Origin of the sequence: Lysinibacillus pakistanensis, assembly GCF_030123245.1 — a bacterium.
Taxonomy (GTDB): domain Bacteria; phylum Bacillota; class Bacilli; order Bacillales_A; family Planococcaceae; genus Lysinibacillus; species Lysinibacillus pakistanensis.
Map to the genome: position 1 here is coordinate 2,945,709 of NZ_CP126101.1, position 230,686 is coordinate 3,176,394.

241 protein-coding genes, 4 pseudogenes and 2 riboswitches (2 of these 247 only partly in view) are annotated in these 230,686 nt (G+C 36.3%); of the genes and pseudogenes, 60 read left to right on the forward strand and 185 right to left on the reverse strand.

Annotation, left to right across the window (positions count from 1 at the left end; all coding sequences use genetic code 11):
- The 3 genes from QNH24_RS14550 to dacB form a co-directional block, all read right to left on the reverse strand.
- On the reverse strand, window positions 1–422 hold the 5' portion of the coding sequence (locus QNH24_RS14550) for an IclR family transcriptional regulator (RefSeq protein ID WP_283868293.1). Its footprint begins 352 nt before the window's first position; the window shows 422 of its 774 coding nt (coding positions 1–422); its start codon is at window positions 420–422; its stop codon lies off the left edge, out of view.
- A 138-nt stretch (window positions 423–560) separates the two neighbouring features.
- Window positions 561–995 carry a MarR family winged helix-turn-helix transcriptional regulator gene (locus QNH24_RS14555; protein ID WP_283868294.1) on the reverse strand — a complete coding sequence of 145 codons (435 nt, stop codon included), beginning with the start codon at window positions 993–995 and terminating at the stop codon, window positions 561–563.
- A gap of 611 nt (window positions 996–1,606) precedes the next feature.
- A complete protein-coding gene (dacB, locus tag QNH24_RS14560; RefSeq protein WP_283868295.1) occupies window positions 1,607–3,040 on the reverse strand; it encodes a D-alanyl-D-alanine carboxypeptidase/D-alanyl-D-alanine endopeptidase in 1,434 nt (477 codons plus the stop codon).
- Window positions 3,041–3,215: 175 nt separating this feature from the next.
- Between dacB and QNH24_RS14565 the strand changes: the two genes are divergently transcribed.
- A complete protein-coding gene (locus tag QNH24_RS14565) occupies window positions 3,216–3,593 on the forward strand; it encodes a hypothetical protein (RefSeq protein ID WP_283868296.1) in 378 nt (125 codons plus the stop codon).
- Between the two features lie 50 nt (window positions 3,594–3,643).
- Here QNH24_RS14565 and QNH24_RS14570 read toward each other — a convergent pair whose 3' ends face one another.
- The gene (locus QNH24_RS14570; protein WP_283868297.1) at window positions 3,644–5,380 is read right to left on the reverse strand and encodes an ABC transporter ATP-binding protein; all 1,737 of its coding nucleotides are present in this window, start codon (window positions 5,378–5,380) and stop codon (window positions 3,644–3,646) included.
- Window positions 5,377–7,119, reverse strand: coding sequence for an ABC transporter ATP-binding protein (locus QNH24_RS14575; protein ID WP_283868298.1), 1,743 nt, complete (start codon window positions 7,117–7,119; stop codon window positions 5,377–5,379). The genes QNH24_RS14570 and QNH24_RS14575 overlap by 4 nt, the downstream gene beginning before the upstream one ends.
- A gap of 629 nt (window positions 7,120–7,748) precedes the next feature.
- Here QNH24_RS14575 and crcB point away from each other — a divergent pair.
- From crcB to QNH24_RS14590, 3 genes are read left to right on the forward strand one after another with little or no spacing between them, the layout of a single operon-like run.
- The gene (crcB, locus tag QNH24_RS14580; RefSeq protein WP_283868299.1) at window positions 7,749–8,111 is read left to right on the forward strand and encodes a fluoride efflux transporter CrcB; all 363 of its coding nucleotides are present in this window, start codon (window positions 7,749–7,751) and stop codon (window positions 8,109–8,111) included.
- Window positions 8,108–8,437 (forward strand): fluoride efflux transporter FluC, encoded by a 330-nt coding sequence (locus QNH24_RS14585; RefSeq protein ID WP_283868300.1) that lies wholly within the window; start codon window positions 8,108–8,110, stop codon window positions 8,435–8,437. The genes crcB and QNH24_RS14585 overlap by 4 nt, the downstream gene beginning before the upstream one ends.
- A 15-nt stretch (window positions 8,438–8,452) precedes the next feature.
- Window positions 8,453–8,797: a hypothetical protein gene (locus tag QNH24_RS14590; RefSeq protein WP_283868301.1), complete on the forward strand. Its 345-nt coding sequence runs from the start codon at window positions 8,453–8,455 to the stop codon at window positions 8,795–8,797.
- Between the two features lie 28 nt (window positions 8,798–8,825).
- Here QNH24_RS14590 and QNH24_RS14595 read toward each other — a convergent pair whose 3' ends face one another.
- The 5 genes from QNH24_RS14595 to QNH24_RS14615 all read right to left on the reverse strand — a co-directional run bounded on the left by QNH24_RS14595 (window position 8,826) and on the right by QNH24_RS14615 (window position 12,058).
- Window positions 8,826–9,527, reverse strand: a complete 702-nt coding sequence (locus QNH24_RS14595) for an SIR2 family NAD-dependent protein deacylase (RefSeq protein ID WP_283868302.1) — start codon at window positions 9,525–9,527, stop codon at window positions 8,826–8,828.
- A gap of 198 nt (window positions 9,528–9,725) precedes the next feature.
- Entirely contained in the window at window positions 9,726–10,283 is a 558-nt protein-coding gene (locus tag QNH24_RS14600) for a DUF2812 domain-containing protein (protein ID WP_283868303.1), read from the reverse strand.
- Window positions 10,283–10,600, reverse strand: coding sequence for a PadR family transcriptional regulator (locus QNH24_RS14605; RefSeq protein ID WP_283868304.1), 318 nt, complete (start codon window positions 10,598–10,600; stop codon window positions 10,283–10,285). Before QNH24_RS14605 ends, QNH24_RS14600 begins: the two co-directional genes overlap by 1 nt.
- 287 nt (window positions 10,601–10,887) lie before the next feature.
- Window positions 10,888–11,721, reverse strand: a complete 834-nt coding sequence (locus QNH24_RS14610; protein ID WP_283868305.1) for a CbrC family protein — start codon at window positions 11,719–11,721, stop codon at window positions 10,888–10,890.
- 28 nt (window positions 11,722–11,749) lie between these two features.
- Window positions 11,750–12,058, reverse strand: coding sequence for an antibiotic biosynthesis monooxygenase family protein (locus tag QNH24_RS14615; protein ID WP_283868306.1), 309 nt, complete (start codon window positions 12,056–12,058; stop codon window positions 11,750–11,752).
- 87 nt (window positions 12,059–12,145) lie between these two features.
- Between QNH24_RS14615 and QNH24_RS14620 the strand changes: the two genes are divergently transcribed.
- Entirely contained in the window at window positions 12,146–12,835 is a 690-nt protein-coding gene (locus QNH24_RS14620) for an ArsR/SmtB family transcription factor (RefSeq protein ID WP_283868307.1), read from the forward strand.
- On the opposite strand, the gene QNH24_RS14625 is transcribed toward QNH24_RS14620, so the two are convergent.
- Window positions 12,832–13,740 carry a DMT family transporter gene (locus tag QNH24_RS14625; RefSeq protein WP_283868308.1) on the reverse strand — a complete coding sequence of 303 codons (909 nt, stop codon included), beginning with the start codon at window positions 13,738–13,740 and terminating at the stop codon, window positions 12,832–12,834. The two genes, QNH24_RS14620 and QNH24_RS14625, sit on opposite strands and share 4 nt — an antisense overlap.
- A gap of 155 nt (window positions 13,741–13,895) precedes the next feature.
- On the opposite strand from QNH24_RS14625, the gene QNH24_RS14630 reads away from it, so the two are divergent.
- Both QNH24_RS14630 and QNH24_RS14635 read left to right on the forward strand, forming a co-directional pair.
- Entirely contained in the window at window positions 13,896–14,594 is a 699-nt protein-coding gene (locus QNH24_RS14630) for a response regulator transcription factor (RefSeq protein WP_283868309.1), read from the forward strand.
- Window positions 14,567–15,802, forward strand: a complete 1,236-nt coding sequence (locus QNH24_RS14635; RefSeq protein ID WP_283868310.1) for a sensor histidine kinase — start codon at window positions 14,567–14,569, stop codon at window positions 15,800–15,802. Before QNH24_RS14630 ends, QNH24_RS14635 begins: the two co-directional genes overlap by 28 nt.
- A 49-nt stretch (window positions 15,803–15,851) precedes the next feature.
- On the opposite strand, the gene QNH24_RS14640 is transcribed toward QNH24_RS14635, so the two are convergent.
- From QNH24_RS14640 to QNH24_RS14660, 5 genes are all read right to left on the reverse strand, one after another.
- Window positions 15,852–16,406, reverse strand: a complete 555-nt coding sequence (locus tag QNH24_RS14640) for a ferric reductase-like transmembrane domain-containing protein (protein WP_283868311.1) — start codon at window positions 16,404–16,406, stop codon at window positions 15,852–15,854.
- A complete protein-coding gene (locus tag QNH24_RS14645; RefSeq protein ID WP_283868312.1) occupies window positions 16,407–17,306 on the reverse strand; it encodes an FAD:protein FMN transferase in 900 nt (299 codons plus the stop codon).
- Between the two features lie 13 nt (window positions 17,307–17,319).
- Window positions 17,320–17,562 carry a hypothetical protein gene (locus QNH24_RS14650; protein WP_054772123.1) on the reverse strand — a complete coding sequence of 81 codons (243 nt, stop codon included), beginning with the start codon at window positions 17,560–17,562 and terminating at the stop codon, window positions 17,320–17,322.
- Window positions 17,563–17,574: 12 nt separating this feature from the next.
- Window positions 17,575–18,213, reverse strand: a complete 639-nt coding sequence (locus QNH24_RS14655; protein WP_283868313.1) for a copper amine oxidase N-terminal domain-containing protein — start codon at window positions 18,211–18,213, stop codon at window positions 17,575–17,577.
- Window positions 18,214–18,379: 166 nt separating this feature from the next.
- Window positions 18,380–18,994, reverse strand: coding sequence for a DUF2306 domain-containing protein (locus QNH24_RS14660; protein ID WP_283868314.1), 615 nt, complete (start codon window positions 18,992–18,994; stop codon window positions 18,380–18,382).
- Window positions 18,995–19,625: 631 nt separating this feature from the next.
- On the opposite strand from QNH24_RS14660, the gene QNH24_RS14665 reads away from it, so the two are divergent.
- The 3 genes from QNH24_RS14665 (at window position 19,626) to QNH24_RS14675 (ending at window position 21,307) form a co-directional block, all read left to right on the forward strand.
- A complete protein-coding gene (locus tag QNH24_RS14665) occupies window positions 19,626–20,492 on the forward strand; it encodes a cation diffusion facilitator family transporter (protein WP_283868315.1) in 867 nt (288 codons plus the stop codon).
- Window positions 20,493–20,841: 349 nt separating this feature from the next.
- On the forward strand, window positions 20,842–20,955 hold the full coding sequence (locus tag QNH24_RS14670) for a YjcZ family sporulation protein (RefSeq protein WP_427543563.1): 114 nt from the start codon (window positions 20,842–20,844) through the stop codon (window positions 20,953–20,955).
- Window positions 20,956–21,196: 241 nt separating this feature from the next.
- A complete protein-coding gene (locus QNH24_RS14675) occupies window positions 21,197–21,307 on the forward strand; it encodes a YjcZ family sporulation protein (RefSeq protein ID WP_283868317.1) in 111 nt (36 codons plus the stop codon).
- A gap of 260 nt (window positions 21,308–21,567) precedes the next feature.
- Here QNH24_RS14675 and QNH24_RS14680 read toward each other — a convergent pair whose 3' ends face one another.
- The 9 genes from QNH24_RS14680 to QNH24_RS14720 all read right to left on the reverse strand — a co-directional run bounded on the left by QNH24_RS14680 (window position 21,568) and on the right by QNH24_RS14720 (window position 28,765).
- Window positions 21,568–22,269 carry a CPBP family intramembrane glutamic endopeptidase gene (locus QNH24_RS14680; protein WP_283868318.1) on the reverse strand — a complete coding sequence of 234 codons (702 nt, stop codon included), beginning with the start codon at window positions 22,267–22,269 and terminating at the stop codon, window positions 21,568–21,570.
- A gap of 5 nt (window positions 22,270–22,274) precedes the next feature.
- A complete protein-coding gene (locus tag QNH24_RS14685; protein ID WP_283868319.1) occupies window positions 22,275–22,724 on the reverse strand; it encodes a MarR family winged helix-turn-helix transcriptional regulator in 450 nt (149 codons plus the stop codon).
- Window positions 22,725–23,366: 642 nt separating this feature from the next.
- Window positions 23,367–23,834 carry an FAD-dependent oxidoreductase gene (locus QNH24_RS14690; RefSeq protein WP_347342978.1) on the reverse strand — a complete coding sequence of 156 codons (468 nt, stop codon included), beginning with the start codon at window positions 23,832–23,834 and terminating at the stop codon, window positions 23,367–23,369.
- Between the two features lie 11 nt (window positions 23,835–23,845).
- Window positions 23,846–24,262, reverse strand: coding sequence for an FAD-dependent oxidoreductase (locus tag QNH24_RS14695; RefSeq protein WP_283868320.1), 417 nt, complete (start codon window positions 24,260–24,262; stop codon window positions 23,846–23,848).
- A gap of 27 nt (window positions 24,263–24,289) precedes the next feature.
- The gene (locus QNH24_RS14700) at window positions 24,290–24,604 is read right to left on the reverse strand and encodes a thioredoxin family protein (RefSeq protein WP_283868321.1); all 315 of its coding nucleotides are present in this window, start codon (window positions 24,602–24,604) and stop codon (window positions 24,290–24,292) included.
- Window positions 24,605–24,733: 129 nt separating this feature from the next.
- On the reverse strand, window positions 24,734–25,630 hold the full coding sequence (locus QNH24_RS14705; RefSeq protein ID WP_283872854.1) for an NAD(P)/FAD-dependent oxidoreductase: 897 nt from the start codon (window positions 25,628–25,630) through the stop codon (window positions 24,734–24,736).
- Between the two features lie 226 nt (window positions 25,631–25,856).
- Window positions 25,857–26,243 (reverse strand): Rrf2 family transcriptional regulator, encoded by a 387-nt coding sequence (locus QNH24_RS14710; RefSeq protein ID WP_283868322.1) that lies wholly within the window; start codon window positions 26,241–26,243, stop codon window positions 25,857–25,859.
- A 335-nt stretch (window positions 26,244–26,578) separates the two neighbouring features.
- Complete coding sequence (locus QNH24_RS14715) at window positions 26,579–27,322, reverse strand: GNAT family N-acetyltransferase (RefSeq protein ID WP_283868323.1); 744 nt, start codon at window positions 27,320–27,322, stop codon at window positions 26,579–26,581.
- Between the two features lie 546 nt (window positions 27,323–27,868).
- Complete coding sequence (locus tag QNH24_RS14720; protein ID WP_283868324.1) at window positions 27,869–28,765, reverse strand: LysR family transcriptional regulator; 897 nt, start codon at window positions 28,763–28,765, stop codon at window positions 27,869–27,871.
- A gap of 134 nt (window positions 28,766–28,899) precedes the next feature.
- Here QNH24_RS14720 and QNH24_RS14725 point away from each other — a divergent pair, with 134 nt between their 5' ends.
- Both QNH24_RS14725 and QNH24_RS14730 read left to right on the forward strand, forming a co-directional pair.
- Complete coding sequence (locus tag QNH24_RS14725) at window positions 28,900–29,919, forward strand: alpha/beta fold hydrolase (protein WP_283868325.1); 1,020 nt, start codon at window positions 28,900–28,902, stop codon at window positions 29,917–29,919.
- Window positions 29,920–30,063: 144 nt separating this feature from the next.
- Window positions 30,064–30,399: pseudogene (locus QNH24_RS14730) on the forward strand (MerR family transcriptional regulator); the annotation flags it as partial.
- 109 nt (window positions 30,400–30,508) lie between these two features.
- Here QNH24_RS14730 and QNH24_RS14735 read toward each other — a convergent pair.
- From QNH24_RS14735 to QNH24_RS14755, 5 genes are all read right to left on the reverse strand, one after another.
- Window positions 30,509–30,985 carry a GNAT family N-acetyltransferase gene (locus QNH24_RS14735; protein ID WP_283868326.1) on the reverse strand — a complete coding sequence of 159 codons (477 nt, stop codon included), beginning with the start codon at window positions 30,983–30,985 and terminating at the stop codon, window positions 30,509–30,511.
- Window positions 30,986–31,059: 74 nt separating this feature from the next.
- Window positions 31,060–32,109, reverse strand: coding sequence for a serine hydrolase domain-containing protein (locus QNH24_RS14740; RefSeq protein ID WP_283868327.1), 1,050 nt, complete (start codon window positions 32,107–32,109; stop codon window positions 31,060–31,062).
- Between the two features lie 71 nt (window positions 32,110–32,180).
- Entirely contained in the window at window positions 32,181–32,981 is an 801-nt protein-coding gene (locus QNH24_RS14745) for a MerR family transcriptional regulator (protein WP_283868328.1), read from the reverse strand.
- A gap of 27 nt (window positions 32,982–33,008) precedes the next feature.
- Window positions 33,009–33,518: a GNAT family N-acetyltransferase gene (locus tag QNH24_RS14750; RefSeq protein ID WP_283868329.1), complete on the reverse strand. Its 510-nt coding sequence runs from the start codon at window positions 33,516–33,518 to the stop codon at window positions 33,009–33,011.
- Window positions 33,519–34,068: 550 nt separating this feature from the next.
- Window positions 34,069–35,730 carry a M28 family peptidase gene (locus tag QNH24_RS14755; protein ID WP_283868330.1) on the reverse strand — a complete coding sequence of 554 codons (1,662 nt, stop codon included), beginning with the start codon at window positions 35,728–35,730 and terminating at the stop codon, window positions 34,069–34,071.
- 184 nt (window positions 35,731–35,914) lie between these two features.
- Between QNH24_RS14755 and QNH24_RS14760 the strand changes: the two genes are divergently transcribed.
- Both QNH24_RS14760 and catA read left to right on the forward strand, forming a co-directional pair.
- Complete coding sequence (locus QNH24_RS14760; RefSeq protein WP_283868331.1) at window positions 35,915–36,544, forward strand: TetR/AcrR family transcriptional regulator; 630 nt, start codon at window positions 35,915–35,917, stop codon at window positions 36,542–36,544.
- Between the two features lie 220 nt (window positions 36,545–36,764).
- Complete coding sequence (gene catA / locus QNH24_RS14765; RefSeq protein ID WP_283868332.1) at window positions 36,765–37,424, forward strand: type A chloramphenicol O-acetyltransferase; 660 nt, start codon at window positions 36,765–36,767, stop codon at window positions 37,422–37,424.
- Window positions 37,425–37,515: 91 nt separating this feature from the next.
- Here catA and QNH24_RS14770 read toward each other — a convergent pair whose 3' ends face one another.
- The 3 genes from QNH24_RS14770 to QNH24_RS14780 form a co-directional block, all read right to left on the reverse strand.
- Window positions 37,516–38,610 (reverse strand): DUF418 domain-containing protein, encoded by a 1,095-nt coding sequence (locus QNH24_RS14770; RefSeq protein WP_283868333.1) that lies wholly within the window; start codon window positions 38,608–38,610, stop codon window positions 37,516–37,518.
- Between the two features lie 689 nt (window positions 38,611–39,299).
- Window positions 39,300–40,184, reverse strand: a complete 885-nt coding sequence (locus tag QNH24_RS14775) for a GNAT family N-acetyltransferase (RefSeq protein ID WP_283868334.1) — start codon at window positions 40,182–40,184, stop codon at window positions 39,300–39,302.
- A gap of 532 nt (window positions 40,185–40,716) precedes the next feature.
- Window positions 40,717–42,195 (reverse strand): Lsa family ABC-F type ribosomal protection protein, encoded by a 1,479-nt coding sequence (locus QNH24_RS14780; protein ID WP_283868335.1) that lies wholly within the window; start codon window positions 42,193–42,195, stop codon window positions 40,717–40,719.
- A gap of 836 nt (window positions 42,196–43,031) precedes the next feature.
- Here QNH24_RS14780 and QNH24_RS14785 point away from each other — a divergent pair.
- The 3 genes from QNH24_RS14785 (at window position 43,032) to QNH24_RS14795 (ending at window position 45,396) form a co-directional block, all read left to right on the forward strand.
- Window positions 43,032–43,469 (forward strand): LytTR family DNA-binding domain-containing protein, encoded by a 438-nt coding sequence (locus QNH24_RS14785; RefSeq protein ID WP_283868336.1) that lies wholly within the window; start codon window positions 43,032–43,034, stop codon window positions 43,467–43,469.
- 15 nt (window positions 43,470–43,484) lie between these two features.
- A complete protein-coding gene (locus QNH24_RS14790) occupies window positions 43,485–43,919 on the forward strand; it encodes a DUF3021 family protein (RefSeq protein ID WP_283868337.1) in 435 nt (144 codons plus the stop codon).
- Between the two features lie 175 nt (window positions 43,920–44,094).
- Window positions 44,095–45,396, forward strand: a complete 1,302-nt coding sequence (locus QNH24_RS14795; RefSeq protein ID WP_283868338.1) for an alpha/beta hydrolase family protein — start codon at window positions 44,095–44,097, stop codon at window positions 45,394–45,396.
- 240 nt (window positions 45,397–45,636) lie between these two features.
- Here the strand turns inward: QNH24_RS14795 and QNH24_RS14800 are convergent, their stop codons facing one another.
- Window positions 45,637–46,401 carry an alpha/beta fold hydrolase gene (locus tag QNH24_RS14800; protein WP_283868339.1) on the reverse strand — a complete coding sequence of 255 codons (765 nt, stop codon included), beginning with the start codon at window positions 46,399–46,401 and terminating at the stop codon, window positions 45,637–45,639.
- 145 nt (window positions 46,402–46,546) lie between these two features.
- On the opposite strand from QNH24_RS14800, the gene QNH24_RS14805 reads away from it, so the two are divergent.
- Complete coding sequence (locus tag QNH24_RS14805) at window positions 46,547–47,764, forward strand: helix-turn-helix domain-containing protein (protein WP_283868340.1); 1,218 nt, start codon at window positions 46,547–46,549, stop codon at window positions 47,762–47,764.
- Between the two features lie 256 nt (window positions 47,765–48,020).
- On the opposite strand, the gene QNH24_RS14810 is transcribed toward QNH24_RS14805, so the two are convergent.
- Together QNH24_RS14810 and QNH24_RS14815 are read right to left on the reverse strand one after the other, a co-directional pair.
- Window positions 48,021–49,205, reverse strand: a complete 1,185-nt coding sequence (locus QNH24_RS14810) for an MFS transporter (protein WP_430675514.1) — start codon at window positions 49,203–49,205, stop codon at window positions 48,021–48,023.
- A 363-nt stretch (window positions 49,206–49,568) separates the two neighbouring features.
- Complete coding sequence (locus tag QNH24_RS14815) at window positions 49,569–50,216, reverse strand: ArsR/SmtB family transcription factor (protein ID WP_283872855.1); 648 nt, start codon at window positions 50,214–50,216, stop codon at window positions 49,569–49,571.
- A 252-nt stretch (window positions 50,217–50,468) separates the two neighbouring features.
- Between QNH24_RS14815 and QNH24_RS14820 the strand changes: the two genes are divergently transcribed.
- Window positions 50,469–51,236: a GNAT family N-acetyltransferase gene (locus QNH24_RS14820; RefSeq protein WP_283868342.1), complete on the forward strand. Its 768-nt coding sequence runs from the start codon at window positions 50,469–50,471 to the stop codon at window positions 51,234–51,236.
- 79 nt (window positions 51,237–51,315) lie between these two features.
- Here QNH24_RS14820 and QNH24_RS14825 read toward each other — a convergent pair whose 3' ends face one another.
- From QNH24_RS14825 to QNH24_RS14845, 5 genes are all read right to left on the reverse strand, one after another.
- Entirely contained in the window at window positions 51,316–52,503 is a 1,188-nt protein-coding gene (locus QNH24_RS14825) for an MFS transporter (RefSeq protein WP_283868343.1), read from the reverse strand.
- 259 nt (window positions 52,504–52,762) lie between these two features.
- Window positions 52,763–53,629, reverse strand: coding sequence for a metal ABC transporter permease (locus QNH24_RS14830; RefSeq protein ID WP_283868344.1), 867 nt, complete (start codon window positions 53,627–53,629; stop codon window positions 52,763–52,765).
- Window positions 53,626–54,498 (reverse strand): metal ABC transporter permease, encoded by an 873-nt coding sequence (locus QNH24_RS14835; RefSeq protein WP_283868345.1) that lies wholly within the window; start codon window positions 54,496–54,498, stop codon window positions 53,626–53,628. The genes QNH24_RS14830 and QNH24_RS14835 overlap by 4 nt, the downstream gene beginning before the upstream one ends.
- A gap of 12 nt (window positions 54,499–54,510) precedes the next feature.
- Complete coding sequence (locus QNH24_RS14840; protein ID WP_283868346.1) at window positions 54,511–55,239, reverse strand: metal ABC transporter ATP-binding protein; 729 nt, start codon at window positions 55,237–55,239, stop codon at window positions 54,511–54,513.
- Between the two features lie 9 nt (window positions 55,240–55,248).
- A complete protein-coding gene (locus QNH24_RS14845; protein ID WP_283868347.1) occupies window positions 55,249–56,166 on the reverse strand; it encodes a metal ABC transporter solute-binding protein, Zn/Mn family in 918 nt (305 codons plus the stop codon).
- 582 nt (window positions 56,167–56,748) lie between these two features.
- Between QNH24_RS14845 and QNH24_RS14850 the strand changes: the two genes are divergently transcribed.
- Window positions 56,749–57,465, forward strand: a complete 717-nt coding sequence (locus tag QNH24_RS14850; RefSeq protein WP_283868348.1) for a transposase — start codon at window positions 56,749–56,751, stop codon at window positions 57,463–57,465.
- 101 nt (window positions 57,466–57,566) lie between these two features.
- Here the strand turns inward: QNH24_RS14850 and QNH24_RS14855 are convergent, their stop codons facing one another.
- Window positions 57,567–57,791: a hypothetical protein gene (locus QNH24_RS14855; RefSeq protein ID WP_283868349.1), complete on the reverse strand. Its 225-nt coding sequence runs from the start codon at window positions 57,789–57,791 to the stop codon at window positions 57,567–57,569.
- 53 nt (window positions 57,792–57,844) lie between these two features.
- Complete coding sequence (locus tag QNH24_RS14860) at window positions 57,845–58,120, reverse strand: hypothetical protein (RefSeq protein ID WP_283868350.1); 276 nt, start codon at window positions 58,118–58,120, stop codon at window positions 57,845–57,847.
- 276 nt (window positions 58,121–58,396) lie between these two features.
- On the opposite strand from QNH24_RS14860, the gene QNH24_RS14865 reads away from it, so the two are divergent.
- The 5 genes from QNH24_RS14865 to QNH24_RS14885 all read left to right on the forward strand — a co-directional run bounded on the left by QNH24_RS14865 (window position 58,397) and on the right by QNH24_RS14885 (window position 62,064).
- Window positions 58,397–58,948 carry a phospholipase A2 family protein gene (locus tag QNH24_RS14865; RefSeq protein WP_283868351.1) on the forward strand — a complete coding sequence of 184 codons (552 nt, stop codon included), beginning with the start codon at window positions 58,397–58,399 and terminating at the stop codon, window positions 58,946–58,948.
- An 18-nt stretch (window positions 58,949–58,966) separates the two neighbouring features.
- The gene (locus QNH24_RS14870; protein ID WP_283868352.1) at window positions 58,967–59,218 is read left to right on the forward strand and encodes a hypothetical protein; all 252 of its coding nucleotides are present in this window, start codon (window positions 58,967–58,969) and stop codon (window positions 59,216–59,218) included.
- An 861-nt stretch (window positions 59,219–60,079) separates the two neighbouring features.
- Complete coding sequence (locus QNH24_RS14875; protein ID WP_283868353.1) at window positions 60,080–60,613, forward strand: hypothetical protein; 534 nt, start codon at window positions 60,080–60,082, stop codon at window positions 60,611–60,613.
- Window positions 60,614–61,134: 521 nt separating this feature from the next.
- A complete protein-coding gene (locus QNH24_RS14880) occupies window positions 61,135–61,836 on the forward strand; it encodes a hypothetical protein (RefSeq protein ID WP_283868354.1) in 702 nt (233 codons plus the stop codon).
- A gap of 69 nt (window positions 61,837–61,905) precedes the next feature.
- Complete coding sequence (locus QNH24_RS14885) at window positions 61,906–62,064, forward strand: hypothetical protein (protein ID WP_283868355.1); 159 nt, start codon at window positions 61,906–61,908, stop codon at window positions 62,062–62,064.
- A gap of 133 nt (window positions 62,065–62,197) precedes the next feature.
- Here the strand turns inward: QNH24_RS14885 and QNH24_RS14890 are convergent, their stop codons facing one another.
- Together QNH24_RS14890 and QNH24_RS14895 are read right to left on the reverse strand one after the other, a co-directional pair.
- Window positions 62,198–63,577 carry an IS1182 family transposase gene (locus QNH24_RS14890; RefSeq protein WP_283868356.1) on the reverse strand — a complete coding sequence of 460 codons (1,380 nt, stop codon included), beginning with the start codon at window positions 63,575–63,577 and terminating at the stop codon, window positions 62,198–62,200.
- 447 nt (window positions 63,578–64,024) lie between these two features.
- On the reverse strand, window positions 64,025–65,005 hold the full coding sequence (locus QNH24_RS14895) for a bile acid:sodium symporter family protein (protein ID WP_283868357.1): 981 nt from the start codon (window positions 65,003–65,005) through the stop codon (window positions 64,025–64,027).
- A 141-nt stretch (window positions 65,006–65,146) separates the two neighbouring features.
- Here QNH24_RS14895 and QNH24_RS14900 point away from each other — a divergent pair, with 141 nt between their 5' ends.
- The gene (locus QNH24_RS14900; protein ID WP_283868358.1) at window positions 65,147–66,172 is read left to right on the forward strand and encodes an S-layer homology domain-containing protein; all 1,026 of its coding nucleotides are present in this window, start codon (window positions 65,147–65,149) and stop codon (window positions 66,170–66,172) included.
- Between the two features lie 55 nt (window positions 66,173–66,227).
- Here the strand turns inward: QNH24_RS14900 and QNH24_RS14905 are convergent, their stop codons facing one another.
- Window positions 66,228–67,112, reverse strand: coding sequence for a LysR family transcriptional regulator (locus tag QNH24_RS14905; protein ID WP_283868359.1), 885 nt, complete (start codon window positions 67,110–67,112; stop codon window positions 66,228–66,230).
- Window positions 67,113–67,225: 113 nt separating this feature from the next.
- Between QNH24_RS14905 and QNH24_RS14910 the strand changes: the two genes are divergently transcribed.
- Window positions 67,226–67,777 carry a flavodoxin family protein gene (locus QNH24_RS14910; protein ID WP_283868360.1) on the forward strand — a complete coding sequence of 184 codons (552 nt, stop codon included), beginning with the start codon at window positions 67,226–67,228 and terminating at the stop codon, window positions 67,775–67,777.
- A 94-nt stretch (window positions 67,778–67,871) separates the two neighbouring features.
- On the opposite strand, the gene QNH24_RS14915 is transcribed toward QNH24_RS14910, so the two are convergent.
- Window positions 67,872–69,326, reverse strand: a complete 1,455-nt coding sequence (locus tag QNH24_RS14915; RefSeq protein ID WP_283868361.1) for an alpha/beta hydrolase family protein — start codon at window positions 69,324–69,326, stop codon at window positions 67,872–67,874.
- 236 nt (window positions 69,327–69,562) lie between these two features.
- A complete protein-coding gene (locus QNH24_RS14920) occupies window positions 69,563–69,988 on the reverse strand; it encodes a pyridoxamine 5'-phosphate oxidase family protein (protein WP_283868362.1) in 426 nt (141 codons plus the stop codon).
- A 164-nt stretch (window positions 69,989–70,152) separates the two neighbouring features.
- Here QNH24_RS14920 and QNH24_RS14925 point away from each other — a divergent pair, with 164 nt between their 5' ends.
- From QNH24_RS14925 to QNH24_RS14935, 3 genes are all read left to right on the forward strand, one after another.
- Complete coding sequence (locus QNH24_RS14925) at window positions 70,153–70,779, forward strand: YczE/YyaS/YitT family protein (protein WP_283868363.1); 627 nt, start codon at window positions 70,153–70,155, stop codon at window positions 70,777–70,779.
- A gap of 144 nt (window positions 70,780–70,923) precedes the next feature.
- Window positions 70,924–71,211, forward strand: a complete 288-nt coding sequence (locus QNH24_RS14930; protein WP_283872857.1) for a PadR family transcriptional regulator — start codon at window positions 70,924–70,926, stop codon at window positions 71,209–71,211.
- On the forward strand, window positions 71,198–71,806 hold the full coding sequence (locus QNH24_RS14935) for a DUF2812 domain-containing protein (RefSeq protein ID WP_283868364.1): 609 nt from the start codon (window positions 71,198–71,200) through the stop codon (window positions 71,804–71,806). The genes QNH24_RS14930 and QNH24_RS14935 overlap by 14 nt, the downstream gene beginning before the upstream one ends.
- 46 nt (window positions 71,807–71,852) lie before the next feature.
- On the opposite strand, the gene QNH24_RS14940 is transcribed toward QNH24_RS14935, so the two are convergent.
- From QNH24_RS14940 to QNH24_RS14950, 3 genes are all read right to left on the reverse strand, one after another.
- On the reverse strand, window positions 71,853–72,488 hold the full coding sequence (locus tag QNH24_RS14940) for a 50S ribosomal protein L25/general stress protein Ctc (protein WP_283868365.1): 636 nt from the start codon (window positions 72,486–72,488) through the stop codon (window positions 71,853–71,855).
- A gap of 197 nt (window positions 72,489–72,685) precedes the next feature.
- A complete protein-coding gene (locus QNH24_RS14945) occupies window positions 72,686–73,600 on the reverse strand; it encodes an S-layer homology domain-containing protein (RefSeq protein ID WP_283868366.1) in 915 nt (304 codons plus the stop codon).
- 162 nt (window positions 73,601–73,762) lie between these two features.
- Window positions 73,763–74,467 (reverse strand): YjjG family noncanonical pyrimidine nucleotidase, encoded by a 705-nt coding sequence (locus tag QNH24_RS14950; RefSeq protein ID WP_283868367.1) that lies wholly within the window; start codon window positions 74,465–74,467, stop codon window positions 73,763–73,765.
- A gap of 236 nt (window positions 74,468–74,703) precedes the next feature.
- On the opposite strand from QNH24_RS14950, the gene yfkAB reads away from it, so the two are divergent.
- Window positions 74,704–75,816: a radical SAM/CxCxxxxC motif protein YfkAB gene (yfkAB, locus tag QNH24_RS14955; protein WP_283868368.1), complete on the forward strand. Its 1,113-nt coding sequence runs from the start codon at window positions 74,704–74,706 to the stop codon at window positions 75,814–75,816.
- 48 nt (window positions 75,817–75,864) lie between these two features.
- Here the strand turns inward: yfkAB and QNH24_RS14960 are convergent, their stop codons facing one another.
- Together QNH24_RS14960 and QNH24_RS14965 are read right to left on the reverse strand one after the other, a co-directional pair.
- Window positions 75,865–76,857, reverse strand: coding sequence for an LLM class flavin-dependent oxidoreductase (locus QNH24_RS14960; protein WP_283868369.1), 993 nt, complete (start codon window positions 76,855–76,857; stop codon window positions 75,865–75,867).
- A 72-nt stretch (window positions 76,858–76,929) separates the two neighbouring features.
- Window positions 76,930–77,355 (reverse strand): hypothetical protein, encoded by a 426-nt coding sequence (locus QNH24_RS14965; protein WP_283868370.1) that lies wholly within the window; start codon window positions 77,353–77,355, stop codon window positions 76,930–76,932.
- Window positions 77,356–77,815: 460 nt separating this feature from the next.
- Between QNH24_RS14965 and sigV the strand changes: the two genes are divergently transcribed.
- The 4 genes from sigV (at window position 77,816) to QNH24_RS14985 (ending at window position 81,988) form a co-directional block, all read left to right on the forward strand.
- Window positions 77,816–78,334, forward strand: a complete 519-nt coding sequence (gene sigV, locus QNH24_RS14970) for an RNA polymerase sigma factor SigV (RefSeq protein ID WP_283868371.1) — start codon at window positions 77,816–77,818, stop codon at window positions 78,332–78,334.
- Window positions 78,327–79,214, forward strand: a complete 888-nt coding sequence (rsiV, locus tag QNH24_RS14975; protein WP_283868372.1) for an anti-sigma-V factor RsiV — start codon at window positions 78,327–78,329, stop codon at window positions 79,212–79,214. Before sigV ends, rsiV begins: the two co-directional genes overlap by 8 nt.
- Before the next feature lie 171 nt (window positions 79,215–79,385).
- Window positions 79,386–80,510: an endospore germination permease gene (locus QNH24_RS14980; RefSeq protein WP_283868373.1), complete on the forward strand. Its 1,125-nt coding sequence runs from the start codon at window positions 79,386–79,388 to the stop codon at window positions 80,508–80,510.
- Window positions 80,510–81,988: a spore germination protein gene (locus QNH24_RS14985; RefSeq protein WP_283868374.1), complete on the forward strand. Its 1,479-nt coding sequence runs from the start codon at window positions 80,510–80,512 to the stop codon at window positions 81,986–81,988. Before QNH24_RS14980 ends, QNH24_RS14985 begins: the two co-directional genes overlap by 1 nt.
- A gap of 63 nt (window positions 81,989–82,051) precedes the next feature.
- On the opposite strand, the gene QNH24_RS14990 is transcribed toward QNH24_RS14985, so the two are convergent.
- Window positions 82,052–83,806, reverse strand: a complete 1,755-nt coding sequence (locus tag QNH24_RS14990) for an ABC transporter ATP-binding protein (protein ID WP_283868375.1) — start codon at window positions 83,804–83,806, stop codon at window positions 82,052–82,054.
- 419 nt (window positions 83,807–84,225) lie between these two features.
- On the opposite strand from QNH24_RS14990, the gene QNH24_RS14995 reads away from it, so the two are divergent.
- On the forward strand, window positions 84,226–84,987 hold the full coding sequence (locus QNH24_RS14995; protein ID WP_054771834.1) for a TerC family protein: 762 nt from the start codon (window positions 84,226–84,228) through the stop codon (window positions 84,985–84,987).
- A gap of 118 nt (window positions 84,988–85,105) precedes the next feature.
- On the opposite strand, the gene QNH24_RS15000 is transcribed toward QNH24_RS14995, so the two are convergent.
- Window positions 85,106–86,578: an IS1182 family transposase gene (locus QNH24_RS15000; RefSeq protein ID WP_283868376.1), complete on the reverse strand. Its 1,473-nt coding sequence runs from the start codon at window positions 86,576–86,578 to the stop codon at window positions 85,106–85,108.
- A 328-nt stretch (window positions 86,579–86,906) separates the two neighbouring features.
- Here QNH24_RS15000 and QNH24_RS15005 point away from each other — a divergent pair, with 328 nt between their 5' ends.
- Window positions 86,907–87,416 carry a ferritin gene (locus QNH24_RS15005; RefSeq protein WP_054610593.1) on the forward strand — a complete coding sequence of 170 codons (510 nt, stop codon included), beginning with the start codon at window positions 86,907–86,909 and terminating at the stop codon, window positions 87,414–87,416.
- Window positions 87,417–87,537: 121 nt separating this feature from the next.
- Here the strand turns inward: QNH24_RS15005 and QNH24_RS15010 are convergent, their stop codons facing one another.
- The 11 genes from QNH24_RS15010 to rbsK all read right to left on the reverse strand — a co-directional run bounded on the left by QNH24_RS15010 (window position 87,538) and on the right by rbsK (window position 100,758).
- Window positions 87,538–89,616 (reverse strand): ankyrin repeat domain-containing protein, encoded by a 2,079-nt coding sequence (locus QNH24_RS15010; RefSeq protein ID WP_283868377.1) that lies wholly within the window; start codon window positions 89,614–89,616, stop codon window positions 87,538–87,540.
- A 13-nt stretch (window positions 89,617–89,629) separates the two neighbouring features.
- Complete coding sequence (locus QNH24_RS15015; RefSeq protein ID WP_283868378.1) at window positions 89,630–89,764, reverse strand: hypothetical protein; 135 nt, start codon at window positions 89,762–89,764, stop codon at window positions 89,630–89,632.
- Between the two features lie 153 nt (window positions 89,765–89,917).
- On the reverse strand, window positions 89,918–91,216 hold the full coding sequence (locus tag QNH24_RS15020) for a DUF4179 domain-containing protein (protein ID WP_283868379.1): 1,299 nt from the start codon (window positions 91,214–91,216) through the stop codon (window positions 89,918–89,920).
- Window positions 91,217–91,690: a sigma-70 family RNA polymerase sigma factor gene (locus QNH24_RS15025; RefSeq protein WP_283868380.1), complete on the reverse strand. Its 474-nt coding sequence runs from the start codon at window positions 91,688–91,690 to the stop codon at window positions 91,217–91,219.
- Between the two features lie 115 nt (window positions 91,691–91,805).
- Window positions 91,806–92,987, reverse strand: coding sequence for an iron-containing alcohol dehydrogenase (locus QNH24_RS15030; protein ID WP_283868381.1), 1,182 nt, complete (start codon window positions 92,985–92,987; stop codon window positions 91,806–91,808).
- 17 nt (window positions 92,988–93,004) lie between these two features.
- Window positions 93,005–93,850 (reverse strand): AhlS family quorum-quenching N-acyl homoserine lactonase, encoded by an 846-nt coding sequence (gene ahlS, locus QNH24_RS15035; RefSeq protein ID WP_283868382.1) that lies wholly within the window; start codon window positions 93,848–93,850, stop codon window positions 93,005–93,007.
- Window positions 93,851–93,871: 21 nt separating this feature from the next.
- On the reverse strand, window positions 93,872–95,293 hold the full coding sequence (locus QNH24_RS15040) for an aldehyde dehydrogenase family protein (RefSeq protein ID WP_283868383.1): 1,422 nt from the start codon (window positions 95,291–95,293) through the stop codon (window positions 93,872–93,874).
- Between the two features lie 104 nt (window positions 95,294–95,397).
- Window positions 95,398–96,393 carry a LacI family DNA-binding transcriptional regulator gene (locus QNH24_RS15045; protein WP_283868384.1) on the reverse strand — a complete coding sequence of 332 codons (996 nt, stop codon included), beginning with the start codon at window positions 96,391–96,393 and terminating at the stop codon, window positions 95,398–95,400.
- A 106-nt stretch (window positions 96,394–96,499) separates the two neighbouring features.
- Window positions 96,500–97,720: an RtcB family protein gene (locus tag QNH24_RS15050; RefSeq protein WP_283868385.1), complete on the reverse strand. Its 1,221-nt coding sequence runs from the start codon at window positions 97,718–97,720 to the stop codon at window positions 96,500–96,502.
- A 103-nt stretch (window positions 97,721–97,823) separates the two neighbouring features.
- Window positions 97,824–99,674, reverse strand: coding sequence for a dynamin family protein (locus QNH24_RS15055; protein WP_283868386.1), 1,851 nt, complete (start codon window positions 99,672–99,674; stop codon window positions 97,824–97,826).
- A 202-nt stretch (window positions 99,675–99,876) separates the two neighbouring features.
- Complete coding sequence (gene rbsK, locus QNH24_RS15060) at window positions 99,877–100,758, reverse strand: ribokinase (RefSeq protein WP_283868387.1); 882 nt, start codon at window positions 100,756–100,758, stop codon at window positions 99,877–99,879.
- A gap of 677 nt (window positions 100,759–101,435) precedes the next feature.
- Here rbsK and QNH24_RS26315 point away from each other — a divergent pair.
- A complete protein-coding gene (locus QNH24_RS26315) occupies window positions 101,436–101,657 on the forward strand; it encodes a helix-turn-helix domain-containing protein (protein ID WP_430673881.1) in 222 nt (73 codons plus the stop codon).
- Between the two features lie 1,342 nt (window positions 101,658–102,999).
- Here QNH24_RS26315 and leuD read toward each other — a convergent pair.
- The 10 genes from leuD to QNH24_RS15110 all read right to left on the reverse strand — a co-directional run bounded on the left by leuD (window position 103,000) and on the right by QNH24_RS15110 (window position 114,952).
- Complete coding sequence (gene leuD / locus QNH24_RS15065) at window positions 103,000–103,590, reverse strand: 3-isopropylmalate dehydratase small subunit (RefSeq protein ID WP_283868390.1); 591 nt, start codon at window positions 103,588–103,590, stop codon at window positions 103,000–103,002.
- 31 nt (window positions 103,591–103,621) lie between these two features.
- Window positions 103,622–105,031 carry a 3-isopropylmalate dehydratase large subunit gene (leuC, locus tag QNH24_RS15070; protein ID WP_283868391.1) on the reverse strand — a complete coding sequence of 470 codons (1,410 nt, stop codon included), beginning with the start codon at window positions 105,029–105,031 and terminating at the stop codon, window positions 103,622–103,624.
- 16 nt (window positions 105,032–105,047) lie between these two features.
- A complete protein-coding gene (gene leuB / locus QNH24_RS15075; protein ID WP_283868392.1) occupies window positions 105,048–106,148 on the reverse strand; it encodes a 3-isopropylmalate dehydrogenase in 1,101 nt (366 codons plus the stop codon).
- A 147-nt stretch (window positions 106,149–106,295) separates the two neighbouring features.
- Entirely contained in the window at window positions 106,296–106,442 is a 147-nt protein-coding gene (locus QNH24_RS15080) for a hypothetical protein (protein ID WP_283868393.1), read from the reverse strand.
- 111 nt (window positions 106,443–106,553) lie between these two features.
- Window positions 106,554–107,588 carry a ketol-acid reductoisomerase gene (gene ilvC, locus QNH24_RS15085; protein ID WP_283868394.1) on the reverse strand — a complete coding sequence of 345 codons (1,035 nt, stop codon included), beginning with the start codon at window positions 107,586–107,588 and terminating at the stop codon, window positions 106,554–106,556.
- Between the two features lie 96 nt (window positions 107,589–107,684).
- Entirely contained in the window at window positions 107,685–108,200 is a 516-nt protein-coding gene (gene ilvN / locus QNH24_RS15090) for an acetolactate synthase small subunit (protein ID WP_283868395.1), read from the reverse strand.
- On the reverse strand, window positions 108,197–109,963 hold the full coding sequence (ilvB, locus tag QNH24_RS15095; RefSeq protein ID WP_283868396.1) for a biosynthetic-type acetolactate synthase large subunit: 1,767 nt from the start codon (window positions 109,961–109,963) through the stop codon (window positions 108,197–108,199). Before ilvB ends, ilvN begins: the two co-directional genes overlap by 4 nt.
- A gap of 475 nt (window positions 109,964–110,438) precedes the next feature.
- Window positions 110,439–112,109: a dihydroxy-acid dehydratase gene (gene ilvD, locus QNH24_RS15100; protein ID WP_283868397.1), complete on the reverse strand. Its 1,671-nt coding sequence runs from the start codon at window positions 112,107–112,109 to the stop codon at window positions 110,439–110,441.
- A gap of 357 nt (window positions 112,110–112,466) precedes the next feature.
- Entirely contained in the window at window positions 112,467–113,789 is a 1,323-nt protein-coding gene (locus tag QNH24_RS15105; protein ID WP_283868398.1) for a D-arabinono-1,4-lactone oxidase, read from the reverse strand.
- Complete coding sequence (locus QNH24_RS15110; RefSeq protein ID WP_283868400.1) at window positions 113,777–114,952, reverse strand: amino acid deaminase/aldolase; 1,176 nt, start codon at window positions 114,950–114,952, stop codon at window positions 113,777–113,779. Before QNH24_RS15110 ends, QNH24_RS15105 begins: the two co-directional genes overlap by 13 nt.
- Window positions 114,953–115,406: 454 nt before the next feature.
- Here QNH24_RS15110 and QNH24_RS15115 point away from each other — a divergent pair, with 454 nt between their 5' ends.
- Both QNH24_RS15115 and QNH24_RS15120 read left to right on the forward strand, forming a co-directional pair.
- Complete coding sequence (locus tag QNH24_RS15115; protein ID WP_283868401.1) at window positions 115,407–115,952, forward strand: cysteine hydrolase family protein; 546 nt, start codon at window positions 115,407–115,409, stop codon at window positions 115,950–115,952.
- 117 nt (window positions 115,953–116,069) lie between these two features.
- A complete protein-coding gene (locus QNH24_RS15120) occupies window positions 116,070–116,327 on the forward strand; it encodes a GlsB/YeaQ/YmgE family stress response membrane protein (RefSeq protein ID WP_054771849.1) in 258 nt (85 codons plus the stop codon).
- A gap of 35 nt (window positions 116,328–116,362) precedes the next feature.
- Here QNH24_RS15120 and QNH24_RS15125 read toward each other — a convergent pair whose 3' ends face one another.
- A complete protein-coding gene (locus QNH24_RS15125; RefSeq protein WP_283868402.1) occupies window positions 116,363–117,058 on the reverse strand; it encodes a lytic transglycosylase domain-containing protein in 696 nt (231 codons plus the stop codon).
- 169 nt (window positions 117,059–117,227) lie between these two features.
- Here QNH24_RS15125 and mscL point away from each other — a divergent pair, with 169 nt between their 5' ends.
- The 3 genes from mscL (at window position 117,228) to QNH24_RS15140 (ending at window position 120,437) form a co-directional block, all read left to right on the forward strand.
- Entirely contained in the window at window positions 117,228–117,617 is a 390-nt protein-coding gene (gene mscL, locus QNH24_RS15130; RefSeq protein WP_283868403.1) for a large conductance mechanosensitive channel protein MscL, read from the forward strand.
- A gap of 541 nt (window positions 117,618–118,158) precedes the next feature.
- Window positions 118,159–119,274, forward strand: a complete 1,116-nt coding sequence (locus QNH24_RS15135; protein WP_283868404.1) for a methionine biosynthesis PLP-dependent protein — start codon at window positions 118,159–118,161, stop codon at window positions 119,272–119,274.
- 2 nt (window positions 119,275–119,276) lie between these two features.
- Complete coding sequence (locus QNH24_RS15140; protein ID WP_283868405.1) at window positions 119,277–120,437, forward strand: aminotransferase class I/II-fold pyridoxal phosphate-dependent enzyme; 1,161 nt, start codon at window positions 119,277–119,279, stop codon at window positions 120,435–120,437.
- A gap of 235 nt (window positions 120,438–120,672) precedes the next feature.
- On the opposite strand, the gene QNH24_RS15145 is transcribed toward QNH24_RS15140, so the two are convergent.
- The 18 genes from QNH24_RS15145 to QNH24_RS15225 form a co-directional block, all read right to left on the reverse strand.
- Window positions 120,673–121,101, reverse strand: coding sequence for an NUDIX hydrolase (locus tag QNH24_RS15145; RefSeq protein WP_283868406.1), 429 nt, complete (start codon window positions 121,099–121,101; stop codon window positions 120,673–120,675).
- A 569-nt stretch (window positions 121,102–121,670) separates the two neighbouring features.
- Window positions 121,671–122,009, reverse strand: coding sequence for a cupin domain-containing protein (locus tag QNH24_RS15150; RefSeq protein ID WP_283868407.1), 339 nt, complete (start codon window positions 122,007–122,009; stop codon window positions 121,671–121,673).
- A gap of 458 nt (window positions 122,010–122,467) precedes the next feature.
- Window positions 122,468–123,004 (reverse strand): hypothetical protein, encoded by a 537-nt coding sequence (locus QNH24_RS15155; protein WP_283868408.1) that lies wholly within the window; start codon window positions 123,002–123,004, stop codon window positions 122,468–122,470.
- A 238-nt stretch (window positions 123,005–123,242) separates the two neighbouring features.
- Entirely contained in the window at window positions 123,243–123,611 is a 369-nt protein-coding gene (locus QNH24_RS15160) for a GNAT family N-acetyltransferase (protein WP_347342979.1), read from the reverse strand.
- Entirely contained in the window at window positions 123,608–123,760 is a 153-nt protein-coding gene (locus QNH24_RS26195; RefSeq protein ID WP_347342912.1) for a GNAT family N-acetyltransferase, read from the reverse strand. Before QNH24_RS26195 ends, QNH24_RS15160 begins: the two co-directional genes overlap by 4 nt.
- A gap of 77 nt (window positions 123,761–123,837) precedes the next feature.
- The gene (locus QNH24_RS15165) at window positions 123,838–124,848 is read right to left on the reverse strand and encodes a hypothetical protein (RefSeq protein WP_283868409.1); all 1,011 of its coding nucleotides are present in this window, start codon (window positions 124,846–124,848) and stop codon (window positions 123,838–123,840) included.
- Window positions 124,849–125,003: 155 nt separating this feature from the next.
- Entirely contained in the window at window positions 125,004–125,156 is a 153-nt protein-coding gene (locus tag QNH24_RS15170; RefSeq protein WP_283868410.1) for a YpzG family protein, read from the reverse strand.
- 626 nt (window positions 125,157–125,782) lie between these two features.
- A complete protein-coding gene (locus tag QNH24_RS15175; protein ID WP_283868411.1) occupies window positions 125,783–126,781 on the reverse strand; it encodes a LacI family DNA-binding transcriptional regulator in 999 nt (332 codons plus the stop codon).
- Between the two features lie 181 nt (window positions 126,782–126,962).
- Window positions 126,963–127,970 (reverse strand): zinc-binding alcohol dehydrogenase family protein, encoded by a 1,008-nt coding sequence (locus QNH24_RS15180; protein WP_283868412.1) that lies wholly within the window; start codon window positions 127,968–127,970, stop codon window positions 126,963–126,965.
- Complete coding sequence (locus QNH24_RS15185) at window positions 127,958–129,223, reverse strand: mannitol dehydrogenase family protein (protein ID WP_283868413.1); 1,266 nt, start codon at window positions 129,221–129,223, stop codon at window positions 127,958–127,960. The genes QNH24_RS15180 and QNH24_RS15185 overlap by 13 nt, the downstream gene beginning before the upstream one ends.
- Window positions 129,224–129,235: 12 nt before the next feature.
- The gene (locus tag QNH24_RS15190; protein ID WP_283868414.1) at window positions 129,236–130,735 is read right to left on the reverse strand and encodes a UxaA family hydrolase; all 1,500 of its coding nucleotides are present in this window, start codon (window positions 130,733–130,735) and stop codon (window positions 129,236–129,238) included.
- 21 nt (window positions 130,736–130,756) lie between these two features.
- Complete coding sequence (locus QNH24_RS15195) at window positions 130,757–132,022, reverse strand: MFS transporter (protein ID WP_283868415.1); 1,266 nt, start codon at window positions 132,020–132,022, stop codon at window positions 130,757–130,759.
- Window positions 132,023–132,058: 36 nt separating this feature from the next.
- Complete coding sequence (locus QNH24_RS15200) at window positions 132,059–132,892, reverse strand: SDR family oxidoreductase (protein ID WP_283868416.1); 834 nt, start codon at window positions 132,890–132,892, stop codon at window positions 132,059–132,061.
- On the reverse strand, window positions 132,885–133,907 hold the full coding sequence (locus QNH24_RS15205) for a zinc-binding alcohol dehydrogenase family protein (RefSeq protein WP_054771856.1): 1,023 nt from the start codon (window positions 133,905–133,907) through the stop codon (window positions 132,885–132,887). Before QNH24_RS15205 ends, QNH24_RS15200 begins: the two co-directional genes overlap by 8 nt.
- A gap of 9 nt (window positions 133,908–133,916) precedes the next feature.
- On the reverse strand, window positions 133,917–134,981 hold the full coding sequence (gene uxuA, locus QNH24_RS15210) for a mannonate dehydratase (protein ID WP_283868417.1): 1,065 nt from the start codon (window positions 134,979–134,981) through the stop codon (window positions 133,917–133,919).
- Window positions 134,982–134,993: 12 nt separating this feature from the next.
- On the reverse strand, window positions 134,994–135,614 hold the full coding sequence (locus QNH24_RS15215) for a bifunctional 2-keto-4-hydroxyglutarate aldolase/2-keto-3-deoxy-6-phosphogluconate aldolase (protein WP_283868418.1): 621 nt from the start codon (window positions 135,612–135,614) through the stop codon (window positions 134,994–134,996).
- A gap of 12 nt (window positions 135,615–135,626) precedes the next feature.
- Window positions 135,627–136,571, reverse strand: a complete 945-nt coding sequence (locus QNH24_RS15220; protein ID WP_283868419.1) for a sugar kinase — start codon at window positions 136,569–136,571, stop codon at window positions 135,627–135,629.
- A gap of 422 nt (window positions 136,572–136,993) precedes the next feature.
- On the reverse strand, window positions 136,994–137,617 hold the full coding sequence (locus QNH24_RS15225) for a flavin reductase family protein (RefSeq protein ID WP_283868420.1): 624 nt from the start codon (window positions 137,615–137,617) through the stop codon (window positions 136,994–136,996).
- 194 nt (window positions 137,618–137,811) lie between these two features.
- Between QNH24_RS15225 and QNH24_RS15230 the strand changes: the two genes are divergently transcribed.
- A complete protein-coding gene (locus QNH24_RS15230; protein WP_283872860.1) occupies window positions 137,812–138,123 on the forward strand; it encodes a winged helix-turn-helix transcriptional regulator in 312 nt (103 codons plus the stop codon).
- Window positions 138,124–138,890: 767 nt separating this feature from the next.
- On the opposite strand, the gene QNH24_RS15240 is transcribed toward QNH24_RS15230, so the two are convergent.
- The 11 genes from QNH24_RS15240 to QNH24_RS15290 all read right to left on the reverse strand — a co-directional run bounded on the left by QNH24_RS15240 (window position 138,891) and on the right by QNH24_RS15290 (window position 145,797).
- Window positions 138,891–140,534 (reverse strand): sensor domain-containing diguanylate cyclase, encoded by a 1,644-nt coding sequence (locus QNH24_RS15240; protein ID WP_283868421.1) that lies wholly within the window; start codon window positions 140,532–140,534, stop codon window positions 138,891–138,893.
- A gap of 98 nt (window positions 140,535–140,632) precedes the next feature.
- Window positions 140,633–140,881, reverse strand: a complete 249-nt coding sequence (locus QNH24_RS15245; RefSeq protein ID WP_054771861.1) for a hypothetical protein — start codon at window positions 140,879–140,881, stop codon at window positions 140,633–140,635.
- Window positions 140,874–141,377, reverse strand: coding sequence for an RNA polymerase sigma factor (locus tag QNH24_RS15250; RefSeq protein WP_430675517.1), 504 nt, complete (start codon window positions 141,375–141,377; stop codon window positions 140,874–140,876). Before QNH24_RS15250 ends, QNH24_RS15245 begins: the two co-directional genes overlap by 8 nt.
- A gap of 7 nt (window positions 141,378–141,384) precedes the next feature.
- A complete protein-coding gene (locus QNH24_RS15255) occupies window positions 141,385–141,765 on the reverse strand; it encodes a group-specific protein (protein WP_283868423.1) in 381 nt (126 codons plus the stop codon).
- A gap of 8 nt (window positions 141,766–141,773) precedes the next feature.
- Complete coding sequence (locus tag QNH24_RS15260; protein ID WP_283868424.1) at window positions 141,774–142,523, reverse strand: ABC transporter permease; 750 nt, start codon at window positions 142,521–142,523, stop codon at window positions 141,774–141,776.
- Window positions 142,520–143,242: an ATP-binding cassette domain-containing protein gene (locus QNH24_RS15265; protein ID WP_283868425.1), complete on the reverse strand. Its 723-nt coding sequence runs from the start codon at window positions 143,240–143,242 to the stop codon at window positions 142,520–142,522. The genes QNH24_RS15260 and QNH24_RS15265 overlap by 4 nt, the downstream gene beginning before the upstream one ends.
- A 211-nt stretch (window positions 143,243–143,453) precedes the next feature.
- A complete protein-coding gene (locus QNH24_RS15270) occupies window positions 143,454–143,870 on the reverse strand; it encodes a pyridoxamine 5'-phosphate oxidase family protein (protein ID WP_283868426.1) in 417 nt (138 codons plus the stop codon).
- A gap of 92 nt (window positions 143,871–143,962) precedes the next feature.
- Window positions 143,963–144,322, reverse strand: a complete 360-nt coding sequence (locus QNH24_RS15275) for a winged helix-turn-helix transcriptional regulator (RefSeq protein ID WP_283868427.1) — start codon at window positions 144,320–144,322, stop codon at window positions 143,963–143,965.
- A 164-nt stretch (window positions 144,323–144,486) separates the two neighbouring features.
- Window positions 144,487–144,948 carry a MarR family winged helix-turn-helix transcriptional regulator gene (locus QNH24_RS15280; protein WP_283868428.1) on the reverse strand — a complete coding sequence of 154 codons (462 nt, stop codon included), beginning with the start codon at window positions 144,946–144,948 and terminating at the stop codon, window positions 144,487–144,489.
- The gene (locus QNH24_RS15285; RefSeq protein WP_283868429.1) at window positions 144,926–145,372 is read right to left on the reverse strand and encodes an EVE domain-containing protein; all 447 of its coding nucleotides are present in this window, start codon (window positions 145,370–145,372) and stop codon (window positions 144,926–144,928) included. Before QNH24_RS15285 ends, QNH24_RS15280 begins: the two co-directional genes overlap by 23 nt.
- Window positions 145,369–145,797 (reverse strand): SRPBCC family protein, encoded by a 429-nt coding sequence (locus tag QNH24_RS15290; RefSeq protein ID WP_283934509.1) that lies wholly within the window; start codon window positions 145,795–145,797, stop codon window positions 145,369–145,371. Before QNH24_RS15290 ends, QNH24_RS15285 begins: the two co-directional genes overlap by 4 nt.
- Window positions 145,798–146,035: 238 nt before the next feature.
- Here QNH24_RS15290 and QNH24_RS15295 point away from each other — a divergent pair, with 238 nt between their 5' ends.
- Window positions 146,036–146,524: a hypothetical protein gene (locus QNH24_RS15295; protein ID WP_283934510.1), complete on the forward strand. Its 489-nt coding sequence runs from the start codon at window positions 146,036–146,038 to the stop codon at window positions 146,522–146,524.
- A gap of 121 nt (window positions 146,525–146,645) precedes the next feature.
- Here the strand turns inward: QNH24_RS15295 and QNH24_RS15300 are convergent, their stop codons facing one another.
- The 10 genes from QNH24_RS15300 to QNH24_RS15345 all read right to left on the reverse strand — a co-directional run bounded on the left by QNH24_RS15300 (window position 146,646) and on the right by QNH24_RS15345 (window position 158,096).
- On the reverse strand, window positions 146,646–147,929 hold the full coding sequence (locus QNH24_RS15300; RefSeq protein ID WP_283868432.1) for an alpha/beta hydrolase: 1,284 nt from the start codon (window positions 147,927–147,929) through the stop codon (window positions 146,646–146,648).
- A gap of 13 nt (window positions 147,930–147,942) precedes the next feature.
- On the reverse strand, window positions 147,943–149,025 hold the full coding sequence (locus tag QNH24_RS15305; RefSeq protein WP_283868433.1) for a DUF1648 domain-containing protein: 1,083 nt from the start codon (window positions 149,023–149,025) through the stop codon (window positions 147,943–147,945).
- A gap of 7 nt (window positions 149,026–149,032) precedes the next feature.
- Window positions 149,033–149,410, reverse strand: a complete 378-nt coding sequence (locus QNH24_RS15310) for a GntR family transcriptional regulator (protein WP_283868434.1) — start codon at window positions 149,408–149,410, stop codon at window positions 149,033–149,035.
- A gap of 467 nt (window positions 149,411–149,877) precedes the next feature.
- Complete coding sequence (locus QNH24_RS15315) at window positions 149,878–150,255, reverse strand: carboxymuconolactone decarboxylase family protein (protein WP_283868435.1); 378 nt, start codon at window positions 150,253–150,255, stop codon at window positions 149,878–149,880.
- 538 nt (window positions 150,256–150,793) lie between these two features.
- On the reverse strand, window positions 150,794–152,167 hold the full coding sequence (gene argH / locus QNH24_RS15320) for an argininosuccinate lyase (RefSeq protein WP_283868436.1): 1,374 nt from the start codon (window positions 152,165–152,167) through the stop codon (window positions 150,794–150,796).
- Window positions 152,168–152,399: 232 nt separating this feature from the next.
- The gene (locus QNH24_RS15325; protein ID WP_283868437.1) at window positions 152,400–153,593 is read right to left on the reverse strand and encodes an argininosuccinate synthase; all 1,194 of its coding nucleotides are present in this window, start codon (window positions 153,591–153,593) and stop codon (window positions 152,400–152,402) included.
- Between the two features lie 367 nt (window positions 153,594–153,960).
- Window positions 153,961–154,794, reverse strand: coding sequence for a CPBP family intramembrane glutamic endopeptidase (locus tag QNH24_RS15330; RefSeq protein ID WP_283868438.1), 834 nt, complete (start codon window positions 154,792–154,794; stop codon window positions 153,961–153,963).
- Between the two features lie 555 nt (window positions 154,795–155,349).
- Window positions 155,350–156,144, reverse strand: coding sequence for a MerR family transcriptional regulator (locus QNH24_RS15335; protein WP_283868439.1), 795 nt, complete (start codon window positions 156,142–156,144; stop codon window positions 155,350–155,352).
- A gap of 201 nt (window positions 156,145–156,345) precedes the next feature.
- On the reverse strand, window positions 156,346–157,098 hold the full coding sequence (locus tag QNH24_RS15340; protein WP_283868440.1) for an SDR family NAD(P)-dependent oxidoreductase: 753 nt from the start codon (window positions 157,096–157,098) through the stop codon (window positions 156,346–156,348).
- A gap of 8 nt (window positions 157,099–157,106) precedes the next feature.
- Entirely contained in the window at window positions 157,107–158,096 is a 990-nt protein-coding gene (locus tag QNH24_RS15345; RefSeq protein ID WP_283868441.1) for an MBL fold metallo-hydrolase, read from the reverse strand.
- A gap of 346 nt (window positions 158,097–158,442) precedes the next feature.
- Between QNH24_RS15345 and proC the strand changes: the two genes are divergently transcribed.
- On the forward strand, window positions 158,443–159,249 hold the full coding sequence (gene proC, locus QNH24_RS15350) for a pyrroline-5-carboxylate reductase (RefSeq protein WP_283868442.1): 807 nt from the start codon (window positions 158,443–158,445) through the stop codon (window positions 159,247–159,249).
- A gap of 45 nt (window positions 159,250–159,294) precedes the next feature.
- A complete protein-coding gene (gene namA / locus QNH24_RS15355) occupies window positions 159,295–160,305 on the forward strand; it encodes an NADPH dehydrogenase NamA (RefSeq protein WP_283868443.1) in 1,011 nt (336 codons plus the stop codon).
- Window positions 160,306–160,381: 76 nt separating this feature from the next.
- Here the strand turns inward: namA and QNH24_RS15360 are convergent, their stop codons facing one another.
- The 28 genes and pseudogenes from QNH24_RS15360 to QNH24_RS15495 form a co-directional block, all read right to left on the reverse strand.
- Entirely contained in the window at window positions 160,382–160,660 is a 279-nt protein-coding gene (locus QNH24_RS15360; RefSeq protein WP_283868444.1) for a YuzB family protein, read from the reverse strand.
- 482 nt (window positions 160,661–161,142) lie between these two features.
- Complete coding sequence (locus QNH24_RS15365) at window positions 161,143–161,763, reverse strand: hypothetical protein (RefSeq protein WP_283868445.1); 621 nt, start codon at window positions 161,761–161,763, stop codon at window positions 161,143–161,145.
- Between the two features lie 13 nt (window positions 161,764–161,776).
- Entirely contained in the window at window positions 161,777–162,334 is a 558-nt protein-coding gene (locus QNH24_RS15370) for a hypothetical protein (RefSeq protein WP_283868446.1), read from the reverse strand.
- Window positions 162,335–162,371: 37 nt separating this feature from the next.
- Entirely contained in the window at window positions 162,372–163,412 is a 1,041-nt protein-coding gene (locus tag QNH24_RS15375) for a hypothetical protein (RefSeq protein ID WP_283868447.1), read from the reverse strand.
- A 191-nt stretch (window positions 163,413–163,603) separates the two neighbouring features.
- Window positions 163,604–163,987 (reverse strand): hypothetical protein, encoded by a 384-nt coding sequence (locus tag QNH24_RS15380; protein WP_283868448.1) that lies wholly within the window; start codon window positions 163,985–163,987, stop codon window positions 163,604–163,606.
- Window positions 163,988–164,116: 129 nt separating this feature from the next.
- Complete coding sequence (locus QNH24_RS15385; protein WP_283868449.1) at window positions 164,117–164,458, reverse strand: DUF7716 domain-containing protein; 342 nt, start codon at window positions 164,456–164,458, stop codon at window positions 164,117–164,119.
- A gap of 128 nt (window positions 164,459–164,586) precedes the next feature.
- A complete protein-coding gene (locus QNH24_RS15390) occupies window positions 164,587–164,892 on the reverse strand; it encodes a hypothetical protein (RefSeq protein ID WP_283868450.1) in 306 nt (101 codons plus the stop codon).
- A 483-nt stretch (window positions 164,893–165,375) separates the two neighbouring features.
- Window positions 165,376–166,260 carry a sensor histidine kinase gene (locus QNH24_RS15395; protein WP_283868451.1) on the reverse strand — a complete coding sequence of 295 codons (885 nt, stop codon included), beginning with the start codon at window positions 166,258–166,260 and terminating at the stop codon, window positions 165,376–165,378.
- Window positions 166,261–166,273: 13 nt separating this feature from the next.
- The gene (locus QNH24_RS15400) at window positions 166,274–167,056 is read right to left on the reverse strand and encodes an ABC transporter permease (protein ID WP_283868452.1); all 783 of its coding nucleotides are present in this window, start codon (window positions 167,054–167,056) and stop codon (window positions 166,274–166,276) included.
- Window positions 167,049–167,972, reverse strand: coding sequence for an ATP-binding cassette domain-containing protein (locus QNH24_RS15405; RefSeq protein ID WP_283868453.1), 924 nt, complete (start codon window positions 167,970–167,972; stop codon window positions 167,049–167,051). The genes QNH24_RS15400 and QNH24_RS15405 overlap by 8 nt, the downstream gene beginning before the upstream one ends.
- 82 nt (window positions 167,973–168,054) lie before the next feature.
- Window positions 168,055–168,738 carry a response regulator transcription factor gene (locus QNH24_RS15410; protein ID WP_283868455.1) on the reverse strand — a complete coding sequence of 228 codons (684 nt, stop codon included), beginning with the start codon at window positions 168,736–168,738 and terminating at the stop codon, window positions 168,055–168,057.
- A 618-nt stretch (window positions 168,739–169,356) separates the two neighbouring features.
- Window positions 169,357–170,676: a hypothetical protein gene (locus tag QNH24_RS15415; protein WP_283868456.1), complete on the reverse strand. Its 1,320-nt coding sequence runs from the start codon at window positions 170,674–170,676 to the stop codon at window positions 169,357–169,359.
- Window positions 170,677–171,039: 363 nt separating this feature from the next.
- Window positions 171,040–171,606 (reverse strand): NADPH-dependent FMN reductase, encoded by a 567-nt coding sequence (locus QNH24_RS15420; RefSeq protein ID WP_283868458.1) that lies wholly within the window; start codon window positions 171,604–171,606, stop codon window positions 171,040–171,042.
- A 13-nt stretch (window positions 171,607–171,619) separates the two neighbouring features.
- Window positions 171,620–172,675 (reverse strand): LLM class flavin-dependent oxidoreductase, encoded by a 1,056-nt coding sequence (locus QNH24_RS15425; protein ID WP_283868459.1) that lies wholly within the window; start codon window positions 172,673–172,675, stop codon window positions 171,620–171,622.
- Window positions 172,676–173,628: 953 nt separating this feature from the next.
- Entirely contained in the window at window positions 173,629–174,102 is a 474-nt protein-coding gene (locus QNH24_RS15430) for a serine hydrolase (RefSeq protein WP_283868460.1), read from the reverse strand.
- Between the two features lie 73 nt (window positions 174,103–174,175).
- Window positions 174,176–174,775 (reverse strand): serine hydrolase domain-containing protein, encoded by a 600-nt coding sequence (locus tag QNH24_RS15435; RefSeq protein ID WP_283868461.1) that lies wholly within the window; start codon window positions 174,773–174,775, stop codon window positions 174,176–174,178.
- 502 nt (window positions 174,776–175,277) lie between these two features.
- A pseudogene (locus QNH24_RS15440) lies at window positions 175,278–175,421 on the reverse strand (tyrosine-type recombinase/integrase); the annotation flags it as partial.
- 189 nt (window positions 175,422–175,610) lie between these two features.
- Window positions 175,611–176,099 (reverse strand): YjdJ family protein, encoded by a 489-nt coding sequence (locus QNH24_RS15445; RefSeq protein WP_283868462.1) that lies wholly within the window; start codon window positions 176,097–176,099, stop codon window positions 175,611–175,613.
- Window positions 176,100–176,150: 51 nt separating this feature from the next.
- Window positions 176,151–177,428, reverse strand: coding sequence for a hypothetical protein (locus QNH24_RS15450; RefSeq protein WP_283868463.1), 1,278 nt, complete (start codon window positions 177,426–177,428; stop codon window positions 176,151–176,153).
- Window positions 177,421–177,948: an RNA polymerase sigma factor gene (locus tag QNH24_RS15455; RefSeq protein ID WP_283868464.1), complete on the reverse strand. Its 528-nt coding sequence runs from the start codon at window positions 177,946–177,948 to the stop codon at window positions 177,421–177,423. The genes QNH24_RS15450 and QNH24_RS15455 overlap by 8 nt, the downstream gene beginning before the upstream one ends.
- Window positions 177,949–178,136: 188 nt before the next feature.
- Entirely contained in the window at window positions 178,137–178,739 is a 603-nt protein-coding gene (locus QNH24_RS15460; protein ID WP_283868465.1) for a nucleotidyltransferase domain-containing protein, read from the reverse strand.
- Between the two features lie 160 nt (window positions 178,740–178,899).
- Window positions 178,900–179,471 (reverse strand): annotated as a pseudogene (locus QNH24_RS15465) (histidine phosphatase family protein).
- 247 nt (window positions 179,472–179,718) lie between these two features.
- Window positions 179,719–180,282, reverse strand: a complete 564-nt coding sequence (locus QNH24_RS15470) for a hypothetical protein (protein ID WP_283868466.1) — start codon at window positions 180,280–180,282, stop codon at window positions 179,719–179,721.
- On the reverse strand, window positions 180,282–180,929 hold the full coding sequence (locus QNH24_RS15475; RefSeq protein WP_283868467.1) for a TetR/AcrR family transcriptional regulator: 648 nt from the start codon (window positions 180,927–180,929) through the stop codon (window positions 180,282–180,284). Before QNH24_RS15475 ends, QNH24_RS15470 begins: the two co-directional genes overlap by 1 nt.
- Before the next feature lie 257 nt (window positions 180,930–181,186).
- The gene (locus QNH24_RS15480) at window positions 181,187–181,522 is read right to left on the reverse strand and encodes a hypothetical protein (protein ID WP_283868468.1); all 336 of its coding nucleotides are present in this window, start codon (window positions 181,520–181,522) and stop codon (window positions 181,187–181,189) included.
- Between the two features lie 122 nt (window positions 181,523–181,644).
- Window positions 181,645–182,211 carry a hypothetical protein gene (locus QNH24_RS15485; RefSeq protein WP_283868469.1) on the reverse strand — a complete coding sequence of 189 codons (567 nt, stop codon included), beginning with the start codon at window positions 182,209–182,211 and terminating at the stop codon, window positions 181,645–181,647.
- A gap of 293 nt (window positions 182,212–182,504) precedes the next feature.
- A complete protein-coding gene (locus QNH24_RS15490) occupies window positions 182,505–183,425 on the reverse strand; it encodes an alpha/beta hydrolase (protein ID WP_283868470.1) in 921 nt (306 codons plus the stop codon).
- Between the two features lie 882 nt (window positions 183,426–184,307).
- Complete coding sequence (locus QNH24_RS15495) at window positions 184,308–184,988, reverse strand: TraR/DksA C4-type zinc finger protein (RefSeq protein ID WP_283872861.1); 681 nt, start codon at window positions 184,986–184,988, stop codon at window positions 184,308–184,310.
- Between the two features lie 624 nt (window positions 184,989–185,612).
- On the opposite strand from QNH24_RS15495, the gene QNH24_RS15500 reads away from it, so the two are divergent.
- Window positions 185,613–186,260 carry a hypothetical protein gene (locus QNH24_RS15500; RefSeq protein ID WP_283868471.1) on the forward strand — a complete coding sequence of 216 codons (648 nt, stop codon included), beginning with the start codon at window positions 185,613–185,615 and terminating at the stop codon, window positions 186,258–186,260.
- 172 nt (window positions 186,261–186,432) lie between these two features.
- On the opposite strand, the gene QNH24_RS15505 is transcribed toward QNH24_RS15500, so the two are convergent.
- The 7 genes and pseudogenes from QNH24_RS15505 to QNH24_RS15535 all read right to left on the reverse strand — a co-directional run bounded on the left by QNH24_RS15505 (window position 186,433) and on the right by QNH24_RS15535 (window position 189,934).
- Entirely contained in the window at window positions 186,433–186,717 is a 285-nt protein-coding gene (locus QNH24_RS15505; protein WP_283868472.1) for a hypothetical protein, read from the reverse strand.
- 116 nt (window positions 186,718–186,833) lie between these two features.
- A pseudogene (locus tag QNH24_RS15510) lies at window positions 186,834–187,244 on the reverse strand (IS1595 family transposase); the annotation flags it as partial.
- Window positions 187,245–187,262: 18 nt separating this feature from the next.
- A complete protein-coding gene (locus QNH24_RS15515; protein ID WP_283868473.1) occupies window positions 187,263–187,565 on the reverse strand; it encodes a hypothetical protein in 303 nt (100 codons plus the stop codon).
- Window positions 187,566–188,023: 458 nt separating this feature from the next.
- Window positions 188,024–188,179, reverse strand: a complete 156-nt coding sequence (locus QNH24_RS15520; RefSeq protein ID WP_162832712.1) for a hypothetical protein — start codon at window positions 188,177–188,179, stop codon at window positions 188,024–188,026.
- Window positions 188,180–188,496: 317 nt separating this feature from the next.
- Complete coding sequence (locus tag QNH24_RS15525) at window positions 188,497–189,006, reverse strand: MepB family protein (RefSeq protein WP_283868474.1); 510 nt, start codon at window positions 189,004–189,006, stop codon at window positions 188,497–188,499.
- Between the two features lie 232 nt (window positions 189,007–189,238).
- Complete coding sequence (locus tag QNH24_RS15530) at window positions 189,239–189,415, reverse strand: hypothetical protein (protein WP_283868475.1); 177 nt, start codon at window positions 189,413–189,415, stop codon at window positions 189,239–189,241.
- A 342-nt stretch (window positions 189,416–189,757) separates the two neighbouring features.
- On the reverse strand, window positions 189,758–189,934 hold the full coding sequence (locus QNH24_RS15535; protein ID WP_283934511.1) for a hypothetical protein: 177 nt from the start codon (window positions 189,932–189,934) through the stop codon (window positions 189,758–189,760).
- 287 nt (window positions 189,935–190,221) lie between these two features.
- On the opposite strand from QNH24_RS15535, the gene QNH24_RS15540 reads away from it, so the two are divergent.
- Complete coding sequence (locus tag QNH24_RS15540) at window positions 190,222–190,464, forward strand: hypothetical protein (protein WP_283868476.1); 243 nt, start codon at window positions 190,222–190,224, stop codon at window positions 190,462–190,464.
- A 257-nt stretch (window positions 190,465–190,721) separates the two neighbouring features.
- Here the strand turns inward: QNH24_RS15540 and QNH24_RS15545 are convergent, their stop codons facing one another.
- A complete protein-coding gene (locus QNH24_RS15545) occupies window positions 190,722–191,309 on the reverse strand; it encodes a histidine phosphatase family protein (RefSeq protein ID WP_283868477.1) in 588 nt (195 codons plus the stop codon).
- Between the two features lie 917 nt (window positions 191,310–192,226).
- On the opposite strand from QNH24_RS15545, the gene rsgA reads away from it, so the two are divergent.
- The 3 genes from rsgA to QNH24_RS15560 all read left to right on the forward strand — a co-directional run bounded on the left by rsgA (window position 192,227) and on the right by QNH24_RS15560 (window position 194,927).
- On the forward strand, window positions 192,227–193,300 hold the full coding sequence (rsgA, locus tag QNH24_RS15550) for a ribosome small subunit-dependent GTPase A (RefSeq protein ID WP_283868478.1): 1,074 nt from the start codon (window positions 192,227–192,229) through the stop codon (window positions 193,298–193,300).
- Complete coding sequence (locus QNH24_RS15555) at window positions 193,297–194,313, forward strand: aminoglycoside phosphotransferase family protein (RefSeq protein WP_283872863.1); 1,017 nt, start codon at window positions 193,297–193,299, stop codon at window positions 194,311–194,313. The genes rsgA and QNH24_RS15555 overlap by 4 nt, the downstream gene beginning before the upstream one ends.
- 185 nt (window positions 194,314–194,498) lie before the next feature.
- Window positions 194,499–194,927 (forward strand): hypothetical protein, encoded by a 429-nt coding sequence (locus tag QNH24_RS15560; protein ID WP_283868479.1) that lies wholly within the window; start codon window positions 194,499–194,501, stop codon window positions 194,925–194,927.
- Between the two features lie 185 nt (window positions 194,928–195,112).
- Here QNH24_RS15560 and QNH24_RS15565 read toward each other — a convergent pair whose 3' ends face one another.
- The 6 genes from QNH24_RS15565 to QNH24_RS15590 form a co-directional block, all read right to left on the reverse strand.
- Complete coding sequence (locus QNH24_RS15565; RefSeq protein ID WP_283868480.1) at window positions 195,113–196,306, reverse strand: winged helix-turn-helix domain-containing protein; 1,194 nt, start codon at window positions 196,304–196,306, stop codon at window positions 195,113–195,115.
- 224 nt (window positions 196,307–196,530) lie between these two features.
- On the reverse strand, window positions 196,531–196,602 hold the full coding sequence (locus QNH24_RS15570) for a hypothetical protein (protein WP_347342980.1): 72 nt from the start codon (window positions 196,600–196,602) through the stop codon (window positions 196,531–196,533).
- 116 nt (window positions 196,603–196,718) lie between these two features.
- A complete protein-coding gene (locus tag QNH24_RS15575) occupies window positions 196,719–196,868 on the reverse strand; it encodes a hypothetical protein (protein ID WP_283868481.1) in 150 nt (49 codons plus the stop codon).
- Window positions 196,861–196,992 carry a hypothetical protein gene (locus QNH24_RS15580; RefSeq protein WP_283868482.1) on the reverse strand — a complete coding sequence of 44 codons (132 nt, stop codon included), beginning with the start codon at window positions 196,990–196,992 and terminating at the stop codon, window positions 196,861–196,863. Before QNH24_RS15580 ends, QNH24_RS15575 begins: the two co-directional genes overlap by 8 nt.
- 274 nt (window positions 196,993–197,266) lie before the next feature.
- Window positions 197,267–198,046, reverse strand: coding sequence for an aminoglycoside adenylyltransferase domain-containing protein (locus QNH24_RS15585; RefSeq protein ID WP_283868483.1), 780 nt, complete (start codon window positions 198,044–198,046; stop codon window positions 197,267–197,269).
- Between the two features lie 15 nt (window positions 198,047–198,061).
- A complete protein-coding gene (locus tag QNH24_RS15590) occupies window positions 198,062–198,646 on the reverse strand; it encodes a TetR/AcrR family transcriptional regulator (protein WP_283868484.1) in 585 nt (194 codons plus the stop codon).
- 521 nt (window positions 198,647–199,167) lie between these two features.
- Between QNH24_RS15590 and QNH24_RS15595 the strand changes: the two genes are divergently transcribed.
- Both QNH24_RS15595 and QNH24_RS15600 read left to right on the forward strand, forming a co-directional pair.
- Entirely contained in the window at window positions 199,168–199,770 is a 603-nt protein-coding gene (locus QNH24_RS15595; protein WP_283868485.1) for a DUF4879 domain-containing protein, read from the forward strand.
- Between the two features lie 34 nt (window positions 199,771–199,804).
- Window positions 199,805–200,146: a hypothetical protein gene (locus QNH24_RS15600; protein ID WP_283868486.1), complete on the forward strand. Its 342-nt coding sequence runs from the start codon at window positions 199,805–199,807 to the stop codon at window positions 200,144–200,146.
- Window positions 200,147–200,621: 475 nt separating this feature from the next.
- Here the strand turns inward: QNH24_RS15600 and QNH24_RS15605 are convergent, their stop codons facing one another.
- From QNH24_RS15605 to QNH24_RS15725, 25 genes are all read right to left on the reverse strand, one after another.
- A complete protein-coding gene (locus QNH24_RS15605; protein WP_283868487.1) occupies window positions 200,622–200,831 on the reverse strand; it encodes a VanZ family protein in 210 nt (69 codons plus the stop codon).
- A gap of 36 nt (window positions 200,832–200,867) precedes the next feature.
- A complete protein-coding gene (locus QNH24_RS15610) occupies window positions 200,868–201,809 on the reverse strand; it encodes a ring-cleaving dioxygenase (protein ID WP_283868488.1) in 942 nt (313 codons plus the stop codon).
- 53 nt (window positions 201,810–201,862) lie between these two features.
- Entirely contained in the window at window positions 201,863–202,267 is a 405-nt protein-coding gene (locus QNH24_RS15615; RefSeq protein WP_430675520.1) for a MarR family winged helix-turn-helix transcriptional regulator, read from the reverse strand.
- 137 nt (window positions 202,268–202,404) lie between these two features.
- Window positions 202,405–203,025: a sporulation-specific diadenylate cyclase CdaS gene (gene cdaS / locus QNH24_RS15620; protein WP_054772195.1), complete on the reverse strand. Its 621-nt coding sequence runs from the start codon at window positions 203,023–203,025 to the stop codon at window positions 202,405–202,407.
- Between the two features lie 118 nt (window positions 203,026–203,143).
- Entirely contained in the window at window positions 203,144–204,538 is a 1,395-nt protein-coding gene (locus QNH24_RS15625) for a hypothetical protein (protein ID WP_283868490.1), read from the reverse strand.
- Window positions 204,539–204,634: 96 nt separating this feature from the next.
- Window positions 204,635–204,865: an acyl-phosphate glycerol 3-phosphate acyltransferase gene (locus QNH24_RS15630; RefSeq protein WP_283868491.1), complete on the reverse strand. Its 231-nt coding sequence runs from the start codon at window positions 204,863–204,865 to the stop codon at window positions 204,635–204,637.
- 89 nt (window positions 204,866–204,954) lie between these two features.
- Window positions 204,955–206,949, reverse strand: coding sequence for a methyl-accepting chemotaxis protein (locus QNH24_RS15635; protein ID WP_283868492.1), 1,995 nt, complete (start codon window positions 206,947–206,949; stop codon window positions 204,955–204,957).
- Window positions 206,950–207,309: 360 nt separating this feature from the next.
- Window positions 207,310–208,242, reverse strand: coding sequence for a ribonuclease Z (gene rnz / locus QNH24_RS15640; RefSeq protein ID WP_283868493.1), 933 nt, complete (start codon window positions 208,240–208,242; stop codon window positions 207,310–207,312).
- A gap of 97 nt (window positions 208,243–208,339) precedes the next feature.
- On the reverse strand, window positions 208,340–209,176 hold the full coding sequence (locus QNH24_RS15645; protein WP_283868494.1) for a class I SAM-dependent methyltransferase: 837 nt from the start codon (window positions 209,174–209,176) through the stop codon (window positions 208,340–208,342).
- Complete coding sequence (locus QNH24_RS15650) at window positions 209,173–210,672, reverse strand: cobyric acid synthase (protein WP_283872865.1); 1,500 nt, start codon at window positions 210,670–210,672, stop codon at window positions 209,173–209,175. The genes QNH24_RS15645 and QNH24_RS15650 overlap by 4 nt, the downstream gene beginning before the upstream one ends.
- A gap of 66 nt (window positions 210,673–210,738) precedes the next feature.
- Window positions 210,739–211,275, reverse strand: coding sequence for a cob(I)yrinic acid a,c-diamide adenosyltransferase (locus QNH24_RS15655; RefSeq protein WP_283868495.1), 537 nt, complete (start codon window positions 211,273–211,275; stop codon window positions 210,739–210,741).
- A 14-nt stretch (window positions 211,276–211,289) separates the two neighbouring features.
- A complete protein-coding gene (locus QNH24_RS15660) occupies window positions 211,290–211,850 on the reverse strand; it encodes a nitroreductase family protein (protein WP_283868496.1) in 561 nt (186 codons plus the stop codon).
- 23 nt (window positions 211,851–211,873) lie between these two features.
- Entirely contained in the window at window positions 211,874–212,641 is a 768-nt protein-coding gene (gene cobA / locus QNH24_RS15665; RefSeq protein WP_283868497.1) for a uroporphyrinogen-III C-methyltransferase, read from the reverse strand.
- Window positions 212,641–213,276, reverse strand: coding sequence for a precorrin-2 dehydrogenase/sirohydrochlorin ferrochelatase family protein (locus tag QNH24_RS15670; protein ID WP_283868498.1), 636 nt, complete (start codon window positions 213,274–213,276; stop codon window positions 212,641–212,643). The genes cobA and QNH24_RS15670 overlap by 1 nt, the downstream gene beginning before the upstream one ends.
- The gene (locus QNH24_RS15675; RefSeq protein ID WP_283868499.1) at window positions 213,269–214,636 is read right to left on the reverse strand and encodes a cobyrinic acid a,c-diamide synthase CobB; all 1,368 of its coding nucleotides are present in this window, start codon (window positions 214,634–214,636) and stop codon (window positions 213,269–213,271) included. The genes QNH24_RS15670 and QNH24_RS15675 overlap by 8 nt, the downstream gene beginning before the upstream one ends.
- Before the next feature lie 11 nt (window positions 214,637–214,647).
- Window positions 214,648–215,769 (reverse strand): cobalt-precorrin 5A hydrolase, encoded by a 1,122-nt coding sequence (locus QNH24_RS15680; RefSeq protein ID WP_283868500.1) that lies wholly within the window; start codon window positions 215,767–215,769, stop codon window positions 214,648–214,650.
- Window positions 215,762–216,547, reverse strand: coding sequence for a precorrin-4 C(11)-methyltransferase (cobM, locus tag QNH24_RS15685; protein WP_283868501.1), 786 nt, complete (start codon window positions 216,545–216,547; stop codon window positions 215,762–215,764). Before cobM ends, QNH24_RS15680 begins: the two co-directional genes overlap by 8 nt.
- On the reverse strand, window positions 216,547–217,254 hold the full coding sequence (cobI, locus tag QNH24_RS15690; RefSeq protein WP_283868502.1) for a precorrin-2 C(20)-methyltransferase: 708 nt from the start codon (window positions 217,252–217,254) through the stop codon (window positions 216,547–216,549). The genes cobM and cobI overlap by 1 nt, the downstream gene beginning before the upstream one ends.
- Window positions 217,247–218,467, reverse strand: coding sequence for a precorrin-6y C5,15-methyltransferase (decarboxylating) subunit CbiE (gene cbiE, locus QNH24_RS15695; RefSeq protein WP_283868503.1), 1,221 nt, complete (start codon window positions 218,465–218,467; stop codon window positions 217,247–217,249). Before cbiE ends, cobI begins: the two co-directional genes overlap by 8 nt.
- The gene (locus QNH24_RS15700; RefSeq protein WP_283868504.1) at window positions 218,424–219,557 is read right to left on the reverse strand and encodes a cobalt-precorrin-5B (C(1))-methyltransferase; all 1,134 of its coding nucleotides are present in this window, start codon (window positions 219,555–219,557) and stop codon (window positions 218,424–218,426) included. The genes cbiE and QNH24_RS15700 overlap by 44 nt, the downstream gene beginning before the upstream one ends.
- Complete coding sequence (locus tag QNH24_RS15705; protein ID WP_283868505.1) at window positions 219,557–220,216, reverse strand: precorrin-8X methylmutase; 660 nt, start codon at window positions 220,214–220,216, stop codon at window positions 219,557–219,559. The genes QNH24_RS15700 and QNH24_RS15705 overlap by 1 nt, the downstream gene beginning before the upstream one ends.
- A gap of 12 nt (window positions 220,217–220,228) precedes the next feature.
- Window positions 220,229–220,990 carry a precorrin-6A reductase gene (cobK, locus tag QNH24_RS15710; RefSeq protein WP_283868506.1) on the reverse strand — a complete coding sequence of 254 codons (762 nt, stop codon included), beginning with the start codon at window positions 220,988–220,990 and terminating at the stop codon, window positions 220,229–220,231.
- Window positions 220,987–221,889 carry a sirohydrochlorin chelatase gene (locus tag QNH24_RS15715; RefSeq protein ID WP_283868507.1) on the reverse strand — a complete coding sequence of 301 codons (903 nt, stop codon included), beginning with the start codon at window positions 221,887–221,889 and terminating at the stop codon, window positions 220,987–220,989. Before QNH24_RS15715 ends, cobK begins: the two co-directional genes overlap by 4 nt.
- Window positions 221,890–221,903: 14 nt before the next feature.
- The gene (gene cobJ, locus QNH24_RS15720) at window positions 221,904–223,574 is read right to left on the reverse strand and encodes a precorrin-3B C(17)-methyltransferase (protein ID WP_283868508.1); all 1,671 of its coding nucleotides are present in this window, start codon (window positions 223,572–223,574) and stop codon (window positions 221,904–221,906) included.
- Between the two features lie 4 nt (window positions 223,575–223,578).
- Entirely contained in the window at window positions 223,579–223,950 is a 372-nt protein-coding gene (locus QNH24_RS15725) for a (2Fe-2S) ferredoxin domain-containing protein (RefSeq protein ID WP_283868509.1), read from the reverse strand.
- 139 nt (window positions 223,951–224,089) lie between these two features.
- A riboswitch (cobalamin riboswitch) is annotated at window positions 224,090–224,272 on the reverse strand.
- A gap of 246 nt (window positions 224,273–224,518) precedes the next feature.
- Window positions 224,519–224,703, forward strand: a riboswitch (cobalamin riboswitch).
- Between the two features lie 134 nt (window positions 224,704–224,837).
- Here QNH24_RS15725 and QNH24_RS15730 point away from each other — a divergent pair.
- The 5 genes from QNH24_RS15730 to QNH24_RS15750 all read left to right on the forward strand — a co-directional run bounded on the left by QNH24_RS15730 (window position 224,838) and on the right by QNH24_RS15750 (window position 228,449).
- Window positions 224,838–225,584 carry an energy-coupling factor ABC transporter permease gene (locus QNH24_RS15730; protein WP_283868510.1) on the forward strand — a complete coding sequence of 249 codons (747 nt, stop codon included), beginning with the start codon at window positions 224,838–224,840 and terminating at the stop codon, window positions 225,582–225,584.
- A gap of 1 nt (window position 225,585) precedes the next feature.
- The gene (locus QNH24_RS15735; RefSeq protein ID WP_283868511.1) at window positions 225,586–225,858 is read left to right on the forward strand and encodes an energy-coupling factor ABC transporter substrate-binding protein; all 273 of its coding nucleotides are present in this window, start codon (window positions 225,586–225,588) and stop codon (window positions 225,856–225,858) included.
- 2 nt (window positions 225,859–225,860) lie between these two features.
- Window positions 225,861–226,631, forward strand: a complete 771-nt coding sequence (gene cbiQ / locus QNH24_RS15740; protein ID WP_283868512.1) for a cobalt ECF transporter T component CbiQ — start codon at window positions 225,861–225,863, stop codon at window positions 226,629–226,631.
- Entirely contained in the window at window positions 226,631–227,470 is an 840-nt protein-coding gene (locus QNH24_RS15745) for an energy-coupling factor ABC transporter ATP-binding protein (RefSeq protein ID WP_283868513.1), read from the forward strand. Before cbiQ ends, QNH24_RS15745 begins: the two co-directional genes overlap by 1 nt.
- 271 nt (window positions 227,471–227,741) lie before the next feature.
- On the forward strand, window positions 227,742–228,449 hold the full coding sequence (locus QNH24_RS15750) for a hypothetical protein (RefSeq protein ID WP_283934512.1): 708 nt from the start codon (window positions 227,742–227,744) through the stop codon (window positions 228,447–228,449).
- Between the two features lie 60 nt (window positions 228,450–228,509).
- Here the strand turns inward: QNH24_RS15750 and QNH24_RS15755 are convergent, their stop codons facing one another.
- A complete protein-coding gene (locus QNH24_RS15755) occupies window positions 228,510–228,950 on the reverse strand; it encodes a GNAT family N-acetyltransferase (protein WP_283868515.1) in 441 nt (146 codons plus the stop codon).
- Window positions 228,951–229,066: 116 nt separating this feature from the next.
- Window positions 229,067–230,164: a glycosyltransferase family 4 protein gene (locus tag QNH24_RS15760; protein ID WP_283868516.1), complete on the reverse strand. Its 1,098-nt coding sequence runs from the start codon at window positions 230,162–230,164 to the stop codon at window positions 229,067–229,069.
- A gap of 259 nt (window positions 230,165–230,423) precedes the next feature.
- Between QNH24_RS15760 and QNH24_RS15765 the strand changes: the two genes are divergently transcribed.
- Window positions 230,424–230,686, forward strand: the beginning of a protein-coding gene (locus QNH24_RS15765) for a glycosyltransferase family 2 protein (protein WP_054772184.1). The gene runs 337 nt beyond the window's last position; only the first 263 of its 600 coding nucleotides appear in the window; it begins with the start codon at window positions 230,424–230,426; its stop codon lies beyond the right edge, outside the window.

The window sequence follows — 230,686 nt, forward strand, 5'->3', positions numbered from 1 at the left end:
GTCTTACAAGAAGCACCTATGTATAACGGTGTACGAGTCCCCATTGAAACAGAGAACTTAATTGTTTGCGAGCTTTCTGCAATTTCAACCGTTACACCATCTGCTCCGTCAAGCCATGTTAAAAAAACGGATTCTTTTATTTCCTCAGATAGTTTTTTCATGATTGGTAAAACAAAATCAGAAAGATTCAATTTTTCTTTTACCATTTGCCCATATTCTAAAAAACGCAGTCCTAATTCATATTTTTTGGTCTCAGGGTTCTGGTTTAAAAAGCCATGATTTTCAAAGGTAGCTAAAATCCTGTAAATGATAGAATGGCTTATATTCATTTCTTTTGCTAATTCACGCACGCCCCATGCTGGATTCTCTTTACTAAAATATTTTAACACTTCTAATGAATTATCTAATGTTTTTAATGCCATTTTTCACCTCGAATGTCTCTATATTAGAACCACAATTCAATTATAAAATGTATCTACATAATTTTCAATCCTGCGAGCTAAATTATGTATATATTTTACAATAAAGAAAGCCACCTCATAATGAAGCGACTCCTATATCTATATATTTTTGTCTTGTATTCCTTGCACTAATTTTTCTTGAATCAGTAAATAGTGTGCAATCTCTTCCTCATTCAATACTTCAAAAAGCTGTATAAAAACTTCTTGTCCAATGGATTGGGCTTTTGATAAGGCTTTTTCACCTTCTGTTGTAATTTGTAAGCGAATTGTACGGCGATCAGATGGATCATATAATCGTTCGGCCAAACCGAGCTTGACTAATTTTTCAGCAATATTCGTCATTGCTCCTTTTGTATAGCCAATCGTTTCTGCTAATTCAGCTTGTTTTTGAGGTCCTTTTGTCTGAAGCTCATTTAAAACTAGAATTGGTGAAATCCCTAATGGATAGGGAAATGATTTTGTAAAACGAATAATATTAGCATTGTTCATTTGCTCAATCATATGAATGAGTTTAAAAATATTTGTTTGTTTCAAAAAAATCCTCCTCGAAGCCCCAAGTAATTAGTGAAGCATCACTAAACCCCCACCCCATAATGGTTTGGCCAGTGATATATTGCGCATCAAAACAGCTACACGACCAATATCTTATTCAACATCACCGAAGCAACCTAGCGGGATTTTACTTCTAACAGCTCCATAATACTTGGGTTGTGCTTTTGCCTATGCTTGTAAACCTGGTGAATGCAAGTGGACTAATACTATTTACATTAATATCAAAACGTCCCCATTCATTTGCTGCAACGCAAGACAGACCCCGTATAAGCCGACTGTGTTTCATGCCCTTGTAAGCCAGCACCAGATGCATAGTTAATAACATTTTGTTTCTTTTAAATAGGGAATGCTGTTTTACATTGAATAAAAAATCCTATCCCAAATGATAAATCAAGATCTGCCTGTGTCGTATCTTCTATTGTAACTTGTATTGCGCATGGGCGTTATTAACTAGCACATCTAGTTTACCGTATTTTTCTATCACTGTATCGATAATTTTTGGCAATTGATCACCGTCCAATCAATTTTGCCATGGTATAATTGCGCCCAGAATCGGCTTTGTGATTACATAAAGACTCCTTATCGCGAAGCCTTTATAATTCATTTGCAATCTGCTTGACAATGGCATCTATGGTTGGGATAGCTGACGTTTTATTGGCCTGTGTTAAAATACTAAAAATATACCACTTACCACTTTTCCCTTTGACATAGCCACTTAAGGCATGAGCACCAGAAATATACCCAGTTTTAGCAGATACACTATATCCCTGCAAGCGATTTTCTAATGTCGCCCCAACAAGCTTGCCTTTTCTTCCTGCATGAGGCAATGCATCTAAGTAGGAGTAATACCAAGACTTACTTCGAATTTTATACAACAGTAGACTTTCTTGCATACTGCTTACACGATTTTGATGATTTAGACCTGAACCATCTTCAAAATACCACTGCTCCATATTTAGCCCATTATCATTACCATATGTACGAATTGCTTGAATGCCTGCTGACCAGCTTCCTTCTCCAAGTAGTTCCCGTCCAAGTTGCTTTGTGAGCATTTCTCCCATACCATTTATACTTAGTTTTAAAAATCGAAAATTAATATCCTTTAATGGCTTCGAATAGGAAATTCCTACTCTCATTGCATTGTCGGGTACCTCGCCAACCTCCAGAGGCATTGTTTGGATTCCCTTTGCTAGTAATTTTTCCCGAAATACATCAAGTGTATACAAAGTTGGATCATAAACAGTCACATATGTACTTTTCTCTGTACCAGCTGGTAAATTTCCTTTAGCAACAATACGGTCTGTACCATATTCTCGTGTAATTGCTACGGTATTTTTTTCACCCTTTTTAACGATTCTAGTCTTATTTACAATGGGAATTGTACTAGCAAACGGGGCAAGCTGAACATTTGCCACAGTCCCAATCTTTGAGCCAGTCACTTTTACTTGCACAGTAGCAATATCATATTGATCATTTGGTGAAATCGTTAATGCTGAAATACGTGATGCATAGGATAGTGCTTCATCCTGAGGAACAATGCCTTTTGCTAAACGATCTTTATCAAACCATGTATCATCGGCAATTAAGGAGCCTGTGATTTTTGAAATCCCTATTTTTTTTAGTCCATTAGCAAATGATTCTAAATGAGCTGGTAAAAGCGTTGGATCTCCTCCGCCCTGTAAATAAATATTGCCATGAAGAACACCCTCTTCTATTGGTCCATCGACATAGACCTTTGTCTCAAATCGATAATCTGATCCAAGCATATCCAATGCAGCAGCACTCACTAAAAGCTTATGTGTTGAAGCAGGACGTATCATTTTATCACCGTTTTTGTTGTAAAGGATATTTCCTGTCTCCATATCTCGTACGGTAATACTGTACTCATTATTCTTCCAGTTTTTTGAGATAATACTATTCACTTTTGTTGTCATTGTTTGTTCACTTGCTTCCACATTGTCCATAAAAGTGATTGGAAAGCAGCACAGCAGAAAGATCATTGTACAAATTATAAATTTCCTTTTCATAGTTCCTCCAATTGGTAAATTTCAACTTTTATCACTTTATTCTACGGAAAAAGTTTGCCTTTTACAATGAAACACCTTCATTATTTTACAAAGAATGCTATGTCACCTTTTTTCTTCGACAAGAATAAACTGAAATAGCTAGCTAAATCACTTTTAAAGAAAGGAGTTGGTGATAATGGGTGCCAAATGGATAAAGATTTCAGTCATGTATTTAGTGATTGTTTTGGCGTTTGGACTGTTTATGCATTATACAATTCAGCTTCAATGGACAGCAACACATGCTCATATTGGTGTAGTAGGTTGGCTAACAACTGGATTCATTGGTTTAATTTATTCTATTTATAAGGATGCAGCCGAAACAGGGCTTGCAAGAGCTCAATTTTGGCTTTATAATATCGGATTGCCATTTCTATTGGTCGGCATGATGATGGTATATATTGATGTACCTCACTGGTTATTTGAGCTCTTCGTATCAGGTGGTGGTATTGCTGTAGGTCTTTCTATGTTATTGTTCTTCGTTAATGTCTTTAAATATGTAAAAAGCACATCTTAAAAAAAGCCCCACTTTTTTTGTAAAGTGGGGCTTCCATCTATCAAACCTAATTATTGATGCAATGAATTTGCCTGCATCTGATACATTTTTTCGTAAATACCGCCCTGTGCTAATAATTCATCATGTGTACCTCGCTCTACAATCTTACCTCGATCTAATACAAGGATACGGTCTGCATTTTTAATAGTAGAAAGTCTATGCGCAATGATAAATGTTGTACGCCCTTTTTTCAGCACATCCATCGCATGCTGAATAATTTCCTCTGTTTCTGTATCAATATTTGAAGTAGCCTCATCTAATATTAAAATAGCAGGGTCAAAGGCTAGCGCTCTAGCAAAGGATATAAGCTGCCGCTGTCCAGATGACAACGTACTCCCCTTTTCAATCACTGGCTCATCATAGCCATTTGGTAGATTAGCTAAAACACGCTCCCCACCAACAGCCTTCAATGAAGCTTCTATTTTTTCACGTGAGATTTTAGGGTTATTTAAACTAACGTTCGCAGCAATCGTTCCCGTAAATAAATATGGGTCCTGTAAAACAATGCCCATATGCTCACGCATTGTTTGTCGTGGCACCGAAGTAATATCTATACCATCGATAGTAATTTTTCCTTTAGATGGATCATAGAAGCGGAATAATAGGTTCATAATAGAGCTTTTCCCAGATCCAGTATGACCTACTAAGGCAATTGTTTCGCCTTGATGAGCTTCAAAGGAAAGGTTTTTCAATACATATTCCTCGTTTTTATAGGCAAAGGAAACATCTTCGAAAACCACATTTCCTTCATATCTTGGTATGCTTTTTTCAGAGACAGGCTCACCACTAATATCCAGCACCTCGAATACACGTTTTCCTGCAACAAGTGAACGTTCCAGCTGAGAAAACTGATTGACAATATTTGTGATAGGATTGAATAATTTTGTTAAGTAATCCACAAAGGCATACAAGGTTCCCGCGGATATCACTTGCGTTGCCGTAAAGGACTGTGTACCAAAGTAGAAAATAAAGACTGTAAACATGATCAATCTTAATGTATTAACAAGGTTAAAGGAAGTCGCTGAATCAAGAACAAGCAGCTTGCGTTCATACGCATAATGCTCATTATTCATATCATCAAATTCCTTTGTCATTTGCTGCTCTCGACGAAATGCCTGAATAATTGTCATTCCTTGAATGGATTCATTGATCATAGCGTTGATATCTGCAATTTTGGTACGAATGACATCATTATACTTAGAAGCAAATTTACGATATAAAATCATCCATAAATAAATAACTGGAATCATGAGTAAGGCTAACATAGCCATTTTCCAGTTTAAAATGAAAAGTGCAATGTAAACACCAATAATTGAAATGAAACTCGTTGCAAAATTGGATAGTACCTGTACATATAAATTTCGAACTGCCTCCGTATCATTCGTAACACGGGCTACAATTTTTCCAGCTGGTAAATTATCGAAATATTGTATTGGTAGTGTTTGAATATGCTCAAATACATCCTTACGCAATTTTTGTACTACGCGGTTAGCACCAATTTGCAAATAAATATACATAAAATAGCGTAATACCGCAGTAGCAATTGCTAAAATTAAATATACTAGTAACAGCCATGTAATTGGTTTTATTTCCATGTGACCGATTGTCATATAATTATCAATGATATGTTTGGCAATAAATGGCCCAACAAGCTCGGTAAATACGGCAATTGTTAAGAAAAATAAGCCAAGGAAAATTGGTTTTTTAAAGTACATGGCGTAGCGTGTTAAACGTTGACTCGTACTCATGAGGCACCTCCTTCTAGCTGCTGACGGTCGAATTGCTCTTTATACCATCCCTGTAGTGCAAGAAGCTGCTCATGTGTGCCCTGTTCAATAATTTGACCTTCATCTAGCACGATGATTATATCTGCATGCTGTATGCCTGATAATCGATGTGTGGTAATAATTGTCGTTTTATCTTGACGTTCCCGTTGAATATTTTCAATAATTTTTGCCTCTGTTTTAGCATCTACAGCAGATAATGAATCATCCAGCATTAAAATTTCAGGATCCTTAATTAAGGCACGTGCAATGGACACACGTTGCTTTTGTCCTCCTGAAAGGGAGACGCCCTTTTCACCCACAAGTGTTTCAAGACCCATTGGTAAATTTTCTAAATCCTTTTCAAAGTATGCAGCGTGAATCGCCTGTTGCAATTCAGCCTGTGTTGCATCTTCTTTTCCAAATAAAATATTTTCCCGAATTGTACGTGAGAACAACACATGATCCTGTGGTACATAACCAATCCAATCGAGTAATTGCTCTTTCGTTTGTGCAGTAATATCTACTCCATCTATTGATAGCTGTCCCTCACTGATTGGATACTCACGTAATAATTGTCGTAGGAACGTTGTTTTACCAGCTCCCGTTTTCCCAACAATGCCAAGTGTCTGCCCTTTTTTCAGCGACAATGATATCCGTTGAAGGTTTTTCACCTGACTCATAGGATATTGGAATGTTAAATCATCAAAGCCAATTCCATTAGGTGTCGCAATCATTTGTGGATTCGCAATATTTTGAACATCAGCCTCGTAGTTAAGCGTTTCCTGTACACGATCAAGAGAAGCATTTCCTTGCTGCATCACATTAATAAGCTCTCCGATGGCAAATATTGGCCAAACTGCTAACCCCAAGTAAACATTAAATGTCACAAGTTGCCCTACTGTCATCGCCTCAGTGGCAACCAAATGGGCACCATAGCCAAGTGCTACAACATAACTAATGCCAGTACCTACTTTTGTAATCGGTCCAAATAAAGCGTTAATTTTTGCTGTATGCATATTTTTTTCATAGACAATTTCACTCATCTCAGCAAAATTTGCCTCATCCTTTTTTTCTTGCACATATGCACGTACAACTCGTACACCTGCAACCGACTCTAGCACACTATCATTCAGCTCTCCAAATGAATCTTGCGCCTTCATATAACGCTCATGCACAATTTTCCCTAGATATTGAATAAGAATAGCCATGATTGGAACAGGGAGCATGGCAAAAAATGTAAGCTTCCATGAAATCATATAGCCCATGGCAAAAATAATACATCCCATATAAATCGTCGAATCAATCAGGGTCATAATCCCAAACCCAGCAGTTAATGATACGGCGTTTAAATCATTAGTTGCACGAGCCATTAAATCCCCAGTGCGATTTTTTTCATAGAACGTTGGTGTCATACGTAAAAAATGCTGCATAAGATTCCGACGTAATATTTTTTCTAGATTAATAGCCCCTTCAAATAGTCGGAATTGCCACACAAAATTTAGGGCATAACCACCTATAATGATCCCCACAAATATCAAAATATACTTTGATAAAATAGCTGGTGACATTTCCCCAGCAGTCAATATATCAATAATGGACCCTAGTAAATACGGAGGTACTACCTCTAAAGCGCTGGCTATTATTAAGAACACGATTGCCACAGTATATTGCTTCCAGTATTGCTTAAAAAACCAGCTTAGCTTACTTAAAACATCAAACATACATTATAACCTTCTTTCCCTCGTGCTGTTAAAGCATTGCTACCCACTATCCAGAAATTCCTTGTTGAAAATCACGTTTTGACCTGTACTTCGCATACTATCTACACTCCTTTTTGTGTTATCACTACAACTTTTTACGCAACAAAAAAGACACATCCCCCAAAAAGAGCATGTGTCTCTTATAAAAGGCAAAGTGTAAACCATGCCTTTTTACTGCGATAGAAAAAAGTTAGGCACGGACAATGTATGCAAATGTGTTTTGAAATGATACTGTTAAATTAAACATTGTCATGCCCTCCTTTACTTGATTTGTTATAGTGTTCTTGAAGATTATCACACTTTAGAAATATTTGTCAACTATCTTCCTGTTATTTTTTACTTTTTTCAAGAAATAATTAGCGCTTTAAAGCAATGAATTACTATTCTGTGATTTCAAATGCTCATCGAATAGCGGGCATTGCATAACCACTCATGATAAAATCTTTATAGTATTTGAATTTTAAATCGCGTAGACCCCTGAGACAACTTGGTGACTTCTTATATAAATATTGACGATGAAATTACTACCTGCTTGTACAAGATAAAATTACTACCTGCTTGTACAAGATAAAATTAAGGAGCGACTAACTTTGAAATCATTTTTAGCAGTGGGAATTGGAGGATTTTTAGGGGCCATCAGTCGTTATAGTCTTAGCCTATTTTTTCCCAATACAGGTAGTTTTCCAGTTACAACACTTTGTATTAACATAATAGGTTGCTTCTTTTTAGCATGGCTTTTTACAGCTTTTCCAAAGCGTTCCCCCATAGTGTTAGGCATTGGGACAGGCTTTTTTGGTGCCTTTACAACCTTTTCGACATTTTCCTTGGAGACCCTATTACTTCTTCAAGATCATCAATGGATACAAGCCCTACTTTATTGTCTCATAAGTGTTGTTGGTGGATTAATTTGTGCATGGCTAGGACATAAGCTGGCAAAGGGGCGTTTCGAATGATTCTTATTGGTATCGGTGGATTTTTAGGTGCATTGACTAGATTTTATTTAGGGAAATGGATAGTTCATACATATCCATGGACAACATTTTTCATCAATATAACAGGTTCTTTCGCACTTGGAGTTTTGTTTGCGTTACATCTAAGCGATTGGCTGTGGCATTTTATTGGAATTGGTTTCTTAGGGGCCTATACAACCTTTTCAACATTTGGCTTTGAATCACTACAACTCGTTGAACAGAAGAAATGGAGCCATGCGATTATTTATATGAGTTCATCCATTTTGCTTGGAATACTTTGTGCGACACTTGGATTTTATATGGTATAAGAAAGGGGTGATTTTTTGATACCTTCAACATACGATTTACAAATACTTGAAACTGAAATTGAACAAACATTATATACCTTAATCGACTTAGAGTTAGAAGAAAATTTTCAGGAAATGAATAGCCTCTTTTCGAAGTTACTCGCCAAAGTTCAGGCCGCTCAGCTAATCGATTATAAGCTTGATGTTCTTGTTGATCCACAATTATTTGCAACAGAAACAAGTATTCTACTGCGAAGCTTAATAGAAGCAAAAGCTAGACCTCATAAAAGACAAAGACTGCTTACACATCGAATGGTTTTGAAAATATGGTTACGAAAAAATCAACGATTTATGAAGGAGTTTTTACCACAAATGTTTTAGGCGCCTGTCGATTTCTAGGCGCCCTCTTTTAAATTTGCACTTGTTGCAACACTTCCTTTGTTTTCCCTTCGATAATTAAATCAAACGGTACTGTGTGCTGTGTTATATCTAAATTGATATAGACAGTTTTCCCTTTTGCCATCGTGGGGAGCTGATTCACAGGATACACTTCAAGGCTGGTACCAATGACAAGTACAAGCTCCGCTGATTGAATAGCATCCATCGATCTGTGCCAGCTCTCTTGAGGTAAACTTTCACCAAAAAGTACAACATTTGGCCGTAATTTTCCATTACAATGTCTACAGCTCTCCTTATTCAAAAAACAATTCATTGAAGCGGCTTGCTGACAGCGGTGACAGCGAATCAAGCGAATCGAACCATGTAATTCTTCCACCCTCTGACTACCTGCCAATTGATGAAACCCATCTACATTTTGAGTCATCACTAAAGATACAATGCCACGCTTTTCCCAATCCGCAAGAATTTTATGCCCCTCATGTGGTGCTACATTTTCTAAATGTTCAATGCGCATTTTATAAAATTCATGAAATAATGTATAATTTTGTGCCAATGCCTCAGTAGTGGCTACTGTACGAGGATCAATATTTTGCCACCATCCTGATACTGAACGAAAATCTGGTATACCACTTTCTGTTGACATGCCAGCCCCTGTTAAAATTACTGTCCTTTTTGAGGATTGTAACCATTCACCTAATTGTTCAATTGACATTTTTCATTCCTCCATTCTCATACTAACATCGTACGATATGAGCTAAGAAGCGCTTATTATAGTAACTATGACATCTTTATTTCATGGACTCAATAGTTTTCAGCAAAATATCAATTTCGCCTTGGCGTAATTGTAGCAGCCGCTATACTTTCGACATAAAAACATTTGCTGAATAAAGAAAAAAGAACAGCTTTTCATTCAGCTGTTCTTTATAAATCTTTTAGAATTTACTCGTAAACTCTTCCACATATGATAGTAAACCCCACCAGAAGTCATCAACGCTGGAACTGTGATAATAAGAGAACAGGCAAATCCTTGCTGTGCAATGTGATGAAGTGTTCCTGACGACACTGTCATCCATATCCACAGAATCATTGAGATTGCCAGCATAATAGATGCCACGATATTAACAGGCTTTGCTAGACGGGCTAATTTATCGATTGCAGACTCAACATCACTATAGATAGGGGTAGTTCCCGGTGTTGCCTTAAAAATATGCATATCTGCGCTTGAACAAACATGTGTCCACCCACCAAATGCAAATAGCTCAAAATATTCATCTTTTTCATCTGCGGGTAATGTGCGGTAATCAATATTATAAATAACGTCTTCTGCATCACCCTTCTCGAGCTCATAGCCAGCAAATCGAAATCTTTTTAAATGCCAACCCTTTGCAGCCTTTTTACTTAATTTCTTCATATCGAGCTCCTCAAAAAAAGCTAAACCATTTGATACCATATATCTCTTCTTTAACACTAAATATGCCCCCTTTGTAATCCCTGCTCTGCCATATAAATCATGCCCTTTCTTCTTTCTATATCTTGAAGTAATATGTCACGGCCTTTACGAGTTAAGATATAGACCTTGCGACGAGAATCTGTGTCATCATGAATTTGAATTAGCTGCTCAGCTATTAGTTTTTTGATAATGGTATATAGGGATGCTGGTCCAACGATAAATGTTCCCCTTGTCTTTTCTTCTATTAAGCTCATAACAGCGTAGCCATGACGTGGCTCGGTTAATGCTGCCATAATATAAAAAACCGAGTCTGTTAAATGCTCTAAAGATTTCAATATCTACACCTCCAATATATCACAAAATGATATATCACAAAACAATATATCATTTTATGATATAAACCGCAATTAGATTGAAAACGCCCACTAAGTGATTAACTTAGTAGACGCCTTTTATCTTCATTCAGTAGGTGTTTGGACATCCAACTGAAAAAAACCAAAACTGCATTCATCTCACCATCTGTAGAGGTGGGAGTCTTCTGTTAAATCGAATCATTGTATCGTTGAAAAAAATCGGTCAAATATTTTTCTCCTTTGTTCAACAGTTTTTCCACTGCATTCATTTAACTAAAATCAGAATACAGAACATAATGACTACATTCTAAGCATTGAAATAAATACCCTTGATGATGACCATCATTCACCAATGATTCGGATAACTCTATTGTAGAAAAAGCAGTAAAATTTTCAAATTGCTCTGTAATGCCTCGCTCCAATAATTCACGCCAACCGACATAGCCAATAAAGGCACAATAATCCGAGCAATGAGCCACCCAATTATTGCCTTGCCAGCTAACATATCCAGGTGTTCTATACATGACTTCCTCAGTATAATTTGCATTTACAACATTCTCATCATTTATGAGATCCTCCTGGAAAGAACCATCGTATTTTCTAGCGGCTGCACCACTATGTATACATGTCGGACAAAGATACTCAGCCCTTTCAATGGCATAAATACCTCCAGAATAATAAACATCTACTTCCTCCTTACAGCAATCACAAGTAACAATTTTTTGCGCTTTAAAAATTTTTGATTGTAGTGGGTATGGTAGATATTTAAACTTCGGTATAACAGTTTTTGTTTCACCCTCTCGTATTTTACAAGGATACAAAGGCCTACTATAATTTGGATTATCCATATAATATTTCAGGGCTCCATATTTCTTTCGATCTTTCTTATTCTCCAAATCCATTACTGTGGTAAAAAGCTTATATGCCTCAGGGTACATTCTAAGCAAACAGTAGATTTCAACAAGTATTCTTACATTTCCCTCTGTTTGTTCATCAAGTTTCACTTGTTCTTTAAATCCATGCATTTGATTTATGCTAGCTGGGTCAGATGGATTGAAATTTTTCCGTTGTTCGTGCCATTCTTCTAAAATAAACGTAGTCATATAGGAACTCCCTCTATAAAAGGCTTCATTATTTGGTGAAAGAATATTCTTTCATGACCTGACAAATTTCCACATGATATAGCGTATACCAATTTTCTTTCCCAAATTGCTGTGCTACTAAGTGTTTGGCATTTTCCTTCCACGCTTGAATAGCCTCTAACGTTTTCCAATAGGATACCGTAATTCCCTTCCCTTCGGCATCTCTAACACTTTCTACACGAATAAAGCCTGGCTGCTTTTGTGCTAGGCTATCCATAACTTCTGCCATCTTAGCATAGCCCGCTCCATCCTTTTCGGTTCTTTGTGATGTAAAAATTACAGCATAATACGTTTCCATGTATTTACTCCCTCCTCTATATGTATTATTGTAAACGATAAATACTGTTACGAAAAATAAACATCGATTGAGAAAGGATTGTGACAAATGGGGATTAATCCAAATATTGCTGAAATTGCTTCCCTTCTAGGTGAAACCTCAAGAGCCACAATGCTTGCTAGTATGATGGATGGCCGCTTCCATACAGCTAGTGAATTAGCATATATGGCCGCCATTAAACCTCAGACAGCTAGCTTTCATCTCGCTAAGTTAGTGGATGGCAAGCTTGTCAAAGTAGAAAAGCAAGGTCGTCATCGATATTTTCGGCTAGCAGGTGAAGACATTGCACAATTACTGGAATCCTTCCTAGCAATGTCTCCGCCACCAGAAGTGCGTTCATTAAAGCAATCCAGTCAAATGAAAGTTCTACAGGATGCAAGAACCTGTTACGACCATTTAGCTGGTAAATTAGGTGTGCAATTAACAGAATCATTGCTTAATGCTAGTTATTTAGAGCTAGACCAAAAACAGTTTGTCATTACCACTGAAGGTGAAAAGTTTTTTGCGGATTTCGGTCTGGATTTAGATGAATTTAAAAAAATGCGTCGTTCATTTTCTCATGCCTGCTTAGATTGGAGCGAACGGCGATATCATCTTGGTGGAGCACTCGGTCACGGACTGCTGACACATTTTTTAAACCTGGAATGGATTACGCGTGTCCCATCCATCCGAGCTATTAAAGTCACTGAAAAAGGACGAACCGGCTTTAAAGAAGTTTTTAACATGGATATAACCTAGACTAGACTTTTATCGTCTACCATCTCATCGCGGAGATTTTTCTTATCTTTTGCAGTAAAATTACGATTTACTAAATAGATTCCAGCAATAATAAAGACACCTCCTACTACTAATGAAAGCTTAAGGGGATCATCCAACAGTGCCCAGCCTGTTAATACTCCAAAAAAAGGGGCCAAAAATAAATAAGCACTCGTTTTGCCAGGATCACTATTTTGTAGAAGATAGTACCAGCCAGCAAATTGAACGATCGATGAGAAAATACTTAACCATAACAAAATAAAGATAGAAGTCCGATTCACAATAAAAAATGGTTGCTCAAGCAAGAAACTGGCTAGTAATAGAATGAAACCACCAAAAAGCATTTGATAGGCTGATAAAACCCAGGTATCAAATAAAACACCCCATTTTTTAGCTAGCAATGTTGCCACTGCCCAAAAAACAGCAGAAAGAATACCAAAAATAAGACCGATTTGAATGGTAACCTGTGCCCCCATTGTAATCATTACGCCAATTAATCCTAGCACAACACCACACCATTGATATGTGCGGTAACGTGCCTTTGTAAAAAGAGTGGCAAATATCACAACGAGTAAGGGATTTGTAAACGTTAGAATGGAAGATTCGCTTGCTGTAATCGTGCGCAAACTTAAAAAAATACAGCCCATAACACCTGCTGTTTGACAAGCTCCGATTAGTAAAATCTTTATCCAACTACCATTTGAGGTTGGATGAGGTCTCCTGAAAGCTATTACAATAACAGCCATGATTGCTCCTGCTAGTAGAAATCGGAGTGCAGCTAATAATAATGGCGATGAATAAGGCAAGCCTAACTTAACAATGGCAAAGGAAGATCCCATTAAAAATGTAGTTAGGACTAATAATGCAATAAATTTATAAATATTCATTGATGTTCCTCCTTTTTTATATCTAAGAACATTATAGATAGGAAAAGCTTCAACTCTCATCGAAGTATGGAATACAAATTAGCGAATTTTTCAGTTTCATGTCATTTTTCATACGTATAGTTTTAACTAAAAAGCACAAATGGGAGGAAACAACCTTGAAAATATTAGTAGCAGAAGATGATGCAAGGCTTAGAAGAAATATTGGCTATATATTAAAAAAGGAATTTCATCATGTTGCAGAAGCAGAGAATGGGCAGGACGCGCTAGACCATACTCATACTGAGATATATGATCTTGTTATTTTAGACTGGATGATGCCAAAACTAAGTGGAATTGAAGTTTGTCAACAGCTGCGAAACACTGGGTTTAATGGCAGTATTTTAATGCTGACAGCAAGGGATGATACAGATGATATCATTCAAGGTCTTGATAGCGGTGCAGATGATTACATCGTAAAACCATTTAAAATGGAGGAACTATTAGCAAGAGTTCGAGCATTGCTCCGAAGAAAAGATAAAGTCATTGAACAGGTCATCCAAATTGATCATTTACAACTACATGTAGATTCCCGTGTGTTTTTGTACAATAATAAAGTGATTGACCTAACTAAAAATGAATTCTTACTTTTAGAATATTTATTTATGAATAAGGGTCGTATACTAACAAGAGAACAAATTTGTATTTATATTTGGGGCTATGATTATGATGTTTCGAATAATTCCTTGGACGCATTAGTCAAACTTGTTCGAAAAAAAATTGATGATGGTCAATCCCAATCACATATTCAGAATGTAAGAGGTATTGGCTATAAATTGAGGGATAATGAATGTTTCAGACAACGAGAAAAAAATTAGCTTATATAAATGCAACGCTTTATTTTCTATTATTTTCACTTTTTGTTATTGTTCTTTATTTTTCACTCGTTAAACTTATGGAAAATCAACAAATGAAAGAATTAGAGGACTTTTATGTAAAGCAGGAACATGATTTTTTTGAGCATGTTCATGCAAACAAAAAAATGTTAAGCTATGATCCAAATCGTAATTTTTTTTACTATATTTACACAAAGGATGGTCTGTTTGTCCATGGTGATGAATCCTATAAGGGCTTAAAGCAACAGATTGAAAAGGTCTTCAAGAATAGCAGTCCAAGCGCTAACCTTGTGAAACATTATGAGTGGCAGGAGGAGCATTTTTTACTTGAAAAAAAGCCAATTTTCAGCAACGATGAGGTAGTTGGCTATATTATCGTTGGTAAATCCGTGACGTCACAGCAGCACTTTTTCCAAAAGGTAAGATATTTACTAATAGTATTAACTTGTATTTCCACGGTCTTAATTGGGCTACTGAGCTATTATTTAGCTGGTAAAGCCATGATACCGATTCAATGGTCCTTCAATAAGCAAAAAAAGTTTGTATCTGATGCATCTCATGAATTACGAACACCACTCAGTATTTTTTATAGTTCACTGGAAATTTTAGAGGCAGAAGAAGCTAAGCATTTAAGCCCTCTAGGGAAGGAATTAATTGCGGATTTAAAAGATGAGACAGAAATAATGAAAGAGCTAATTGATAAATTACTTTTCTTAGCAAGACATGATCAACAGCAGGTTTCTTTTACCAAAGAATTTATACCATTATCTAGCTTACTTGAAAAGGTGAGTGTAAAATTTCAAAGGATTATGCCACCTACTATACAATTTTCAACTGACATTCAAGAAAACATACAGCTCCTTGGCGATGCTTCAAAAATACAAGAGTTGCTTTATATCTTATTAGACAACGCCATTAGATATACAAATAGCGGTGAAATAACACTTACACTGTTAAAGATTCGAGACATAATTGAAATTACAGTTACGGATAGTGGCATGGGGATAACGGAACAGGAACTACCTTTAGTGTTTGAACGATTTTACCGAAGTGATACTGCTCGTCAACGAAATGGCACTGGTTTAGGACTAGCCATTGCAAAGGCAATCGTTGAACAGCATAATGGAAAAATTTATGCAACAAGTCAATTTGGTAAAGGCACTACATTCCATATCGAATTCCCTTTGTGACATATTAGCATCAGCTTATCTCTTTTCTAGAAGATAAGCTGATGCTTTTTTATTTATGATGGGACGTTGAAACGTCTACCTTTTTCGTCAGTTGACCTACTGTTCTCGCTACCAAAATCGACAGTGTAAGCCCAGCAGAGATTAAATAAAACAAAAGAATTACAGGGTTTTCTGAATCAGTTCCAATAAGCACCCCATGGGCAAATGATAATGCCCATGCTGGCAACACAAGAAAGTGAATTTTTTTCCATATAGAGCGATTCATCGTTCGAATCCATAAATCAGATGTCAGAATGACAATTAAAAACAAATAAAATGCAATTGTCCCAAGAGCCGATGATAAAGATTGATAGTTAGCGGTGAAAGGAAATAAAATCTCTCCTAAACGATATGGCTCATAGTGATCTATCATCAGCACAAACATATGCCCTATTACGGTGATTAATCCTAACCACCCTGCATTTTGATGTATATGATAAATTAAATTTTTATGTGATTTTACAAACGGTGATTTTCTCAACAAGCCAAAGATAATAGAAACAGTAAAGTAAAAATACGCTAAAAACCCTAATAAACGAATCCAATCCCAAGTACTTGTAAGCATTTAGTTCACTCCTGTCATCCTCCAAGTAGCTGTTTGCCCCTCTTTCACAATAAAGCGTGCACTTTTCATACAATTTTTCTCAAACCATTGCTGCAACTCAGCTTCTTCCAATAGAAAGCAAAGTTTTGCCCCAACCTCCGCATCACATAATGAGGGGGTTGCAACAGAGGCTTGTAAAACATTTGTCTCTACAACTTCACCCGTTTGGCCATTCAACAAATGATGTTTCTTTGTTGTCCCTAGCATCCAGCTCCGGAATACCCGATTAGATGTAGCAATAGCACCTGTTTTCATTTTAATCGAACTAATTTCCTTATCGATATTCCAGACATCTGCAACACCGATTGTCCAAGTCTTTTCTCCAGCAGACCACATTTGCATATCCCCGCCCCCATCAATTAGACCAAAATCAGGAGCTATCTTTTCCTCCAGCCATTTAGCCAATTTTTCTATAGCATATCCTTTAGCAAATCCACCCAAATCAATTTCCTGTTCTGCTACTTTCATAACTTGCTGATTTCCCAGAAATTGGAATGATTTCTCCACAACCAGAGAATTGTTTTTATAGATATTGCTTTTAGTGGTTACAAATGGAAATGACAGATTGTATCCATGCTGTTCCATTTGCAGTTTAAGGTATGGAGAAAATAAACCATGAGTAAGCTCAAAATAGGTATCTGCTTGTACAAGACAATCATATAACATAGAGTTTATGCATAACGTTTCTCCAATTTTTAAATCATTTAATTGCGATAATTCATTGTTTGGTTGAAACCGTGACCATTCTTTTGCTACGTATTGCAGCCATTTATTTGCTTTTTCCTTCCACAAAAAGTGTACACCTTTGGGCATAGCAATATAAAATTCTGTATTCATTATTTGCAAAGCTAGTGTCTCCACACAACCAACTCCATTAAGTTCTTTTCGTTTTTCGCTCGCTCTTGACAGCTGCTTGACTTGTAATTTCAAAATTTGTCCAGTCAAGCTGTACGAGCTCTCGTTCTCTTTCTGTCATATTTTCCTGATCTAAATTTTGTATATTGTTTGAGCGTGATGTTTCAGCCTGTGTGGGGTTATTTATTTGAGTTAGTAATGCTGCGGATAATAGTATCCCCGATGTACCTAAAACCCATTTTGCCTTTTTCGGATCTTTCATAATCCTACCCTCCTATTTTGTAATTGAATGACCAATAAATGTTTGAGTGCTTTCTTGCCATTCAGCTATATAGCCTAAACCATTCGTGATTGTACTAATCGGTACATACAATTCTTTATTTACATAAAATGCTTGTGCAGGAATAGGTGTTTTAACGTTGTTATCATAGGCTACATTTGTTCCAGCACGGAAAATTAATTCATTAGTTTGATCTTGGATATCTAATATTTTACTTGCTTGATAAAAGGTTGCTTTTGCTCCTAAAACCTGTGCTATTGCTTTTCCAGGTACAAAAAATTCTCCATCTTTAGGTATAACAAAAACATTCAATACCTTATTTGTTCCGTCTAACATGAAAGTAACATTTTGAGAATTTGTGAAAGGTAATATTTCTTTATCTGCGGTAACAGTTCGAGTCCAAATATTCCAGGTCCCTTTTTCACTTACTGCATCTTGAAAATAATAAGTTTCACCTTCATTTTCATCATCATCGTACTTGTATTCGTACTCATAATCGTCATCATCATCGTCATAGTCTTTATACTTCTCATATTTTTTATCTTCATGCTTGTGATCATCTGCATGTACGACGATACCATTTGTAGTAAAGCTTGCAGCAATTAGTACGATTACTAAACTTAGTTTCTTCATTATCAATCCCTCCCTTTGTTTTCATTGTAGGCGTCAAAAATGAAAGGAAACTGAATTTTTTCAAGCAAAGTTAAAAAAGCCATCTCTATGAACAGATTTCACTGTACACAGAAATAGCTTAGGTGCATAAATCTACTACGATTAATTTAGCTACATTTACTACGGTTTATAAGCATATTTTCTTCCTAATAATTATCTCCGCTACTAGAAGATTAATCATCCAGCATAACCAGACTGCTATGATATAGGAAATTTCGTAGGGCATATTAATTAAGTTATATGTAATGGCAACAATGATATAAATCAACATGTTCGAAAAGGAAAGGAAAAAACTTCGAATCATCCATTGACTATGTAACATTACTTTTTGTTTCTTGATATTCCAATAGCCAAGGCATGTTGTTGCAAGCCATAAACTATTTAAAATAAGGAATCCTATTGTACTGAGCCATCCACCAGTGGCAAAAAATGAAACATAGAGACCAGGAATGAAATTTAAGATAATGGACAATACATAGAATCGACCATTCCAACGGTGGAATGTCATCGATTTAATTCGAATTTTTTTCATAACCCCTAATGGACCAGTAAGCAACGAAATAATAGCCAGCAAAATATGAAGTCGTATCATGAATATCCATAGTGATTCATCAGCAAGAAGTAAATCCTTTTTAGAAATAAATTTTTCAAAAGTAGGATCAACCATAAAATTTTTTGAAAATGTATGAAGTACCCACATAATCGAGACAATTATTAGCAAAATTCCAATGTTTCTTTTCATTCAACCTATTCCTCCATTAGGAAAATAAACTGCTGCAAAAATAATGCTTTTGATTTTTTATGAATCATTTCTATCAAACTACCAATAAGGATAAGTAGTAAAATTGCTAGTATCCTCCACATTATTGAAGGTTAGGATGAATACGTAACAATCAAATTACCTCCATTTTAACATATAGCAACGAATATTATCTGGGTGGTTGAAGCTAGTTATTTTGAAAGAAATTTTTCTCCTTTAGTTTTAGAAGTTTTATCCATCCCTCCCGTTCGGTAATTATTGGTTTGGTGGCAGTTTGAATAGTTGAATTTTTATATCGGGATGGTCTTAAACTATCTTCTCACAATTAAGTTTCTAATATAATACATAAGTCTTTTGATGCATTTAAAGGGATACATTTCAACCATTTTAATTTTGTGAATATTTTATCAATTTAAAGCTTTAAACCTCCAGCACTGTTCTTACTATTTTGAGATCATGGTTTATGGGTAATATTGTTATTCAAAAAAACTTTGTCTAGTCCAACATTTTTTCGTTTGCATTAATTAATAGATATTGGGAAAAAACGTTGCTATAGACCCACACGGAGTATGACTGTTATCATAATTTCATATTCATTAGGAGGTATTTCAATGTGAATTCTTCAAAAATCGCATTTTTATCAGTTATTAGTAATTCTGCTATTGTTATTTTAAAAATTATTGTAGGTTTATTCACAGGATCGGTAGCAATTTTATCAGAGGCAATCCATTCTTTTCTAGATTTGCTTGCTTCTTTAATTGCTTTTTTCTCTGTCAGAATATCCAATAAACCAGCTGATAAAGAACACCCATATGGACATGGTAAGGTTGAAAATATTTCTGGAACAATTGAAACCCTTTTAATTTTTGTTGCAGGAATTTGGATTATTTATGAATGTATTCATAAAATTATTACACCTACTCCAATAAAGCTTCCGCTATTAGGTATAATTGTCATGGTTTTAGGTGCTATAATTAATATTTTTATATCTAGAATTGTGTATAGAACTGCTAAAAATACTAATTCAGTAGCAATGAAATCAAATGCACTTCATTTACTTACAGATGTCTATACTTCATTAGGCGTGGCCTTGAGTTTATTAATTGTTCATTTAACTGGTTGGTATATTTTAGACCCTATTATTGGTATTGTATTAGCTTGTTTTATTATGATAGAGGCTTTTAAAATGATAAAAGAAGCATTTCCTCCACTATTGGATGCAAGATTGTCAAATGAAGAAGAAGAGAAAATTATACAAATCATTGAATCATTTAAAGATGAATATATTGAGTACCATGATTTCAGAACAAGACGGTCGGGTGCTGAGGAATATATCGATTTTCATTTAGTAGTAGAATCGCAAAATAGCATTGAAACAGTTCATGATCTCTGCGATCGTATAGAAGAAAGGATTAAAAATATCTTTCAGAATGCCAATATCCTTATTCATTTAGAGCCAGAAAATGAGAAAGTAAACTAAATGACCAAAAACTGACCTGAGGAACGTTGGTTTCATTGTTTAGTTACTTCTTTGACTGGTAAAAAATTTAGCGCATGCATTTAGTACCCCCTTTACAAATTACTGTGATTTCCACTTACATCTATCCATACATACAATGGGTCTGAGGTTATCTCTCGCCCATTGTCTTTTTTAATGTATTGCATTCCCATAATAAAAAGCCACCCCCAATATTCCCTTGAACACGACCCACTCAGCAAAAAACAATCCTTTTTTTATTGGATGAATACCTCTGTAATTTCTACAACTCAACATATTATAGATTTAAAAGGAGGGATACTTTATGGGATACTATGGTAATGTAGGAGGCATAAATAACAATTGCTATTATGGCGGCAACAGCGGTTATAACGGCTCATCATTCGTCCTAATCGTTGTTTTATTTATTCTTCTGATTATTGTCGGCGCATCTTTCATGTATTAATTTAAAAAGCCTTTCATGTATTTTATCTAAAAAGTCTCCGTTGCTTTAGAATTAAATAGTGAGTAAAAGTCATCTAGCTTTACTCTACCTCATGACAAGGTCACTTTTACAAGAGTGGCCTTTTTTCATTAGAGCTCTTGACTAAGCTATTAATTTAAATAAATTAATTTAGTAGATAATTATCGCAGTTCATGTTAACAACCGTTCATATTATAGAAATATAGAAAGGGGGGAAGTTATTATGTCTCAAGGATATGGCAATGGTTATGGTTCTGGTGCAGGATTTGCACTAATTGTTGTTCTTTTCATTCTTCTAATTATTGTTGGTACTAGTTTTGTAAGAGCTTATTAATAATAGCCAATAGCGTCTTAGAATGAATAGAATTAAAGAAATTAACCTTTCCTTTCTAATGTTTACAAAGGGTCCCTAGCCTCCGTGTGACCCTTTGTGTTATTTATCAGGTCTATGATGATTAAAGCCTTCTTTAATAGGATCCCTACTTTAGCTTTATAGCTGGTGAACCTTGCTTCCCAGTATCCTTGTAATCAATTTCCTATACTTTTTCTCTTATAGAAAGTTTCATTAATATTAATAATTATCTTTAAGTTAGATCATGGTAATTTAGCATATTCACGAGTTTGAATGGGCCACCATAGTAAATGGAAAAGCATATGGACTATTATAGCTGCTAATAAACTTCCATAAACAAAAGCTACTCCTGCAAAAATACCAACCCAAATATTCCCGATAATAGCATACACATACATGGATTTTTTGGGCTTGCTAGCAACAAGTTTTATAGATGGTAAATGGATGAGTGCAAATAAAATACTTGAAATAGCAATAGCTAACCATTCGCTAGTGACATTGTTTACATTCACTAATTGACACAACCAAAGAAACAAGCTAAGTAAACTCCATCGAAATATGACTTCCTCTATAATTCCCCCATAAAATAAACGACTTAATATACCTGCATTGACATAATAAGTTTCAATTTTATAATATTCTTCTCTGGTTAAATTTGGCACAAAGTACATATTGTAGAATAGTAAGTGACCAATAGAACAAATAATTCCTAAACCGAAACCATATTTAATAATCTTCATAGCTTCGATTTGCTGTACTACCTCAATCTTAGGCACAATAAAAGCACCTATCATTGAAAAAATAATGGCTGTTAGAACATGGATTATTAATCGTTGCCGATCAGTTATATCATCTTCTTTAAGATAAATTTTTTCTGATTGATACATAAAATAAATACCAGGTATGCAGATAATAAATACAATAATCATGTACACCCAATTCATAAAAGCTACTCCCCCTTAACTTTGTTTTGTTCTTCTACTATCACCTCATAAATCTTGTTCACTACATACTCAAATTGATCGATTACTTCATCATCTAACTTAGAATAGTATTTTGACACTACCTGTTTATCCACTTCTTCATATAGTTTATAAAGCTCTTCACCTTTAGAGCCAAGTGTTACATCAATTTTACGTCTGGATTCAGGATTAATTGTTCGCTCAATGAAATGCCCGTCCTCTAATTTAGATAATAATTGACTAATTGCACTAGCTGACATATTCATCTTTTCAGCCAATTCATTCACTGTTAAAATTCCATGAACATGAATATGCTCCATAATCAACGCTTGCTTTGGCGTTAACTTATATTCAAGTACTTCTTCATAATGATTCAGTAAGGCATAGTTTATCTGATCTAATGTTTGAAAAATATTCTTCATTCTTTCTACTAACATAAATACCCTCCGTCATTTTAATTAACTAAACATTTTATGTTTATAAATTATTTAACTATTTAAAATTTTAATTATACCTCTTCTATTCTGTCAACTATATTAAGTAACAGAAAGGGATCACCACGGCTTAATGGCAAAAAAAGATTCTTTTGATTACACTTTTGATGTAATAAGCGTAAACCAAAGAATCCTTTTTATAAAACACGCAGTATGTAGTTGTTAAAATTTGCAAATTTATATTAGAATGATAAAAATTGATTCTTCATTCGGCCAAATAAAATAGTAAGTCAGTAGCTAAAAAGAGTAATTTGTATTTCTTCTTGTTCATGACAAATTCGAGCTTCTTGAGATTGCATTCTTAATATTACCATAAATGCTTGCATCATTTTCTCTAGGATTTCCATATAAAAATGTCTGCCTTAACGAAAAGCAGACATTTTATCTAAATTTTAATATTACTGGTAATGATTTTATTTCGCTTCGAGGTAACCTTTATGCAGTGAAGCAATCGTTGATTCAAACTTGTCTCAATCAAATGACGGTAAGAATAAAGGATTTTCGTTCATAGGAAAAGAGGATAATTATTGTTTGCACCCTTGGTATCTCTATCACATCGAACCATCCTAAGTAAGGCTATAAAACTTAAAACTTTTCAATTGAAATATCTGAATTAATTGTTATTGCCACTAGAATTCCTGTTGCCTCCGAAAGGACGATTTCCGTTGGCGCAGGCTGTGCAGCGTCGCCGGCTGCATACACATTTTTTTCTGATGTTCTTCCGAAATGATCAACAACGATTAACCCTTGTTCATCTAAATCACAAGAAAATCCTTGACCAATGGTATTTGTTGCATAAGAGGATGGAGTAATAAAGCCTGCTTCCCGCTCTATTTCTAACCCATTTTGAAAGACGACACTATTCAGTACCCCATTATGCCCTTTCATTTCTTTAATCTTATCAGTAATCACATTTATTCCTTTATTTTCTAATTCTCTCTTTTCATTTTCTTTTATTTCATAACCGTTTGTTGCTACGACTAAATCATTTGAAAAATTAAAAATTATTTTAGCAGTTCGGGCAACATCACCAGCCTCATTTATATAAATTATTTTTTTATCCTTTAATTCCCAGCCATAGCCATATGTGAAGTGAAAATACTCTTATTATAATATTGCTTAATATTTGGGATATCTGTCTGTACTTCAGTACCATCTGTCAAAAGGAGTTTCTCAGCAAGAAAGCTCTGGCCATCTTCTGTATAAATTTTAAAAAGCTTATTGTCAGATTGTTTAATAGCCCTAACATTTTTACTGACGATTGAATGAATAGTTGGATATTGATTTAATTTTTCTTTTGCTGCTTGCATGAATTCAATGGCCTCATTTCCATTTCTTGAAATACTCTCTTGAAGCTCGAATGCAAGGTGTTCATTCTTTGTATCGAACAATGCGACTGATCGATTCACTCTACCTAACAATAATACTGCATTTAATCCTGCTGGTCCTCCACCAATAATTGCACATTCAAAAATTCCCATCTTTTTTCCTCCTGTTTTTACGACGAATCAAACTCCAATAATTTGCTTTAGGTTTTCTAAAGGAATATATCCAACAATTGGTTCATGTAATTTATTATGAATAATCAAACGTGAATGAGGGATCCCAAGAACCTGATATTCCGCTGCAATCTCCGGACTTTTGTCAACATTCACCCTTAAAATTTTCACCTTATCATCGTACTCTTCATCAAGTTGATTTAAAACCATTCCAAACATTTTACAAGGACTACACCACTCAGCCCAAAAATTTATAATCACAATTTTTTTAGTTTTTAGGTGTTCTCCTAATTCTTGCTTTGTTGTTATATGAGCAATTGCCATAATTTTTCCTCCTTCATGGAAATAAAAAATGTAAAGATATAATATGCTTTAAGTGTTATACTTGAACCTACAATCCCCCCTTTCAACAAACTTCAAAGATCTTTAATATCCATAATTAAAATAAAATTTTTACATTGTACTATCGAAAACAACTGCCATCGCGGTTTTATAACCTTCAGCAGCTGCAACTATTAATGAAGACTGACCTAATTTTGCTGTCTCCCCCGCTGCATAAACATTTTCTTCAGTTGTTCGTCCTGCCTCATCTATCACTATGCTACCATTTTCATTTAATTGACAACCAAGCTGCTCTGCAAATTGATTTGGTCGCACAAAATTAGATACGATAAATCCTCCCACTCTTTCGATTTCAAGTCCTGAACTAAACACTACTTTGTTTAAATAACCATCCTCACCATTTAAGTTTTGAATAGGTTCGGTAATAACAGATATATCTTTTCTTTGTAGTTCATCTAATGTCGAAGCAGAAACTTCATGACCATTTGTAGCTATTACTAAATCTTTTGACCAGTTATATAATAACTTTCCTTTAAAAAGGGTTTGTTCTTCATCCTCTGAAATGATAATTAGAGGTTTATCCCTTAGCTCCCATCCATCACAAGTTGGGCAGCTGAATAGACTTTTCCCATAATAATTTTTAATATCAGGAATCGCTGGAAATCTCTCTTGAACACCTGTGGCCAATATTATTCTCTCAGCAACATACTCTACTTCTTCTAACGTCTCAATTTTAAACAATCCGTTTGATTGCTTTGTTATATTCATCACTGTGTTTTGATAAAAATGAACTGAAGGGTATTTTTTTACATCTTTTAAAGCTATTTCTTTAAAGTCTGCTGGTTTAATGCCATCACGTGTTAGAAACCCATGTGATTCCTGCGTCACACGATTCCGATTTGTTCCATTATCAAATAAGGCGACATTTTTGCGGGACCTCCCTAAAATCAAACTTGCATTTAAACCGGCGCCACCTGCACCTATAACTGCACAATCAAATGTTTTCATCATGTAAATCTCCTCCATAAGTTGTTTAGAATACATGTTTGGTTAATAAACATGCACTAGCTCCAAATTAAAGTTTAAAAACAGAATGATTCTATGCTAAAACCACTTGAAAATTTATAGAAAATCCGCAGCCAAAAAGAAGCCAAGATAAAAACATTCAAAGATTTAAAAGACTCCTTATATCTATGATTTTTCAAAAAAATAATGGTGGACTATACATCCACGACTATTTTTTCACAAAATCCGATATTTTTCTATTTCTTAACTCATTCTCAAGTTTTTCTTCTGCAGATAGCATTACTTCTTTTATTACACATTTAGGATCATTATATAAACAACAATCAAACAACGAAGATTTGCCTTCAATCGCATGAATTATATCTAAAAATGAGATATCTTCCCAATTGCGACTAAGTGTATATCCACCATTAGCACCTGATACGGAGTTAATCATGCCCTCTTTGACTAACTTGGTAAGGATTTTAGATAAATATGTGGGAGAAACATTTTGCATCTCAGCTAATTGTTGAACACCCATTGGTTTATTTGGTATTTCCTTTGCAAGAAAAAGCATTGTGTGTAGTGCATAATTTGTAGCTTTAGAATATTTCATAACTGTTATTCACCTCAATTAGAGACTTTATACATCCATAATAGCATTGAATATTTGCAATTTCAATTTTTATGCTCTCTCTGTTTATATCCGTGGTTAAATTACACCTAACCACAATTGAAAAAACACCTGCAAGATTTACTCTATATCTACCAATATAGAAGCATTCTCTTGAAGGTGTTTTAATTTTTCTCATTGGACCTCTAGGTTGAAGCCAATCACCAGACATAATAATTGAAAGCAACAATCCGTCCCAAAATAGCTTTCCTGAAATTGAGTTCTCGCGTTAGGTTTTGGCCAGGTACTTTGTTTAAATCAACCACAATTCTCCAATCCTACTTGGATTCTCTGATAGTGCAATCAGGGGAAATTACATCCCACTTTCCAAACAGTGTTAAACCTGCAGCTTTAGCTAAGAATCTAGAAGCCTCGTTATCGAGCTGGCATCTGTACTGTGGTTCGTATCCCTGCTCATAGGCATATTTGCAGATTGAACGCACCACTTTACGAGCATGACCTTTTCCTCTATAAGCTGATAGGGTCAATACGCCGAGATCCGCTATTTGTACATCTTCTCCCCAGGGATACATGCTAGCAGCACAAACCAAGCGATTTTGTTCAAAAGAGCCAAATACTGCCCAATGATCCAACTCTACATAAGCGTCATCCAAATCTTGTTCAGAGGCAGAGGATTCAAACGCTGAGAAAATTGCATCATCCTGTTCGGTTAATTGGCGCAATGTCCCTTCCTGATTTTCTTGCAGCAAGGCGTTCTTTTCTGCTTCCGAAAAATAAAAAAGATAATCTGCGCCATGCAGTGTGACTCCCCCTTCATTCAATTTTTGGTGGAAGTTTAGCTCTGACAGCTCTTGTCCTCTAAAAAGATCTAACTTCTCAGCCATTTCAGATGTCAAGACTGCCATAACCCGGCCGTCAGCAGTTTCCAGTACCATGACCCGACTGTCTTCGCTCAGGTCATGGTTGATGGTGACAGTAAAAGTTTTATCGTTGTAGATAATGTCTCCATTTAAAAATTGTGACTCCCAAAAGTCAGTTATCGTTTGTGAAAATAAAGGCATACTTATTACCCCCTATAGTTGGAATTCAATTTATTTTCTCTATTAGTAACATCTGCATCTAATTGTATTCACCCCCATTTCTTTAAATTTTATCGGCCAAGCATTTTTCGGAAATTTTTGCTTAAAAAATACTTAGAATGAATTAGTAGTATTATAAAACTTTACATAGTGTGAATCTCAAGTTTTTTATTACGGGAAAAACAGAATATAAAAATTTCTAATAGGGTGTTCAACCACCTTTGTAAAATACCAAATGATATTATTAGCACATCTAGAACTATAGTGTATTCCAACCTTTTTAACCAATTATTTATTTAAGTTTAATAAAAATAGAAAAATCTCACTACTGATTTTTAATCAACTATAGCTCAGTTTTATTTACCCAATTCTCAGTAATCTCAGAGAATTTTTTTACTGCAGGTGAAATTGGCTTTCTAATCGCTAATCCAATCGTTTTGGAACAACGATGATTGATAAAGGTCTATTCAGAGTTTTCAATAACCCCTGAATTCGACCTTTTACTCTTCCCCTCAAAATGAACTATTTTTATGAAACTTTTAATTTTAGTACACTTCTTGCCAATTCGATAAACTCCTTCATTGATGGTGAAATCCATTTCTCTTGATGCCACAGCATTTGAGTAGCAAATTGTATTTCAGATAAATCCCACGGTAAAGTGATTAGTTCTCCCCGCTCTAACTCTCCCTTAAGTGACATTTCAGGAAGTAAGGCAATGCCGAGCCCAACCATTGCACATTGTTTAATGGCCTCTACACTATTAAACTCAAGTTCAGTCAAGCTGTCTGCCCCTTTTCTCAATAACGTGTGGTAGAAGAAAGTTCGGTATGAGCAACCCTTTTCACTAAGTAGAATCTGCTCTCTGTTAAAATCTTCTATACATAATGTAGAGCATGCAGCTAATGGATGGTTGGGGGAAACTACCATAAGAAAAGGTTCATCCATTAAAAGTTCGGTATGAAGATCCGTAGATACGCTAGGTTCATCCAGCATAAAGACCACATCCACATTCCCCTCCCTCAAACTCTGTTTCAAATTGTGACTAGACAAGGGTCTAAATAAAAGACGGACATGTGGATATCGTTCGCGAAAAACCCGGAGTAATGCGGGTAAACGGTATGTACAGAGCACTTCGTCTGCACCGATTGTAATCGTACCAGTTAATTCTCCGCTCTCACTAGAGACATATCGAGCCTCCTCTATATCATTTAAAATTTTATTGGCATAGGGCAATAAACGATGACCTGCATCTGTTAAAATGACACTCTTCCCTAGTCGATCTAATAGCTTAACTCCTAATTCTTCCTCTAAAGCCTTGATTTGCATTGTTATAGTAGACGGAACATAGTTCAATACTTCAGCAGTTCTACTAAAACTACATGTAGAAGCAAGCGTCCAAAATGTTTTAAGTTGGCGAATTTCCATTAAGACAGCACCTCTTCATTCAAAAAAATTGAACATTACGATCAAAAACGTTTCGTTGATTTGATGTTAGCAGTATCGTAGAGTGAAAATCAAGCTACAACATTAAATTTTGTATAACAAAGGAGAATTGTATAATGAAAGATTACGAAATTTATTCATTGGGAGATGTCGAGCTACAATCGGGTCAAAAGCTGCCCCAAGCCTTCCTTGCCTATAAAACTTATGGAGCCTTAAATTCTACTAAGTCAAACGTAATTGTCTATCCTACCTGGTTTGCTGGTCAGCATACTGATAATGAGTGGTTGATTGGACCTGGTAAAGCTCTCGATTCGGACAAATATTTTATTATTGTGCCTAATATGTTGGGAAATGGTCTATCTTCCTCACCAAGCAATACACCAGCCCCTTTTGACAGAGGGAATTTTCCGCTTGTAACGATTTATGATAATGTCCGGCTACAACATCGGCTCATAACCGAGAAATTTGGTATTACGAAGATTGCTTTAGTTGTTGGCTGGTCACTCGGAGCACTTCAAACCTTTCAATGGGGATCAAGCTATCCTGAGATGGTCGAGCGCATTGCACCGTTTGGTGGAACAGCAAAGACGAGGCCACATGCACAGCTTGTTTTTGAGGCACTTATCGTAGCCTTGCAAGCGGATTCTAACTGGAAGGAAGGTTTCTATAGCTATCAGCCTACAAGAGGACTTGCAGCGATGGGACGTGCCTATGCTCCTTGGGGGTTTTCTCAGTCTTATTATTTAGAACAGCTCTATCAGGAAGAAGGATACTCAACGTTAAAGGCATATCTAGAAGATTATTGGGATCAAGTGTTCCTTTCCTTCGATGCCAACGACTTAATTGCTGTGCTCCGTACTGGAATCAGCGGGGATATTAGCGCCAATCCTCTAGACAAGGGAAATTTTGAACAGGCATTAAACCGTATTGGCGCTCAAGCACTTGTTATGCCAGGCTCGACCGATCTGTTTTTCCCTCCGGAAGATAATGCATATGAAGTAAAACATATGCCTAATGCTATTTTTCAACCAATCGAATCCAAGTGGGGACATTGCTTTGGAATCGGTCAAAACGAACAGGATTCCCTCGTGATAGACAACCATTTGAAACAATTTTTGCTGTTAACAAATGGCTGATATTTGATTTCTTCAATTAAGTTTGCAATCACTTAAGTAAAGCGTTCTACATCAAGATTTCGTGGAGGTTTGATTTAGCTCTTGACTTTATACCTAACTAGAGGGTATATACTCATAACGAAATAAAAGAAGGAAGGTGAAAAATTGTTCAAAATCAGCGAATTTTCCAGACTTAGTAGAATTCCACTACAAACGTTGCGTTATTATGATCAGCTCGGAATCTTAAAGCCTACCAAAACGGATGAATCCACTGGGTATCGGTACTACTCAGCTGAACAGCTGCTAGAGATTAACCGAATCATCATTTTTAAAGAATTAGGGTTTACACTACAGCAAATCGCGCATCTTCTTCAAGAAGAAATATCTGCTGAACAGATTCGTGGCATGCTTAGGCTTAAAGAAAGTGAAATCGAGCTACTGCTTGAAATCGAAAGATCCAAGCTTTCCCAGATGGTAGGTTTTGGACACCTACTGAAAAGGAACCAATACCGCATTCTTCTCACCTGGGAGTCTTCTGCTGAATGAAGATAAAATAAAAGAGCGTGTTTTTATGATTTGATAAAAACATGCTCCATTTTCATTTTTTAAACTAAAATTTGTTATTTATCTCACCACTATTAAAGGTAGAGACTAAATTTATAATGGCTAATACATCTTCACCCTCTGGATCTATACCGACTTCCACGAAACCGAAGCTTCCGTAAAAATCTTTCGCTACAGGATTATTTGGATTGTAGCAGATTTCAATCTCTTCTAATCCATCTGTTTGTTTAATTTCGTTAAGCGCTAGTTGTAAAGCTTTACGTCCGATACCTTTGTTTTGATAGTTTTTATCTACCATAAATCTCCAAATCGATATTCTCTTAGTTGTTTCAGGCACCCACATGAAAAATCCGACAGGTTTCTCATCTATACAAATTGCGCGTGTTTGATAGGAGGGGTTGAATTTTGATTCAACGAGTGACCACATATTTTCTGCTACATAATCATACTGATTTTCTGCCACAGATAGGTCACAAACATCCTCATAATTATTTTTATCCACATTAGTAAGCGTTATGTTCATTTTTTAATCTCCTATTTTATTAGCAAAAGACAAAGGTTTATAAGTAACAGAGCTTCATACAATAAATCTTGTATTTATTTCTTTGCATGTTTCCCTAAAATAATTTCTGCCATTTTTATTGCATATTCTTCACTATCAAAATCCTCAACATTACTTAGCACCGCAATCGTTAAACGTTCCTCTATGAAGTAGATGAAGTGAGAAGGATAGCCAGCCCAGAGTCCAGAATGCTCCAAGTAGGAACTATTAAAATCTTTACCAATAGACAAGCCAAAAGCATAGTCTTCATTATCTATAATTAGCTCGCCAGTTGAAGAAGTTTTTGGTCCTACCTCCCCCATTCTTTTAACAAGCTCTTTCCCACCAACAATGCCAGTAGCGAAGTTTTGCCCCCATTTTACTAAATCCTCAACATTTGTATGAACCGCTCCATCACCAGTATGTTCCCAAGGACTTTCATAAATTTCAAATTCACCTTGCTCGTTCTTCGTGTACCCACGAGCAATCGGAATATTAGTTGGATAGCTATCCACGATAGTTGTATCAATCATATTTAAAGGACCAAAAATACGTTCCTTCGAAAATTCACGAAGAGATTTTCCACTAGCTATTTCAACTACTAAAGATAATAAAAAATATCCCGTGTTACTATATTCAAATTTTGTTCCAACAGGAAAATCTGCAATTGGATGGCTGGCAAGATGTTCTAGAGATTGTTCAGCAGTTAATTTCTCTTTATCCGAAACCCCTGCTTTTTCAGCTAATTCCATATAATCTACTAATCCACCAGTATGATGAATCAGATGTCTTAGCGTGACAGATTCAGCATATTCCCCAAGAGAAGGTATATACTTTAAAATTGAATCGTCTAAACTTAGTTTACCTTCCTGCTCCAATAACAAAATGGTGAATGCTGTAAACTGTTTAGAGACGGATGCAAGATTGAAAACAGTTTTTGTTGTAATGGGTAATTTCTTTTCTATAGAAGCTAAACCAACTGCCCCCTTATATGTTACACCAGCATCGAAACTCGCAATATAAGCACAGCCCGGTTCGTCTGGTGAAAGGTTGTTAAATAATTGTTGAATTGCTGTATCTATCGTTTGATTACATATACTATTCATATAAATTCACCTCTTAAAAATTTTTTCACCATTTCTCATCACGTTTATAAGAAGCAAAGGTTTCACTTCCATTAGCGTTTTTTTATAGCAATACTAACTTCTGTGACATATTCATCTCTATCTAGTGTGATTAATGCATCTGTATAATATTTTTCAATAAATGGTCCATCTAAACAATATCCATTTAAATGTGCCCAATCATATAAGGCACTATATGCATAACTGATACTGTCATAAATACCTATATGTATTGTATAGATATAATTTTCTTCCTCAAAAAATTTAATTCTAGTATCCTTTTCTTCCTCTTCTACTATTATTGGCTGGCATACTTCTACATCAAACTGCGAATAATTCTCCCCCTCCATTGAATAGAAAATTGCCAAATGTTTACCAACCAAAATTGGATTGGTTTTATTTATGGATATAAGAAGTTGATCAATTAACAACTCCAAGCCTTTTTCATCAACAATTTTTCTTATACAGATAGCATGAAATGATTTTCTGACTCCCCAAAAGACGTCATAGGTGTTAACCCTTTTTATCTTATTATTCGGTTCTATATAAGTTTTCATTTCCTCGATAAGCTGATAATATTCAATCGTTTTTTCATACAATTCAGCAATCTTTTGTTCATAACTTTCTGTAAGGGTTGTGGAATCCATTTCCAAGACATTTTTTATTTCATCAATGGAAAAATGATATTTTCGCAATAATTTTATTTTATTCCCTTTAGAAATATCCTCGTTCGTATAATATCGATAACCATTCGTTTCATCTTTTTTTGGAATTAATAAACCTTTCTCATCATAATATCTAAGCATTCTTTGAGATATTTTATTAATCCGTGAAAATTCCCCGATTTTATACAAGCAAAACACCTCCTTGGTAGCACAACGTTAATCTTCTATCTTATATACATTTCTATATAAGATTTCTCTATATAAAATAAACTCCTCGTTCATTAAAAGTTGAGGATAGCTCATAATTTTTAGCGGTAAATCATCCTGTTCCTTGTGAAGAGGAGGCTGTACATATTCGAAGGAATTAAGGCGAAAACCTAATCGCTCATAAAAGCCTATTCTCCGCTGAGCCAATTCCGTGTCAGGATACTCCACCTCTAAGAGAATGGGCTTTTTTGACTCTTTCATATAAGCGGCCAACATTTTTCCTCCTACTCCACTCCCACGCAAAGCTGGATCGACAGCAATATGTTCTACAAACTGAAACGAAGGAAATTCCCATGCTGCTAAAAAAGCTACAATTTGATTGTTGTTATCTGTTTCCGTAAGTAGACGGTAATGTTGATCGGCCAGCAGCTCCTTCTGTCCCGTATAAGTTCTTCGCTCACTTTCTGGAAACGATTCCTCCATTAGAGCGAAAATTTTATCAAATTCTCTTTCATTCATAATTGCATTTCTCCTTTAACTACTATGCTTAAAATATACAATTTTTAGGAATGGTTTCTATTTAAATAGCAAAAATAACCACTAGATAAAGGGTATTATAAAGCTTCTTTATTTTTTCATAAACCTTTAGATCCCACATAAGCTCCATTAACATTAGCCATAGTTAATTATGACTAACAGAACCCTAATTAAGAAAATTTTCTCTTAATCAAGTGAAGCTTTAACCAGAAGGATTTTACATCCTCTATTGATTAAAGTCTTCACCAGTCAGGAAATTATTAAAGAACATTATAAAGGTTCACACAGTGTGAAACTCAAGACTTTTCATAATAAAAAGGGACACTTCGAAACCTTACTTGGTAGTGGGCCTGATCACTTTTCTCTTGCACCCGAGCAGCTTATGGGCTAACCTGAGTAGTTTTCCAGCCAACCCGAGCAGTTCTTTGACTGACCTGATCATTTTTCGCGTGAACCCGAGCAGTTCCAGAGTAAACCCGATCACTTTTCTCTTAGGACTGAGATTTTTTAACCGACCCGGTTGCTCCTAATGTTATGCTTTCCCATCATTTGCCGTTAACCAATTCACAATTCCTACTATAGAAAATGTAATTAATGCAGTAACAACTGTTATTATAGGTGCTATAGTAATTGTTTTTGCTATAAAAATAAGATACATAATTGGCCCGAGCAATAGAATACTTGATACGGTCCATCCTGCTACTACTACATAATGATACACACCCTTTGCCCATTTTGCTTTTCCTATGATTGGTAAAATCAACAGTAAACTAATGATTGCAGGAATTGTAAATGCGTAGCTAATACCTTTGAAAGTAAGACTCGTAATTACAGCTAATACCATCCATAAAACTTGCGTACTTATCGCGAAATTCACGGTACCAGATTTTTTTGAAACCCACTTCGCCAAAAAGAACGTGAGCACAATAGCTAGTAACATCAGCAATGTAAGAATCAACGGATTATATGTACCAAACATAACGATACCATCTTCATCTAATTCAATGTTGAAAACAATTGTTAGTAGACGAATTAGAAGGAAATAGAAAATGAAAATAGAGACAAGACTACCAATCGACGCTATTAAACTAAAAATTAATCCTTTAATCTGTGTCACTTGCTTGTTAAAGCTGAAGAAGAATATTGCGACTGTTAAGATAAGTAAAACAACCATTAACGGAATTACAAGCTTTTCGGAGTACACAACTAATACTTTTTTCATTATTGGGAAGTAAATCGCATTACCTTTACTATCTTCTAAAGCCTGAAACTCTTTTACGTCCATCATCATAAACCTTTTCACTAAAGGAAGTGCATAGTCCCCAAAATGACGAATTGTTTCCTCGTCACTATTCTCTACACGATCTATCACTGCATGATATGCCTCTAAACCACCCATATTTGCAAAGTTATACCCTAATTTTTTTGTTATTTTTAATTCCGTAAAATCTGTATCATTCGGCATCTTTTTATACATTTCAGAAGCAAATGAGTATGCTACTGGGTATGGAACAGTCTCCTTATAAAATTGCGCCAGCCTTAGATCATTTGAACTCGTTTCAAACATAATCGGTACCCCTGTATTACCTCTTGCCTCGAAATTTAGCATAACACGTACTTCGTCTAAAATATCCGCTCGATCTTGTAAAGCTCTCGCTCCAAGTAAACCAGGCTCTTCACCGTCTGTTAGAACAAAATATATTGTATTTTTAGGTGCTGACATTTGTTTTAAAGCTCTTGCTGCCTCCATAATTGTAACAACGCCATAACCATCGTCTGATGCTCCAGGAGTTTCTATTTCAGAATCATAATGAGCTGTTAATAAAATCGCATTATCATCACTGGATGTTCCTTGGATTTTTGCAATAATATTTTCAACATTCTCTGCACCTATTTCTTTAGCATACTCCTCATCCCTAATATCCTTCACTGGCTTCGATTGAATTTCAACAGGAATATCTAAATCTTGAAAGTGCTTTACAATATAATCTCTTACTTTTTTATTCGCAGAAGAGCCTATAGGATGTGGTTCCTTTGCTACTTCTTTTAAAAAATTTAGAGCTCGGTCCGATGAAAAATCCTTTTCTGTTTCCCCTACTTCTTCTTGAGAAGGACTTAAAAATTGACTAAAACTTATAAAAGACGTTAACAATGCAAGTAATATCGCAAAAATAAGTAACTTTCTTTTTTCCATCTATTTGTCTCCTTATCTTTTACTAGAAATGAAGTTTCATACAAACACTTTTTAATAATTGGTTTATTAAAAACTAACCGAACGGTCAATAAAATTGTACATAAAACTAACCAACCGGTCAAGTATATTAATTTATGATATAATAATTAATAAATGTAACAACCATTCGTTAGGAGGTTCTATAATGATAGATGGTAGGGAAAAAAAGGGAAATAAAACAAAAGAGGCATTACTAAATGCTACTATTTCTTTAATTGCCGAAAATGGTATAGAGGCGCTAAGTGCTAGCAGCGTTGCAAAGAGAGCCAATGTTAGCAAAGCAAGTGTATTTCATCACTTCGGTTCTATGGAAACGATTCAACAAGAGGCTTTTATTTTATCTAATATACTCATGAATGAAGCTTTAGAACAAATTTATAATGAATCTAAAGAAACAGATTCTTTTTCTGATATTATGCTAAAATATTTTCTTTTTTTTATTGATGAAAAAAATAAAGAATACTTACATCTAATTAATGTTCAATTACAATTTGTAGTGAAATCTTCATACGATAAAGAGTTTGATGATCTTATCTTCAATCAGGACAGAGATAAGACACCATTTGATTTATTTGAGGTTTTATTAAATGATTTTTATGGGGATCAATTAACCCCTTCTGACATTGAGCTAATAAATGATTTAATAGTTACTTATTTAAATGGATTTGCGACTTTTTTAATCTCTTTGGAGGACAGAGAATGGATTATTTCATTATGGAAAGAACAAATTAAAATGACCGAAATCTATATTCAATCACTTATTGATAAAAAATAATTTAAAGACAGCTTTCAAAAGTAACGTGCTATAATAAGTTGACGAATCAATTGACAAATTCATTCTTTTATTTTAGCAATCGTCAAAAATGTTGAAAAATTGCTATTAATAATGAATGTTATAATAGGATATAACCATCAATAGTGGGGTGTAATGTATGAAAAAAACAGTGAAAATAGCCTCCTAAATAAAAATTTGAATATTTAGGAGGCAAAGAAAAATGATTTTCAATAAAATTGATCGCAAGAACTGGCAGCGACACGAGTATTTTGAGCATTATATGACCCAACAAACAACGTTTAGTATGACATCTGAAATAGATATTAGTATTTTCTATAAAAACATAAAAGATCATAATTTCAAGTTTTACCCAGCATTTATCTATCTAGTGACAAAAGCTATCAATTCTAATATTGCATTTAGAACGTGTTTTAATAGCCAAGGAGAGTTAGGCTATTGGGAAAAACTAAATCCAAGTTACACGATTTTTAATGAGGAGACAAAGACATTTTCGAGCATTTGGACAGAAACATCGGATAATTTTAGACAGTTCCATCAAGATTACGAAAGTGATGTAACGAATTATAACGGTAGGATACGTTTATTTCCGAAATCCCCAATTCCCGAAAATATTTTTCACATTTCAATGATTCCATGGTGTTCATTTACTGGTTTTAACCTTAACATTCATAATGAGAATAATTACCTTTTACCGATAATTACAGCAGGTAAATTTGTACACAAGCAAAATGCTATTTGTCTTCCTGTTTCTTTACAAATGCACCATGCTGTTTGTGATGGTTACCATGCAAGCTTATTCATGAATTACCTTCAGAGTTTTGCCGATGAATCCTATGGTTGGTTGAATATGACCCACTAAAACCTATTTCTTTTGTAGAAAAGCGTTCCTGTCTAACAAGAACGCTTTTCTGTTATCCCCTTTATGTAAAATTCACTCGACTACTAAACTATTAATTCGTTATTTTTCTCATAACCCATTCTATAGGCCCTCTTTTAAATTTTCTACTCCATAAAACAGAGAATAAAATACTTGCCACAAAAAACAATATCGTAAATACTAGTGAAAATGCTAACGTTTGGTTCTCTAATCTGTTCATTAAGGCTAATAGGCCAACACCAATAAATACATGGCTAACATAATGAGTTAATGTTAATTGTCCTGTTTTAATAAGTGATTTTGTCACCCATTGCTCAGCGAACTTTTCGGCGAAATAAATAGATGCAACGGTGACAATTATCGCCGAAGCGGAATTTGATAAGATATATAAAATATTGGGTGGAATTGGTCCAGTTTGAAACAAATATTCTGCACTGCTTACATCTAATACCGACCGCGATAATCCCATTAACACCTTTGAAAGTACCTCTATTGTTATAAGTAAAAATAAAGAAATAAGCATCATTTTATTTCTTACAGTTTTCTTTGATAAATCAAGTCTGCCAAGGATCATCCCAAGTAAAAAGAAACAAATCCAAGGAAATACTGGATGATACCCATTAAACAAAAGATTTCTTAAAAAACCTTCAATTGTCCAAAAATCAAGATATTCCATAAATGGTTGTTCAGGATGCCATCCTTTTAAATAATTCATCATCACTTGTAGGATTTGTGATGTTATTAAAAAAAGACTAGATATGATAATCATGAACTTTGTAGAGGCTGCGATAAGAAATGATGCAATCAGCATATAAACACCATAATAATGTAGAATATCTCCAGTCCAATCTGCCACATATAAAAGTAAACCTAGAATGAAGAGAAAAGCGGAACGTTTCCATAATTTCACTCTATTATTTTTCATATAAGAATGATTATCCCCAATTCTAGCTTTTCTTGTCATCAAAGCAACCCCAATACCGGCTAGCGTAACAAAAGTAGCCGACGCTCTTCCTTCAAAAAGTCCAGTAAACCATATAAGCCAACTCGGCCCATTTCCTACCGCTCCCATAATAATTTTAAAATTTACTATAAGCATTCCAAACATAGCCAAGGCTCTAGCAAAGTCTAACCCTTCAATTCGTTTTGATTGTAACTGTTTAGTCATAAACGTTCCTCCTTAACCATCCTCTAAATCTTCTAACTGCAAACAAAACCCCAGTCGTATATTTTTAAAGGCTCATTTTATGAATTTACCGACCGGTAAGTAAATACTAATTTATTCTTTTAACAAAATCAAGAAATTTATATTACTCTTTCGTTCTTCAGATGTGGACCTTGTGAAAAAAGAGATAAAACTGAAAAAATATCCGAGCAGGTTTATCTTGAACCGGAGCGATTCTTCTTCTGACCCGAGCAGGTTTAACTTAAACCGGAGCGATTCTTCCTCTGACCCGAGCAGGTTTAACTTAAACCGGAGCGATTCTTCCTCTGACCCGAGCAGGTTTAACTTGAACCGGAGCGATTCTTCCTCTGACCCGAGCAGATTTACCTTGATTCGGAGCGAATTTTTCTCTGACCCGGTCCGGAGCGATTCTACTCTCACCTTAGCAATTTCTTCTTTGTCTGGAGCGATTCTTCGGCTAACTCGATGTAGCTATTGATGGGGAAAATTATGATTGAGAGGCTTTGAAAACGAGCAAATGGAATGCAAAGCAAATATCAATGCTCCGTTACTATGTCCTTGAGACAATAGTTAATTCAGAGTAAATCAAGCAAAAAGATTTTATGTTAATTATATTAACACCAAGAAAAAACCTCATTTTGTGGATTAAAAATGAGGTTTTGCTTTTCCTATTAACAATGTGATGTTAACGGGAACATAAAGTTACCCTTTAGCAATCCTTTTTTCGCTAAAACAAATAACGCATCATCATCATTTGGCATAATGGTTGCTGTCATGCCCTTGATTGTAAAACTAGGTGTAAAATAAAATACCACTTTTTTTGTTGTTTCCTTTACAATACTTGCTAATACAGCTTCCGCATTGTGAGCATTTAACGAAATGATATCGAAAATATGCAGCGTATCTCCTTCTTCTTCCATTAGCACAATCGTTTCTAAATCCTCCACAAAGAAAATAGTCTCATGAAATACTATCGTAAAATAAAACATTAATAAACTTTCATTATGCTCAACATCTAAAATCATTGAGTTAACATGGCGGTTTTTCGCAAATTTTTCAAGTAATTCAAGATCATTGTCAATAGAAAGCTGCTTAACTTTTGCATCTATTTTCATTTGAATGGAACTTTTTGCTAAGTCTAAACTAAACTCACTTTCATCTAGACGTGTAAAGCCGAACTTTGGATAGTAATCCAATACCGTATCATTCGCAAAAAGATACATAAAATCATAGGTATTTTCGTGTTCTTTCATAATATGTAGTATTAATCGCTTCGCCAAGCCTTGATTGCGATAATTTTCATCTGTCATTACAGTACCAATCTGAATGCCTTTATATACTTTATCATTAATAATTACTGACATTTTATTAATTGAAGCATTTGAAATAATCTTACCTTGATCTACAAATGAATATGGTATATAAGTGTCATTCCAATACCCTTTGTTATACCAGCCTCGAAAATCTAATTTGAATGTTTTCATTGCTAAGGCATTAAAGCTTTCCTTCAAGCTTTCATTATTTCGATAATCACTTACTAATTCATATTTTTCCATTTTAATTCCCTCCAATTTTTGTTTCAATCGTTTTTTTGTATTGTATGTATTTTATGGGAATTATCACCTCCTAAAAACAGCAAAAGACTTTATGAGCAAAAACCCATAAAGTCTCTTTATATGCAAACTAAAGTATTGAAGATCAAACCTTATATCTCAGTCTGATTTAATACTTTATTATTTGCTTATATTTGGATTAGACAACATTTGCTTCTCTCATTTATCGCAAAAGGACATCACTAATAAACCTATAATTTTCAAAAATTACAGAATAGTCCTTATTATTAAATTCATTGGAATTTAATTTGCGATAATAAGTTTTAGCATAAAAGTCTAATTTCCCTTCTGTTTTCGGATTGTATTTATTTTACCTTGCATTCTCTTTTTTGTAAAATCTTCTAACTACTGAGTAAAGCTTCAGTGTGTCCTCTTTCATTCTAGTACCAAAAAATATCTTCTTAAAGAATCCATTTTGAAAAAAATTACTCAAAATGGATTCTATCTAACAGAAATAAAAACGTTTGTTTACTAGCTACATAGTGATCGTTTTTGTTGCAACAGTTTGTTGAAATGCCTGATCATGCTCAACAAATACCATTGTGGGATTAAATTTTTGAATTAGCTCTTCAATCTGCATGCGTGAATAAATATCAATAAAATTTAATGGTTCATCCCAAATATATAAATGAGCCTTTTCACATAAACTTTTGGCTATTAGAAGCTTTTTCTTTTGTCCACCAGAATAATGAGAGATATCTTTCTCAAACTGAATACGGTCAAAATCCATTTTACGAAGGATCGATTTAAATAACGTTTCATCAATGTTATGCTCCTCAATAAAGTCCGCTAACATTCCCTTCAAATGAGATGTATCCTGTTGGACATAGGAAATAATAAGCCCCGACCCAAGATTTATTGAGCCCGTATGCTGTATCGGATTTCCTAAAATAAGTTTTAGGATACTGCTTTTCCCGCTACCATTTTTTCCATCAAGTACAATTCGATCACCTTGTTCAACTTTAAAGCTAATTGGCTGATTCACTAGCTGACCATCATATTGTACAGACACATCTGTTAAAGCCAATAGTTGCTTTGACTGAAAGACCAATGGCTCTAATTTTAAGATCTCCGTTTTTTCCACATTTTTTAGCAGTTTTGACTTCTCCTCAATAGCTTTTTGCTGCCTTGATTCTATGTTCTTAGCTCTCTTCATCATCTTTGCTGCTTTATGTCCTACAAAGCCCTTATCTAACTTAGAGCCTGAATTCGTAGTGCCATTTTTGGAAGCTTCCACTTGACTTGACCAGCCTGCTGAACGCTTTGAAGAGTGCTTTAATCTCTCGATGTCCTTTTGTAGACGATGATTGGTTGCCTCTTCGTGTTCCTGCTGTCTATCAAAATTTAACTTCCAAGAAGAATAATTACCACTTTGAACTTCAATATTTGCCCTATTGATAGATAAGATATGGTCAACACAGCCATCTAAAAAGACTCTGTCATGTGAAATTAAAATAAATCCTTTTTTCTTCCTTAAATAATCAGAGACAACCTTTCGAGCATCCGTGTCTAGATGATTGGTAGGCTCATCAATTAATAAAAACTGACCCTCTGCCAAAAAAAGTGCAGCAAGCAACACCTTTGTTTGTTCTCCATTAGATAATGTTTTAAAAGGTCGGTACATAACTTCAGCATCAACATTTAAATAGGATATTTCACGAAGATATTCCCAATCTTCTGCCTGTGGGCAAATTTCTTCAAAAATTTCATAAGTAAACTTATTTTTATCTGAAACTGGATATGGGAAATAAGTAAATTCAACTGATGAAATGATTTTCCCACTATACTCATAATTTCCTAATAATAGGTTAAAGAATGTTGTTTTACCTCGACCATTTCTACCGATAAACCCAAGTTTCCAATCGGTATCTAATTGAAAGTTTACGCCTTCGAAAATATTATCAAAGCTACCTGGATAGGAAAAAGTTAAATCTTGAACTTGTATCATTGACATGAAAATTCCTCCTTTGTATATCAACACTTTTTTCTATTAATACAAAGTCGGTACATCCATCTAGTGTAATACTTCTCCGTATAAGTTTGATGGATATTAACGACTTATACGGAGGTTTACGTGTGTAACAATTGTGTCTGAATCGCTCATTTTTCTCACTCCCTTTATTAGATTTGACAGAATATTGACTATGAGAGAAGCTATTTTGCCTTGGCGTAATTGTTAGCTGCCACTTTGCTTTCGCTACAGATAAACAATACATCCAGAAAGCTGAATGAAGATAAAAAATCCTCCCAATTTGTCATTGGAAGGATTAGTCTTTCACTGGTATTGAATAAGGACTTTTTTGCCATAGGAATCATGACAAATAAAGTAAAAACTGATTGATTGATAAAAATGGACAGACTAATCCTATATTTTGTAGTTTGAAGTTATTGATTTCAACTTAAAATATAGATTAGTTAATCATTGTTCATCCATCAGTCCTCTCATAATTGTATATTTATATTAACAAATTTTTTATAAAAATTCAATTCAGCATCATCTTCATCTAAAAATGCTTAGTGTTTTACTACGCTTAGCCTTCACTTTATCAATGAAATATGTAGCTGAATGTCAAAAGGACAGCAATTTTAAAACATAAAAAGAACTGTAATTTTTCATGTAGTAAATCCAATTTTGAAATTGATTTCCCTTAGTAGTTCTCACTTGCCCTTTTTCCTCCTCTTACTTACAGAATTCTAACTACTATCCCAAACTTTAATCTGATAAAATGTAAAAAGGATTGTCTGAAGGTATAGTCAAAAGAAATAATTTGAATTTTCGTGGGTGATGATTTGAAAATTTCAATAGAAGAAATAAGCCAAGAAGAAGAAGAAGAGATTATTATTAGATGTCATGAGGTTGATCACGAAATAAATGAAATCATAAACAAGCTGAAAACTGAAAATCTTATTCTACTTGGACATCAAAATGATAGTATTCACCGCATTAAGCTTAGTGATATCTATTATTTTGAAGCAGTCGAGGGTAAAGTTTTTATTTACTGCAGAGACAACGTCTTTGAGGTGAAACAAAAACTATACGAACTAGAAGAATTATGCAGAGGAAACAACTGTTTTCGCGCATCAAAATCAACAATTTTGAACATCACTAAAATTTCATCTGTTTATCCGACGATAAGTGGTCGATTCGAAGCGGTGCTGGATAACGGAGAACGTACTGTTATTTCAAGGCAGTATGTGCCTGTTCTAAAAAAAATGCTTGGATTGTAAAAGGTGGATACATATATGAAACTTTCCGAATTTGTACGAGACATCATTAAGGATTTCTTAATTATTTTCGCATCGATAATTATTATTATTACTTTTTTAAGACAAATATATTATCCCAATATGGCCTTTGATTTAAAGTCAATTTATATCATTATGTCATTTTCACTTTTAAGTGCATTAACTGGATTTATTTTATATTCTCCTAATGATCTTAGTGAGAAGAAAATGCGTATAAGAATTATTATTCATTTCTTCACTTTGGAGATTTTATTGATCGTCCTAGGCAGCGCTATTAATATTGTAAATGATGCATTAGGTGTAATCTCTCTAGCACTGCAAATTGCGGTAATTTATATTATTGTTCGTCTACTGTCATGGCAAAATGATAAAAAAGATGTAAAAAAAATCAATGAAAAACTAAAATTAATGAAGAAAGAATTAGGTGAATAGTCAAGAAAATCAATAAGCACTAGTTATCAGATAACAAATTATTGACGGTAAGCATTAGAGCTTACCGTTTTTGCATCTTATTGGCTTGTGAATACAACTTATTGTTTTTCCATATACATCCTTCCATCCGTTTATTATGATGATTTCATAAAAATTATGAGATGGAGGAACAACAATGGGAATTTTACTACTATTAATGGCTTTGATTTTCGAGATTGCTTTTGCATTCTACTGCATAGCGACTAAGAAAAACCATAACAAAATAAAGAATTGGATTAGGATTGCTGTATTTATAGTATTTGTGTTACTTATTGTTTCATCAGTGATTGTCTGGAGTTTTAGCTGGGTAATGCTTGCTATACTACTTTTCTTATTAGCTTTAAATGGGACAGTAGCTCTTATCCTTAAGAAAACAAATAACAAACCATACAAAACTTCTAGCATTGTCTGGAAGTCGATAATGATGATAGTGACATTTGTATTTGTACTTTCACCTGTCATTATTTTTCCACAGTACCCATCACCAAAAGTGACAGGCGAATATGAAGTCGCAACCGCTACTGAGACATTTTACGATGAAGAGCGCATCGAGGAATTTGTAGACACGGAGCAAAACAGATTCGTGAATGTGGAATTTTGGTATCCAAAAAAGGCAGATGGAACATATCCGCTTTTGGTATTCTCACATGGAGCATATGGTATCAAGGAAAGTAACGCCTCTACATTTACTGAGCTGGCGAGCCATGGTTATATAGTCGTTTCCATCGATCATCCTTATCATTCTTTCTATACTCGATCAGAGGATGGAAAAGTCACTATGATCAATTCAGATTTTAAAAATGAAGTGGAAAATGCAAATAAAGGTGTTTACTCGAATGAAGAACGCTATAATATTATCCAAAAATGGATGAAACTACGAACAGACGATATGAATTTTGTCCTTGATACAATACTTGCAAAAGCCAAAAGTGACAATAACCCTATTTATCAACATATCAATACAGAGAAGATTGGTGTGTTTGGGCACTCAATGGGAGGTGCTGCAAGTGTGTGGCTAGGTAGAGCACGCAATGATGTAAGTGCAGTAGTAAATATCGATGCCTCTTTCTTTAGTGAACTTATTTATAAGAAAGAAATCGATGATTTTGTAGCAAATAACAAAGACTTTACGACCCCACTTCTTAACATTTATTCTGATGATGTTTGGAGACAGCTCGATAGTAGTCCCATTTATATCGCAAACAAACTCAATAATGAGCACTTCAAAGAAGCATATACGGTTCATTTCCAAGGGGCAAAACATTTAAGCTTGACCGATTTACCGCTTTTCTCTCCTATACTGGCAAATATTGTGCAACGCGGAAAAGCTGATATTGATAAATTATATTGTATTGAAACTGAAAATGAACTAATACTTGAATTTTTCGACTCCAAATTAAAGGGAATCGGCCAGTTCACTCCTAAAGAGACCTATTGAACAAAAAGTTTTTTGTCATCATAAATTAGGATACGGCTTTGTCTAATACTTGTATAATTATTTTAATAGAGGAAGCCCATTAACTTTAAAATAAAGTCTTGTTGAGCCTCCTCTATTAAACTACTGAAATTATGGAATGAAATATATTTACTGTATAGTCATTGATTACTAATCTAAGGTAGTTAATAATCATAATGAATATACTATTACTAAATGCAATAAATTTTTAAAAATTTAACGTCATGAATTCTTATTGTTATTCTTTACTGTAGCTAACAAATCCCTAATTACATCAATAACAACTTGTGGTCGATCAATATGTATTGCATGTCCAGCATCTTCAACAATAATATGTCGTTTATTCGTTGATAAGTTAGCAAGCTCCCTCTGAAATCTAATCCAAGCAGCCATAGATTCCACTGTATGAAAAGGCTGGAGACCGCCAGTAACGACTATCAATGGAATACTTCCAAAGGATTTAGAAGTACGAACTTGTTCTAAACTTTCTTCAACCTCATTAAGAGAGCCTTCTAAAGTAAATTGATTATAATATGCTTCCTGAACTTCTTTTGAAAATAAAGAAGGCAATATTTTATTTTGATCCTCATGAGTTGAGTCCAAAAGAACTACTCCAGCAACTTCCTCTGGATATGTACTAGCAAATAATCTTATATTTAATCCTCCGAATGAGTGTCCTACTAATACATATGGCGGTTGTATACCTGCTTTTACTAGTAAAATACGTAAATTCTCTACACTTTGCCTACTATGTCGAGGTCTGTTATCTATATCACTTTTTCCAATACCAGCTCTATCATAAATGAACATTTTTGAAAAACTTGATATTTCATCTTTAATCGGATTCCAGTTATCTAAAGTAACTCCATATCCTGAATCGAAAACTAATGTAGGACCTCCATGCTGCTTCCCTAATAATTCATAATATAATTCAATACCACCTATATCTAGTTTTTGTTCGACTTTGTCCTCAATAAATTCACTCATATTCAATCCCTCATCTTCTCCCCTGTTTAGTTCATCTCAAAAAGTTCAATTTGATTGAACTTATCTTAGCATGTAATAATTTTCTTTTCAACACAAAGTTTAATATAATTGAACTAAAATTATAGAATTACAAAGGATGTTGGAAATGAATGAGTTAGGGAAACGAATAAAAAAATTAAGAATAGAAAAAGGAATGACAATATTAGAGCTAGCTGATAATAAAATGTCAAAAGGAATGTTAAGTATGATTGAAAATGGACGTGCAAACCCTTCTATGGAGAGCTTAAAATTCATTGCACGTCAGTTAGGCTGCGATCCTCAGTATTTGTTAGGTAACCCTACTCCTGATGAACTAAAGTCTTTACTTAAGAAATTAGAGGAAGCCTTTGATAAAAACAACGATGAACAGATAATTAATCTAACTCAAAATATATTTGAACAACAGTTTCCTATTTCATTGGAATCTGCCAGAATATTAGATATTTCTGGAAGAGTAATAATAAAGACAGATCAAAATCGAGGAAAAAAGTTGATAGATTGGGCAATAACAATCTATGAACGATTATCTCTTTATAGCCATTGCTTGGCGGCTAAAGTATATGAAGTAGAATACCTTGCAAAAAACGGCAAGTATCATGCAGCTCTAATAATGTTACGAAGTGTTAAAAAAGAATATGAGGAAAAGGCTATAGTAATTGATTTGTTTGTTGATATAGAAGCAAATTTCGTTGAAATGGTCTTACTCTTTGGAATTGGTGAATATAAATCTGGAAAGGATAAACTAAATCAATTAATTGAAATATCAAAAAGAAAAATGGTCTTTTATAAAATGGATAATATCTTCCGAATAGCAGCGTTCCAAGCACTTCTTCATAACAATGAAAAGGACTTTTCCTATTTTATAAAAAAATCTGAACAATTTGCTATTTTTAGTGATAATAATAGGTCCTTAGCTTTTACACTATTACTGCAATCTCATTATTATAATCAAATACCAAAAGATTATGAGCAAGCTCTTTTTTATTTAAATAAGTACGCTATCTTAATGAATGGTAATCTTGGAAATGACTTTTATTATCTTGAAAGAGGTAAAGCGTTATTAGGGAAAAAACAGGTAGATGAAGCATTAAAAGAATTTGAGAAATTTGAGATGCCAAATACAAATAGTTACCCGCTTGAATTATGTATTCTCTACACAGCAGATGCATATAGGGCTTATTGTCTTTTACAGCTAGGAAAGGTAGAAGAAGCACTTATTTTTGCAAAGAGGGCAGCTGATAATATAGATTCGCTACCCGAAACACCTTATCACAATTACATTAAAAACACCTTAGAGTTAGTAAATAAAAATTTGCCAAAATAAAAACCCTAAAATGCGAGTTTAGGCTCTTGTTTTAAAACTACTTTATTTGTTATCAATTAAAAGGAAAAGGTTCTTTTGATACACATTTCGGAGTACCGAATGCCAACAAAAGAACCTTAAATTATATTGTTTTTTAATAAAGTTATATTTAAATTCACTCTAAATTCTTGATTTCACTACATGTTTCAAAAAAAAATTGCCTTGGTTGCTTTGAAACTAGTATCAGATTAAAAACTTTAGTGTCCTATAACTCATCTCATGCTCTTCTAGACCAAATAACCACTGGAATAAGTACTAAGGATAAAAGCCCTCCTGCTAAAGATAGTATTGCATAACTTGCATTTGCTACTACCATTCCTGAAAGAGCACCACCTGAAGCTCCTGCAAGTGCCACTAAAACATCCATTTTCCCCTGCGTTTTTGCACGAGTGGAAGGCTCTGTTGAATCTACTATTTGTGCAGTACCACTAATTAAGCCAAAGTTCCAGCCCAATCCTAGTAAAGAAAGTGCAATGATTAATAACGCCATCGAATCGCTTGGTGCGAATGCTGCTAATAAACCTGCCAATAACAAAGTAATGCCTGAAGCAATACTCATGGCTGTGCGCCCTATTTTATCAACAAGTATTCCTGTAACAAGAGAAGGAAGATACATGGAGCCTACATGAAATCCGATAACAATGCCTACTTCCGTCAGACCATGTCCATGATGCTTCATATGTACTGGTGTCATCGTCATAATTGCAACCATTACAATCTGAGTAAGTACCATAACTGTTGCACCGACTGCTAGACCTCTTTTATTGTTTGTGGGATGGATAGATTGCGTATTAGTTTCAGATGCAGACTTTTGTTTATATGCTTCAATCCTTTTCGCAATTTCTAACGGATCAGGACGCAACATAATAAATAGGACAAGACCCGCTATGATAAATGCTGTTGCTGATAAGATAAATGGACCTGCTAGCGATGGAACACCAATGGATACAGCAAATTTACCCATAATTTCTACTAAATTTGGACCAGCGACAGCCCCAAATGTAGTCATCACCATGGTTGTGCTAATAGCCTTTGCTCGTTGTTTATTAGTTGCTAAATCAGTTCCAGCATAGCGAGCTTGTAAATTGGTTGCGGTTCCTGCTCCATAGATTAAAAGGGAAGCAAATAATAAAATAACGCTATTCATCATGGCAGCCATCACTACACCTATAGCACCTAGACCTCCGACAATAAACCCTGCTGATAAGCCTGTACGACGCCCATAACGCTGTGATACTCTTCCTACAATGAAAGCAGCTCCTGCTGACCCTAACGTAAATAAAGCGGAAGGTACTCCTGCATAAGCATCCGTTCCAAGCATTTGTTGAGCTAAAAGAGCCCCTACCGTAATACCTGCAGCTAGTCCTGCTCCGCCAAATATTTGAGATAGACTAACAACCATCAACACACGCCTATATAGACTTTGTAGCTTTTCGGGTGATTCTATATACTGTTCAACGGAATCTTGTGATTGATTAAACACTTCTCAACACCTACTTTCTATTATTCTCAATTGTTAAAACGGAATCATTTTGTTAGCCCATTCGATAATAAGAGATTTAAACTAGTTATCTCGACTTTAAGCATGTTCCACAAGCCAATTCTACAAATTTATTCTTTAGCGTTTTCACATTAAAACTTGGATGTTCAATTTTTCACATTCTATAGCTTCTCCTATAAAAATATTTTTACTTTTTTATTCATGCAGCATTCGCACACCTTCTCTTGTTCTTTTGTCTCTATAATAAAACCTAATTTCATATGATTATTTTGCTAATTGCTGCCATTTTCTAAAGCCCTCTTCTAATCGAAAAGCATTAATTCCACTTGCCTTCAGAATTTTTACCGCTTCGGCAGACATTAAACAATAAGGTCCTCTACAATAAGCAACAACATCACAATTGGTTGGTAACGATGCTAGATGCGCTTCTAATTCCGCAATAGGAATCGAAACAGCTCCTGGAATATGGGCTTTTTCATATTCCTCCTTAGGTCTTACATCAAGTAACAATACCTCCCCTTTATCCATACGGCTAGCAAGATCTGTTAGGGTGATTCCATCTAATCCAAGTTGATTATTTAAAAACTCTTCCCTTATTTGTTGAACCTGGCTAAGTTGGTTTTCCGATAATGCATGGAATGTGGTTAAAAAATCGGCTATGATTTCATTGGCTAGTTCATAAAAAACAAAATTTCCTTCTTTTTCAAATATGACTAGTCTTGCATTAAATAGTACTTTCAAATGCTGTGATACATTGGCTACTGACATATCCGTATTTTTGGCTAATGCCTCCACAGATTTAGGGCCTTGAGATAAAATATCAAGAATTTCTAATCGTTTTGGACTTGATAAGCATTTCCCTATCCTTGCAAATTCTTGATATAATAAGTCCTTTAAATTTCGTTCGTCCACCATACAAACAAACCACCCTTCAACTATTCAATTAATTTATTGAATAGTTGAATTTTAAGCTTAACACAACCTTTTGTCAAACATGGAAGGGCTTCAGTTGACTTAAATTAATAAATGAAAGGAACAATTATTAAACATATTTTCAGAAAATTATGGGAGGATATAAAAACAGTGAACTCTGTATTTTTTATCTTTCATTGACTTTATAATAAAATATAGTGCGCACTACTAAAAAGTGGAAGGTTGAAAAATATGAAAACAAGTCAACAATTAGTGATAAGTAATTTAGAGGAAAAACTAAAGCTATTTACTCATGCAGTTTCTGGAGAATTGATAAAGGAAGCTAACTATGTAATAGCCAACACAGAGATTCCTACTGATACATTTAATATGTTATTGGCAAAATCCCCTACGGTTCGCAACGAAAACCATATGAAACAAGCAATCAATCATTTTCTTGTAAAAAAGTTTCCTTTTAGTACGTGGGTGGATGCTAATAATCTAAGCAATGACTGGCTACAATTGATAAAGGAACATAATTTAAAGGAAGCTGAACGAAATATTATGATGAAGCTTGACCATACACTTCATACTGGTCAACGAATTTCCAATCATCTTAACATTACACAAGTAAGCAATAAGGAAGGGCTTCTTCAATATAAAGAGGTTTTTCTAAGTTTATTTGAAGGCACACCAGAAAGAAATGCGCTGGAAATTTATTTTCATAAATTCTCACAGGAAAAATTAGCATCAAACGCTCGAATGTTTATTGGTTGTATAATGGAAATGCCTGTAGCTACGGGTTTATTAATCGAAGATAACGATAGCTACGGTATTTATGATGTGATGACAAAAGAAACGTTTAGAGGCAAGGGCTATGGCAGTGAGATGTTTCAATTTCTACTCAATCAAACAATCGATAAACAAAAGCCAGTAGTCTTACAGGCATCAGAGGATGGAAAAAATATTTATAAACGCTTCGGATTTAAAGAAGTTGGAGAAATGATTGTCTTTGAATAAGGGTTAGGTAGGCTCTCTTTGCCTATAAAAATAGAGTCCATTTTGACACAAACTCAAAATGGACTCTTACTATTCTTCACTATTGTACCTGCATCACAACATTTTTTTTCCTTGAATAGAGTAAAAAAGAAATCGTTAGGCTCAAGCTTATAACCCCAAAAACAAGCCCCATCCCACTTAGTCCAATTAAATCAAGCATCATACCTGTTGATAACAGGACAACCTGAAAGATTACAGAATCAATCATATTACGGAAGGAGAAAAATCGACCGTGGAAATCTTTAGGTACTTGCTTTTGAAAAATGACCATAGTAGTTGGGAAAAAGCATCCTACTGAAAATCCAAAAACGCCAAATGTCAGGAGTGCAAAGAATTTTATATCTGATAATAAAAGCATGAGCTCCATTGAACCAATAATAAATGCTAAAGTGAAGAGCAAGGTCCCTATTTTCACTCGTTCTGCTATCATTTTCAAGCCAGCTGCTCCCACCATGAAACCGATGCCTTCAACTGTATATAATAATCCTGAGATAGTCGTTGACTGATGAATTTCGGAAATCTTCATAATGACTAAATTAAAGGAGCCTAAAAATAACGTTGGAATAAGCATTAGGACAAGAGTCATCAAGACGATAGGATGCTCCTTTACCATTGGTAGAACCTCTTTGAAGTTGCCCTTTTCCTTATTCATTAAAGATGGATTTTCTGTTTCATCTAACTGTAGGAAACTCGTAATAATAAACATAATAATATAGACAATAAATGAAATAATATATAACCATTTCAGCTCAAAGAAGCTTAACATAAATCCTGCGGCAGCAGTACCAATAATTCTCGAAATTGTCCGAGCATTCATTTGCCATGCATTTAAGGCCATTAAATCTTTATCCTTAACAATCATCGGAATAATTGATTGAAGGGCAGGCATATAAAAGGCTGCCGCAATTTGCAAGGTAATTAAAAAAAGAATCATCCAAATTACCGAATTTGTGTAGAGTGCTATAAACATAAAAAGGACACTAATGATTCGTGCAACACTTGCCTGCTGTACAACGGTTTTCTTCCTCGATCGATCAATAATGCGTCCAGCCAATGGACCAACTACTAAACCTGCTAATATACCACAAGAAATAATTAAAGATTTGTGAAAATCCGAAGGTACAACCTCTTGCATAAAAGCGAGATTTCCAATGATGCCTGCCCACAGGCCAAGACCGACGACAAATTCACCTAGTAAAATAATCCATACATTCCGATTGCGCCACATGCTGTATCTCCCCTGTTGTTCTATATTCGATTCAATTAATATCACTCATCTTAACAAAATGAAAATAGTTCGTATATAGAAATATATAAATTTTTAAATATTTTAATTCTAAAAAACGGGGCTGGCTAACCTAAAGTCAATTTTCTACGTAATGGATCTAGCCTCATGTAAACTAAATGTAAGCTGAATAAAATGAGAATAAAAGAAAAATAGTAAAAGGAATCGAGAATGATTGCTCGATTCCTTTAATATGATTCTTTTATACTTCTAATTTACTTACAAGCGCTTTTCTACGTTGATCGATGATTTTTTGACTGATTAATGTTATCACAAATAGAACACCTACTATAGTCGCCATCATCCCTGCAATGGACGTATCCCAAAACTTTGCCAAATAATAGCCTATAACTGCTGCGGCAGCACCAAAAGCCATGCTATATAAAAACATTTGCTTAATTGATTTACTTATTAAATAGGAAGTAGCTGCAGGTCCAATTAGCATAGCAACAACTAAAATAGCACCAACACTATCAAAGGCTGCTACCGTTGTAAAGGAGATTGATGTCATAAACCCATAATGCAGAAACAGTACGGGAACACCAATGGAGGCAGCATATACAGGGTCAAAGGTAGTGAGCTTCATTTCCTTAAAGAATAATAGAAGGAACCCTATGTTAATGAGGAGCACAAGCAATAGCATCCATACAGCCTTTGGCAATGTGATGGAAAGAAATGTCCATCTATCCCAAGGAACAAAAGCTATTTCTCCCATTAATACGTGCTCCACATCTAAATGGACATTACCCGCAAATAAAGTAATGAGGAGCACACCGGCTGCAAACAAGGACGTAAAGACCACACCAATGGCTGCGTCCTCCTGTATACCTGAAGAATGTAGCAATTGCACTAGGTAGGCTGTTAAAATCCCTGCAACCGCTGCACCGACTAGCATCCAAAAACCATTTAATGTTTGGGTAATAATATACGCCATTACAATACCAAACAATACGGTATGGCTAATCGCATCAGCAATCATTGACATTCTACGCAAGATTAGAAAAACCCCTGCAATTCCACAGGTAATACCAACTAAAATGCCAGTTAAAACAACCCAAAATTCTATCATCCTAGCTCACCTTGCTTTCGAAACTGCATTTTTCTACGATATTTACTAATTTGACCAGATGGACTAATGAAATAAGAAAGAAAGAATATAGCAGCCGCTACTAATACAATAATTGGTCCAGTTGATAAGCCGGTGCGCATAGCACTAATAAAGGTTCCCGTAATGCCTGATACCCCACCAATAATGGCACTTAGCATAAGCATGGAACTCAATTTTTTCGTCCATAATTTTGCACTTGCAGCAGGAATAATTAATAATGCTGACATGAGTATAACACCTACTGCCTGTATACCTGTTACGATCGTCATAACAATTAAAACGGTAAGAGTTGCCTTTAATGCTTCAATAGGTAAACCAATACCTTTGGCATACACTGGATCAAAGATTAGTAGCTTCCACTCTTTATAGAGTAGGAGACTGACTAAAATAATAATTGTAGCACTAATAAAAAGCCACATTAAATCTGCCTTTGTCATTGTTGCTGCCTTACCAAAAATAAAATTGTTCAGCCCACTTTGATTACCTAAAGGGCTGCGATTAACTACCGTTAAAAAGACAACGCCAATACCAAAAAATACAGTTAATACTAAGCCTATTGCTGCATCTGCCTTCAATTTTGAAAAAGAAACAATCCACTGTATACAATACACGGATAAAGCAGATGTGATTCCTGCACCAAGCATTAAGATTGGTAATTCCTTTTGTCCAGTTAACAAAAATGCGAGTGCAATCCCTGGTAGAGCTGCATGTGCCGCAGCATCGCCAACTAAGCTTTGTTTTTGTAAGAAGGAAAAAGTGCCCGTTATACCAGCTGCTATCCCGAGTAGCATGGTTCCACTAAGTACCCACAATAAGTTACCACTTAACATATTGTCCCCTCCTTACACATTCTGCATCATGAAAAGTTTACCACCATATGTTTTTTGTAATTGCGCTGGTGTAAAAACTTCTTCCGTTGCACCGGATGCTAAAATCGTTTTATTTAAAAGAATTGTATAATCAAAATAGTCTTTAACTGTTTGTAAGTCATGATGGACGACAAAAATACTTTTACCCTGTGCCTTTAAATCTTTTAAAATATCAATTATCGTTTTTTCCGTTGCGGCATCGACTCCAGCAAATGGTTCATCTAAAAAATAGATATCTGCGTTTTGGGCAAGTGCTCGTGCTAAAAATACCCGCTGCTGCTGTCCACCAGAAAGTTGACCAATGGAACGATCAGCGAAGTCCTCCATCCCTACACTTGCAAGAGCTTGCTGCGCCAAAATTTTATCCTTTTTAGATGGTCTTCTAAATAATCCCGTATGACCATAACGTCCCATCAGCACAATATCCAGTGCATTTGTAGGGAAATCCCAATCTACTGCATTGCGCTGAGGAACATAGCCAACCACTAAGCTTTTCGGCTCAAAAACCTTACCGAGTATCTCAACTCTCCCTACCTTATTTGGTAGTTGATTTAAGATTGCCTTTAAAAAGGTTGACTTTCCCGCTCCATTCGGACCAATAATTGCAGACAAATGGCCAGTTGGAACTGAAACACTAGCATTTTCTAAAACTGTTTTTTTATCATAAGCTACTGAAAGATTTTCTACTGTTAATGCATACATATTCTTCACCTACTTTAATGCATCGACAATTGTGTCGATGTTATGTTGATACATACCGATATATGTACCTTCCTTTGTTCCTTCTGCCCCCATTGCATCTGAGAATAATTCTCCTCCAATAACAATGTCGTGCCCTTTTTCCTTTGCCCCTTCAATTACTGCTTTCATGGCTTTATCGGAGACACTTGATTCGATAAAAATGGCTTTAATTTTATTGGCTACTAAAAAATTCACCATTTCCTGTACATCCTTTACACCATATTCGGAATCAGTGCTTAGTCCCTGCAAACCTAGCACATCAAATCCCTGGCTTCTTCCAAAATAATTAAAAGCATCATGTGCTGTTACTAAAATACGTTGTTTTTCCGGAATTTCATTTACTCTATTCTTTGCATACACTTGTAATTCATCAAGTTGTTTTAAATACTCTTTCTCATTTGCTACAAAATCATCTTTAAATTCTGGATATTCCTCCTGAAGCTTAGTGCCAATCGCCTGAACGACTCCCTTCCAAAGCTCGATATCAAACCAAATATGAGGATCATGTAACATAGCATCATCATCACTTGCTAGTAAATCCGACTTATTTAATGTTTCTCCAACGGCAAGTACAGATTTGCTTTTTGACATCTGCTCAAAAATATCCAACATTTGTCCCTCTAAATGTAAGCCATTATAAAAAATAACTTCTGCCTTATCCAGTTTCGATAAATCACTTTGCGTTGCTTTGTATAAATGTGGATCAACACCCGGTCCCATTAATGCTGAAACCTGTAAGTGACCCCCACTGATTGCTTTAATGGCATCCGCAATTTGCCCGGTTGTTGCAACAACGACCCCTTCCCTATCCTCTTTAGTTGTATCAGTAGAACAACCAAAAAGTAGAAGTGAGAGTGAAAAAACAACTACACCCAAAAAACGTTTCATGTATAAATACCTCTTCTTTCTTTATATTCAGACATGATGATCCTTGCTATAGATTATTTGAAGCGGACATTAACTTGTTTCCACTACTTCGTTATGTCCGCTTAAGCAGCTGCTGTCATATAGTAGTATCATCGATGCCTTATTTATAATAATTTTCTTATAAGCCGACGCCAGCCTATCCAGAAAACAATTATCATTATTCCCGCTCCAACAGACTCTGTTAGTTCCCATAAAAGTGTAAGAATTAGTAAAATGCTCAACGGAAGGATCGTTAGCTTTAAATCATCTAACTCTTTCATTCAGTCACTCTTCTTTCTCGAACGATATTTTGTTTCCCTTAGGAAAAATATATGCTTAATATAAAAAAAATTCAACTCTTTTATGAAAATTTTTTTAAAAAATTTTTTTTCGCTAGGATAAATAACTTAGACTAGGTGAATGTCCAACACAAAAACACCACTATTTTTTTACCAAAATAGTGGTGTTTCATTCTGTTGAAAAACAAAATCGTCTATAGACAAAATGTGAACATTCCAATAAAATTCTCTCATTAATGAAATAAGTGAAGTGAGGGGATTTTTTATGTACGTTACATACTCCAGAAGAGAGATTGAAGAGAATCGAAAGTTCTACGAGATGATGTACGACCCCTCGCATCAGTTAGTGAAGATGGATCAAGTGATGGACTGGAATTTTGTATCGAAACAATTGGAAGTTTTTTATCCATACAGTATTGGTCGCCCAACAAAAGATCCGATCATGTTGGTGAAAATCTTATTGATTCAGTATTTAGAAGGCTTTCGTTCAGTTCGTTTTACGTGTAAGCAAGTGAAGCAACACGCAACGTATCGCTGGTTTTTAGGCATTTCTCCTACAGAAAAAATTCCAGATCACTCAACCATCTCTAAGTTTCTTTCGCAACGTCTGCAGGGTGTGGCGTTTTGGGAGGAACTTTTTCAACATTGTCTTCTTTCCATTCACGATGAAGGATTTATTGCGAACGAAACATGGGTGGCAGATGAAACGGAATTAAAAGCGAATGCCAATAAACGGGTGCGTAACGTACAGATTGAAGAGAAAATCATAGAAGAAAAAGAGGATGATTTAACGCTTATTAATGAACACCGTGCGCGTCATGGGAAGAAACTTCTTATGACAAAAGAGCCAAAGGTAGAAGAAAAGCGAACAAATATACTATGTATCGTTCTAACAGTTAAAAACAGTCATTTCACGACAAGCTGCATCGTATGTACGAGATACGATAAGGCGATTAATAAAGTGCTACCAACACTTTATTAGTCACTGTGGGATGGCTTTTTTACGTTCGGTTTAGTTATTCCTACCATACGCTAAAGTTAGTAACTTGTAAATATATTCTATGACTATTAGTTTCTATTAGTTTATTTAATAGAACCATGACGCTTAAAAAATTCTAGCAGCGCAACCTCTACTAGCTGCGACTTTTTGATGTTCAATTCATCTGCGACACGATCTACTTCTGCCACTAACTCCTCTGAAATATAATACGTTTTATTCTTCCTACTTCGCGTATTTAACTTTGCAATCTCATTGAAAATTGGTAACTGGTCATGTGGATCCTCTTGTTGAATTCGCTCTTGAATCATCTTTTTTAACACGTGAAACTCAGTGTCTGACAGGCCAATGGCATTCAAAACTTCTATATTTCGCTGACTATTAGTTTTTTATTCACTTTAGGAGTTTGCTTAGATGTTGCTGCTTTTAACTGTTCCAATGCTTCATTAAACGTCATGTCCTTATCAGGATAATTGATGTCACGCTGCCATTCATGTTGTGATTTATTATAAAAGTATCCTAATGAATTAAATACTTCTCGTATTGTCGTATCACGTGTACTTAGAATTTTCCTAAGTTCTTTTAATGGTATTTTACTGGCAATCAGATCTGTAACTTTGTTATCTTTTGTCAGCTTCACTATACTATTCACTCCCTTAATAGTTTCTAATATATTAGTTTATATTAGCTGACTAATAACTTTATTTGTAGAAAAAAATTAATCCATTGAAATAGCGCATCTTCTCTCTTTATGCAGAATGGGGAAAAATGCGCTTTGAGTATTGCCAACTTTCAGCTAATGTAACACCAGAAAATTTCAAATAATCAGTTAATTACATAAAAGTATAAAATCATGGTTAAATAGTATAATATTGGTATTAATACCTAATAAAGTGTTAGAAGGGAGTAAAGTTAGATGAAAAAATTTTTTTCATTATTTGTTGCAATGTTAATTTTAATTTCTTCAGTTTTTTTGGGGGGAGATACAAAAGCTTTTGCAACAACAGGGGAAGAGTCATCTTTGACAGATGAAGAACTTTTAAATGCTGATGAACAGTTAGGGGCTTATATTTATTATGAAGATGGAAAACCGTTTATTGATATTGAAAAAGTAGAAACAGATGGTTTAACAGAGGAATATATGGAAATTGGTCTTATGGTGAATCAGATTAGTAGTAGTTACTCTAATAATGATCAAACAAACACTATGGCAGCTAAAATAAGTATACCTATTTGGGGGAATTGGTGTGGTCCTGGATATGGTTCTGGTACTCCACAAGATGTACTAGATAGAGGTTGTCAGATACATGATAAGTGTTATGAGGATGAAGGTTATTTTACCTGTTCTTGTGATTGGGCACTTGTTGCTTATATAGAAAATAATTTTCATAGAATGGGACTTAAAGAAAAAATTGCTGCTACTGCACTAAAAACATATTTTAATAACACCTTATGTAACCCGTTCTAATAGCAAGGGAGGACATGTATGGTTAAATTTATTAAGGTTTCAGCTGTAAGTACGATAATTATTTCTTTATTACTTTGGGTACCTAATATTGTGTTTCAAAAAGCATCATTTTTATGGATTTTCACGTTTGTTTTTTCCGGGATTGGTATTCTCTTATCCGTGAGTGTTAAATCTAAAATTTTGATTATAGGGAACACCATAACATTCTTTAGTTTTTTTATAGTAATGTTTTTAGGTTATATTTTAGATTTTTTAATAAACCAGATGTAATGATAGTGATTATATCCTTGAAAATTATACAATTCCATACATTTTAGGTTTACATAACTACATTTACGACGCCAAATAACGTTTCAAAAAAATCGCCTGTTTTTTAGGCGGTTTTTTTGCTATCCTACTGTCAAAAATCATCTTAAACGCTATCAGAAGCTTAAAAGAGGCGTTTTATTTTTTATCCCTTAGTTAAGGCCCTTTTATAATTCTTTAAAACCGTTTAAAAGTATTAAAGCCCTTTATGGGGTCTCGTCAGATTTATGCAGATTTACAACGTTAAGAGATATACACGATTTTATGCAAAGTAAAGAACAAACCAAACAAGTAAAAACACTGCTACATCAACGTTTACGCCACATGTATAAAAAGGTGTATAAACAATGTTCATACAAAAAGCCACGAAACGTTGATGGTACAACATTTGTGGCTTTTTCGTGTGTTTCCAAACTTTCATTTGGGAACGTTTTTTATTTGAAATTTATATTATATTTACTAAAAAAACAGCGATATTCTATCAGCCTTCTACAGTTGGCTAGAAGAAAGGGAATAAATAAAAAAGAGTAAGAGTAGCAACTTCTAATCCATTTTAATTTTCTTATACTTTGTGAAATACATTATAGAAAAAAATATAATCCAAAAAATAATTATTAAATACACAAGAGCAGTGAGAGGTTCGGTAAACGGATTAACATTATTTTGATAATCTTTAATAATTAGAATAGCTAACACCAAAATTGAACTCCAAAACATAATCATCAAATATAATTTCATAAGATTCTAGCCTCCTTTCCATTTACATTTTTTCATTAATAATGTTAATTATGGATATATCGTAAAAAAGGACTGGGGGAAAAGTATATGACTGTTAAAACTAGTAACTATTTAAAATTTTTAACTTCTTTCGTTACCATCTTTTTATTAAGTGTAATTTATTTTTCGGAAAATTCCAACGCTGAAGAAAATTCCTATGTTGAAGAAAATATTACTCATACAGTAATTGAAGTTGATTTGGATAATAACTTAAGTTTAAATTCTTTGAATGATACCCTTATTGAACCATTTAATGGTTACACAGAAATTGAAGTAGATAAGCCTATTAAACATCAGGGCTATTTAAGTAATACAATTTTAAACCAAATGAAAGATAGACAAAGCCTACAGATGGCTATTCTTGATATAATTGAAGCTGCTGCAATACCTACAGGCGGGGGTGTCTCAATAGCAGTTGCCAAAGCATTTAACCATGGGCCTACAAAACTAGCAGAAGCAGCTCTTACAGGTGACCATGCTTATGTAGTAACTGTATATGCAAGTGGTGTTGCGCCAAGTTTATCAGTAATTACTTATATTTATTACACAAAACAAACATTAAGATTTGTATATAAACCATAAAAAGAGTAGGCACATAAATTTATGTGCCTACTCTTTTTCAAGCCCTCAGCTCTTGGTACGACCGAGATATGAAGAGCACTAACTCGACATATTCTACGTTGAAGTTAATATACAAACATCCCCAAAGCGTCGTTTGGGGACTTTTCTTTGCTCAACCTTATACATCCACATACATTTTGACTTTACATAACATCAGAATTAGGCAGTAATGACAACGGATAAACCCTTGTCGTTACTACCTTTTCCATTACAAAACAACTTATTGTATATACAAGATTTTATACATGGTTGATTTGACAGCCTTTTTCGATAGGAACAACAGTTACAGAGTGTATAAAACCTTGCATAAGAATCCCGATTTCACTTCGTAAAATCCAATAAGACAGAATATAGGGAATTTTCAATAATTCATCCAAATGCTTCCATATTCTTAAGTTTAATGATATCTTATATATATTGGTAAAATAGTTTTGTAATACCATTTTTACCAATATATAATTTGTAGAAAGAGGAGAAAAATATTGATTCATACTAGTTTATTCAAAAAATTATTCACAACATTTAGCTGTTCTGCATTATTAATTGGTGGAATAACTATGTCAGCTACTTCTGCTCAAGCAATTGAACTAACAAATGAAGAAGAAGTATATTTAAATGAATTAGGATTTAATAAAGATAGTGAGTTTTATAAATTAATGCATGCAATTGAGCAACTACCAGCTGAAAAGCAAAGTGCTGAAGAAGTCGCAGAATGGTTATCAAACCATTCTGGTTTAACAATCACAGCTGAAGGCGAATATTTAAACTTCGGTTCTACATTTGGTGGAAATGAAGTTCAAATTTCAGCTTACTCGTTTTCATTTACAGATATAGCTGGATGTATTGGAGCTCTTGGAGGTCTTATCCCTGTAACAAAAATCCTTAAAGTTCACAAATTATTGGACACTCTTGGTGGTGCCACGAAAGTAATGCAACAAGTTCTTACAAATTATAAATATTATCGTAAAGACAAAAACTATAGCCAAAAAGAAGCTCTAGGCCAAGCTCTAGAAGATTTTTCTGTTGCTAGTAAGTTATCTGCCGGATCAAAACAATTATTTATGGATTTCTTTAGTATAAGTGCTATCATAGGAGCTTGCGGATCTTTATTTTCATACGAAAATAATAAATATGACGATGAAAAATACTTCTTTAATGAAAATGCTTTGAAGAATTTAGCTTAACATGACGTGGTTAAAAGTGGAAATTTATTAATTCCACTTTTTTATTTAAGAAAAATAGGAGTTTAACAAATGCGTAGTTACTTATTTTACTTTTTATTACTACTAATAATTCTCATATCAATGGTGAATACTTGGGGCGAAGGCAAGAAAACTATTATGTATGGAATTGCAGTTATTAGTATTGTTAGCTTAATAATTATAAAATCAACAGAAAAGAATAAAAAATAAAAATTTCAAACATACAGATTTTAACAAAAATAAAAGAACCCACTAATAAGTGGGTTCATAGTGTTGAAATAAGATTATGTCAATGAAAATGCCACAAATTTTTTATGGTATTTTTATGATTCTATTTGTTTTTTTAAACAGATTCTTCTATAATTTCATGTGTTAGGTGTAGACCAATTTGCTTGAGTGAGCGGAGTTTGGTCCACTTTTTCAAGTTTTGTATGATGGCTGTCATCAAAACTTGTCTTTTTACTTTTTGGACTCCACGGTAACGCGCATAGCGTAAACCGTGGAGTTCTTTACTATGTGCGAAGCTAAGTTCGACAGTGGCTGGACGTACAGAACGAAGGATTTTCCCCCGATACGACAAGCGTTGCCCTCGTAATTGATTATAAATTTCTTGGTGAATCGAAATTCGTAACACACGGTCTTCGTTTTCCCTTTTTACAAAAGGGCAGAATTGACAACTTCCTTTTGGTGGTTTGAATTCGTGATAGCCCTGTCGATTCGTTGTTTTATAATAAAATGGTACACCACATGGACAGGCATAGAGATTCTCATTCACCTGTTTAAACTGATAACGGCGACAATTCGGGTGGTCCTTCGTTGCGAATCGTCGATAAGACATATAAACGAAGAATTTCCTTTCAAACAATCTTCGGGCAAGAGGGGCATTGTAGTAACCTGAGTCGAGCGCTATTTCCTTCGCGTATTGCCCAAATAATTGCTTTAATTGATCCACTTGTCCTACTAATTTACGATGCCCTGGTACATTCGCAGCTGTGACATCTGTCGCAATGATAAAGTTATGTAACGAATCCACAATACGGTGCTCAAAATACGCAAAGCGCCCACGTTCATCATGTTTAACAGACAAACGTGCTTCCGGATCCACAGGGCTACTATTTGTTCGCTTTTCTTCTACCTTTGGCTCTTTTGTCATAAGAAGTTTCTTCCCATGACGCGCACGGTGTTCATTAATAAGCGTTAAATCATCCTCTTTTTCTTCTATGATTTTCTCTTCAATCTGTACGTTACGCACCCGTTTATTGGCATTCGCTTTTAATTCCGTTTCATCTGCCACCCATGTTTCGTTCGCAATAAATCCTTCATCGTGAATGGAAAGAAGACAATGTTGAAAAAGTTCCTCCCAAAACGCCACACCCTGCAGACGTTGCGAAAGAAACTTAGAGATGGTTGAGTGATCTGGAATTTTTTCTGTAGGAGAAATGCCTAAAAACCAGCGATACGTTGCGTGTTGCTTCACTTGCTTACACGTAAAACGAACTGAACGAAAGCCTTCTAAATACTGAATCAATAAGATTTTCACCAACATGATCGGATCTTTTGTTGGGCGACCAATACTGTATGGATAAAAAACTTCCAATTGTTTCGATACAAAATTCCAGTCCATCACTTGATCCATCTTCACTAACTGATGCGAGGGGTCGTACATCATCTCGTAGAACTTTCGATTCTCTTCAATCTCTCTTCTGGAGTAAGTAACGTACATAAAAAATCCCCTCACTTCACTTATTTCATTAATGAGAGGATTTTATTGGAATGTTCACATTTTGTCTATAGTCGATTTTGTTTTTCAACAGAATGAAAAGAGTGTTGCAAATGCAACACTCTTACTTTTTACTTTCACGACGCTAAAAAGAATTCATTCATGTTACAGATGAGTCCTTGAAATATTACAAAACATAATCTTCATCATTTTCATCCCATTCACGATTGTTATTCTTAAGCCCCGTCCATAGATACTAACCATATTTTTAAATATCGTGGAATCTGCTCATAACTAACGATAGTTATTCTATTAAGTACAAATAGCCTCCTATCTAGCACAACTATTAGTCAATCCTGCACGTTTTCTCGTCAATTCAGTAACTCCCCATCAAAACAATGATATCCTTATATGTTCGACAAAGAAAGTAAGCGTCAGCATTAATATTCGCTACCCTTCTTGGGATAGCAAGTGTTTTTTGCATTTTGTTCCCCCGTATTTTAATTGATATCTTTCCATGACACGACTAAAGAATGATGCTAACACTTGTTGGAAGAGCATTCCAAATACAACGGGCATAACCGTTTTAGCTGGAAAATAGGTGGTAGCAATCACAACCCCAACAGCAATATTACGCATCCCACCTGTGAAAACAAACATCGTGATTATACTACTATCTTTCCAAAGATAATGTCCTAGTACTAAACATAGGACATATCCCGAAACTGCTAGTAAAAAGACGACCAAAATGATACTAAAAAGCTCCCAACTAATTGTTTTCATATAAGGTGCAATCACGCTACTATTAATCATAACAATGCTAAATAAGCACAATTTCGAAAAAGGGGCTAATTTTTTCCCTAGTGTCACAGCAATTTTCCCTTTCGTTAACTCATTACACACAACACCAGCAAGGGATGGTACAACAATCATCCAAAGTAAATCTAACATCAATCCAGCAGTATCTATTTCAATTGATTGCCCCACAACAATATGTAATAATGCAGGAATGACGATAGGTGATAGAACTGTATCAATTAAAATAATAGCAAGACATAACGCAAGATGCCCTCTACACATGCTCACCCAAATAAAGCTTGTAACCCCTGTTGGAATCGCAACCGCTAAGACAAAGCCAATTGTTAGGAAATGCTCATGAAAGATGATTGTGGATACAATGTAAGTCCAAATTGGCATGAGTATGTGTAGAAAGGCAATGGCTATAAAAATGACTGTTGGATACTTTTTTAAGCTTTTCATCCCTTCTATATTCATACTTAAGCTACCCGCAAATGTCATAAAGGCAAATATCCATGGCACTAAAAATAACAGCTGGTGCCCAATATTTTCAAATAGCACGCCTATGATTAAGCTAAGTGGCGTTAAAATAGGCATCCATTTTTGTAGGTATTGATTGAATCGATGTAGCATTTAAAAGCTCCCCCTCTCATACTGAAATCCCTTGACTCACTGCCTCTTTCAACTTTGAAATTAAGACTAGAAAAATTTGCAGTTTTTATCCATTTCCTGCAAACTATTAGTATATCTAGCTAGAAGGGATGAAAAAGACTAATGAAAAAATTAGTGTATACCTTACTATTTTCACTTCTTGTTATTGCAAGTGGGGACAAGGTACAGGCTGCAGGCTTTAAAGATGTGCCTGAGGATCATTTTGCCTATGATGCTATTTTATGGGCTGAGGAATACGATATTGTAAATGGCTATTCAGATGGCACTTTTAAGCCTAATGAAACGATTACTGAGCAACAATTCGCCAAATTATTGTCTAATTTTTATGAACTAGAAATACCCTATGATGAATTAAAAAAACAAACCCCTACTGCCAACTGGTCAGATGAATATTACAACCGTCTGGCAAGCTATGGTGTGCCATTAAACGGCTATTTAGATAATAATATTCGGGCAGCTTCCATCAAGCGGGGCGTGGTTGCTCAAGCGATTACACATTTGGCTAAAGGCAAAAGTGGATTAGATCAATCCATCCAGTTTTTACTTGATTATTACATTTCTACTGGTCAAAATCCACAGTATGAAAATCGTAATTTACAAAAGTTTTTCGGCGTAACAAATAAATTAACACGTGCTCAAGTCGTGATAATACTTCATCGAATGGATGAAAGAAATTTTTATGAAATTTCTCAGGATGCACAAGCTATTTATGAAAATACTAGTAATGCTTCGTTAAATGTACGTGCTAAAAACGGTCAAAATCAGCTTGATCCAACAATGCGTCTTACAACACCTACGAAAAGCGCCTGGGAAGGTACCTATTTCTATAGCTATAAATGGGGAAAAGGTGCGACTGATTTTAACCGCCGTGAAGCCATTATTTCCAATGCAACAAGCAACAGCTTTAATATTTTCATCACTGCGAATGATGGAACTGCTGCCGGAAGTGTCGATGGAACCGCGACAATTACTACAAGTAATAAAGCAGTAATGAACAAATCATCTGCTGGCAATCGCTGTGTTATTGAATTTGAGAGACTTACTAACGCCTTAAAAATAACCGAAGTGGATTGTCGGGCAGCACATGATGAAGACACTAATTTTTCTGGAACTTTAAAAAAGCAGTAACAATAAAAGCAACATTTTTGATCAAGGTGCCTATTTCATACAGGCACCTTTGCTTTTACAATGTTCGATACCAATTCCTTGCAATCTCTATGAAATCACTAAGGTACGGCTGAATATGCTTATCTTTATGCCAAGCAATATCCGTGTAAATAGGCTTGATATTGAACGAAGATTGTAATTCGATGAACTGTCCATCCTCTAGTTCTTTCTCCACTACCATTTTGGGTAAAAATGTAATACCTAATCCTGCCATCACACATTGTTTAATAGCTTCAATACTTGCAAATTCAATAATTTGTAATGGCAGCACCCCCTCTTGCTGTAGTTGTGCTTCTAATTGATTGCGATAAGAGCACCCATTTTCAGTTAGAAGCATTGTCTCTGCTGATAATTGATGCGCTGATAGTGTATGGCTTTTTATGCTAGTTGGGGCACTTACAAAGATTATTTGTTCCTGGATAAGTCGCTCACGATACAACATAGGTGTTTCCTTATAAGCATCAGAAATAAAGGCTACATCGAGATTTCCAGACTGCAATAGATCTTTGGCAATTTCAGTTGTATGGACCGGCTTAAAAATGATTTTTATTTGTGGATAGGCTTTCTGATATTGTTGCAAAATACTTGGAAGACGGTAAACACACTGACTTTCCTGTGCGCCAATTTTTAACACCACTTGTGCTTGTTCATTGGACACTGCCTTTTTCATTTCGCTATTTAACTCCAGCATTTTTTGGGCATACTGTTGTAATCGCTTGCCCTCATCCGTAAGAGTGACACGCTTGCCAAGCCTCTCAAAAAGAATTACCCCGAGCTCCTCTTCAAGTGATTTAATTTGTGCTGTAATACTAGACTGAGCATAATCAAGTAACTGTGCTGTCTGTGTAAAACTTAATGTTTCTGCAGCGGTTAAAAACGTTTGTAGCTGTTTTAAATCCATTATAAACACCCCTAAATCGTTTTTTTCGATATATTTTATCGAAACATTCAGCTTTATCGATAATTAAATTAAGTTTACACTAGTTATAACCTGAAAGATAGAGGAGGATTTTTATGAACATTACTGCTTTTATCGGGAGCTCCAGAATCGCTAGTAATAGTGAACAGCTAGCTGATTATGTATTAGCAGATATTCCACATCAAAAAATAGATTTAAAAAATATAACGATTAAGCCTATTCACGATTTACGTCATGACGACAACGGCTTTCAGTTTGTAGATGATGATTATGATCAAATTATTCAAGCATTTCTTACTAGTGATATTGTGATTTTCGCAACACCAATTTATTGGTACAGCATGTCAGGTATCATGAAAAATATGATAGATCGCTTAAGCCATGCCATTCGTGATGAACGTTTCCCACAGCTCAAGGAAAAGCTTCAGACGACAGAGGCAATCGTCCTTGCCGTTGGTGGCGATGCTCCCAATATTAAGGGACTTCCGATGATTCAGCAATTCCATTATATTTTCGATTTCCTGAAAATGCCTTTTTCCTCCTATATTATCGGAAATGGCAATAAGCCTGGAGAAATCGCAAACGATTCACAGGCTTTAGCCCAAGCAAAAATATTGAATCAGAAGTTAAAAAATCGTGCTTTATAATTTAACAACGACCCTAAAGCAACAGCTTTTAGGTCGTTTTTTCTTCACCCTGTTCACTATATCATCTAATGGAATAATTTAGTCCCATGTTCTATCAATGATGTTTCATATTAGTGTTAAAATAATAAAACTTATCTTCTTTTTCCTCTTTCATTAGTAATGGATCAGGAGCTTTATCTTTCACATAGTGATCAAAGAAAGCCAAAATATACCCATTCATTACTTGATGAAATTGATTAACGTCAATATTCCATGACAACAATGGAGAGAGATAAGGGAAATCCGTAAAGGTATAATGATCTCCTGCTATAAAAGTAAGCATAAAAGTATCTCCCTTTATTCCCTCTTTATAGTGAAAATCTGCAAGATCCTTGATTTTATCATGATATTTTCGAAATTCCTCCAGGGTGATATTCGTGTATTGAATTTCTTCGTCTGATAAGTAAAGATAATCTTCATCTAAAATAAACATAAATGGTTGTTCAAATCCTGAGCTAGCCACTGGTTCATGCAATGGTCCATCTATGTTGATTCCTGCCGAAATTCTGCTATCATCCAACAATGCTTGGGCAGCTGTTGAACCTCCATATGAATGACCAAATATTCCGATTTTGTCCATATCCATCTTTCCAGTAAGCAAGCTTTTAGGGTCATTACCGTTTAACATTGTTAATTGATTTAGTACATAGCTCATATCTTTTGATCTCGTTTTTACATCTTTCTCATCTTCAATATTATATGAATAAGAATATGCGTCTGCTTGATTCGTAACTTCCTGTCCATCTGGGAATTTTGTATAGGCTGCATCATTCGTATGGTCAACGCTGACAACAATATAGCCATGACTTGCCAATTCCTCCATTTGGGAAATACTTTGCATTCTAGTACTACCAAATCCGTGAGAAAATAAAAGAACGGGATATTTATCTTCTTTATTGGATACTGCTATATCTTTTATACTATTAGTTTGACCGTATTTTAAATACTCAAATAGATAACGTGGCACTGAAAAAATAAATTCCAGCGTGCCCGACCATTCTTCGTAAGGAAAGGATTCATATTGAATATCCTTTGAATTATCTTCCAACTCAGCTGGATACCATATTTGTATCATTAATTCCCGAGCTTTTTGTTTCGAGTCATGTCTGGAGTCATCTATTAAATGCCTTGAATTCATACCAACTTCAAAAGGACCTGTAGGCTTTGGAAGTTGAAATACAGGCATGATAGTGACTAAACCAAGGCTACTGAACATATAAATAAGAATAAAAAATATGTATAAAAGCTTTTTGACCTTCCGTTTATTATTCACGCTTACAAGTGTAACTTTTTCTTCGTAAAATGGCTTTATGGTGAAAGCAGTTAAAAGAATAAATAATATATAGGTTAATCCCATTTGCCATCTGTAACCTTCAAACCCCAAATGGACAACCAAAAAAATTAGTGTGATAACATTAATTATCCTTTTTATTTTTGCATCGAATCTAAATAAAAAAGAAAAAAGCCAAATAATATGAACTACAATTAAGATCCCTTCAAACAACCTCAATATTCTCAACTCCTATTCTCTTTTAGTTAAGTTAACTATACTTAACTGTTTTTCGCAAGTGTCTTTATGTAAAATTTTAAGGAATAGATAATTATTTCTTTTTGGATGTTATATATGTGTATTCCCTTTTTCCACTTATATCTTGATTTTCGTTCATTCAACGGTTGAATTCATAAATTTTATTGCTATTTTGATTTAAGGAAATGCTTGGCTTTTAGGCACATAAAAACGACCAATTATTCATGGTCGTTTGTAAATTCTAGCTCTTTTGGAGGCTGCCCTTTTTTATTCATTAAGCGCATGCGAATAGGTTCGATTTTAAGTGTTACCATTTCGTCTTGATTGCCAACAAAAATACTTGTAAAAAATTCTGCTATTTTATTTTTAATGCCTTCCTCGTGTACTTCTGTGAGTTTACCCTCTATTTCAACATACGTATCACCAAAGCCTCCATTTTCGTAGCCATATAATATATGGGTATATGGATTTTTGCGAAGCTCTTCCATTTTCTCAGAATGTTTATTTGTCACCGTATATAACACAAAATCTTCATGTTGAAACGTCATGTAGCGCGAGTAAGGTTTACCATTTTCCACCGTTGCCATTGTTCCTATTTTTTCACGATTCAAAACTTCTAAAATTTCTTCACGTACAGAAGTCATTTCATCCCATCCTTTCTTCTACTTCATCTATTTTGCCCTCTCACGATAAAGATAAACCGTTTTTTTTGAAAAATGTGAAATGACTATCTTCGGACATATTGAAAATCCATTGCTATAATAATTTGATAGACAACAGGAAATTCCGGATGAATGAGGGTTAAAAAATGAAACAAGCTTTTTTTATGCGCTGTTTGTTTTTCATAACAGGCATTATTGTGCTTTCTTTTGGTATTACACTAACTATTAAAGGTCAACTCTTTGGTGTTGGCTCTTGGGATGTACTACACATCGGCTTAACAAAATCAATTGGGTTATCGATTGGCACTTGGTCCATCTTACTAGGACTTGCAATCTTAGCCTTTGATATGGCTATTACGAAAAAATTCCCATTACCAGGGACCTTTATCGATATGTTTTTAGCAGGCATTTTTATCGATATTTTTAACTACTGGCTGCCTGACATCGATGGTTTTTGGATGCAGCTCATTTCCTATCTAACAGGACTAGTCTTATTGGGCTGGGGCTGTGGTATGTATATGGTAGCAAATTTAGGCATTGGCCCTCGGGATACGCTCATGTTACTTATGGTTCATAAACTAGGCTGGAGTGTCACACGCTCCCGAACAACTATGGAAGTAACGGTTGCTGTGATTGGCTTTTTACTAGGTGGTCCCATTGGTATTGGTACTCTACTGATGGCTTTTGGACTCGGACCAATCGTACAATTTGCTTTAACTTTTAATGAAAAATTATTTATGAGATGGACTGGCGTGAAAAGCGCCGTAGTATAAGCTTCAAGACAATGCAAAAAAGTGCATTGTCTTTTTTATTCAGTTGCAATATACAGTTCAACTATATATAATCAAACTATATAGTTAGACTGTATAAGAGGTGAACTTGTGAAAAAACATAAATTACTACCTTTATCTGAAACCATGCATTACATTCTACTCGCCTTACGTGAACCATTACATGGCTATGCAATGATGCAAAAAATCGAGGAAATGAGCGCTGGGAGTGTAAGAATTGCTGCTGGCACTATGTATGGAGCAATTGAAAATCTATTGAAATATCATTGGATTTCTCCTGTCGAGACACAGGACACGAGACGTAAGGTTTACCGAACAACGGCCGAGGGGCTAAAAATATTAGCAGCCGAGCAACAAAGATTACAGCGAATTTTATCTTTATATGAGGGGGCTGATGAAAATGAAAAAGTTTAAAATCTTTTTTGATATCGATAAAGAAGAACAATGGTTAAATGATATGCTGTCCAAAGGATGGGTTTGTACAAAAATAAATTCTACTGGTTTTTATACATTTAAAAATACGACTGATCTTGAGCAGGTTATCCGTATTGATTGTCAGCAAGATCTTCGGAAAGAAGACCGAACAAACTATAAACAGTTATATGAGGATTTTGGATGGCAAGCATTAAAAGAAAAATCATATGATGGTACTTTTTATTGGGTAAAAAGAAAAGATGGTAATGATCAATTATTTTCTGATAATGATTCCCAAATCGCAAAATATAAACGATTAATGAAGCATTCCAGCAATTGGGCGATACTCACTTTTATATGGTTTATGATTTTTTATAACAATGGCAACTTTTCTAAGTTTCTCCATATAAAAGATGCTTATTTTACGCCAGGTTTATGGGATAAAGAAGGTTTTGCTTTCCTTTTTGCTTTTTTATTTGAAACACCCTTTGCCCTTATGCGTTTTATCCCTCCATGGCTATTTTTAGTAGCCTTTGCTATTTACCTAGTCATGTATTTCCGTTATCGTAAATCTATACAGCAGTTTATTCAATAAACAGCAAGGAGCCACTTACCGTATGTAAGATGGCTCCTCTTTTGCGCTATTCTCTTGGTTCAGCAGTATTTTGTCCTGTCGCTTCTATCACTTCAGGTGTATCATCCACTGTATCATCTTCTTGTTCATTTTCAGCAGCAGGCGGTGTGATTGTCACTAATGTATAATCATCCTCCTGTAAGATATCAAAAGAAAACTGCTGACGGATATCTCCAACATAGAGAGAAGTCCCAATCGCTAAATTAGTGACATCTACCTCTATCGATTCAGGAATTTCTATTGGCTTCACCTTTATACGTACCTCACGATTAGGCTGTAAAAGAAATCCTCCATCAGCAACTCCTGCGGCATGTCCAACCACTGTCACTGGAATATCTACCTCAAGCTCCTCAGACATATTGATCGATTTAAAATCCACATGTTTTACATTGCCTTTAAGCGCACAGCGTTGCACTTCCGTTAATACCGCATTAATCTGCCTGCCATCCATATCTAAATGAAAGACACTTTTATTTCCGAACGTAGCTAGTATTTTGGCAAATGCTCTAGCATCCACAGTGATGGTTGTTGGCTCCATTTGATAGCCATAGACTACACCTGGAATAGCACCGTTCTGTCTCAGCTGCGTTAAAGATGAGCGACTTCCTTTTTCACGTTTATTTGCTGTTAAAACCGTAGTCATCGTCAATTTCCCCTTTCATGGAAACTAGTCTCATAAAAGGTTTGCCTGTTGTTATGTTTTTTATACCAATATACATATGAAATAGTAATCATCTATACATCTACATTCAGTCCCATTATCAAACTTCGAGGCGAAACAACTAAGTCTAACTAATTAAAAAGTCGAGAGACATCATGTCCTCGACTTACTGTTCATTATTACAACCTTCCAGCAGCTTCTAATGATACCGCTAGCATTTTAGCAAACTCACCTCGTGAAATCATCTGATTTGGTAATAAATTCATATTGTCATTTAAAGCTCCGATTGCATATAAGGTTTGCGTATGGTGCAAAGCTTCCTCCTGTAGATCGAAGCTATCTTGATAAGGTAAAGACACAAATTCTTCTTGAACAAAATCTACCGCATCCAAAGTTCGGCCAAGCATTAATATTGCCTGTTGTCGTGTAATTTTCCCATTAGGGTCAAATAAATTCTGAGATTTTCCTTTGATAATTCCTAAAGAATGTAATGCTCCAACATAGCCCCCATACCAGGATTTCTTGGCATTTATATCTTTAAATTGGGTTGCTTGAACTGGCTGAAAACTGAATGCACGAGCTAGTAATGCACTAAATTGTGCACGCGTTAAAGAATCATTAACGCCAAAATAATCTGCTGTTCTGCCTTGAACAATACCCCGTTCAGCTAATGTAGAAATATACGAACTATACACCGAATTATCTGTATCTCGAAAATAAATTGGCGGTGGATTTACAAATTTTAATTCCGCACTATTATGAATTGTGGCAATTACGCGATCTCCTAAGTCTCGATAAGCAACAGGCTCCATTACCCCTTTTTTAGCCACTTGTTTTAAAATTCCATCCTTTCCATTCTTGAAAATTTCAATTTCTAGAGGCTGGCGGTTATTGACAATAGTGGCTTTAATACTAAACGTATCGCCCTTTTCAGAGGCATTAATTTTGGCACCATAGGCAGAGTAAACGATCATATTAGATGTTTTCATATGTACATAATCAGTGGGCTCTTGATAGGCATGTGCTTGCAAAGGAGTTACCAATGAAATACTTAGTATTCCTACTAGTACTCCTGTTCTAATTTTTCCTTTCATGTTGCTGCTCCTTTCCTTTCATCTAAAACTATCATACTGGAATCCACTTTGTAAAAATATAGTATTTTTAGCACATACTCCATCAGATCTCTAGTCCTAGAAATTTTCCAATCAAAAAACTACACTTCCATTTGCAAATGGGTGAAGTGTAGTGAGCATTATCTATAAAAGAGTTATTTTGTTATCTAATAGAACATGTAGCTCGTGTAGCTGTTTTATTTCATAATGCGGTTGAATTGTACTTGTATTGTCAATATGACGTATATTAAACCAGCATGTATCAATGCCTGCTTGTAATCCTCCTTTAATATCAGATGTTAATGAATCCCCAATGATTAATGTTTTACTCTTTTGTAATCCATCAATGCGTTCAAAAACGTAGTCAAAAAAGGCTGGCATAGGTTTCTGAAAGCCAGTTTGCTCTGAAATAAAGATACCTTTAAAAAATTGAGCAAGTTGTGCATCCTGTAATCGTTTATTTTGAGTGTCTGTTTTACCATTAGAAACAACATATAAATCATAATGATTAGCTAGCTGCTCAATGACTTCATAGGCACCGTCAACATAATGATGTGCCTCCTTCAAATATTTTTGAAAGATTGCTTCAAAATAGCTTCCATCAACATCATAGCCGAATTCCTTTAATGCAATGGAAAATCGTGTATTGTGGAGTGTATCTTTAGCCACCTCACCGCGTTCAAAAGCACGCCACATAGATTCATTTATTTCTTTATACCGTGCAAACAATGTTGGAGTTGCTGCGATATTTTCCTGCTTAAATAGATGATCAAGTGCTACATTTTCAGCAATATCAAAATCTAATAAGGTGTCATCTACATCAAACAATAAAGTTTCATACTTTGTCATGTTATATCCTACTTTCTTTGGTGCTATGTTACCATTTCGCTCTTTCTATCATAACGTTTTTCTAAAAAAATAACAGCAAAATCGTTTTTCTTTATCCAACATTTGGTTTAAAGAACAATATCATTCACAAAATGAAGGCGGAAATTATCCTAAAAATATCCCTTTTGATAATTTCATGCTTGAAAATAGCGACGAATATGAGACAATAGATTGCTAGAAAGGAAGATGTACGAATTATGACGACCCTACAAAAAATTACGCCTGCCTTTGATCCTTGGGAAGCGTATTTAGATGTTCAGCAACATGGACATATGACCCTATCCAATATTGAATTTACTACAACAACTCTATGTAATATGCGCTGTGCACATTGCGCAGTTGGCTATACATTGCAAACAAAAGATCCTGAGGCATTACCAATTGAGTTAATCATAAAACGCCTAGAGGAAATTCCACATTTAAAAACACTCAGCATAACAGGTGGCGAACCGATGATGAGTAAAAAATCTGTCCAAAATTATGTATTGCCGCTTTTAAAATATGCACATGAACGAGGGGTACGTACTCAAATTAACTCCAACTTAACATTGGAGCCAGAACGTTACTTACTGATTGCACCTTATTTAGATGTGCTACATATTTCCCATAACTGGGGTACTATTGATGAATTTGTCGAAACTGGCTTTGCGATGATGGAGAGAAAACCAACTTATGAACAGCGTGCAGCATTATTCCAACGCATGATTGATAACTCTAAAATGCTTGCTGAGCATGGTGTCATGGTATCTGCTGAAACGATGTTAAACAAAAAAACACTACCCTATCTTGAACATATTCATCAACAAATTATCCATGAGATGAAATGTGCACGTCATGAGGTGCACCCTATGTACCCATCTGATTTTGCCAGCGCCCTCACCTCTTTATCACTAAAGGAAACTCGTGATGCGATTCATCATCTGCTGGATGTTCGGGATGAAAACACATGGATGCTCTTTGGTACCCTACCTTTTTATCCATGCAGTATGAATGAAGAAGATCAACTGCTTTTAAAACGACTAAGAGCAGCAAAAAATGTAACGATGCGTAATGATCCCGATGGTCGCTCTCGCTTAAATATCAATATTTTCACAGGTGATGTTATTGTCACAGACTTTGGCGATACACCAGCACTTGGCAATATTGTGAATGATGAACTACCAGCTATTTTTGAAAAATGGATGGCCACGGATTTAGCAAAATCTCTTAACTGTCATTGTCCTGCAGTAAAATGCTTAGGACCAAATGTGCTTGTTAAAAATATGTATTATAAAGAAACAGAGTTTGTTAGTGGCTCAGCTAAAATATAAAAAAATGTCCAATGCAGAAATCAACATCATGCATTGGACATTTTGATTCTATAATAACTCTTTTGCAAGTAGCTTATAACAATTCATGCGGCATTTTTGTGCATATTGATTGCAGTTCAGCATAACTTCGTCAAATCCATAATGCTCTTGCTCTGCTACTAAAAAGTCAGCGATATCCTTGGGCGTTCCTACAAGATTAGCTTTGCGATTATTCGCTATTGACATTTGATCCATTTCTGTCAGCGGGAAATCCTTCGCCTCCTCAGGTGACATACCTTGGATAATTTGCCCTTTCATCAAGTGCAACCGAGTAATATCTATAGGCTTAGCCAAATATTCTGCTTCCTCTAAGGTATCTGCAACAGTTGCAGCATAGGTAACGATAATTTGAGGTTTTTCCATGTAATAAGAAGGAGTAAAGTAAGCTCTATAAGAATCGAAAATATCCTTGGACATATTGCCCGTAAAAAATTGAGCATAGGAATAGCCCACACCAAGCTGTCCTGCCTGCATAGCACTTTGTCCGCTAGAGCCAAGCAACCATGCCTCAGGTAACTGAATATCGACGGGTGCTGCTATGACCTGATCATAAACATACTCTCCCGTTTTTTGGTTATTCATCAATTTTAATATAATTTCAAGCTTGTCATATTGCTCCGTAAAACGCTGTCTGCGCCCTTCTGCTAGTGCATAAATAGCTGCATGATCGCCACCAGGGGCTCTGCCAACGCCAAAGTCAATACGATTCGGCGCCAAGCCGCTTAATGTTTTAAAGACCTCTGCTAGCTTATAGGGTGAATAGTGCATCATCATTACTCCACCCGTACCAATACGAAGCCGTTTCGTTTTCGCAGCTAAAAAAGCGGCTGTCACTTCTGGAGCAGAGCTTGCCAACGAGTTACTATTATGGTGTTCTGCCAGCCACATACGATGATATCCGAGCGACTCACCTAAAAGTGCCAATTGTTCTGTACGTTGAAATGCCTCCTCAGCCGTGTGACCTTTAGGGATAGGCATTTGATCTAAAATACTTAACTTCATTGAAAACATCCTCTCTGTAGGTTCCCCCTTTCTACTGTAATATAGGACGTACTTTTTATAAAATAAAAAAGCTTATTGATATGCAAGCTGCTTCATCTGCCAAGTCTTATAAACCATGCCAATCAAATTGTTTTTTTGCTCAACACTTAACACATTATCATTAAATTTCATCGCATGAGCAGAAAACGCCATGTTTTGTTCGTCTACAACAAATTGTAAGATGGCATGTCCTTTTTTCCCTTGAAACGTAATATCACCAGATAATTCGACAACATGCTCCCCTGTTTTTGCCTCATAATATCGCCAATATGGTTCAAAAAACGCATAATTAAAAGCATTGCGAACCGTGACATCTGAAAAATTGGACAAATATCCTTCTTTTACTACTTCAATATATTCATTGTCTGTTATATCTTTTTTCGCATTAAAAACATATCCCACCAATACACCCATAAACACTACACAAATAAACACTCTGAGATGATTTGTTAAACTCAAATGTCATCACATCCCCTTTACGTAAAAAACATTATTATCTACATAATACACAAAAATCGATACTTAAAATAGAATATTTTTGTTTTTATAGAAATGCAATAGATACATAATGCTAACCAATTACGCTATCAAGCTGACTGATATTTACTGGCAACTTTCATTTCGTTACGGTAAATCAAGAATGATAGGTAATTATGCTAGGCAAGAGTATGCCCTCCTTATGTTTATATACGTTGGGTAACTAAATTATGACTATGCTATCCTCTTTACGTAATCGCTTATTTTATGGTAACTATTAGATTGATTGAAGACTACCTTATGAAGTATGTAGCTACGATGAAATGATAAAACTTATCTTATTATGAGGGTAAGTTTTATCATTTCATCAACTTTTTTTGTTTCCCCATACGTCTAGTAGTTGTATACAATTTGAAAATGTTAAAAAGGAGCTTCTTTGGACATGAAAACAAGAAATGCATTTCAACATGAAGAGGTGTTTGTCCAATTCATTCGTGAACAAAAAGAGCGATTTTATTTGCTCGCGTATAGCTATACAAAAAATGAACAGGACGCACTAGATGTCGTACAGGACAGTATCCAAAAAGCCATGCTTTCGCTCCACCGACTCGAAAATGTCGAGTATATGAAAAGCTGGTTTTATAAAATTGTCGTACGGACAGCCATAGATTTTTTACGTAAGCATAAACGCTTACAAGTGACAGATGATGATACATTGCAATATTTAACACCAGCTCAGGAGGACGTCTATGAAAATGTGGACTTAGAACATGCATTAGACGAGTTACCTCAAATGTATCGGGAAGTTGTCATTTTACACTATTTTGAAGATTTAAAGCTCGCTGATGTTGCCACTATCCTTAACATAAAGCTGAGTACAGCCAAATCGCGTCTTTATAAAGCGCTAAAACTTCTAAAAATACAATTGCAAGATGTGAAGGGAGAAACAGCACATGGATGAAAAATTAAAAGAACTAGAAAAGCAATATAATAAAGTACCCATTCCAAAGGAGCTTGATTTTGTAGTTGAACATGCACTACAACAAGGGAAAAAGAAGAGAAAAAAACGGGCACCGCAATGGTTACTTGGTTCAGCAGCGGCCGCTATGCTTTTTACTGCAGGTTTAAATGTTAGTCCTGCAATGGCACGTACACTTTCTGAAATCCCTGTAGTTGGCAGTGTTGTGAAGGTTTTAACATGGACGGAATATGAAGTAGCTGAGGACACTTACGATGCGAACATTAAGGTGCCTTCTATTGAAAATCTTGAAAATCAAAAGCTTGCTAATACTTTAAATGAAAAATACCGTGCAGAAGGAAAAGCCCTCTATGATAACTTTATCACCGAGGTTGGAGATTTGAAGGCAAATGGAGGTGGTCATTTAGGAGTAGATAGCGGCTACGACATTAAAACTGACAATGACCAAATCTTATCGATTGGTCGTTACACTGTCAATACAGTTGCATCATCTTCTACAACTATGCACTACGATACAATTGATAAACAAAATGAAATTTTAATTACACTTCCAATGCTCTTTAAAGACGATAGTTATATTAAAACTATCAGTGAAAACATTATTGAGCAGATGCGTAAACAAGCTGCTTCTGACTCAGATAAAGTGTTCTGGGTAAAAGGAGGAGGCATTCCTGACAAGGAGCTTTTTGAAGAATTTAAAACAATTAATGCTGAACAACAATTCTATATTTCAGATAAAGGGAAGCTTGTCATTTCCTTCGATAAATATGAAGTTGCTCCTGGTTATATGGGTGTTGTTGAATTCGAAATCCCAACAGATGTGTTAAAGAATGATCTTGTAAGTATGCAATATATTCACTAAACATAAAAAGTTCAAGATGCGAGGAAACTGATGTATATACGTCAGTTCCTCGCATTTTTTATGGCTTGAATCACTTTAAAACTCTCCTTTTGAGAGAATGTCAACATACTTATAAACCGCTCACTTTTTGTCAAAACTGAATGGTATCAATTAACGATAGAGGGTTTTCATATGAAGAATGTAGGATCAATTAGTATTTTACATGTTATTTTCTTATCCATGACTGTTATTGGTTTAAAAAACCATGTGACGATTATTCCACCGCTGCTTGACGTTGCAAAAAGAGATGGGTGGGCATCTGTGTTAATAGCCGCGGTCATTATAATCTTCTGGTTACTTTTGTTAGTTTATATTCAATCAAAGTCAAAACAAGAACCTATAAGAGATTGGTTAGATGGAACTATTGGAAAAACAGCCTCAACAATTGTTATTTATTGTATCGCTATATTTTTGATTATTTTAGCAGCTTTTACGATGGTTGAAACGCTACAATGGGTGAACACTACGTTTTTACCACAAACACCAGTTATCATTTTGCTATTTATTTATACAATTCTTTGTATTTTACTTGTCACAACTAGTCTACAGACGATCGTTATCTTAAATGTTTTTGTATTGTTTGGAGTAGTAGTTTTTGGATTCTTTGTAGCATTTACAAATATTCAGGTGAAGGAATATCATTTATTACTTCCCTTTTTTGAGCATGGTTTTTCACCTGTTCTAAAGGGAGCAATCTATCCTACATCAGGATTCATTGAGCTATTGATGTTGTTATTTCTTCAGCATCAGTATAAAGACCGTATCCGCTGGTATCATTTTGGCATCATGCTTTTCATTTTAATGGGGCTTACATTAGGACCTCTTATAGGTGCAATTACAGAATTTGGCCCAGTAGAAGCCGCTAAGCAAAGATACCCTGCCTATGAGGAATGGGGATTAGTTTCCATCGGTCGCTATATAGAGCATTTAGACTTTTTCTCAATCTATCAATGGCTTACTGGAACATTTATAAGAGTTAGCTTTATGTTATATATAGTGGCTGATTTATTAAAAATGACTAGTAAGCCAAAGCAAATTTGGAAAATGCTCGCTCCACCATTTTTCTTTATTTGTTTACCATTAATTATTTTGAATGAAAACATATTTTTAAAGGTGAAAGGGAACTATATATTAACAGCTACTGTTATTTTCTTTTTTGCAATCTCTGTTTTTCTCGTCCTAGTAGCATTCTTTTCAGATAAATCCGCAAAAAAGGGGAAATCCGACAAACAAGAAATGGAAAGTGGTGAATCATAATGCCTCAGCAGGAGAAGGCTATAGACCTGAGCACCTTAAAAAAATTGTTTCAAAAATCTGCTGATATTCAATTTCAGGAATATACATTTAATCAACACAAAGTACATTTCGTTACCTGTGATTCAATGATCGACCAGCAGTTACTCAATGAAGTCATTATAAAGCGCGTTCAATATCTCTTTGATCATTTAACAGATGCTCCGCTGGAAGAAAATATTGAAAAGGAACTCCATATCCCTACACTGCAAAAGGTTAAGGACAAAGAAGAGGCTATTACATTTGTCTATACGGGGTCTCTTCTGCTTTATTTTGAGGAAGAGGAATTGTTATATGCGAGTAATATTGCAAAAAAGCCTAATCGAAATCCTGAAGAAACGAGAATGGAGGTTCTTGTAAAGGGACCTCGTGATAATTTTATTGAGGATATACGGGTCAATATAGCACTTTTGAGAAAACGATTACCGACTAATTCTTTTTGTGTCGAAAAAGTAGAGCTAGGTAAACGATCAAAAACAACCGTGGCCATTCTTTATTTTGATGATATTGTCGATATGGATATTTTACACGGCATTAAAAAGCAATTGGCATCTGTTGATACAGATATAGTGTTCAGTGGGGATTTATTAATGGAACGTATTAATAAAAACTCTAAGCTTTTCCCAAAATTTGATTATACAGGACGTCCTGATTATGCCATTCAAGCTTTAATCAGGGGGCGTTTTCTTATATTCGTTGATGGTGTAGCATATGCTGTTATCACACCTGTGAATTTATTCCTATTATTAAAATCGGCTGAAGATAATGAATACCCTATTATCTTTAGTTCTGTTGAACGTTTATTAAGGATATCCGGGATTTTAATTGGCTTATTGTTACCAGCATTTTGGTTAGCCTTGACAACCTACCATCAAAATCAGCTACCATTGCAGCTTTTAGCAACAGTTGTCCAAGCGAAAACAGGGCTACCGCTCCCCTCTTCACTTGAAATGCTACTTATGCTACTCATGTTCGAATTATTCCGTGAAGCTGGTTTACGGCTCCCCTCTGTTATTGGAGGAACGATAAGTGTTGTAGGTGGATTAATTATTGGGGATGCAGCCATCCGTGCTGGTGTAACAAGTCCAGAAATGATTGTGATCATTGCCATCTCTACAATTGCTTCATTTACATTAGTGAACCAATCCCTAGTCACAACAATCAGCTTATTACGTGTCATTTTTATTCTTGCTAGTGGATTTTTGGGTTTATTTGGATTTTTTATCTCTCTATACTTGACACTTTTGTACTTATGTAACATTCGAATTTATGGTTATTCTTACATGAATCTTGCCACAGATTTAAATTGGTCTACCATTAAAAAATCCATCTTCCGACTATCACCAAAAGGCTATACAGAACGTAATAAAGCATTGGCTCCACAAGATTACACACGAACTTCTTCGAATAAGCAAAAGAAAACAAAGGAAAGCTCCCAATAGTCTTGGCATTTTTATTGCTTCATAATAAATCTCCCCCTTTAAGATAAGGGGAGATTTATTTATCTATGGGACTTCTACATATTGTTGTATAGATTCACCTTGACCTTTGCGAAACTGAATATGGTGTAGCTTAGCAAATAGACCATTTTGCTCAACTAGCTCATCATAAGTGCCATCCTCTTCGATGCCATTTGGTGTAACGACAAGAACACGATCAGCATTGCGAATAGTTGCTAATCGATGAGCAATCACAAGGGTTGTTCGATTTTCTGCAAGCTTAGTTAATGACTGCTGGATAATCATTTCTGTTTCCGTATCTAAAGCAGAGGTTGCTTCATCTAAAATTAAAATTGGTGGATTTTTAAGGAACATTCGTGCAATGGCAATTCGTTGCTTTTGACCACCAGAAAGCTTCAAGCCACGCTCCCCGATCTGTGTTTCATAGCCATCCGGCAACTCTGCTATAAAATCCTCTAAATGTGCTTTTCTAGCTGCCTCTTGAATTTCTTCCTCATTAGCTTCTAGTCTTCCATAAGCAATATTTTCACGAATCGTTCCAGTGAATAAGAAAACATCCTGCTGAACGATACCAATTTGTGAACGTAATGAAGACTGTGTCATATTTCGTATATCTATGCCATCAATTGTAATAGCTCCACTGCTTACATCGTAAAATCTCGGAATTAAGGAACAAATCGTTGTTTTGCCTGCACCTGATGGACCTACAAAGGCAATCGTCTGCCCAGCCTGTATATCAAATGTAATATCCGATAACACCGTTTTTGAAGAATCATAATTAAAATGAACACTGTTAAATGAAATATCCCCATAAAGGTGTGTAACGTTTTTTGCTCCATCCTGATCTTGAATTTCAGGGTCTTGCTCAATTAACTCACGGAAACGTTTAAAACCTGCCATTCCCTTTGGATATAGCTCTAATAATGCACTAATTTTATCAATAGGCTTAATGAGAACATTTGTATATAAAACAAAGCTTACCAGTTCTCCATAAGAAAGTTTTCCATTAAAGCTTAGCCATGCCCCAACAACAAGTACAACTAACGTTAATAAGCGTGTCATCATATAAATACTAGAGTGTGTCCCTGCCATAATTTTATAAGCATACAATTTCGCAGAGCGGAAAAAGCCATTTTGCTCTTGAAAACGTTCAATTTCAAACGCTTCATTTGTAAAGGATTTAACGACACGTACACCAGATACGCTATCCTCTACACGCCCATTGACATCAGCAATTTTTCCATACATAGTTTTCCATGCATTATTCATTTTTACATTACTAAACGTTACTAGCCATGTTAAAAATGGCACCATAATCGCTGCAATTAAAGCCAGCGTTGGATTAACATTAAACATAATAGCAAATGCACCAACAAACGTCATTATCGCAATAAATAAATCTTCTGGCCCATGATGTGCAAACTCCCCAATATCAAATAAATCATTTGTGATCCGACTCATGATATGACCTGTTTTTGTATTATCAAAGAATCGAAACGATTGTCGTTGAACATGCGTAAAGAGCTCTTTCCGCATATCTGTTTCAATGTTAATGCCCAGCTTATGCCCCAAATAATTGACGATAAAGTTAAGAACCGTGCTCAGTACATAGACAAGCAGTAATAATACACTAACTTTGACTATCATACCCCAATCACCCGTAGGTAAAAGCTCATCAATAAACCATTGTACTGCTAATGGAAATGCAAGTTCTAAAATGGCGACAATAATGGCACTTGAAAAATCGATAACAAACAGTCGCTTATGTGGTTTGTAATATGAAAAAAACTTTTTATACATATGTTCCCCTCTCAAGCTGCTAAATTTTTTCACTTATCTCCAATAGTACCACTTGTTTAAACCATTCCAAAAGTATTTTTTCGCCATATTTTCATATTTCTATTTGCATTTAATTTTAAAAGTGCTATAATTCAATTATAAAGAATTGAATTGCTTTTGACATTATTGTCAAAGGGGAGTAGCTAGCAGATGTGAGTAATCCATCTGATTTCACATTCGTCATTACATGGTTTTTGGCCATCGGGTGTGAAGGCATATCTTAAATGATAAGATATTTTTTCTGTATACATACAGTTAATCGCTTAGCAAGACCTTTGCCTATTTTTAGGCATAGGTCTTTTTCTTTTGCCTAAAATAGGGAAAGACTAAGTTAAAAGCAGTCATTCACTTCTATTAAAAGATTAAAGGAGGAAACAAATTTGGAGGCAATTTTATTTGAATACGCATGGGTACTCGTTGTATTAATTGTACTAGAGGGTTTATTAGCTGCTGATAACGCTGTCGTAATGGCTGTAATGGTCAAACATTTACCAAAGGCTCAGCAACAAAAAGCATTATTATATGGTTTAGTGGGTGCATTTATTTTCCGCTTTGCCGCGCTATTCCTTATCACAACACTCGTTAATTTCTGGCAAATTCAAGCTATAGGGGCTGCCTATTTATTATTTATGTCTATCAAGCATATTTATGATTCTCGGAAGGCCTCGCAAAATCCGGAAGAAATTGAAGAGCCTAAAAAGAAATCTGGCTTCTGGGTGACTGTAATGAAAGTAGAATTAGCTGATATCGCCTTTGCAGTTGATTCGATTTTAGCAGCAGTTGCTATTGCAGTAACGTTACCACATATTGGAGATTTTGATATTGGCGGCATTAATGCAGGGCAATTTGCAGTTATGTTCCTAGGAGGAATTATCGGTGTGATTATGATGCGATTTGCAGCACGTTGGTTTGTGCGTGTGCTCGATAAATTCCCATCCCTTGAAACAGCTGCCTTCCTAATTGTTGGCTGGGTTGGTGTAAAACTAGCCGTCCTAACATTAGCACATGAAAAACTAGGTGTAATTCCACATGAATTCCCTCACTCCACTTTATGGAAAGTAACTTTCTGGATTGTGTTAGTCGGTATTGCCCTTGGTGGTTATTTAGTGGGTGTCAAAAATCAAAAGAAAAACACAAAATAAAATATTTGAAAAAATCACCTAGAAATATTGAGGGCACTGAAAAACATATAATTTTTATTGTTGAAATAGCCTAACTTAAAAAAGACAACTTCTTGTTACGAACGAAAGTTGTCTTTTTTTATTCTCCTTTACTATTTTTTTCTTTTAAAAGCGTAATAATTCGTTTCAAATTCACAGTGAAAATGGCTGTTGCACTTTGTATTTCCATACCAAATAGACCCGAAGCTATCGCCGTGTCATATCCGTGTCTATTTTTTAATTCACTATTTTTCGCCTCTATTTTATAGCGAGTACGTGCGAGCTCCTTAAACTCTTCACTGTTTTGGAATGCTTCTTGTTCCTTATGCTCAGTAGATTTGATTGAAACTGAATATGTTTTACTTTTTGCCCCTTCTTTATAACAACCTTCGCGGAAAGCACATATTTTACATTTTTCGATATCAAAATAATACGTATGTTTTTGATTTTGTCCTTGATTTTTCTTTCCTGTCCGTGCTTTACGAATTGCCATGTGGCCAGCTTTACACACATACATACCAGCATCTTTATTAAACTCAAATTCATCTTCTTTTGTTCGTCCACCTTGCGTGATTTGTGGATTTAGTTTAGATATAAGTTGGAATTCTTCTTTTTTTGCATACTGGATATTGTCTTTTTCAGAATAGGCTGTATCACCAATGACTGTATCAATGGTCATACCTGTTTCTTTACTTTTTTCAACTAATTCTTGAAGGTATTTTCCATCACTCTTCTCCCCAGTAGTTACTACCGCAGCTGTTATTATTCGCTCATCACTCATTGCAATATGTGTTTTAAAACCAAAGAAAGAAGAATCCGCTGATTTATGTCCAATACGTGCATCTGGATCTATCGAATAACTTAACTTCTCCTCATAATCTTGTACCACTTCTTTTAGGACATTTAGTTTTTCTTTTACAGTTGGAATCATCTCAATTTGAGGTTGAGATTCAACTACCTCGATGACTTGACGACAGTAATCCACTTCATCATTTATTTCGTTAGAATTTGTCTTTGGTGGGAAATTCTCTTTCATCGATTCATCGATTTGATAAACAGCTTTTCTTACATTTTTTGATTTCTCTTGTAAAAATTCTATAGGTGATTTTTGATTATAACGTGCTTTTGTATGGGTGGCGTCCACGATTATTGTTTTATTTTTAATGACTTCTTTCTCTATTGCAATCTCTACAGTTTTGCCAATGAGCATACCTAATAAGCTCATATCTTGGAGACGGAGCTTACGGAATTTCGTTAGTGAACTTGGATTAATGACAGAGTCTTCTGGTGCCATATCTAAAAAATATTTAAACGACATATCATATTTAGAACGTTCTACCACATCTACATCGGATAAATCGAATATTGATTTTAATAGTAAATATTTAAACATGCGAATGGGAGGTACCGCATTACGACCATTATCAAGACAATATTTGTTTTTCAGTTCGTCTAAAATAAAAGAGAAATCAACAAGCTCATTTATTTGCCGAAGCATATTATCCTTCGGTACAACAATGTCATATATGGCCATAAACGGACTAAGATTAAGAGATTCTTGGTTTGAAATCATCGGGATATCACCTACATACTTACTTTTAATATCATTATTATAAAGTAAAAAGGCAGTTGAAAGTTCGATTTAATTGAACTTTTCAACTACCTAATTTCAATAATGGACTTTTTCAGTGCCCTCGAAATATTCTGGGTGATTTTTTAATTCCTCTATATAAAGTATTAGTATCTCAATATGAATTTGATAAAAAATGCTAATTGAGAACAAATATCAATTGAGTTTTGTAGGGATTACTGTGAAAAATTAAATTTTTGTATGTCTGCCTCTCTTCGCTGTATACTAGAAGCAAGCAGAAGGTATTTACTGCAAAGGGAGGAAAACTTTTATGTTATCTGAAAAACTACACACAGCATTAAATGATCAAATGAATTTTGAATTTTACTCCGCACATGCCTATATGGCGATGGCTGCGTACTGCACGGATCAAGATTATGATGGCTTTGCCAATTTCTTTTTAGTACAGGCGGAGGAGGAACGCTTCCATGCCATGAAATTTTATAATTTCCTAAGTGATATGGGCTACCGTGCAACCATCCAAGGCTTTGAAAGCCCAGGTAACCATTTCGAATCTATTTTAGATGCCTTCAAAACTGCACTTTCTCATGAAAAAGAAGTGACACGTCGTATTTACAATTTGTCAGACATCGCTTTAGATGAACGTGAGCATGCGACTATGGCATTCTTAAAATGGTTTATTGATGAGCAGGTAGAGGAAGAATCAACTTTCGACACACTAATTCGTAAAATTGAACGTATTGAGAACGACTCCAATGCTATCTTTATGCTAGATGCGGAATTAGCTACACGTACATTTACGCCTGATGCTGAGGCATAGAATTTCATTTAGCCTATTTTAAATGAAAAATTTAATTTGGAAAATGCAAAAAGCTACTAAGTTTTTGAAGAAATTTTTCTTAAAAACTTAGTAGCTTATTTTTTGCTAATTAAATTTCAGCTCAATTTTTTTCGTAATAATAATAAAAATTTCCATCCGCATATGAAAGAAACCCTATCTTTTCATTTGGTTTTAATAGTAATGTTTGTTCAGAACCCTTTAAATAGAAGATAGGGGCTTCTTCATTAACAAATGGTTTTCCTAAATTTTTATACCATTTTTCATTCAGATGTTTAGAATAAAAATCAAACGAAATAGATTCAATCGTATCGTCATCATAAAAGCAATATTCTGTCTCTATTTTTTTCCCCGTATTATCATTTAAGTAATAATAATTACAGGCTATAGTATTGTCAAAATATTTAAAACCTTTTTTATCTGGAGCACCTAATCGATTAACTACATCTTTTCTCGAAGAACCTAAGGTAATTCCATTTACTAAAAATACATTTTTTTGTTTATCGATCTTAATGATAAATTTATCCCGTTCAAATAATTCCACCAATGATTGGTTATGCTTTTCAGCAATCTCGACCGCTGACTCCCCGTTACTATTTACACTATTTAGATTTGGCTTATTTTTTATTAGTACCTCAACAGTATTTTTATCTCCATTCAATATAGCTAAATATAACGGTGTTTGACCTTGCTTATTAAGTCCATTTAGATCTGTTCCCTTTTTCATTAGCTCAGACAAGAAAGTCATATCACCTTTTTTATGATTAAGTAAAACATGGATAGCATTATTTCCATTTTCATCAACCTTATTGAGATTTAGTCCTTTATCTATAAATAGTTGAACAATATCTTTATTTTGAGTAAGAATAGCCGTTTCATATGTATTTTGGCCCGCTGCATTCTTTCTATTCAAATCAATGTCCAGGTTCACTAAGTCCTTTAATAATTCTGTATTGTTTAACTGATGTAATAGGGCTACTTGGACTATATTATTTCCCTCATTGTCCACTTCTTGAGGATTTACTTTAATTTCATTAACAAGATAGTCAATCATATCTCTGTTCCCTATTTTCATTGCATAGTATAGAACCGTGTGTCCTTGCTCATTTTTTACATTCATATCAACCCCAAATGGATGAAGCTCTTTTAGTATTTCATATTGGTTATTTATGACTGCAATATGTGCAAGTGTATTTTTTTCTTTACCAACCTTTATACTTCCTATTTCTTTATTCATTAATGACATAGCTATTTTTTTATTTGATAATTTTATAGCTTCACTTACAGAATTTTCACCGTCTTTATTAATAAAAGTAACTTTTGCACCGTTTTTAAGTAAAAATTCTATATTCTTTATATCTTCCATTTTAACGGCCTCAATTAAAGAGTTATTCTTATCTTTTAATAAAAGATAATTATCCCACGAAAATGTAAACTTGGTGATAAAGCCAAAAACCGCAATACCGATAAGCAATAAAAGACTTATAAACATCGAGCAATACATAATGACTTTCTTCATTTTTTTCTTATATATTTTATGCTGACGTTCTTTTTCTGCTAGTTCTTTCTTTTTATGATCTTCAATCTGTTTTTCATAGAATGTAATATTTTCATTTATTGTTTTATCATTTCTATAATTTGAAAGAACATGATCTTTTTCTCTTTTGCATCGTTTACAGGTTTTCATATCCTCCAAGTTAAGACGTCCACATATACATAACCATTTATCATTTATTATTTGTGAATAGTATTTTGCATCATTTCCTTCATGTGCTTTAACATAAGATAATTGCTTGGGGTTGTTAATTTCTTTTAGTTCTACTTCCTCTAGTTCAGTTTCCTTTTTAGACCATGTTGTTTCATCACTAAACAGTACTTTATGAATGACTATATCCATTTTCCTTGTATGACGAAAATTATCTAATGGAATTTTTTCCCCGTTATCAAAAGGCTGGTTGGGCTTTATTGATTCCGTTAACTGCTGTGTGTATTCAAAGCTATTTGATTCCATCCCTACTGGCTCGCCAAATTGATCATAACAATAGATAGTAGCTTTAAAGCCTTTTATACTTTTTTCTGAAATATTATTAAATCTAAATGAACAATAAACTTTTCCTGTTTTTTTACTTCTATATAACTGATACTCAAGCAATTCAACGGGACAATTTATATCAACTAACATTCTATTCCTCCTATTAATTCAGCAACTCAAATTCTTCTTCTTGAGGCTTATTAGTATCATTCGCCTTTTTTCCCCAGTACTTCATATCCTCTCTTTCTTCCTTTTGAGATAAACTAATTATACTTGTTAGTGGTAGTACCAGTTTCACCAGAATTCCCCCATATATTGAAAAATAATAAATATTATATACTAATCACCCATTATTTACTATATATTTCAGGAACCTTGATTGATTTTGATATAAAAAAGAAACGCTCAAAAATGAACGTTTCTCTCTTTTGAAAATATGGAAATATTACTCTTATTTCAAGGGTATATCTACTTTTTGTGTTCCCTCTAAATAGAGTTCATCTGTAATAAAAGAAAGACGAACTGGATTGGCAACTCCATTTAGATTCAATATTTCAATTTGCTCAGTCAGATAGTCATTATTACTATTTATATCTTCACTTTCTGCGTCTACATCATAATCATTTGCATCTGTTGCATTCCCATTAAATCCTTTTATATAACTTGAGGTTGGTATATTTAATGTCACCATTGGTTTTTCTACTTTAACTTGTAACCCTGGAATAGATGGCTTGGATACTACTTTGTTTTGATTAAAATCTACATCTATATAATCCTGTTCTTTTCGTACTATCAATACTTTGCCAATAGATAACGTTAACTTCTTGGGCTCTCTAAAGTAATTACTTTGCATATAGTACGTTGTTCCTTCATCCACTGATCCTGTAGCAACTGTACCTCTATCGATTGCAGACCATTCCTCCCCTTTTTCATCCAAAATACGTATATCATCGAAATCAACAATTTTTTCCTCATTATTGGGGTCAAGTGCGATTGTTACACCTGTACGAATTGGTGAAATAGAGACTGACTTTACCGTAATATTCTGTCCTTCGAAGCTCATTTTCTCATTCAATTCATAGATCTTTGCTTTCGCAATTCCTTTTTTAAGTGCAAATGGAAACGTAAATTCAGTTTGTTTTTCATCCGCAAATTGTATATATAATTCAAATTGGGCATTTTCATAATTTATTGGGTCAAAGAATGTGACAATCAGATTGTCTTCAATTTGAAAAACTTTTTCCTCACGATATCGGTGAAAATCTACTTGGGCATTTACTGCTTCACCGTTTAATCGAAGCTCTATTTTCTCAGTAACTGAATCACTAAGATCCATTGGTGAAGAAATTTTATAGGGTAAAATCATCCCTGTTTCATCGGCAATTACCCCCTGAAGTGTAAACGATAAGTCATTTTTGGTTTGGGTTTGCCCTAATTCCTCATAATAGTGATGATCAAGGATATCAGCAACACCTTTATCATACGTAATCATCTGAACAAGTGGTGCAAGACCTGGAATATTACTAACGACACTAGCAAAAGCGGGAGATAAACGGATAGTTCCCACAAAAATCATTAGAAGTGCACAGGTTAGAGCCATGCCTTTCCATATTTGCAGACGTTTGCGGTTTTCTTTTCGATAGCGACGGACACTTTCCATACGTGCCGCAGCTAGTTGATCATTTGGAACATGAATTTGTGCTAATTCCTGGACAAATGTATCATAGTCATACTTTTCTTCCTTCTTCATCTACAATTCCCCTTTCTCCTGAAAATAAAGTCTTAGCTTTTTTAATGCCGAATGCAATCTAGATTTTACAGTACCTTCTGGTATATTTTGAATGGCAGCAATATCTTGATTTCTATAGTCATGAAAATATTTTAGAAAAATAAGCTCCTGTTGCTCCTTTGGTAGTTTGGTAATGATATCCGTCATTTCAAAGCGGTCGTGGGTATGTACGTTTTCTTCAATCTCAATATCTTCCTGCAAATGAAATCGCATACTTTTATTACGCATATCATGACAAACATTTAGTAAAATTCGAACAAGCCATGTTCCAAAATAAGCTGATTCTTTTAATGTATGTTTCTTTTTTAAGCTTCGATAAGTAGCTTCTTGTACAGCCTCAATAGCATCATGCTCATTTTTTAAATAGGCAAAGGCCATACGATACATGGTCTGTTCATATTGTTTAAGTAAATATAAAAAAGCTTGTTCATCCATCTTTCTCACTCCTTACTACTAATTAGACTGTTGAAATGACTATATCGTTCATTTTAATTTTAGATTTCTTCATAAAAAAGAGAAACGTCAAAAATCAACGTTTCCCTTTTTTTCTTTATAATTGGTGAGGCTCTCGCATTTCTCCATCAAATGCAGCTAGATAAATCGTATAGATATCTTCTCGTTCTAGCAGCATCGGACTTCGTGCTAAGATTCTTGTTTGTTTTGTTGCATCGTCCGTTAATTGCTCTAAGGCATCTTCTGGTATATTAAACCCTTTTAAAGTAGAAGGAATATTTACATCTTGAACCAGTTGTTGTAATGCATCTACACATTTATAGGAAGCCTCTTCTTGCGATAAATAGGCAGATGAGATACCCATTGCATCTAAAATATCCTTCATACGTTTTTCACAGCTTTGACGAATATATCCCATGACATACGGTAAAAGCACTGCATTGGAGTCACCATGAGCTATATGGAATTGACCACCTAATGGATAGGCTAGAGCATGTACACCTGCTACTCCAGCATTGAAGAAGGCCAAGCCAGCTAAATAACTACCATAGCTCATATCTGAACGTGCCTGCCTATTTTGTCCTTCATGGACAGCCGTGCGAATGGAGCCACTAATTAAGCGAATTGCCTGTAGTGCAAGGGCATCGGTCACCTCATTGGCATTGATTGAAACATATGCCTCAATTGCATGTGTTAAGGCATCTACACCCGTTGCAGCCGTTACCTTAGGTGGTAATGAAATCGTAAGCTCTGGGTCTACGATGGCAATATCCGCCAATAAATAGTCATGTGTCACAACGTCTTTTGTTGTTTCAAGCGACAACACAGAAATATTTGTCACTTCTGAGCCTGTTCCAGATGTAGTTGGTATTAAAATTTTGGGTAATCCTTTTTGTTCAAGTGTTTTTGTACCTGTTAAATTTAAGTAATCTGCCACTTTTCCATCATGTACTGCTAAAACGGCAGCAAGCTTGGCTAAATCTAGAGCACTTCCGCCACCTAATCCGATGACTAGATCAAAGTGATGTTTCCTAGTAAAGGCAACTAGCTTTTCTCCAATAGCAAGCGGTGGCTCTGGGGCAATATCTGTATAAATCGTAGTCGCATATCCTTTTGCAAGCAAGGATTGTTCGATTTTATCTGTTAACCCTAGTTCTTTTAAAAATGGATCTGTGACAATTAAAATATTGGTAGCTTTAAATCTTTCTACTTCAGGTAGAAGCTGATGTAAACATCCCCAGCCTGTATAACTTACAGGAGTAAAGGTTAATTTATGCATAAATGATCTACTCCAATCTATTCATAGTGACCTTCCGTGGATTTTCTAAATGATTTAAACTGGACAGGATCATGGCCAAACCAAACCTGTGAATTCGTTTCATTAGCAAGTCGGCGAATTCGTTCAACGGTAGAATTATAGCCGACCGAATCATAAATAATTCCTGGTGGCTTTACCGGCGGACCAAAGCTTTCGGCTGTATAAATGGCATCTGAAGCTAAAATAATACCACCCGTTTCAGGCATATTAATATGAAGACCAAGCATGCCCCAAGCATGGCCACTGCCAAAATTCAATACTTGAATCCCTTCCGCAAGCTTCACGTTGTCCTCACTGCGTTTAATGAGGCGCCATTGTAGATTATTTTTAATCCACATATCAATGTCACCCCAAATATAGGCACCTTCTTTTACATTTCTTGCATAGGTTTGGAGTGTTCCATTGAATTCATCTTCCTGTACAATAATCGTCGCATTGGTAAATAGTTCTAAGCAACCTGCATGATCGAGATGCAAATGGGAAGCAACTACATATTTGATATCCTCAGGACGAACGTTTAATTCTTCTAAACGATGATGTAAATAGCATTCTTCTGGCATATTAATAGGGAATGCTTTTTGTGTAAATTCTCCCCAACGCCCTTCAGGTCCCATCGAGTTTGGATTACATGCAGTATCAAATAAAATTTTGCCCTCTGGATGATCAATTAACACTGTATATACTGGAAATTCTACAAATTCATTTGGCTGGTTTGGATGATCGATAGTTGCTGGATTATGCATAGCAATCATATAGTTTTTATCCATTCGCATCGTACCATTGTCCATTACATACAATTTTGGGTGTTGTTTGATGATGTTCATTTTTCCCATCTCCATTCATGATTAATTGTTATTCCAAATAATGAGCTTCATTTCTGTCATTTCCTCGCTTGCATACTTAATGCCCTCACGACCTGTGCCACTTTCTTTTACGCCACCATACGGCATATGATCTACACGATAGGTCGGCACGTCATTGATAAGGACACCCCCCACCTGTAATGCCTTAGAAGCCTTAAAAGCAGTCTCTATCGATGGTGTAAAAATACCTGCCTGTAAGCCATAATGAGAATCGTTAACAGCTTCTATTGCCTCTTCTATAGTAGACACTGAATTTACGATCACAACTGGTGCAAAAATTTCTTCACATGATACTCTGCTATGTGAGGATACGTTGGATAAAACAGTTGGCAGTAGAACATTATTTTCAATATGGCCACCAGTTATTATTTTTGCCCCTTCAGCAACCGCTTCTTTAATCCATTGAAGGGCCCGTTGTTGTTCAGTTTCTGAAATCATCATGGCTATATCCGTTGTTTGGTCAAGAGGATCACCTATAATAAGCTGTGCTACTTTTGCACTTAGCTTTTCTAAAAACGCTTGCAACATGCTTTCCATTACATATATCCGTTGTAATGAGATACATACCTGACCTTGATTTGAAAATGCCCCCATTACAATTCGGTCCATAATCTGATCAAGCTGAACCCCTTCGTCAACAATCACCCCTGCATTTGAGCCTAATTCTAATGTTACCTTTTTTAAACCAGCACGATTTCGTAATGAAATCCCTACAGCAGGACTTCCCGTAAACGTTATCATTTTTACATTTGGATGTGCTAAAAATACATCTCCTACTAATTTCCCTTGCCCAGTCACTAGATTAAAAGCGCCTGCTGGTAAATTAGTTTGTGCCAATAATTTTGCTAGAAAATGGGCAGATAAAGCTGTTTGAGTAGCTGGCTTTAACACAATCGTATTACCCGCAGCTAAAGCTGGACCCACCTTATGCGCTACGAGATTTTGTGGAAAGTTAAATGGTGTAATAGCTGCAATAACGCCTATTGGTTCTCGGATGGTATAAGCAAAGCGCCCTTCTCCATTTTTAGAAGCGTCCATCGGAATCATTTCGCCAGATAAACGTTTTGCTTCCTCTGCTGCAAATTTATAGGTTTCAATCGTACGATCAATTTCAGCATAGGCATACTTTAATGGCTTTGCTGATTCTAGTGAAATAATACTAGCTGCTTCCTCACGATTTTCCAAAAACAATCTAGATAGATGCTCTAAAATTTCTGCTCGTTGGAACGCAGTTAAGGCTGCCATTTCAGAGGCTGCTGCTTGTGCACTTTCAATGGCATACTGTACATCCTGTTCAGTTGCCATCGCAAACTGTGCAATTACCTCTTTCGAATAGGGGGCTTGAACCTCCATAAATTCGTCTGTCATTTGCCATTGTCCATTCATCCATAAGCCCCTTTTCAAGACTTCATCACTCCTTCCTTCATTATGGTTACGTATTCATTTCTGAATATAAAGAAATGAATACGTAACCATTTTTGGTGTAAAAAAAACAAACTGACATTTTATCAGTTTATTTTCTTACACGTTGTATTTCTTGGGAAAAGTTTAACAGATTCTGTTTGCTGTATGCAAGTACTTTTTTTCTCCATGACCTCAAATAATTTTTCAATTGCCATAAATCCAAGATTTTTTTCTGATTCTAAGCCTACCGTTGTTAAGGCAATAGAATGATGCTTACTAAGCTCGACATTATCTATACCTATTACGTTAAAATCCCCTGGTACCCTATAGCCTTGTGCTAAGCATAAATTTAATATTTCAATCGCTATAGCATCCGTCGCAGCACAAATAGCAGTTGGTCGCTTTGGAAGCTGCACAATCTCTTCAAAAACTCGTTCAATATCAATTTTATTGGTATTTGTAAAAAAAGACGGCATCGCTTTTGCATCAATCTGATGATCCTCTAAGGCCTTTTGAAAGCCCTTATACCTTCCATAAAAGGTACTCATTTCATGAGGGCCACCAATCCAACAAATATCTCGATGACCTAAAGATAAAATATGATTTGTCGCGATATATCCAGCTTCTACATTATTTATCTCTACAAAATGTCTATTTTCTTGATGCTTGCGATTAAACATAATAAAAGGTATGCCTAATTTTTCTAACTTAAAAAATAAAGGATCGGTATATAGCATAGATGATAAAATAATCGCATCTGCCTTCGTTTCTAAAACAGAATTATAAATCGTGTCTAAGTTATCCTCCGTTCCAAAATAAACATGAACTTTATAGCCCCGAGCATTGACATAGTTAACAATTGCTGTTGTTGTATCAACAAAAAAAGGATTGTGTAAAGGTCCTGAAATCAATGTAATTGTCCCTGTTTTTTGCTGAACAAGTGATCTCGCTATATCATTTGGAATATAGTTTAATTCTTCAATCGCCCTCATTACCTTTTCAATTGTTTTCGGCTTCACTAACTCAGGCGTATTTAATACTCTAGATACAGTTGTTTGAGAAACACCTGCATACTTTGCCACATCTTTTGAAGATACCAAAAAACCACCCATTTCATCTTTGTAAGCCTATTTTATACCATTACAGGGATAATGTTAATAGACAGTCATAGATGTATAATGAGTGATTTAACATTTTGAAAGGTATTTATTTTTTTCGATCATACGGCATTGCTGCTTCACTCGCTTTAAAATTATAAACAGGTTTAATAACTTTGATTATATCCACCGTTTCTTCAATAGCCGATGTAATCTCTATCATTGGCTTGTAGGCCATAGGAGCCTCATCTAATGTTTCCTCATTTACGGATGTTGTCCATATACCTTGCATTGTTTCTTTAAAATCAGCCATATTTAATGTCGCCTTAGCTGCTCGTCTAGAGTACATTCGCCCTGCTCCATGAGGTGCTGAGAAATTCCAATCCTCATTTCCTTTTCCCACACAAATCAGCGAGCCGTCTCTCATATTCATAGGAATGACTAATTTTTCTCCTTTATTGGCACGAACTGCTCCTTTTCGTAATGTCATGGTATCTGTATCAATATAGTTATGAATAGTATCAAAGGTTTCATTAAAATTCCAGCCCATATGCTGAGCTATTGTTTCAGCAATGATCCAACGATTCATTCGAGCATATTGCTGCGCGATTTTCATATCATGCATATAATCATGGAAATAATCGCCTTCTAAATAAGCTAAGTCTTTGGGAACTAAAGGGTTTTGTTCTTTGTAGGCCTTTATCATTGCTTGTATTTCTTTGTGTCGCCCCTGTGCTTTCAGCTCCTCAATCTTTACTGTTAAATCCTCTCGACGCAATGTTTCATAGGCTCTCTTTTGATGCCAGTTAGCTACTTTGGCGCCAACATATCGGGAGCCAGTATGAATTAATAAATAATGGACATCGTTTTCGTCTTTTGCCAATTCGATGAAATGATTTCCTCCACCAAGTGTACCTAATGATAGATTGGTATATTCATCCTTTATTCCGCTCGCCTTAAATTGATTTCCTTCAAATTCTATAAATTGGCGTGTAGGTGAAACTTCAGGATGAACGTCCTGCCCACTAGGTACATAATCTCTAATAGTTGCATCCAGCTTAGCAAAATCAATAGCTGATGCATCCAATTCCGCTACAAAAACACCGCAGCCAACATCAACACCGACAAGGTTAGGGACCACTCGATCTTGTAGCTGAATAGTTGTGCCAATCACACACCCCTTTCCTGCATGGTAATCTGGCATAATTCGTATTTTCGTGCCTGCCATAAAGGCCTGATCTGTTAATTCTTGAATTTGATCAATAGCTGATGGCAGTGCGGTTTTAGCATAAATTTTCGCTTCTGTAAAACGTCCGTTAACAGTAATCATAAAAATCCCTCCTCCCTAACTATACGGACAAATACCATCATTTGTTTCAAATGAAAAAATGTTCTAAAAGTTGACAATACTTTTAGAACATTTTTCTAGCATCTTACTCCTCATAATAAATATCTAATTTTTTCGGTATGTCTGGAATATCATTTGATTTTACATCTGTTTCTATTAAGCTTAATGCATAAATTGGATATTTATCTTGAACATCAAAAGGAATTGCAATGCTTTCCATCTTATTATTCATTTGGCTTCGTGCAAGAATACCATTATAAGATAAATCAATGTTCATAATACTATGGATTGTCTCTTTTAGCATTTCAAGGTCTTTTGCTTTAAGCGGCATTTGTCCATTTAATAAAAACGGCTGAATGTTTTCCTTAATATAGCCCTGTGCTTCGATTAAACAAGAAAATTCATTTAATTTATTGGCATATAATTTTAATTGGCGTTTTTCTTTTGAACGCTGTTGATTGAGCTCTTGTACCTTTTGCTCAATGCGTTGCAAACGTTTTTTCGTTAAATCCATTAGATAGCTTTGGATAGGATGAATAGCCTGAAGCATGATTGCCTCTGCTTCCTGTATTTTCTCAAACTGTTCAATACAAACAGCCTGCTGCTCATTTAGCTTATTCACACGTTCCTTGAAAAATTCATTTTGGGTATGCTGACCAAAAATTGCTTTCATTAATCCTTTTCCATGAATTTTTTTATGCTGTGCATCCAATCGATCATATTCACGATTATATTCGCTATACATATTGCGATATTCTCGTAACACTTGCTGATAATGTATGGCCTTTTCTGTAAAGCCTTCTACAATGTTGTCCTGCAAATAGTCATGCTGAGAAATAGTTTGTAATAGCTGATATAATGTCTGAACATTTTTAAATACATTGGCGACATCTTCATATTCTTGTTCATATTCTGTGACAATCGTTAAATCGCGTTGATAGCGAGAAAACTCATATTGAGTATCGCCTGCATATTTTTCAATGTTCTCAACGGCAGATTGGAATGGATCACGTTGAGGAATCACAGTTAATTCAAAGCGGAATCGTTCTAGCCATTGCAAAAAGCGAATTAAAATAGCATACGTTTTTTTATCACTATTTTCTGCAACTCGATGAATTTGTGTGATTAATTGCTCATATTGGCTCTTATGCCATAGCTCATCATTATTAGTTTGTTGAGCCTTCAGTGCATTTGTTGCTGAGATAGGAATAAAATCACTGACTAGATGACCAAGTCGTTCTCTCTCCGAAAGAATAAACCCCTCTGTTTCTTCATTCGAATCTATCCCATTTATCACACAATGTGGTTCAACACCTTTATTTTTTAAGGTCTCCATTAATAATATTTCCGCATCAATGGCCATAGAACCTGAGCGTAAAACCCAAAAAATTTCATCCACTCGATTAATTAATGACTCAGAGAAGTAAGCTCTTTCCCCACCGCCAGCTTCCAATGACACTGAATCAATAATTGTTACTGACTTTAATAAATCATTTTTTAGATAAACCTCCAAGTAATCTAAATGCTCCCGTAATATTTCCGATGCGAAAGTATCACCAGTTGTCAGTAATTCAAGCTTACTCATATCAAATATTGCCACAACACCATCCAAAAAATAGGCTCTTATTTCTTCATGTTCGCCATATCGCAAAAATGTATTTACGCCAGTTGGATGCTGTTCACTCACAGGTAAAACGTGACGTCCTAAAAGCCCGTTCACAAGTGTTGTTTTGCCAACACGCTCTTTTCCCACAATAAGAATCATCGTTTGATTATTGGCATCCTGTATAATTCGATTAAGATGCTTAGCTGTGTCTTTTACATATGTATTCTGTACGATGATGCCATGCAATTGTCTTAAACGATCAACAAGCTGTGGTAAAATATTATTTGCTGAGGCTGTATTTTCGATTGGCAGGTTGTCAATGTTTGTCATCCTCAAAACCTCTTTTCGTATGTATCTATAAGTCCATTATAAATGATACGAATCCTTTTCTAATACATAGTACTAAGAAATATTGACAAAAAAGGACAAAATACTTACATAGAGTCGTCAAAATTAGGAATTATATCATGCATATTTAATCATCTATTACGTATATTATTCCCTATTATTGAGAAAATAAATTTTATATCTATTATTCTTCTAATCCAGCCATACGTGCATATACCTCTCCAAGTGTTGGCATGCCAGCTTGAGCGCCAAATTTCTCTACGGATAAAGAGGCTGCAATGTTAGCAAAATATAGAGCCTGATCTAATGACTGACCTTCAACTAAAGCATAGGCAAGTGCTCCGTTAAACGTATCACCTGCACCTGTTGTATCTACCGCTTTTGTCATATAAGCTGGCACATGAATCTGATATTCCCCATCAAAATAACGAGCTCCGTCACTACCTAAGGTTATAATCGTTTTATTTGGATATTTTTTTAAAATAGTGTCAAAATCATCGCCAAAAATTTCTGCACATTCCGTTTCATTCGGTGTAATATACGAAATATCTTCCATCCATTGGACATCAAAATTAGCTGCTGGAGCAGGATTTAATAGCACAGGTATTTGGGCTTCTTTGCATAATTTTATGGCATAGGCAACAGTTTCCTTGGGAATTTCGAGCTGTATAATGACCATTTGACTTTGCTGAATAATTTCCCTTGCCGCTTCGACCTGAGCAGGCTTTAACTCATAATTTGCGCCAGGCACTACAATAATGCGGTTATCTTGATTATAGATTAATATATTTGCAATCCCAGTAGGCACTGCCGTACTTTTAATGGCCTTAGTTTGAATTGACTCTTGCGATAAAACCTTTCGTAGGGTATCACCAAAGCTATCATTGCCTACACAGCCAATCATTGAAACTTCGCTTCCAAGACGTGCAGCAGCAATTGCCTGATTGGCCCCCTTACCGCCTGGTGCCGTTTTAAACGCTGAACCAAAAATCGTTTCACCTTGCTTTGGAAAAGTATCCATTTGTACAACCAAATCCATATTAAGACTCCCAATAACTGTAATCATCTTTTTCACTACCTTTCATTGCTTATATTCTATCGAAAAAAACATGATAGGAACAAGAATAACGAGCGGTTTTTTCTCCCAGCTAAGCGATTTTTGATGGCACCTGAGCGCTTTTCTCTCCTGGCCGAGCGATTCTTGATGGTACCTGAGCGCTTTTGAGGTTAGTATAAAAAAGTGGACACTGGAAAACCGAGAGTAGCTATGATAGAAATAACTATTTTAAAGGACGTAAAAACCGAATGACTAAAAAATAAACTCCAAGAATATCGTGATTATGTTGTAGAATTAGTAGTAGAAGAAAATCGAAAAAGTAACAGAATTATCGTAGGAATTAGGGGCTTGGGGAATCTTCTCATTCACCGCTGGGTAAAAAGTATCGTGATGGAAAAAAGCAAGAAACGGAGACGTGAGATATATAACCCCTTCGAGCTGCTAAAGAAGTTGTAGCAACTTATGAAAAGCAACTTCGTGACTTAGAAGAGGAGAATGCAATTCTAAAAAGGCGATGCAACATCTTTTGCCAAAAAACCCGCAGCAGTGTTTGAATTTATTGAAGCGCATAAACAGTGAGTTTTCGATTGTAAAGATGTGCCGTGTTCTAAAAGTATCGACGAGTGGCTATTATAAATGGTTGGCAAAACAGGCAGCACTCGATAACAGAAAAAGAAGAATATAAAATGAAAGTCACACAAAAAACGTTCAAACAATCGTTTCATGAAAGCTATGGTACGTATGGCAGTCTGCGAGTACATAAAGATCTGTTGAATGGGGTTATCCTCTTTCACAAAAAAGCGGCAAACATCATGCGAGGACTGGAACTGTGCGCAACACAGCCGAGAAGCTATGGACGACAACAGATTCCAAATCATGACGCACTGGTGTATCCTCGGTTATACTGAAACGCATGTTTTATGTGGAAGAACCAGACGGTCGAGCATGGGTCGCTGGATATTACCTGCATCCGAACGCTGGAGGGATGGCATTTAGCGTAGTATTATGGATTTGTATTCTCGTAAAATTGTAGCGGGAAATGCACATCATATGAAAAAGTAGATTTAGTGTTAATAGCTTTGAAAAAGCGTTCCTTCATATACGCCGACCAAAAAGGACCTATTCATCATTCAGACCGTGGGCGCTATACTGTTCAACGGAATATATCGAACTTTTAAAAAGCATGGCTGCCAAACGGGTATGGAGTAAAAAGGCGATCCGTATGATACAATGCCTGCACTGAATCGTTTCATGCGACCATAAAAAGAAATGATTGACCGCCAAAAATCCCAAAAACAAAGAAAGCAGCAATTTCAAAGCGATAAATGGTTATATTTCAAATTTTTATAATGAACATAGAAGACATTCGGACCCTTGGCTATCGTTCACCGAACCAATTTGAACGCTTGACGTTTCAGAAACACGCAAGTTAATCCTCAAAACCGTTTTCAAGGATGGAAATCAATTGTTCAAGCTCTTTGAACAATTGACTTCCATTGCCCACCAAACGCAGTGCGGTAGCTTTGAAGCTCTCACTTTTTTATGTCCACTTCTCTTGACAGAAGACCACTTTTCTCTCCTGACCGAGCGATTCTGGACGGCACCTGAGCGATTTACTATCCTGGCCGAGCGATCCTTGATGGCACCTGAGCCCTTTTCTTTCCTGGCCGAGTGATTCTGGACGGCACCTGAGCCCTTTTCTCTCCTGGCCGAGCGATTCTGGACGGCACCTGAGCGCTTTTCTCTTCTGGCCGAGCGATTCTGGACGGCACCTGAGCGTTTTTCTCTTCTGGCCGAGCGGTTCTTGATGGTACCTGAGCGCTTTTCTCTTCTGGCCGAGCGATTCTTGATGGCACCTGAACGCTTTTCTCTCCTGGCCGAGCGGTTCTTGATGGTACCTGAGCCCTTTTCTTTCCTGGCCGAGCGATTTTTGATGCCACCTGAGCGCTTTTCTCTCCTAGCCGAGCGATTCTTGATGGTACCTGAGCGCTTTACTACCCTAGCCGAGCGATTCTTGATGGCACCTGAGCGTTTTTCTCTTCTGGCTGAGCGATTCTTGATACCACCTGAGCCCTTTTCTCTCCTAGCCGGGCGGAGATCTTACTGGTTCCTGAGCGGTTCTTCTTGGTTCCTGAGCAGTTTCCCATTACCTGAGCATTTAGCATCCTCCATTTAACCAGCAACATCTAACTGCAATAAAAAAACTGAAGACAATTGTACCTCGTCTTCAGTCTTAAGGAAAATCATCTATTAAAATGCAATACGTTTTGCTTCGTAAGCAGCAATTTGTTCCTCGTATTTAATCGTTAGAGCAATTTCATCCCAGCCATTTAGTAATGTTTCTTTATAATAAGAATCGATGTTAAACTTATAAATGTTTCCATCTTCACCAGTTACTGTTTGAGCTTCCAGATTGACTTCCATCATGTAAGGTTTAGCGAGACTCTTTGCTAAAATTTCATCACATTCTGCTTCAGTTAGCTTAATTGGTAAAATACCATTTTTAAAGCAGTTATTATGGAAAATATCTGCAAATGATGGTGCGATGACAACATTGAAGCCATAATCTAGGATAGCCCATGGAGCATGTTCGCGAGAAGAGCCACATCCAAAGTTATCCTGCGCTACTAAAATTTTGGAGTTTTTAAATTCAGGTTTATTCAATATAAAATCTGGAATTTCATTACCCTGTGCGTCAAAACGCCAATGGTAAAATAAAAATTGTCCAAAGCCTGTGCGCTCAATTCGTTTTAGAAACTCTTTCGAAATAATTTGATCTGTATCTACGTTTTTACGATCAAGTGGCGTTATGACACTATTCACGATATTAATTGGTTCCATGTTCAATCATCCCTTCCGTGTAAAAACAAACTTACACCGTTTCCTTTACAAATTCACGTACATCCACAAAATGTCCAGCAATTGCTGCGGCTGCTGCCATTGGTGGTGAAACAAGGTGTGTACGAGAACCTGCTCCTTGGCGCCCTTCAAAGTTACGGTTGGATGTAGATGCACAGCGTTCGCCAGCAGGTACAACATCATCATTCATAGCTAAGCACATGGAGCAACCCGATTCACGCCATTCGAAGCCTGCTTCTGTAAAGATTTTATCTAACCCTTCTGCCTCAGCTTGCTTTTTTGTAGAATGGGAACCTGGTACAACGATTGCTGTGACATTATCATGTACCTTTCTTCCTTGGATGACACTTGCAGCTGCACGTAAATCACTAATGCGTGAGTTTGTACATGAGCCGATAAATACATGTTGGATATCGATGGATGTTAATGGTTGCCCTTCTTTTAAGCCCATATAGGCAAGTGCTTTGCGAAGTGCCGCTTTATCTGATTCATCCTTGTAATCCGCTTGTGTTGGAACAGTTCCTGAGACACCAGTACCCATTGAAGGATTTGTTCCCCAAGTAATGATTGGCTCAATTTCTTCTGCTTTAATAATACGAACTGTATCATATGTTGCGTCCTCATCAGAAGCAAGGCTCACCCAATAGGCTGCCGCTTCATCAAATTTTTCGCCTTGAGGTGCATATTTACGACCACGAATATAGTCAACAGTTATTTGGTCAGGTGAAATAAGACCAGCTTTTGCACCTGCTTCAATTGACATGTTACAAATCGTCATACGTTCTTCCATTGAAAGCTTGTGGATAGCCTCTCCAGTGAATTCCACAATATGCCCTGTGCCAACGCCGATACCGAATTTAGCGATAATTGCTAGAATAATATCTTTTGCAGCTATACCAACAGGTAGTTCACCTTCAACACGAATTTCCATTGTTTTTGGCTTGTTTTGCCAAAGGGTTTGTGTTGAAAGTACATGCTCTACCTCAGACGTTCCAATACCAAAGGCAATAGCTCCAAAGGCACCGTGTGTGGATGTATGGGAATCACCACAAACAATTGTTTTACCAGGCTGTGTTAAGCCTAATTCTGGTCCAATAACATGAACAATTCCCTGATCAGGGTGCCCCATTCCAGCTAGCTCGACACCGAATTCTTCAGCATTTTTAGCCAAAGTTTCAATTTGATTACGTGCAATTGGGTCATTAATCGTTGGTAGATTTTTAGTAGGTACGTTATGATCCATTGTTGCAAAGCTTAAATCTGGACGACGCACCTTACGTCCGTTCATACGCAGACCTTCAAAAGCCTGCGGAGAAGTAACTTCATGAATTAAATGAAGATCAATATATAACAGGTCAGGTTTGCCCTCTTCCTGATAAACAACATGTTTATCCCAAATCTTTTCAATTATATTTTTGCCCATTGTCTTCACCTATTTCTTAAATGTATGTTGTCATAATGCTTTCCGAAACAAAGCTAGTATCAATTTCGTTAATTACTTTATCTGTCCATTCATTCGTAGATAGAATACGACCACCATCGCGAGCAAGATCTGCTGTGAAATAACCATCATCAAATACTGCACTAACAGCACGTTCAATTTCCGCTGCTTCTTCTTTTAAGCCAAATGAATATTGCAGCATCATCGCCACAGAAAGAATAGTTGCCGCTGGATTTGCTACACCTTGGCCAGCAATTTCTGGAGCTGAGCCATGTACTGGTTCATATAGACCGAAATTATCGCCACGAATGGAGGCCGATGGTAATACACCTAAAGAACCTGTAATAACAGAGGCTTCATCACTTAAAATATCACCAAACATATTTTCAGTAACAACCACATCATAGTGACCCGGATTTGTAATTAATTTCATCGCCACCGAATCGACTAAATTATGCTCAACCTGTACATCGGGATATTCTTTTTTCTTCGCTTCCACTACTTCACGCCATAGTCGACTAGTTTCCAGTACATTTGCTTTATCGACAGAACATAATTTACCTCCACGTAAGCGTGCTAATTCAAAGGCATTTTCAACAATCCGTTCAACCTCAGCCGTTGAATAAACAGTTGTATCAATCGCACCATTTTCAGTACGCATACGTGGTTCCCCGAAGTATACGCCGCCTGTTAATTCACGTACAATCATTAAATCGACGTTTTCGGCAACTTCACGCTTTAATGGTGAAGCATCAAGTAAACTCGGGAACGCCTTTACTGGACGTAGATTTGCAAATAAATCAAAATGCTTGCGAATACGCAATAAGCCTTTTTCTGGACGTAATTCAGGTGGATTATTATCCCATTTTGGACCACCTACTGCCCCAAGTAAAATTGCATCACTGCTTTCACACAATTCAATCGTCTCATCTGGTAATGGATTATTGTGTTGGTCGATGGCAGCGCCTCCGATTGTTGCATAACCTAAATGGAATGTATGGTTGAAACGTTTACCGATTACTTGCAATACACGTACAGCAGAAGCAACAACCTCTGGCCCAATTCCGTCACCAGGAAGTACTGTAATTTTTTTCTCCATCGTCAAAACACCTTTCTTTGTATAGTGTAGACATACACTATTTTAGTAAAGACTCTCATCTACAAAAATAGATGAGAGTCATCAATGTGAATGATACGAGGTCCATTCACTACCACTAATCTGTGACATTCACCAGAGGCTTAATGCTTAACTCACAGGTGCACGTAAACTAGTCTGAATTAAATGACGAATAATCGCATTTAGATAAGCTTTTGCAGAAGCTTCTAAGTCATCCTGTGAGGAATTTCTGCCAGTTGTTGACACACCATTAACGAATATTAATGATGGCTTCAACTAGTGCATCGCGCCCCTTGCCAACAGTTGCTTGGCGATTTCAATTTTTCTGCTGTATTTAAATTAATACCAGCGGATTTTTCGCCATCGCGAAGAATTGTATCGAAAATATCAATTTTTCGCACTAGTTGCTACTTCTCTCACAACTTTTTCTTTCCCTTCGTTGATGAATGGCATCATAGCACGTAATTTAGCACCAACTTCTTCGATTTGGTGGTTTGCACCTGCTTCTTTGAATTTTGTATATTCTGGACGACCGTTTTCGTTTTCTTGAATCCAACGGCGAGCAAACGTACCATCCTGGATATCTGTTAATACTTCTTTCATACGACCTTTTACGGATTCATCGATAATACGTGGTCCTGCAACATAGTCACCCCACTCAGCTGTATCTGATACTGAGTAACGCATTGTTGCCATACCACCTTCAAACATAAGGTCAACGATTAATTTTAATTCATGAAGTGTTTCAAAGTATGCTAGTTCTGGTTGGTAACCAGCTTCAACTAATGTTTCAAAACCAGCTCTTACTAATTGTGTAGCACCACCACAAAGTACTGCTTGTTCACCGAATAGGTCTGTTTCAGTTTCCTCTTTAAATGTAGTTTCAAGAAGACCACCACGAGCTGCGCCAATTCCTTTTCCATATGCTAGGGCTAAGTCTTTCGCTTGACCTGTTGCATCTTGATGGATTGCGAATAAGCCTGGTACGCCTGCACCCTCTTGGTATTGACGACGTACTAAGTGTCCTGGACCTTTTGGTGCCACTAAGAATACATCAACATCTGCTGGTGGTGTAATTTGACCGAAATGAATGTTGAAGCCGTGTGCAAACATAAGTGCTTTACCTGCTTCAAGATATGGAGCGATTTCAGCCTCATAGACAGCTTTTTGGCGCTCATCTGGAAGTAAGATTTGAATAACGTCTGCTTCTTGTGCTGCCTCAGCCACAGTTTTAACGTCTAATCCATCAGCTTTAGCTGCATCGAAAGATCCACCTGGTCGAACACCTACAACTACATCAAAGCCTGATTCTTTTAGATTAAGTGCATGTGCATGACCTTGTGAGCCATATCCGATAATTGCGATTTTTTTCCCTTTTAATACTTCCTCGTTGATGTTTTGTTCATAGTACATAGTAGCCATTGTTTGTTTCCTCCTAAATTTGGGTTTAATTTTTGACTTTAAATGCACAGTACAGAATTGCGCTATGCATCTAAAGCAATCAATTTTATATGCAAACTATTTTAAAATAGAGAGCTGTGGATTTGAGATTTTTTGTGTTTCTCGAACAGAAGCAGTTGCCCCTGTGCGAGTTAATTCTTTAATTCCATATGGTCGAATGAGTTCAATAAAGGCATCAATCTTATCTGGATGTCCTACAACTTGATATGTGACAACATTTTTTGCCGTATCAATAATTTGTGGACGGAATGGTTCAACAATTGAATTCATTTCCAATCGTAAGTTTGGTGGTGAAATAACTTTGACAAGCGCTAACTCACGTAACACGATTGATTTATCTGTTATATCATTGACCTTTAATACATCAATTTGTTTTGATAACTGCTTTACTAGCTGTTCAATTTTACTCTCATCTTCTACATTTACAACAAATGTCATTTTTGAGAAGTTCGGCTGCTCCGTATGACCAACTGTAATGGATTCAATATTGAATTGGCGTTTCATCAGCAAGCCCGTTACACGGTTTAATACGCCGCTTTGGTTAATCACTGTTACTGTAATTACTCGTTTCAATTCTTTTTCACCCCGATCATTTCATGTAAGCCTTTGCCAGGTGCTACCATAGGATAAACACATTCAAGCTGTTTAACACGACAATCAATTAATACTGGATCATCTGAAAGAAGTGCCTCACGGAAAATGCTCTCCGCTTCATCGATTGTATTAATACGATAACCCTTTATACCATATGCATCAGCTAATTTAACAAAGTCTGGTTGGATTGGCATTAATGAAGATGAATAGCGCTCCTCATAAAATGTTTGTTGCCACTGGCGTACCATTCCAAGACAGCTGTTATTTAAAATTACCACCTTTACTGGTAGGTTGAATTCTTTTAATAGGGAAAGCTCTTGTGCAGTCATTTGGAACCCTGCATCTCCTACAATAGAAACAACCTTTTTGTCTGGCTTCGCAAACTGGGCGCCAATTGCAGCTGGGAAGCCGAAGCCCATCGTACCAAGTCCACCAGACGTTACCCATCCATGATCATTATTTAAGCGATAATATTGTGCAGCCCACATTTGGTGCTGACCAACATCCGTTGTGACAATTGCATCACCTTCTGTAATTTTATGCACAAGCTCTAATGCTTCCTGTGGTAAAACTTCCTTTTCTTCAGGATCTTTGCAGTACCACAGAGGGTATTCATTGGCATGATTTCTCAAGTATGCAAGCCATTCTGCTGTATCAGGACCCTCAAAATCCTTTTTCAACAATGCTTTTAATGCTTCCTTTGCATCTGCCACAATCGGGATATCAGTCGGTACATTCTTACCAATTTCTGCTGGATCAATATCAATGTGTATAATTGTTGCATTTGGAGCAAATGTCGCTAAATTTCCTGTAAGGCGATCATCAAAACGAGCACCAATATTTAATAATAAATCAGATTTTGTAATAGCTGTATTCGCTGTAACAGTACCATGCATACCAGCCATTCCGATAAATAATTCATGTTCTCCATGGATGGATCCAAGCCCTAAAAGCGTGTTAGTTACTGGAATACGGTATTTTTCAGCAAATCTTGTTAATTCTTCACGTGCATCCGCAAAGAGTACACCAGCACCAGCTAAAATGAGAGGATTCTTTGCTAATGAAATTGCCTGAATCGCCTTTTGTATTTGTAAATAGTTTGGCTTATAGGTTGGTTGATAACCCGGTAAATAAATTTCATTTGGAGCTTGTGGCGGATTTTCCACATCAAACAGCATTTGAGACACATTTTTTGGGAAATCCACTACTACGGGACCTTTCCTGCCTGTATTGGCGATATGGAAAGCTTCTTGTACAATACGCGGAATGTCATTGACATCCTGTACTTGGTAGTTATGCTTTGTAATTGGTGTTGTAATTCCCATAATATCCGCTTCTTGGAATGCATCTGTACCAATGACAGATGTGGCCACTTGACCTGTAAAAATAACTAAAGGAATCGAGTCAATCATAGCATCCGCAATACCTGTTACTAGATTTGTTGCCCCTGGTCCACTAGTGGCAATAACAACACCTGGTTTATTGGAAACCCGTGCATAACCCTCTGCCGCATGGATCGCACCTTGTTCATGTCTAGTTAAAATATGACGAATTGGATTTTTATACATTGCATCATAAATTTGCAGAACAGCACCGCCTGGATAACCGAAAATAATTTCGACACCTTGATCATGCAATGCTTGCACTAAAACGTCAGCACCATCTTTCGCCTGATAGGTTTGTTCAGCCTTTGCTGTTGTTGCTAATTCTTCTTTTTCATTGATAGAAACATTCGCACTCATCAAATATGCCTCCTTCTTCTTTTTCCTTTAATTTCACATTAGTGATGCGCATCAGTGAAGTGTAACTGGCTGAAGGTCTCCTTAAGAAAATAAGAGACTCTTCTGAAACGTCGTCAAAAATAATAAAAAGCCCTTTTCTCCACACGCAAAGAACTACCTTACGTAGGGATGAAAAAGACTTTCCATGGTACCACCCTTTTTTATAGCAAAAACTTGCTACCTCGTGAATAAATGAAAGCATTTATGGACCAATGCGAGTTTATTCGCATCCAATACGGTGTCATAAAACATTTATTCATTAATAACGAGCACTTTCGATTATGCCCGGAGCTATCTAATGGCAACTGCGTTTAATAGCTCACTCCGAGGGGATGTCGGATCTAGTTGTATCGCCGGCTTCCAGCACGCCCGGCTCTCTGGTAGATACAAGGCTCTAGAACCTTTAACCTCATCAACGTTTTAACATATCAAATTGTTAAATTTTCATCACGCCACCTGTAGAAGCGTTGGTTACTAATTTTGAATATCTTGCAAGCCAACCACGTTTGATTTTCGGTTCAAATACTGGCAGTTTTGCACGACGTTCAGCTAAAACTTCATCTGAAACTTCTAAATTGATTGTACGATTTGGTAGATCAATAGTGATGACATCACCGTTTTCAACTAATGCGATTGGACCACCTTCTGCTGCTTCTGGTGAAATATGTCCAATTGAAATACCACGAGATGCACCTGAGAAACGTCCATCTGTAATTAATGCAACCTTTGTGCCGAGACCACGGCCTTGAATAGCAGACGTTGGTGCGAGCATTTCAGGCATCCCTGGGCCACCTTTAGGTCCTTCGTAGCGAATGACGACTACATGGCCCTCTTTCACTATTCCATTATCAATATTTTCTTGTGCCGCTTCTTGTGAATCAAAGACGATTGCCTCGCCTCTGAATACCTGAATAGAAGGGTCAACAGCTCCTACTTTTATTACAGAGCCTTCTGGTGCGATATTACCAAATAAAACTGATAAGCCACCGACTGGGCTATACGGATTGTCTTTCGTACGGATAACTTGATTATTTGTGATGTGATAGTCTTTTACAAGTTCACCCATTGTCACACCAGCAACTGTTTGGCGGTCTGGATGAATAGCACCCGGAATAGATGCTAATTCATTAATAATGGCACTAACGCCACCAGCTTTATTAATATCATCCATTGAAATATCTGAAGCTGGCATAATTTTTGCTAGATATGGAACACGTTCTGCCACTTGATTGATATCTTCAATGTTATAGTCAATTTCAGCCTCATTAGCGATCGCTAGCGTATGAAGAACTGTGTTTGTTGACCCACCCATTGCCATATCCAGTGCAAATGCATCATCAATTGCCTCTTTTGTAATAATGTCACGAGGCTTAATATCCTCTTTAATCATACGGACTAGTTGTTTAGCAGCCTCTTTTATAAGCTGATGGCGTTCTTCAGATGTAGCAACAATTGTACCATTTCCTGGTAAAGCTACACCTAACATTTCCATTAAACAGTTCATAGAGTTTGCTGTAAACATTCCTGAGCATGATCCACAAGTTGGACATGCGTTATTTTCAATATCTAATAGCTCTTCAGCTGACATTTTCCCTGATTTATGTGCCCCTACCCCTTCAAATACAGAAGTTAATGATAGTTGCTTACCTGTTGCAGAAGTACCGGCCTCCATTGGACCACCAGAAACGAAAATTGATGGTACATTAGTACGAACTGCTGCCATTAGCATTCCTGGTGTAATTTTGTCACAGTTTGGAATGTAGAATACACCATCAAACCAGTGTGCATTAATAACTGTTTCTGCAGAGTCTGCGATAATTTCGCGGCTTGGTAAGGAGTAACGCATACCAATATGCCCCATCGCAATGCCATCATCTACACCGATTGTATTAAACTCAAATGGAATTCCTCCTGCTTCAATAATGGCTTCTTTGACAACATCAGCAAATGTACGTAAATGAACGTGACCTGGTATAATGTCGATGTAAGAATTACAAACCCCAATAAATGGCTTGCCTAGATCTTTTGCTTTTACTTTGCCTGTAGCATATAAAAGACTTCGATGTGGCGCACGATCTACGCCTACTTTAATCATGTCACTTCTCATTTTAAACGCCCCTCATTTATTGCTATGTTCGTTGCTATATACGAAATGTTCTGTCTATTTTGTTTTCGTCTATATGTTAACTGCCTGAAAGACAACTAACTGCTATAACGAACGTGTTAAATTGTTGTTATCATAGTACGAAAAAAAGGTCTCGTCAACAGTATTTTTTGAATTGTTTAAACAATTTAAATTATTTGTTTAATTTGAAATCGTTTTCATGCTGATTAAGCATCACTTTTATCTCGTTTTGATAAATTTTTTGACATTTCGTTCAAATTTTAATTTTTCATAAATATCTTTATGTTGACTTTCTATTACCTTGGAAGATGGGTAGAAGTCTACAGAATAGGATAGCGCTTACAATGTGAATAATTTTCTTAAATAACCAGTAAAAAAAACATTATCTGGATCATACTGACGACGAATTGCTAAAAACTTTTCAATATCTGGATATAGTTCATACACATACCCAGCTGTTAAATGGTTTTGTTTTCCCCAATGTGGACGTCCCTTATATTTCTTCATCATCGTATGAATCCATTCAAAATAAGGTTCCTCAGGCATTCCTTTATACATATGAAAGGCAATAAAGGCTGATTCATGCCCCTGAGTAGGACTTAAAAAACCTGCTTCACCAGCTGTAGTTCTACATTCCAATGGAAAATGAACATTAAAAAGCCCCTTTTTGAAGGTTGCATGAATCTCCTCCATACATGCTTCAAAATACATTAAGGGAATTGCATATTCACTTTCTTGGAACTTTACGCTTCTAGGGGATGGGTAAATTTCATAACTAATGCCTGTTTTCTCCCCCTCTACAACATTTGCTGCAGCTATTTTACTCATCGCTCCACTTAATGAAGGCTTCCATTTACAAAGCTCAGACATTGCTAAAAATGCACCATTTTCTACTATTTGAAGTTTCATTATTTCAATTCTCCTGCTCCAATCACTCTGATAAACAGGGTCTACCGCATTCATACGTTTAACTTGAATGGTCTCACTACCGGGAAAATAAAACCATTCCACATGACGATGCTGTCGAATATCCTCGGCAAAAATAGACAATCCGTTTGTCAGCGTATCCCTTGTACCTATATAATGTAGGCCGTAAAGAGGTATTACTTTGATTGTCACCTTCACAAGCACACCAAGCATACCGAGTGATACATGTAAAGATTCAGATAAATCATCCAAGCCTCTAGTATGCTCTCGATATGTCCCAGTACCGTCAACAAATCCCCATTTTGTGACTGTTGAAGATAGCGAGCCTAGTGTTACTCCTGTTCCATGTGTACCTGTTGACACGGCTCCCGCAATGGATTGTTCTTGAATATCCCCCATATTACTTAGAGCAAAGCCATGTTTTGCAAGCGAAGGTCCAATCTCATATAAATAGGTTCCAGCCCAAAGTGTTGCCTCTTGCTTTTCCTCATTTACAGCTATAAGCCCACGCATATTATGTAAAGAAAGTGCGATATGCTCAGGCATTGCTACAGCACTAAAAGAGTGAGCGGCACCTGTGACACGAATTGTTTTTCCCGATTCACGCGCTTGCTTCACTATTTGGACTACATCCTCAATCGATTGGGGTAAATACATCTCACCTGGATAAGAGATTACATTGCCAGCCCAATTTGTCCATTTCTCACCATTTTTCCATTTCTCTATAGAAAACATTGCCCATCCCCCCTATAAGTATTATAAGACCCTATATACTTGTCCCCTCGAATAGCGTGCAGTTTTTGAAATCTTTCACAAAGCTCTCCTGCTTTTGCATGTCGAAAGTACAATGTGTCACCTACATTAATATTTTTATGCTTTACCTTAATTGGTGATTGAACTTCTCCTGCACCTTCTAAACTAAGATATGAAAAAAAGGTAGGCTCATAGAATACCGGTAAACGATCAGCACCGATTGCACCAGAGGCAGTATAGCCTCCTCCGTGGCAAACAACAATATTTTTTTCTGGCTTCCTCGTTACTCTTAAAGCAAATCCAGCTGCCTTTTCAAGGTATAAATGTGTAAACTGATCAAACAATCCTGGGGCATAAAATGCAGAGCCCACTGTTATTTCCGTTACTTCTCTCTGCTGTGCAGTATACGCCATACTTCCTGAACCACCACCATTGATAAAGTGTACTTTAGGAAAATACGCCTTTATATGAGCAATGGCTAATCGCCGGAACTGAGTAACCTGTTTTTTAGCTTGTTGCTGCATAATGTCTATAATTCGTCCCTTTATAGCATTTACAGGTCGATTGCCCACTCCAGCAATTTGTGCCTCATAGCCCATAGCTCCTACGACCTCAATATGCGGTTGTTGTGCTAAAAATTTCAAGAATGGTGTTAAGGTCTCTAATGAATAAAGGGAAGAACGTTTTGTACCGAAATAAAGTAATTTAAAATCATTGGACACATTAATATCTATACAAACCTGTACACGAACGCCAAGCTCTTGTGCTAGCCTAGCCAAAAACGTCACATGCTCCTCCTTATCCACCATAAAAGTGACGGTTTTTCCTTCTTTTACGAAGTGTAATAACTGTCGTACTGACTCTTCTTCCATAACTGGATAGCCAAGCAATACATCGTCAAAATGCTGCTGCAATAAGAAAAGAGTCTCAGCAGCCGTAAACGTCATATATCCAACAGCATTTGGAAGGTTGTCGGATAAATAACGTAGTATCTCTACAGAACGAATTGATTTTGTAGCAATTCGGATGTTTTTTTCTCTGCAATCATTGCGAACCGTTGCAATATTTTTATCTAAAGCATCAAAATCTATCCAAGCAAAAGGCCGCTCTATTTCTTGAAAAGCGTGGTTAAATCTTGTTGTCACCCAATCACTCCTTTACATGTACTATGTATTTGACAATTGACTAAAAAATTCCTTTTCATATCACGATTTCAAAAGTATTTCATATAATAGTTCAAGACAACAAAAAACAACCGTGGACATATCATCAAAATAGCCATCACGGTTGCTTTAGTTTTCGACAAGCATTAAACTCACCTTTCTATATTATTTTTATTAGCTTACGAGACAAAAATGAAATCTGCTGCTATATTTAGCATCACTAGCAGATGTAAACCTGCAATAAGTAACCCTTGTCGATTTAAACGCTTCATAGCTGTCATATTCATATAGAACACTCTCCTTTTTTCATATTATACTCACACGAAAAACAATTTTCAAACTATTCTTAATATTAAAATATAATCATTTTTCTGACAACCAGGCCCAAATATGGCATGATTAAAGTGAAATTATACCTATAGGGAGAGTGGAAAAATTGAAAAAAGCGTTATTAGTTATCGATTATACGTATGATTTTGTAGCCTCTGATGGAAAACTAACATGTGGTGAACCCGGTCAAGTATTGGATGAAAAAATAGCATCCTTAATTGAACAATTTATTGCTGATCAAGAATTCATTGTTTTTGCCAATGATTTACATGAAGAAAATGATAGCTTTCATCCTGAAACAAAGCTATTTCCTCCACATAATATTCGTGGCACAAAGGGGCGCCATTTATATGGGCGAGTAGGTGAAATGTATAATCTTTACAAAGATAAGGTATTATGGCTTGATAAAACACGTTATAGTGCATTTGCGGGAACCAATTTATTCATATTATTGAAGGAACGTGGCATTGAAGAAATTCATTTAGTTGGTGTATGTACGGATATTTGCGTATTACATACAGCTGTCGATGCTTATAATTTGGGTATTCCTACAGTTATTTATGCACATGGTGTTGCAAGTTTTGATGCTGCAGGCCATGAATGGGCATTACGTCATTTTGAACATACGCTAGGTGCAAAAATAGTTCAATAAAGCCATTTCATGGATTTGTAATAAAAACCATAGAAGCTAGGTGCGTTTAATATGCTCTATTCAGGGTATAACTAAGTAATCGCCATTATATCTTAATTTTAAGGAGATGAAGAGAAAATGATTAGCTTCATTTGGTATTTAATCATCGGCGGTATTTTAGGTTGGTTAGCTGGCGTCATTTTAGGAAAAGATGTACCTGGCGGCATCATTGGAAATATCGTTGCAGGGATTGTCGGTTCTTGGGTTGGTAGCATGGTTCTGGGCAACTGGGGTTGGAGAGTTAGTGATTTTTACGTATTCCCAGCATTAATTGGTGCGATTGTGCTTATCTTCATTGTAAGCATTATTTTAAAGAGTATGCGTAAAGCAACCTAAATATGTAGGAAAGAGCCATCAATTTTGGTGGCTCTTTACTTTTTGTCATTTAACAGCACTGCTTGTTTCAACTCATCATGATAATCATTATATAAATTGAAATAATGTAACACCTTTTCAACGTATTCATCACTATGATTGTACTGAAAAACGGCCTGTTTAACATCGCCATTTGCTGCCCCGTTTTTTGATAAATAATTTGCCGCACTATAAATAGCATCCTCAATATCATATGGATCTGCAATTCCATCTCCATTGGCATCCACACCATATCCACCGTATTTTTTTATGGCTTCTGGACTCATTAGCTCTGTTTTTGAAATATTTCCTTTCCCTAAACCTGAACAGGAAGGATGTTTCCAGCCCACAAATGTACATGGCATAAATTGCATCGGACCTTCAGCACCTGCTGGGGAAACAAGAGATTTCATGGAGGAAAAGCGAGTTTCTATTCGATGATGGGCTGCTAGTAAAGTCCATGGCACACCATATTTCTCCTCTGCTGCTACATAAATAGGAATAAATTGTTCAGGAATTTTCATATCAAAATTTTGTTGAATATCTTCTATTGCCCGTTGTTGAGCGATTTTCTCAAATATCGGTAGTGTTTGAAGCTCCCTCCAGGCAAAAAAAGCAAGGACATAAACTGTTATGGCTATTGGTATTAATAGTGCTATCACTCCCATTTGAACGGATGATGATAATGGTTTTTTCTTCATATTTTTCGTCATAATTCACACCTAATTAAATTTTCTCTTTCTATATTACCAAATTTGTCGTTTTTTGTAGTCGTTTTTTCAGTATATAATTTCCACTATTATAACAGTTGAAAAGAACGGGAAAAATATAGTAAAATATATTTTGATTCATTTATATGGATAAATATTGGAGGAATTTGTTTTGTGGAAAGACTTTAAAGAGTTTGCTATGAAGGGCAATATTGTCGATCTAGCAGTAGCAGTGGTGATTGGTGGTGCTTTCGGTAAAATTGTTACCTCCTTAGTTGCAAATATTATTATGCCATTAGTCGGTATTTTAACTGGTGGTATCGATTTAACAGAAAGCTTTGTCTATGGCTCTGGGGATGCCACAGTTAAATTGGGTGAATTTTTACAGTCGATTATTGACTTTTTAATAATTGCTTTTGCAATTTTTATGGCATTAAGAATTATGACCAAGTTTTCTCGTAAAAAAGAAGAGGCAGTTGTAGAAGAACCAGCACCTGAACTAGATGCGAAGGAAGAGCTGCTAAAGGAAATTCGAGATTTATTAAAAAAAGAACAAGCCTAATATTTATCAATTTCGCCTTAGCGTAATTGTGTCCGGATTTTGAATTGTGCCCGTACAATTCATTCCTTTGACCTTCTGCTGAATGATGATAAAAGAATCTGTCGCATTTTCCTATTAGGAAGCAGGCAGATTCTTTTACTTTTAAAACAACAATTAAAGGAAGCTTTATGGGTTAGATACCTTGATTGATTTGCTAATAATTCCTCCCTCAACGCTAGAGTAAACAATCCTAATTTGAAAATCCAATGTGCCCTCATTTATATCAATTTTTGCATATTATACTACTCATATCTAAAATCTCAGTCACTTTTCCTTAAAGACAAATATTTTTGCATTTCCATTTTATCTATTCCTCTTGGATATTCCCTTTTCTCCATCTCCTACTATTCCTAGGTGATTTACCTTAAATAATCTAGCTAATTTTCTGAAATCATCTTGTTCTTCTTTATCATACATGTTAAATTGATAACAATTATTGAGAATATGGATCAAGAGAAAATTTGACTCTTTCCATGACTATGATGCAGAAAAGAGTGACAATATGACAATCAACAGAAGTATTGAAACAAAACTTGTACAGCTTGGCAATTTAAGTGATCCAAGAACTGGTGCTGTCAGCCCGCCAATCCATCTATCAACAGCGTACAAGCATACTGGGATTGGTGAATCCACTGGTTTTGACTATACACGTACAAAAAATCCAACCCGTAGCTTATTAGAAGAAGGAATCGCTGATTTAGAGGGTGGGGACATGGGTTTTGCCTGTAGTTCAGGTATGGCAGCCATTCAGCTAATTCTATCATTATTTAAGCCTGGGGATGAATTGGTGGTGCCTGATGATTTATATGGAGGTACATATCGACTTTTTAATTTCTTCGAAGAGACATATAATATTAAACCTGTTTACTCAAAATTTGAATCGGTTGAACAGGTTGAGGCTTTAATCAATGACAAAACGCGTGCCCTTTTCATTGAAACTCCGACAAACCCACTTATGCAGGAATTTGATTTGCAAACTTACGCGGAATTAGCCCACAAGCATGGTGTATGGTTAATTGTTGATAACACATTCTATACGCCATATTTCCAACGTCCAATCGAATTAGGTGCAGATATTGTTATTCATTCAGCTACTAAGTATATTGGTGGTCATAATGATGTCTTAGCGGGTTTAGTTGTCGCAAAAGGCGCAGAACTAGCGGAACGTATTGCCTTTCTTCATAATGGCAGCGGAATGGTATTAGGGGCAATGGATGCTTGGTTACTGATTCGTGGCTTAAAAACAATGCATCTTCGTCTAAAGCAGCACGATGCAAATGCTAAAGCAATCGCTGCTTATCTAGAGCAGGAAGAACTTGTAACTGACGTATTATACACAGGAAAAGGTGGCATGCTGTCCTTCCGTTTACAGAAAGCTGGGTGGATTGACCCATTCCTTCGTAACTTAAAATTAATTACGTTTGCTGAGAGCCTTGGCGGTGTTGAAAGCTTTATTACGTATCCTGCTACTCAAACACATGCAGATATGCCATATGAGGAACGTATTGAACGTGGTGTATGTGACCGTTTACTGCGTTTCTCAGTCGGAATTGAAGAGGCTGAGGATTTAATTGCCGATTTAAAACAAGTATTCGATATCCTTAGAAAAGAGGCATAGACATGAAGCAACGTATTGAAACAAGCCTAATACACGCAGGTGTTCGTGACGGCTACGCTAATAAAAAAGGTGCAGTCAATGTGCCTATGTATTTATCATCGACGTTTCATCAGGAGAGTATTGATGAATTTGGAGAATATGATTATGCTCGATCAGGCAACCCTACAAGAGATGCATTGGAAAAAGCAGTTACAGAACTTGAAGGAGGAGTTCGTGCTCATGCCTTTTCCTCAGGGATTGCCGCTGTGTCCGCAGCATTGATGCTTTTATCACAGGGTGATCATATTGTGATGACAGAAGATGTTTATGGGGGAACATATCGTTTCGTCACTAAAGTATTACCACGTTTTGGTATAACGCATACTTTTGTTGATTTTACCGATTTAAAAGCTGTTAAAGCAGCTATCACACCTACAACTAAATTGCTTTATATGGAAACACCATCTAATCCAACGCTTGGCATTACAGATATTCGTGGGGTAGTTACCTTAGCCAAGAAGCATAATTGTTTAACATTTTTAGACAATACATTTATGACACCATTACACCAACGCCCACTTGAGCTAGGTGTAGATGTTGTCATCCATAGTGCAACAAAGTTTTTATCCGGACACTCGGATATTATTGCAGGATTGACGGTTACAGCTGATGAAAAGTTAGGACAGGACCTTTACTTTATCCAAAATTCATTTGGAAATATTCTAGGTGTACAGGATTCCTTTACACTATTGCAAAATATAAAGACGACTGATGTACGCTTTAGTCGCTCAGTGGAATCGGCACAAAAGATTGCAGAGTTTTTAGCTGCAAACCCTCTTGTCGAGCAGGTGTATTACCCTGGGCTTGAATCTCATCTAGGCTATGATATTCATCGTAGCCAGTGCACAAGTGCAGGTGCCGTCCTATCATTCCGTCTGCCAAGCTACAAAGCCGCAAAAGCACTTGTAGAAGCGATGAAAATTCCTGTTTTTGCTGTCTCTCTTGGTGGCGTTGAATCGATTTTATCCTATCCAGCCAAAATGAGTCATGCTGCAATGGAGCCTGAAGAACGTGCAAAACGTGGTATTACTGATGGACTATTGCGTTTCTCAGTAGGACTAGAGCATGTTGACGATCTAATCGCTGATTTCACCCAAGCATTGGAAATTGCTACGAAAGCTTAAAAATTAGTAACCAAAACAATCGCGTCTCTAACAACTAGAAACGTGGTTGTTTTAGCTTCATTCAATATGGCCTATCTTATTGTACCAAAAATTTTTTCATGTTAAGTTTAGGCTGAAATAGGCTATAGAATGTTCTATACATTAGTAGAAGCGCTATTAATAAAGCTGAAAATTTGTAAACTAGTCCCTCGCTAGTTTTCAGCTTTCCCCAAAGTATTCACTAACGGAAATATACTTAATGATTAACACGAGCCATTACTCGATACAAATAATCTCCATGCCCTTGTGCTAGTGTTACTTCCTGTTCATCCGTTATCCAATAAAAGGAAAATATAAAACCTGCTTCATTTAATCCTGTAGGGTGATGCTGCCATGTATCTCTTTTTTCATTCGTCGTTAGATGATAAAAATAGCGTTTTTGTAAAGCACCCGAATAATGATTAAAATAATCTTCAGCAATTAACCCCTTAACTGTTAAACGCGATAAGCCTGTCTCCTCAAACATCTCTCGGGTTACAGCTTCTAGCGGTGTTTCCCCTTCCTCTACTGTGCCTTTAGGAATTTGTATGCCTGCTCCTTCTGTATTTTGCTCAAAAACTAGCACCTGTAACTGCCCCTCATGCTCTCTCGTAATATAGCCAAATGCTTTTTCCACTACTTGCATGAAGTCATCTCCTTTCATATATTTAATGTTACAATAAATAGAAAAATTGGAATCTGCAGTAGAAAGTGTTGACATTAATTATACGACAGATGCAAGAGAATGACATCTTATTCGTGCAAGAAGTTGCCAAGAGAAGCTGGCATAAACATACGAAAGCATCATCCCCTATGACATCCAGAATGTTTTTTACAGGTTGCTTATAGTGCTGGGCGCTTAAAAGAACGTCTAGAGAGCAGTCCTTTTTAAGTTGCTATACTAGAGGAATTAATAGTAGATTTCCAATTTTTCAAATATAAAAAATGATGAAGCTGAGCTTTTGGCAATCTAATTCTTCCTGAAACACGGGCAAAGGTATTGGCTCAGCGCTACACAGCAAGGTATCCAAATGTTTTCTGAAATCAAGTTACTTATCGTTTGTGTAGAGAGGTAAAATATAAGAGGTATGAGCTTTTATCAAGCAAGAGGCTTTGTGAAAATAGCAGAGTGTGAAAATCTTTTCGATGGGCATATATGTTAAACTTAGTTTAAAACTGTAACGGAGCTAAAATTTACTCCGTTACAGTTTGTGACTAGGCAAGATTAATTTGCGTAGATTCGAGGATAAGTGCTGTTAATCCTGTGTCACTTCCAGATTCATGTGCTTGTCCTGTTTGCCAAAACACACCCTCTCCAGCCTTTAAAAATATCTTCTCCTTATCTGCTCCACAAATCCATCCATCACCTTGAATGACTATAAATAACTGGGGAACAGGAGCCTCATGCATTCCAACGATACCACCCTGCTCTATATACATAAAGCCAATACTCGTTGGTTCTATCGTTCTCATTATCCTCTTATAGAAAGCGTCTACTGAATCATAATTTATAATTGGATTGGCAAAATTTTGTGTAAAATTAAATATTTTCATATTATTAACATTCCCTTTCTATTATCTTACTTAAAAGCATTGTAAAATAGCCTATGACTTCTCAATGTTTATTTTTACAATGTTTCTCAAGAATCCAAAATACAATTTACCGCTATTCCCCACCGAGACCAATTGAAGCAATAATCGCCAATCAATCGCTTCCTGTGTGCGAGGGATTTGAGTCGCCATAATATAAGCCGTTTGTTACAAGTTGACATTCCAAATACATATCGCCCTGAATGGTGTTGGATAACCGGCTAAGCGTTGAGTAACCATATCAACTACTCATATGTAAGAAAAAAGTAGCTTAAATTCGCATTCATCTCACCATCTATAGAGATGGGAGACTTCCGTATGCCGCTACGCTTTCGATACAAAAAACATTTGCTGAAAGAAGTTAAATCGGTCGAGTAAGGAGATTGCTATGATGAAGTGTCAACTCGTTTTTAAATTGTAGGCTATGCTAATTCTTCCTGCGCAAATGCTAACAGCGTCCCATCTTCTTTCTTGAAATAAAAAGCAAGTGCATCATAGCCATTTCTTTTTATTGTGTCCCAGTCTGCTGTTTCTCCGCTAATCAGTTGTACATAACCTTGGTCATCTATCTCATAGTCATCCTCTTCTTCATCGAAATCAATATTATAAAAAAATGATAATACAATCTCTGTTGCGGGCATGTTATATTTTTGAAGCGAACGATTAACACGTTGCTCTTCTGTATACTCATCACAAAACAATGCATTATAGCCATGCATGGTCCCATCAAACAGTAAAATTTCCTCTGCTGTTAATGGGTCCTTTGCGATGATTTTAGCGGTTGTGCCTGTAATGAAAGGCATTACCTCTCCCTCAAGCGATAACATATCACCATAATACCAAATTTCAAATTGTTGATTGCCAGTGCAAGAACTAAGCTGTAATTGTGATTCAACCTCGTTTAGATGTTGTACGTTTTCTGCAAATGGCTGTAAATATGTTGGAATTGGAATATTCATTACTTTCTCTCCTTTTTAATTAACCTTATACACTATCATAATAAAAGGAAACATTTAACTTTATCTAATGAAGAAATATTATTCAACCAGAAGGCAGAGTTATTGTAAATGGTAATAATTATTTAATGATTCCAGGTGGGTATTAATAGAAACAAAAAAGACGTTGAAATTAATACTCTAAGCGCATAGTTTTTTTATAAAAGTTTCTACCTAGAATTTGATTAGCCAATTAATGAAATCAAACCATCTTATACATTAAAACATCATCAATATATTGCTTATCATTTAACTTAATTTCATTGATTTTTCTTCCTTCCTCTACAAATCCCATCTTTTTATAGAGAGCAATGGCACTTTCATTTGTTGAAAATACGCCAAGACTAATCTTTTCAATATACGGATTGCACTCAGCCCACTTTAGTAGCTGCTCAAGCAAGCATTTCCCAATGCCCAGACCACGATATTTTTTTAATATCATCATGCCAAAGGAGCCTGTATGAGCTAATCGTTTTCGATTTGGTGATTGAAACACAAGCCAACCAACTATTTTTTCTTGATATTGTGCGATTAAGATTAATTCTCGTTCATTTGCTAATTTTGCTTCTATCCATTTTTTTTTTGCTCACCAATCGTTTGCTGAAATTCCTCTAGCGTAGTGATTAAATAATCTTCTTCTGCTAAAACTTCACTCTGTATTGACAGTATATTTTCAGCATCCTCTTCAGTGGCAGCTCTAATTTTGATTTGTTCTGTCATTTAGTATCTCTCCCTTCAAAAATGGCAACACAAATAGTCTCCTTATATGATATCGACATCAAGGAGACTAAATGATTTTAATGATTTCTAGTCAGATATCTTTGGAAATTTTTTAAATCCTTTGCCAAAAACTCATTGGATAACCAAGCATTTGTTGTTTTGATATCCTCCATAAAATTGGAAAGGGAGGTTTTATCTAATTGACTAAATTGCTTTGAAACCTCTGTATTTTTAATGTTTTCTTGCCACTTACCATAATCTTTTATTTTTTCTTGCACGAGATGTGGTTGATTTGTATAAATCGATTTAACCAATTGATTATATTCCCTGAATGCTTCCACAAGCGCATCTTTATCCTGTTTTTCAGTAGCAGCTACTATTTTATCTTTAAAGCTCTGCCATTTTTCAGGGTAGGCATCCTTTACTAAATCATCTATATGAATATAATCATCCGGTGCATGTACTAATGGACCCTTTTCAATGGCATATGAAACAGTACCATTGTCATTTTTCACGCCATTGACTGCAAATTTTGCAATTGTTGTCATAGCCTCCATAAAATATTTTGCCTGTTTTCCCTCTAAGTAGTTATCTGCAATAAATTGCGCTTTTTCTAAACCAAGTGAAATCATGGCTTGACGCTGTTCTTCCGTCATATTGCCAACATTATGCACTAAGAGATTTTGAGATATTGTTGAATATGTAGCATCGAGTGCTTGCTGACTTGCACCTTTTAAGCTATTGACAAGTTTCTCGTTTGTTTGAATATGCGGGATGATGATGGCAAGAACATTATGTTCAATTTCCTCATCCAATCGAGCCTGCTGTTCCGCACGAATAGCAAGCTGCTCCTCACTTTCTACATAGTTTAATTTCCCTCCATCCTTAAACATAGAGGCTATCTTTTGAGCTATCTCCTCTGGTGCCTCTTGCAATTGAATGTGAGAATCGAATAAACTACGTGCTTCCTTTCCAATTGTGACAACATCCTGATCTTTTTTTAAAGCTTGAGGATTTCCATCTCCCTTAGACGGAGTATAGATGGTTTGAAGAAAATTTACTGTATTTGTATATGACGTTATTTTCATTATAATCCCCTCTCCCTTTTAATTTCGATAGATTTTATATCGGATTAATTACAAAATAATTGAAGATAAAAAAATAATTGGGTCTATTTTAGCTTACACAATAAAAAAACCCAGAATAAATTCTGGGCTTGATGACACTTACTTTTCTAGCATGATTAAAACTGTCGGGCCTTTGCTTCACTTCTCAAGATACGGTTGTGGAGAGTAATCTCCGTTTCACCATTTACTTGAGATTTAGAATGCTTAATCCTTGACCAGTTGCGGTGGATTTTTTGAGATTTGGGGTCTAATTGTTCAAACCTACTCATTTTCCATCCTCCTCATCATTATAGATTTCATAAGTGAAATCCGTTTTAGTATGACCTACGAATTAAAAATTATTCTTCCTACACTTTTAAAAGGCTCAAATTAATTCAATACCTGGTATGGTAAACAAATAATAGGAGGTTCCTCTAAATATATAATTAGCGTTTTATCCGGATATAAATGTGTAAAAAAAGATCATTCATTAAGATTTTTTCTCTTTGAATATTTACCATCTTTCGAGTTGAATATATACATATTTTCTTTTGAGTATTTATAATACATTCCTAATTGTCCCTTTATTTCATTTTCTTTAGACAAATCAATTACTTCAGGCGTTTCCTTCATTATTATTTTTTAGCCTCTAAATAAGTAAAATTAGGTAGATTATAAAAATAATAAAGCTTATTAAGACTAACCCTATAGGACAACTTAGTCGCATGATGAAACAGCTAAATCCTGTCTCGAACTATACAGTCACCTTTTTTACCCGCAGAAAAATCATAGTTATGAAGCACTAGTAGCCAATGTGCTAAGTCGTGAATTTCAACAAGAAAAAGGAACAAAGGGAATTATCAGTATTACTTAAAACAACAACCCTTAGCTAAGTTCATAGCTTTGGGTTGCTGTTTTAGTTAGTTGAATCTCGATGAATGACTATCGGCTTAAAGCGATAGAGTTTTTGTTCATCAGCTATCTGTTCTTTTTTGATTTTTGCAAAGAGTAGTGAAGCAGATTTTTGAGCCATCGGTAGGATAGGCTGTTTTAATGTGGTAATCGAAGGAGATAAAAAATTTGCATAGGGCACATCATCAATAGCTATCACTTGTAAATCATTCGGTACACGTAAGTTTCGCTTTTTTATATAAATCATTAATTCTTGAAAAATACGATCATTTGCAGCAATTATCCCTTTTGGTGGTTGTTCCAATGCAAATAATTGATCGAATATTTCTTCCATCTCTACTGGTTCACCATTTTTAATGTATCGCTCATCCACTAACATATTTTTATTTCGAAGTGCTTGGCGAAATCCTTCTAAACGTTCTACACGAGGAGTAATTGGTAAGGCTAAAGATGTTGTGATAATGGCTAACGGGTGCTTTCGAAACGTTTCCACTGCCGTATTCATTGCAGAAAAATTATCAAGCAATACAGCTGGAATATCCACTCCCTCTATAAAACGGTCGATAAAAACGATTGGAATCGCTTGTTGGTGGAGCCTTACATACAGATTTTTGTTTTCTCCTGTTGGAAAAACAATCAAGCCATCCACCTGTTTTTCTAGTAAAGTTTCGATATGCTTTTTTTCTTTTTTAGGATTATCCGCCGAATTACATACAATCATATGGAAGCCTTCTTTATCAAACTCTGCTTCCAGTGCATTTATAATTTTTGTTGAAAAGTCATGGATAATATTCGCTACTATAATACCTATTGTAAAGGTAGATTTCTGTTTTAAGCTACGTGCCATTAAATTTGGACGATATTGCAATGCTTCAATAGCTTCTTCAATTTTCTTACGAGTCTCTACACTCATATATTCATATCGCTTATTCAAATATTGCGAGACGGTACTATTCGAAACATTTGCATATTGCGCAACATCGGCAATTGTTGTTTTTTTCACTAAAATCAATCTCCTACCTATTCCTTGGTATTAAATAGCATAGCATATTTTGTTGGTTAATATAACTATTCAAATAGTTATATTAGTTTCGGTAAATAAATGCCCTGTTTCTGCATTTCGTTGTAAATTTTTAAACGACTAATTTTAAAGCTGGTACGGAAATTCATTGAATATCCCCCCATTATTTAAAATAGATTTGGGCTTTATTCGTATTGTACTGTTTTGCCTCAAAGTAGGAAATCGCATCATCGAAAGCAATTTTTTTTGTTACATAGCCTTGTTTTATAGCGCCTGATTGCATATAGTTTATGACTGTCTCAAAATCTTCCAAAGTAGCATTACGACTACTTTTCAGCGTTAATTCCTTGGAATGAAATTCAGGATCATTAAATGTAATGGTCTTCTTCATTAAGCCTATAAACACTAATGTGCCGCTATTTTCTACGTACTGGAATGAAGATTCCATTGATTGTTGATTACCTGTTACATCAAAGACAACTGTAGGAAGTTCGCCATTAAATTTTTCATGTAACTGCGCCATTACTTCATAACTACCAACAATTACGCCATCCGCTTCCGTCCATGCCTGTCCTTCTTTTAAACGTTCTTCGTTCAAGTCCATTAACACTGTTTTTGCGCCACGTAATTTAGCAAAACGAGCCGCTCCTAACCCAATTGGCCCTGCACCGATGACAAGTACTGTATCATTCTCTGTTAATTCTGATCGACGAACAGCATGAGCACCAATAGCTAATGGCTCAACAATGGCTAATTGATCGCCTGACACTGTATTATCTGTAATCACAATACTGTCATCGACTACGATATATTCGCCCATACCTCCATCCATATGTACACCTAATACTTTCAAGGATTTACAGCAGTTCGTTTGGCCTCGGCGACATGCAACACACTCTCCACAATGGATGTATGGAATAACTGTTGCACGATGCCCTACTTGAATGTCCTTAACCGCTTCACCGACTTCTTCGACGATAGCAGCTAGTTCATGGCCTAACACACGTGGATAACTAAAGAATGGCTGTTCACCTGCAAAAGCATGTGTATCTGTTCCACACACGCCAATATGTGTGATTTTTAATAGAACATCATGACTTCTTACAATACTTGGCTTGTCTACCTCACGTTCCACCATATGAAACGGTTCATTAATGATCAATTGTCGCATACTATTTCCTCCAATAAACTATGAATTGTGGATAATTGTTGAATAACCTCGGTTGCATCACATTGGAAATGCTGTTCGATAAATTGTTGCATTGGCTTTGTCTGCCCCTGTTCAAAATGGTTATGGATATCAATCAATTTTTCGATAACCTGATCGGATTCACGCATGGAAAAGCGTGTTGGATTCATTGCATATATCCCTAATGCTAAAGCTTGATAGTATATTTCTGTTTCAGCAAATGGAGCAATACGTGTTTGCCACTTTGATAATTCGTTTAATTGAATATCATAAAGCTGATGCTCAATAAATGGATTTAAAAAACGTTCAAAGACATCTTGCTGATAGCGTTCATTCACTTGGAATCGGTGTGTAAAATCGTTTGTTACTTTTTCAATAAAGGCACGAACGCCTACGTTAGAAAATGTCTCTCTTACGGTTGTGTAATGTAAAATTTTACCAAATACTGAAAGCAAAATATGACTACCATTTAAAATGGCGACTTTACGTTTCTGATACATGTATAAATCATCAAAAACAAAAGGCAAATCAAGGCTTGTTGGCCAATGTTTAAAAGGCTCTTTCTGATCAATCACAAATAAGAAATAGGGTTCACAAACTGTATATAAGTCATCCTTTCCCTGATACTCTTGTGGATATCCCGTTACAATACGGTCTACTAGTGTATTACAAAAAGTTAAAGTAGCGAGCCATTCATTAAATTCTATAGGCATGTTCCAGTCTTTGGCATGCTGTAGACAAATCTTTTGTAGTGTAGAGCCATTCTGTTCTATTAATTCCAGAGGCACAATTGCCAATTGTTTTTCACCTTGAAAATGATTGTAATATTGTTTTAGAAAGACTGTTAACTTTGCTGCATAGCTTGTTGGGCAGGTAGTAGGATAAGGGATATTTTCATAATAAATTCCTGCCTCTGTTGTATTAGACACAATCATCTCAAGTGTTTCTGACTGCGCATATTGTAAAAATGAATGCCAGTTCTCATATGGATGAATGGTATCTTGAATAACCTTAACAGTAGTTTCTTCTTCTATAACCTCACCATTTTTTAACCCTCGTTCCATCACAGTGAATTGCAACTGTTGTTTTTCTAGCTGTTTGACCGTTTTTCCTCTTGCTGTTGCTGCGACTGAAACGATACTGCAAGGGACTTGTAGTTTTTCAACTGCCAGGTTAAAAAAGCCTCTTATAAAATTTCCATCACCTATTTGCATAATTTTAATAGGATGCTTCATATCAATTCTCTCCTACATCGTCACGCCATCTTTAAAAATAGCGATTTCTTTGAATCCATATTTCTCATTATTTGTTTGTACTTCACCTGACGCTAACGCTAAAATATAATCCATAAATTCATCAACTAAAACATCCATCGGTTTTCCATCCACTAATTGACCTGCATTAAAATCAATCCAATTTCTTTTGCGCTCATAAAGTGGCGTATTTGTTGAAATTTTAACTGTTGGTGTCGGTCCTCCAAACGGTGTGCCCCTACCTGTTGAGAAAAGGACGATTTGGCAACCTGTTGAGGCAAGTGCGGTTGTTGATACAAGATCATTACCTGGGCCGTTTAATAAATGTAGCCCCTTTGTTGACATACGGTCACCGTAATCAAGCACTTCTTTTATCTCTTGGAATCCCCCCTTTTGAATACAGCCAAGTGACTTTTCTTCCAATGTTGTAATTCCACCCGCTTTGTTTCCTGGAGAAGGATTTTCATAGACAGGTTGATTATATTTAATAAAATACTGTTTAAAATCATTTACTAAATGCACAATCTCCTCAAAAACAGAGACATCTTTTGCACGTTCCAATAAAATCTGTTCAGCCCCAAACATTTCTGGAACTTCCGTTAACACCGTTGCACCACCTGCTGAGATTAATTGGTCAGAAAATACGCCAATCATCGGATTAGCTGTAATGCCAGAGAAACCATCACTACCGCCACATTTCAAACCAATTTTCAGTTCTGAAATAGGGTACGCTTGTCTTTCAAATGTCGTCACATAGTCAAAGGCTTTTTCAAGCAGTTGTTGACCCTCTTCCATTTCATCTGCTGATTCTTGAACATTTAAAAAGGCTACACGATCTTTATCATAATGGCCGATTGTTTTCTTAAATAGCTCAATATAATTGTTCTCACACCCTAGCCCTAATACAATGACTGCCCCTGCATTTGGGTGGTGAATTAAATTAGCTAATATTTTTTGTGTATACGTTAAATCATCACCGAGTTGTGAACAACCATATGGATGAGCGAAATGCTGTACACCATCAAAATTGTCAGCCTTTAATAATTGATTGCCTAACTTCACCAAATTTTCAGCTACTTTATTAATACATCCCACTGTATTAATAATCCAGATTTCATTCCGCACACCAACCTGACCATCTGTTCTAAGATAGCCCTTAAACGTGCGCTGTGCATGACGAGGCTCGGCTAAGGGATGTGTTTTTGGTTTAAATTCATAGCTTAATTCTCCTGTTAAATTGGTTTTCATATTATGTGAGTGAACCCAACTACCTGCTAGGATTTCTTCTGTCGCATGACCAATTGGAAAGCCATATTTTGTGATATGTGTATCTTTAGAAAGAGGTGTGATGGCAATTTTATGCCCACGTTGTACTTGTTGCTGTAACGTTATTTCTATTCCATCCAATGGAAATAAAAAGCCTTGAGGAAGATCACTCAAGGCTATGGCAACATTGTCCATCGGATGAATTTTAATAACTGTTTGATTGTTCATTTGAATCCATCCTTTCTATTTCTAAGCTATTTCTTTATGAACAATTGGTGTAACAAATTTAATAACTGCTAATGATGCGATGATCGCTAAGCCACCTGCAAGTAGGAAAGCCGCAGAAAACGTTCCTGTTTTATCTACTAGGAAGCCTGTTAACGTTGGTCCAATAATACCTGCTGTGTTTGCAAGGAAATGCATAAAACCACCAACAGATCCAACATATTTTGATTCCACCACGTCATTGATGATTGCCCAATAAATAGCACCTGTTAAATATAAGAAGAAAACAGAGGTAGCAACAAGCGCGACAGCACTAACTGTTGTTGTTACAATACCTGCACAGCCAATAGATACGGCTGCTAAGAATAAGCATGTAACTAGAACGACTTTACGAGAGAATAAAACACCCTTACGCATAAAGCGTTTATAGATGAAATCCGATACAATCCCACTCAATGCTAAACCTAAGAATCCTAAAATCCATGGAATAACGGTTACGATACTCATATCTTTAACAGCCATGCCACGAGCCTCTACTAAATAGCTTGGGAACCAAGTTAAGAAAAAGAATAGGATATAGTTATAGGCAAAGAATGAAAAAGCTGTAAATAATACTGTCGGTTGTTTTAAGTAGTAAGACAGCCCTCGACTATGATTGATATCTTCTGCTGCAATTTCTAGGTTTGCCATTGGTTCTACATTTTCTTCTTTGTTTGGCTTTTCTTTTACTACTTTAAACCATACAATTGCCCAAATAAATCCAAGAATCATAATCGCAATAAACGAATATTTCCAGCCATATGCTAATGCAATATAACCAACAATTGGACCTGCAATCGCACCACCAAGTGGCGTACCACTATTGGCTAGCCCTACTACAGAGGCACGTTTATCTGCAGGGAACCAGTTATTCACCATTTTATTTATGGTTGATGACAATGGCCCTTCCGCCATACCAAAGACAATACGAACAATAATCAATGAAGCGAACCCAACGACTAATACCATTGCTCCACTGAATAAAGACCATACAATCATCGCTACAAATAGCGTTAACTTGGCACCAAATTTATCGGAAGCCATTCCGCCTAAGAAGTTGAAAATGGCATACCCAACAGAGAAACTACTAAAGATAATCCCTAATTGTGTCGACGTTAGATGAATATCTTCTTGAATAAATGGTGCTGCAATCGATAATGCTGAACGGTCTAAATAGTTAATGACACCTGCTAAAAATAGCATGACAATAACAATCGTTTTGCCATCTCCAAAAATACCTTGTTGTTTCATATCATTCACCCCTAATATTTGAATTGGTCCCCTTTGTTAAACGCCGGAGTAAGCCATAAATCCACCATCAACAGGAATCGTTACGCCAGTGACAAATGCTGAGTATGTATCATCAGCTAAAAATAATAATGTCCCTAATAAATCTTGTGGTTTTCCAAAACGCTTTTGTGGTGTAGCTGTAATGATTTTTTCTGAACGTGCTGTTAGTGAGCCATCGTCTGCCAGCAAAAGATTACGGTTTTGTTCGGTAATAAAAAATCCAGGTGCAATGGCATTAACACGTAAACCTGCTTCTGCAAAATGCACAGCCATCCATTGTGTGAAGTTATTAATCGCTGCCTTTGCCGCGCTATATGCAGGCACTTTTGTCATAGGGGCATAGGAACTCATGGATGAAATATTAATAATCGTCCCCTTCGTTTTCAGCAATGCTTCGCCAAAAACTTGGGCAGCTAAAAATGTTCCTGTAAAATTATTCGAGAATACGCTTTCAAAACCGTTTGGCGTTAATTCAAAGAAATTTGGTGTAGTTGATTCTTCTTTATATACTTCATCAGCAGTAATGGCATCTGAATGATTGCCGCCCGCTCCATTAATAAGCACATCAATCTGACCATATTGCTGTAAAATTGCTTGTCTCGCTGCTATTAATGACTCTTTATTTAAAACATCCACAGAAAAATTAATCGCTTCCCCACCATTTTCTTTAATCGATTGGACGACTGCTTCTCCTTTTTGTGCTGTACGATTTAAAATAGCTACTCGCATTCCTTGCTTGGCCAATTCCTTTGCCATCTCAGAACAAAGAACACCACTACCACCTGTTACAACGGCTACTTTATTTTGTAATACCTCATGCACCTTACTCACCTACTTTTAAAATGACTTTACGTACTTCATTTGGGTTTTTTTCTATAAATTCAAAGGCTTCTTTTGCTTCATGTAATGAAAAAGTATGTGAAATTAAACCTTGTTGCTGTAGCTTTCCAGCATTGACAAGCTTCACTACGTTTTCAAATTGGAATGTTTGCAAACGCGACCCTTTTATTGACAATTCCTTTTTCGTAATTGGTAGAGGAGCAAGTTCAATAGCTTCCTCTCCAAAGCTAAGGACTACCACTCTTCCAGCAACTGAAACAGCATCAATAGAATTCTTAAAAGTTAGCGGAATACATACCGCATCAATAGATACATTGACGCCTACTCCATCTGTCCATTGATTAACAGCCTCTAATAAATTTTGTTCATTTACATTTACAACTTCATCCGCACCAAGTTCTTTTGCGTAAGAGAGCTTAGCTGGATCCAAATCAGAAATTATCACGCGTGCATCCATTAATTTAGCCATCTTTAAAATGCAAATGCCAATCGGCCCTGCCCCTTGAATCAATAGCGTCTCACCAGCTTGTAATTCACCACGATATACTGCTTGGGCGCCAATTGTATAAGGTTCGATTAAAACTGCCTCTTCTAAAGGAGTGTGGTCTGCTACTTTATGCAATTGCTTTTCAGCCACAACAAAACGCTCTCGCATACCTCCATCTTCATGAACACCAAAAACAGAAAGCTGTTCGCAGACATTTGGTTGTCCTTTACGGCAAGCATAGCACTCTCCACAATAACGAATCGGTTCGACAACAACTTTGTCACCAGCTTTTAATCCTTGCACCTCCTGACCAACCTCTAACACACGTCCAACAACTTCATGCCCAGGCACGCGAGGCAATGTCGCTAATGGATTCGAGCCATGATAAATATGCATATCTGATCCGCAAATACCAACATATTCGGTTTGAACGAGGACATCTGTTGGCTTTGTTACCACTGGTTCCGCTACATCAATTAAAGCCATTTCAAAAGGTTTGATTACTTGTAGTGCTTTCATACATGTCACCTATTTCTTTAGATTTTCATAAGCATCCCAAAGACCATTTAAATACATAATGCCAAGTGCTCGATCATATAAACCATAGCCTGGACGACATTGTTCTCCCCAAATATGACGACCATGATCTGGACGTACATAGCCTTCATAGTTTTGATCATTTAATGTGCGAACAATATTTTTAATATCAATTGAACCATCAGATGTAAAATGCGATGTTTCAAAGAAACTACCATTTTCCATAATTTTCACATTGCGAATATGGGCAAATGGAGCACGATATGCATATTTTTCAGCAATTGCAACCATATCATTTTGTGAATCTGCTCCCATTGAACCTGAGCAGAACGTAAAACCATTTGCCACTGAATCAGAGATTTTAATTAATTTTTCATAGCTTTCTGCTCCCGTAATAATGCGCGGTAAGCCAAAGATGGAATACGGTGGATCATCTGGATGAATTGCCATTTGAATACCTGCTTCTTCTGCAACTGGTAAAATGGCTTGTAAGAAATAAGCTAAGTTGTCCCAAAGTTTGGCTTCATCTACTTCCTTGTACTGCTCGAATAATTCTGAAAGTCGGGCTAATCGTTCTGGTTCCCATCCTGGAAGGGTTAAATCCGAAGAAGCCCTTACTTCATTCACTAGTTCTTGTGGATCTAAATTCATTACCTTTTCCTTATCAAAATAGAGAGCCGTTGAGCCATCTTCTAATGGATGGAATAGGTCTGTACGTGTCCAATCAAATACAGGCATGAAGTTATAGCAAATGACCTTGACACCAACCTCGCCTAGGTTGCGAATAGATTGTTTATAGTTTTCAATATATTGATCACGTGTTGGCAATCCTAGTTTAATATCCTCATGGACATTGACACTTTCTACGACATCTGTATGGAATCCAAAAGAATGTATATAGTCAACTTCATCTTGAATGGCCTCTTTTGTCCATACTTCCCCAGCTGGTAGATGATGTAATGCCCAAACAATTCCTTTTACATTTGGAATTTGTTTTACATCTTCTAATTTCACTGTATCATTGCCACGACCGTACCATCTAAACGTCATATTCATCCTTACTACCTCCTAGTTTGATAGATTTTTCATATACGCTTTTGCTTGAGCTACAACACCTTCATACCCATCTTTTGCAAATGCTTTATTTAAATCACTACCGATACCTACCGCGACCGCACCTGCATTTAACCATTCATGCATATTAGCTAAACCAACACCGCCTGTAGGCATAATTGTGATATTTGGAAGTGGCCCTTTAACCGTTTTAATAAAGCTAGGTTCAAATTGATTTCCTGGGAATAATTTAATAATGTCACTCCCACCTTCAAGTGCTGTCACCATTTCTGTAATGGTCATACACCCTGGTAGGTACGGTACGCTATAGCGATTGCAAAGCTTTGCAATCGCAGCATTATAGCTTGGACTAACAACAAACTTTGCACCGTTTAAAATCGCGTGGCGCGCAGTCTCTACATCCAATACTGTGCCTGCCCCAATTATTGCATCACTATGGCGTAATGCTTTAAAGGTTTCTTCAACAAATGGTGTTGTATACGTTATTTCAATTGCTCGAATGCCACCTGTAATGGCACCTTTTGAAATTTCTGTCGCTTCTTCAGGTGAACTTCCGCGAATAACAGCTACAACTTTTGCATCTGACAACGCTTTCAAAATTTCGATTTTTTGCATTCCTGACAACTCCTAACGCTCAATTAGTTTTTCATCGCCAATAAATTGCCTTAATTCTTGCAAGGATGGGAGCCCTTCATTGTCTCCCTTAATCATTGCTACCAATGCCCCTGCACCATTGGCTAAACGGAGGCGTTCTGGGATATCGTAACCATTTAAATAGCTATAGACATACGCTGCATCAAATGCATCTCCTGCTCCAACAGTATCAATGGCACGAATGGAAAAAGCTTCTCGATCATACCGTTCAGTAGCTGTATTAACAGTGGCGCCTTGTTCACCTTTTTTCACAATAATTTCGTCTATTTTATAACTCTCTTGAACGTCTTTAACTGTACGCCCTTCAAATAAAAGTTCAAATTCATCCTGTCCTGTTAAAAGAAGATTAATAGATGGATACACTTTTTCGTATACAGCTCGGGCATCTTCGATAGTCCATAGTTTTAAACGTAAATTTGGATCAAAGGATATAGGAATATTTTTTTCTTGTGCTAAAGCAATCAATTTCAATGCAACTTGAATGTTATGTTTACATACTGCTAAATACACGCCGCTAATATGTAATAAATCCACATCATCGAGCACTGACTCATCAATTCGATCTTCTGTCAGCTCAAGTAAAGGTGATGGGTTGCGGTAATAAAACGATTTACCTGCCCCATCTTCTCGAATTTCCTTGAAGTAGATAGACGTTGGAATATGTGGTGTTCGTAAGACATGTGATACATCAATCCCTTCACCACGCGCAAAGTTATAAATTAACTTGCCAAATTCATCGTCTCCAATACAACTAATCCATTTTGCTTCCATATCTAAACGTGTAACACCTATTGCAAAATTTAATTCTGCACCACCCACAGCTCGCTCAAAGGAAGGAACGAAACGTAGAGGACCTGTCTTAGATGGATTAAAAACGACCATTGCATCCCCAATCGTTGCTATTCGTTTATTTCTCAATTTTTTCATCCCCTTCACAAGTAAAACGTTTTAGTAAAACGTTTTACTAATACTAACATGATTTTTTTAGTGTTGCAACAATAATCCGATTATTTAGATAGTTGGAAACAAATATGTTTACTAAAAAATAGTCTCTAAAGATTATAGGAATGCATAAAAACCCCGTAAAAGATAAAACTTAATTTAGCTTTTACGAGGAATATTCACTAATTATTGATAGTCCAAGCATACTTCAGGAGTTGATCAAATTAGATGTTGCAGAGGTACCATGGATTGGTCATTAGAAATGCTATAACAATGTAACGAAATTTTATAAGAAACTTATCAATTTCGCCTTGGCGGTAATTAAACGTCCAGATTTTGAATTGTGCCCGCACAATTTTAGTAATACAAAATAGAACCATCTCTGTAAGCAAGAAAATTTATCTACCTTTCTTTCCAAATGAAAATGAAGGCTTTAGTCCGGCAAAGTCACCAGCCAAATTAGCAAGTGGCTTCCACTTATCGATAGCTATTTTATAGTTTCCTGCATAGATTGCCTCATCTATTTGGACACATTCAACTTTTCCAAGCACTAGATGATCTCCACCGATAGGAATAATTTGGTCCAACCTAAGTTCTATTGAGATTGGCGCTTCTAGCACTGCTGGGATATTCAAAAGTGTACCATTCTGGACAGTCACTCCTGCAAGCTCAAACTCATTTTTCTCTGGCTCTACACTAGCCGATGAACGATACATCGCTTCCCCAAGCTGCTCAGGTACCATATTAATGATATATTCCTTTACTTCACGAATGTTCGTTAACGTATCCTTAATGCTTCCCTTTCGTTCATTATCGCCTGGTCCTATTGAGATCAAAAGTGTTGGTGGATTTCGAGAGGCTACAGTAAAAAAGCTGAATGGCGCTAAATTTAAAATGCCATCCTTACTTTTTGATGAAACCCATGCAATTGGTCTTGGTACCACAGAGCCTCTTAACAATTTATACATCTCAACCTCGCTCAAATCCATTGTATTAAATATGAGTTTCTGTTCTTTAGACATTTTTTCATTCTCCTTCAACTCTATTTGATTAAGTAATATGTCGATTCTATAATAGAATTATTATCGACTTCTGAAATACTCATAATTCCATCCCAAATTATAAGCTTGGATACAAATAAAACTAGTATGCACTTTTTTGTTAGATACTTACTTAAAGGAGAGTGATGTAATTGCCAGATATAAGTAATAATCTTATGACACGTAACAAACAAAGACCATTTGACTTCACATTATCGTTAATCGGTGGCAAGTGGAAAATGAAAATAATGTATGAATTATCTTCCGAAACGATTTTACGTTATGGAGAGTTAAAGCGGAAAATTCCTGCTATCACTCACAAAATGTTAAGTTCTCAGCTAAGCGAACTAGAGAAATCTGGAATTATTCATAGAAAAGAATACCCTCAAATTCCACCAAAAGTGGAATACTCCTTAACGCAAAAAGGAGAGAGTTTAATGCCAATATTAGAGGAAATGTGCAAATGGGGTGTGACAAATCAAATATAATCTTAATTTTATAAGGGTAAAAGCTAGAACAGGTTGATTAAAAAAGAAATTGTTTCAAAAGCAAAACAATATCTCTTGTTAATACCCTTTTGCATTCACATCGCAATTTAGATCTGTAGTATTGTCATAAATAAATAATTCTTCGAAACTTTTTCAAAAGTTTTTTGACGTTCCCCCTTACTGAAGGGATTATACGGGATCCGATGTTTTTTTCTATTTATAAACAAAAACACCCTTATAGAATAGACTTTTTTAAGTGTATTCTATAGGGTACACTTAAAACTAAAACCTTTTAAAAGATAGTCAAAATTATTCCCCGTTTTTATTTAACTGAAAATCTTTTATACAGCCCTTAGTCTTTTCCTATTTTTTCTAATTCGTTAAACATTGAGAGTAAATGTTTGATATCAGTCTCATGAAGCCCGGTACTTGGTTCATCTAAATTGTGCTAATCCTGAAATGTAATAAACAGATATTAAGTTCAGTAGAGAATGAGGCAAAACACTTAGGTGGCTGTACGATTAAATGTACAAAACATATACACAATCGTTATATAAAAATTCATGATATTTCTAAAGAAGAGGTTACCAAACGTATTGCTATATTGGAGAAATCATTGAATTTAGCTTAAGGAAATAAAACAAGATCTAAATAACAATAAGTTCGTTTGACTGTTTGGAAATGGGGCTAAAAGTGGGGCTAGATTATATCTAATCCCCACTCAAACCGCTATATATAACAGTGCCTATTAGATTCTACTTAGCTAATTAAATGTTTGTACCTACTTTAGCGCTATCATACACTCTAAGTTGATTTCTACCACTTTCCTTGGCCATATAAAGTGCTTGATCAGCCTTATCAAGTAGCTCATAAAATGTAGCAACATCGCTGGCTCGACCATATTCTGCTATGCCAATACTCACTGTTACATTGATCTTTACATGATCATTTGTGTATGGATTCGCTTCTACATTTTCACGAACCCTTTCTGCTATTTTTATGGCACTTTCTATTGTTGTATCTGGAGATAAAATAACAAACTCCTCTCCCCCATACCTTGTGATTAAATCCACTCGTCGTACAGAATTAGAAATGATGTTCGCCACATGCTTTAACACCTCATCACCAATTAAATGTCCATAAGTATCATTAACCTTTTTGAAAAAATCAATATCAATGGCTATACATGAACATGCATTTTCATCTTCTAAACATTTCTCAAAAACAAGCTCTCCCTGCTCAATTAAATAACGACGGTTATAGAGCTTTGTGAGCTGACAGGTTATCGATAATTCCTTCAATAAAATTGTATCCTGTCTGACCTTGGTGCTCATATCATTAAAGGATGAACAAAGCTCCTGAAATTCCTGTGCATAAGGTGCTAGCTGGTGTTCATTTATTTGATAATCATAATTTCCTTGCTGTACCTTTCCAACACCTGTCAGAAGCTGTTGAATGGGTTCTTCAATTTTTTTTGAAAGCTGAAGCATAACTCTAATAGTAAAGAAAGACCCTATGACAATACAAATGGCTATAAGAAGAAATCGAATAATAAGTGGTTTTAATGCATCGAATAAAGCAATTTCTGAAATAATAAACCATTTTCCTTGATTGATTGGCTTACTTTTCGCAAACACCCATTTACCGTTCATATCTTTATAAACATGAAGGTCATTTGCCGTATTATTGACAACGAAATCAAGAATATGCTCATCCACTATAAATTGTTCAGATGAGCTATCATTGTTTCTCACATTTAACTCAGTGAGCATCATGCCATTCTGATTCATAATATAGGCATGTCCAAGAAAGCCGACTCTTGATTCATGTAGGTACTGGTTGATTACCTGGACATTCACGGTTCCAAAAACTACGCCATTAAACTCTTGCTGCTCATTTAAAATAGGTGAGGCAAATGCAACAATTGGCTGATTGGTAACCTTACTGATAAAAATATCTGTGATGTAGGGTTGTTGTGTTTTTTTTGCAACCTGAAAATACTCTCGATTTTGTACATTTATACCCGTCCCATTTGTTGTAAGTTCTGTAACGGTATCAAATTGCACAATGCCATCTTTATTGACGAAAATCAAGTCAGTAAAATCTGTTTTATCTTTGAAATCTTGAAAAAAAGCTTGTGCCTTTTCATAATGGTAACCTTTTACAAAGTCTAAATTAGCAATAGTATGTATATCACTGGAACGTTCTGTTAACCAGCTTTCAAAAAAATATGTTTGAGCATTTAAATAATTTACCATCTCTTCATTTTGGTGCTGAATAGTTTGTCGGAACTCAATGAAAAGCGTTGGAATAAATATACAAAGTCCAATGATAAAAGTAATGAGTATAAGTGCCCTATGAAGCTGACCTCTTATCTTGTTTGGCTGTGGAATGTTTCTAAAAACCCTCAAAGTATTCACCTCCACCTTTTACAATAAAAAGTACTCTATTCATTAAAAATACCACAATCTAATGACTGTGGCAGTGAAATATTTAAGAGTTATTCCTATTATTGAAGCATAATTTGAAGAATTGTAATAAATACAGCCGTGACGATAGGTAATAGTTTCAAAGAAGTGTAGCCGACTGAGGATGAATAAATAGGCTCTAATGGATCTTTCGTAGGAGAGGCTAAATACTGGATAAAACGTTGCCAGCGACTTTTCTTATATGTGATTAGCTGCTCGGGAATCTCTACTTTATCTTGATCTAAGCTGTCCTTTAGCCATTGCTCCTTGTGAAACTCATTTTTAAGCATCGAAATCCTCCTTTAGCTCTTCCTTTAAAGTCTTTATCGCATTATGTAATCTCGATTTAACGGTACCAAGTGGGATGGACAAGATTTGTGCAATTTCCTCCTGTGGCAAATCATGATAATATACAAGCAAAATAACTGCTCGTTGCTTTTCGGGTAATTGAAGTATAGCTTCTTGAACTGTTAACTTTTCATCAGCTGATAGACGACGGTTTTCCGTTGGTACTAAAAATGGAAAGAGTGTGCGCCACTTTTTGCGTCGATTTAATTTATTGATCATTAAACGATAAGCAATTTGAAATAAAAATGCCTTCACTGTTCCCTTTTGCTGATCAAAATCCTGCTTTATATATTGTAAACGCTCAAAGGTATCTTGTACAATATCAATGCTTAGCTGCTCCTCACGAGTATAGCGAAATAAAAAGCAGTATAGAGGCTCATACAAACGACTATAGAGCTGTTCAAAGCCCTCAATATCGCCATTTTTATAGACCTCCATCCACTCCTCATTGCTCATCATCTAGCTCATCCCCCCAATGAGCCTTAATGGACTTCATCGTATTTGAAACCCGAAATACTAAATAAAGGATGTCAACTGTAACCCATACCTGTGATTGATTTGTAAAAAATTGTACATAAGGATTTTCGACTGTTTGACCAGAAGACACGAGCATGTTTAGTGACTGCACACAAAGTATCGTATAAATAGATAAGACAATCGTTAATGTATCAAACACATTCCAGCGTAAAAAAATAGTTGTTTTTTTATAGTTAATTTTCCCATTCTCACGTACAATATATTTTCGTTCTAGTGAAATAGCAATCACTATGATTACTACCATCATGATGCCTCCAACAATAAGAGACACAATCCATCCAATTCCCATAAAATCACCTACTTACTGCTGTATACTTTCTTTGCAATGGTAGCTAACACCAAGCTTAGAACTGCTAAAATTATACAATATTGATATTGTGGAAGCCATGTTTCGCCCATTAAATTTAACGATACTTGCAAGCTATCATATAAATATAGCATCGGATTCCAAATTAGGAAAATAAAATAATCTTGAGGGTTTTTCCCCGCTAATGTTAAAAACATCGATGTCATTTGTATGGAAAACATAAATAACATCATAATTGGTACAAGCATACTTGTTGCTACTTTTTCATTTTTAAATAGACCTGCCAATATAAAGCTCAATGGATACATTGCCAGTAATACAAAATTACTCATTAAAATAACTAGCAGAAATGATGATAAAGAAATATCAATTATAAATGAATAACCAGTGAGTAGTAACACTAAAAATAGGTTTAATAATGTAAAGACACCAATTCCCATCCCTATATAGTAATTGTGTGGCTTAATGCCTGTACGCTGCACCCATTGAAGGGTTTTATTGGCTTTCATATCAGCTAAATAGATTGTAGCACTAGAAAAAGAAAAGAAGAAGATTAGCATAATTATAGAAATCGGTAAAAACTGACCTTTAATCAAAAATTCAAATGATTCTTCAGTCATCACGCTTTTAGCAAAAAATGATACAGTCATAAACATAAATCCCGGTAACAAATTTCCAATAGCCATTCCTGGGTTACGAATACTTTCCAACATATACATACGCGCAATTTGCTTAATCATCCTGCTTTTCCTCCTAAAATTTGACCTGTCGCTTCGTAATAAAGACCTTCAATTCCTGGTAATCTTGCGTCAGTATATTTATGATAGAGCTCATCTTGTGTAGCATTTTCAATAATTTTACCCTCTTTTAGGATAACAATATAATCAAATAATGGCTCTAATCCTGCCACCTCATGACTAATAATAATGAGCAATTTATTACGCTGACTAATTTCCTGCTGTAGGTAAAACATCAATTGCTTTTTCTTTGTTAAATCTAAATCTGCAAATGGCTCATCTAATATGATAATAGGTTTATTTAATAAGAAAGAAAGGTAGATCGATACTGCTTTTCGCTGACCGCCTGACGCATTTTTCATCAAAATATGATCATATGTTGATAACCCTAATATTTCATATAGCTCACCCAAATCAATCCTGTTGTTCGTCAATGTAGCAAAAAGAGCAATCACTTCGCGAATTTTAAGATGCTGATAGCTTGAAAAAAATTGATATTGCAACGCTACCTGCTCATGTACATTAACCGACGAACCATGGATTTGCATAGAACCCTCATCTGATTTTAGATCACCTGCTATACACTTTGATAATGTAGATTTTCCGGCACCATTTTGGCCTAGCAATAAATAGCAATTGCCCCATTTAAATGTAGTTGATACACCGTCCAGTACATTTACACCATTAAATTTTTTCACAATATCCTTAACAATTAGTTCCAAAATATAACCTCCCTTTTTGTATTTCACTCACTATACAAACAGGGATCATAAAAAGTTCATTTTATTTTTAAAAAAACAAAAAAAGTTTTTTTCTATCACCATAACGCACTCAAACCTTCACATTCAATAGAACAAGCATTAAAAAAGCCCACACGCTTGTGCAGACTTCATAGCTTCTAGCATACCGTAGAACGAGGAATTTTCTACTCTATTACACTTCAAAGGTTTTGGAAGAAAAATTGTTATAGTATCTTCCAGACAAGCAGGTAAATTTTAATACACAGTAATCAGGATCCGTTACACCAAGTGGATAATAAAGTGTATCGCCATCTTGCCAGATTAACTCCTTAGATGCCAGATCCTCTAACACTTCCATAGTTCCCTTGAACATTACCCCTTCAAAACGCTTTTGATCGCAAAAGTAAACGCTTGCCCTTTGTTCATTTCGGAATTGGGCTACCCGCATAGAGGACGTATTTGTTGTAAAATAAAAAGTATGAAAGCCCTCCCTTACGCGTGGTGCAAGCATGGCCTTCACTTGAGGAAAACCCTCATGATCGATGGAGCCTACGAATGCCGTATTTTGCTGTTCTAGCAGCCTGTTAACTGAATTCTGTACATTGTTCATAGTATATACTCCTTTCTAATTCAATGGTCTAGAAATAGTATACGGAGCTTTGAAACTATCGAACAGTACCCACTTTTTCGTAAGTATCTTTTTTATTCAATGAATCCCCTCATTCTTAAGAAATCTTCCATTCCATGCTCCTGCATTAATTGAATGCCCACATTTTGCATAATTTCTACTGCTTCGTATAGTTTTTTGCCTCTCTCGCTTAAACGATACTCTACTTTTAATGGATATCCTTCAAAAGAGGTTTTTTCTACAATGTTGAATTCCATTAAATCGTTTAGATGCTCTAATAACATTTTTTGAGTAATTCCTTGAATATCTTTAACAAGCTGTGAAAGAGATGCAGGTCCTTTGGCAAGTTGCCATAAAATCATAGGCTTCCATTTTCCTCGTGTTATATCGTGGGTTAATTCTAATGGACAAGTATATTGATCCCTCATTTTCATTTATATTCTCCTCCACCATTCATTGTATTTTAATATGAGCGTATCATAAAAAGAGGTTGGAATATGTATATTTTTGTTAAATTAAAAAATGTGAGAAATCAACGTTTCTAAAAAATTGATTTCTCACACAAATTAGCTTTTAAAATATTTTTTCACTAAAACTCTCATTCATCCATCTCTTCTTTTAAAGCTAACAGTGAGAGCAGCTCCTGGTTAAAGCTATGTTGTTTATCCTGAATAGGTTTAAAAAATTGAGCATCCGTATTTTCAACAATTGGTAACGCTATTTTAATTTTATTTGACCCCTCTTCAGTTGGAGAAAGTAGTATCTCGCGCTTATCTAAAGGGTTTTTGTTTCTACGAATAAATCCTTTAGCCTCAAGTGTTCTGACAACATCTGAAACCATCATACCGTTTAATTTGGTAAAATCTGAGAGTCTTTTTTGAGTAACCGTCTCACCATTTACATGTAGATAATCACACGCAGTTAATAGCACAAACTGGACATGCGTCAGATCTATCCTGCTCAGTTCCTTTGTAATCATCCTTTGCCAAGCTTGTGTAACTTGCCATAATAAAAAACCTGAGCTTTCTTTTGGATCATTAAACTTTGATTTCCATTCCACTAAAATCCACCCCCATTGCATTTGCAATTGTTATAAAATCTTGTTTAGTTACTTCAAAATGTCCTCTACGAAATAATAAACCTACATTTGCATTTTCAGATACGAATGTTAGCTTTGATTTGATATGTACAAAACTTACATTGTGGCAAGGCTGATACAATATGTCCAACCTGTAGGGAAAAAATTCAGGAGCCATTTGCACTTGATAAACATTTCCTGACTTAACCATTCCAATAGCAGTAAAAGCTTGAAGAGGATTTCCGTCTGGATATTTGGTTTTTGGCGAATAGTATATTAACCAATCTCCTGCATTCATTCTCTTTAAAGGTGCATGTTTTCCATGACAAAGCTGTGCAAACCCATCCTTTTCACCTATTTTAACATGTTCTTCGGATACAACCCCTATCCAAAATCTTTGTTTCATGAGATATCACCTCTAGCAAGTTGGTTTAAATTGGACATACTATTCGGAATGCCTTGTGTAATCATAGGGCCAATTTGATTCCCAATCATTTCAGCATTCGGTCCAGATAGGATTACACTATGAGTCACCTTTGTCTGTATGCCAAGAATTTCTATTTCATGACGAAAATCCATCTTAATGCTTAACTGTTCGAGAATTGTTGTATTGGTAAAAAGTTTATTTTCTTTTACTTCTGTAAGCGTAAATAGCAAAGGCTCCCGTCCCAAAAGTGTTAAATCCCCTGTTACCCCTTCTTCAAATGGCCCATTAATTTTTACTTCTAGTATACTACCATCCCATTTTTTCCATTTATCAACACTATTATATAGCTTCCAAATAGCTTCTGGTGTTGCTTCAGTAATAATTGAATTTTCATATTTCCACATCATTATTCACCCATTCTTAAATTAGTAAGTGCACTTATCAATAATAATAAGTGCGCTTATTATTATTGTCAATAAAATTTGTTGTAGAGGGAGTAGTCATCAACGTCTTCTCATAATTTTCCTTCTAAAGTACTAAATTAATTTAAACTAATTTTAACCTTGATACGCTAGACTACTTTTAGGGAATATGAAAATTTTGTTGGATACTTCCCTTATCATTTTTTAGGAGGATATTCGTATGAAAAAATTAGTTATTGGTAGCACATTAGCGGTTGGCTTATTATTTGCAGGAGCAAACCAATCATCTGCAGCTTCTATTCAGGGAGTAGGTTATCAGGGGATGGCTCCCATTGATTTATCTTCTGTTGATTTAGAAACAGCTTTAAAAATGGTTCAACAGCAAAGAACTAACCTATTAGAAAATCAATTACAAACACAATTGACAGAAGTTCAAACAAGAAATGAACAACTAGCTGGTTTAAATGAACAGCTTAACCAATTGAATGCAGAAAAAGGAGCTACAACTGATACAGCTAAGCAAGCAGAATTAGATGGGCAGCTTCAAACAGTACAGAATCAAATCAATACATTAAGCAACTCACAGCAAATGGATATGCTACGCATGCAAAGTATGAACAGTAAACGAAATGAAGCATTTGATGCAATGACAAATTTTGTAAAGAAAATGCAGGACAGCCGATCCTCCATTCTCGGCAATATACGCTAATACAGCTACGTGCATACAAAAATAGACTTGCCTTTAAGCTTAGCAAGTCTATTTTTACTTTGTTTCAAATAAAAAATAAAACTAGATGAAGTTTTGTACAACTTCATCTAGCTAAAATTTTCTATTTCTCATTTATAATAAATTGCTGAAGTGCTGGTAGCAATTCTTCATGTAGCGGTAATGTAGGGTCTGCATAGGTTGCTAAATTCCCAGCGCGATCTGTTGGGGCCTTTTTCAATACATGGTTCATATCCTTCATATAGAGCAGCTTTGCCTCTTGCTTCCCTTTCTTTAAAGCTTCTGCATCATCTTCCTTTACCTGTAGATCATTGGTACCCTGCACAATTAATACTCGACTTTGTACTTTCGTAAGCTCATCTGCTGGATTATATTTTAACATGGAAATCAAATAAGGCTGAATAGCAGGACGGAAAATTGCCTGTAATTTAGGAGAAATGTTCTTCACCTGCTTGCCTTGTTTGAGAGATTTTAGAATAGCCGTTGATTCTTTATAAAGTTTTGGTGTCAATTGACCATTTAATTGCTCTAATAGCACAACATCTAAGGGTCTTCCAACACCTGCAATTGAAACATAGGATGCTACATTTGTTTTTTGTGCAGCTAGTAATCCAATAAGTGCTCCTTCGCTATGCCCAATAATGTGCACACTTGAATAGGATTTATCAGCTAGTAGCGCATTAATTACTTGAACAGCGTCATCTACGTATTGATCAAACGTTCCATCCTCTTCCTTTGTTAAGAGAGATTGATTATCCCCTAATCCTCTTTTATCATAGCGGACAGTTGTGATTCCTTCATCTGCCAAACCTTCCGCAATCATTTTTAAGCTATTATTTTTACCTGCTAAAGTGGAATTGCCGTCTTTATCAGTTGGACCAGAGCCAGCAATGATGAGTGCTACTGGAGATGGTTTTTTGCTAGTCTTTTGAAGTGCTACAGTTAATTCACCATTTTGAACAGGTATCTTCATTGTTTCATACGTAATTGGTTGTTCTTTATAAGATTTTAATAAAAGTGGGAATGAACCCCCATTCTGTTGGAACGTTGCTTCTATTTGTTCATCTTTGAAGGTTCCATTAATAGCAATAGCAGAGCCATTTAAGTTAATGGAAACACTCACCTTATTACCCGAATACGTAACTTTATTTAATGGAAGATTCGATATACCTTGTATAGGTACTGATAATGTCCCACCATCCTGTTTTAACTCTACAATAATAGGGAGAGCGCCATTTGGTGTCTCAATATTCCCTTCCCATTTTCCGATAAACTGTTCATTCATTGAACGTTTCTCCTTTGTCAATTTACTTTCCGCAACCGCCTCTTTTTGTCCGCATGCAACTAACAGTAAAATGGTACAGCATAACAAAAATAACTTCTTCATCCAATCTCCCTCTCTATATAAAGATAAGCAATAAAATGGGGCTAAATATAATACAGATAATGATATAGCACCACTTATTTGCACAATTCACAGTCCAACCAATCCCGTATTTTTTCTGCACAACTAATGACGGGTCGTTTTTGTTGAAATAAAAAATACCCCATTTCCAATATCGATCATCTGTTGCAGCTGTTTCATTTGTATGTAAATCATCAAAACGTTCATTGCTTTTACTAAGCTTCCAAATTAAAACTAGTAAGCCTCCTAATGTGATCACATTAAAAGCAATAAAAAGTGGGAAAAAGTATTGTGCTGTTTGATCCTTTAAAATAACTGTGGTGTAGTGTAAAACTACAAAAAGAATGGTCATACTATAATTGATGGCTGCTAAGTACCAGCTACCGTACTTACGTTGTGTTAGCTCTCGATGTATGGAAGCTTCTTTGGCCTGTGCGCTCAATTGTAATTTAGCACTTTTCATGCCTATGCCCATAATGAAAAAGCTAAGTTGAATAGCCAGTAAAATAAGAGGCATAGTGATGACAGAGAGATGAGATTTTTCTGTCCAACCATCCGCCTCCCCTGCCGAATTCCAATGTGTTGCAAAACTATCTGGGATTGAATCATAATTCATGTACGTAAAAGTCATTAATGCAATTGTCATAATAATTGGTAGGCTAAAAAATATCGGTGGCAGTGTTTCATCTTTCTGTCGTATTGACAAATCAGTAATATACACCGTTTTTGTCTGTGCTTCCCACTGCTCTTGCCGTTTTAATTTTTTTGTTTTGATATGATAATTCAAGTAAAGACCCGATGATAGAAGAAGCATAACATAAAGAAGAAGAAAGGATAGTAAAGTCACCTTCTCCTCATGTATAGCAGTCAAAAGATGTAGCCCAATTTGTACTAGTAAACACAAACTAGCAATGCCACCTACCCATTGGCTATACCGCCTTTTCCACTTTATTAATTGCGAATGTTTGACAAAGGGTTCTGGTATAGAAACGCCAAAGACATTTGTTTTTCTTGCTAAATGTGGTGTCATGGCTTCCAAAATCCCAACAATGATAAAAATGCCTACTATTATCAGCATGCTTCCCCTACTTCCATTGTTTTAAAATTCGCTGGAACAAACTTGTCATTTGTTCTTTTTCTAACCCACGTGCAAAAGCTTCTGCCATTATGGGCTTTAAGGCATTTTCTACTTTTTCAACTTCTATTTCTTCTAGCTCCCGCTTTTGACCACCTATAATGACAGCTTTTGCTTTCGGCTTTAATGTGATTAAGCCTTTTTCTTCAAGTTCATGATAACTTTTACTCACTGTACTGACATTAATATCTAAATCCGTAGCCATAGAACGCACTGATGGTAAAGTATCACCGTTTTTGAGCTCTCCTTTAGCAATTAATTCAATTATTTGATTGGCTAATTGTTTATAGAGCTGTAACTCATCGCTTGGATCTAAACGTATTTGCATATCACACCTCCATCTGTACCACCCTAAACATAACAGAATCTGTTATGCATAGAGTAATACAGAATTACCTAAATGTCAAATGGAGATATATTTAATTTCAGACCGTTGTTTTTCTTTGATTGATCACATTCATCACCTTTTTAAGCAGGTTTCCTCTGAACCTAAAAAAGGACCCAGAATAACTCTGGATCCTTGGACACTTATAGCTCTATTTGATTTTTATCTGTATTGTTTTTTGCTTCATCTTAAGCTACAGCAAAACAGAATTTTCTGCCATGCCTACTTAAGTTTTAGAAGCTCACCTGATACAGTTGTGGCGGACTTTCCTGAGATTCCTGGTCTTTGGGTGTTTGACTACTCATTCTACATCCTCCTCATCAGATTAGATTAATAAGTGTTTCCGATTTTAATATGAGCTATATACTAACTATTTATTCACGAAATCTACATTTGGCGAAAAAGTTGCTTTAAGCCTCTTCAGTAAAAACCTGTTGTGCAATCGTTAATGCATTTTGAACACGCGGGAAGCCAATATAAGGCACTAGCTGCAATAAGGCCTCAACAATTTCTGTCTGTGTTAAGCCAGCATGTAAGCCCCTTTTTATGTGTGTTTTAGTTTGTGGTGTAGCGCCTTGTGTTACCACTGCGGTAATAACAACGAGTGCACGGCTTTTAGCATCTAATCCCGGACGTGAATAGACCTCACCATAGGCAAATTCTATAATCATTTTTCGTAAATCTGGTGCCACGTCAGCTAGTGCATCCGATTCAATCATTCGATCTGCCTCTTGCTCCGTAACATATTGTTTAATTGTTTCTAACCCCTTTGTAAAACGATCGTTCATGTCCAATCCCCCTAAAAGATAATCTTTACATTTCCTTATACAAAAACCCCAATTCCGCGTCTCCAGAATTGGGGATTGTCCTTCACATATGTAAGGGTCTCTTTTTCACTTCACCCTCTGGCTCCGTTGAAAAAGGAAATAGTTTTTTCATAGTGCCTCACAGGACAGCTTTAATGAATATCTATGCAAAAGTCACAGGGACATGCACGCAAAATTGGATAGCAATTATGCCTCGGCATAATTACGTCTGGAATCGGCTTTGTACAAGCTCAAAGAACTCCTTTCCGATTCCTTAACATTCGCCGGAGGCTTTGGGTCAACACGATGTTGGTCACTCAGGCGTTTTCACAGGATGTGAAGATCTTTGCCTGAGTTCCTCTATTTCAGCGGATGTTTGGACACTCGCTGAAAAGCGATCTAAAACTGCATTGATCTTACCACCTATAGAGGTGGGAGACTTCTGTACCTGCCGCTTCGCTTTCGCGCATAAAACATTTGCCGCTACGTTTTCGGTACAAAAGACATTTGCTGAAAGAGGTTAAACAAGGCAAGCCTTTGCTTTGTCAATTTGGATTTTTACCTGATCAAAGCCGGTACCACCTAAAGAATGACGACGTCGAACTGCCGCTTCTGGTGCTAGCACATCATAAATATCTGCTTCAATTAGTTCACTTTCTTGTTGCATATCTTCAAGTGGTAAATCTAATAAATAGATGCCCTTTTGAATACAAGTGAACACAAGCTTTCCAGTCACTTCATGTGCCTCACGGAAAGGCATACCCTTTGTTGCAAGATAATCTGCTAGCTCCGTCGCATTGGAGAAGTCAGCATGTACTGCCTGATGTAAACGTTCTGTCTTAACAGTCATCGTGCGAATCATACCTTCAAAGATTTTTAGAGAGCCAAGAATGGTATGGACAGTATCAAACATACCTTCTTTATCCTCCTGCATATCTTTGTTGTATGTTAATGGTGTGCCTTTTAGAACCGTTAACAAGCCCATTAGGTTTCCATAAACACGTCCTGTTTTACCACGGATTAACTCTGCCATATCAGGATTTTTCTTCTGTGGCATAATGGAAGAACCTGTTGAGAAGGCATCATCCAATTCGATAAACTTAAATTCATCTGTTGACCATAGAATAATTTCCTCTGCAAAGCGTGATAAATGCGCCATTAATAATGATGCATTGCTTAAAAATTCCACGATAAAATCGCGATCACTCACCGCATCCATGGAGTTGGCATAAACCTCACTAAAGCCTAAAAGCTCTGCTGATTTTAATCGATCGATTGGGAAAGTTGTCCCAGCCATGGCACCTGCCCCTAACGGTAGGATATCAATGCGCTTCATCGATTCTGTAAAGCGCTGTTTATCGCGCTCTAGCATCCAGAAATAAGCCATTAAATGATGTGCAAATGAGATTGGTTGTGCACGTTGTAGATGTGTATAGCCTGGAGCAATTGTTTCTACATGCACCTCAGCTTTTTCAAGCAATGTTTTTTGGAAAGTTTCAATTAATCCAATCGCTTCGTTTACACGTTTTTTTAAGAAAATATGCATATCTGTTGCTACTTGATCATTTCGGCTACGACCTGTGTGAAGCTTCCCGCCTACAGGACCGATTAAATCGATCAGCATCTTCTCAAGATTTAAATGGATATCTTCATTCGCAACAGTAAATTCAAGCTCACCTGCAATTGCTTTTTCCTGTAGCTTTGCAAGACCAACAAGAATAGCCTCTACGTCTGTTGCTGGTAAAATACCTGTTGCACCAAGCATCGTAACATGTGCAACACTACCTTCTAGGTCTTCTAGAACAAGCTGTTGGTCAAAGCCAATCGATGCGCCGAATTCGTCCACCCATGCTTCGGCTGATTTTTGGAAACGTCCGCCCCAAAGTTTTGTCATAACAGCTCACCCTTTCCTTTATTTCTTTATCAATTATGCTTCTATTTGCGTCTGAGGCTTAAGACCAACAAACTTTTTTTTGTGCATTAGCAAAACGTCAGCGGCATGATGTTGGTCACCTAGACTTATTTTATGAAGTTCTTAGTCTATCAGCAGGATTTAAATATATTGCTGATAGAAAACTAAAAGGTGCAGCACAGCGCATTGCCACACTACACCTTGCTTGTCAAAATTATTTTTTATTGACAGAAGAGTTCACTACTGTTGGTAGGCCCCATAACTCGATAAAGCCTACTGCTGAAGCGTGGTTGAATTGATCTTCTTTTGAGTATGTTGCTAGCTTTTCACTGTATAATGAATTTGGTGATTTACGTCCTTCTACAATCGCATGACCTTTGAATAGTTTCACACGTACTGTACCATTTACATATTGCTGTGATTGTGCAAGGAATGCTTCAAGTGCATCACGTAATGGTGAGAACCACAAACCATCATAAATTAATTCTGATAGCTTTTTCTCAATAACTGGCTTGAAGTGTGCTAATTCTTTTACAAGTGTTAAATCCTCAAGCTCTTTATGAGCCGTTAACAGCACTTTTGCTCCAGGAATTTCATATACTTCACGAGATTTAATACCTACTAAACGGTTTTCTACATGGTCAATACGGCCAACACCATGGGCACCAGCTACTGCATTTAGTTCTTGAATTAAATCAGCAAGCTTCATTTCTTTTCCGTTTAATGCAACCGGTTTACCAGCCACAAATTCGATTTCCACATATTCAGCTTCATCTGGTGCATTTTCAACAGAAACAGTTAAACCGTAAGCTTCTTCTGGTGGTGAAACCCATGGGTCTTCCATGATTCCCGCTTCGTTTGCGCGACCCCATAAGTTTTGATCAATCGAGAATGGTGAATCTAATGTTGCAGGAATAGGCACATTATGCTTCATTGCATATTCGATTTCCTCGTCACGGCTCCAGCCCCATTCACGTACAGGAGCTAATACCTCTAAATCTGGATTTAATGCTTTAATAGAAACCTCGAAACGAACTTGGTCATTCCCTTTTCCTGTACAACCATGAGCTACTGCGTCAGCGCCCACTTGGTTGGCAATCTCCACTAACTTTTTCGAGATTAGTGGACGAGAAAGCGCTGATACTAATGGATATTTTTGTTCATACCAAGTATGTGCTTGTAATGAAATCAGTGCATAGCCTTCAGCAAATTCATCCTTTGCATCTACCATATATGATTCAATTGCCCCTACTTGAAGAGCTTTATTTTTAATAAACTCAAGATCTTTCCCCTCACCAACGTCAAGACAAACTGCAATAACGTCCCAACCTTGTTCTTTTAACCATGGAATTGCTACAGAAGTATCAAGACCTCCTGAGTATGCTAATACTACTTTTTTATTTGCCATTAAAAATGCGCCTCCAATTAATCTATGAGATATGTATGTTTATACATTCATATAAAAGTTTATACACGAATAGTAACACGTTATAAAAATAAACACAAGTGTATTTTTATAAATTTGTAGACATTTATGTTTATTGTAAAAAGTAAGTCATTTCAATACTTATAGCCATTGTACAAACTATGAATATTTTTACTCTTAAAAATGATTTCTTACTTTCTACTTGGATGTATACAATATAAATTTCCGAAGATAACACCCTATTTAGAATTTGATTGTACAATAGGAGCACTAAAAAAGTCGATTTGCCACAAAAAATGTGATGCCAATCGACTTTTTCAAAAAAATATTTAACTTTTCAGCTTCTAATCTACATGACAGTAGGGTTTCCATAAAGAAGGCTTTTTTCTTTCTTGCCATACAACACCTTCTTTGGATTGATAATGATAATTAAAACTGCTGCTATTCCGTATAAAATCGCGTTATACATAATTAAATCGCTTAAATTTCCGTTTATGATACCAATAAAAAAATTAAAGTTATGATGGATGATAATCGGAATAATTAAATTTTGATTTAAATTATAAAATGCTGCCATAAGTATTGTAGTGGACATGATTGAAATCATAAAGAATAGAATATACTTCATTAAATCAATGCCCGTAAATCCTGTAGTAAACCAGATGGGTAGATGCCACAGCCCCCACCAGAATCCTATGATGATAGATGCTTTTAATGGTGAATGCTTTTTCTGAAGCTCCAATAATGCAAAGCCTCTCCAACCTAATTCTTCACCAAATGGTCCTGACAATAGTGTTTTGAAAAAGTAATAGAGCAGCATACCCCATGAGGATAAAGTGAAAATTGAGTCTACTTCACTCTTGCTCAAGATGATCAACATTATTGTCAAAAAGATAAGGGCTTGAATTGTACTTACAGAAAGCAACACAGAAACTTTAATTTTATGTTTGAATTTGCTTTTTACAAATTGTATAAAACTCTGACCAGGATAGATTTTCTTAAAAAGGATAGCAAACGCAAAGGTTGAAGCCCAGGATGAAATACAATGGACTACAACAAATAACCATGTAGACAAACCTAACATCTTGGTTACGCCTACAAGACAAAAAAGTGGCCAAAAGATGATATTGGTTAGTAGGATAAAACTTACTATTGGTTTTTTTAATTTTTTTTCTTTACTCAAACATCTTCCCCCTTTCAAATTACGGATATTTTTAGCTTAAACCTAGGAGTTACCCACAGGTCAATACAATATAAGGGTCTAAAAATAAATAGTTACTTAAAAAAGATGCTAAAGCCTGGATTTTTATGTATTAATAGTATTAAAGTTGCGTTATTTGATTTAGATGGAATTTTGTTAAATAGGGAGACATATTTAACCCAATAAGAAATCGAGGATATTTAGAAATAATTTCGAATGGTAATGGTAGGGTGGGAATGAAGGCATTTGGATAGGGGCATGTCAATACGGATTCCATTGTTCATGATTTGTCTAATACATAAAAAAACTACAAAAAACCATCTACCATTATATTTGGTGGATGGTTTATGTTTTGAATTTTGCTCTGCGGCATAAGCATAGCCTTTTGGGACATTCTATTAAGTATAAGTAGATTTCTATCAAGTACAAATACTCGTCAATCATGCATATTTTTCTGTCTATTCAGCAATCCCCCACTCAAAACAAAAATTTCATGATGTTTTCGACAAAATAAAAGCCTTCACCTAACAACGAATATCACTTAATAGGTACAAAAATTTCTAAAAAGGCTCGTTCTAAGCCATCTTCATAAGTAGTAAGTAATTGATTTATATATACTAGTCCCAAAAGTTCATAGCCGTTTTCTTTTGCCGCTTTTTTTATACTAGCCTCAACTTTATGGTCTGTATTTTTTCCACCCGTTGACCACCTTCCATCTTCAATAACTGTATACAGACATTTTGGATGGGATAGAATTTCACCTGCAATTTCTTTATCAAGATCCTCTACTTTTTTTACGATGATAAACTTATCTTCTAGTACACCTTCTTCATTGAATTGAATGACTCTTCTCAAAGAAGTAAGTGTCACTGCTTGTTTTAAATTATCTAAGTTATCCTTTATTATTTCATATTTATCATATGCAGTATGATGCTCAATTTCTCCCTTTACCTCTATCGGCTTCATTTCTTGGATGGTATATGTGCCTAGAAATTTTTTAACTTTTTCGCAATCTTCCTGAACGGTTTGAAGCTTTTTTACTAGCAACTTTTTATACTCGATTTCTTCCATAACCTCCTGCATTTTCTCCTCGAATAGTGATTGTATGCCCTCTATGCTCTTGCCTTTTCTTAATTCTTGAATTTTTTTAATTTCAATATCCATTTCGCGATAGAAATTAACTGTTGTTATATCATATATATCAAAACGATTATATTCTCTATACCCATTCTCACTATTTTGCTTTGGCTTTACTAATTCCTTTTCCTCATAAAACTTTAAAGTATCTCTTGAAACCCCTAAAAACTTCGCTACTTGTCCAATTGTGTACATTATGCTCTCCTTTCCTATTCTTTTAAATACTTTAAATCAATTTCGCCTTGACATAATTGTAGCTGTCGCTTTGCTTTCGCTACAGATAAAACCGTGTTGCTGCCACTATACTTTCGATACAAAAAACATCTGCTGAATGAAGATAAAAAACTGTAAACACTCTCTCCTGCTTTTTTGAGAATGGTTACAGTTTAGTCCCTGCTATTTTTTGTTGAAAAATGATTTACCTAAAAATTCAATGGCGGCAGGAGCCAGTGCATAAAGCTTACTGGATAATCCCATGATTTTTGGTAAGTTCACCTCTCGAACAGGGCGTTTAATTGTTTTAACCGTAGCCTGTGCTACTTCTTCTGCTGTTAATAAAAATCTACCTAAGGAAGCCCGATAGCCGCTATCATCACTCGCCTTATCTAAAAATGGCGTATCAATTGGGCCAGGATGTATCGCTGTCACTTTAATCTGATAAGGCGCTAGTTCCATACGAAGTCCATTAGTAAATCCGACTATAGCATGCTTTGTTGCAGCATAAACACTAGCTTTTGGCGTCGCTACCTTCCCTGCCTGTGAGCCAATGAAAATAAGGTGCCCCTGTTGACGCTGAATCATTGGCAATGTTAAGCGCTTGGCTAAATATATTGGCACACTTACATTTAAGTTAACCATTTGGGAAATTTCCTCATCAGATAATGTAGGTGCCATTCCAAATTTACCCACACCAGCTGAGAGTATCGCCACATCGAGTGGTGGTAGTTGGGCGCAAACTTCATCAATAGCCGTTAAATTTGTTAAATCAGCTTGAATCACAATCGCGCCTAAACGTTCTAATGCTTTTAATGCAACAGTATTACGTCCTGTTGCATATACGATATGACCTTGCGCTACTAATAATTCTGTCATTTTTAATCCTACTCCACTTGTTGCACCCGTAACGAAGATTGTCTTTTTATCAGCCATGCAAACACCTACTTTCTTTTAAATACATAAATGCCTTCCTCAGTTTTCGTAGATGTAATATAATGATTGGCTTCTAAATAATCTAAATGTCCAAGTGTTTTGGATAGTGTTAAACCTAGTTTACGCTGAAAAATAGCCGGATACAGGCGCATTGTAACTTGAACAACCGTTAGTTGATCTTCACCTAATAGCTCTAATACCTTCATCGATTGCTGATGCTGACGTTCTAGACGTTTATCGATTAATAAAGGAATATCCTCTAATTCTGCACCATGACCTGTATGCATCATTTTCACTGGCAATTGTCGTAAAATTTCAAGTGATTTATTATACTGTAGTAATGATTTAGTACGTCCTATTGTACGATCCAATGGTGGTTCAATTAAAGGGTTTGGCGTAATTTTTTCCAATAATAAATCCCCACCAATCACATGATGTGTTTTTTCATCCCAGAAGATGAAGTGACTTTGTGCGTGACCTAATGTTTCAATCGCCTTTAAGCCCGGATGACCAGGCACTTCATCTCCATCACCTAGAATTTGTGTTAATGGACGTTCACCGACAAGCTCTAATTCGCGACGTACATGTACACTCGGCTGAATATATTCCTGTGGAACGCCATGCTCAAATAAGCGTTCACTATAAAATCGTTCATGATATCGTAAAAACTCCTCGTCATGACGAAGCCACTTATCGTTATAGGCATGCCCCAAAATTTCTGCATGTGGAAAGGCATCTACCCAACCTGCATGATCTGGATGGTGGTGGGTGAGTACAACCTGTTCAATATCCCTTAATTCGTAGCCTGCTGCTCGAATCCCCCATTTCAATGCATCATAGGCTTCCATTGTTTTTGGTCCAACATCAAAAAGTGTTAGTGCATCACCTTTGACAACAAATGCATTGACATCTCCTACTTCATAGGGTGTTGGTATTTCTATTTTGTATATAGACAAAGCTGTTTCCCCCTTTTGTACTACTAGTGAATAACAATTCATTCTATTTTACAAGTTTTTCTTCTTTTCGTCATCCTACTGTTGACAGGTTGACGTATTATCAATATAATTTTGAATAATCTAATTATTTTTGTGCGTTGATGAAGCCAAGTACGTAATTTGGTGAAGGTGTCTCAGAGAGTGTTACATTTGCTGCGAGTAACATCACCCACTCCCATTACCGAACCTACTTCTGAGCAGTTATGAAAACATAACCGTTCCCCTTGCGATAAAAGGGCTAAGAGTTGTGCCAATTGGCAAACAAAGGTGGTACCGCGGAAACAACAGCGTTTTCGTCCTTCTTGATAAGGACGGGAGCGCTTTTTATTTTGAACTGGAGGTTTTGTTCATGAAGAAAATACTATTTATCGGTGCAGGCTCAATGGCAGAGGCATTGATTCAGGGCTGGGTTAACCAAAAGGTATTTACAGCACAAGAAATTTATGTCACCAATCGCTCAGATAAAGAACGCTTACAATTTTTGCATGAATCATATGGTGTCAATTGCTTAGTTGATGCAGAAATTTTTAAACAAGCAGACTTAATTATATTAGCAATGAAGCCAAAGGATGCTATTGCGGCAATGGATGAGTTGAAAGCGAAAATCACAGAGCACTCAGCCATCCTCTCTATTTTAGCAGGTATAGCTATTCAAACCATCACAGAGCATTTAGGCATACGTCCAGTTGCTCGAGTTATGCCTAATACTTCAGCCACAATCGGGATGTCGGCTAGTGGTATTGCCTTCAGTAACGAAGTGACTACTGAACAGCGTACGACTTTCTTACAATTGCTCGAGGCAGTTGGTTCGGTCATTGAAGTAGATGAGGATCAATTACATGCTGTAACGGCTCTTTCAGGTAGTGGTCCTGCTTATATCTATTATTTAATGGAGGCATTTGAAAAAGTCGGCACAAAGGTTGGTCTTTCAAAGGATACCGTACGACTATTAATGACACAAACACTGGCAGGGACTGCTGAAATGCTGAAGCAATCTGTTGATGAGCCGGATGTACTACGCAGAAAGGTGACTAGTCCAGGGGGCACGACAGAAGCCGGGATTAAAGCGCTTGAAAAATATCAATTTAATGAGGCAATTGAAGCATGTATTAAAGAAGCAGAGGCTCGGTCTCGTTCACTTGCAAATAGTAAGTAAAATGTGCAAAATAGAGTTTATCACTAGGAATTAGGGGGCTTTATTTTGACTAAATTATTCGAACCTTATCAACTACAGTCTATCACTTTAAAAAATCGTGTTGTGATGGCACCAATGTGTATGTATTCTGCTCAGGATGATGGACTTGTCACGCCTTTTCATCAAGTTCATTATGCAACACGAGCTGCGGGTCAAGTAGGTTTAATCATTCTTGAAGCAACAGGTATTGTCCCAGAAGGTCGTATCTCCAATAAAGATCTTGGCATTTGGGATGATGCCCATATCGAAGGCTTACGTCAATTAGTCAATGGAATGAAGGCATATGGAGCAAAAACTGGTATTCAGTTAGCACATGCCGGACGCAAAGCAACTGTGGAGGGAGAAATTTTTGCCCCTTCAGCTATTGCCTTTAGTGATGCCTATCAAACGCCAACTGAAATGACTATAGAAGACATTGAATATGTTATAGAAGCATTTAAGAAAGCCGCTGTTCGTGCTGCTAAAGCTGGCTTTGATGTCCTTGAAATTCATGGAGCACACGGCTACCTTATTAGTGAATTTTTATCACCAGCAACTAATAAGCGGACTGATTTGTATGGAGGGTCACAGGAAAATCGATACCGTATATTACGTCAAGTGATTGATGCCATTCGTAGTGTATGGGAGGGTCCTTTACTTGTACGTGTATCTGCAGAAGATTATGCAGCAGATGGAACGACAATGGAAGACTTTATCGTCTTTAGCCGCTGGATGAAATCACAGGGTGTTGATTTAGTGGATGTTTCTACAGGAGGCGTCGTGCAAGCACATATTAATATTTTTCCTGGCTACCAAGTACCTCATGCTGAAGCGATTAAACATGGTGCTGAAATACCAACAGGCGCAGTTGGTCTGATTACAACAGCTATTCAGGCAGAGGAAATCTTACAAAATAATCGTGCTGACTTAATTTTCTTAGCTCGTGTTCTTCTGCGTGAGCCATATTGGCCATTACACGCAGCCAAGGATTTAGGAGAAGACATTCAACCACCAGTGCAATACGTACGTGGTTGGTAAAAAATAGCGGTATATCGGCTATTTACCTAAATGTAAAAAACAGCTTGTTGATTTATGCTAACAAGCTGTTCTTATTTCAATAAAGAGGATTTTGTTTAATTTCTTCATCAACTGCCTGCACTAACGACTCTGCATCGTCTGCAGTTACAATTTCTCCATTGACGATGGCAAAGATCCCTTGCTCACAAATTTCACAATGAGATGTACAGCCAGATTCTTCAATTTCAATATCAGATCTTTCAACTAATACATCATAAGCATCTGCTGAACCCAATGATAAATTTGTGATGCAAAACTCTACTCTATTTTTCAATTGCTGTGGCTCTTTCTTTTTTTTAAAAATAGAAAATACCATTCTTTCTTTACTCCCCCTACTCTCTCAATCTAAACACTATGACCTACATTACTTTAATATTATGGCGTAGTCAGGACAAAGGTAATGCCCTTCTTCTAAACAAAATAATTTACTTAAAAGCAAGTACAATTTAGTAAAAAACCATCTAGGAGAGTATTTGATTTTTTCATACTCCCATTTTATAAAATTCAATATTAATTTCTCCATATCTATTACATCTTCTAATCTATCATAAAATTGCACATAAATACTTTTTTATGCCTGTTAAAATACATTTACATGAAGTGGAAACGAAAAAACATATGCAAAAGAAGGATTTTAAGCACCTCCTTGCATATGTTAAATATAGTATGATAAATCTTCTTAATCCTAACCTACTAAAAATTTTAAACCAGCTAGTTAAATTTTTCTTCTAGGTTTTTTTGAAGGTTCTCTTGGACCTATTATTCTTTTTTTAATTCAGTATTTTTCATTTCTCTATATTAAGAAAATTGCCAATAACTATGTATGGGATTCATAATTGAGTCTTCTAAAATCTGTGCATATAAATAGATAGCTCCAAACGAAAAGGGATAGTTTTTTCTTGGCTTTATTAGGGTATCCGGATACCCATCCTCATCGACCTGGAATATAAAATCAAAACCGGCATCATGCAACTTGTTATAGTAATACTCTTCTCCCTGAATATGCCTTGGAGTTCCTCCAAATTTGATCAGAAAACGTTCTTCAAATGAAGCTTTATCACTTACTATATTAGCTTCCGAAATAAAGTGCTTGACTAAATCAGGATCGGCAAAAGTATCAAGTTTACTTTCTTCTGTTTTAGGGTGTTTCATTGTTATTAATGAACAATTGGGATATCTATTTTTAGAAATACGCTCTTCAAAATGTTTAGGAGCAAAAATGGAGATCATCTCCGTTTCATTAAAAGGGTTAACGATAGACAAATAAAAATTCATCTCCGTTTCCTTATTTACCATGCCTTCCAATTCATCGAAATAAGCCGGTGCATTCCCTCCGATCCATCCATTATCACTATCCTTTTCATTTGCTTGAAAGAGCATACACTCTGTTCGTTCTTTAAGAATTTTTAAATCTCTCATTGCATTTCCCCTTCTATTCACAATCGCCGCTTATCCTGAGCTGAATATAATCAAAGATCATGGTCCAGCCTTCCTTAGGACTTCCATATCCCCAATGTGGCCCCGTTATTTTTTCCAATTGATCGAGCTTTTCCTGATATTGCTTCATCATGGCTTGACGCTCTTCTTGCGTATATGTGTTCAAACGTTCGTCACTTACCTTTAGTCGCATATTATGCAGGAAATTGATCATGTCACAATAAAGTAAATCATCCTCAAACGTAATGAAATCAGGGAAAATGGCAATGACTTCGTCAAAAGCATTCTGCAAATCCTGCAAGCCAAATTTCACCAACATCTCAGAAATATATGGCACAAGATGCGGCTGATACGCGATAATACCGTCCCAGCCATCACACTGCCAGTTGCCAATTGTATTGATGGCTATGTGAAGTTGAAATAACTCTGGCGACACCTTCTCACGAATGACGTCCAGTTCGCCGATCTCCCATATTTTATCGGATAATACCGCTAGATCCATTTCATCTACTGGGATTTTCCCATCCCATATCTCATTCATTTCAATACTCACAGCTACATCTCTCCTGGAATTAGAATTATGCTCGATTTCATTTTGATAGTTCTAAATAACTTCTTATCCGTGCATCTTCAATCGTCTTCGGTAGCAAATCAATTATCATCTGTTTGTAAGATTCGTAGATAACAGGACATCGATTGTAAAACTGAAATTTGACCTTATCATTAGGGTGCGGATGTTCCATCAAACGTTCCAACCACCTGGCATCCAGATTTTCTGCCAATTTACGCTTGAAATAAGTTCTATTATCGTAACTTCCGTAGCTATAACGTCCCCAAAATACCGCCATTGTGTGAGTTCCATTCTGATCGTCATAATAGATTCGTCCCAAGCCGTTATGTATATATCGATTTAATGCTTCATCCTGCAAAAAAGCAGAAAATTCATCATACACATTATCTGCACGATTGGTAAGAAGCTTTGCGGAAAAATAAGGAATCAACCACTCATTACCGTACCGTATATACAGTTCCTCAGCCAACAAAATCAACTGTTCATCCATGCTCCGTATAATCGAAGCAGCGAGCACAATCGGGAAAATACATATGGTTTCCTGTGGCTGCAGGTTCCATATTCTGAGTGTATCGTTAATGTGCACATAGTCCTTATCGGCCACTAGTTTCAAGAGGTTAAGCCTCTCAACCATTGGCTGATTCGCCGCAATGAGGCGGTAGACGCCGATCATGGACGGGCTGCCTTTACCAAGCATAACGGAAACAACGGCAGTGAATCGTTCAAACTCATCCTGATCGGTCAGAAAATCTGGCGGCTGTTGAAATAGCTCGTGGAAATATTTCTCGCAATGCTTGCCCACAACTTCCGAAACCGTATCCGAAAAAGCTGGCATCAGGATGTCCTCGCCCAAATTTTTGTATTTCATAAATTTTTCCCAAATTGCAGTCGCTTCCACACACTCTTGATGAGCAAGTGCTTTTAACGCCGCTTTTTTGCATTTCCCTTTCTCATGTTCTACAAGATATAGAAGCGCTTCCACTCGACCCAATCGCGCAATAGCGTCTTCTCTCTTCTTCCCTTTTTCCGGTAACGTCGCCAACACTTCTCCCAACGTCATATAAACGCCTCCCTACTGGATTTTTGTCCCTCTATTCACAATCGCATTTATTATATTCGACACCTTCCCCACACGACTTGAAAATCTCAGCTCTCCTAGCCCTTAAAAATCACTATTAAGTCCTCCCATATCGTATTATGGATGACTCTCGTGACGGTTGAGCTGTAACAGCAACCTCTGAATTCAAACCATTAAAGCTCGACTTCACCTGCTTGATCTTGCTCTAGATGAACAAGTGGAACAGGAGAGTAAATAAACGTATCCCCGTCGTCTTCAAGCTTATATATGATACAAAACAAAGCTGAACCTCGTTGATCACCACTCGGTATAGAGAAAATCATAGCTGGACAACGCAGCTCAGTAGAATGAACACTTGCACACAGATCTTTATAAGTAATATCAGCAAGGGTGTCAATATCTTCAAGATGCTGCTGACAATCTCCAATAACTTGCATGTAATACGCTATATTATGATTATACTTATTCGCAAAGATTTGCTTATACTCCTCAATGTTAAGAAAGCAACACTCCCAATCCAAAGGCGGGATACTTAACACATAGCGATAGAACTTCAATTTTCCTGATTCCTCCTCTTTTCGAAATCGGAGTTAGTGATTTCATTTTAATTAATCTTTATTAAAATGCTACATCCAATACTTTCGTTCCAATCATTCAACAATGATGAAATATTTCATTATACACTTTTATTTCTTAAAAACTAAAAATGCATCATTTTCAAAGTAATAAAGGAACGCTTGGAATAGCTGATCTAGTGATGGATTTTCAAACTGATTATTTACATTGTCAATTACATCTTCAATACCTGCACCATCCAATGTTTCTATCCAACCATTTTTTTTCGCTTGTTCTGGTAAAAAATCATCTGAATTGGGCGGAAAATCAAAGCTATCTAGTGAAAATATTCCTCTTGTATTTAAATTCCATTCTTTTAAATTTGGAGGTAGATAAAACCAAGTCTCTGGATTTCTCTTTGGATGTGATAACACATCACTAATACTCAATAAATTCATCTTTTCTTCCGTCATAATTTACACCTTCTTTTCTTTGGATGAAGACTGACTTGTACCGACAGAGCTGAAACTTTATGTTGTCCCTTGAAACGAATTGTAAATTGTAACCTTTCTGGGCGTGCTAGCCGATTCAGAAGTAGTATTTATTCAAATAATTTTCCAGCCAAATTAGATATTTCGTGAATTGCATCTTCAAGCTTTTCTTCCTCTTCTTCAGAATACTTCCCTTCATTAAAATAAAAGTAATTGCTGATATCTACAAAACATAAAGCTAGTTTCTTAGGAACTTCGGTTTTATTCGAATACTCCGTAATCAATATCTTCATTGCTTCAATTAATGTATTGTAGTTGTTTTCATTTAATCCTAATCCCACTCTTAATGAATATAGTATAGAGTTATCACCAATAGTATATTCATAAACTATCTTTAAAGCCTCATCTACTTTCATCAATTCTCTCCTCGTTAGTAGCTAGGGCTCTTTATGATAGAATTATTTCAGAGCCACACATCTTGAGCTTGCCTTAGCTTATGATTTGGCTACAAAGCTCGCTACTTTAACATTATAAATAGATTGTAGTACCAAATTTGAATGCGATTTTACGATGCATAAATGACCATGCTTGTTCATTTTGAATAGGAAAATCGTATTTCACCGCAAACGTTCGCTTGTTACATCACTATCTATACGATTATTACCAACGTTGGTTTCAAATCAGTTAAACAAATTTTCTGGAATTTGAACACTTGGAATATTGACTTCATTAAAATAGTCATGCATTGAAGTTTAAATGTAAAAAATGCTGCACAAGACTTACTCTTATGCAGCGTTTTAATGATTATTTAAACGACCTTAGTTGGAGGTCATATGCTGAACCAAGCTCACCGTAGCCAGGTGCATATAAAGATGCACTAAGCTTCTTGGCTGCTACTATTACAAATTCTTTTTTAAACACACTAAAAACTCAATCATTCCATTTTCTATTTTAGCCGCTACATTTCCACCTAGTTTTTCTGCAAGCAGCTTGACAATAGAAAGTCCTAGACCAGTGTTTTTACGTCTGGAATTGTCTGTTGTATAAAATCGATCAAAGAGCTGGTTAGGATTTAGTTGAATATTTTCGTCAATCGGATTTTGAAAACAGATATATGCATGTTCTTCTTCTAACCACATCTTGATCGTGACATCACCTTGCGCATGCATGATGCTATTTCGTACTAGGTTTTGCACAATGCGTAAAAGCATTTCTTCATCAGAGTTAATAATGAGCGGCTCATAATTAGGTAAGGTGACGGCTATTCCTTGTTGTTCAAATTGTGCAAAGGCACCAGCAATTTCTTCAAATACGATGTTTGATATATTAATACGATCCTTTTTGGGTTGATCTTCATTACTATGCAAATAGGAATATTCAAAAAAGGTTGCTAATAATTGCTCTAGTCTTCCAACATGTTTTTGTGCGACTCCAAGCTTTGCAAGCTGCTTTTCTGTTAATGGTTCTTTTAAAAGCATTTGTTGATAGCCCTTTATCGCAGTTAGTGGCGTACGAAAATCATGAGAAATGTTTGAAATCATTTCTTTATAGTATTTTTCCTCCCGTTTAATATACGACCTTGATTTCTGCGATTCTATCAATATGCGATTTATATTTGCCACTAGTTGATTTATTTCTTTGTTTACTAGCTCTACGCTAATTGGCTGCGTATATTGCTCATGTAGACGTTGTGACAATTGTATGTTCATCAATCGTATTTGCCTTTGTATATAAAAAATATAAAACAATAATCCTACAATGACTACAATTGCCACAATCCACATTCCCTACATCCCCTTACTTGATTTCTGCTTTTCTAAATGTCATGAATGTTAAGTATATAATTACTACTATAAAGATGATACAAATGGAAACGGCCGAAATTATATCACCTTTACTCATGCTTAAATTAATCGTAAGATACTCCGCTGAATATGGTGTGAAAGATAATACTTTATCTATCATCTCAAATGAATCCTGAAAACTAGCGACCTGCCCAAAGAACATGGACAACATGTAATACGCAGCTACTACAAGCACCGATTTTCTTAAGGCAAACGCAAGTAAAATACAAGTCGTTAACTGTGCAAGATAGACTATAGTCATTGTGCACATTATTGTTACGTATTCACCAAAGCTACCACTAGTAGTCGAAGTTAGAATGCTTAAAAAACCTGCTGCTTTCCCACCCATGCTAAACGTGCTGTCCATTGATAAACCAATTATTGTCACGATGATATACGGGCTTACAAGAACAATAAGTAATATCCAGAAAACAATCGCTTTACTTATGACAATTTGGTTTCTTGCAAAGCCGCTTATAATTGGATGATGAATATTTTTTGTATCAAAATCTGAACAAATTAGTGTAGTAGCAAGTACTGCGCCTACTATTGACATCGTATTCATATCAGATAGTAGAAAACCAACGTTGCTAATGCTTTCATTTATTGAGTTATTGCCAATCCCATAGGCAATACTAAACATTGCTGTTGCAGAACATGTTGTAAGAGCCAGTAAGACCCAAAATATTTTGGATTTAGTTGTTTTATAGAGGTAAGCACGTACTAAATTAAACATGGTGCACACCTCCAATTAACGTAAGGAAATAGTTCTCTAATGTGTCTCCTTGTAGACTAAATTCCGTAAGTGTTACCCCATTTTCAAATAAGGCGGTTGATACGTCCCCAAGATCCTCTAAGAAATCATACAATTTAATCGTTTTATTTGGCATGACTTGAAAATTTTGTGTTTTAAGATTTGTTTCTAATACATGTGCACATTGTTCGGGAGCTGTACAACCAATGCGAATATAATGTCTACATTCTTCGTCGAGCTGTTGTTGCGTCATTTGTTTCATAATTTTCCCTTTATGAATAATGATATAATCAGTTGTTGTTTGATAAAGTTCCGGTAAATTATGACTCGAAATTAAAATTGTCATCTGTCGCTCTTCACAAAGCCGTGTTAAAAGCTGACGAATTTCAACAACACCTATAGGATCTAACCCATTCACTGGCTCATCTAAAATCAATAACTCTGGGTTAGTTAATAACGCAATAGCAATGCCTAAACGTTGTTTCATGCCTAGTGAAAAATGCTTAGCTTTCTTATTGTTGGTACTCGCCAATCCAACCAATTGCAGTATTTCATCCTCTAGCTCCTCATTCGGAATCCCCCGCATTAAACGATGATATTTAAGGTTACCTTTTGCAGTCATATCAGGGCTAATCGCTGGTTGTTCAATCATGCTGGCAATACGTTTTCGTTGCAGCTGTATTTCCTTGTCAGATGATTTTCCAAATAACTCAAATGAACCTTCTGTTTGAAAACTAATTCCTGAAATAATCTTCATTAAGGTCGATTTACCCGCACCGTTTTCACCAATAAGCCCATAAATACGTCCTTCTTTTAATTCGATTGATACGTCGTGAAGTACTGTATGCTTTTTATATGTTTTCTTTAATTGATTTGTTTTTAATATGGTTTCTCCCATATTAAGCACCTCCCTTTCATATTCATAGATTACTCATGAAAGGTATAGATAAAGTAAAGATGGCGTATAGATTACGGATAATTTATGGATGTAAACGATAACCAAGCCCACGAAGCGTCTCGATATAATCCGCTTGTGGATTTTTTGTCTTTAATTTATGTCGAAGATTACTAATATGGATTTTAATAATATGTTCATCCCCTAAATATTCTTCCTGCCAAATGGATTCATATAAATTTGCTTTCGTGAATACTTTCTCTTGATTTGTCATAAATAATTCGAGCAATAAATATTCCTTTGCAGTAAGCAAGACCTCTTCACCACTCACTGTAACTCGCTTAGCGACATCATCCAGTACTATATCCTTGTATTGCAACTGCTTCATAGGTGTAGCTTGTTTTTTAACACGACGTAATATCGATTCAATACGGGCAAGAACCTCACCAAGGTCAAATGGTTTCGTAATATAATCATCCGCTCCTAAACGAAGCAAATCGATTTTAGTAGACACTAAATCTTTTGCTGAAATCATAACAACAGGTACATCTGAAATAGCGCGAATTTCTTTTAATAATTCATCCCCACTTTTATAGGGAAGCATAATATCAAGAAGCACAATATCAAACTCATTTTGTAGAAATGCCCGGTAACCTTCTACTCCATCCATCACACTTGTTACCTGATAATTTGCTTGCTCAAACAATTCGGTTAACATCGCATTTACATCTTCATGATCCTCAACCATTAAAATTCTCAATATAATCACGCCTTTGTTAAAATATCCCTATTGGTATTTATTATATAAAATTTTATGTCGTTCAACATTAAATTTTTAAGAGCTATCACCATAACGTGGGTTGATTTCCGTTCCGACTAGGCGCTTTGTGCTGTCGCTTCGCTTTCGCACAGAGCAAAGCTTCCTGGGGGCGTCCGATGAGCCGCTTTGCTTCGCTGCAGGGTCTCGGGCCAACACGATGTTGGTCACGAAGGCGTTATCACAGGATGTGATGGTTTTAGCCTTCGTTCCCCTATTGCTAATCCACAAGGAGTCGCCCAGTCTCCACTCCAATCAACTTACATGGCATAGGTTTTACTAACGACTTCCTTACTTTTGTAGTACCTCAATTTGAATGCGATTTTACGATGATTATCATGAAATGTCCATGCTTGTTCAATTTGAATAGGAAAATCTGTATTTCACCGCAAAATTCCGCTTGTTACAACACTTTCTGTACGATTATTACCAAAAATGGTTTCAAATCGGTTAAACAAATCTTTCGGAATTTGAACACTCGGAATATTAATTTCTTTAAAATAGTCATGCATTGAAGTTTTAAAGTAAAAAACGCTACACAAGAATTACTCTTATGCAGCATTTTAATGATTATTTAAACGACCTTAGTTGGAGGTCATATGCTGAACCAAGCTCACCGTAGCCAGGTGCATATAATATACTAGTGGATGTTTCGACAACATTGTTAAATGTGCCTGCTGGTGTTGTAAGTGTATAGTGAATAGCACGAACAAACTCATTACTATCCCTTATCGTAACTTTCGATCCCTCTGTAATTGGTTTTTCAAATATATATTGCGTGCCATCCTTCTCATAATAAAAGGCTTGATCTGTTTCATGATAAGTAATATATTGGAAGTCGTAATCCGTGTCAAAGCGTTGATTACCAGTTCTCGTATATACCGTATTATAGGTTAATTGCTGAAGCGTATCACTTGGTAAAAAACCAGATGTAATGACAGGCGATTCATTTGGTCGTATTGTAGCTAGAGCTTTTTTAGGTACAGTATATTTTTCTCCCTTGAATTCAATTAAAGCTGTCGTAGTATCTTCTGATAAAAATGAGACTTCATCAAAACGTTTTAATTCCTCGTGCTTCCCTCCAACATAAACACCATAACGAATAAATCGTTTACCTTGTTTTTGTACAGGCTGAAGTGCTTTAACGGGGATATAGCCATATCTCAAGGTTGTTGGCGATTTCACCATGAGATAGCCATTTATTTCGCTTCCTAGCAATTCAAAAGCTGCTCCTTTTGATGCTTGTTCTAGCACTCTTGCCCCCATCATTGGACCACTGAGCAGCTGTGCATCAGCATTTAACGTATAATAATCTTTAACATGGGGTATTGCTTCTACAATGCGAATATCTGAGCTATCAATATAAACCTCCAATGGATTACCTTCAAAGGGAGCAGCGTAGAAATAGTAATATAATTTTTCCCCAATTTTAAATTGTACAACATCATTGTAGGGTTTATAGTCGGCGCTGCCAGGTATATTTTTGCTTAACAGATAATCCCCATATCCTAGAGGCTTTCCGTTCTGACGATTGATATAAATTAAACCTGGATTATCATAAAAAGCAGCTCGAATATCGAGTGGTACCTCCTTAAAAACAACTAAATCGGTTGCCTGTACACGGTATCCTGAACTCATCCAGTAAAATGTTTTATTGTCGTATTTTTCAATATCGTAAACACGGAAGTAGTTGTTACGTTTCACTGTTAACGAACTAAAGCTACCATCCGTATTTTTTTTATATACTTTTACATCTTTAGTAAAGGTCATCTTACCTGCTTGTCCTTTAACAACCTGTGCCCCATCCCACTTTACCTCAGCAGCTTTAGAGGATGTGGGGCTTAATAAAGAAGCAAGAACGACTAGCAGTACGATAAAATATTTCTTCATGTTTTTCCCTCCCATTCTACTTCTGTATATAAACTATTTTAAATATTCTATCATACTATTTTTTTGATACAAAGGTAAAACAGGCCAAGAAGACATATCGGTCTTTTATATTGTCGAATACATAAAGGAATTTCCATATTATAGGTGGCTGAATTGATGGAAATATATGACGATTCACGAGCATCTGTGCTAGATAGAAGCTAGTTATACTTAATAGAATAATCATCTTATTTAATGAAAACTAATTGTTAAGGGAATGAAAATTCAAAATATCCTATGTTGTATTGCTTGGGCTTCATTTTATCAAAGAATCGGACATTACCAAAGATTCCTCATCAGGCAACGTCCACCTTTATAAAAAAATTAGAAATCATATTCTGCATCTTTTTTAGCGCGAATTTCAGTGAATGCATCTGTCACCATTACTGTATCCTCCACTAAACGTTCTAGTCGGAAAAGGATATCATCATTGACGATTTCCTTCCTTAAAAAATCCTTTTCCTCTATAAATACATAGGTTGGGACGATATGTGCCTTCATATAGGCTAGAATTGGCTTTACTTGCTGCTCAATCATGAGATAATGCTTAGCTGTACCTGCTGTAACAACCATACTCACCACCTTATCACGAAAGGCATTCACAGGGAGCAGATCAAAAATATTTTTTAATGTTGCTGGGATTGATGCTTGAAATGTAGGTGTACCAATAATCAAGGCATCCGCGGCCATAATGGTTTCTGTTACATATTTTGTATCCCCATCATATTCAAAATAATTACGTCCATCACTAAATACCATATTGTAATCAGCAAGATCAAGCAATGTTACCTCATGCGCTGGATACTTTTCTTGTAAAATGTCAACAACTTTACAAATGGCTGTTTTCGTTTTTGAGCCGACAATTGAACCAGCTAGTGCGACGATTTTCATATTGGACATCTCCTTATTTTGCTGTATGTTTTTTGATTGCAGGTATTATATCGTTGCCAATGATTTCTATATTTTTCATTAATTTTTCGAATGGTACGCCACCAAAGTCTATTTGTGCCATAAATCGCTGCATACCATATAGCTCATATTGATAGAGTAATTTTTCAATGATTTGTTCCTTACTACCAACCATAAGCGCATCACGTGTATCTGGAGCTTGTGCAAATTGTTGCTTTGGATAACCTCCGCCACGAATTGCCTGGAATCCCCCATTAAGATGTGGATACATTCCTTGTAAGGCTTCTTTCGTCGAGTCAGCAACATAAAATAGACTAGTTGTAGCAACTGGTAGCTTGGTAGGATCAAAGCCATTGCGCTCTGCTGCTTCTCTGTAGGCATCTACAGAGGGCTTAAAATTCACAGCAGGACCTCCTAATGTTGTTAACATCATGGGTATGCCCATATAGCCTGCCTTTATGGCACTTGCAGGAGGACCACCAACGGCTCGCCAAATTGGTAAAGAACCGTTTTTCGGTTGCGGTAAAATTTGAGCATTGTGCAGGGGTGCTCGATATTGACCTTCCCATGTTATAAGTTCCTCTTCGTTGATTTTTTTCAGCAGCTCTAATTTCTCCTCAAAGATTTCTTCATAGTCTTGTAGGTCAACCCCCAATAAATGATATACCCCTACACGAGAGCCGCGCCCAGCCACAATTTCTGCACGCCCATCTGAGATTAGATCGATTGTCGCAAAATCCTCATAAACACGTACTGGATCAGAGACACTCAATACTGTTGCAGAGCTTGCTAATTTGATTGTTGACGTAGCTTGTGCAATTGCACCTAAAACAACCGTATGTGCTTGTGTTGTAAAATAAGATTGATGACTTTCACCTACACCAAATACATCAATCCCTGCTTGCTCTGCTAACTGACTTGCTTCAATTAGCTCCTGTATACGCTGCTGTGCAGAAATACGAGTCCCCGTTAATGGATTTGGGATATGGTCTCCTAATGAATAGAGTCCAAATTCAATTCCCTTTGATTGATCAATACGATATTTTTCCATTATTTATTCTATCTCCTTATTTTAATGGTTCTAATGTGGATTGAATGCATGCTATACCTTAAAACACCTATAAACATTAGTATATCAATACTCTGTGATTTTAGTGTAAATTTAAACTACGCATAAAAAGCATAAAATTGAATTATGTTGGGGCTAATAAATGGCGAGCATGTGTACTGGGATGTGTGAGTAGATTGAGGCTAATACTTCAATCTTTACTTGCCCCACAAATTTCTAATCAATTAGTTCTTTATCATCAGATCGCAAACCAAGCTTGCATACATCGAACATTTTAGAAAATCAATTGAAATAGGAGCAAGCGAAAAATCCCCACAGTGTAAATAAAAAGAACGGTATCAGCGTATACAAAGAATTACTGTAAAAATATTCCTCTCTAATTATGAAAAACCGGAGTCTTTACTACCATCATTTCAATAAAAGTAATGAGTTTCACTGTTTTTTTATCTAAGATAAGCTTCTGGTGTAGCTCATGAATAAAGATGAAAAATAAGCTACAAACTTATTGAATAGAAGAAACCCACCATTTTGAAAAAAGATTAGTCAAAATGAGTGGGTTTAATATTGATAGTTTTTATAAAAATGCTTGATTATTATCTACCTGTGTTATTCAAGAATTGCACCCTATTGGGGAAGACTGTGGTCAAACTGTGCAACAAATCTTAGGGAATAGTTCTTCGTATAACTACCCCCTTAGATTATATAATTAATTGGTTGCTCCTGATCTCCCAGGAAAAATATTTTCAAACATTGGAATCAGAGAAACAGTAACACAGACAACAAGCAATCTAGTTTTTAACGATGATGTATGAATCCCGTAATGAGCGAATACTGATGTTAAGATATAATATAAGCTATTTATAAAAAAGTTTGATATTTTTTGTGTCCCTTGCTCTATTAAATTGCCCTTTAAGGGAACAATTCCCTTGCTTATTCTAACGATTTGATATGATTAATTGTTCAAACACTTGTACTCCTGCTTTTTCACCGAATAAAATCTTCTCTAACGTAAGAGTTAACAAATATGGTATCTTGTTTAATTCGTTATCCGTAAAGTCTAAGTTATTTAGCATTATTATAGCTTTGTTACGATCCTTGTAACTAATTAACCCTGAATAATAACCTGCCCAATATCCTTCGTGAAGAATAATCTTCTTATATTGAGGATGGTTCTCTATTTTCCACCCAAGTCCATATCCCCCGAAATCTTCGTGCAAACAAGGACAATACCCATTAGCAGCTTCTCCTTTAATGAAAACTGGATCTATAATACTTTCCTTTGTTTGTTCTGATACCAGTTCATTATTATAAATAGCACGCTCCCATTTTAGCAGATCATCTACAGTGGATTTTATACCGCCATCACCTTTAACACCATCAAGGAAGTAAACATACTTATGTTCTTCCATTTCACTTGGAAGTCTATACAAGTCCTGTTCCCAATCATAGATAAAACCTAACGAAAAATTTTCAATTTCGCTATCAAGAAATTGCGAATGCGTTGATGTATTGAACATATTTACAAGGTGTGAATATTCTTTTCTGTAAAAACTCTCCGTACCCCATTTTAGAAACCATTTCTATGATTTCTGCAAGTAATACATACCCAGTATTACAATACTCCCACTTTTCATTCGCGGGGAATAACACTTCTGGCTTTTCATCTTTCAAAAATTTAACTACATCTTTATTCGTTGCAATTCTATTAGGGTCCCAGTTACCTGGATCTTCAAACCATTCCGTGTAATCTAGAAGTTCAGAGGTATGATTTAACAGATTTTTAATAGTTATATTTTCATAAGAAAGAAAAGGGAAAAATTTTTTAAGATTATCATCTAGCTGAAGTTTTTTCTCCTCAATTAATATCATAATTGCCATTGCTGTGAAGCTCTTAGAAATTGAGGCAATATCAAAGACTGCATCAATTGAATGTTGACTTGAGTTAGTTCTCTTGCCAATAGCTCTCTTGTAAAATGTTTTACCTTCCTCAGCTAATAATACAACCCCGCTAAATAACCTATTTTGTTCTAAGAAGTCTAATACCTTATCTAGTTCTTTACGTTTCAAATTTTGTCCATTCATAATTCGAGGACCTCCATTTATGATTTTTGTATTTAATATGATATACATTATTATCAAGGGAGGAGGACCTCTTATTGTTGGTTATATAAAGTTGAAAATATAATACAAGTTAACTACTCCTTTTTTACAAAATTATTATTTCATTAAATTACCTGTAATGATAATTATCTCAAAATTAGGCGATTTAAGCAATTTCTTTATTCAAGAATAGACGTTTATTGAAAAAAATCCTGCACATCAACTCAAAATTTTTAGTCATACTTTTTTATAAACATCGCAATTTTATCTTAAACATCCCATCTTATATTGTGATTTTATTTCAAATCTACAGTTAATTAATAAAACAAAGTTTCAAAAACTTCATTTAGAAATGTCTTTCCTTCGTTCATCCCTATATACACTATTCCACAAAATGGACCTATAACCGAAATTCACCTAATTTCTACATGAGTGTCTTAATTGAAATTAACGTTTTATTTAAAAAGTATTAACTGTAAAAATCCTATCTTAGCTTTCCGCTTAGGTGAACGTAAATCTTTGTAGTCTCACTCTTTTCATGCCCCTGTAAACTTTGAATGACATCAATTGGCGCACCGTTATGAATCATATGCTTTGCATAGCTGTGCCGTAATTGATTCGGGTGTATATGTTGGTTTGGAATAAAGTTTGATCAGAAATATCCCCCAAACCCGTATTTTAAGTTAAATGATAAGAACTCGTTTTGAAAAAAAGTTTGATCATATTCTACCGACGATCTTCAACAATCGTGCCCTTTTCATGAATAAAGACGCTTTCCTTATTACGGAAAAGCGCCCGTTACTTTAAGTACATTTCTTCACAAACTTTTCGTTTTAACAATCAGATAATGCTTGGAATTTCTTAACCATACTATAACAGTAATTGCCATACTTAAAATTCCACTTATAAAAGTCATCCCGAAAAAAATTCTCCCTCCAATAGTTGGTGAATTAAAAATTAAACCACTAAGTAATATACATATACAACCTGTTAATCCCCAAAAGCCAATAGCCCATTTAGTATTGCGTTTTATTAGATAATAGCCAATTACACTCAGAATGTAGAGTACACAAACCATCATAATAGTAGGGAATAATGGCTGGAATTTAGCTGAATAAACAAAATAATCAAGTTGGCTAATATCACGCCCATTTGTAATATCAATGTTAAATAAATCTGTAAACGGTGTTGAATACTTCCATTCTAAAGAATTATCTATAATGGCACTTCCCTCATACCAAGCAATAAATGTTGATACAGCTAAAATAAAAATTCCAATTATAAGTTGCAATATATACTTAAACAATTTTTCCCTCCTGATAAATTTTATTCACGATACCAAAAACGTCCCCTTATATTAAAAATTTACTTTAAATCCGTTAATAATAATGGATTTAATTTGTTCGGGCATTAATGGACTCTCTGATAGTAACTTCAGTTTCACTTGATTTTCATCCGTGAAGGAAACTAAACTTGTTAATTCCTTATGACTTCCGTCTTTTTTAACAATTGTAGCCGTTAATTCTTCTGTTTCTGTCGCATTGCCTTCCCCTATAATCGTTAAACCCAGTGGAGAAATCTTCAGCTCTTTCGCTACCCAGTCACCAAAGTCCATAGCAAATGGCACCGACTGCCCTCTCATTTCTTCGAGTTTGAAGGATGCTTCCCAATCTCCCTCTACATATTGATCAGCTGTATAAATCTTTGCCTTCAACTCATACTCAGCTAGATTGATATCCTTCACATTAAAGACATTTTCCTCATAATTATACGCATAAATTGGTTTTCCTTGTTCATCTCTCCCGTAAGAATAACTCACTGTTGGTAGAATCTTCTGCCCAGCTGGATTCACTAAATAAAATTCTCCGTGTTCAATCGCATTATTGGCGGGCCACTCTGTTTGCACATATAGTTTGTCATTATGAAGTCCTATATTTGTAATTTGCATTCTGTCGTATAGTTGTGTTTGAATATTCAATATACCCGCTGGTAGTACATATGCATCTCCTTCAGGGGACTCTCCACCACTTCCTCGAATTGTATCATCTGGCAAAATCTCTGTTTGTTGTTTTTCCACATCTTGTAGATCCAATGGGAATGTTACACCCTCTAACACTGATTTATCACTTAAAAAAGAACGGATTTTTAGCTTAAACTTATCTGTACTACTCCCATTAAACGACGTAAATCGAACAAAGGCTGTTTTCGTTGTAGGATCAAAACCAATTCTTTCAACTGTAAAAGACCGTCCTTTTGACATGGAATAATCATAAATATCCAATGTTTCATCAATACGGTTTCCTTCAACATCCTGCATTGTCACATACACGACGGCCATATCTTCATCCTGCATCGCTGAAACAATTTCCATTTTTATCCCACCATATTCAACAGTACTTTCTATTGGTTCAAGTAATGCCGCTATTTCTGGGCTAATATGCCATAGCAAATTTTTTACATCGTCATTCATTGCAGCACCAACTGTAATAGAGCTAGCTAGAAATACGGTGGCCACTGATGGAATGAGCCATGTTTTCTTCCTTTTTTTCTTTACTTGGCTAACACCCATTTTCGCTCTTTTGTGTAAATTCTGCGGCAATGGAATCGACTTCACTGATTCTTTTAACTTATCCATAAAAATCTGCCTCCTCTACTTGAACACGTAACTTTTTCAATGCACGATATAGGATGGACTTTACTGTTCCTAATGGGATTTGGAGCATGTCTGCAATTTCTTGAAAAGTATAGCCCTCGTAATATTTCAGTAATACAATTCCTTTTTCATCGCTTGTTAATTCTTCTAATATCTGTTGTAGCAAGACTTTAACGGTATGGTCACCCTGTTCAAACTGTATATTGTCTATGTATTCATTTTGCATAGGCACAATCTTTTCTAGCTTTTTTAACCGATTCAGTGAATTACTAATGGTAATCTTAATAAGCCATGTTTTAATGTACGCAGGTTCTTTTAAGCTTTCAATTTTATCGAACGCTTTATAAGCAGTTTCTTGTACAATATCTAGAGCCTCCTCTTCGTTCTTTAAATAAACAAATGCCATTCGATATATATCTGCTTCATACATTTGAAAAAGTTTTAAAAAGGCTTTTTCATTTCCTTTTTGAGCTTTTTTAATTAAACGAATAATGTAACTCACTCCCTTCTATACATTAGACAATTTAGTTCATGATTTAGCTTAAATCATTTACATTTTCTTATAAAAAAAGTAGGAAGAATATTCTCCCTACGATTTCATTTATATTAATCCAATTAATTCTTGTTGTTTGTTACCACACAGCTCACTTAAGAATTGGTTCAATTTATATTTTGAATAATATTTCACACTTAGATATAATCAAGCCACGAATGACCAGTTGGAAATTGTCTTTTCAAAGTCATTTTTAACCAATCCCTTTGTTCAGGCAGTAAATATGGAAGCATAATTTGTAAATCTTGAAAGTCTTTTTCTCTAACCTTTGGACTACCACCTTTATAAAGGAGTTGAATCTCGGGTCTTAGGTAAGGTATCTCATCATCTGTTCTTAAAAATATATCCTCTAATCTTCTTCGAATAGATTTTTCTCTCCTGTATATCCAGGATTGTTGTTCAGTCTCTACTAACATAATTTGAAAAGCCCAGGGAGAACTACTGCTTTTTGTAACCCAGATGTCATTTGTGGTTTTTAAAAACTCGCCTTCTTGCCAAGGAACAAGTTTCCCATTCTCTGCTTTGTATAACATCCAATCACCTGACAAATGATTATAGGCAGTCAATTGTTCGTCTCGAAGTATTATTACATCTATATCATCATGTGCCCTTGACTGTTTGCCTAAATGTAGATCTAAAGCCCATCCCCCTGCAATACCCCATTTAATTGGAATAATAGAAAAGAGCTTATTAATTTCTGTTATGGTGATTGATTCCCAATTATCTATATCTGTCCGCAAATGAATGTCCTCCCGTAGCGTTGAAATAAAATTTGATTAAAAGTATCCTGTAAACGTTGATTTTCGTTATAAAAACCCACCCTTTTAAAATTAACGGTGGGATTCTATTGATTAAATAGTGTGTTTTCTTAAAAAGTTGAACAAAATTTTAAGAAATATCCTATATATTCCCTAAATGATTCGTATCATTTATAAAGTGAATTACCTTTTCCTTATCAGTAAGTTCAATTAAACTAATTCCTGTATCTCCAATTTTAAAATAATAATCCATGTTGATTGGCATTTGGTAAAAAGCACGTAATATATTATTAATTACCCCACCATGAGCAACAATCGCTATTCGCTCATATGTATTTCCTGTCACAATCTTAGAAAATATCGTTTCAATTCTCATTCGAAATTCTATGAATGTCTCTCCATTTTCAAAACTTTCATGAAAAAATTTTGGCTCAGGATACTTTTTCGCTTCTTCAAAGGATAATCCAGCTTGTACACCATTATTAAACTCCATTAATTCTTCTTCCAATTGTACTGGGCATCCAATAGTTTCCCCTAATATTTCAGCAGTTTCACGTGCTCTTTTTAACGTACTTGCCCATATAAAATCTGGCGGGAAATCATTTTTTACTTTTTGTGATAAACTTCCCACTTGCTTTCTACCTCTTTCCGTTAATCATGTACATTTAAAATAGCTGCTTCAGATTCTCTGTGGCGAATTAATAGTATTTGCATACCTTTTCCCCCTTATATCTTTTAAATCCAAAAAGTATAAAACTAAACTACACCGTTAATTTAATAGCTGTTTTCTCAAAGATTGTTGCTTCTGGTTTTGCTATCTTCTTCAATTAAAGGACCACGTTAGTTGAATAAGAGAAACGCTAATTCCACAATCGGGCCCTTTAATGGAATAACAATAAATAATTTTTATTCTAAAACCACTTATTTTTTTACAATTGAATATTCTATTTCTCTAACCATGTCAATTTTGTCGCCTCTTATTTCGTGTAATTCCGAGATAAACAAATACCAAACATACTATAAGACCTAATGTAGCTGGAATAATTATAGATTTGCCAGAGTCCCCTGCAAATAGGATACTCCATCCTACTTTCCCTACTGCAATAAAGGCCATAATTGACAAGCCGAACCAAATGTTACGTTGCCAGAAAGCAAGAGCTAGGAGGGTTAAAGATAGTGGTACAATCAATGTAAGCAAAATTTTACCCAATCCCCAATCCCCAGTTAAATAATCGACTTCATATTGAAGAAATTCTTGCACTATTGTATCTACGGTAGTCGGTTCCGGGAACCAAAACATGGATGTGAAAATACAGAACAGAGTGAAGGAGATTCCAGCAAGGCTCCTCTTGAAGGCAAAAAAACAAAAAGGAATAATAAATATAGGTCTGATATACCAAGAAAGCTGATTATGATGTCTTGCAAAAGCCCAATCTAGTAAATCGTGATTAAATATAAATGCAAACAGTAAACTTATGGAGCATAGAGCAAAGAAAATAGCCAATGGCGTATCATATTTACGCATCAAAAGTTTTTCTCCTTCCCTTGTATTGGGATTGATAGACCTTTTTCTAAGAACAACATCATTTCATCAATTAAAGAAAATAGCTTATCATCAAAATAATCGTTGCCAGATTTGTTGATGAAATTTTGAACAAGTGACAGGTTAAGAGTTTGAATAAGCAAAATGATTGTTTCATTATTTAATCTCTGATCAATTTCATGTTTCTTCTTACTCTCATTAATTAATGTATGAAAAAATTCATTACTCTTTTTATCTTCTTCCCCAAGTAGTGATTTTTTCAAATCTTGATCGGAATTTAAGATAAGGTCGTTTGCAATTTTGGCCATATCAGGATGCTTACGGTAAAAATGAATTCCCCCAATAAATAGGTTCCTTACAATATCAATAAATTTCATTTCACTAGTTATCTGGGTTAAATATTGGGAGTACTCGTGTTTTTTGATGCCTACTTGTTCAACTACATACTTATACAAATCAAGTTTGTCTTCGAAGTATTGATAAAAACTCCCCCTAGGAATTTCAGCTTTCTTAATAATGCTTGAGATACTGGACTCTTGATAACCATGCTCAGAGAATTCAGCCATACTAACTTCTAAAATCTTTAATTTCTTCTCTTTGGGTAGGTTAAAAAATGTTGAAGATGGCAATGGGTAATACCTCACTTTCATTATGACACCTGCGTCATATGACACTACTGTCATAATATAACATGGAATAGATTTAGTAAATATTTTCTTTTACATAAACATCCTATAATTTTTTCTTCATCAACTATTTTACAATAGATTTGTTCCACAATCTGGCCCTTTTTAAAAAAAGACACGTTCCTAAATAAACGTGCCCGATTGTTGAATATCAAGTAAATGATTAAAAACCAGCCGCCTTTAAGGTGCCATTTTTTATATCAAAAATTATCAGCTGAATAATTAACTAGTATGCTTTTTTCAGCTTTCCATACATTTCTAATTTTATTTTTTCTCAGATCATAGTAACAGAGCATGCTTTCTTTAGGTATTTCCAAAACACTATAATCTCTTTTTTCATCAATAAAACTAGATAAAAAATAAAATCCTTCTTTTTTCTCATCAAATTTAACGGAACGAATTTTTGAATAACTGCTATTACTAGATAGTAATGGCTTCATTTTATTTGATTTGATATCTATTTCTGCAACATGCGAAATCGGACTATTTATCTTTTCATCGTAACTAATTATTACCGAGCTATTATCTGGTGCCAATGATACTCCACTTATAAACTTCTCAACTGTATCAATGTGTTCTTTTTTTTCTCCTTTTGTATTATATATATCTAAACTGTATTTTGGTGGTTGTAATTTAGTATGATTGTTATTTGCTTCTTCTAGTTTTTAGTATCATCCTTTTCGGAGTAAGAAACGACAATTAATTTATTACTGTTCGGATTATAATTAAAATCTAAAATACTTCTATCTTTATCTTCTTTTGCCCATATTTCAACTTTATTTGTTTGAAGGTTATAAGTAGCTATATGAAAATTTTTATACTCATCTTTTAACAATACCCTCATAAAGAGAATATTTTGTTCTTTATCTATTTGGATAAAATCTATGTTACTAAATTCAGTAGTCAGCTGTTTAGATTGATTAGTATTTAGGTCATTTTCAAACAATTGAATTGTGTGATCCTTAGCTCCATCTGCAAAGTACAATTTATTACTCCCTTCAGAATAAGCAAATGAAGTATAATCTTCCATATTATCACTTAATAATATTTTATTTGTATTTTTAATCGGATCATACTGATAGAATGTATTCATTAAATTTTTAGGATTGAAAATATTTATATAAAACTTAGAGTCCGAAACATTATTATTAAAAAATAATTTACTACCAAGTAGAAAAAACATTACTACAACTATTGCAAAAAGTAATAAAACTTTTTTTTTCAAAGTACCCCTCCTGAAAGTTGGTAAATACATAATCCAGATAAAATTATTTATCCGGATTATTTATTTTTATTCTGTTACTTCATCTGTTACTTCTTATCTTCTATGATTTCGCTAATTCCAAGAGAATCATTCCATCAAATCATCCCTTTATTAATATACCCAACAGACTTTAAGGTATTGTTACTCAACAATTATCAAATCGATCATTTGATTCTGATTTACTTTTCCTTTCATTATAAGAACACCCCTTTAGATAACCTTATCCAAACGGGCAAAGCATCGTTGAGTTCATATCATTTAAATTCCTCTTTAACAAAGTCAATGAGTAGGGACTTTAATACGTCACCATCCTGCCCCATATGGTACATATCTGTTCCGTGATAACCGCTCTCGTCCACAATTAGCTCTTTATCAGTTGCTCTAGATTCTTGATATAATTGACGCACATGTTTTTCAATACTGCCTCCATAATCACCAGGTGAAAAAACAAACAAGGATGGCGCTTTAATCTCTTTGACACTTGGAATTGCATCAAGGTTTGAACATTGTGCAGGAGAAGAAAGAATAATTAGTCCCTCAATAGGAAGCTCTTGACGAACGCCTGCAACGATTGCTGTTGTACCACCACATGATGCTCCTGCCAAAAATACTTTTTTAGCACCCATTCGTTTGAGTTCGTTTAAGGCTGCATCTGCATCAAGCTCTATATGTTCATTAACTTGGATCTTCTGTGAGGCACCGTGATTACGATATTCAGGAATAATAACTAAATATCCGTTATCTGCCAGTTCAGTTCCTATGTCAAGAAAAGAGCAAATGGAATAACCTTGCTCGTGTGCAAGCAGGACTCCTTTATTTCCGCTACCAAGCACAAGTGCCGACAAATATACCCCATCACTGGTTGTCAATGTAGTTGCTTGATCGCGTAGCTCATCTGGAACACAACTATTCACAAGATGCCCTCTAGAAGACTTTATCGTTCGATCTGGCCAGGCAGGATCATACTCAACCGGTGGGTTTAATGGTATGTTCGTCATTTCTGCAAGTGACGTTTCATTTATGGTCTCGGTTTTAGAAGCAGTACTTTGGTTTTGATTAGATATAGATTGATCTTCATTAGAAGATACAGGATTTTTTGTGGTGCAGCCTGTAATTGTTACTAACAAAATGAGTAATGCAAGTAACATTTTTGTTTTGTTTAAAGATATGTTCATAGATTTTCTATTCCTCCAACTTTTACTGAACATAGAACTGAGAGTGTTTCATACTGTCCATCAAATAGTTTGACGTACTGTGTAAAACGACTTCCTGTTGATGAAACAACTCTTTAGAGACATTGGCTATATAGGAATCTATCTCTACAATCGTGACAGGCGTCTTTTATTCTTCAATTGTATAAACATAAGTGCTGCGTTCAACATAATGAACTGCTTTATTTAGCACAGTGATCCAATTAATTAATTATTTACCATTATAGTATCCAAGGTAGTAGGTGGAAGCAAGGCACAAGATCAAGAAGTCTTTAATTTTGTAAAAAATATTTGTTGGATTTTATCAAAAATGATAATCATGGTGGAATACCTATCAAACAAAATAAAGTAAAAAAACATCCTAACAGATTCAAAGTAAATAAATCGAACTGATCATACTCTTTATATTCCTCTAGAATACTTCCATATTCCCAGTAATATATGAAACGAATAAAAGGCTTGGAATGTTTTCTTATCTTTTTTATCTTCGAAGTTCCTCACACGCCTTTAAATTCAATGATATCCACTTGATTCGGAGGTGTGCTGGTTGTAATGGAAAATCAAAACAACTCGGGTTTATCTCTGTGTTGATTTGAAGAATACTCTATTCCATTCGAACACGCCGATCATGTAAGCAGACACCTATAAATAACACCCACCTCCTCCAAACCCCCTCACCCCCAATAGAAATATAGCTAAATCAATCCTCCGCAATCTAGCCCTTTAGACGAAGAAAGACACATTCCTTACAAAAGAAATGCGCCCGTTTGTGAAATATCGTTTATTAAACTATAGCAACTGTTACTTCAATAATGCTTTTTGTTAGACTTATTTTGATTCCCACATTTAATCCTCTAAATAGTCAAATTTTCTCGCGTGTTCTACTTCCTGAATGGAAACTTGGCGTGTTAATTCATCTGTTTCGGAGATATGGTAGGAATCCCATTCATCATTAACGGCAATTTCTTCAGGGTCTTCATATAATTCATCATAATTTTCAAAATCCCCTTCAAAATCGGACGGTGATTCAGAGGTTCCATATTTTGCCACAACTTGAAACACATCTTCATAATCATGAATATCATCCTTGTCATCTCGGCCAGAAAAAGAATTGTCAACTGGAGGAAGCATCACTTGCTCTTCAACCGGTCGATCTGTTGGAACGTCTTTTGCAGTATGTTCAATACAAAAAGCGGTATAAGGCAGTGCTACCAATCGATCGTAAGGGATATCTTGTTGACAAACTTCACATACACCATAGGTTCCATCCTCAATCTTTTGTAAGGCGGCATTTACTTTTGCTAACTCATCATCGTCATGGACTTTTAACGCCATATCTTTTTCACGTTCGTATAATTCAGTACCTAGATCTGCTGGATGATTATCGATGGTTGACAACTCATCAACAGAATCCCGTAAACTTCCTCGTTCTAAATATTCATCATCTGTATCCATTCTTCGTTGGAGCGAGTATTTTTGCTCAATTAACATATTTTTTAACTTTGATATCTTCTTCTCATTTAGAATAGTCATCACGTCCTTTTCATTATTATGAACGATTTTGATTGAATTATTTGTCTAAAGGATAAGTTTAAATACAAAAACGAAAAGAACAAAATCTAAAGCATTTGGACGGGAACATAAAGATGTAGCTTTGTAATAAAGTTTGATCAAAAATATCTCACAAACCGGCATTTTTCTATAAATAAAAAGACTCCATTTTGAAAAAAGATGATCAAAATGGAGTCTTATATTGTAATACTAAAATTGATTTTTATAAAAAAGATTGATTATTTTCTTCCTATGTTGTTCAACAATCGCTCCCGTTAGTGGAAGAAGAACAGAGATGCTTAATCAACTTAAGCCCTATTAGTTGAAGTTGAGGAGCCGGTTGAAAATGCAGATTTCATCGTTAAAAAATTATCTAGATACTGTTCATACAAAAAGCCACAAAACACTGATTTAACAGCATTCGTGGCCTTTTAATGGGTTTCCAAACTTTGATTTGGGAACGTTATTTGTATTTGGGTTGTATAAAACAAATAAATTTAATCACTAAATTCTTTAAAAAGGATTACTAATTCATATGGAAATTATTGTGTGTTTGTCGATGTATATAATAATTAATATATTATTGGTAGGTGTGAATGGATGAAGATGCAAGCGGTACAAGATGGGGTAATGAATATTTATCGGCAGGTGGCGAAGCAAGGATACGATGCGGATTTTGGTAATCTACTTGTTGCGACACAGCAGGCAGCAGAGCAGCGTGATAATGGTCAGAATGAGGAAGTGCGCGAGTTATCGTTTAAAGAAATGATTGAACTCGAGCATAAGGCGATTGTCGCTTTCAGGCAGGGCGATTTGATTGGTCATGAGCGTTATATGAAAGAGCTAAGTGGTCATCAAGGGTCGCTAGAGAGAGTGAATGCGGCGGCAGAAGCTCAGGCAGCAGAGGCGAATATGGATAATGGGATTTTCCCAGAGGATGCACCACAGTCGGTGAAAAGATATGTGAGTGGGCTGTCGATGAAGGAACACATAGTTATGTTTACGCAGGTGGCGGTACAGGAAATTATAGCGAATGCGTATCAGGATGGAAATGGGCATTGGCGTATTCGACACCGAGATGAGCCGGGTTATATTGATATTTTTGAGCAACCGGATTTTTCGTATACAAAGCTAGTGGAGAAAATGCTAGCACATATTGAATTGAATCGTAAATATACAACGCAAGATAAGTATGAGGAGCAATTAGACGTCATACTCGGCTTGAAGGAAGCTGCAAAGGGCTTTTAATTAGCGATATAGAAATTTGATAGAGGTTGGGAAAAAACCTATTTCTAAACATAGGTGCTAGCATTTTACGAAAGTAAGATGTCGGCGCCTATGTTTTTTGAACTGAAGCTAGTTTTGTTGTAGCTAAAATATCGAATAATAAATTAAGGAAGCCCTAACGAGTTTCCTTGATTTATGGTCCAGAAATTCCATTTGCCAACAGTAACAGAAATATAAATATTGATAACGGTATCATAAATGTAATATTTGAAAGAATACTGAACACCTTTACAGTTATATTTTTAGACTTGATCCCTAAAATTAACGACACAATAAACCCAATGTCTATCAAAACATATAAGAAAATTGGAATCCATAGATTTATATTCGGAGACCTAAATACAAAGAAAATAAATAATGCAACTAAGAACAAAACTAAAGTTAAAATGATTGGATAAAACTCTTTTTGTTGTTTCAATATATTACCTCCTTTCATTTTTTGTTTCAATTGTAATAGTAAATGTAATAACTTGACGAATTTTCGTAATTTTCTATTTTAAATAAGGACTACGCACTAAATTTATGCTGATTGATATTTTCGTTTCTGCGACTATCGACAAATAAGAACCAAAATAAAGGTAATTATCAAGATATTTCGTAGCTACACCTTTAAAACGACCTATCCATTGTTTTTTGGAGACCATTGACATTTTGGATGGGATACAAGCCCTTAATAATGTGCTTTCCATCGTTTGATTTAATCAGATAATACTCTAAGCCCTTTTCTTTTGCATTGGTTTTATAGGCTCTCCAAAAATCGGTTACAAGCACGTTTTCATTAGACAATTTAGAACTTTTAATACGCCCCATACAAGCAACTTTTGAGACAGTTGCATTGGTTCGGTCTCTGGCAAAGAGAACATAGACTTGTTCTTTGCTTATTCCCCTATGTTTAGATTTCCCACCTCTTTTACGAGGCTTCCGTTCAGTAATTCCACGTTGAATCCTGACATTTATCAAATATCAACAATTCCCTTTAACAGAGCCTTTATTTTTTAGTTCTAAAAGTATAGGTGCTATATTTAGCAAAATAGAAACAATTGACAGAAACCATAACGCCTTTTCCATAGTAGGTACAACATCCAATAAAGCCGCCCAATCTTCAACTTTTACCCAGTTAGATACAAGGCTATGTTCTGCACAGAGTGTCAATGCTGTAAATGATAACCCCATTGCCATCGCAAGTTTATAATCTTTACCTGTTGTATACATATAAAGATTTATAAAAGTTGCTACTATAGCAATAAGACCTAATATTAACCACATAATGATACCTCCCTTTTACAATATAGACATAAGTTGTAATCAAATTGTTCCCAAACGCTCGTTTGATAACGATTTGAAATGTTGTTATTCAATAATATGCCCTTTAATGAAAATAAGCGCTGATCCTTATTACAGTATCGCGCCCGATTGTTGAATAACTATTTTTTATTATTAATAGCATTTTCTCATATATTTCTATATCTATTTTAGGTAGTATATATACTAACAATTTTCTCGTTTAATAAAATCTCTTTTTCTTTTTTTAAACCATTTTTTATTGTGAACGGACTACATTCACGTTTAAAACATTGATAGTCATAGCAATGAAAGCACAAAAAAATGACAGAAACATATCGTAGTTTACGTCTGTCGAAGTTTATTATTTAGTAGTTCAATGACTATTTAAGATACTTTTAATAAAAATTAGAGCCACAGTTTAGTGACTCTAATTTTTATGTCTATTCTTTACAAAAATCTACAAATTTTTTTGCCTGTATTAAGGACATATCTGTTTGTTCTCTCACAAACTTCACCGCTTTAATTTCACCGACGGACTTTATTTTCTCTTTTACTAAGGCAATCAGTTCCTCATTATAAATTTTAGTATAATCCATTTTTCCGACCTCCTCTAATCTATAATACCTTATACGACTACTCTAACCATTTAGTTTCAAATATATATTAATACCACAAAAAGACCTTTGTAAAAATAAGGAAAAATTGATTGTGAGGGTTCATATTATTAGAATCCTCCTACCTTCGCTTTTTAATTGATTCAATTTTAACATGATTTATTTCGGTTAAATGGCCCTTTAATGGAAAAAGACGCATTCTTTATTAAAGAATTGCGCCCAATTGTGGAATGAGCTACTGCATATGCCCTCGAATTGTTCAGTAAATATTTGAATGACACAGTTAAAGATATCTAATTTTAGAAGGAGTATAATTTTAATAGCTCATGAATTGATAAACGAGTAGTAGCTTCCATTTTAACAAAATATGGTGATTGCCACTTTTTAGTTGCTATTGCTTGTTTGCTGGTGGGAGTATCCCAACTAGGATAAACTCTAATAGCCATTTTCCCCTTTGTATTAGCCGTTTTAAGGATGTTTTGTTTTAAAAGAACTTCTTTTGGAAAAACAAATTGGCCAAAATCACCAGTATTATTAAAAGTGTTTATTACCAGTAAATCAGTGGCATTATCATATGAAAATGCTTGATTTTTATTAGCTTCATCCTTTTCCCAAAAGGAAACAAACTGTCCCACCTTGTTAGGTGTTATTTTTGCGACTCTAAATCTAACAGATTTAGAATTTAACTGAAATACCCCAGCCCCGTAATCAGAATTTTGGGATTCCTCTCGGATGTTTTTTATAGTTAAATGATTCGGTTCATAAAGTAATTCATTTACAAATGTCAACGTTTTATTAAATTCATTCATAGTTTTACTCCTTATCTTATACTACGAATACCAATATATCATCTGCGGACTTGTTACCGTAATTGCTTTTTAAAAACTTTAGCTTTATTTCGTTAGACTCTTCATTTTGATTTACTGCCAATTTGTTTCAAGTAAGTAAGAAATACCACATAACAAAAGAGACACAATTCTATGGACAGTTTTCGAATTGTTCATTAGTACTCCATTAGTTGTTAATGCCACTCAAACATAATTAAAAACTAAAAAGAGCCATCACAATAATTAACAAAGATCCTATTATAAGAAACATTCCCCAACCATTTTTTCCTTTCATTTTATATTCTTCAATTCCCATAATTGCAAAGAGAATTCCAAGCAATAAAGATGATATTGGACCATATGAAAAATCCTTTGTCATTAATCCGTACATTGAAATCGCTACTACAATTAAAGCAAGCATTACTTTAATAATTTTCAGCTTAGTTCCCCCTCAATTGAAGACAGACTTTAGTTTTAGTTCATTATTTCATAACTTTTTATATTTTAACATTAATACCCAATTATGAAGTGTATTGTTATGTCACAATCTGGCCCTTTCCATGAATAAAGACGCTTTCCTTATTACAGAAAAGCGCCCTTTAATGGAATAACTAAATACATTTTGTGGCTTTTAAGTTTGTTTCCAAAAATTGGTTTATTTATGTATACGTTATAAATCTTTGTTGCACTCAATCCCCTGTTAAAGAACTTAACTTTGTTAAAGTCTTTCTAATTAGTTCAATGGAACATCAGATCTACTGACAAAAACATCCCCTTTAAAAATCCTTCCATCAGATGTTGTGACCACTATTGTATGGTCACCAGAAGAAGCAGCTGATTGGACCCATGTAGTAGAACCATTAGCCACTAAATTATAAGTTTGCGTGTGACTATTCTGTTGAATTTGCACGGTTACATTTGTCCCTGTATTGTTTGTAACATGAAATTTAAAGACTTCGAATCTGATGGTTGTGTCCAAGACGTTTTATAGATACCATTTCCTTTAAAAATATCTGTATCAGAAATAATTAAATAGTTTTCTGTTCTTTGAAAATCTGAACCGGACGTCCAGTCCAGATTATGGCCTGGATCCTAGCGATATTGGCTTTTGCGATATTTAGCTTGCCATCCGCACTTAAATTTCCTGTAATAGCGTTTTGACCTTTCGTTTTTTGAGGAGCAGTGGGCTGGGCTTCATTGGCTCCACAACAACATGTATTACTTCGCTCACAACCTAAACATGGTGCAGCTGCCGTCGCATTAAATAGTTCTGCTAATTATTTAGGGGGCGCAATCGGTTCTACGTTTGGGGGAATTGTCCTGTTTGCCGGTTTATCACCTTCTTATTTTCCTTTTGTTGCGGGCTGTCTTGTTTTAGTAGCATTTTTCGGACAATTGATACTAATGTTAACAAATAAAAAGGAAAGTAAAACTAGTTAAATTTCTGACAAAAGAGAAGTAGTTATTCCTAAAGTCTCTCACAATGAAAATAAAATAACATAAGTGATGATATTTAACACCGTCCAATCTTCGAACGATGTTAAATATGTGAATATCATCAAAAAATCATTACCAAAGCTAATATAGATTCTCTGAACCGTTTATACAAGACGATGAACCATGAAATGGACCTTGAATGCAAATAGACCCATTCCTTAATAGAAGCGCCCGATTGTTGAATTAACAAGAAATAAGTTTTATTGTTTAACGCTAATACTTACATCCCATAGTCTTTGAATGTTCAATAATTCGTGTTCATTAAATTCCATTCTATAAATATCGGGCTTTGATGTGCTATATAGAAAGTTCAAGTCATAGGAGCTATCGAAATATCCCATCATCAAGGTCATAACAGCTCCGTGGGTTCCTATCACTACTTTTTTATTTTTAAAAGTATCTAATAGTTCTTTTAAAATTTTTATAGCTCTTGTTTGACATTCAGCATTTGATTCTCCATCATCTATAGAAAAATTAAATTCAAAAAAAGACTTTTCCAAAATCTGCTCCAATATCTGATCATCTAATCTTTTGTTTTCAGAAGAAAATTTTCTTTCTTTTAAATCCTCATAAACTAATACTTCTTGTCCTATTTGTTGAGTAATTTTTTCAACAGTCAGTATTGAACGTATATATGGACTTGAAACAACTACATCAATTTTTTCATCTTTCAATATGTCAGCTACTCGCCCAGCATCTAAAGTACCTTTTTTGGTTAATCCTCTGGTTCTTTCATTTCCTTCTTTTGGCGACTCACCGTGTCTAACCATATAAATAAAAGTACTCAATATATATCCCCCTTATTTATTCAACCCTAATGTTATTAATGCATCTAAACTTTATTATCCAATTTTTTAAGGTTCATCACCAAAAGATGTGGTTGACATTTTTAATTGTAATAGTAATTGACTGGAGCGAAGCCAGTGTGACTCTTAGGGGATTAAGTGAACTGGATGAGACCCTGGAGCGCGAGTGAAGCGGCTCATCTGGACGCCCCCTGGAAAGCACACTGGCGGAGGGGAAGTCAACCACAAGTTATAGTGAAGAGCCTTTTTTAAATTTAACGATATAAATTAACAGAAGTTCCCAAAATCGAAATTGGAGTTATTTAAAAAAATAAGTTATTACAATTTGGCCCTTTATAAAACTTTCCTTATTCAAGGAAAGCGCCCGTTTGTAGAACAACGAGTACCTATTGGTAATTCATACTAGTTTCCATCTTGATTCTAATCAATTATGCTGTATTATTAACTTTTTCCCTTGTTTATCCTTACTTGGAGACTAAATATACCTGACAGGAAATTTAGCTCAACGACAGGCTCGATGGTGAAGGCCGACACAATATGCACCGTCATGCCCCGCAGGCAAGTATTGCCTTTTTTTCCAAAACGGGTTATTCTATAGACAGCTTAGTGATAAGCAAGTTCCTAAAACGAAGGGAGATGTTTTTAATGGCAACTACTAATATGGTGATTTGGTCTTAAAACTGAATAGTAGGCATACGCGAAAAAAACGGGAAAATGCCCGTATTATTTGGTATGCCATTTTTTAAAGTAACCTTTCGTGAATATTGCTGTTTGCGTGATACGATGAAGGTCGTATCTTTTTTGCGTCCTGATGCCGCGCGACAGCAGCTTCTTTAGAGGCTGCTTGTCCGTGGCATTTTTGCGTCCAAAAAAACAACATTAAAGGAGCTAACAAAAACATGATTGATTTAAAAACCTATGGCTACACAGAAATAGAAGCAATTCCCGACGAATTATTACCCGGCAGGGTAATTGAACTTCAGCGCGAGCGCCTCACTGTTGCGACTGAGCACGGGGAAATAACGGCAGTACTCAAAGGAACGTTCTATCACAGCGCGGAATCGCGTGTAGACTTTCCGTGTGTCGGTGACTTTGTCTTGTTGCACTATAACGAGAATGGAGATTCTCTCATCGTTAAGGTTCTGCCCCGCCGATCTAAATTCTCGCGTGCGGATTACTCAGGGCATGCTGTAGGCTATGTCAAAACCATAAGGGAGCAGATCGTTGCAACCAACTTTGACTATGTATTCATCCTCTCTTCTCTGAATTGGGACTTAAACGTCTCACGTATCGTACGGTACCTGACACAAGCTAGGAAAAGCAGCGGCCAGCCGGTCGTCATTCTGACCAAAACTGATCTCGTGGAAGACTACAACTCCGCGCTCAGAGAAGTTACACAAAGCATCCCTGATGTTCCTGTTCACGCAATCTGCAGTCATACAGGTGCGGGGCTAAATGAACTCAATCCCTACTTGATGCCTGGTAAAACAGTCGTCTTTCTCGGCATGTCCGGCGTCGGTAAATCGTCTCTGCTCAATGCGTTGATGGGACAGGACTTAATGAAAGTTCAGGCGATTCGGGAGGATGATAGCCGCGGACGACATACGACAACTCACCGTCAGCTGTTCATGCTCCCCTCCGGTGCGATGGTCATAGATACGCCGGGTATGCGTGAGCTTGGGCTATTTGAAGCCGATGAAGGTATACGCGCCAGCTTTACCGATGTGGAAGAATGGTTCCTGAAATGCCGATTTAAAGATTGCCGTCATCAGACCGAGCCGGGCTGTGCCGTCCTTGCTGCACTTGCTGATGGTTCGTTGCCGCTTGAACGGTGGAAGCAATATATTGCCCAGCAGCATGAGAACAAGTATGTCCAGGGTAAAACGAGCTACCCCATCCACAAGAGGGCTCGAAATAAAAGGATCACCACGCAGAGCAAACAAACGAAGAGAAACGGAGGGTGGAAGAAATGATTATTAAATTCGAAACGCTGATCTATGCCTTAAGCCGACAGTTCAAGAAGGATATCTTCTATGCCGACTGCCAAACCACGCAATTACAGGGCGGAACGGTGGGAAATGTGTACCTAATAACGGGGAACGCTGAAACCGCTGATGGTGAAAAATTGCCATACCGTATCGTGCTAAAAATTCAGAAGAAATGGGAGCGTTACGGAGATCCAGGTTCATGGCGACGGGAATATGATCTATATGCGTCCGACTTGGGTGCGACGTTCTCGGATACCTTCCGCTGGCCGACATGTTATCACGCTGAGATCAATGCCGATGAAAATGAATTCCAGCTGTGGCTGGAATATATCGATGGCGTAACCGGTTTAGACTTGACCGGTGACATGTATGAACTGGCTGCGCTAGAGTTAGGACGCTATCAAGGCAAACTGTATTTGGAGCAACCCGCTGTATTGCAGAGCCTGAACAACCTGAGCCATGCAGATCTCATGAAGAATACGTATCTGCATTACCGGTCATGGCCGGTCGTCTACAATTATATACGCTCGGAAGACTCCGAATTGCCGCAACACTTACGGCAAATGCTCATCGACATCGATAAGCACGCAGACGAGATACTAGCCCGCATAGAAAGACTGCCCCTCGTGTTTTGCCACCGGGACTTCTGGGTGACCAACCTGATCTATGCCGACGGGAAAATCGCGCTCATTGATTGGGACACATCCGGATGGGGTTACTTGGGAGAGGATCTCGCAAGCCTAATTGCGGATGAATCGGATATCAATCACATGATTGAATACTACCAGCGATGCGTCCCTGCGTATTATAAAGGATTTTCGCAGTATGTGGATGTATCCCATATCGCTGATAATTGCGTCTATGAGATGATCCTTCTCGTATTCGGGTACAGACTTGTGGAGTCGTATCTCTACGCAGAGGACGATGACGAGAAGACAAATCAAGTCCTTACGCTCCAAAAAATCTATGAAATGAAGGCCATCCCTATGCAGGGTTAACTCTAAAAAAAGAAACTCCAAAAACCCTAGAATGTAGTGGGTTTTTGGAGTTTCTTTCATTTACTCTCACTCAATCGTCGCCTGCGGCTTGCTCATGATGTCGGAGACGCCGCAGGGCATTCCAGTCGGTGAATCAACAGAGAAATTGATATACGTTTGCGGAGTCACATCGGACGATTCATGCGTTGAGTAACCCAACCGATACTGCTACAGCATTAAGAAATTACTTATGGGATATAGGAGGAAAAGGGAATATCAAAAACCTTTATTCTAGACTTTATCCCCGTCAATTGGAAAAAGATAAGTATCCGCCATTAGTTGAAAACAATATTTTATACACCTACACTACTGAGAAAAGTCTTTTAAGGGGTATATTGAATTTCCTACCAACAGATAGAGAGCACTTATTCATTGTCTACAAATACAATAACAAAATTCGCCTCTATTTAAATATATTTGGAATTATTCCTGCAGTAATTAAAACAATTGAAAATCCTTCTTATTTTTATCCAGGCCCACTACCTTACAAAGAAATTGCATATGTTGTTAACCCAAAGGAAAAGAAACATATAGAAATTATCATTGATGATATAAAAAAATGGTCTCCTCTTTAGTTAAAATGTACCCTATAATAGACACTTTCAAAAAGGTCATCTTATAGGGTATTTAGTTGAATAGCAACAATCTTTAAGAACACAGCCTAATTTTTTAACAACTTGAAAGAGCTTTTCTACACACGAACTGTAGTAAGGCTCTGATTATTTTACTTCAAAAGTAAACAACTTTATTATCTCTATACTCAGTTCAAAGAATCTGCCGAAATTGTCTCACACCCATTGAATAGTGCAAACTTTTGGAAACAACTGTTCAAAGCTGTTCGCAATTGTGTTGTTTGCTTCACACCGTTCTCGTACCAGATATTTTTAACAACGAGTGTTTCAGTTTTTCTCTCCGCGATAATCTCCGCTCGTCCAATGAAGCTCTCTCCATATAACAGAGGTAGCACATAATAGCCAAATTTTCGTTTAATTGCAGGCGTGTAAATCTCCCAGGTGTAATCAAAGTTAAACAATTCGTTGATAAGTTTTCTGTCCCAAATGAAATTATCTAGTGGAGCAATAAGCTCGCAACGCCATTTCGGCTCCTGATTTTGAAGAACGGCTTCAATAAGCGGTAAATCCTCCGCGAGGCAGTACAGCATATCCTTCATTTGCTCAACGGCAACAGCAAAAATGCGAGCTTCGTGTAATAGCTGGCGGAAAACCTCTTTGCGCTGTGCTGCTTTCAGCCCCCAAATATTCAACCATGCATCTGAAGCACGATTCCATAAGAGACCAACAGAGCCAATTCGACGTAGTACCCGCCACTTATGATGCTCAAGTTCATCAACCAGCGGCTCTGATGCATTCAGTAGATTTGGATGAATATACTTCTTGGCTATATCGTAATATTTACGCGTTCCTTTTTTATGATGGATAATCAACTCACCCGTCGAGTACATCTGTTCCAGCACTGAACGAGATGGATTGTTTCCACTGCTCCAGTGGATGGCCGATTGCCAAGAGAAATCTCCATCCAATTTTAAATCATCCGAACATAGTGCACCTTGGTTTTGGATATGAGCTCGTACTTGAGCTGTCAACGCCTTCATTTCGGGATAGCGTTCGGCATGTTGTCGGGCAGCCTGCCTGTATCGCTCAAAATACGGCCAGTCCTCAACAGGGATAATGGCCAGGTTCTTGTCGGGATAATCGGCAAGGCTTCTATCCTCATACAGCAAATCGGCGAGCATTCCCTTAGTAAATCCTTTGATTCGCGACTGTAACACCAATTCGGCGTTTTTTCCGCAAACATCGATGGGGTCGTATTGAATACAGCCAACCTGCCGAGCAAAATCCAGTACGCCCTGCTTCCCGCTAAATTTATATTCATCCAAAAGTCCGTGTTTCAACAACAGAAATTGCCGTGCCTGGCGGTTTGTTAATTGGATCATGTACACACCTACCTCTAGTTTAGTTTCTTTTTATATTACAGTGGGAATGGTGGGGAAAAGAAAAACGAAGACGTGAAGGGAAATTTGTTTACTTCCTCGCTGGGGCGTTTGTTAGACTTTTTATTGGTTGGCTCGAGTCCAGTGTAATATCTAACTCAATCCAACCAATTAGCTGCATATTAAAAACTCTAACTTTAAGTAATACTACCCAGGTGGGCATTTCCTTATTGCATTTCTTTTATTGGGTACATCACAGCGGGTACTGGTAAGCATGCATGACGTAATAGCACCATCATTTGGCCGCGGTGATGTGTTTGGTGGTCAATTAAGAAACGAATAATAATGCACCTTTTGTTGCAACACTCGCAATGCCTGTTTCTGATAGCAAGTCCACATCTGATAGCTTAGCTCCCTATTCCTTGACCGCCTCTGCTGCTTTTTCGTAAGCTGCTATAATTTCTCCTGCTGTCGCTGGAACTGGTTCTTGACCAATCATTGGTACAGTTAAACCTGCTAAATGGCTAAAATAACCTGTTGTTTCTACTAAAGCCAGCCTAACCAAGGGTACTTTGCCCTTCCAAAATACTTTGTCCTAATTTGTCATCTGTTACGACTTGTAATACTTGCAAATTCCCTTCCACAGCCACTGCCCAACCCTTTAATAAATCATCAACTTGTCGATACATCAAAACTCATCCATAATCTTTCCTTTATATTTTATTATACAAAATATAAAGGAAATATACAAACGTATGTTCTTGATAAAAGGTTCGTATAAAAAATCACCTTCGCTAAACTTGAATACCATCAAAAGTGAGATGAGCGATTTGAGTAACAATATTTGTTTAATACAATTTTAAAGCAAATTGGATATTGTGAAGATTTACACTTAAACTATTTGGCAGTTTAGTTAAAGCAGCAAGATTAATGAAATTGACTTTTGCAGAATCAATTCCATATTTATCTAGATAAAAAAGCTTGATTACAATACTCTCTTAAAGAATTTATAAAATGGATCGTTGCATTCTTTCGTTCCCAACGATTTTTATAATTGGACTTGGCTTGAACTCTCCCTCTAATTCTAAGTGCCTCATGAAGAATGTCAGAATACCTTAAATTAAAGTCCTTAATCACTTCTGCACAGGCCAGTTCCTTTGATGTAATCTTTTCTGTTTTCAAAGTATAGTACACTCGACATAAGGTTAGTACAATGAACTCAATCCAAAAATCGAATAAAAACAAATAGCTTCGGGAAGCTTTACTCGCTATATAGTGGTTAAGATTGTACTCCATCTCCTGCATAACATCCTTCCAATCTATATTTGAGTAATAAGTAGAAAAATTCGGACCGTAAACAGCATATGAATCATGAACAAGCTGATAAACGGCAATTTTCATAAGCTTCCTTTTCCCCTTACACTTTGTACCGTTAAAAAACGGGAAAGATCTATGTAAATGTAATTGATTTTGCTCATCCAAGAATAAGTACTCACATTCAAACTTTTTGATCAATGGATTTTCAGTTCTAAGCTTTTTATGAAGATACGATAGTTTTCTCACCTCTTTGTCTGTCACTTCTCGACTAAACACTGTAACAAAATCAATATCACTGCTTTCAGAATGAAAGGCACCTATAACGGTTGAACCATATAAATAGACACCAAGAATTTGATTTGGAAACATTTCGTTCAGCTTGCTACTATAGAGCATCATTACCTTCTTGACTTCGTTATGGATCATGTTTTTTTAACTCCTCTATGTTTCAATTAGCTTAACTCCTTGTTTAACAATTCCCTCCCATAATGGATATTTTTCAGGCTCAAGCATAATCATCGTAAATCCACTTAGGAAAGATAAATAAGCCCACGTTTTATCGCGAAGATCTTGTTCGGTTTCATTTAAACTAGAGCACTTCTTCAACAATCCAGTCATTCTCTCCACAAACTCATAAGTGATTGAAACTGCTTCTTGCTCTAGCTCTGGAAATCTACCAGATTGAGAAAATAAATATTGTAAAATTCGTAGGTTTGATGGATCTTCACGATATTTCCTCACGTGATGCCTCACCATCTGCTCTAATTGTTCTGACAGTTCTAAGCTTTCTGGTAAATAAAGTTGTCCTTTTCTAGTCTCTTGAAATGCTTCTTTAACGGTATTCTCAAACAAATCCTCTTTGCTAGGAAAATACAATAAAATCGTAGCAGGATTAATACCTATTGCCTGTCCTATACTAGAAAGGGTAGTCTTAGAAAACCCCTCACTTGGAAATTGCCTTTTTGCTTCTTTTAATATGATATTTCGCTTCTCTAGTCGCTGTTGATTGTTGACTGTTCTTGCCATTCATCATCCCTCACAATACATTAAATAAATAAACGTTTATTTATTTAATATAAATGAATAACATACGGAAGTAAATACTTTTTAACGCACAAAGCTGATTTTTATTTATTAAACATGCGAAACCGACCTTTTGTTTCGCTTTTTCAAAAGAATTAATGGTCCACAAAAAACCTGGATATAAATAATTAAGAAACCCAGCTAATCTTCTCATGTGAAGGTAGTTTGGTTTTAAAGTTATATGTGCAAAATAAATCCTAAAGTGACACCAATTATCATACACTCATGGCACCTCTATATGTATTTTTTATTTTCATTATTAAACAACTTAAATTGAACACTTTCAAAGTGCATGATTACTGACTTTGTTCATGTTCATTTTAAACCTACTTAAAATGAACATTTTCTGAAGTGATAATAAGTTTATTTAATAGACAATTATTTTTGTTAAATATTGTTAAGTATTCTATTTTTTATCCGATAATTATAATGTGTTACAAATAATGTGAAAGGAGAAGTTGTATATGAAGAAATATTTACTAGCTGTTGGAATTTTAACAAGTGGCTTTTTGGGGCTAAATACAGCTGAAGCTTCAGAAGTAGAAAAAGATAAGCTTGAAGTAGATCCATTAATTGAAAATCTAAAAACAGAACATCCTGATTGGACAATTACATTAGTAACTTCAGATGAGGCTACTAAAATTAAAGAAGAAGTAAAAAATAGTCCAGTTCTAAGAGGTCCAGCGCCACCATTAACAGCTCTCTATATTGATCAAATAGCATCACAAGTCGGAACAAGCAGTGAATATACTGAGGATCTTCGCACGCAAACTTCTCATGCAGTTTCAGGCAAAGTTTCCATAGGAGTGATGCAAGTTGGTTATGGAAGTGAAAATCAATGGTTAGATGATGAACGTATTACTTATCAAAATCGTGATTATAAAATTAATGTTGCTTCCATAGATTCTAATAATGACAGAATTGTAGATGGGTTTTATTATACAGTAACTTTTAATTCAGACTTAAAAATCTCAAGTGGAACTTCTGCATTATATAAGTTTAATTGTACTTCAAGTAGTTACCCTTGGAACACCATTGAAAGAACTTTAAATATTCCACATTTATAATTTAAGAATCCATTGAAGAGAGGTGTATTTAAAAATGGTTTCTATGGAAGATATGAGTATAAGGCTATTTATACTTCGAGGAGCTTACGGATACAAAGGTTTTACTGAACAAGTTGGCGAAAATATGTATAAAGTTGATACGAAAGCTTTTCAAGAAACGATAGAAAATGCCAAAGAACCGATTGATGCTAGTAAAGTTTCAAAGTTATCATCTGATCAAATTAAAGTGTTACAAGGTGCACCAAGTGGTAATTGGTTGATTCCTTTACTGAATAGAATGGGACAGTTAGGGATGATGGATTTACGTGAGGGACTAGTCAACCCTAAAGTATTCCAATATACTTCGACAATAAATGCTTATAAAAGATCTATTTAAGCTAAGTGAAAAAAAGGCATTAACGATAAGGGTTTATCCTTTCTTGTTAATGCTTTTTTCAGTTGTTATGTAAACCAATATTACTTAATAACGAACATTTTTTTATTAGGCTTCGAATTTAATATTAAACAGAAGCATATTTTAAAGGTGAATCTATATATAGAAGAAACTCATTAATTCTCCTAGTAAACTATCCATCGTAATGGATCAAAACTACAGCTATTAAATCTGCTTTCAGTACACAGTAGCTTTAAAATAAAGTTTGATAAAAAGCACCTTCTTAAACTAGTTTCATACAATAAAGAAAAAGAATCCATTTTGAAAAAATTTGTTCAAAGCGGCTTATCTATCAAATTTAAGTTTTAGTTTTATAAAAAAGTTTGTTTGTTTTCTACTTATGTTACTTCACAGTGTGTCACTAGGAGGTAATTTGCGCTAAAACTCAAATTTTTAAAATTCAGTCATCTATTACTTTCTAAAGAGTTGGTCTTAAAATAATGAAAATAAAATAACCTATTAATTCTCCAATTGTATTAGTAATCAAATTAGTCATATCAAAATTTCTAGAATATATACTACCCCACCACGCACTTAATAGTTGGGAACATTCAATAGTTAAACTAAATAGAAATAACAAAAAAAAAATGGGGCAAAAAAGTGGGGCTAGTTCATAACTAACTCCCACTCAACTCTCTTTATATAGACATTATCAAAGACATTATTATTCTAATGGTTCTAGAATAGCTTCAATTTCTGCGCGTTTTTCTTCTAAAAATGGTGGTAGATCTAGCTTTTTGCCAAGATCCTCGACTGCTGAATCAGCTGTGAACCCTGGGCCGTCTGTCGCCATTTCAAATAAAATCCCATTACGATCTCTAAAGTAAAGACTTTGGAAATAATAACGATCCACTACCCCAGTACTATCAAAGCCTTGCTCTTTAATTTTGGCGTCCCATTCCTGTAAGTCCTCGACTGACGCCACACGTAATGCAAGGTGATGAATGCTGCCTCGCCCTGGTTTTTCACTTGGTCCTTCTAATTCTTTGACAACAATTTCACCGAATACTTCTCCTGCAATGGATTGTAGCACTGCTTCTTTTTCACTTTCTGTAACAACTGTATAACCGAATAAATTCTTTAATAAATTTACTGTTCTCTGTAAGTAACGAACTGTTATTTCCACTGTACCCATTCCTAGAATACGATGCTCTTCAGGAATTTCATTGCCATCCCAAGACTGCCAATGAGCTGGTACTTCGTGACCGTGATGGTTTAAAAGGACCATCCTTAAACCTTCATGATCTTCAAAAAACAATGCATCCCTTCCTGCATAGGTTGTAATATCACTGTGTTTGACCTCTTCCTGTTGAAAACGTTCTTTCCAATATTGCAAACTCGCATAGCTTGGCACGAGTAAGCCAATGCGGGTAATAGCATTTGTGCCTCGAACTGTACGTCCTGCGACAGGCATCTCAAAAAACGTTAATTCAGTACCTGCTGCTCCTGTTAAGTCTCCATAAAATAAGTGATACATTGATGGCGAATCCTGATTCACCGTTTTTTTCACTCGACGTAATCCAAGAATCTTTGTATAAAAGTCATTATTGCGTTTGCCATTTTTCGTTAGCATGGATATATGGTGATGTCCACTTAATTTGTTCATGATTCATTTCCTCCTTATTTTCACTTGACTAAGCAAGTGATAATCTAAAAAAATTACATTGGCGGTATTTTTTTTTCACGACTATGCTTTTCAAGCTTTGACATTAGTGTATATAAAGATTTCATTTCTTCTTCTGTTAAAATCTCTTCAAAAAATGAGGATTGAAAGTGCAGCTGACTTGGAGTCGCAGCATCGATTATTTGCTCGCCCTTTGCCGTTAATGAAATTGTCTTCGTTTTCCAATTTTGCTTACGTTCAATAAGCCCTTCTTTTTCAAGCCGCGCAAGCATTCGAGACATCCCGCCTTGCGTAACGGTTACTTTCTCTGCCAATTGTGATTGTGTAATCGGTGCAAAAGTCTTAATTTGAATCAGTACATCGAACTGGGCAGTTGTTAAATCAAAACGCTTTAAAAATTCATTTGATAGCTGATTACTTTGTGTTGTAAAGCGCATCATTCGAATCCAAGTCAGTGACCCAAGTGTATGTTTTTGCAACGCTTCATCCTCCCTTCATTTATCACTTTACCACGCAAGTGATAAACAAGCAAGAAAAATATCTCGAATTCAAGATAAAATTCAGTGTGAAGCTCACACTATATTATGCCATGTGTAGTAATTGGATATAAACTACCTTTAAAGGCAAACGAAATCCTTCCTGTTTCTTCAGAAACCACCATAATTAAAGCATCACTTACTTCACTTAATCCTAATGCTGCTCTATGTCTTGTTCCTAATTTCTTCTCCCCCGTATAAAGTTCTGATAGAGGTAAGACATTTGCAGCCGAGTCAATTTGATTTCGATTTACTAAAACGGCACCATCATGAAGAGGGTTTCCAGGAAAGAAAATAGCTTCTAATAAGGAATGGGTTAACTCTGCCCCTATATGAACCCCTGGCTGTATAAGTGATTTTATAGGGTCTTCTCGTTCAATAACAATTAATCCTCCATGTCTTCTCATAGACATATTTTGTACACAATGCGATAGCTCTGGATATTTTTCGGTAAACGGGGAAAGATAGCAATTTAAATAAAACGTTGCAGCCTTCATTTCAATCGTAATAAATTTCTCTTTAATCTTTTCAAAATTCCCAAGCAAACAATTTGTATCTATATCCATGGCTTCAACACTTTGCTGTAATGTCATTATGACCTGCAACAGCTCATCTTTTAATGTTTGTTTCATTGGTGAAAAATCACAATTTATTGGATCCATAAAAGCATACCTCACTTTCAAATATCTTTTTTAGTTTCTCTAGTTACATTGTTTTTATTCGTTCCTAACAAAGAAAAGGCAGTTTCTTGTTAGTAACCAAGAAACTACCCTTCAGCTGTTAAAAAGATATTAGTCGATCACTAGTATTTGCTAGTAATCCATAGCCTGGTGCAAAAAACTGATCAAAGGATGTCTCAACTACATTTTCAAAGGTACCTGCTGGGGTCGTGAGTGAGTAGTGAATAGCACGTACATGCCCTTGATCTTGAGTCGTTCCGCTTAAGCGTGTAATGATTGCTCCCTCCTTTAAAGGCTTAGCAAAAGAGTATTTGACACCATTCATGTCAAAATTAAAGGCTTGGTCAGTTTCATGGTACGTAATGTAGTAAGAATCCTCGGCTGTAAAATGATTATTGGCTGTTCTTTTGTAGACTCTATTGCCTGCAATATTCTGATATTCTAGCTTTTGTAGCCTCTCATTTGGTAAAAAGGATATAATCACTGGCGATTCATTAGGCATTTTTATGGCTATCACATTTTTAGGAACGGTATACATTTTTCCGTTTACTGCGATTAATGCGATATATTCGTTTTCTGTATAGAACGATACCTCATCAAATCGTTTCAGCTCTAGCTGTTGAGAATCATCTATACCTTTAGCAACAACACCATAGCGGATATAACGTTTGCCTTGATTATTCACAGGTTCTAATAGATTTGCTGGCATATAGCCTCTTTCCCCTGTTATGGATTGTACCCGAAGGTAACCATTGACCTCCATCCCTAAAGATTGAAAAGCAGAACCCTTTGGATAAACAAATTTATTCAGGGAATTAACATCATTTAATGTAGACGGTGGATTCCATTCGATTGTTCTAGCTCCACTCATTGGACCCATTAGCAATTGAGTATCTGTTGTTACTGCATAATAGCCTTTATCTCTTGTCGTTGTTTCTACAATTCTAATATCAGTACCATCAACAACACCATTTACTTCATTTCCTTCTTCTAAACTATAAAAGTAATTTAATTTTCCCTTGTCAAAATAAACCTCTGCAGAATAATTTCTTGGTACATGCTCATTCAGTAAATGCTGTCCATATGCTAAATCTATCATTGGGTATTTTTCTTCAAAATAGGCTTTTGTTCCTTGACGATTGCTCACAATATATGCAGGATTATTATAAAAAGAAGAGCGAATTTCAGTGGGCACTTCCTTAAAAATGACTAAATCTGTTGCTTGTACACGGTAGCCTGAGCTCATCCAATAGAACGTTTTTTGGTCATATTTTTCAATATTATAGACACGAAAAAAATTATTTCGTTTAACTGTCATAGAGTTGTATGTACCATTAGAATTTTTCTTATACACTTTGACATCCTTGGAAAATGTCATTTTACCTGTTTGTCCTTTTACGACTTCTGCTCCATCCCAGCTAACTTGCGCATTGGATTTGGTTGGGGAAATAAAAAAGACAACAATAATTAGCAGTGCTAGACTATATTTTTTCATTTGTCCTCCTACAGTAGTACCTATTTTTTTATTTACTAGTATAGCAAATGAAAAATCACGTGTCTTCGCCAATTAAACAATGACACGTGATTTCATTTACATATGTCCAGCACGAATTTTCTTTACAATACTAAAGGTTGTGTAGGCTGCAGCAGGTGCAAGTACAACAATAAAAATAAGCCAAACTGTTAAATTATCTGTAGCTTTTAATGTTTCATAATTTGAAATAACAAAAATGATAAGACCAAAAAGTAATAAATAGCTCAGCACATTTGGAAAAATTACAATTAATCGTAAAAGTGCTGGTGGCATTTTTTGCTGATTCATATAAACCACTCCCCTTTCACTACATTATACGAAAATCATCTAGTAACTTCACTATATTTCTTGTTTATACCAAATGTTTGTCAACTATTTTAAACCTTATATCTTCCTGCTGAATGTTGTAAATTCTCTGCTGTTGTATTTAGCCTATCGATAATCGATGTCATTTTATTCATGCTCGTAGTTTGAACTTTAGCCTTTTGGGCAACTGCCTCAACACTTTCTGACGTCTGTTTTGCCAGTAATGAAACGTCTTCCATCGTAGCCGTCACTTCCTCTGTACTTGCTGCAATTTCCTCAGTAGAACTTGACACTAAATCTACCTGCTCCGCTAATACTTGCACATCGTTCGTAATGCCTTCAAAAGAATGCTGTGCTTCATGGACAATGACACGACCTGCTTGTAGAACATCTGCAGTTGAATGGATAACAGATACAATATTAGCTGTCTCTCTTTGAACGTTTATCACAACTTGAGATATTCGATCAGCCGCTCCTTTTGAATCCTCAGCCAATTTGCGGACCTCTTCTGCCACTACAGCAAATCCTTTCCCTGCCTCTCCAGCACGTGCTGCTTCAATAGACGCATTGAGCGCCAATAAATTTGTTTGATCTGAAATGCCAGTAATTACATTTGTAAATTCACCAATCATGCCAGATAATTTTTCTAATTCATGTGTACTCTCAACGGAAAGATTTGTTTTATCATGAATTTGTACTAATTGGTTTTGGAGATTATTCATTATTTGCAAACCATTACTTGCATTTTCTTCTGTATTACGAGAAATAGTAGATATTTCAGCGATTGATTCTGAAATATGCTGAATACTACGTGCCAACTCCTCCATAGAATGTGCACTATCTTCCGTATTTTTTTGCTGGTGAAACGAGGCCTGAGCAACCTGACTAGACTCTTCCTGTATCGTTTCAGATGAATGAAGTGTTTGATGTGCATTCTCTTGAATTATGTATGTTGCCTCTTTAATTTGGCTTGCCTCTTGTTTTAGGTCACGCATTATAAATTGGAAATTTTCCATCATACCGTTACAAGATGCGACTAACTGACCTATTTCATCTTTAGCGTTGACGTTGATACGTTTGGTTAAATCGGCTTCACCTTTGCTAATTTCTTCTAAGGAGTTGCGAACACTTAAAATACGAGTGACCTGCCTTGAAATGGAAATACCTGTTGTTAAGAAAATAACGCATACAACGATAAGTGAGGCAACAATTGTCCCCATTAAAATATGTGAAAGTACTACATTAGAAACAACAACAGCTAAGTAGGTGCCATTTGATAGAGGCTTGACATATTGTGTAACACGAGTACCATCATATTTACCTGAAAACTCAGTAGGATCAGATGATGAAAATTGTGCTGGTGAGAAGCCAATAGATTCCAGATTTTTATCTGCCGTGGCTGTGATGGTCTCACCTTTGTCATTCACAATAGCTGCAAATAGAACAGTCGAGGATAAATATTTATTTAGCTGGTTTAAATAATACTCACTTCCAATGCTTTCCTCTAAATCTAATAATTGCTGTCCATGCCGTGCTACTTGCACAATCTGTGGATTTACTGGATTCCAACTACTCACACCAACAAATTTAAAGAATTTATCATCCACATCACGAACTTGTGCCTTTTGTACAATTTCTTTGGCACGCCCATCTAAAAGCTGCATATATTCTGCTGCCTGTCCGTTTGGATCAGAGCCGAAGTTAAAGTCAACTGTTGGTGCCACAGAAGTGACAGTTGTATTTCCTTTATCATCCGTACTCCATATTTCATCCATCCCTCCACGCTCAGTAATAGCCTTTAAATCTTCATATGTTGCACCCTGATTAATAATATAAGAGGCCATGACTGACTCAGCAATCATTTCCTTTTCCATGATATCTTCTGCTTTTTCTCTTGATTGAATAGCACCCTCAATCCCCATAACAATAGAACTTGCAAGCGCCTCCCCATTATTTTTTACACTTTTGTATGTTGCCTGATAAATATAAATAGAAAAAGCACCAATTATTACTATAACAATAACCATAATTTCTAGTAGCATTTTCCATTTCATAGATTTCCCCATATTTCTCCCCCTAAAACATACTATTATTTCCATTTCATCATACAATATCAATTCAAACGGTTTCATTATTTTTTTATTAAATCTAGAATAATAATTTTCTAGGTAAAACAAATTGTCACAATTTTGTAATAAACATTCTAATTTTTTAGCTATAAAAAAATCTAAATAGTTTGAACTATTTTATATTTAAAGCTAAGTATTTTATTGAAGTGAATAAATTCAATTAAATTATGAGCTATTGGGAGTTATTTAATAAAGATATTCGTTATGAGTTTTTACCTAGATTTATCTTAATGAATAGTAAAAAGCACCTTTAAATGAAACTTCATTCGAAAGGTGCTTCCTCGTTTTTATATTATATTAAAATAATTTATTATTATGCCATGTATACACTTCTTGATCAGATGTAAGAGCAGTTTGAGGAAAAATCGCCTGTGCCTCTGCTAAAAGCATTGGTAAATCCTGCGGCATAAAACGTGCACTCAAATGATTCAATAGTAAAAATTTCACATCTGCTTGTTGTGCAATTTTAGCTGCCTCAACGTTTGTAGAATGTCCATAGCTTGCTGCTAAATCAGATGTAGTGCCATCAAACGTAGCTTCATGAATAATAATATCGGCTTTATTTGCTAATAACACTGACTCCTGACAGTATTTTGTATCGCCTAAAATAGTCAGTGTAAAGCCTTTTTTGGGCGGAGAGACAACATCTTTCGCATGAATAATTGTGCCGTTGTCAAGCTCTACATCTTTCCCACCTTTTAATTGGCCTAGTAAAGGACCTTTAGGAACGCCAAAAGCCTGCACTTTTTCCATTAACAATTCACCCGGCAAATCTTTTTGCTCAATCCGATAGCCAAAGCATGGAACAACATGTTGAAGCTCCCCTGCACTCACCTTAAAATGTGCATCCTCATAAATTACACCCTCATGAACCTCAATAAACTGTATGGCATATGTTAAATGAGTCTTTGATAAGGAAAACGTTTGCTCAATCCATTGCTGTAAACCCTTTGGACCGAATATTGTTAATGGCTCATCTCCACCCTGAAATGATCGAGAGCTTAGAAAGCCTGGTAAACCAAAAATATGATCACCATGTAAATGTGTAATAAAAATTTTCGTAACTTTACGTGGTTTTAGTGATGTATGCAAAATTTGATGCTGGGTCGCCTCCCCACAATCAAACAGCCACATTTCTCCTATTTCATCTAAAAGTTTTACCATCAGTGCACTTGTATTACGTTCCTTTGAAGGCATTCCTGCGCCTGTTCCTAAAAAATGTAGTTGCACATATGCCACCTCTCTTCTGTGTCTATCGCTTTATTGTACCTTATCGTTAACAATAAGAAAAACCTTTGGTAACAAGCTTTCTCCAAAGGTTTGAAAATTATTTCGGCTCCCATGATACAAGGGCCGCATGAAAATCATGGCGATAATAATAATGACCATTCTTTTCTTCAATAAAGGGCTTGAGCGACTCCTCAACATGCGCTCTATCAAATGTAGTATTTAGTATTTTTTTACTTTGAGTCGTGACAAGCTGCTCATAGCTTTCATATTCATAGACTCGTTCTAATGGTATAATTTCGCAATTTGCATAAATATCCATTTCATATAGCAAATTCAAAAATTCTATATAGTCTCTTCTTGGAAATTTAATATCATAGCCATACTTTTTGTACAAAATCTCATAATGGGGTTGAATTGGTCCTGTCGTCATACCAATAATCGCACGCTTTTTAGCAAGTCGATTCATCTGGTAAAGGGCCGATTTTATTTCATACATACGATAGAAACAATTGACGCCAATGACGATATCGTGAGCTGCCACCTCATTCTCAGCAAGGCTTTCCCATTTTGCATGAATATAAGAGACATGTTGCTGATCCTGCATGCAATTTTGTAGATAGCTTAGGATGCTATCTGAACTATCTACACATGTTAGCTGTCTCACATTTTCTGCTAGTGGAAAAGTATAATTGCCCCAGCCTGGACCAATTTCCAATACAGAGTCCTCTGGTTGAATATTCTTTTTTATTTCTTGAAAAATCTTTGCAGCATAGGGATCTGTCTGTCCCGTTTTTTTACGTTTAATGGACTGTGCCCAGAATTGCTCTTCCAGCTGATCATCGACCATTCTTTCAGGCATTTGTCCATGCCAATCCTTCATACCTTCCTGCCATAATGCCTCATAATCAATGGCTAATGGTCCTTTTCTTGTCATACGGATACCTCTATATTCATGATTTCGTATATTTTTTTTATATCGAGATTCGCACGAACATGCTTAGCGAGCATATTATAGGCATCTTCCCGACGCTCTGCATCACTTTTAACATCACTTGCTAAAGCAGGTAGCCCTTTTTTTATACGCAAATCATTGATAAGCTGCCGTGTAAAGTGACGGTTATGGAATAGTCCATGAAAATACGTACCTATTACTTGCTCATCAGCACTTACTGCACCATCTACTCGCCCATCGGCTAATTGTAAAAATGGTGACACTTCATCACGCAAAATCCTTGTTCGTCCAAGATGAATCTCATAGCCAGAAAATGTATCCTGACCTCTTGTTCCAGTCATTTGCACCGTTTTTTTATCTCCAACGAAAACTGTTTCCATTGGCAATAATGCTAGCCCCAACGCTGAATCTCCGCTTCCTTCTACAGCCTCTGGATCTAATAATGTTTCCCCAAGCATTTGAAAGCCACCACATATGCCAATAATTTTTGTTCCTTGCTGGCGTAAGTTAGCGATTGCTTGGTCGAAGCCCTGTTCCTTTAACCAAACTAAATCATCCATCGTATTTTTTGTCCCAGGTAGTATCAGTAAATCAGGCGTCCCTAGCTCTTGAACGTTACCAATTAAACGAACTCCGACCTCTGGCTCATCAAAAAATGGGTCTACATCTGTAAAATTTGAAATACGCGGCAAACGAATCATTGCTACATCAATGGCGAACTCTCCAGGTTTAGGCTTTTTAAAGCGCAGAGCAGATAATGCGAGGGAATCCTCCGCTTCAATATTGACATCGACATATGGCACAACACCCAATACAGGGATGCCCGTTTCACGTTCTACCCATTCAATACCATCATCGAGTAATTCTCGCAAGCCTCTAAATTTATTAATGATAAGTCCCTTCACACGTGCGCGCTCTGCCTCATCAAGCAATGCGAGTGTCCCTACTATCGATGCAAAGACGCCACCCCGATCAATATCTGCAACTAGCACAACTGCTGCATCTGCTAAATGGGCCATTCGCATATTTGCAATATCACGATCTTTTAAATTGATTTCTGCAGGACTGCCGGCTCCTTCAAGTACAATGACATCATATGTATTTTGCAAAGTTCTTACAGATTTTTCTACGATGGGCATTGCTTCCTGAACAAATTGATTGCGGTAGCTTTTGGCATCCATATTTAAAAAATGCTTACCATGCACAATGACTTCAGATACCATATCCTGCTTCGGTTTTAGCAAAATAGGATTCATATCTGTCGTAGCAACAACCCGTGCTGCCTCGGCCTGTACTCCCTGAGCACGACCTATTTCGCCACCATCTTGCGTCACAAATGAATTAAGTGCCATATTTTGTGATTTAAAGGGTACTACCTTTAGCCCATCATCTGAGAAAATACGGCATAACGCAGTACAAATCATACTTTTTCCTACATCAGAAGCTGTCCCTTGAATCATGATTGATTTTGCTGGCATCATCTTTTCCTCCATCTTAATAATTGAAGCTGGTTTTTACACCGATTTCTGCTGCTTTCTATATGCTTAAAATTCAAGACCTTTGACAGCAGGAATTCCTTCATCATAATAATGTTTTGTCGCCTCAATTGTTGAAACTAAATCTGCCATGGCAATAAGTGCTGGATTTGCACTGCGTCCTGTTACCACTAAATGCATGGTAGAAGGGCGCTGTTGTATGGCTTCAATAACTTCTGCTAAGGGTAGCACATCATCAATTGGAAATTTTGTGATAGCCAGTGCATTGTTCAGCTCATCTAATACAAGTAAATCAATCGTGTCGTCCTGCAGGGCAGCTTTTGTTTTCTTCCATGCCTTTGCTAAAGCAGTACGATGCTCTTCTGGCGTTTTTGTCCAAGTAAAGCCAATACCCATCTGCTCCATTTCCACGCCAAGCTTACTTAGGGCAATTTGCTCTCCATATGTACGCTCTGGTGATTTAATAAATTGCATATAACGTACATTCAGCCCTCTTCCAACTGCGCGTAGTGTGACGCCAAGAGAGGCAGTTGTTTTGCCCTTCCCTTCCCCTGTATAAACTAAAAACAAGCCTTTTCTCGCCATTTTTTAAGCCTCCCTTAAAGCCATGTTGTTTTTTCCTCAAATGGGGTACGCTTCTTGTCTTTAAGCTCCTGCTCCTCTGGATAGCCTATAAAAATAGTACCTACTACTTTTTGCGTTTGACCTGCTCCAATAAAGTTATGCATTCTTTCATCATGAACAAGCCCCACACCACGTGTACGCCAGACAAAGCCAAGTCCTAGCTCCTCTGCAGCAAGCCACATGGACATAATTGCACTACAAACAGCAAAGACGTTATCTTCAGTTGCATCAGCATCATCTTCCACAATATCTGCTGTCACCACAACGGCAACAGGTGTCGTTTGCACAACTTTCAATGAGCTTTCTACCAAATTTGGCTTAGTTGGAAAGCGTTCTAGTAAATAAGCATTTGCCATTTCCTCATAACGTTTCATTGCATCACCTTGAATGATATAAAAATGCCAGGGCTCACGCATACGGTCGTTTGGTGCATAAGTGGCTGCTTGTAAAATTTGTTCAATTTTCTCTTTCTCAACTGGCTGTGTTGTATAATTACGAATTGCTCGACGATTTTTTAATGCCTCTATTATAGTCATGCGGTTCCCTCCAATTGAATCTTCTACGAAAAAGCAAGTCCCTGCTCTTCAAACCATTGAATTTTTTCTCGGACATTAACGACATCACCAACAATAATCATAGAAGGGTTATGATAGCCCTCTCGTTCAATAATGCTAGCAATTTCATCAAGCTGTCCTGTAATGGTACGCTGTTGATCTGTTGTGCCCCATTCAATGACAGCAACTGGGGTAGATGCCTTTCGACCATGCTCAATTAATTTTCTAGAGATATAGGCAATATTGCCAACACTCATATAAAAGGCTACTGTATCAATGCCTGTTGCGAGTGCAGACCAGTTTAAAAAGTCTTGTCCCTTTTCTTCACGGCCATGACCTGTTACGAGTGCAAAGCTTGTTGCAAAGTCTCGATGTGTAACAGGAATACCTGCATATGCTGGGGCAGCAATTCCTGCTGTTATGCCAGGTACGATTTCATAGGCAATCCCATGATTTTTTAATACCTCGGCTTCCTCAGCACCACGACCAAAAACAAATGGGTCTCCCCCCTTTAATCGTGTGACAATTTTGCCCTCCTGCGCTTTTTCAACAAGTAATGTATGAATCTCGTCTTGAATAAGGTGATGCTTGCCAGGTAATTTACCACAGTACACAAGCTCCGCATCCTTTTTCGCAAATTCTAGCAATTTAGGATTCACAAGACGATCATAGGCAATAACATCTGCCTTCTGAATACATTCAAGCCCATATACTGTAATAAGCTTGGGGTCTCCTGGTCCAGCCCCTACTAAATACACCATTCCATCCTTCATTATGCTTCTCCCATCAGTAATTGTTGTAAGTAGGCTTCACGTCTATCAATCTCACCTCGACGTGTCCATTCTAGTAAGTTTGGTTCTAGTAATGCCTGTAACGCGGAACGTCTTTGCTGACCTTTTTCAAATTTTGCTGCAATCATTAATCGTGCCTGTTGTAAAAAGCATACGTAGTCATCATATATCTCATCAAATTGTTCTTCGAGATCGGCTTTAATTTTTCTTGCTAATGCTGGACTAGCACCTGATGTTGATACCGTGAGCACTAAAGGACCTCGACGAACAGTTGCTGGTGTAATAAAATCACTCTCAGCTTGTGCATCCGCACGATTGATAAGCTGCCAATGCTGAGCAGCTTCTTGAACAGCCTCATTTACTGATGTATCATTGGTCGCGGCAATAATCAGTGACGCATCATCTAAATCACGTGGTTCAAATTCTTTTTCACGCCATGTAATTTTCCCTGCTTCCACAAGTGGTAATAATGAGTCATCTAGTGTTGGACTCACGACAACAATAGTTGCTTTAGCTGGAATCAAAGATGTTACCTTCTGCGTTGCTACGTGTCCACCTCCAACAATTACTACGGTTTTGTATTCAATATTGATATGGATTGGAAAATAATTAGTCATGATTTTTCACCTTCTTACAAGCTGATAGCCAATTGTCAACAAGCTTTGGGTTTGATACGAAATGAAAATGTGTATAGCCAGCTACTAGATTTCCTTCTTGATAGCCCTCTTGCTTTTTCCCAAAACGACCTTTTGTTTGATAGGCAGGCGTATTATGAGAGCCACTATATGTTGAATAGTGGAATTCATGTCCTTTAGCTTCTTCGTCTGTACCTATTAAGAAATTATGTTGAGTGCCAAAAATTTCACGGTAGCCAAGAGCTGCTAGCTTTGTTTGCATGGTAACTTCACCAGGAATAACACCTACCATATCAAAACGATTACCATCATTATTTGAAATAGCCTCTGTCAAATACATAAAGCCCCCACACTCTGCTAATGTTGGTAAACCTTTGGCAATTGCTTCACGAATCGAACTTTTGGCTTCTACATTGTTCGCCAGTGTTTCCGCAAATTCCTCTGGGAAGCCCCCGCCAATATATAGCCCATCAGCCTCAGCAGGCACAGCTTCATTGGCAAGCGGTGAGAAAAATTGTAGTGTTGCACCTTTGGCACGTAGTAGCGCTAGGTTTTCTTCGTAATAAAAATTAAATGCCGCATCCTTTGCAACAGCAATGCAAATGTTTTGCGATGGCTCTTTTGCAAATAGCTGTCCTGCTTCTTGTAGAACAGGAGCCTTTGTTAGGTTCAATAATTGATCTACATCTATTGTCTCTGCCATTAACGAACCTAGCTTCTCAAAAAAAGAATCCAGTTCTCCACGTTCTATCGCAGGTACTAGTCCTAAATGGCGTCTAGGGATATCAATTCCTTCCTCACGCTTTAAGTAGCCAATAACAGGGATACCACATTCCTGCTCAATCGCAGCTTTCGCAATCTCATAATGACCAACACTGCCAACCTGATTTGCAATCACACCAACTATATTTGGCCTATCTGATAGTAATTGGAAGCCCTTTACAACTGCCGCAACACTTCGGGCCATACTTGCACAATTAACAATTAAAATGACAGGACTTTCTGTGATAACACTGATGTCTGCAGCAGAGCCTTCATTAGATAAAGGGCTTTTACCATCATAGAAGCCCATAACACCTTCAATAATGGCAACATCTGCACCCGTACTTGCGCGTGCAACAATATCTCGTACAGCTTGATGTGAAAACATCCAGCTATCAATATTCCGAGATACTCTTCCTGTTACGGCTGTGTGGTAGGTTGGATCTATATAATCAGGACCGCATTTAAAGCCCTGCACAACTTTCCCCTTATTTTGTAAAGCCTTCATCAGTCCAATAGTGAAAGTTGTTTTACCTACGCCACTGCCCGTACCAGCCAGTACAAAACGATTTGTTTGCATGGACTTCCTCCTTAAAATAGTAATCTAGCAACAGAGATCGTAGCATTGCCTGATTTCTTCTTTTCTAAAATGAGCTCATTTACCTTAGCATAACGCATAGCAGCTGGTTCACTGACTCCATAAGCTCCTGTATATTTAAAAACTGTTTCTGACGGGGAAGGGAAATCTATTTCGTTTAATTCATCCGGTGAATAGGTGACAAATTCCCAATCATAGTTTCTAGTAATGTCCAAGAAGCATTGCTCATCTTTCTTTAAATCTATTGTGCATAATGCCTTCACACTTTTTTTCGAAAGCTTTAGCTCAGCCAGCGTTTCATCAATAACTTGCTCAATTTCATCCAGAGTTGTCCCGCGATTACAGCCCATACCTAGTACTATTGATTTTGGTCGGTAAATCACACCATTTTCAAGCAGAACTTCTTCTTCAGGCTCTATCATGCGATCTGTAATTAGCAATGTCGCATGTGGCTTAGCCTTTATTGCTGCCTGTGTGGATGGATAAATTTTAATTTGTTCTGGCATTGGTGTATCGCGCATCCACCAATCACGTTCACCCGTCTCCTGAACGATAGCAACATGCTCCTCATTCACAACAGATGCGCTAACAGGTGTCAATTTATCTGCACTATCCCATACCCAACCAAAACGAGCACCAAATAAGTCAACAGGAATCGTTTTTTGTACATCGGAAGCTGTTGTAATTATTGGATTGGCGCCTAGTGCAGCAGCTACTTCATGTGTCAGCTCATTGGCACCGCCTAAATGTCCAGATAATACACTAATCACATTTTCTCCACGATCATCAATGACAACAACACCAGGGTCTGTTTTTTTATCTTTTAGTATTGGGGCAATCATCCGTACAACTGCGCCTAGTGAAATGATTAAAATTAAGCCTTTATATTGCTTAAAAAGAGTTGGTAATAGCAAGCGCACAGTACCTGTAAACAATTGTATATGCTTGTCTGCTTCATCGCCCTGCTCAAATTTACTCATATAATATAAATCACTAGCCGCGAAGGTATGCTGCAATCGACGTCCAATTTGTACACCATGCTTTGTAATAGCGACTACAGCATAAGGATTTCGTTGATCAACCTCCGGTAAAACGCCCTCTTGTAATTCAATCACTTGTCTTCACACCTTTTCTAAAGCCATGTGTAAAGGTTGCATCATATAATTTCGAGCGATATTGATCCTTATCATGAATAGTTGGATCTAAAGCCCAGCCAGCTAAAATCATCGCATGTTTCCGAATACCGTTTACACGCATAGCTTCATCTAATTCAACTAATGTTGTACGTACGATTTTCTGATCTGGCCAAGATGCACGTTGAATAACAGCTACTGGTGTATCATCTGCCCAGCCTGCACTTTGTAGCTCTTTGACGATTTTTTTCGTTAAAGTTGCACTAAGGAATAGCGCAATTGTACAATGATGACTTGCTAAATCACGTAGTTTTTCAAATTCCGGTACAGGTGTACGCCCTTCTGCACGTGTTAAAATAAGTGTTTGCGTTAAATCTGGAATTGTTAATTCTGCACCAATTGCTGCTGCAGAAGCGAAGACTGAGCTTACACCTGGAATTACCTCATAGCCAATGCCTTCCTTCTTTAAAAGAGCTACCTGCTCCATAATAGCTCCGTACATGGCAGGATCTCCTGTATGCATACGAGCTACTACCTTCCCTGCGTTAACACGATCCACCATAACTGCTACCATTTCCTCTAAATGCATACCTGCTGTACGGATTACCTCAGCATCTGGCTTTGCTTTTGCAATTAGGTCCTCATTGACTAAAGAATCTGTATACATGACCACGTCTGCCGTTTGTAGCATATGTAAGCCTTTCACTGTAATTAAATCTGGATCACCAGGACCAGCGCCGACAATATAGATTTTTTTCATTATTTACGCACCACCATTAATGTTAAATATTCTAGCTCGACACCGTCTAGCTCACGTACATCCCAAATAATTTCCTCGTCAGATGTTACCTTTGTGACAACTGAAGCCTTATCAAGTAAATCTAAATCACGTAGCACCTGTAGCATTAGGTCAATAACCTTTGCCACTTTAATAAACACAACTGCATCATGACTTTCAATGGCGTCACGCATTGCGTTATAGTCATCATGGGCAGGTATAATGGCAACTTTGTCATCCCCATCCGCAAGTGCAATTCCTAAGCGTGATGCAGAACCATTAAACGAAGAAATACCTGGAACTGTACGGATTTCAACTTCCGGGTGCATGTCCTGCATTAGCTTCATCATATGAATAAACGTACTATATAATAGAGGATCTCCCTCTGTAACAAACGCGACGTCTTTGCCTTCTTTCAATTTTTCATAAACAAGCTCAACAGATTTTGTCCATTCACGCTCTAATACAGCCTCATTCTTCGTCATTGGAAAAACTAGGCCTAGCATATCCTTTTCCTCTGGATTAATATAAACATCCACGATTCGATGTGCATAGCTTTTACTGCCTCTTAGCTTTTTTGGATAGGCAATAACTGGAGATTCCTGGATAACACGAAATGCCTTCACTGTAATTAATTCTGGGTCGCCAGGACCTACACCCAAGCCATATAAAATACCAAGATTACTCATGATTCTCTTCCTTTCGATAAGCCGTAATAATATAAATAGGATTTAATGGAACAAAGCGTGTCATATCTAGAATTGGTTTACTGCGAGCAAGCTGTGCCTGTAAAATGTCTACAGCAAGACCACATGCCTTAAATGCTTCCACTGCCTTATATAAATTTTCGATGGTTGCAGCATTTAGGACAATACGTCCATTTCGCTTTAAGCGTGCACAACACAATTGTAATAGCTCCACCATTTCTCCTCCTGTACCGCCGATAAAAATGGCATCCGGGTCAGGGAAGTTTTCAAGTCCTGCTGGCGCTTTACTATGAATTGCCGTAATATCGACACGGAACTTTTGCTGGTTTTGTAGGCAATTTTCTAAATCTGGAGCATTTTTCTCCACTGCAAACACTTGACCTTCTGGCGCAAGCTTGCCAGCCTCAATCGCCATTGAACCTGTACAAGTCCCAACATCCCAGATAATACTATCCTTTTGAAGCTGCATTGCCTGCAAACTTAATACACGAATTTCTTTTTTGGTGATTAGCCCTTTATCTGGCTTACGCTGTGAGAATTCTTCATCATCAATGCCAAGTGCATAATGTTTTGGCTCTGAAATTTGCTGAAGAATAACGACATTTAAAGGAGAAAAATCAGCTTCTTCTAATTCATCAAGCGAATACCAGCCGAATCTTTCATTGGTGCCTTGTAAGTTTTCCGCAACAAATGCTCGGTATTCCGTCATGTCAAATTGCTTTAAATAACGCGCTAGTGCATTCGGATTGTTTTCCGCATCTGTTAGAAGCGCCACTTTCTTTTTGCCATCAATACGCTGCGCTAAGCCCTTCATGGAGCGTCCATGAATACTCGTGACATAGGCATCCTGCCAGCTTTCCCCCATCTTTGCAAAGGCAAGCTGCACTGAGCTTATATATGGGTAAACCTCTATGTCTAGCTTTTTCGCTAAGTAACTGCCGATTCCATAAAATAATGGATCACCCGATGCTAGGATTACAGTATTTCTTGTTTCTTCAGATAATCTAGTAACAAGTGTAGAAAGGCCACCTTTAATCATTATTTTTTCGCCTTTAAAGGTCGGGAAAAATTCCAGAACACGCTCCCCGCCAACAAGTACCTCACAGTCTTCAATCCACTGTCTATATTGAGGGAGCAAGCTTTCTAGTCCGTTATCCCCGATCCCAATCAATTTCATTGATCGATGCAATGTCATCAGCCCTTCCTAATAATTGTCCCTGCATCGAATAAATCGATGTGGAAAGCGTTAAACCGCCTTTAATATGGTGTAAGGAGGAGTAACAGCAAGCTTCACATAAATGATGGAAAAATGCATCATAGCCCTTTTCTGCCATAATTTCGCCTACCTGTGAAGCGGTATTGGCCTCCTGTACAGCAGCTATTGTGTCTTTATCTGCACCAATATCTGTAGCCAGTTGTGCTAAAAAATTAAAATCTATCGGAGCACTTTTGGAATGCACCATCATCACACCTTGCGCCACTTTCGAGAATTTCCCCATCATGCCAACAAGAGAGACTCGCTTAATGCCGAGACGTTTACAGTGCTTTAACGTAAAGCCAACAAAATCGCCCATTTCAATAAAAGCTTCTTCTGGTAGATTAGGGTACTGCGCCATTCCGTACTTTTCACTGCGTCCCCCTGTTGTAATGACTAAATGCTCACAGCCAGCTGCCTTAGCAACGCTTATTGCTTGCACTATACTTGCCATATAAGCGGAACTCGAAAAAGGCACGACGGTTCCCCTTGTGCCTAAAATGGAAATACCACCTATGATCCCCAGACGACCATTTAAGGTCTTTTTCGCAATTTCTTCACCATCTGGGACAGAAATAATAACGTTGACGCCTCGCTTAATTTGAAAATCGTCAAGAACCCCCTGTACAGTACTATGAATCATTTTACGAGGTACGGGATTAATAGCCGCTTCTCCAACTGGTACTGGTAAGCCGGGCTTTGTTACCCGCCCGACACCAATCCCACCATCTAGATGAATGCCAGGTGTATCGGCCCAGCTCACTGTGCCAATAATAAGTGCCTTATGTGTAGCATCTGGATCATCCCCAGCATCCTTTATGGTTTCACACCTTACCGTATTGTTTTCAAACGTACAATTTTCGATTGTAAAGGTTGCATCTCTCCCAATTGGCAAATGAATTGTACTAGTTTCCTGCTCTTCATTTGTAATTAGTGCTAGCAATGCTGCCTTTGCCACCGCAGTTGCACAGGCTCCCGTTGTATAACCGTGACGCATGTCCTTGGGATCCTTTTTTGGCTTCCGCTCCATTACTTTTTCGCCTGTTCATCCGCTAAAAGTGAAATGGCATTCAAAGCGGCAACCGTCACTGTACTACCGCCTTTACGGCCAACATTTGTAATATACGGAATACCTTCTAATTTTAATAATTCCTCTTTTGACTCAGCTGCAGATACAAAGCCAACTGGCATACCGATAATTAGATCTGGTTTTGCTAAGCCTTCTTTAATTAAACGGATTAACTCTAGTAATGCAGTTGGTGCATTACCAATGGCATAAATTCCACCTTCATGTAATTTAGCAGCTTTTTGCATGGAGATAATAGCACGTGTTGTATTTTGTTTTTTCGCTTCTACTGAGACATCTTCATCTGCAATATAGCAATGTAGATCCCCACCATGCTTTTGGAAACGTTTTTTTCCTGAGCCACTTTCGATCATTTGCACATCAGCAATCACATGGCGACCTGCAAGAATAGACTTGATACCTGCCTCAATCGCCCCTGGAGTAATAATAACGCTACGACCAAGCTCAAAATCAGCAGATGCATGAATAATACGACGAACAACCTTCCACTCATCCTCTGAAAAATCATGATCGCCCATTTCTTCTGCTATAATTGAAAAACTGTAATCGTAAATTTTATCCGGGTCTACCGTTAAAGGTTTGAAATCTGTTTTAAAATCCATCTGAATTGCCTCCTAAAGTGTGTGTTGTACTGCCTGTAATACTTCCGTAAATGTAGAATATTGCTGGCCATACTTTATATTTGGTCTTGCAATTAATATTGTCTCAATGCCACATGCAAGTGCTGCCTCTAGCTTTTCATCCACTGAACCAACCTTGCCACTTTCCTTCGTAATCATCAATGTCACATCATATTGACGAAAAAGCGCTTCGTTTAATTCCTTTGAAAAGGGTCCCTGTATAGCGACTATGTCCCTTTGCGCCACACCAAGTGCCTCACATTTTTCCATGTTATCGAGTCTTGGTAGCATACGTGCAATCACTCTTGTATTCTCCAGACCATGTAAAACCTTCGTAAATGTCGCAAGCGTTTTACTGCCTGTTGTTAGCATAATGACACCACGTTTTTCTGCTGCAAAGTGAGCAGCCTCCTCATAATCTTTTACTATCGTTATAAGAGGATGAGAATAATGTTCATGCGCGCGTTCATAGCGAATATATGGTATATTTGCTTGCTCCGCTGCTGCCATGGCATTTTTTGAAGCTTCCTCAGCAAAAGGATGAGAGGCATCTACAACTAAACGATAGCCTTGTTCTGTCATAATTGCTGCCATTTCCTCAGCTGTTAACCGTCCAACTAAATGAGGTAGACCCACCTCAGCAAGGCTAGAGGCTGCTGACTCAGTAACAACTGTTGCTGTTACCTGATATCCTGCTGACTGTATTTCAAGAGCTAAGTTTCTGGCATCACTTGTCCCTGCTAACATGAAAATCATTTCACAGACTCCTCTTCATGGTGGTGGTCATGTTCGTGATGATGATCATGGTGGTCGTGATCATGGTCATGATGGTGATGATGATGCGCATGACCATGCACTGCTGCATAAGCTCGATAGTTTTCTAAATCCTGCATACCTGTTGATGTCCCATTTACAGCCTGCTCAATACGCTCAAGTAGCACATTTTGCAAGCGTTCATGATACCCAAAATAGTCAGCAATTTGAATATCACACTCTGGGTATTTGTCGTTAAATTGTTGACACATACCATTCATGCGTTCCATTAGGATGCCCGTGAATAAAAAGTATGGAAGCATAATGATCTTTTTAGCACCTAGCTTAACACAGCGCTCAATTCCCTCTTCGACACGAGGATCCGTTACCCCCATAAAGGCACTTTCTACATATTTCACAGGCAATTTTTCCCATAGCAGACGTGTAATTTTATAAAAGTCTCCATTTGCATATGGGTCACTGCCGCCTCGTGCAATTAATAATATAGCTGTATCCTGTTGCTCCTCTTCAGCATTGAAGCCGATTTCAACTAAACGATCCTCTAAAATTGCAAATATCTCTTCATGGACACCGATTGTTTGACCATATGTGAATGTAATATGTGGATAATGTTCACGCGCATGCTCAATTTCTGCTGGAATATGTAGCTTTGAATGTCCTGCATGAAGAAGAATGATTGGAATCACATGCACCTCTGTTGCACCCTTCTTGACACAGTTTGTTATACCCTCTTCAATGTTTGGAGAAGCAAACTCCAAGAAACACGTTTCTACTAAGAAGCTATCATCAATACGAGGTGCCATTTGCTCGATAAATGTACGCACCTCATCATTTCCTGCTGCTAAACGGCTCCCGTGGCCGACAAATAAAATTGCTTTCATCTCATTACTCCTCACTAGTCACCGCATGGAGCGGGCTCTACTTTTATTTTTGAAGACATGTCCTGATACGTAAAATGCAGAATCTTTTTCACACGCTTAAAATACTTAAACAGACGTTCATTTGGATGGGCATTTGCTTTATACTCTTCAATGATGTCCGTAATGAGCGGAATAAGTTGTTCAGGCTCTAGTCCCTCTACAACTGGCTGTGCAGCATGTGCTGTACGACCAACTGGCTTTGCCCCAATAAAAACATCGAACTTACTTTTACGATAAACAATACCAATATCATCAAATACTGCTCGATAGCATGCCATACCACAGCCATTAAAGCCAATATTCAACGTTTTCGGTAAAGACATTCCGCCAAGCTGCTTCTGAATCTCCTCGGCATATGGAATCGAATCAGCCTTTTCCCCATAACAGAAGTCACAAGCCTTTAATGATAGTACATCCCCAATCGGAGCCAGTAAGAATCCAACCTCAAGTAGCTTTGCTGTAATTTTTTCTGGCTCCGTTGTTGGAATTTTTAAATGGATTTGATGGTCTGGCGTGTATTCCATCGTTCCATCCTTCCCGACAACCTCTGCTAGCGTCATCATCTGTTTCGGGGTAAAAAATTTATTGGCTACTCCTGGGCTCACAGCTAACTCAAAGATAGATTCGATTTTTTGTTGCACAAGCTTGGGCGTTGCCTTTACCTCACTTGTTCCGTTGACCATCGCTAAGGCTGCTGTCGCCATCTCAAGTGAAGTTTTTTTTTGCTTTGGATTAGGAGAAATGGCTAAACTGGGCTCGATACGATTAGCGTTGGGATCTGCCGCAAAGTCATTGCGTGCCTCTCCTGTTTCTTGATTCATTGCCCATGGTTCATTTTCTTCCCTTAAACGTTGGTGTGGACGTAATGGCTGCTTCTCCTCACCAAGTGTGTATTTGCGCTGATAGCCACGTGGTGTAATCATTTTATTATCATAGAAAAATGTTGATGAATTCCCGATAATAACCGTTGTCAGCATCCCAATATCATGCTCTAGCATTTCTGCTAAAGTTGTCATGGTAACCTCCTGACGGTCACGATAAGCGCTTTTAACAAGTCCCACTGGTGTATCAGGTGAACGATATTCTAATAAAATGCGTTGGGCCTCCACAATTTGTCTTGTCCGTCGACCACTTTTTGGGTTATACAGTGCAATCACAAAATCCGCCATCGCTGCTGCTTCCACTCGCTTCGCAATTAAATTCCATGGTGTTAGGTGGTCACTTAAACTAATCGTACAAGCATCATGCATAATTGGTGCACCTAGTAAGCTTGCACATGAGTTGATAGCAGAAATACCTGGAACAATTTCTACCTCTACACCGGTTGCCTCCGTCCAACCAAGCTCGATTAATACCTCATACACTAACCCTGCCATTCCATATACACCAGAATCACCGCTGGAAATAACGGAAACAATATTCCCTGCCTCTGCTTGGCGTACCGCTTCCTGCGCACGAGATACTTCCTCCGTCATACCCGTACTAACAATGGATTTTGCACTAACTAAGTCCTGAATTAGCTCTACATATGTTTTATAGCCTATGATCATATCACTCTGTTGTAATGCCTCCACAGCCCGATGCGTAATATGATTAAAATCACCAGGCCCAAAGCCAACTACGAAAATCTTCCCTTTTTGCGCCATTTTGTTACCCCTCTTTCACCTTTTCGATGCCTTTAATGGCTGTTGTTTGTGCTGTCCGCTGTAATGTGCCCTCACGAAGCGTAAAAACATGTTCATGGTGCAGTGACTCATGATGTAAATCCTGCACAAGTGCCCTCGCATGTTCAGTTGTTGGCACACGGTACCAATTCCCTTGCGGATAAGCAATGACAACACATGCATCCTTACATCTGCCATTACAACGTGTCCGGGTTGTATGTATTTTTTTATCAAGTGCCTGCACCTGTATCTCATCACGAATGGCTTGCGTAATTTCCTCTGCTTCTTTTTTCATACAGCTACTGCCATTACAAATAAAAAGATGTGTCTGCATCCCCTCTAAATTCCAAGTAGTCATCGTTGTTCTCCCCTCAATACGTTTAGGAACAAGAAAAACCTTTACTCTAATCGAAGAGTAAAGGTTTTGTAGAAGCCAAATAAAGTCGAATAAATTACAGGTATTCGCCTTTGCTTCAACTTCTCCCTCCGAAAAGTTTGCATGCATCATTCCATAAGCAGGTTTCCTGACTTAAGCTTCCATTTACTTTCGCGCCTTCCCAAGTTTGCACTAGTGGCATTTGCGATTTCATCAGCTATTACAGTAGCGGGGGCTGTATTGGACTTTCACCAATTTCCCTATTATCTTGAAAATATTCAAGCACTTATGTATGTTTTTATATCAAATTTGTATGTTTAACATGAATTTAAAACTGTCTCTATCATATCTTAAAATTTTAAAATTACAATATTTCTCTCTAAAATTGTGACATTTTCATTAAAATTTCATCAAAAAATTCGTAGAAAAAAGAAAAATTTCTCTTTTATTTTATCAGAATTTTCTAGATTGTACCTCAATTTTAAAAATTTTTTCTAAAAAAAGATAGCACCATGATGGAAAATTATGTTACACTTTGTCGTGAAATCTCACAACTTCATCTTTTTTCGGTGCGAAGTGCTTATCATTTCGCTTAAAAGGGAAGCCGGTTCAAGTCCGGCGCGGTCCCGCCACTGTACTAGGGAGTTTTATAGAGAATGTCACTGTCCAACGGATGGGAAGGCCTATAAAATGAGGAACTAAAGCCAGGAGACCTGCCGAAAAGAATGTGAACGTTTCAACCTACGAGGATAGGTGTGCGGCTTAGTAGAATCGAATTCTATTTGTTTTAGCTATGCACTTTTCCCATGGAGAAGTGTTTTTTATTTTTCGCACGCTAATTCAAAAACTATATGTAAGGAGGAGAAGTTTTGAAATTCTCAGGCTGGAAGCTTAGTTATTTCTTATTGGCATTTTTATTTGTGCCAAATCGTGCATTCGCCATGCATATAATGGAGGGCTTTTTACCAATTGAGTGGGCCATTTTCTGGTGGGTTGTATCTATTCCATTTATTATTTTAGGATTACGTTCAATTCGTAAAACGATCGATGCAAACCCTGAAACAAAAATGATTTTAGGACTATCAGGTGCCTTTGCCTTCGTCTTATCAGCATTAAAAATTCCTTCAGTAACTGGAAGCTGCTCGCATCCAACAGGAGTTGGACTCGGTACAGTTCTTTTTGGTCCATTAGCAATGAGTGTAATCGGAACAATTGTATTATTATTCCAAGCTTTACTTTTAGCGCATGGAGGGCTTACAACTTTAGGAGCAAATGCCTTTTCTATGGCAGTAGTTGGTCCAATTATTGCTTATTATGTATTTAAAGGCTCGCAAAAAATGGGTCTTTCATTTTCTTTAGCTGTGTTTTTAGCTGCTATGCTTGGTGACTTAGGTACATATATTGTCACTTCTGTTCAATTAGCTCTTGCTTTCCCTTCTGAGGTTGGTGGCTTTATGGCGTCATTCACAAAATTTGCAGGTATTTTTGCATTAACACAAATCCCTCTTGCTGTTAGTGAAGGGATTTTAACCGTAGTCGTGATGAACTTCTTGAAAAAATACAATGTGAGCGAATTAAAAGCATTACATGTTTTTTCAACAAAGGAGGCACATTAGAATGAAAAAAAACTTATTACTGCTAGCTATCGTTGTGTTATTAGCAATTATCCCTCTATTCATTCAAAAGGGTGCAGAATTCGAAGGAGCAGATGGTGAAGCAGAGGCAGCAATCGGTGAAATAAATGCTGACTACGAACCATGGTTTGAAAGCTTATGGGAACCACCAAGTGGAGAAATTGAAAGCCTACTATTTGCACTACAAGCTGCTATAGGTGCTGGATTTATCGGATACTTTATTGGCTTAATGCGCGGCAAACATAAAGAAAGTTAAGTATGTTACTCATTGATAAGTATGCATATATGAATAAGCTAGCGTCTGTTCATCCGCTAGAAAAAATGTTGTTTTCTTTTGGACTATTATTATTGTCGCTTATCATGAGAGATGAACGAATTTCACTCATTACATTTATTGTAATGAGTGCTTTTATCATTATAGGCGCTAAAATCCCTGTGAAATATTATTTAAAACTATTATTGTTACCCGGATTTTTTTTACTATCTAGCTTACTATCTATTCTAATTTCAATAGCCCCAGCGGCTAACGAATTACCTGCACATATTTGGGCATTTTCTTTCAATGATTGGACAATTTTTGTGGGCAATGCAAGCTTAGTTACAGCAAAGCAACTTTTTTTCATCGTTCTAGGCAGTGTCAGTTGTTTATATTTTTTAATCCTAACAACATCTGTACAGTCTATTTGTCATGTGTTACGACAATGTAGAATTCCTGCCCTGTTTGTTGAACTAGTGGAATTAACATATCGATTTATTTTTATTTTTTTAGACAGTATGCAAAAAATTCATCTTGCTCAGCAGGCACGACTTGGTTATCACTCACCTGCCCAGTGGCTACGCTCTATATCTATGCTTATTGCCGCATTATTTGCTGAAATGTTCCAACGAAGCCGTGAACTTAATAATGCCATGCAAGCACGAGGTGGCGAAACGGTCTATTGGCAGGAGAATGCAACCTATAGCATGAAAAACTGGCTAGGTATTGCAGCTATCTTACTATTCCTCATCGTGTATGGAGGGTTTTTCTAATGACCACAGACTTTTACTTTGAACTAAATCAGCTTTCTTACGCCTATGCAGATGGGACACACGCCCTAACAGATATTACACTCCAAATTCCGAAGGGCAAAAAAATTGCCTTACTTGGTCATAATGGAGCGGGAAAATCTACATTATTTCAGCATCTCAATGGCATTCTTAAACCAACTACTGGAACGATAGCCTTTTGTGGCGAGGAGCTACATTATAGTAGAAAAGCATTAAAAGAGTTACGTCAACAGGTTGGCATTGTTTTTCAGGATGCAGACAATCAGCTGTTTTCTGGTACAGTAAAGCAGGATATTGCATTTGGACCTTTGAACCTCGGCTGGACAACTACAAAAATAGAGGAAAAAATGGCTTGGGCAGTTGCACAAACAGAGGTGGAAGCATTACTCGATAAACCAATACATTTTTTAAGTGTGGGTCAGAAAAAACGGGTAGCCGTGGCAGGCGTACTAGCAATGGAGCCATCTGTTTTACTATTGGACGAGCCAACCGCAGGACTCGATAATTATTATGCTGCACAAGTTTTGCAATATTTAGCGAAATTAGAAAACGGAAATCGCACCATTTTATTGGCCACCCATGACATCCCATTAGCCTATGAATGGGCAGATCAAATAATCGTTATGGAAGGTGGAAAAATCATCTATAATGGGGACCCTGTTGAGATGTTTTATCAGGAGGATTTACTGCAACGTGCTCATCTGGAACGTCCCTGGGTCTTTGAAATGGCGCTTGCTTTACAAAGTAAAAAATTATTGAAAGAAAACATTAAGTTACCTCGTTCAAAAGAAGATTTACAGAAACTAATTGAGCTAATTTGAGGGTTTGTATCTGAGTTGTTTTTTAGAAAATTGAAGTACTTTGCTTTGGTACCCTAGCTTTTTCTTGGGGGATGTTAGCTCTTTGGCGTCTACCTGAGCAAGTCTTAAGGGAAGACGAGCTCTTTGGTATCTCACCTGCGCGTGTTTTGAGGGAGCCGAGCTCTTTGGCTTTTCACCTAAGCGAGTATTAGGCGAAGACGAGCTCTTTGGCTTTTCATCTGAGCGAGGTTTGAGGGGAGCTAGGCTCTTTGCCTTCTCACCTGAGCGTATTTTGAAGGAAGCTGAGCTCTTTGACTTCTCACCCGAGCGAATTTTGAAGGAAGCCGAGCTCTTTGACTTCTCACCCGAGCGAATTTTGAAGGAAGACGAGCTCTTTAGCTTCTCACCTGAGCGTATTTTGAGAGAAGCCAAGCTCTTTAGCTTTCTACCTGAGCGTATTTTGAGAGAAGCCGAGCTCTTTGACTTCTCACCTGAGCGTATTTTGAGAGAAGCTGAGCTCTTTGGCTTTTCACCTGAGCGTATTTTGAGAGAAGCCGAGCTCTTTGGCTTTTCACCTGAGCGTATTTTGAAGGAAGACGAGCTCTTTGACTTTTCACCTGAGCGTATTTTGAGAGAAGCCGAGCTCTTTGGCTTTTCACCTGAGCGTATTTTGAAGGAAGCCGAGCTCTTTGGCTTTTCACCTGAGCGTATTTTGAGGGAAGCCGAGCTCTTTGGCTTTTCACCTGAGCGTATTTTGAGAGAAGCTGAGCTCTTTGACTTTTCACCTGAGCGTATTTTGAGGGAAGCCGAGCTCTTTAGCTTCTCACCTGAGCGAATTTTGAGAGAAGCCGAGCTCTTTGCCTTCTCACCTGAGCGAATTTTGAGAGAAGCCGAGCTCTTTGACTTCTCACCCGAGCGAATTTTGAAGGAAGCCGAGCTCTTTTCCTCCTCACCCAAGCGTGGCTTGAGAAAAGCTGAGCTTTCTTCTCTCCGATCTTAGCGTTTTTCTTATACTTAAATAAAAGCATCTTCGTCCGTAACATGACGAGATGCTTTTTTCTTAATCAAAATACTTTACGTAATTACAATATTGATCTTGTTTCATATGAAGATTTTCGTATAGCTTCCGTGCATTAATATTATCAGCGGCTGTTTGAAGTGTGACATAACGAGCGGATTGCTGCTCACAATATTGAAATACCTTTTGCATTAATGCTGTGCCCACCCCTTGGCCTCTTGCATCTTCCTTCACATATATATCATTTAAAATATATGCACGCTGTAAAGCAATGGAAGAAAAAGTAGGATATAATTGCGTAAATCCAACCGCCTTGTCATTCTCTACAGCCATAAAAATAACGGATTCCTTTAAGGCCATTCGTAATTGTAAAAATGCCTTTGCACTGCTTTGATCTGATTCAATCCCATAGAATTGGCGGTATTCATTAAAAAGCATTGCTACCTCTTCTAATTCATTCATAGTTGCTTGAAATATGTCCATGCTACTCTCCCCTTATGTCTACCCATGATTGTCAAAAAATATGAATCTAGCTCTCATTATAAAGGAAATAATGGGATAAAGAAAAGAATTCTCCACTAATTCGAGCAAGTCTCACATTAAAGGGGCTTTTCCTGTAAATATTCAGCAACCTTTTTCACTATATGCTTCCAATTTAATTCTGTTCTTGCAAACGCTTGGAGCTGCTCACATGTATCTGCTAGTAATTGCTCCTGCTTTGTTACTTGCTTTAATGTTTGTGCTACACTTTCCCAATCATGTGTTGGGTGAATCGTACCAAATCGTTGATGATGGGTAATATCAGCGGCACCATCAACATCGGTCGTCACGATGTAACAGCCGTTTTTGGCTGCCTCTGCAAACACATGTGCATAGCACTCCACGAGAGAGGTTAAACAAAATATTTTAGCGCGCCTGTACTCCACTTCTAATTGTTCTTTATTATAAATAGGTCCTACCATAATTACTTTACTTCCTATTGGGCTTCCATCCGTAAGATTTCGTATTTCCTGCTTAAAATCCTCTGACATCGGACCCACTAAGCGCAGCTCCCAATCTGAGAGTTGTGCGGCTAAAAATGCTTTAACGGCTAACAAAGTCTGTTTCTCAGGAGCATCCAATCGACCTACCATCAGTATCCTATTTCTCTTCTCGGTAAACAAAACAGGCTCTGTTTGGAACAACTCATAATAACCATTTGTTACATGCTTAATATCCAAATTCAAAAACTCAATGATAGATTTTTGAATGGCTTCACATTCCGAGGAAAGAACATCGCAAAGCTGTAGCAATTCTGGAAAATATGGATAGGTTTTTAATCGATTTAGCCAAAAACGATTCACATCTAATTTCATGTAAATCTTGCCATTTGGATGACAATTTTTATAGGTTTTTAAGATGGATAAATAAGAAGGATACGGACCTATAGCAAAAACAATATCAATTTCCTCGGCATGCTCCTTTAAATAGTTATTCATATTTGCCACATAATCATCTTCAAAAGGAATGTGCTGAAAGGTTACAGCTGGAAAGGTCTCTTTCAACAAGGCTTCATTTATTTCAGTCGTTAAAATTGTAACATCATAGCCTAAGTATTCCCCTAATAAAATTGGAACAAGACAAAGATCTTTGAAAATATGTGCATCGGAAAGCTTGTAGGATTCCACGCTACAAATAAAAGCAATTTTTTTCGACATACTATCCCCCTTAAATGGCGTGCTCTCCCTACTTTATGAACTAGTCATTATGAATGTGAACAGATTAGTAGGCTCAGGAAAAATGAATAACATCGCCTCTAGCAAATAGGCAACTCCTTTTTGTATTCTCTCTCTTATTAAAGTAAGCAATTGCCTATGAAGTAACTCTCTACAATGCATATTGTAATAAAGAATCCTTTACAATAGCATCCTTGCAAAAAGCCAGCAAAGTACAAATCCAAAAGAATTGAGGGTTTCCATGAAAATTAGCTTCTTATCCCCTGCCTATAATAGTGCGGAGTGGATTGTAACAATGCTTGACAGTATTCCAAAAGAATATGCCTATGAAATTATCGTTTGTGATGACGGCTCTACGGATCATACTTTAGCACTATTAAAAGACTATCAAAAAGGCTGTCCTGCCTTAAAAATTATTGCCCACCCACGTAATCTAGGAGCTAGTGTAGCTTACAACCGCTGTATTGAAGAGGCTACAGGCGATTATATTGCCATCATCGATAG

Bases quoted from the DNA above. Each gene is read 5' to 3' on its own strand.
- dacB (WP_283868295.1), bottom strand. From the start codon at position 3,040: ATGAAAAGGAAATTTATAATTTGTACAATGATCTTTCTGCTGTGCTGC.
- QNH24_RS14565 (WP_283868296.1), top strand. From the start codon at position 3,216: ATGGGTGCCAAATGGATAAAGATTTCAGTCATGTATTTAGTGATTGTT.
- QNH24_RS14570 (WP_283868297.1), bottom strand. From the start codon at position 5,380: ATGAGTACGAGTCAACGTTTAACACGCTACGCCATGTACTTTAAAAAA.
- QNH24_RS14575 (WP_283868298.1), bottom strand. From the start codon at position 7,119: ATGTTTGATGTTTTAAGTAAGCTAAGCTGGTTTTTTAAGCAATACTGG.
- QNH24_RS14585 (WP_283868300.1), top strand. From the start codon at position 8,108: ATGATTCTTATTGGTATCGGTGGATTTTTAGGTGCATTGACTAGATTT.
- QNH24_RS14595 (WP_283868302.1), bottom strand. From the start codon at position 9,527: ATGTCAATTGAACAATTAGGTGAATGGTTACAATCCTCAAAAAGGACA.
- QNH24_RS14610 (WP_283868305.1), bottom strand. From the start codon at position 11,721: ATGACTACGTTTATTTTAGAAGAATGGCACGAACAACGGAAAAATTTC.
- QNH24_RS14615 (WP_283868306.1), bottom strand. From the start codon at position 12,058: ATGGAAACGTATTATGCTGTAATTTTTACATCACAAAGAACCGAAAAG.
- QNH24_RS14620 (WP_283868307.1), top strand. From the start codon at position 12,146: ATGGGGATTAATCCAAATATTGCTGAAATTGCTTCCCTTCTAGGTGAA.
- QNH24_RS14625 (WP_283868308.1), bottom strand. From the start codon at position 13,740: ATGAATATTTATAAATTTATTGCATTATTAGTCCTAACTACATTTTTA.
- QNH24_RS14635 (WP_283868310.1), top strand. From the start codon at position 14,567: ATGTTTCAGACAACGAGAAAAAAATTAGCTTATATAAATGCAACGCTT.
- QNH24_RS14640 (WP_283868311.1), bottom strand. From the start codon at position 16,406: ATGCTTACAAGTACTTGGGATTGGATTCGTTTATTAGGGTTTTTAGCG.
- QNH24_RS14650 (WP_054772123.1), bottom strand. From the start codon at position 17,562: ATGAAAGATCCGAAAAAGGCAAAATGGGTTTTAGGTACATCGGGGATA.
- QNH24_RS14655 (WP_283868313.1), bottom strand. From the start codon at position 18,213: ATGAAGAAACTAAGTTTAGTAATCGTACTAATTGCTGCAAGCTTTACT.
- QNH24_RS14660 (WP_283868314.1), bottom strand. From the start codon at position 18,994: ATGAAAAGAAACATTGGAATTTTGCTAATAATTGTCTCGATTATGTGG.
- QNH24_RS14675 (WP_283868317.1), top strand. From the start codon at position 21,197: ATGTCTCAAGGATATGGCAATGGTTATGGTTCTGGTGCAGGATTTGCA.
- QNH24_RS14680 (WP_283868318.1), bottom strand. From the start codon at position 22,269: ATGAATTGGGTGTACATGATTATTGTATTTATTATCTGCATACCTGGT.
- QNH24_RS14685 (WP_283868319.1), bottom strand. From the start codon at position 22,724: ATGTTAGTAGAAAGAATGAAGAATATTTTTCAAACATTAGATCAGATA.
- QNH24_RS14695 (WP_283868320.1), bottom strand. From the start codon at position 24,262: ATGGGAATTTTTGAATGTGCAATTATTGGTGGAGGACCAGCAGGATTA.
- QNH24_RS14700 (WP_283868321.1), bottom strand. From the start codon at position 24,604: ATGGCAATTGCTCATATAACAACAAAGCAAGAATTAGGAGAACACCTA.
- QNH24_RS14705 (WP_283872854.1), bottom strand. From the start codon at position 25,630: ATGAAAACATTTGATTGTGCAGTTATAGGTGCAGGTGGCGCCGGTTTA.
- QNH24_RS14710 (WP_283868322.1), bottom strand. From the start codon at position 26,243: ATGAAATATTCTAAAGCTACAAATTATGCACTACACACAATGCTTTTT.
- QNH24_RS14715 (WP_283868323.1), bottom strand. From the start codon at position 27,322: ATGCCTTTATTTTCACAAACGATAACTGACTTTTGGGAGTCACAATTT.
- QNH24_RS14720 (WP_283868324.1), bottom strand. From the start codon at position 28,765: ATGGAAATTCGCCAACTTAAAACATTTTGGACGCTTGCTTCTACATGT.
- QNH24_RS14725 (WP_283868325.1), top strand. From the start codon at position 28,900: ATGAAAGATTACGAAATTTATTCATTGGGAGATGTCGAGCTACAATCG.
- QNH24_RS14735 (WP_283868326.1), bottom strand. From the start codon at position 30,985: ATGAACATAACGCTTACTAATGTGGATAAAAATAATTATGAGGATGTT.
- QNH24_RS14740 (WP_283868327.1), bottom strand. From the start codon at position 32,109: ATGAATAGTATATGTAATCAAACGATAGATACAGCAATTCAACAATTA.
- QNH24_RS14750 (WP_283868329.1), bottom strand. From the start codon at position 33,518: ATGAATGAAAGAGAATTTGATAAAATTTTCGCTCTAATGGAGGAATCG.
- QNH24_RS14755 (WP_283868330.1), bottom strand. From the start codon at position 35,730: ATGGAAAAAAGAAAGTTACTTATTTTTGCGATATTACTTGCATTGTTA.
- QNH24_RS14760 (WP_283868331.1), top strand. From the start codon at position 35,915: ATGATAGATGGTAGGGAAAAAAAGGGAAATAAAACAAAAGAGGCATTA.
- catA (WP_283868332.1), top strand. From the start codon at position 36,765: ATGATTTTCAATAAAATTGATCGCAAGAACTGGCAGCGACACGAGTAT.
- QNH24_RS14770 (WP_283868333.1), bottom strand. From the start codon at position 38,610: ATGACTAAACAGTTACAATCAAAACGAATTGAAGGGTTAGACTTTGCT.
- QNH24_RS14775 (WP_283868334.1), bottom strand. From the start codon at position 40,184: ATGGAAAAATATGAATTAGTAAGTGATTATCGAAATAATGAAAGCTTG.
- QNH24_RS14780 (WP_283868335.1), bottom strand. From the start codon at position 42,195: ATGTCAATGATACAAGTTCAAGATTTAACTTTTTCCTATCCAGGTAGC.
- QNH24_RS14790 (WP_283868337.1), top strand. From the start codon at position 43,485: ATGAAACTTTCCGAATTTGTACGAGACATCATTAAGGATTTCTTAATT.
- QNH24_RS14795 (WP_283868338.1), top strand. From the start codon at position 44,095: ATGGGAATTTTACTACTATTAATGGCTTTGATTTTCGAGATTGCTTTT.
- QNH24_RS14800 (WP_283868339.1), bottom strand. From the start codon at position 46,401: ATGAGTGAATTTATTGAGGACAAAGTCGAACAAAAACTAGATATAGGT.
- QNH24_RS14805 (WP_283868340.1), top strand. From the start codon at position 46,547: ATGAATGAGTTAGGGAAACGAATAAAAAAATTAAGAATAGAAAAAGGA.
- QNH24_RS14810 (WP_430675514.1), bottom strand. From the start codon at position 49,205: ATGGTTGTTAGTCTATCTCAAATATTTGGCGGAGCAGGACTAGCTGCA.
- QNH24_RS14820 (WP_283868342.1), top strand. From the start codon at position 50,469: ATGAAAACAAGTCAACAATTAGTGATAAGTAATTTAGAGGAAAAACTA.
- QNH24_RS14825 (WP_283868343.1), bottom strand. From the start codon at position 52,503: ATGTGGCGCAATCGGAATGTATGGATTATTTTACTAGGTGAATTTGTC.
- QNH24_RS14830 (WP_283868344.1), bottom strand. From the start codon at position 53,629: ATGATAGAATTTTGGGTTGTTTTAACTGGCATTTTAGTTGGTATTACC.
- QNH24_RS14835 (WP_283868345.1), bottom strand. From the start codon at position 54,498: ATGTTAAGTGGTAACTTATTGTGGGTACTTAGTGGAACCATGCTACTC.
- QNH24_RS14840 (WP_283868346.1), bottom strand. From the start codon at position 55,239: ATGTATGCATTAACAGTAGAAAATCTTTCAGTAGCTTATGATAAAAAA.
- QNH24_RS14845 (WP_283868347.1), bottom strand. From the start codon at position 56,166: ATGAAACGTTTTTTGGGTGTAGTTGTTTTTTCACTCTCACTTCTACTT.
- QNH24_RS14850 (WP_283868348.1), top strand. From the start codon at position 56,749: ATGTACGTTACATACTCCAGAAGAGAGATTGAAGAGAATCGAAAGTTC.
- QNH24_RS14855 (WP_283868349.1), bottom strand. From the start codon at position 57,791: ATGATTCAAGAGCGAATTCAACAAGAGGATCCACATGACCAGTTACCA.
- QNH24_RS14865 (WP_283868351.1), top strand. From the start codon at position 58,397: ATGAAAAAATTTTTTTCATTATTTGTTGCAATGTTAATTTTAATTTCT.
- QNH24_RS14870 (WP_283868352.1), top strand. From the start codon at position 58,967: ATGGTTAAATTTATTAAGGTTTCAGCTGTAAGTACGATAATTATTTCT.
- QNH24_RS14875 (WP_283868353.1), top strand. From the start codon at position 60,080: ATGACTGTTAAAACTAGTAACTATTTAAAATTTTTAACTTCTTTCGTT.
- QNH24_RS14885 (WP_283868355.1), top strand. From the start codon at position 61,906: ATGCGTAGTTACTTATTTTACTTTTTATTACTACTAATAATTCTCATA.
- QNH24_RS14890 (WP_283868356.1), bottom strand. From the start codon at position 63,577: ATGTACGTTACTTACTCCAGAAGAGAGATTGAAGAGAATCGAAAGTTC.
- QNH24_RS14895 (WP_283868357.1), bottom strand. From the start codon at position 65,005: ATGCTACATCGATTCAATCAATACCTACAAAAATGGATGCCTATTTTA.
- QNH24_RS14900 (WP_283868358.1), top strand. From the start codon at position 65,147: ATGAAAAAATTAGTGTATACCTTACTATTTTCACTTCTTGTTATTGCA.
- QNH24_RS14905 (WP_283868359.1), bottom strand. From the start codon at position 67,112: ATGGATTTAAAACAGCTACAAACGTTTTTAACCGCTGCAGAAACATTA.
- QNH24_RS14910 (WP_283868360.1), top strand. From the start codon at position 67,226: ATGAACATTACTGCTTTTATCGGGAGCTCCAGAATCGCTAGTAATAGT.
- QNH24_RS14920 (WP_283868362.1), bottom strand. From the start codon at position 69,988: ATGACTTCTGTACGTGAAGAAATTTTAGAAGTTTTGAATCGTGAAAAA.
- QNH24_RS14925 (WP_283868363.1), top strand. From the start codon at position 70,153: ATGAAACAAGCTTTTTTTATGCGCTGTTTGTTTTTCATAACAGGCATT.
- QNH24_RS14930 (WP_283872857.1), top strand. From the start codon at position 70,924: ATGCATTACATTCTACTCGCCTTACGTGAACCATTACATGGCTATGCA.
- QNH24_RS14935 (WP_283868364.1), top strand. From the start codon at position 71,198: ATGAAAAAGTTTAAAATCTTTTTTGATATCGATAAAGAAGAACAATGG.
- QNH24_RS14940 (WP_283868365.1), bottom strand. From the start codon at position 72,488: ATGACTACGGTTTTAACAGCAAATAAACGTGAAAAAGGAAGTCGCTCA.
- QNH24_RS14945 (WP_283868366.1), bottom strand. From the start codon at position 73,600: ATGAAAGGAAAAATTAGAACAGGAGTACTAGTAGGAATACTAAGTATT.
- QNH24_RS14950 (WP_283868367.1), bottom strand. From the start codon at position 74,467: ATGACAAAGTATGAAACTTTATTGTTTGATGTAGATGACACCTTATTA.
- yfkAB (WP_283868368.1), top strand. From the start codon at position 74,704: ATGACGACCCTACAAAAAATTACGCCTGCCTTTGATCCTTGGGAAGCG.
- QNH24_RS14960 (WP_283868369.1), bottom strand. From the start codon at position 76,857: ATGAAGTTAAGTATTTTAGATCAAATGCCTATCCCTAAAGGTCACACG.
- sigV (WP_283868371.1), top strand. From the start codon at position 77,816: ATGAAAACAAGAAATGCATTTCAACATGAAGAGGTGTTTGTCCAATTC.
- rsiV (WP_283868372.1), top strand. From the start codon at position 78,327: ATGGATGAAAAATTAAAAGAACTAGAAAAGCAATATAATAAAGTACCC.
- QNH24_RS14980 (WP_283868373.1), top strand. From the start codon at position 79,386: ATGAAGAATGTAGGATCAATTAGTATTTTACATGTTATTTTCTTATCC.
- QNH24_RS14985 (WP_283868374.1), top strand. From the start codon at position 80,510: ATGCCTCAGCAGGAGAAGGCTATAGACCTGAGCACCTTAAAAAAATTG.
- QNH24_RS14990 (WP_283868375.1), bottom strand. From the start codon at position 83,806: ATGTATAAAAAGTTTTTTTCATATTACAAACCACATAAGCGACTGTTT.
- QNH24_RS15000 (WP_283868376.1), bottom strand. From the start codon at position 86,578: ATGATTTCAAACCAAGAATCTCTTAATCTTAGTCCGTTTATGGCCATA.
- QNH24_RS15005 (WP_054610593.1), top strand. From the start codon at position 86,907: ATGTTATCTGAAAAACTACACACAGCATTAAATGATCAAATGAATTTT.
- QNH24_RS15010 (WP_283868377.1), bottom strand. From the start codon at position 89,616: ATGTTAGTTGATATAAATTGTCCCGTTGAATTGCTTGAGTATCAGTTA.
- QNH24_RS15020 (WP_283868379.1), bottom strand. From the start codon at position 91,216: ATGAAGAAGGAAGAAAAGTATGACTATGATACATTTGTCCAGGAATTA.
- QNH24_RS15025 (WP_283868380.1), bottom strand. From the start codon at position 91,690: ATGGATGAACAAGCTTTTTTATATTTACTTAAACAATATGAACAGACC.
- QNH24_RS15030 (WP_283868381.1), bottom strand. From the start codon at position 92,987: ATGCATAAATTAACCTTTACTCCTGTAAGTTATACAGGCTGGGGATGT.
- ahlS (WP_283868382.1), bottom strand. From the start codon at position 93,850: ATGAACATCATCAAACAACACCCAAAATTGTATGTAATGGACAATGGT.
- QNH24_RS15050 (WP_283868385.1), bottom strand. From the start codon at position 97,720: ATGATTACTGTTAACGGACGTTTTACAGAAGCGAAAATTTATGCTAAA.
- QNH24_RS15055 (WP_283868386.1), bottom strand. From the start codon at position 99,674: ATGACAAACATTGACAACCTGCCAATCGAAAATACAGCCTCAGCAAAT.
- rbsK (WP_283868387.1), bottom strand. From the start codon at position 100,758: ATGATTACAGTTATTGGGAGTCTTAATATGGATTTGGTTGTACAAATG.
- QNH24_RS26315 (WP_430673881.1), top strand. From the start codon at position 101,436: ATGAAAGTCACACAAAAAACGTTCAAACAATCGTTTCATGAAAGCTAT.
- leuD (WP_283868390.1), bottom strand. From the start codon at position 103,590: ATGGAACCAATTAATATCGTGAATAGTGTCATAACGCCACTTGATCGT.
- leuC (WP_283868391.1), bottom strand. From the start codon at position 105,031: ATGGGCAAAAATATAATTGAAAAGATTTGGGATAAACATGTTGTTTAT.
- leuB (WP_283868392.1), bottom strand. From the start codon at position 106,148: ATGGAGAAAAAAATTACAGTACTTCCTGGTGACGGAATTGGGCCAGAG.
- ilvC (WP_283868394.1), bottom strand. From the start codon at position 107,588: ATGGCTACTATGTACTATGAACAAAACATCAACGAGGAAGTATTAAAA.
- ilvB (WP_283868396.1), bottom strand. From the start codon at position 109,963: ATGAGTGCGAATGTTTCTATCAATGAAAAAGAAGAATTAGCAACAACA.
- ilvD (WP_283868397.1), bottom strand. From the start codon at position 112,109: ATGAGAAGTGACATGATTAAAGTAGGCGTAGATCGTGCGCCACATCGA.
- QNH24_RS15105 (WP_283868398.1), bottom strand. From the start codon at position 113,789: ATGTTTTCTATAGAGAAATGGAAAAATGGTGAGAAATGGACAAATTGG.
- QNH24_RS15120 (WP_054771849.1), top strand. From the start codon at position 116,070: ATGATTAGCTTCATTTGGTATTTAATCATCGGCGGTATTTTAGGTTGG.
- QNH24_RS15125 (WP_283868402.1), bottom strand. From the start codon at position 117,058: ATGACGAAAAATATGAAGAAAAAACCATTATCATCATCCGTTCAAATG.
- QNH24_RS15135 (WP_283868404.1), top strand. From the start codon at position 118,159: ATGACAATCAACAGAAGTATTGAAACAAAACTTGTACAGCTTGGCAAT.
- QNH24_RS15140 (WP_283868405.1), top strand. From the start codon at position 119,277: ATGAAGCAACGTATTGAAACAAGCCTAATACACGCAGGTGTTCGTGAC.
- QNH24_RS15145 (WP_283868406.1), bottom strand. From the start codon at position 121,101: ATGCAAGTAGTGGAAAAAGCATTTGGCTATATTACGAGAGAGCATGAG.
- QNH24_RS15150 (WP_283868407.1), bottom strand. From the start codon at position 122,009: ATGAAAATATTTAATTTTACACAAAATTTTGCCAATCCAATTATAAAT.
- QNH24_RS15155 (WP_283868408.1), bottom strand. From the start codon at position 123,004: ATGAATATTCCAATTCCAACATATTTACAGCCATTTGCAGAAAACGTA.
- QNH24_RS26195 (WP_347342912.1), bottom strand. From the start codon at position 123,760: ATGACAGAACAAATCAAAATTAGAGCTGCCACTGAAGAGGATGCTGAA.
- QNH24_RS15165 (WP_283868409.1), bottom strand. From the start codon at position 124,848: ATGAAAATAACGTCATATACAAATACAGTAAATTTTCTTCAAACCATC.
- QNH24_RS15170 (WP_283868410.1), bottom strand. From the start codon at position 125,156: ATGAGTAGGTTTGAACAATTAGACCCCAAATCTCAAAAAATCCACCGC.
- QNH24_RS15180 (WP_283868412.1), bottom strand. From the start codon at position 127,970: ATGCGACAATTGATCATTAATGAACCGTTTCATATGGTGGAACGTGAG.
- QNH24_RS15185 (WP_283868413.1), bottom strand. From the start codon at position 129,223: ATGAAGCATCCTATTAAAATTATGCAAATAGGTGATGGAAATTTTATA.
- QNH24_RS15190 (WP_283868414.1), bottom strand. From the start codon at position 130,735: ATGAACAATCAAACAGTTATTAAAATTCATCCGATGGACAATGTTGCC.
- QNH24_RS15195 (WP_283868415.1), bottom strand. From the start codon at position 132,022: ATGAAACAACAAGGTATTTTTGGAGATGGCAAAACGATTGTTATTGTC.
- QNH24_RS15205 (WP_054771856.1), bottom strand. From the start codon at position 133,907: ATGAAAGCACTACAAGTAATCAAACCTTTTGAAATGGCTTTAATTGAT.
- uxuA (WP_283868417.1), bottom strand. From the start codon at position 134,981: ATGAATATGACGTTTAGATGGTACGGTCGTGGCAATGATACAGTGAAA.
- QNH24_RS15215 (WP_283868418.1), bottom strand. From the start codon at position 135,614: ATGCAAAAAATCGAAATTTTGAAAGCGTTGTCAGATGCAAAAGTTGTA.
- QNH24_RS15225 (WP_283868420.1), bottom strand. From the start codon at position 137,617: ATGTCTAAAGAACAGAAACTCATATTTAATACAATGGATTTGAGCGAG.
- QNH24_RS15230 (WP_283872860.1), top strand. From the start codon at position 137,812: ATGACACGTAACAAACAAAGACCATTTGACTTCACATTATCGTTAATC.
- QNH24_RS15245 (WP_054771861.1), bottom strand. From the start codon at position 140,881: ATGCTTAAAAATGAGTTTCACAAGGAGCAATGGCTAAAGGACAGCTTA.
- QNH24_RS15250 (WP_430675517.1), bottom strand. From the start codon at position 141,377: ATGGAGGTCTATAAAAATGGCGATATTGAGGGCTTTGAACAGCTCTAT.
- QNH24_RS15255 (WP_283868423.1), bottom strand. From the start codon at position 141,765: ATGGGAATTGGATGGATTGTGTCTCTTATTGTTGGAGGCATCATGATG.
- QNH24_RS15260 (WP_283868424.1), bottom strand. From the start codon at position 142,523: ATGATTAAGCAAATTGCGCGTATGTATATGTTGGAAAGTATTCGTAAC.
- QNH24_RS15270 (WP_283868426.1), bottom strand. From the start codon at position 143,870: ATGAACAATGTACAGAATTCAGTTAACAGGCTGCTAGAACAGCAAAAT.
- QNH24_RS15275 (WP_283868427.1), bottom strand. From the start codon at position 144,322: ATGAAAATGAGGGATCAATATACTTGTCCATTAGAATTAACCCACGAT.
- QNH24_RS15285 (WP_283868429.1), bottom strand. From the start codon at position 145,372: ATGAAACAAAGATTTTGGATAGGGGTTGTATCCGAAGAACATGTTAAA.
- QNH24_RS15290 (WP_283934509.1), bottom strand. From the start codon at position 145,797: ATGTGGAAATATGAAAATTCAATTATTACTGAAGCAACACCAGAAGCT.
- QNH24_RS15295 (WP_283934510.1), top strand. From the start codon at position 146,036: ATGAAAAAATTAGTTATTGGTAGCACATTAGCGGTTGGCTTATTATTT.
- QNH24_RS15300 (WP_283868432.1), bottom strand. From the start codon at position 147,929: ATGAAGAAGTTATTTTTGTTATGCTGTACCATTTTACTGTTAGTTGCA.
- QNH24_RS15305 (WP_283868433.1), bottom strand. From the start codon at position 149,025: ATGCTGATAATAGTAGGCATTTTTATCATTGTTGGGATTTTGGAAGCC.
- QNH24_RS15310 (WP_283868434.1), bottom strand. From the start codon at position 149,410: ATGCAAATACGTTTAGATCCAAGCGATGAGTTACAGCTCTATAAACAA.
- QNH24_RS15315 (WP_283868435.1), bottom strand. From the start codon at position 150,255: ATGAACGATCGTTTTACAAAGGGGTTAGAAACAATTAAACAATATGTT.
- argH (WP_283868436.1), bottom strand. From the start codon at position 152,167: ATGACAAAACTTTGGGGCGGACGTTTCCAAAAATCAGCCGAAGCATGG.
- QNH24_RS15325 (WP_283868437.1), bottom strand. From the start codon at position 153,593: ATGGCAAATAAAAAAGTAGTATTAGCATACTCAGGAGGTCTTGATACT.
- QNH24_RS15335 (WP_283868439.1), bottom strand. From the start codon at position 156,144: ATGTACACAATTGGACAAGTAGCGAAGTTTTTAGGGGTTTCAAGAGAT.
- QNH24_RS15340 (WP_283868440.1), bottom strand. From the start codon at position 157,098: ATGGCTGATAAAAAGACAATCTTCGTTACGGGTGCAACAAGTGGAGTA.
- QNH24_RS15345 (WP_283868441.1), bottom strand. From the start codon at position 158,096: ATGAATTGTTATTCACTAGTAGTACAAAAGGGGGAAACAGCTTTGTCT.
- proC (WP_283868442.1), top strand. From the start codon at position 158,443: ATGAAGAAAATACTATTTATCGGTGCAGGCTCAATGGCAGAGGCATTG.
- QNH24_RS15360 (WP_283868444.1), bottom strand. From the start codon at position 160,660: ATGGTATTTTCTATTTTTAAAAAAAAGAAAGAGCCACAGCAATTGAAA.
- QNH24_RS15365 (WP_283868445.1), bottom strand. From the start codon at position 161,763: ATGAGAGATTTAAAAATTCTTAAAGAACGAACAGAGTGTATGCTCTTT.
- QNH24_RS15375 (WP_283868447.1), bottom strand. From the start codon at position 163,412: ATGACGTTGGGAGAAGTGTTGGCGACGTTACCGGAAAAAGGGAAGAAG.
- QNH24_RS15385 (WP_283868449.1), bottom strand. From the start codon at position 164,458: ATGACGGAAGAAAAGATGAATTTATTGAGTATTAGTGATGTGTTATCA.
- QNH24_RS15390 (WP_283868450.1), bottom strand. From the start codon at position 164,892: ATGAAAGTAGATGAGGCTTTAAAGATAGTTTATGAATATACTATTGGT.
- QNH24_RS15395 (WP_283868451.1), bottom strand. From the start codon at position 166,260: ATGTGGATTGTGGCAATTGTAGTCATTGTAGGATTATTGTTTTATATT.
- QNH24_RS15400 (WP_283868452.1), bottom strand. From the start codon at position 167,056: ATGTTTAATTTAGTACGTGCTTACCTCTATAAAACAACTAAATCCAAA.
- QNH24_RS15405 (WP_283868453.1), bottom strand. From the start codon at position 167,972: ATGGGAGAAACCATATTAAAAACAAATCAATTAAAGAAAACATATAAA.
- QNH24_RS15415 (WP_283868456.1), bottom strand. From the start codon at position 170,676: ATGAAGAAATATTTTATCGTACTGCTAGTCGTTCTTGCTTCTTTATTA.
- QNH24_RS15420 (WP_283868458.1), bottom strand. From the start codon at position 171,606: ATGAAAATCGTCGCACTAGCTGGTTCAATTGTCGGCTCAAAAACGAAA.
- QNH24_RS15425 (WP_283868459.1), bottom strand. From the start codon at position 172,675: ATGGAAAAATATCGTATTGATCAATCAAAGGGAATTGAATTTGGACTC.
- QNH24_RS15430 (WP_283868460.1), bottom strand. From the start codon at position 174,102: ATGGAAGAACATAAGTATGTTTACTTCCTTGATGGTGTTAAAGGTGAT.
- QNH24_RS15435 (WP_283868461.1), bottom strand. From the start codon at position 174,775: ATGAATGGACAAAATTTGAAACGTAAAGAACTAGATAAGGTATTAGAC.
- QNH24_RS15450 (WP_283868463.1), bottom strand. From the start codon at position 177,428: ATGGATAAGTTAAAAGAATCAGTGAAGTCGATTCCATTGCCGCAGAAT.
- QNH24_RS15470 (WP_283868466.1), bottom strand. From the start codon at position 180,282: ATGCGTAAATATGATACGCCATTGGCTATTTTCTTTGCTCTATGCTCC.
- QNH24_RS15490 (WP_283868470.1), bottom strand. From the start codon at position 183,425: ATGAACATATCTTTAAACAAAACAAAAATGTTACTTGCATTACTCATT.
- QNH24_RS15500 (WP_283868471.1), top strand. From the start codon at position 185,613: ATGAAGATGCAAGCGGTACAAGATGGGGTAATGAATATTTATCGGCAG.
- QNH24_RS15515 (WP_283868473.1), bottom strand. From the start codon at position 187,565: ATGTGGTTAATATTAGGTCTTATTGCTATAGTAGCAACTTTTATAAAT.
- QNH24_RS15520 (WP_162832712.1), bottom strand. From the start codon at position 188,179: ATGGATTATACTAAAATTTATAATGAGGAACTGATTGCCTTAGTAAAA.
- QNH24_RS15525 (WP_283868474.1), bottom strand. From the start codon at position 189,006: ATGAATGAATTTAATAAAACGTTGACATTTGTAAATGAATTACTTTAT.
- QNH24_RS15530 (WP_283868475.1), bottom strand. From the start codon at position 189,415: ATGTACGGATTAATGACAAAGGATTTTTCATATGGTCCAATATCATCT.
- rsgA (WP_283868478.1), top strand. From the start codon at position 192,227: ATGATTGATTTAAAAACCTATGGCTACACAGAAATAGAAGCAATTCCC.
- QNH24_RS15555 (WP_283872863.1), top strand. From the start codon at position 193,297: ATGATTATTAAATTCGAAACGCTGATCTATGCCTTAAGCCGACAGTTC.
- QNH24_RS15565 (WP_283868480.1), bottom strand. From the start codon at position 196,306: ATGATCCAATTAACAAACCGCCAGGCACGGCAATTTCTGTTGTTGAAA.
- QNH24_RS15580 (WP_283868482.1), bottom strand. From the start codon at position 196,992: ATGTATCGACAAGTTGATGATTTATTAAAGGGTTGGGCAGTGGCTGTG.
- QNH24_RS15585 (WP_283868483.1), bottom strand. From the start codon at position 198,046: ATGATCCATAACGAAGTCAAGAAGGTAATGATGCTCTATAGTAGCAAG.
- QNH24_RS15590 (WP_283868484.1), bottom strand. From the start codon at position 198,646: ATGGCAAGAACAGTCAACAATCAACAGCGACTAGAGAAGCGAAATATC.
- QNH24_RS15595 (WP_283868485.1), top strand. From the start codon at position 199,168: ATGAAGAAATATTTACTAGCTGTTGGAATTTTAACAAGTGGCTTTTTG.
- QNH24_RS15600 (WP_283868486.1), top strand. From the start codon at position 199,805: ATGGTTTCTATGGAAGATATGAGTATAAGGCTATTTATACTTCGAGGA.
- QNH24_RS15610 (WP_283868488.1), bottom strand. From the start codon at position 201,809: ATGAACAAATTAAGTGGACATCACCATATATCCATGCTAACGAAAAAT.
- QNH24_RS15615 (WP_430675520.1), bottom strand. From the start codon at position 202,267: ATGATGCGCTTTACAACACAAAGTAATCAGCTATCAAATGAATTTTTA.
- cdaS (WP_054772195.1), bottom strand. From the start codon at position 203,025: ATGGATCCAATAAATTGTGATTTTTCACCAATGAAACAAACATTAAAA.
- QNH24_RS15625 (WP_283868490.1), bottom strand. From the start codon at position 204,538: ATGAAAAAATATAGTCTAGCACTGCTAATTATTGTTGTCTTTTTTATT.
- QNH24_RS15630 (WP_283868491.1), bottom strand. From the start codon at position 204,865: ATGAATCAGCAAAAAATGCCACCAGCACTTTTACGATTAATTGTAATT.
- QNH24_RS15635 (WP_283868492.1), bottom strand. From the start codon at position 206,949: ATGGGGAAATCTATGAAATGGAAAATGCTACTAGAAATTATGGTTATT.
- QNH24_RS15645 (WP_283868494.1), bottom strand. From the start codon at position 209,176: ATGACAAGAAAAGGACCATTAGCCATTGATTATGAGGCATTATGGCAG.
- QNH24_RS15650 (WP_283872865.1), bottom strand. From the start codon at position 210,672: ATGCCAGCAAAATCAATCATGATTCAAGGGACAGCTTCTGATGTAGGA.
- QNH24_RS15655 (WP_283868495.1), bottom strand. From the start codon at position 211,275: ATGGCGAGAAAAGGCTTGTTTTTAGTTTATACAGGGGAAGGGAAGGGC.
- QNH24_RS15660 (WP_283868496.1), bottom strand. From the start codon at position 211,850: ATGACTATAATAGAGGCATTAAAAAATCGTCGAGCAATTCGTAATTAT.
- cobA (WP_283868497.1), bottom strand. From the start codon at position 212,641: ATGAAGGATGGAATGGTGTATTTAGTAGGGGCTGGACCAGGAGACCCC.
- QNH24_RS15670 (WP_283868498.1), bottom strand. From the start codon at position 213,276: ATGACTAATTATTTTCCAATCCATATCAATATTGAATACAAAACCGTA.
- QNH24_RS15675 (WP_283868499.1), bottom strand. From the start codon at position 214,636: ATGCAAACAAATCGTTTTGTACTGGCTGGTACGGGCAGTGGCGTAGGT.
- cobM (WP_283868501.1), bottom strand. From the start codon at position 216,547: ATGAAAAAAATCTATATTGTCGGCGCTGGTCCTGGTGATCCAGATTTA.
- cobI (WP_283868502.1), bottom strand. From the start codon at position 217,254: ATGAGTAATCTTGGTATTTTATATGGCTTGGGTGTAGGTCCTGGCGAC.
- cbiE (WP_283868503.1), bottom strand. From the start codon at position 218,467: ATGACATTGCATCGATCAATGAAATTGATTGGGATCGGGGATAACGGA.
- QNH24_RS15700 (WP_283868504.1), bottom strand. From the start codon at position 219,557: ATGGAGCGGAAGCCAAAAAAGGATCCCAAGGACATGCGTCACGGTTAT.
- QNH24_RS15705 (WP_283868505.1), bottom strand. From the start codon at position 220,216: ATGGATTTTAAAACAGATTTCAAACCTTTAACGGTAGACCCGGATAAA.
- cobK (WP_283868506.1), bottom strand. From the start codon at position 220,990: ATGATTTTCATGTTAGCAGGGACAAGTGATGCCAGAAACTTAGCTCTT.
- QNH24_RS15715 (WP_283868507.1), bottom strand. From the start codon at position 221,889: ATGAAAGCAATTTTATTTGTCGGCCACGGGAGCCGTTTAGCAGCAGGA.
- cobJ (WP_283868508.1), bottom strand. From the start codon at position 223,574: ATGGCGCAAAAAGGGAAGATTTTCGTAGTTGGCTTTGGGCCTGGTGAT.
- QNH24_RS15725 (WP_283868509.1), bottom strand. From the start codon at position 223,950: ATGACTACTTGGAATTTAGAGGGGATGCAGACACATCTTTTTATTTGT.
- QNH24_RS15735 (WP_283868511.1), top strand. From the start codon at position 225,586: ATGAAAAAAAACTTATTACTGCTAGCTATCGTTGTGTTATTAGCAATT.
- cbiQ (WP_283868512.1), top strand. From the start codon at position 225,861: ATGTTACTCATTGATAAGTATGCATATATGAATAAGCTAGCGTCTGTT.
- QNH24_RS15745 (WP_283868513.1), top strand. From the start codon at position 226,631: ATGACCACAGACTTTTACTTTGAACTAAATCAGCTTTCTTACGCCTAT.
- QNH24_RS15755 (WP_283868515.1), bottom strand. From the start codon at position 228,950: ATGGACATATTTCAAGCAACTATGAATGAATTAGAAGAGGTAGCAATG.
- QNH24_RS15760 (WP_283868516.1), bottom strand. From the start codon at position 230,164: ATGTCGAAAAAAATTGCTTTTATTTGTAGCGTGGAATCCTACAAGCTT.